The sequence below is a fragment of the Streptomyces sp. NPDC051364 genome (assembly GCF_040682115.1).
Taxonomy (GTDB): Bacteria; Actinomycetota; Actinomycetes; order Streptomycetales; family Streptomycetaceae; genus Streptomyces.
The window spans coordinates 563,216-791,114 of sequence record NZ_JBFBAH010000001.1 but is presented as its reverse complement, the minus strand read 5'-3'; the positions used below and the strand labels follow the sequence as shown (position 1 = coordinate 791,114).

207 protein-coding genes, 2 tRNA genes and 2 pseudogenes (1 of these 211 only partly in view) are annotated in these 227,899 nt (G+C 71.2%); 85 read left to right on the top strand and 126 right to left on the bottom strand.

The window, feature by feature from the left end; all coding sequences use genetic code 11:
- The first annotated feature begins 212 nt into the window (after positions 1-212).
- Positions 213-857, top strand: a complete 645-nt coding sequence (locus tag AB0M76_RS03780; RefSeq protein WP_365951336.1) for an SCO3374 family protein — start codon at positions 213-215, stop codon at positions 855-857.
- Here the strand turns inward: AB0M76_RS03780 and AB0M76_RS03775 are convergent.
- The 7 genes from AB0M76_RS03775 to AB0M76_RS03745 all read right to left on the bottom strand — a co-directional run bounded on the left by AB0M76_RS03775 (position 839) and on the right by AB0M76_RS03745 (position 4,905).
- Positions 839-1,174, bottom strand: a complete 336-nt coding sequence (locus AB0M76_RS03775; protein ID WP_365951335.1) for an Lsr2 family protein — start codon at positions 1,172-1,174, stop codon at positions 839-841. The two genes, AB0M76_RS03780 and AB0M76_RS03775, sit on opposite strands and share 19 nt — an antisense overlap.
- 165 nt (positions 1,175-1,339) lie before the next feature.
- Positions 1,340-1,870 carry an amino-acid N-acetyltransferase gene (locus tag AB0M76_RS03770; RefSeq protein WP_365951334.1) on the bottom strand — a complete coding sequence of 177 codons (531 nt, stop codon included), beginning with the start codon at positions 1,868-1,870 and terminating at the stop codon, positions 1,340-1,342.
- A 9-nt stretch (positions 1,871-1,879) separates the two neighbouring features.
- On the bottom strand, positions 1,880-2,395 hold the full coding sequence (locus AB0M76_RS03765) for a BlaI/MecI/CopY family transcriptional regulator (protein ID WP_365951333.1): 516 nt from the start codon (positions 2,393-2,395) through the stop codon (positions 1,880-1,882).
- 140 nt (positions 2,396-2,535) lie between these two features.
- Positions 2,536-2,709, bottom strand: a complete 174-nt coding sequence (locus tag AB0M76_RS03760) for a hypothetical protein (protein ID WP_030300685.1) — start codon at positions 2,707-2,709, stop codon at positions 2,536-2,538.
- A 13-nt stretch (positions 2,710-2,722) separates the two neighbouring features.
- The gene (locus tag AB0M76_RS03755) at positions 2,723-3,367 is read right to left on the bottom strand and encodes a hypothetical protein (RefSeq protein WP_365951332.1); all 645 of its coding nucleotides are present in this window, start codon (positions 3,365-3,367) and stop codon (positions 2,723-2,725) included.
- A 65-nt stretch (positions 3,368-3,432) separates the two neighbouring features.
- Positions 3,433-3,618, bottom strand: a complete 186-nt coding sequence (locus AB0M76_RS03750) for a DUF397 domain-containing protein (protein WP_266626844.1) — start codon at positions 3,616-3,618, stop codon at positions 3,433-3,435.
- Positions 3,619-3,783: 165 nt separating this feature from the next.
- On the bottom strand, positions 3,784-4,905 hold the full coding sequence (locus AB0M76_RS03745; RefSeq protein ID WP_365951331.1) for a beta-eliminating lyase-related protein: 1,122 nt from the start codon (positions 4,903-4,905) through the stop codon (positions 3,784-3,786).
- A gap of 98 nt (positions 4,906-5,003) precedes the next feature.
- Here AB0M76_RS03745 and AB0M76_RS03740 point away from each other — a divergent pair, with 98 nt between their 5' ends.
- From AB0M76_RS03740 to AB0M76_RS03715, 6 genes are all read left to right on the top strand, one after another.
- Entirely contained in the window at positions 5,004-5,909 is a 906-nt protein-coding gene (locus AB0M76_RS03740; protein ID WP_365951330.1) for a DUF2520 domain-containing protein, read from the top strand.
- Positions 5,906-6,922, top strand: a complete 1,017-nt coding sequence (gene panC / locus AB0M76_RS03735) for a pantoate--beta-alanine ligase (RefSeq protein ID WP_365951329.1) — start codon at positions 5,906-5,908, stop codon at positions 6,920-6,922. Before AB0M76_RS03740 ends, panC begins: the two co-directional genes overlap by 4 nt.
- Entirely contained in the window at positions 6,919-8,652 is a 1,734-nt protein-coding gene (locus AB0M76_RS03730) for an L-aspartate oxidase (RefSeq protein WP_365951328.1), read from the top strand. Before panC ends, AB0M76_RS03730 begins: the two co-directional genes overlap by 4 nt.
- Positions 8,653-8,693: 41 nt before the next feature.
- Complete coding sequence (gene nadC, locus AB0M76_RS03725) at positions 8,694-9,647, top strand: carboxylating nicotinate-nucleotide diphosphorylase (RefSeq protein ID WP_266672829.1); 954 nt, start codon at positions 8,694-8,696, stop codon at positions 9,645-9,647.
- Positions 9,647-10,456, top strand: a complete 810-nt coding sequence (locus AB0M76_RS03720) for a type III pantothenate kinase (RefSeq protein WP_365951327.1) — start codon at positions 9,647-9,649, stop codon at positions 10,454-10,456. The genes nadC and AB0M76_RS03720 overlap by 1 nt, the downstream gene beginning before the upstream one ends.
- Positions 10,457-10,594: 138 nt before the next feature.
- The gene (locus AB0M76_RS03715) at positions 10,595-11,332 is read left to right on the top strand and encodes a GntR family transcriptional regulator (protein ID WP_365951326.1); all 738 of its coding nucleotides are present in this window, start codon (positions 10,595-10,597) and stop codon (positions 11,330-11,332) included.
- A 28-nt stretch (positions 11,333-11,360) separates the two neighbouring features.
- On the opposite strand, the gene AB0M76_RS03710 is transcribed toward AB0M76_RS03715, so the two are convergent.
- Entirely contained in the window at positions 11,361-11,570 is a 210-nt protein-coding gene (locus AB0M76_RS03710) for a hypothetical protein (protein ID WP_365951325.1), read from the bottom strand.
- Positions 11,571-11,678: 108 nt separating this feature from the next.
- Between AB0M76_RS03710 and AB0M76_RS03705 the strand changes: the two genes are divergently transcribed.
- Positions 11,679-12,800: a DUF5937 family protein gene (locus tag AB0M76_RS03705; RefSeq protein WP_365951324.1), complete on the top strand. Its 1,122-nt coding sequence runs from the start codon at positions 11,679-11,681 to the stop codon at positions 12,798-12,800.
- A gap of 201 nt (positions 12,801-13,001) precedes the next feature.
- Entirely contained in the window at positions 13,002-14,555 is a 1,554-nt protein-coding gene (locus tag AB0M76_RS03700) for a M28 family metallopeptidase (protein ID WP_365951323.1), read from the top strand.
- A 71-nt stretch (positions 14,556-14,626) separates the two neighbouring features.
- On the opposite strand, the gene AB0M76_RS03695 is transcribed toward AB0M76_RS03700, so the two are convergent.
- Positions 14,627-15,616, bottom strand: coding sequence for an SAM-dependent methyltransferase (locus AB0M76_RS03695; RefSeq protein ID WP_365951322.1), 990 nt, complete (start codon positions 15,614-15,616; stop codon positions 14,627-14,629).
- A gap of 107 nt (positions 15,617-15,723) precedes the next feature.
- On the opposite strand from AB0M76_RS03695, the gene AB0M76_RS03690 reads away from it, so the two are divergent.
- A complete protein-coding gene (locus AB0M76_RS03690) occupies positions 15,724-16,926 on the top strand; it encodes a sensor histidine kinase (protein ID WP_365951320.1) in 1,203 nt (400 codons plus the stop codon).
- A 17-nt stretch (positions 16,927-16,943) separates the two neighbouring features.
- The gene (locus AB0M76_RS03685) at positions 16,944-17,612 is read left to right on the top strand and encodes a response regulator transcription factor (protein WP_365951319.1); all 669 of its coding nucleotides are present in this window, start codon (positions 16,944-16,946) and stop codon (positions 17,610-17,612) included.
- A gap of 24 nt (positions 17,613-17,636) precedes the next feature.
- Here AB0M76_RS03685 and AB0M76_RS03680 read toward each other — a convergent pair whose 3' ends face one another.
- Both AB0M76_RS03680 and AB0M76_RS03675 read right to left on the bottom strand, forming a co-directional pair.
- Positions 17,637-18,962: a PH domain-containing protein gene (locus AB0M76_RS03680; protein ID WP_365951391.1), complete on the bottom strand. Its 1,326-nt coding sequence runs from the start codon at positions 18,960-18,962 to the stop codon at positions 17,637-17,639.
- Between the two features lie 47 nt (positions 18,963-19,009).
- Positions 19,010-19,501: a PH domain-containing protein gene (locus AB0M76_RS03675; protein WP_365951318.1), complete on the bottom strand. Its 492-nt coding sequence runs from the start codon at positions 19,499-19,501 to the stop codon at positions 19,010-19,012.
- Between the two features lie 31 nt (positions 19,502-19,532).
- Between AB0M76_RS03675 and AB0M76_RS03670 the strand changes: the two genes are divergently transcribed.
- The 4 genes from AB0M76_RS03670 to AB0M76_RS03655 all read left to right on the top strand — a co-directional run bounded on the left by AB0M76_RS03670 (position 19,533) and on the right by AB0M76_RS03655 (position 22,339).
- Entirely contained in the window at positions 19,533-20,675 is a 1,143-nt protein-coding gene (locus AB0M76_RS03670) for an NADH-quinone oxidoreductase subunit D (RefSeq protein ID WP_266996310.1), read from the top strand.
- 54 nt (positions 20,676-20,729) lie between these two features.
- Positions 20,730-21,614, top strand: coding sequence for an arylamine N-acetyltransferase (locus AB0M76_RS03665; protein ID WP_365951317.1), 885 nt, complete (start codon positions 20,730-20,732; stop codon positions 21,612-21,614).
- Between the two features lie 82 nt (positions 21,615-21,696).
- Positions 21,697-21,912 carry a hypothetical protein gene (locus AB0M76_RS03660; RefSeq protein ID WP_053787275.1) on the top strand — a complete coding sequence of 72 codons (216 nt, stop codon included), beginning with the start codon at positions 21,697-21,699 and terminating at the stop codon, positions 21,910-21,912.
- An 88-nt stretch (positions 21,913-22,000) separates the two neighbouring features.
- Positions 22,001-22,339 carry a hypothetical protein gene (locus AB0M76_RS03655; RefSeq protein WP_365951316.1) on the top strand — a complete coding sequence of 113 codons (339 nt, stop codon included), beginning with the start codon at positions 22,001-22,003 and terminating at the stop codon, positions 22,337-22,339.
- Here the strand turns inward: AB0M76_RS03655 and AB0M76_RS03650 are convergent.
- Positions 22,336-22,449, bottom strand: coding sequence for a hypothetical protein (locus AB0M76_RS03650; protein ID WP_365951315.1), 114 nt, complete (start codon positions 22,447-22,449; stop codon positions 22,336-22,338). The genes AB0M76_RS03655 and AB0M76_RS03650 overlap by 4 nt on opposite strands.
- Here AB0M76_RS03650 and AB0M76_RS03645 point away from each other — a divergent pair.
- Positions 22,448-22,765: a hypothetical protein gene (locus AB0M76_RS03645; protein ID WP_365951314.1), complete on the top strand. Its 318-nt coding sequence runs from the start codon at positions 22,448-22,450 to the stop codon at positions 22,763-22,765. The genes AB0M76_RS03650 and AB0M76_RS03645 overlap by 2 nt on opposite strands.
- 161 nt (positions 22,766-22,926) lie before the next feature.
- Here the strand turns inward: AB0M76_RS03645 and AB0M76_RS03640 are convergent, their stop codons facing one another.
- The 4 genes from AB0M76_RS03640 to AB0M76_RS03625 all read right to left on the bottom strand — a co-directional run bounded on the left by AB0M76_RS03640 (position 22,927) and on the right by AB0M76_RS03625 (position 26,558).
- Positions 22,927-23,994: a hypothetical protein gene (locus AB0M76_RS03640; protein ID WP_365951313.1), complete on the bottom strand. Its 1,068-nt coding sequence runs from the start codon at positions 23,992-23,994 to the stop codon at positions 22,927-22,929.
- Positions 23,995-24,095: 101 nt separating this feature from the next.
- Entirely contained in the window at positions 24,096-25,088 is a 993-nt protein-coding gene (locus tag AB0M76_RS03635) for an ABC transporter substrate-binding protein (protein ID WP_365951312.1), read from the bottom strand.
- A 68-nt stretch (positions 25,089-25,156) separates the two neighbouring features.
- Positions 25,157-25,822, bottom strand: coding sequence for an ABC transporter permease (locus AB0M76_RS03630; RefSeq protein ID WP_365951311.1), 666 nt, complete (start codon positions 25,820-25,822; stop codon positions 25,157-25,159).
- 4 nt (positions 25,823-25,826) lie between these two features.
- Positions 25,827-26,558 (bottom strand): ABC transporter permease, encoded by a 732-nt coding sequence (locus AB0M76_RS03625; RefSeq protein WP_266996301.1) that lies wholly within the window; start codon positions 26,556-26,558, stop codon positions 25,827-25,829.
- Between the two features lie 150 nt (positions 26,559-26,708).
- On the opposite strand from AB0M76_RS03625, the gene AB0M76_RS03620 reads away from it, so the two are divergent.
- Positions 26,709-27,686: an ATP-binding cassette domain-containing protein gene (locus tag AB0M76_RS03620; RefSeq protein WP_365951310.1), complete on the top strand. Its 978-nt coding sequence runs from the start codon at positions 26,709-26,711 to the stop codon at positions 27,684-27,686.
- On the opposite strand, the gene AB0M76_RS03615 is transcribed toward AB0M76_RS03620, so the two are convergent.
- Positions 27,683-28,792 (bottom strand): alpha/beta hydrolase-fold protein, encoded by a 1,110-nt coding sequence (locus AB0M76_RS03615; protein ID WP_266996297.1) that lies wholly within the window; start codon positions 28,790-28,792, stop codon positions 27,683-27,685. The genes AB0M76_RS03620 and AB0M76_RS03615 overlap by 4 nt on opposite strands.
- Positions 28,793-28,944: 152 nt before the next feature.
- Here AB0M76_RS03615 and AB0M76_RS03610 point away from each other — a divergent pair, with 152 nt between their 5' ends.
- The 6 genes from AB0M76_RS03610 to AB0M76_RS03585 all read left to right on the top strand — a co-directional run bounded on the left by AB0M76_RS03610 (position 28,945) and on the right by AB0M76_RS03585 (position 33,981).
- Positions 28,945-30,804, top strand: a complete 1,860-nt coding sequence (locus AB0M76_RS03610; protein ID WP_365951309.1) for a phosphatidylglycerol lysyltransferase domain-containing protein — start codon at positions 28,945-28,947, stop codon at positions 30,802-30,804.
- Positions 30,805-30,960: 156 nt separating this feature from the next.
- On the top strand, positions 30,961-31,833 hold the full coding sequence (gene folP, locus AB0M76_RS03605) for a dihydropteroate synthase (RefSeq protein ID WP_266665206.1): 873 nt from the start codon (positions 30,961-30,963) through the stop codon (positions 31,831-31,833).
- A 49-nt stretch (positions 31,834-31,882) separates the two neighbouring features.
- Positions 31,883-32,326, top strand: coding sequence for a nuclear transport factor 2 family protein (locus tag AB0M76_RS03600; RefSeq protein WP_365951308.1), 444 nt, complete (start codon positions 31,883-31,885; stop codon positions 32,324-32,326).
- A 129-nt stretch (positions 32,327-32,455) separates the two neighbouring features.
- Positions 32,456-32,815 (top strand): dihydroneopterin aldolase, encoded by a 360-nt coding sequence (gene folB / locus AB0M76_RS03595; RefSeq protein WP_030158540.1) that lies wholly within the window; start codon positions 32,456-32,458, stop codon positions 32,813-32,815.
- The gene (gene folK, locus AB0M76_RS03590; RefSeq protein ID WP_365951307.1) at positions 32,812-33,420 is read left to right on the top strand and encodes a 2-amino-4-hydroxy-6-hydroxymethyldihydropteridine diphosphokinase; all 609 of its coding nucleotides are present in this window, start codon (positions 32,812-32,814) and stop codon (positions 33,418-33,420) included. The genes folB and folK overlap by 4 nt, the downstream gene beginning before the upstream one ends.
- Positions 33,421-33,492: 72 nt before the next feature.
- On the top strand, positions 33,493-33,981 hold the full coding sequence (locus AB0M76_RS03585; RefSeq protein WP_365951306.1) for a DUF3180 domain-containing protein: 489 nt from the start codon (positions 33,493-33,495) through the stop codon (positions 33,979-33,981).
- Positions 33,982-34,085: 104 nt separating this feature from the next.
- On the opposite strand, the gene folE is transcribed toward AB0M76_RS03585, so the two are convergent.
- From folE to dacB, 6 genes are all read right to left on the bottom strand, one after another.
- Positions 34,086-34,694, bottom strand: a complete 609-nt coding sequence (gene folE, locus AB0M76_RS03580; RefSeq protein ID WP_030300741.1) for a GTP cyclohydrolase I FolE — start codon at positions 34,692-34,694, stop codon at positions 34,086-34,088.
- 111 nt (positions 34,695-34,805) lie between these two features.
- On the bottom strand, positions 34,806-36,827 hold the full coding sequence (ftsH, locus tag AB0M76_RS03575) for an ATP-dependent zinc metalloprotease FtsH (RefSeq protein ID WP_365951305.1): 2,022 nt from the start codon (positions 36,825-36,827) through the stop codon (positions 34,806-34,808).
- 197 nt (positions 36,828-37,024) lie between these two features.
- The gene (gene hpt / locus AB0M76_RS03570) at positions 37,025-37,585 is read right to left on the bottom strand and encodes a hypoxanthine phosphoribosyltransferase (protein WP_030158549.1); all 561 of its coding nucleotides are present in this window, start codon (positions 37,583-37,585) and stop codon (positions 37,025-37,027) included.
- A gap of 65 nt (positions 37,586-37,650) precedes the next feature.
- Complete coding sequence (gene tilS, locus AB0M76_RS03565) at positions 37,651-38,712, bottom strand: tRNA lysidine(34) synthetase TilS (protein ID WP_365951304.1); 1,062 nt, start codon at positions 38,710-38,712, stop codon at positions 37,651-37,653.
- A 321-nt stretch (positions 38,713-39,033) separates the two neighbouring features.
- Positions 39,034-40,161, bottom strand: coding sequence for a zinc-dependent metalloprotease (locus AB0M76_RS03560; protein WP_365951303.1), 1,128 nt, complete (start codon positions 40,159-40,161; stop codon positions 39,034-39,036).
- A gap of 48 nt (positions 40,162-40,209) precedes the next feature.
- Positions 40,210-41,658 carry a D-alanyl-D-alanine carboxypeptidase/D-alanyl-D-alanine-endopeptidase gene (dacB, locus tag AB0M76_RS03555; protein WP_365951302.1) on the bottom strand — a complete coding sequence of 483 codons (1,449 nt, stop codon included), beginning with the start codon at positions 41,656-41,658 and terminating at the stop codon, positions 40,210-40,212.
- A gap of 163 nt (positions 41,659-41,821) precedes the next feature.
- Between dacB and AB0M76_RS03550 the strand changes: the two genes are divergently transcribed.
- The 3 genes from AB0M76_RS03550 to AB0M76_RS03540 all read left to right on the top strand — a co-directional run bounded on the left by AB0M76_RS03550 (position 41,822) and on the right by AB0M76_RS03540 (position 45,069).
- Entirely contained in the window at positions 41,822-42,316 is a 495-nt protein-coding gene (locus tag AB0M76_RS03550) for an inorganic diphosphatase (RefSeq protein ID WP_266672831.1), read from the top strand.
- A gap of 152 nt (positions 42,317-42,468) precedes the next feature.
- The gene (locus AB0M76_RS03545) at positions 42,469-44,109 is read left to right on the top strand and encodes a threonine/serine exporter family protein (RefSeq protein WP_365951301.1); all 1,641 of its coding nucleotides are present in this window, start codon (positions 42,469-42,471) and stop codon (positions 44,107-44,109) included.
- A gap of 345 nt (positions 44,110-44,454) precedes the next feature.
- Positions 44,455-45,069 (top strand): hypothetical protein, encoded by a 615-nt coding sequence (locus tag AB0M76_RS03540; RefSeq protein ID WP_365951300.1) that lies wholly within the window; start codon positions 44,455-44,457, stop codon positions 45,067-45,069.
- A 178-nt stretch (positions 45,070-45,247) separates the two neighbouring features.
- Here the strand turns inward: AB0M76_RS03540 and AB0M76_RS03535 are convergent.
- The 6 genes and pseudogenes from AB0M76_RS03535 to AB0M76_RS03510 all read right to left on the bottom strand — a co-directional run.
- Positions 45,248-45,865: pseudogene (locus AB0M76_RS03535) on the bottom strand (VTT domain-containing protein); the annotation flags it as partial.
- A 145-nt stretch (positions 45,866-46,010) separates the two neighbouring features.
- Positions 46,011-46,769: a MerR family transcriptional regulator gene (locus AB0M76_RS03530; RefSeq protein WP_365951299.1), complete on the bottom strand. Its 759-nt coding sequence runs from the start codon at positions 46,767-46,769 to the stop codon at positions 46,011-46,013.
- An 84-nt stretch (positions 46,770-46,853) separates the two neighbouring features.
- Positions 46,854-47,366, bottom strand: coding sequence for a DinB family protein (locus AB0M76_RS03525; protein ID WP_365951298.1), 513 nt, complete (start codon positions 47,364-47,366; stop codon positions 46,854-46,856).
- A gap of 87 nt (positions 47,367-47,453) precedes the next feature.
- Positions 47,454-49,535 (bottom strand): penicillin-binding protein 2, encoded by a 2,082-nt coding sequence (gene mrdA, locus AB0M76_RS03520; protein ID WP_365951297.1) that lies wholly within the window; start codon positions 49,533-49,535, stop codon positions 47,454-47,456.
- 74 nt (positions 49,536-49,609) lie between these two features.
- Complete coding sequence (locus AB0M76_RS03515; protein ID WP_365951296.1) at positions 49,610-51,067, bottom strand: aldehyde dehydrogenase family protein; 1,458 nt, start codon at positions 51,065-51,067, stop codon at positions 49,610-49,612.
- Between the two features lie 89 nt (positions 51,068-51,156).
- A complete protein-coding gene (locus AB0M76_RS03510; protein ID WP_365951295.1) occupies positions 51,157-52,035 on the bottom strand; it encodes a helix-turn-helix transcriptional regulator in 879 nt (292 codons plus the stop codon).
- 345 nt (positions 52,036-52,380) lie between these two features.
- Between AB0M76_RS03510 and AB0M76_RS03505 the strand changes: the two genes are divergently transcribed.
- Positions 52,381-52,899 (top strand): ATP-binding protein, encoded by a 519-nt coding sequence (locus tag AB0M76_RS03505; RefSeq protein WP_365951294.1) that lies wholly within the window; start codon positions 52,381-52,383, stop codon positions 52,897-52,899.
- Between the two features lie 142 nt (positions 52,900-53,041).
- Here AB0M76_RS03505 and AB0M76_RS03500 read toward each other — a convergent pair whose 3' ends face one another.
- The gene (locus tag AB0M76_RS03500) at positions 53,042-53,278 is read right to left on the bottom strand and encodes a DUF397 domain-containing protein (protein ID WP_030868010.1); all 237 of its coding nucleotides are present in this window, start codon (positions 53,276-53,278) and stop codon (positions 53,042-53,044) included.
- 311 nt (positions 53,279-53,589) lie between these two features.
- On the opposite strand from AB0M76_RS03500, the gene tatA reads away from it, so the two are divergent.
- Positions 53,590-53,769, top strand: coding sequence for a Sec-independent protein translocase subunit TatA (tatA, locus tag AB0M76_RS03495; RefSeq protein ID WP_365951293.1), 180 nt, complete (start codon positions 53,590-53,592; stop codon positions 53,767-53,769).
- 19 nt (positions 53,770-53,788) lie between these two features.
- Here tatA and AB0M76_RS03490 read toward each other — a convergent pair whose 3' ends face one another.
- Entirely contained in the window at positions 53,789-54,958 is a 1,170-nt protein-coding gene (locus AB0M76_RS03490; RefSeq protein WP_365951292.1) for a DUF2786 domain-containing protein, read from the bottom strand.
- Between the two features lie 263 nt (positions 54,959-55,221).
- Here AB0M76_RS03490 and AB0M76_RS03485 point away from each other — a divergent pair, with 263 nt between their 5' ends.
- Entirely contained in the window at positions 55,222-56,922 is a 1,701-nt protein-coding gene (locus AB0M76_RS03485; RefSeq protein WP_365951291.1) for a bifunctional 3'-5' exonuclease/DNA polymerase, read from the top strand.
- A gap of 71 nt (positions 56,923-56,993) precedes the next feature.
- Here AB0M76_RS03485 and AB0M76_RS03480 read toward each other — a convergent pair whose 3' ends face one another.
- From AB0M76_RS03480 to AB0M76_RS03465, 4 genes are read right to left on the bottom strand one after another with little or no spacing between them, the layout of a single operon-like run.
- Positions 56,994-58,229 (bottom strand): hypothetical protein, encoded by a 1,236-nt coding sequence (locus AB0M76_RS03480; protein WP_365951290.1) that lies wholly within the window; start codon positions 58,227-58,229, stop codon positions 56,994-56,996.
- A gap of 60 nt (positions 58,230-58,289) precedes the next feature.
- Positions 58,290-58,805 (bottom strand): SigE family RNA polymerase sigma factor, encoded by a 516-nt coding sequence (locus AB0M76_RS03475; protein ID WP_365951289.1) that lies wholly within the window; start codon positions 58,803-58,805, stop codon positions 58,290-58,292.
- A gap of 56 nt (positions 58,806-58,861) precedes the next feature.
- On the bottom strand, positions 58,862-59,323 hold the full coding sequence (locus AB0M76_RS03470; protein ID WP_365951288.1) for a GNAT family N-acetyltransferase: 462 nt from the start codon (positions 59,321-59,323) through the stop codon (positions 58,862-58,864).
- 4 nt (positions 59,324-59,327) lie between these two features.
- A complete protein-coding gene (locus tag AB0M76_RS03465) occupies positions 59,328-60,575 on the bottom strand; it encodes a serine hydrolase domain-containing protein (protein WP_365951287.1) in 1,248 nt (415 codons plus the stop codon).
- Between the two features lie 583 nt (positions 60,576-61,158).
- Here AB0M76_RS03465 and AB0M76_RS03460 point away from each other — a divergent pair.
- On the top strand, positions 61,159-63,321 hold the full coding sequence (locus AB0M76_RS03460; RefSeq protein WP_365951286.1) for an AIPR family protein: 2,163 nt from the start codon (positions 61,159-61,161) through the stop codon (positions 63,319-63,321).
- Between the two features lie 265 nt (positions 63,322-63,586).
- Here the strand turns inward: AB0M76_RS03460 and AB0M76_RS03455 are convergent, their stop codons facing one another.
- Genes AB0M76_RS03455 through AB0M76_RS03445 form a run of 3 tightly spaced genes read right to left on the bottom strand, consistent with a single transcriptional unit; the run spans position 63,587 to position 69,629 of the window.
- Positions 63,587-65,152: a class I SAM-dependent DNA methyltransferase gene (locus tag AB0M76_RS03455; RefSeq protein ID WP_365951285.1), complete on the bottom strand. Its 1,566-nt coding sequence runs from the start codon at positions 65,150-65,152 to the stop codon at positions 63,587-63,589.
- On the bottom strand, positions 65,149-66,705 hold the full coding sequence (locus AB0M76_RS03450; protein WP_365951284.1) for a restriction endonuclease subunit S: 1,557 nt from the start codon (positions 66,703-66,705) through the stop codon (positions 65,149-65,151). Before AB0M76_RS03450 ends, AB0M76_RS03455 begins: the two co-directional genes overlap by 4 nt.
- Positions 66,702-69,629 (bottom strand): DEAD/DEAH box helicase family protein, encoded by a 2,928-nt coding sequence (locus AB0M76_RS03445; protein WP_365951283.1) that lies wholly within the window; start codon positions 69,627-69,629, stop codon positions 66,702-66,704. Before AB0M76_RS03445 ends, AB0M76_RS03450 begins: the two co-directional genes overlap by 4 nt.
- A 203-nt stretch (positions 69,630-69,832) precedes the next feature.
- On the opposite strand from AB0M76_RS03445, the gene AB0M76_RS03440 reads away from it, so the two are divergent.
- Complete coding sequence (locus AB0M76_RS03440) at positions 69,833-71,206, top strand: ATP-binding protein (protein ID WP_365951282.1); 1,374 nt, start codon at positions 69,833-69,835, stop codon at positions 71,204-71,206.
- Entirely contained in the window at positions 71,203-71,952 is a 750-nt protein-coding gene (locus AB0M76_RS03435; protein ID WP_365951281.1) for an HNH endonuclease, read from the top strand. The genes AB0M76_RS03440 and AB0M76_RS03435 overlap by 4 nt, the downstream gene beginning before the upstream one ends.
- A gap of 103 nt (positions 71,953-72,055) precedes the next feature.
- On the opposite strand, the gene AB0M76_RS03430 is transcribed toward AB0M76_RS03435, so the two are convergent.
- Entirely contained in the window at positions 72,056-72,775 is a 720-nt protein-coding gene (locus AB0M76_RS03430; protein WP_365951280.1) for a creatininase family protein, read from the bottom strand.
- Positions 72,776-72,794: 19 nt separating this feature from the next.
- Positions 72,795-73,994, bottom strand: coding sequence for a hypothetical protein (locus AB0M76_RS03425; RefSeq protein ID WP_365951279.1), 1,200 nt, complete (start codon positions 73,992-73,994; stop codon positions 72,795-72,797).
- A 407-nt stretch (positions 73,995-74,401) separates the two neighbouring features.
- Between AB0M76_RS03425 and AB0M76_RS03420 the strand changes: the two genes are divergently transcribed.
- Genes AB0M76_RS03420 through AB0M76_RS03410 form a run of 3 tightly spaced genes read left to right on the top strand, consistent with a single transcriptional unit; the run spans position 74,402 to position 77,487 of the window.
- A complete protein-coding gene (locus AB0M76_RS03420) occupies positions 74,402-75,805 on the top strand; it encodes a hypothetical protein (protein WP_365951278.1) in 1,404 nt (467 codons plus the stop codon).
- 42 nt (positions 75,806-75,847) lie between these two features.
- Positions 75,848-76,564 (top strand): class I SAM-dependent methyltransferase, encoded by a 717-nt coding sequence (locus AB0M76_RS03415; protein ID WP_365951277.1) that lies wholly within the window; start codon positions 75,848-75,850, stop codon positions 76,562-76,564.
- Entirely contained in the window at positions 76,561-77,487 is a 927-nt protein-coding gene (locus tag AB0M76_RS03410; protein WP_365951276.1) for a glycosyltransferase family 2 protein, read from the top strand. The genes AB0M76_RS03415 and AB0M76_RS03410 overlap by 4 nt, the downstream gene beginning before the upstream one ends.
- Before the next feature lie 101 nt (positions 77,488-77,588).
- On the opposite strand, the gene AB0M76_RS03405 is transcribed toward AB0M76_RS03410, so the two are convergent.
- A complete protein-coding gene (locus AB0M76_RS03405) occupies positions 77,589-80,231 on the bottom strand; it encodes a valine--tRNA ligase (protein WP_365951275.1) in 2,643 nt (880 codons plus the stop codon).
- Between the two features lie 183 nt (positions 80,232-80,414).
- On the opposite strand from AB0M76_RS03405, the pseudogene AB0M76_RS03400 reads away from it, so the two are divergent.
- Positions 80,415-81,264, top strand: a pseudogene (locus AB0M76_RS03400) (site-specific integrase); the annotation flags it as partial.
- 113 nt (positions 81,265-81,377) lie between these two features.
- Here the strand turns inward: AB0M76_RS03400 and AB0M76_RS03395 are convergent.
- The 11 genes from AB0M76_RS03395 to bldG all read right to left on the bottom strand — a co-directional run bounded on the left by AB0M76_RS03395 (position 81,378) and on the right by bldG (position 97,798).
- Positions 81,378-81,451 (bottom strand) — tRNA-Thr (locus AB0M76_RS03395).
- A 198-nt stretch (positions 81,452-81,649) separates the two neighbouring features.
- Positions 81,650-83,218: an alpha/beta hydrolase gene (locus AB0M76_RS03390; protein ID WP_365951274.1), complete on the bottom strand. Its 1,569-nt coding sequence runs from the start codon at positions 83,216-83,218 to the stop codon at positions 81,650-81,652.
- 188 nt (positions 83,219-83,406) lie between these two features.
- Positions 83,407-84,618, bottom strand: a complete 1,212-nt coding sequence (locus tag AB0M76_RS03385) for a DNA polymerase III subunit delta' (protein WP_365951273.1) — start codon at positions 84,616-84,618, stop codon at positions 83,407-83,409.
- 101 nt (positions 84,619-84,719) lie between these two features.
- Positions 84,720-87,998 carry a dTMP kinase gene (tmk, locus tag AB0M76_RS03380; RefSeq protein WP_365951272.1) on the bottom strand — a complete coding sequence of 1,093 codons (3,279 nt, stop codon included), beginning with the start codon at positions 87,996-87,998 and terminating at the stop codon, positions 84,720-84,722.
- Positions 87,999-88,185: 187 nt separating this feature from the next.
- A complete protein-coding gene (gene topA / locus AB0M76_RS03375; RefSeq protein ID WP_365951271.1) occupies positions 88,186-91,023 on the bottom strand; it encodes a type I DNA topoisomerase in 2,838 nt (945 codons plus the stop codon).
- A 313-nt stretch (positions 91,024-91,336) separates the two neighbouring features.
- Positions 91,337-91,534, bottom strand: a complete 198-nt coding sequence (locus AB0M76_RS03370) for a hypothetical protein (RefSeq protein WP_266665262.1) — start codon at positions 91,532-91,534, stop codon at positions 91,337-91,339.
- A 202-nt stretch (positions 91,535-91,736) separates the two neighbouring features.
- Positions 91,737-93,242 (bottom strand): class I SAM-dependent methyltransferase, encoded by a 1,506-nt coding sequence (locus AB0M76_RS03365; protein WP_365951270.1) that lies wholly within the window; start codon positions 93,240-93,242, stop codon positions 91,737-91,739.
- 196 nt (positions 93,243-93,438) lie between these two features.
- Positions 93,439-94,005, bottom strand: a complete 567-nt coding sequence (locus AB0M76_RS03360; RefSeq protein ID WP_365951269.1) for a small secreted protein — start codon at positions 94,003-94,005, stop codon at positions 93,439-93,441.
- A 184-nt stretch (positions 94,006-94,189) separates the two neighbouring features.
- The gene (locus AB0M76_RS03355) at positions 94,190-96,595 is read right to left on the bottom strand and encodes a sodium-translocating pyrophosphatase (RefSeq protein WP_365951268.1); all 2,406 of its coding nucleotides are present in this window, start codon (positions 96,593-96,595) and stop codon (positions 94,190-94,192) included.
- Between the two features lie 303 nt (positions 96,596-96,898).
- Positions 96,899-97,339: an ATP-binding protein gene (locus AB0M76_RS03350; protein ID WP_365951267.1), complete on the bottom strand. Its 441-nt coding sequence runs from the start codon at positions 97,337-97,339 to the stop codon at positions 96,899-96,901.
- 117 nt (positions 97,340-97,456) lie between these two features.
- Complete coding sequence (bldG, locus tag AB0M76_RS03345) at positions 97,457-97,798, bottom strand: anti-sigma factor antagonist BldG (protein WP_030152678.1); 342 nt, start codon at positions 97,796-97,798, stop codon at positions 97,457-97,459.
- Between the two features lie 81 nt (positions 97,799-97,879).
- On the opposite strand from bldG, the gene AB0M76_RS03340 reads away from it, so the two are divergent.
- Entirely contained in the window at positions 97,880-100,333 is a 2,454-nt protein-coding gene (locus AB0M76_RS03340; protein WP_365951266.1) for a DEAD/DEAH box helicase, read from the top strand.
- A 139-nt stretch (positions 100,334-100,472) separates the two neighbouring features.
- On the opposite strand, the gene AB0M76_RS03335 is transcribed toward AB0M76_RS03340, so the two are convergent.
- The 7 genes from AB0M76_RS03335 to ssd form a co-directional block, all read right to left on the bottom strand.
- A complete protein-coding gene (locus tag AB0M76_RS03335; RefSeq protein ID WP_365951265.1) occupies positions 100,473-100,814 on the bottom strand; it encodes an Rv3654c family TadE-like protein in 342 nt (113 codons plus the stop codon).
- Positions 100,811-101,188, bottom strand: coding sequence for a TadE family type IV pilus minor pilin (locus AB0M76_RS03330; RefSeq protein WP_266665277.1), 378 nt, complete (start codon positions 101,186-101,188; stop codon positions 100,811-100,813). The genes AB0M76_RS03335 and AB0M76_RS03330 overlap by 4 nt, the downstream gene beginning before the upstream one ends.
- Positions 101,175-101,372 (bottom strand): DUF4244 domain-containing protein, encoded by a 198-nt coding sequence (locus tag AB0M76_RS03325; protein ID WP_030299318.1) that lies wholly within the window; start codon positions 101,370-101,372, stop codon positions 101,175-101,177. The genes AB0M76_RS03330 and AB0M76_RS03325 overlap by 14 nt, the downstream gene beginning before the upstream one ends.
- 86 nt (positions 101,373-101,458) lie before the next feature.
- Complete coding sequence (locus AB0M76_RS03320; protein WP_365951264.1) at positions 101,459-102,235, bottom strand: type II secretion system F family protein; 777 nt, start codon at positions 102,233-102,235, stop codon at positions 101,459-101,461.
- Positions 102,235-103,110, bottom strand: a complete 876-nt coding sequence (locus AB0M76_RS03315; protein WP_365951263.1) for a hypothetical protein — start codon at positions 103,108-103,110, stop codon at positions 102,235-102,237. The genes AB0M76_RS03320 and AB0M76_RS03315 overlap by 1 nt, the downstream gene beginning before the upstream one ends.
- A gap of 5 nt (positions 103,111-103,115) precedes the next feature.
- On the bottom strand, positions 103,116-104,264 hold the full coding sequence (locus AB0M76_RS03310) for a TadA family conjugal transfer-associated ATPase (RefSeq protein ID WP_365951262.1): 1,149 nt from the start codon (positions 104,262-104,264) through the stop codon (positions 103,116-103,118).
- Positions 104,261-105,433, bottom strand: coding sequence for a septum site-determining protein Ssd (gene ssd / locus AB0M76_RS03305; protein WP_365951390.1), 1,173 nt, complete (start codon positions 105,431-105,433; stop codon positions 104,261-104,263). The genes AB0M76_RS03310 and ssd overlap by 4 nt, the downstream gene beginning before the upstream one ends.
- Before the next feature lie 545 nt (positions 105,434-105,978).
- Between ssd and AB0M76_RS03300 the strand changes: the two genes are divergently transcribed.
- Positions 105,979-106,815, top strand: coding sequence for an HAD-IB family hydrolase (locus AB0M76_RS03300; protein WP_365951389.1), 837 nt, complete (start codon positions 105,979-105,981; stop codon positions 106,813-106,815).
- A gap of 1,228 nt (positions 106,816-108,043) precedes the next feature.
- Here the strand turns inward: AB0M76_RS03300 and AB0M76_RS03295 are convergent.
- On the bottom strand, positions 108,044-108,865 hold the full coding sequence (locus AB0M76_RS03295; RefSeq protein WP_365951261.1) for an oxidoreductase: 822 nt from the start codon (positions 108,863-108,865) through the stop codon (positions 108,044-108,046).
- 109 nt (positions 108,866-108,974) lie between these two features.
- Here AB0M76_RS03295 and AB0M76_RS03290 point away from each other — a divergent pair, with 109 nt between their 5' ends.
- Entirely contained in the window at positions 108,975-110,015 is a 1,041-nt protein-coding gene (locus AB0M76_RS03290; RefSeq protein ID WP_365951260.1) for an ATP-binding protein, read from the top strand.
- Here AB0M76_RS03290 and AB0M76_RS03285 read toward each other — a convergent pair.
- Positions 109,969-111,282, bottom strand: coding sequence for a hypothetical protein (locus AB0M76_RS03285; RefSeq protein WP_365951259.1), 1,314 nt, complete (start codon positions 111,280-111,282; stop codon positions 109,969-109,971). The two genes, AB0M76_RS03290 and AB0M76_RS03285, sit on opposite strands and share 47 nt — an antisense overlap.
- A gap of 233 nt (positions 111,283-111,515) precedes the next feature.
- On the opposite strand from AB0M76_RS03285, the gene AB0M76_RS03280 reads away from it, so the two are divergent.
- The 5 genes from AB0M76_RS03280 (at position 111,516) to AB0M76_RS03260 (ending at position 119,435) form a co-directional block, all read left to right on the top strand.
- On the top strand, positions 111,516-114,053 hold the full coding sequence (locus AB0M76_RS03280) for a SulP family inorganic anion transporter (RefSeq protein WP_365951258.1): 2,538 nt from the start codon (positions 111,516-111,518) through the stop codon (positions 114,051-114,053).
- 223 nt (positions 114,054-114,276) lie between these two features.
- Positions 114,277-116,274 (top strand): acetate--CoA ligase, encoded by a 1,998-nt coding sequence (gene acs / locus AB0M76_RS03275; RefSeq protein WP_365951257.1) that lies wholly within the window; start codon positions 114,277-114,279, stop codon positions 116,272-116,274.
- Positions 116,275-116,490: 216 nt separating this feature from the next.
- On the top strand, positions 116,491-117,924 hold the full coding sequence (nhaA, locus tag AB0M76_RS03270) for a Na+/H+ antiporter NhaA (protein WP_365951256.1): 1,434 nt from the start codon (positions 116,491-116,493) through the stop codon (positions 117,922-117,924).
- Between the two features lie 96 nt (positions 117,925-118,020).
- Positions 118,021-118,479, top strand: coding sequence for a phage holin family protein (locus AB0M76_RS03265; protein ID WP_266665300.1), 459 nt, complete (start codon positions 118,021-118,023; stop codon positions 118,477-118,479).
- Entirely contained in the window at positions 118,476-119,435 is a 960-nt protein-coding gene (locus tag AB0M76_RS03260) for an alpha/beta hydrolase (RefSeq protein ID WP_365951255.1), read from the top strand. The genes AB0M76_RS03265 and AB0M76_RS03260 overlap by 4 nt, the downstream gene beginning before the upstream one ends.
- A 354-nt stretch (positions 119,436-119,789) precedes the next feature.
- Here the strand turns inward: AB0M76_RS03260 and AB0M76_RS03255 are convergent, their stop codons facing one another.
- The 3 genes from AB0M76_RS03255 to nth form a co-directional block, all read right to left on the bottom strand.
- Positions 119,790-120,992: a MarP family serine protease gene (locus AB0M76_RS03255; protein ID WP_030299293.1), complete on the bottom strand. Its 1,203-nt coding sequence runs from the start codon at positions 120,990-120,992 to the stop codon at positions 119,790-119,792.
- A gap of 13 nt (positions 120,993-121,005) precedes the next feature.
- Positions 121,006-121,803, bottom strand: coding sequence for a CoA pyrophosphatase (locus AB0M76_RS03250; RefSeq protein WP_365951254.1), 798 nt, complete (start codon positions 121,801-121,803; stop codon positions 121,006-121,008).
- A 149-nt stretch (positions 121,804-121,952) separates the two neighbouring features.
- The gene (gene nth / locus AB0M76_RS03245; RefSeq protein ID WP_266665307.1) at positions 121,953-122,822 is read right to left on the bottom strand and encodes an endonuclease III; all 870 of its coding nucleotides are present in this window, start codon (positions 122,820-122,822) and stop codon (positions 121,953-121,955) included.
- 251 nt (positions 122,823-123,073) lie between these two features.
- On the opposite strand from nth, the gene AB0M76_RS03240 reads away from it, so the two are divergent.
- Positions 123,074-123,748 carry a Crp/Fnr family transcriptional regulator gene (locus AB0M76_RS03240; protein ID WP_003981529.1) on the top strand — a complete coding sequence of 225 codons (675 nt, stop codon included), beginning with the start codon at positions 123,074-123,076 and terminating at the stop codon, positions 123,746-123,748.
- A gap of 185 nt (positions 123,749-123,933) precedes the next feature.
- Positions 123,934-124,734 (top strand): nucleotidyltransferase domain-containing protein, encoded by an 801-nt coding sequence (locus AB0M76_RS03235; RefSeq protein ID WP_365951253.1) that lies wholly within the window; start codon positions 123,934-123,936, stop codon positions 124,732-124,734.
- An 8-nt stretch (positions 124,735-124,742) separates the two neighbouring features.
- Here the strand turns inward: AB0M76_RS03235 and AB0M76_RS03230 are convergent, their stop codons facing one another.
- From AB0M76_RS03230 to AB0M76_RS03210, 5 genes are all read right to left on the bottom strand, one after another.
- On the bottom strand, positions 124,743-125,033 hold the full coding sequence (locus AB0M76_RS03230) for a hypothetical protein (protein WP_266996182.1): 291 nt from the start codon (positions 125,031-125,033) through the stop codon (positions 124,743-124,745).
- Positions 125,030-125,875, bottom strand: a complete 846-nt coding sequence (locus AB0M76_RS03225) for an MBL fold metallo-hydrolase (protein ID WP_365951252.1) — start codon at positions 125,873-125,875, stop codon at positions 125,030-125,032. The genes AB0M76_RS03230 and AB0M76_RS03225 overlap by 4 nt, the downstream gene beginning before the upstream one ends.
- On the bottom strand, positions 125,872-126,684 hold the full coding sequence (locus tag AB0M76_RS03220; protein ID WP_365951388.1) for an NUDIX hydrolase: 813 nt from the start codon (positions 126,682-126,684) through the stop codon (positions 125,872-125,874). The genes AB0M76_RS03225 and AB0M76_RS03220 overlap by 4 nt, the downstream gene beginning before the upstream one ends.
- 268 nt (positions 126,685-126,952) lie before the next feature.
- A complete protein-coding gene (locus AB0M76_RS03215) occupies positions 126,953-127,426 on the bottom strand; it encodes a RidA family protein (RefSeq protein ID WP_266665314.1) in 474 nt (157 codons plus the stop codon).
- Positions 127,423-127,584: a DUF4177 domain-containing protein gene (locus AB0M76_RS03210; RefSeq protein ID WP_007264966.1), complete on the bottom strand. Its 162-nt coding sequence runs from the start codon at positions 127,582-127,584 to the stop codon at positions 127,423-127,425. The genes AB0M76_RS03215 and AB0M76_RS03210 overlap by 4 nt, the downstream gene beginning before the upstream one ends.
- A gap of 72 nt (positions 127,585-127,656) precedes the next feature.
- On the opposite strand from AB0M76_RS03210, the gene AB0M76_RS03205 reads away from it, so the two are divergent.
- Positions 127,657-128,637: an ArsA-related P-loop ATPase gene (locus AB0M76_RS03205; RefSeq protein WP_365951251.1), complete on the top strand. Its 981-nt coding sequence runs from the start codon at positions 127,657-127,659 to the stop codon at positions 128,635-128,637.
- Positions 128,638-128,684: 47 nt separating this feature from the next.
- Complete coding sequence (locus AB0M76_RS03200; protein ID WP_365951387.1) at positions 128,685-130,019, top strand: ArsA family ATPase; 1,335 nt, start codon at positions 128,685-128,687, stop codon at positions 130,017-130,019.
- Positions 130,020-130,082: 63 nt separating this feature from the next.
- Here AB0M76_RS03200 and AB0M76_RS03195 read toward each other — a convergent pair whose 3' ends face one another.
- Complete coding sequence (locus tag AB0M76_RS03195) at positions 130,083-130,433, bottom strand: WhiB family transcriptional regulator (protein ID WP_030299276.1); 351 nt, start codon at positions 130,431-130,433, stop codon at positions 130,083-130,085.
- A gap of 397 nt (positions 130,434-130,830) precedes the next feature.
- Here AB0M76_RS03195 and AB0M76_RS03190 point away from each other — a divergent pair, with 397 nt between their 5' ends.
- On the top strand, positions 130,831-133,125 hold the full coding sequence (locus AB0M76_RS03190; RefSeq protein ID WP_365951250.1) for a transglycosylase domain-containing protein: 2,295 nt from the start codon (positions 130,831-130,833) through the stop codon (positions 133,123-133,125).
- 79 nt (positions 133,126-133,204) lie between these two features.
- Here the strand turns inward: AB0M76_RS03190 and AB0M76_RS03185 are convergent, their stop codons facing one another.
- A complete protein-coding gene (locus tag AB0M76_RS03185) occupies positions 133,205-133,666 on the bottom strand; it encodes a GatB/YqeY domain-containing protein (RefSeq protein ID WP_030299274.1) in 462 nt (153 codons plus the stop codon).
- Between the two features lie 67 nt (positions 133,667-133,733).
- On the opposite strand from AB0M76_RS03185, the gene AB0M76_RS03180 reads away from it, so the two are divergent.
- The 12 genes from AB0M76_RS03180 (at position 133,734) to AB0M76_RS03125 (ending at position 145,968) form a co-directional block, all read left to right on the top strand.
- Positions 133,734-134,672: a metallophosphoesterase gene (locus AB0M76_RS03180; protein ID WP_365951249.1), complete on the top strand. Its 939-nt coding sequence runs from the start codon at positions 133,734-133,736 to the stop codon at positions 134,670-134,672.
- A 267-nt stretch (positions 134,673-134,939) separates the two neighbouring features.
- A tRNA-Pro gene (locus AB0M76_RS03175) sits at positions 134,940-135,013 on the top strand.
- 120 nt (positions 135,014-135,133) lie between these two features.
- Positions 135,134-135,352, top strand: coding sequence for a hypothetical protein (locus AB0M76_RS03170; protein WP_365951248.1), 219 nt, complete (start codon positions 135,134-135,136; stop codon positions 135,350-135,352).
- Between the two features lie 356 nt (positions 135,353-135,708).
- Positions 135,709-137,892 (top strand): asparagine synthase (glutamine-hydrolyzing), encoded by a 2,184-nt coding sequence (asnB, locus tag AB0M76_RS03165; protein WP_365951247.1) that lies wholly within the window; start codon positions 135,709-135,711, stop codon positions 137,890-137,892.
- Between the two features lie 95 nt (positions 137,893-137,987).
- Positions 137,988-138,689, top strand: a complete 702-nt coding sequence (locus AB0M76_RS03160; protein ID WP_365951246.1) for a class I SAM-dependent methyltransferase — start codon at positions 137,988-137,990, stop codon at positions 138,687-138,689.
- Positions 138,689-139,543 (top strand): isocitrate lyase/phosphoenolpyruvate mutase family protein, encoded by an 855-nt coding sequence (locus AB0M76_RS03155; protein WP_365951245.1) that lies wholly within the window; start codon positions 138,689-138,691, stop codon positions 139,541-139,543. Before AB0M76_RS03160 ends, AB0M76_RS03155 begins: the two co-directional genes overlap by 1 nt.
- Entirely contained in the window at positions 139,540-140,652 is a 1,113-nt protein-coding gene (aepY, locus tag AB0M76_RS03150) for a phosphonopyruvate decarboxylase (protein WP_365951244.1), read from the top strand. The genes AB0M76_RS03155 and aepY overlap by 4 nt, the downstream gene beginning before the upstream one ends.
- On the top strand, positions 140,649-141,410 hold the full coding sequence (locus AB0M76_RS03145) for a metallophosphoesterase (RefSeq protein WP_365951243.1): 762 nt from the start codon (positions 140,649-140,651) through the stop codon (positions 141,408-141,410). Before aepY ends, AB0M76_RS03145 begins: the two co-directional genes overlap by 4 nt.
- Before the next feature lie 19 nt (positions 141,411-141,429).
- On the top strand, positions 141,430-142,755 hold the full coding sequence (locus tag AB0M76_RS03140; protein ID WP_365951242.1) for a biotin carboxylase N-terminal domain-containing protein: 1,326 nt from the start codon (positions 141,430-141,432) through the stop codon (positions 142,753-142,755).
- The gene (locus AB0M76_RS03135) at positions 142,756-143,661 is read left to right on the top strand and encodes a TauD/TfdA family dioxygenase (protein ID WP_365951241.1); all 906 of its coding nucleotides are present in this window, start codon (positions 142,756-142,758) and stop codon (positions 143,659-143,661) included.
- Positions 143,658-144,707, top strand: a complete 1,050-nt coding sequence (locus AB0M76_RS03130) for a hypothetical protein (RefSeq protein WP_365951239.1) — start codon at positions 143,658-143,660, stop codon at positions 144,705-144,707. The genes AB0M76_RS03135 and AB0M76_RS03130 overlap by 4 nt, the downstream gene beginning before the upstream one ends.
- A 61-nt stretch (positions 144,708-144,768) precedes the next feature.
- Positions 144,769-145,968 carry a GNAT family N-acetyltransferase gene (locus tag AB0M76_RS03125; protein WP_365951238.1) on the top strand — a complete coding sequence of 400 codons (1,200 nt, stop codon included), beginning with the start codon at positions 144,769-144,771 and terminating at the stop codon, positions 145,966-145,968.
- Between the two features lie 203 nt (positions 145,969-146,171).
- Here AB0M76_RS03125 and AB0M76_RS03120 read toward each other — a convergent pair whose 3' ends face one another.
- The 16 genes from AB0M76_RS03120 to AB0M76_RS03045 all read right to left on the bottom strand — a co-directional run bounded on the left by AB0M76_RS03120 (position 146,172) and on the right by AB0M76_RS03045 (position 164,408).
- A complete protein-coding gene (locus AB0M76_RS03120) occupies positions 146,172-147,395 on the bottom strand; it encodes an MFS transporter (RefSeq protein ID WP_365951237.1) in 1,224 nt (407 codons plus the stop codon).
- A complete protein-coding gene (locus AB0M76_RS03115) occupies positions 147,395-148,057 on the bottom strand; it encodes a thymidylate kinase (RefSeq protein WP_365951235.1) in 663 nt (220 codons plus the stop codon). The genes AB0M76_RS03120 and AB0M76_RS03115 overlap by 1 nt, the downstream gene beginning before the upstream one ends.
- A gap of 61 nt (positions 148,058-148,118) precedes the next feature.
- Positions 148,119-149,627, bottom strand: a complete 1,509-nt coding sequence (locus AB0M76_RS03110; RefSeq protein WP_365951233.1) for a lyase family protein — start codon at positions 149,625-149,627, stop codon at positions 148,119-148,121.
- Positions 149,627-151,546: an FAD/NAD(P)-binding protein gene (locus AB0M76_RS03105; protein ID WP_365951232.1), complete on the bottom strand. Its 1,920-nt coding sequence runs from the start codon at positions 151,544-151,546 to the stop codon at positions 149,627-149,629. The genes AB0M76_RS03110 and AB0M76_RS03105 overlap by 1 nt, the downstream gene beginning before the upstream one ends.
- Positions 151,524-153,095, bottom strand: a complete 1,572-nt coding sequence (locus AB0M76_RS03100) for a glutamine synthetase family protein (RefSeq protein ID WP_365951231.1) — start codon at positions 153,093-153,095, stop codon at positions 151,524-151,526. The genes AB0M76_RS03105 and AB0M76_RS03100 overlap by 23 nt, the downstream gene beginning before the upstream one ends.
- Positions 153,092-154,549: an amidase family protein gene (locus AB0M76_RS03095; RefSeq protein ID WP_365951230.1), complete on the bottom strand. Its 1,458-nt coding sequence runs from the start codon at positions 154,547-154,549 to the stop codon at positions 153,092-153,094. Before AB0M76_RS03095 ends, AB0M76_RS03100 begins: the two co-directional genes overlap by 4 nt.
- Positions 154,539-156,308 carry a hypothetical protein gene (locus AB0M76_RS03090; protein ID WP_365951229.1) on the bottom strand — a complete coding sequence of 590 codons (1,770 nt, stop codon included), beginning with the start codon at positions 156,306-156,308 and terminating at the stop codon, positions 154,539-154,541. Before AB0M76_RS03090 ends, AB0M76_RS03095 begins: the two co-directional genes overlap by 11 nt.
- Positions 156,309-156,383: 75 nt before the next feature.
- Positions 156,384-156,788, bottom strand: a complete 405-nt coding sequence (locus AB0M76_RS03085; protein WP_266665408.1) for a GNAT family N-acetyltransferase — start codon at positions 156,786-156,788, stop codon at positions 156,384-156,386.
- The gene (gene purB, locus AB0M76_RS03080; protein ID WP_365951227.1) at positions 156,775-158,082 is read right to left on the bottom strand and encodes an adenylosuccinate lyase; all 1,308 of its coding nucleotides are present in this window, start codon (positions 158,080-158,082) and stop codon (positions 156,775-156,777) included. The genes AB0M76_RS03085 and purB overlap by 14 nt, the downstream gene beginning before the upstream one ends.
- A 141-nt stretch (positions 158,083-158,223) precedes the next feature.
- Positions 158,224-160,266, bottom strand: coding sequence for a BTAD domain-containing putative transcriptional regulator (locus AB0M76_RS03075; RefSeq protein ID WP_365951226.1), 2,043 nt, complete (start codon positions 160,264-160,266; stop codon positions 158,224-158,226).
- 64 nt (positions 160,267-160,330) lie between these two features.
- Entirely contained in the window at positions 160,331-160,654 is a 324-nt protein-coding gene (locus AB0M76_RS03070; RefSeq protein WP_365951225.1) for a PqqD family protein, read from the bottom strand.
- Positions 160,654-161,436: a hypothetical protein gene (locus tag AB0M76_RS03065; RefSeq protein WP_365951224.1), complete on the bottom strand. Its 783-nt coding sequence runs from the start codon at positions 161,434-161,436 to the stop codon at positions 160,654-160,656. Before AB0M76_RS03065 ends, AB0M76_RS03070 begins: the two co-directional genes overlap by 1 nt.
- Positions 161,437-161,984: 548 nt before the next feature.
- Entirely contained in the window at positions 161,985-162,506 is a 522-nt protein-coding gene (locus tag AB0M76_RS03060; protein WP_365951223.1) for a DUF5956 family protein, read from the bottom strand.
- 105 nt (positions 162,507-162,611) lie between these two features.
- The gene (codA, locus tag AB0M76_RS03055) at positions 162,612-163,907 is read right to left on the bottom strand and encodes a cytosine deaminase (RefSeq protein WP_365951222.1); all 1,296 of its coding nucleotides are present in this window, start codon (positions 163,905-163,907) and stop codon (positions 162,612-162,614) included.
- Positions 163,908-163,986: 79 nt separating this feature from the next.
- Entirely contained in the window at positions 163,987-164,154 is a 168-nt protein-coding gene (locus tag AB0M76_RS03050) for a hypothetical protein (RefSeq protein ID WP_266627081.1), read from the bottom strand.
- 89 nt (positions 164,155-164,243) lie between these two features.
- Positions 164,244-164,408 (bottom strand): hypothetical protein, encoded by a 165-nt coding sequence (locus tag AB0M76_RS03045; RefSeq protein ID WP_365951221.1) that lies wholly within the window; start codon positions 164,406-164,408, stop codon positions 164,244-164,246.
- A 93-nt stretch (positions 164,409-164,501) separates the two neighbouring features.
- Here AB0M76_RS03045 and AB0M76_RS03040 point away from each other — a divergent pair, with 93 nt between their 5' ends.
- On the top strand, positions 164,502-166,304 hold the full coding sequence (locus tag AB0M76_RS03040; protein WP_365951220.1) for a prolyl oligopeptidase family serine peptidase: 1,803 nt from the start codon (positions 164,502-164,504) through the stop codon (positions 166,302-166,304).
- Positions 166,305-166,383: 79 nt separating this feature from the next.
- A complete protein-coding gene (locus AB0M76_RS03035) occupies positions 166,384-167,196 on the top strand; it encodes an SURF1 family protein (protein WP_365951219.1) in 813 nt (270 codons plus the stop codon).
- Here the strand turns inward: AB0M76_RS03035 and AB0M76_RS03030 are convergent.
- From AB0M76_RS03030 to AB0M76_RS03000, 7 genes are all read right to left on the bottom strand, one after another.
- A complete protein-coding gene (locus tag AB0M76_RS03030) occupies positions 167,168-168,262 on the bottom strand; it encodes a hypothetical protein (RefSeq protein ID WP_365951218.1) in 1,095 nt (364 codons plus the stop codon). The genes AB0M76_RS03035 and AB0M76_RS03030 overlap by 29 nt on opposite strands.
- Complete coding sequence (locus AB0M76_RS03025) at positions 168,259-168,948, bottom strand: SigE family RNA polymerase sigma factor (RefSeq protein ID WP_365951386.1); 690 nt, start codon at positions 168,946-168,948, stop codon at positions 168,259-168,261. The genes AB0M76_RS03030 and AB0M76_RS03025 overlap by 4 nt, the downstream gene beginning before the upstream one ends.
- A 246-nt stretch (positions 168,949-169,194) precedes the next feature.
- A complete protein-coding gene (locus tag AB0M76_RS03020; protein ID WP_365951217.1) occupies positions 169,195-170,271 on the bottom strand; it encodes an aspartate-semialdehyde dehydrogenase in 1,077 nt (358 codons plus the stop codon).
- Positions 170,268-171,542: an aspartate kinase gene (locus AB0M76_RS03015; RefSeq protein WP_266665430.1), complete on the bottom strand. Its 1,275-nt coding sequence runs from the start codon at positions 171,540-171,542 to the stop codon at positions 170,268-170,270. Before AB0M76_RS03015 ends, AB0M76_RS03020 begins: the two co-directional genes overlap by 4 nt.
- Before the next feature lie 149 nt (positions 171,543-171,691).
- Positions 171,692-172,348, bottom strand: a complete 657-nt coding sequence (locus tag AB0M76_RS03010) for a DUF5063 domain-containing protein (protein ID WP_365951216.1) — start codon at positions 172,346-172,348, stop codon at positions 171,692-171,694.
- On the bottom strand, positions 172,341-172,940 hold the full coding sequence (recR, locus tag AB0M76_RS03005) for a recombination mediator RecR (RefSeq protein ID WP_365951215.1): 600 nt from the start codon (positions 172,938-172,940) through the stop codon (positions 172,341-172,343). Before recR ends, AB0M76_RS03010 begins: the two co-directional genes overlap by 8 nt.
- Before the next feature lie 37 nt (positions 172,941-172,977).
- Positions 172,978-173,322: a YbaB/EbfC family nucleoid-associated protein gene (locus AB0M76_RS03000; RefSeq protein ID WP_266665434.1), complete on the bottom strand. Its 345-nt coding sequence runs from the start codon at positions 173,320-173,322 to the stop codon at positions 172,978-172,980.
- A 255-nt stretch (positions 173,323-173,577) separates the two neighbouring features.
- On the opposite strand from AB0M76_RS03000, the gene AB0M76_RS02995 reads away from it, so the two are divergent.
- Positions 173,578-174,342, top strand: a complete 765-nt coding sequence (locus AB0M76_RS02995) for an SLATT domain-containing protein (RefSeq protein WP_365951213.1) — start codon at positions 173,578-173,580, stop codon at positions 174,340-174,342.
- Positions 174,343-174,553: 211 nt separating this feature from the next.
- Here AB0M76_RS02995 and AB0M76_RS02990 read toward each other — a convergent pair whose 3' ends face one another.
- The 4 genes from AB0M76_RS02990 to AB0M76_RS02975 all read right to left on the bottom strand — a co-directional run bounded on the left by AB0M76_RS02990 (position 174,554) and on the right by AB0M76_RS02975 (position 180,030).
- Positions 174,554-175,204 (bottom strand): hypothetical protein, encoded by a 651-nt coding sequence (locus tag AB0M76_RS02990; RefSeq protein WP_133897356.1) that lies wholly within the window; start codon positions 175,202-175,204, stop codon positions 174,554-174,556.
- A gap of 153 nt (positions 175,205-175,357) precedes the next feature.
- Positions 175,358-177,862: a glycosyltransferase gene (locus tag AB0M76_RS02985; RefSeq protein ID WP_365951212.1), complete on the bottom strand. Its 2,505-nt coding sequence runs from the start codon at positions 177,860-177,862 to the stop codon at positions 175,358-175,360.
- A complete protein-coding gene (locus tag AB0M76_RS02980) occupies positions 177,859-178,539 on the bottom strand; it encodes a GntR family transcriptional regulator (protein WP_365951211.1) in 681 nt (226 codons plus the stop codon). The genes AB0M76_RS02985 and AB0M76_RS02980 overlap by 4 nt, the downstream gene beginning before the upstream one ends.
- 108 nt (positions 178,540-178,647) lie before the next feature.
- The gene (locus AB0M76_RS02975) at positions 178,648-180,030 is read right to left on the bottom strand and encodes an aspartate aminotransferase family protein (protein WP_365951210.1); all 1,383 of its coding nucleotides are present in this window, start codon (positions 180,028-180,030) and stop codon (positions 178,648-178,650) included.
- A gap of 200 nt (positions 180,031-180,230) precedes the next feature.
- On the opposite strand from AB0M76_RS02975, the gene AB0M76_RS02970 reads away from it, so the two are divergent.
- The 3 genes from AB0M76_RS02970 to AB0M76_RS02960 all read left to right on the top strand — a co-directional run bounded on the left by AB0M76_RS02970 (position 180,231) and on the right by AB0M76_RS02960 (position 181,830).
- Positions 180,231-180,860 carry a DJ-1/PfpI family protein gene (locus AB0M76_RS02970; RefSeq protein ID WP_365951209.1) on the top strand — a complete coding sequence of 210 codons (630 nt, stop codon included), beginning with the start codon at positions 180,231-180,233 and terminating at the stop codon, positions 180,858-180,860.
- Positions 180,853-181,329: a MarR family transcriptional regulator gene (locus AB0M76_RS02965; protein ID WP_365951208.1), complete on the top strand. Its 477-nt coding sequence runs from the start codon at positions 180,853-180,855 to the stop codon at positions 181,327-181,329. Before AB0M76_RS02970 ends, AB0M76_RS02965 begins: the two co-directional genes overlap by 8 nt.
- A 99-nt stretch (positions 181,330-181,428) precedes the next feature.
- Positions 181,429-181,830 carry a nuclear transport factor 2 family protein gene (locus AB0M76_RS02960; protein WP_266665449.1) on the top strand — a complete coding sequence of 134 codons (402 nt, stop codon included), beginning with the start codon at positions 181,429-181,431 and terminating at the stop codon, positions 181,828-181,830.
- 39 nt (positions 181,831-181,869) lie between these two features.
- On the opposite strand, the gene AB0M76_RS02955 is transcribed toward AB0M76_RS02960, so the two are convergent.
- Positions 181,870-182,385, bottom strand: a complete 516-nt coding sequence (locus AB0M76_RS02955; RefSeq protein ID WP_365951207.1) for a diadenosine tetraphosphate hydrolase — start codon at positions 182,383-182,385, stop codon at positions 181,870-181,872.
- Between the two features lie 231 nt (positions 182,386-182,616).
- On the opposite strand from AB0M76_RS02955, the gene AB0M76_RS02950 reads away from it, so the two are divergent.
- The 7 genes from AB0M76_RS02950 to AB0M76_RS02920 all read left to right on the top strand — a co-directional run bounded on the left by AB0M76_RS02950 (position 182,617) and on the right by AB0M76_RS02920 (position 190,201).
- Positions 182,617-183,630, top strand: a complete 1,014-nt coding sequence (locus AB0M76_RS02950; RefSeq protein ID WP_365951206.1) for an alpha/beta hydrolase — start codon at positions 182,617-182,619, stop codon at positions 183,628-183,630.
- Positions 183,623-184,834 (top strand): acyltransferase, encoded by a 1,212-nt coding sequence (locus AB0M76_RS02945; protein WP_365951205.1) that lies wholly within the window; start codon positions 183,623-183,625, stop codon positions 184,832-184,834. The genes AB0M76_RS02950 and AB0M76_RS02945 overlap by 8 nt, the downstream gene beginning before the upstream one ends.
- A 10-nt stretch (positions 184,835-184,844) precedes the next feature.
- Positions 184,845-186,146 (top strand): sensor histidine kinase, encoded by a 1,302-nt coding sequence (locus AB0M76_RS02940; RefSeq protein WP_365951204.1) that lies wholly within the window; start codon positions 184,845-184,847, stop codon positions 186,144-186,146.
- Positions 186,143-186,823 (top strand): response regulator transcription factor, encoded by a 681-nt coding sequence (locus AB0M76_RS02935; protein WP_266996099.1) that lies wholly within the window; start codon positions 186,143-186,145, stop codon positions 186,821-186,823. The genes AB0M76_RS02940 and AB0M76_RS02935 overlap by 4 nt, the downstream gene beginning before the upstream one ends.
- Before the next feature lie 87 nt (positions 186,824-186,910).
- A complete protein-coding gene (locus tag AB0M76_RS02930; RefSeq protein ID WP_365951203.1) occupies positions 186,911-188,272 on the top strand; it encodes a histidine kinase in 1,362 nt (453 codons plus the stop codon).
- Entirely contained in the window at positions 188,269-188,928 is a 660-nt protein-coding gene (locus AB0M76_RS02925) for a response regulator transcription factor (RefSeq protein WP_365951202.1), read from the top strand. Before AB0M76_RS02930 ends, AB0M76_RS02925 begins: the two co-directional genes overlap by 4 nt.
- 76 nt (positions 188,929-189,004) lie before the next feature.
- Positions 189,005-190,201, top strand: a complete 1,197-nt coding sequence (locus AB0M76_RS02920) for a cytochrome P450 (protein WP_365951200.1) — start codon at positions 189,005-189,007, stop codon at positions 190,199-190,201.
- A gap of 7 nt (positions 190,202-190,208) precedes the next feature.
- Here AB0M76_RS02920 and AB0M76_RS02915 read toward each other — a convergent pair whose 3' ends face one another.
- Positions 190,209-191,783 carry an ABC transporter permease gene (locus tag AB0M76_RS02915; RefSeq protein WP_365951199.1) on the bottom strand — a complete coding sequence of 525 codons (1,575 nt, stop codon included), beginning with the start codon at positions 191,781-191,783 and terminating at the stop codon, positions 190,209-190,211.
- On the bottom strand, positions 191,780-192,739 hold the full coding sequence (locus tag AB0M76_RS02910; RefSeq protein ID WP_365951198.1) for an ABC transporter ATP-binding protein: 960 nt from the start codon (positions 192,737-192,739) through the stop codon (positions 191,780-191,782). The genes AB0M76_RS02915 and AB0M76_RS02910 overlap by 4 nt, the downstream gene beginning before the upstream one ends.
- A gap of 75 nt (positions 192,740-192,814) precedes the next feature.
- Here AB0M76_RS02910 and AB0M76_RS02905 point away from each other — a divergent pair, with 75 nt between their 5' ends.
- The gene (locus AB0M76_RS02905; protein ID WP_365951385.1) at positions 192,815-193,321 is read left to right on the top strand and encodes a MarR family transcriptional regulator; all 507 of its coding nucleotides are present in this window, start codon (positions 192,815-192,817) and stop codon (positions 193,319-193,321) included.
- 114 nt (positions 193,322-193,435) lie between these two features.
- Here AB0M76_RS02905 and AB0M76_RS02900 read toward each other — a convergent pair whose 3' ends face one another.
- Positions 193,436-194,251, bottom strand: coding sequence for a diacylglycerol kinase (locus tag AB0M76_RS02900; RefSeq protein WP_365951197.1), 816 nt, complete (start codon positions 194,249-194,251; stop codon positions 193,436-193,438).
- Between the two features lie 163 nt (positions 194,252-194,414).
- Between AB0M76_RS02900 and AB0M76_RS02895 the strand changes: the two genes are divergently transcribed.
- Positions 194,415-195,698 carry an adenylosuccinate synthase gene (locus AB0M76_RS02895; protein WP_365951196.1) on the top strand — a complete coding sequence of 428 codons (1,284 nt, stop codon included), beginning with the start codon at positions 194,415-194,417 and terminating at the stop codon, positions 195,696-195,698.
- Positions 195,699-195,991: 293 nt separating this feature from the next.
- Complete coding sequence (locus AB0M76_RS02890; protein ID WP_365951195.1) at positions 195,992-196,492, top strand: DUF4232 domain-containing protein; 501 nt, start codon at positions 195,992-195,994, stop codon at positions 196,490-196,492.
- A 76-nt stretch (positions 196,493-196,568) separates the two neighbouring features.
- Here AB0M76_RS02890 and AB0M76_RS02885 read toward each other — a convergent pair whose 3' ends face one another.
- The 3 genes from AB0M76_RS02885 to AB0M76_RS02875 form a co-directional block, all read right to left on the bottom strand.
- The gene (locus AB0M76_RS02885) at positions 196,569-198,245 is read right to left on the bottom strand and encodes a PKD domain-containing protein (RefSeq protein WP_365951194.1); all 1,677 of its coding nucleotides are present in this window, start codon (positions 198,243-198,245) and stop codon (positions 196,569-196,571) included.
- A 223-nt stretch (positions 198,246-198,468) separates the two neighbouring features.
- Positions 198,469-198,801 carry a hypothetical protein gene (locus AB0M76_RS02880; protein ID WP_365951193.1) on the bottom strand — a complete coding sequence of 111 codons (333 nt, stop codon included), beginning with the start codon at positions 198,799-198,801 and terminating at the stop codon, positions 198,469-198,471.
- Positions 198,802-198,848: 47 nt separating this feature from the next.
- Positions 198,849-199,436: a helix-turn-helix domain-containing protein gene (locus AB0M76_RS02875; protein ID WP_365951192.1), complete on the bottom strand. Its 588-nt coding sequence runs from the start codon at positions 199,434-199,436 to the stop codon at positions 198,849-198,851.
- 101 nt (positions 199,437-199,537) lie between these two features.
- On the opposite strand from AB0M76_RS02875, the gene wrbA reads away from it, so the two are divergent.
- The gene (wrbA, locus tag AB0M76_RS02870) at positions 199,538-200,149 is read left to right on the top strand and encodes an NAD(P)H:quinone oxidoreductase (protein WP_365951191.1); all 612 of its coding nucleotides are present in this window, start codon (positions 199,538-199,540) and stop codon (positions 200,147-200,149) included.
- On the opposite strand, the gene AB0M76_RS02865 is transcribed toward wrbA, so the two are convergent.
- Genes AB0M76_RS02865 through AB0M76_RS02855 form a run of 3 tightly spaced genes read right to left on the bottom strand, consistent with a single transcriptional unit; the run spans position 200,142 to position 201,508 of the window.
- Positions 200,142-200,360 (bottom strand): hypothetical protein, encoded by a 219-nt coding sequence (locus AB0M76_RS02865; RefSeq protein WP_365951395.1) that lies wholly within the window; start codon positions 200,358-200,360, stop codon positions 200,142-200,144. The two genes, wrbA and AB0M76_RS02865, sit on opposite strands and share 8 nt — an antisense overlap.
- 54 nt (positions 200,361-200,414) lie before the next feature.
- Positions 200,415-200,654 carry a DUF397 domain-containing protein gene (locus AB0M76_RS02860; RefSeq protein WP_365951189.1) on the bottom strand — a complete coding sequence of 80 codons (240 nt, stop codon included), beginning with the start codon at positions 200,652-200,654 and terminating at the stop codon, positions 200,415-200,417.
- Positions 200,651-201,508, bottom strand: a complete 858-nt coding sequence (locus AB0M76_RS02855; RefSeq protein ID WP_365951384.1) for a helix-turn-helix transcriptional regulator — start codon at positions 201,506-201,508, stop codon at positions 200,651-200,653. The genes AB0M76_RS02860 and AB0M76_RS02855 overlap by 4 nt, the downstream gene beginning before the upstream one ends.
- Positions 201,509-201,632: 124 nt before the next feature.
- Here AB0M76_RS02855 and AB0M76_RS02850 point away from each other — a divergent pair, with 124 nt between their 5' ends.
- Positions 201,633-202,109, top strand: coding sequence for a hypothetical protein (locus AB0M76_RS02850; protein WP_266665478.1), 477 nt, complete (start codon positions 201,633-201,635; stop codon positions 202,107-202,109).
- Here the strand turns inward: AB0M76_RS02850 and AB0M76_RS02845 are convergent.
- The 4 genes from AB0M76_RS02845 to AB0M76_RS02830 form a co-directional block, all read right to left on the bottom strand.
- Positions 202,034-202,918: an alpha/beta hydrolase gene (locus AB0M76_RS02845; protein ID WP_365951188.1), complete on the bottom strand. Its 885-nt coding sequence runs from the start codon at positions 202,916-202,918 to the stop codon at positions 202,034-202,036. The genes AB0M76_RS02850 and AB0M76_RS02845 overlap by 76 nt on opposite strands.
- 168 nt (positions 202,919-203,086) lie before the next feature.
- Entirely contained in the window at positions 203,087-204,289 is a 1,203-nt protein-coding gene (gene kynU / locus AB0M76_RS02840; protein ID WP_365951187.1) for a kynureninase, read from the bottom strand.
- Entirely contained in the window at positions 204,282-205,127 is an 846-nt protein-coding gene (locus AB0M76_RS02835; RefSeq protein WP_365951186.1) for a tryptophan 2,3-dioxygenase family protein, read from the bottom strand. The genes kynU and AB0M76_RS02835 overlap by 8 nt, the downstream gene beginning before the upstream one ends.
- 204 nt (positions 205,128-205,331) lie before the next feature.
- Entirely contained in the window at positions 205,332-205,745 is a 414-nt protein-coding gene (locus tag AB0M76_RS02830) for a DUF3151 domain-containing protein (protein WP_266665484.1), read from the bottom strand.
- Positions 205,746-205,944: 199 nt separating this feature from the next.
- On the opposite strand from AB0M76_RS02830, the gene AB0M76_RS02825 reads away from it, so the two are divergent.
- Complete coding sequence (locus AB0M76_RS02825) at positions 205,945-207,174, top strand: transposase (RefSeq protein ID WP_365951185.1); 1,230 nt, start codon at positions 205,945-205,947, stop codon at positions 207,172-207,174.
- A gap of 25 nt (positions 207,175-207,199) precedes the next feature.
- Here the strand turns inward: AB0M76_RS02825 and AB0M76_RS02820 are convergent, their stop codons facing one another.
- The 7 genes from AB0M76_RS02820 to AB0M76_RS02790 all read right to left on the bottom strand — a co-directional run bounded on the left by AB0M76_RS02820 (position 207,200) and on the right by AB0M76_RS02790 (position 213,754).
- The gene (locus AB0M76_RS02820; protein ID WP_365951184.1) at positions 207,200-207,601 is read right to left on the bottom strand and encodes a hypothetical protein; all 402 of its coding nucleotides are present in this window, start codon (positions 207,599-207,601) and stop codon (positions 207,200-207,202) included.
- 255 nt (positions 207,602-207,856) lie between these two features.
- A complete protein-coding gene (gene fbaA / locus AB0M76_RS02815; RefSeq protein WP_365951182.1) occupies positions 207,857-208,879 on the bottom strand; it encodes a class II fructose-bisphosphate aldolase in 1,023 nt (340 codons plus the stop codon).
- Between the two features lie 234 nt (positions 208,880-209,113).
- Entirely contained in the window at positions 209,114-209,653 is a 540-nt protein-coding gene (pyrE, locus tag AB0M76_RS02810) for an orotate phosphoribosyltransferase (RefSeq protein ID WP_266665490.1), read from the bottom strand.
- Positions 209,654-209,663: 10 nt separating this feature from the next.
- Positions 209,664-210,473 (bottom strand): aldose 1-epimerase, encoded by an 810-nt coding sequence (locus AB0M76_RS02805; RefSeq protein WP_365951181.1) that lies wholly within the window; start codon positions 210,471-210,473, stop codon positions 209,664-209,666.
- Positions 210,474-210,508: 35 nt separating this feature from the next.
- Positions 210,509-211,384 carry an SRPBCC domain-containing protein gene (locus AB0M76_RS02800; protein WP_365951180.1) on the bottom strand — a complete coding sequence of 292 codons (876 nt, stop codon included), beginning with the start codon at positions 211,382-211,384 and terminating at the stop codon, positions 210,509-210,511.
- A 47-nt stretch (positions 211,385-211,431) separates the two neighbouring features.
- Positions 211,432-213,072, bottom strand: a complete 1,641-nt coding sequence (locus AB0M76_RS02795; protein ID WP_365951179.1) for a polyamine aminopropyltransferase — start codon at positions 213,070-213,072, stop codon at positions 211,432-211,434.
- 139 nt (positions 213,073-213,211) lie between these two features.
- On the bottom strand, positions 213,212-213,754 hold the full coding sequence (locus AB0M76_RS02790; RefSeq protein ID WP_365951178.1) for a DUF2617 family protein: 543 nt from the start codon (positions 213,752-213,754) through the stop codon (positions 213,212-213,214).
- 696 nt (positions 213,755-214,450) lie between these two features.
- On the opposite strand from AB0M76_RS02790, the gene AB0M76_RS02785 reads away from it, so the two are divergent.
- A complete protein-coding gene (locus AB0M76_RS02785) occupies positions 214,451-215,641 on the top strand; it encodes a pyridoxal phosphate-dependent aminotransferase (protein WP_365951177.1) in 1,191 nt (396 codons plus the stop codon).
- Positions 215,642-215,736: 95 nt separating this feature from the next.
- Positions 215,737-216,945, top strand: coding sequence for a hypothetical protein (locus AB0M76_RS02780; RefSeq protein ID WP_365951176.1), 1,209 nt, complete (start codon positions 215,737-215,739; stop codon positions 216,943-216,945).
- A gap of 13 nt (positions 216,946-216,958) precedes the next feature.
- On the opposite strand, the gene AB0M76_RS02775 is transcribed toward AB0M76_RS02780, so the two are convergent.
- Together AB0M76_RS02775 and clpB are read right to left on the bottom strand one after the other, a co-directional pair.
- The gene (locus AB0M76_RS02775; protein ID WP_266627182.1) at positions 216,959-217,501 is read right to left on the bottom strand and encodes a YbjN domain-containing protein; all 543 of its coding nucleotides are present in this window, start codon (positions 217,499-217,501) and stop codon (positions 216,959-216,961) included.
- Positions 217,502-217,642: 141 nt separating this feature from the next.
- Positions 217,643-220,243, bottom strand: a complete 2,601-nt coding sequence (gene clpB / locus AB0M76_RS02770) for an ATP-dependent chaperone ClpB (protein WP_365951175.1) — start codon at positions 220,241-220,243, stop codon at positions 217,643-217,645.
- A gap of 142 nt (positions 220,244-220,385) precedes the next feature.
- Between clpB and AB0M76_RS02765 the strand changes: the two genes are divergently transcribed.
- The gene (locus AB0M76_RS02765) at positions 220,386-220,799 is read left to right on the top strand and encodes a pyridoxamine 5'-phosphate oxidase family protein (RefSeq protein WP_365951174.1); all 414 of its coding nucleotides are present in this window, start codon (positions 220,386-220,388) and stop codon (positions 220,797-220,799) included.
- Between the two features lie 141 nt (positions 220,800-220,940).
- On the opposite strand, the gene AB0M76_RS02760 is transcribed toward AB0M76_RS02765, so the two are convergent.
- Complete coding sequence (locus AB0M76_RS02760; protein ID WP_030299141.1) at positions 220,941-221,255, bottom strand: hypothetical protein; 315 nt, start codon at positions 221,253-221,255, stop codon at positions 220,941-220,943.
- A gap of 326 nt (positions 221,256-221,581) precedes the next feature.
- Between AB0M76_RS02760 and AB0M76_RS02755 the strand changes: the two genes are divergently transcribed.
- Complete coding sequence (locus AB0M76_RS02755; RefSeq protein WP_078987796.1) at positions 221,582-222,595, top strand: helix-turn-helix transcriptional regulator; 1,014 nt, start codon at positions 221,582-221,584, stop codon at positions 222,593-222,595.
- Between the two features lie 97 nt (positions 222,596-222,692).
- Here the strand turns inward: AB0M76_RS02755 and AB0M76_RS02750 are convergent, their stop codons facing one another.
- From AB0M76_RS02750 to dnaK, 4 genes are read right to left on the bottom strand one after another with little or no spacing between them, the layout of a single operon-like run.
- Positions 222,693-223,163 carry a helix-turn-helix domain-containing protein gene (locus AB0M76_RS02750; protein ID WP_266627190.1) on the bottom strand — a complete coding sequence of 157 codons (471 nt, stop codon included), beginning with the start codon at positions 223,161-223,163 and terminating at the stop codon, positions 222,693-222,695.
- A 1-nt stretch (position 223,164) separates the two neighbouring features.
- The gene (dnaJ, locus tag AB0M76_RS02745) at positions 223,165-224,349 is read right to left on the bottom strand and encodes a molecular chaperone DnaJ (RefSeq protein ID WP_365951173.1); all 1,185 of its coding nucleotides are present in this window, start codon (positions 224,347-224,349) and stop codon (positions 223,165-223,167) included.
- Positions 224,350-224,388: 39 nt separating this feature from the next.
- Positions 224,389-225,060 carry a nucleotide exchange factor GrpE gene (grpE, locus tag AB0M76_RS02740; RefSeq protein ID WP_365951172.1) on the bottom strand — a complete coding sequence of 224 codons (672 nt, stop codon included), beginning with the start codon at positions 225,058-225,060 and terminating at the stop codon, positions 224,389-224,391.
- Positions 225,060-226,904 carry a molecular chaperone DnaK gene (gene dnaK / locus AB0M76_RS02735; protein WP_266996059.1) on the bottom strand — a complete coding sequence of 615 codons (1,845 nt, stop codon included), beginning with the start codon at positions 226,902-226,904 and terminating at the stop codon, positions 225,060-225,062. Before dnaK ends, grpE begins: the two co-directional genes overlap by 1 nt.
- Positions 226,905-227,336: 432 nt before the next feature.
- Here dnaK and AB0M76_RS02730 point away from each other — a divergent pair, with 432 nt between their 5' ends.
- Positions 227,337-227,899, top strand: partial view of a sugar transferase gene (locus AB0M76_RS02730; RefSeq protein WP_365951171.1) — the 5' portion only. It continues 43 nt past the right edge of the window; 563 of the gene's 606 nt are visible here — the first part of the coding sequence; the start codon lies at positions 227,337-227,339; its stop codon lies beyond the right edge, outside the window.

Here is a 227,899-nt window from a genome sequence, read left to right as displayed (position 1 = left end):
CGGAAGCTGCCCGAAACAGCGTGTCGCCCCGATCCACTAGGAATGTCTTACCCGTAAGGACCGACACTCCATGCCGGTGGCACCGGTTCCCTCCGCTACGGGCGAACACGATTGCGTCCCGAATGTGGGACTCCACCCCGCCGGATGTTTACGTTCCGCATTGATACCGACGCGCTGCGTAACTCCGAAGCCCCTTCGGAGTTGCTCCGGGCATGGCCGTCACCGTTCCGCCGCCCCGCGTCGCGCCCGAGGATTCACCCGCGGATTCGCTGGGGGACGCGTACGCGTCCTGGTACGAGGAGGTGCTCGGCTGGACCGTCGCGGGCGGGCCGCCCGCGCAGCTGGTCACCGGTGATCGGTTCGACGTACTCGAGCTGCCGGCCGATGCGGGGGCGGAGCTGCTGCGCAGGCCGGTCGCCACGGGTCCGGTGGCGCTCACGGGGCGCAGGATGCGGTTCCTGGTGGCCGCGGGGAGCGCGGACGAGCTGGAGGGTCTGCTCGACTGGCTGGAGTGGGGCGGGGTCGCCCTCGATCTCACCGCCCTGGGTGCCGGCGGCCGGATCACGGCTCCGGTTCCCCCGGGACGCCCCGAGGGAAGTCCCCGGGGGGCCGCCGTGTGGCTGCGACCCCCCGAGCAGGGGTGTGAGGCATTGCTGCCGTCCCTGCCCGGTCCGGGGCAGGGTGCCGGTCCCCGGCACGGTGGTGCCGGGCCCGATCTCGTACGCCTGGTCGCCGCGGCGGCGACGGAATGCCACCGGGCGCGCCTGTGGCGGCGTACGCCCCTGAGGAGCGCCGCGGCCGGACCCTGTACGGGCCTGCCGGGTCAGACCCTGACGGGTCAGGCCCGGTTCTCGTAGGCCTCGCGGATCTCCTGCGGGACGCGCCCGCGGTCGTTGACGCTCATGCCCTGGGCCTTGGCCCACGCGCGGATCTCGGCGGTGTCCGGGTTGCCGGACGTCGCGGCCGTCCGCGTCTTGGCGCGACCGCCGGAAGCGCGGCCACCGGTGCGGCGGGCGCCCTTGACGTAGTCGGCAAGCGAGGAGCGCAGCTTCTCCGCGTTGGCGGTGGTGAGGTCGATCTCGTAGGTCTTGCCATCCAGAGCGAACGTCACGGTCTCGTCCGCCTCGCCACCGTCGAGGTCGTCGACAAGAAGGACCTGAACCTTCTGTGCCACCGGGATTTCCTTTCATCGAAAAGCAGTACGCGGAAAGGAAACCGCTTTTCCCTGGAAAACACAAACCCCCGGGGAGAGGTTCGAGACCGCAACGCGGAGGGAAACGTGCGCGATTCGGACATAGGCCACAGGTGCGCGGAGCACGGGAAAAGCCGCCGTGATCGTTCAGAGGTGCAGAAGCATCCGACTGTTGCCCAAGGTGTTCGGCTTCACTCGTTCGAGGCCGAGGAACTCGGCGACGCCCTCGTCATAGGAACGCAGGAGCTCCATGTAGACATCCGTCTCGACCGGGGTCTCGCCGATCTCGACGAAGCCGTGCTTCGCGAAGAAGTCCACTTCGAAGGTCAGGCAGAAAACCTTCCGAACGCCCAGCGCGCGGGCGGTGTCCAACAACTGCCCGAGCAGCTGATGGCCGACTCCGGCCCCCTTCAACTCGCGGTCGACCGCAAGAGTGCGTACTTCGGCGAGGTCTTCCCACATGACGTGGAGAGCGCCGCAGCCCACCACCTGGCCATCGGAGTCGTGTTCCGCGACCCAGAACTCCTGGATGTCCTCGTAAAGGACGACCGGGGCTTTGTCGAGGAGGATCCGCTGCTGCACGTACTGGTCGAGCAGGCGCCGCAGCGCGGGAACATCGCCGGTGCGGGCACGGCGGATCGTCACTGTTTTTGCCTCTGCAGCGGAAAACTCACCCATGCCCGGACGCTATCGCCCCGACTCGGCCCCGCGCCCGGCGGAGTCCCCTTCGGCGGGAGGGACTTCGGGCGGTGCCGCGGCAGGGGCTCCGGCGGGGGGCTCCGCCGCAGGCCCGGTGGTCGCCCCGGCCGCCGGCTCCGCAGCCGGTTCGGCGGCCGACTCGTCGTCGTACCCCACGATGCGGAAGGCGTCCCGGAGGGCGTCGCGCTGTTCCGCGGACATCATGCCGAAGAAGGCCACGAGAGCGGCCGCGGGGTTGTCGCTCGTCGACCAGGCTTCGTTCATCAGTGCGGCCGAGTAGGCGGCGCGGGTGGAGACCGCGGTATATCTATAGGCGCGGCCTTCGGCTTCCCGGCGGACCCAGCCCTTCTGATGGAGATTGTCCATAACCGTCATGACGGTGGTGTACGCGATGGACCGTTCCTGCTGGAGGTCTTCCAGGACTTCACGAACAGTGACCGGGCGGTTCCACTGCCACACCCGCGTCATGACCGCGTCTTCGAGTTCTCCCAGGGGGCGAGGCACAACAGCACGATAGTGCGGAATGTGCGGAATTGCCCGGCCATTCGGAACGCAACGCTCAACAAAATCGGGCGTACGGCTCTCGAAGCCGTACGCCCTGCCGGTCTGCCTGAGTCTGTCCGGCTGTCCGGCCGGCTGTGGCGCTACTTCCCGGGCTGGGACTGCCGGGCGGCCTCGGCGCGGGCGATCACGGCGTCGACCGCCGCGTCTTCCTTGGCCTTGTTGGCGCCGCCCTGGCTCTTCACGATCGTCACGACGAGGGCGATGAAGAAGCCGGCCATCACTACGGGGGGCACGAGCGCGGAAACGTAGTCCATGCCCCCAGCGTAGCTACCCGACGGCGAGCCCGTCCGCCGGGGGCGGGGTGGGCTTGCGGCGCGGCGGGAACACCTCGCCGGGGGTCGGGATGGGCCGCTCGGACGGACGTTCGGGGCGCGGCGGCTCCTTGGGGGCCGGTGCGGGCCGGGCGGGCTCCTCCTTGCCGTCCCTGCCGTCCTTGGCCTCGCCGACGCCCTTGGCGTCCTTGCCGCCGGCCAGGGCGAGCAGCCGGGTCCGGGGCGCAGGAGTGATCGAGAGCCGCCGCCGTACGGAGCGCTCGGCGACGTCCTGGCAGCGGGCCAGCAGCGCCGCCGCGACCGGGTTGGCCCGCAGGGCACGCAGGGCCGCGAGGTCGTCCGGTGCGGGCTCGTACCCCGCGGCCAGGGCGTCCTGGAGCAGCTCCAGGTACCCGGAGAGGCTGCCGGGCAGGGCGCCGCGGTAGCGGACGAGGTCGGCGAGGAGGAACTCTCTGAGCCGCCCCGCCTCCTGGACCGCGTCGTCCACCGACTGCGCGAGGCGCAGGCAGTCCTGGACCTCGGAGGTCGTCAGGGGGGCCGTGGAGGACTGCTGGAGGGCGTGGGCGAGCGTTCGCCTGAGCACGTGCAGCTCGGCGGCGCTGAACGCCATGCCGCCGCGGGATCCGTAGGGCGTGGGCATGGGCCGAAGATACGCGCTAATCGGACAAAATCCCCTGAGCGGCATGATTCCGGGCGCGCCGACGCCTAACCGTCCGCTTTGACGGCGTCAAGGAAGTCGGCCCAGGCGGACTGGGTCGTGGCCAGAATCAGATGCGCCGGGTCGGCGCGGTCGGCCACGCGGACGAGGTGGCCGGGGGCCGCGGAGACGTAGACGCAGGCGTCTCCTTCGCCGCAGTACGTGGACTTCTGCCAGGCGGGGTGAGCGGTCATGGTGTGTCTCCTCCGGGGGACGGCTCCTTGTTTCCCGTGGAGGGACGGTAACTCCGAGGGGGCCCGGCACAGGCGAGTTCGGCGGATTTCGGTACATCGTCGTTGCATTGGCCACCCCCGGGTCCCGTCTCCCCGCGCCGCAAGGGGCCCCCTTGGCGGCGCCGGTTACGGGTGAAGGCAGGCCGTGAAGGCCTCGACCGCCTCGGTCACGTCCTGCGGGGTCCAGGTGAGGCCCGGGGAGGTGATCTCCAGCTCCGTCGCCGAGACGCCCGGGACCACCGTCGCAGACCACCTGCGGAAGAGGACCGTGCCCGTCTCCTCCGCCAGGCGGATCCCCGCCTCCGTCAGCCGGTCCGCCTCGTACGGCAGCCACACCTGGAACTGGTGCGTGTGCGGGGTCTCCGGGTTGATCCGGAACCAGGGGACCCCGGCCGACTCCAGCGCGGACCCCAGTGCCGCCGCCACCACGCGCGCCTGGGTCACGTACGACGGGAGGCGCGGGAGCTCCCGGTCCAGGCCGGCCAGCGCCGACAGTGCCTGCGGGAACTGGCGGAAGATCTGGCCCCCGTACCGGTGGCGCCAGACCTTCGCCTCCGAGACCAGCGAGGAGGAGCCCGCCAGGGCCGCGCCGCTCAGACCGCCCAGGGACTTGTAGAAGGACACGTACACCGAGTCCGCGAGCCCCGCGATCTCCGGCAGCGGCCGCCCGAAGTGCACCGTCGACTCCCACAGCCGGGCCCCGTCGAAGTGCACCACCGCGTCCCGCTCGCGGGCCGCGTCGACCAGCGCCTCCAGCTCCTCCCAGGTGGGGAGCAGGAAGCCCGCGTCGCGCAGCGGGAGCTCCAGCATCAGCGTGCCGAAGGGCTCGGGCAGCTCCGCGACCTCCTCGGCCGTGGGCTGGCGCGGGTCCTTCGTCGGGTGCACCGTCCGCAGGCCGGAGACCAGCGACAGCGCACCGCCCTCCCACAGCTCCGGATGGCTCATCGGGTGCAGCGCGACCACCGGGTTCCCGGTCCGCCCCGCCCAGCAGCGCAGCGCGATCTGCTGGGCCATCGTCCCCGACGGGAAGAACGCCGCGTCCTCGGTGCCCAGCAGCTCCGCGACCCGTCGCTCGAGCCGGGTCACCACGCCGTCCCCGTACAGGTCGGCCGGCTCGTCGGGATCCGGCGCCGCCAGACCGGACAGCAGCTCACCGACCGTCGCCTCGCGCAGGCTGCGGGAGAGCATCCGCTCGGCCCCGCGTCCCGCCGCCACCAGCCGCTTCGTCAGATCGTCGTCACCAGTCATGCCCCCGATCATCGCCGACCGGTCAACACGCCCAGGGGCTAGCATGGCGGCGTATCGTCCGGTACCCCCCGCGGACTGGAACGGAAGGCCCTCCCCGCGTGAACTCATCCCAGCAACCGCGCCCCGCCCGGCTCACCGTCGGCGTCGTCGGCGCCGGCCGGGTCGGCCCCGCGCTGGCCTGCGCGCTCCAGCAGGCCGGGCACCGGCCGGTCGCCGTGTCCGGCGTCTCCGACGCCTCCCGCCGCCGCGCCGAGCGGATGCTGCCCGACGTGCCGCTCGTACCGCCCGCGCAGGTGCTGGAGCTGGCCGACCTGGTGCTGCTGACCGTGCCCGACGACGCGCTGCCGTCGCTCGTCGAGGGGCTCGCCGAGACCGGCGCGGTCCGGCCCGGCCAGCTCCTCGTGCACACCTCCGGGCGGTATGGGACCGCCGTGCTGGACCCCGCCCGCCGCGCGGGCGCGCTCCCGCTGGCCCTGCACCCCGCGATGACCTTCACGGGCACCGAGGTCGACGTCCAGCGGCTCGCCGGCTGCTCGTTCGGCGTCACTGCCCCCGACGAGCTGCGGCTCGCGGCCGAGGCCCTGGTGATCGAGATGGGCGGAGAGCCCGAGTGGATCGCGGAGGAAAACCGTCCGCTCTACCACGCGGCCCTCGCCCTCGGCGCGAACCACCTGGTCACCCTGGTCGCCCAGGCCATGGAGCTGCTGCACAAGGCCGGGGTCGAGCACCCCGACCGGATGCTCGGCCCGCTCCTCGGCGCGGCCCTCGACAACGCCCTGCGCTCGGGTGACGCGGCGCTGACCGGCCCGGTGGCCCGCGGCGACGCCGGCACGGTCGCCGCGCACATCACGGAGCTGCGCAAGCACGCCCCGGCCTCGGTCGCCGGGTACCTGGCGATGGCCCGCACCACCGCCGACCGGGCCCTCGCGCACGGCCTCCTCAAGCCCGAACTCGCCGAGGACCTGCTCGGCGTGCTCGCCGATCCCGAGGGTGGGGACCAGTGACCGAGCTGCTGCTGCACACCGCCGAGGAGCTGCACAAGCTCCCGCGCACCGCAGAAGGTCCCCGCGCCGTCGTGATGACCATGGGCGCCCTCCACGAGGGCCACGCCACCCTGATCCGCACGGCCCGCGAACAGGCCGGGCCCCAGGGCCAGGTCGTGGTCACCGTCTTCGTGAACCCGCTGCAGTTCGGGGCGAACGAGGACCTCGACCGCTACCCCCGCACCCTCGACGCCGACCTGGAGATCGCCCGGGAGGCCGGCGCCGACGCGGTCTTCGCCCCGGCCGTCGACGAGGTCTACCCCGGCGGCGACCCCCAGGTGCGGGTCAGCGCCGGCCCGATGGGCGAGTGCCTCGAAGGGGCCACCCGGCCCGGCCACTTCGACGGCATGCTCACCGTCGTCGCCAAGCTGCTCCACCTCACCCGCCCCGACCTGGCCCTCTTCGGCCAGAAGGACGCGCAGCAACTCGCCCTGATCCGGCGGATGGTCACCGACCTGAACTTCCCCGTCGAGGTGGTCGGCGTACCGACCGTCCGCGAGGGGGACGGGCTCGCGCTGTCGTCCCGGAACCGGTACCTCTCCGCCCAGGAGCGCCGTACCGCCCTGGCCCTGTCCCGCGCCCTGTTCGCCGGGCAGGACCGGCTCGCCGCGCAGGCCGCGCTGCGCGCCCGCGCCGAGGCCTCCCCGGCCAGCGACGAGCGGGCCACCGCCCTGGCCCGGCTCGGCGAGATCCGGGCCTCCGCCGACGCCCACGCCGTGTCCGCCGCGTCCGCCGCGTCCGCCGCGGGCACCGGCCTGCCGGGGGCCGTACGGGCCGCCGCCCGGCACGTCCTGGAGGAGGCGGGCCGGCACGACCCGCCGCTGCTGCTGGACTATCTGGCACTGGTGGATCCGCAGGACTTCACCGATGTCGGCCCCGACTTCACCGGGCAGGCCGTGCTGGCCGTCGCCGCGAAGGTGGGGACGACCCGGCTGATCGACAACATCCCATTGGAGTTCGGAGCACACACGTGAGCACCCCAGGCACAGGCACCGCCGGTACCGGCATACGGCTGCACGCCCCCGCCCCCGGCTGGGCCGTCGACGCCGACGTCGTGGTCGTCGGCTCCGGCGTCGCCGGCCTGACCGCCGCACTGCGCTGCGCCGCCGGGGGCCGCCGTACGGTCGTGGTCACCAAGGCCCGGCTCGACGACGGCTCCACCCGCTGGGCGCAGGGCGGGATCGCCGCGGCCCTCGGCGACGGCGACACCCCCGAGCAGCACCTGGACGACACGCTGGTCGCGGGCGCCGGGCTGTGCGACGAGGCCGCCGTACGGCTCCTCGTCACCGAGGGGCCGGACGCCGTGCGCCGGCTCATGGCCACCGGCGCGGTCTTCGACACCTCCGCCGAGACCGGCGAGATAGAGCTGACCCGCGAGGGCGGCCACCACCGCCGCCGGATCGCGCACGCGGGCGGCGACGCCACCGGCGCCGAGATCTCCCGGGCGCTGGTCGAGGCCGTCCAGGCGGCCGGCATCGAGACCGTCGAGAACGCCCTCGTACTGGACCTGCTGCAGGACGCGCAGGGCCGTACGGCCGGTGTCACCCTGCACGTCATGGGCGAGGGCCAGCACGACGGCGTCGGCGCCGTCCACGCGCCCGCCGTGATCCTGGCGACCGGCGGCATGGGCCAGGTCTTCTCGGCCACCACCAACCCGTCGGTGTCCACCGGCGACGGGGTGGCGCTCGCCCTGCGGGCCGGGGCCGAGGTCTCCGACCTGGAGTTCGTCCAGTTCCACCCGACCGTGCTCTTCCTGGGCCCGGACGCCGAGGGCCAGCAGCCCCTGGTGTCGGAGGCGGTCCGCGGCGAGGGCGCGTACCTGGTCGACGGGGACGGCGTCCGCTTCATGGTCGGACAGCACGAGCTGGCCGAGCTGGCCCCGCGCGACATCGTCGCCAAGGGCATCATGCGCCGCATGCAGGAGCAGGGCGCGCAGCACATGTACCTGGACGCCCGGCACTTCGGCGCACAGATGTGGGAGCAGCGCTTCCCGACCATCCTCGCCGCCTGCCGCGCGCACGGCATCGACCCGGTGACCGAGCCCATCCCGGTCGCGCCCGCCGCGCACTACGCCTCCGGCGGCGTACGGACCGACCTGCACGGCCGCAGCACCGTCCCCGGCCTGTACGCGTGCGGCGAGGTGGCGTGCACCGGCGTGCACGGCGCGAACCGGCTCGCGTCCAACTCCCTGCTGGAGGGCCTGGTCTTCGCCGAGCGCATCGCCGACGACATCGTCGCGGGCACGCCCGCCGGCAACGGCCCGGGCATCCCGGTCCCTGCGACCGGCCCGCTGCAGCCCGCCGAGGCGCGGTACGAGGTCCAGCGCATCATGACGCAGGGCGCGGGCGTGCTCCGCTCCGCCGAGTCCCTGCGCACGGCGGCCGCCGCCCTCGAGGACCTCTACGCGACGGCCCTGACGGCGCTGGAGCACGACGGCAAGACCGCCGTGCCCGGCACCGAGACCTGGGAGGCCACGAACCTGCTGTGCGTGGCCCGGGTACTGGTCGCCGCCGCCCTGCGCCGCGAGGAGACCCGCGGCTGCCACTGGCGCGAGGACCACCCCGACCGGGACGACGCCGCCTGGCGCCGCCACCTCGTCGTCCGGCTGTCCGCCGCCGAGAAGCGGGCGCTGGTCGTCACCCCCACCGACTCCGCGGGCTTTCCGTCCGTACAGCACCCTTTGAGCCAGGAGCAGTCATCGTGAGCACCCCCGAACAGCACGACCACGAGCACGAGCACGCGGAGCTGCCGCTCCTCGACGAGTCCGCGGGCGGCTGCGGCGACGACTGCGGCTGCGGCGACGGCGAGGAGAGCGGCCTGGACCCGGCGCTGGCCCAGCTGCTGGCCGACGCGGGCCTGGACCCGATCGAGGTCGAGGACATCGCCCACATGGCGATCTCCGAGGACCTGGACGGCGGGGTCGACGTGACCACCGTGGCCACCGTCCCCGAGGACGCCGTCGCGCACGCCGACTTCACCGCCCGCGAGGCGGGCACGGTCGCCGGCCTGCGCGTCGCCGAGGCCGTCCTCTCGGTGGTCTGCGAGGACGAGTTCGAGGTCGAGCGGCACGTCGAGGACGGCGACAGCGTGCAGCCCGGCCAGGTGCTGCTGACGGTCAAGGCCCGTACCCGGGACCTGCTCACCGGCGAGCGCAGCGCGCTGAACCTGCTGTGCCTGATGTCGGGCATCGCGACGGCGACCCGCAAGTGGGCCGACGAGCTGGAGGGCACCAAGGCGAAGGTCCGCGACACCCGCAAGACCACGCCGGGCCTGCGCTCCCTGGAGAAGTACGCGGTGCGCTGCGGCGGCGGCGTCAACCACCGGATGTCGCTGTCGGACGCGGCGCTGGTCAAGGACAACCACGTGATCGCGGCGGGCGGTGTGTCGGAGGCGTTCAAGGCCGTCCGCGAGCAGTTCCCCGACCTGCCGATCGAGGTCGAGGTGGACACCCTCCAGCAGGTGCGCGAGGCCCTGGACGCGGGCGCGGACCTGATCCTGCTCGACAACTTCACGCCGATCGAGACCGAGGAGGCCGTCGCGCTGGTCCACGGCCGCGCGGTGCTGGAGTCCTCGGGCCGCCTGACCATGGCCAACGCCCGTACGTACGCGGAGACGGGCGTCGACTACCTCGCGGTCGGCGGGCTCACGCACTCGTCCCCGATCCTGGACATCGGCCTGGACCTGCGCGAGGAGCGGTAATGCTGCTGACCATCGACGTCGGCAACACCCACACCGTGCTCGGCCTGTTCGACAGCGACGAGATCGTCGAACACTGGCGCATCTCCACCGACCCGCGCCGCACGGCCGACGAGATGGCCGTCCTGATGCAGGGCCTGATGGGCATGCACCCGATGCTCGGCAGCGAGCTGGGCGACGGCATCCACGGCATCGCGATCTGCTCGACGGTCCCGTCGGTACTGCACGAGCTCCGCGAGGTGACCCGCCGCTACTACGGCGACGTCCCCGCGGTGCTGGTCGAGCCCGGCATCAAGACGGGCGTGCCGATCCTGATGGACAACCCCAAGGAGGTCGGCGCGGACCGCATCATCAACGCGGTCGCCGCCGTCGAGCTCTACGGCGGCCCGGCGATCGTGGTCGACTTCGGTACGGCGACCACGTTCGACGCAGTGTCCGCGAAGGGCGAGTACGTGGGCGGGGTGATCTCCCCGGGCATCGAGATCTCGATGGAGGCCCTCGGCGTACGGGGCGCCCAGCTGCGCAAGATCGAGCTGGCGCGGCCGCGCAACGTCATCGGCAAGTCCACGGTCGAGGCGATGCAGTCGGGCGTGGTCTACGGCTTCGCGGGTCAGGTCGACGGGGTCGTCACGCGGATGGCCAAGGAGCTGGCCGGCCCGCACGGCGACCCGAGCGACGTCCGCGTGATCGCCACGGGCGGCCTGGCGCCGATGGTCCTCGGCGAGTCCTCGGTCATCGACGACCACGAGCCGTGGCTGACGCTGATCGGGCTGCGCCTGGTCTACGAGCGCAACGCGCCGAACTTCGACTGAGGCTGCTGCGCGCCGCCCGCCCGGCCTCCCGGCGGGTGGCGCCGCAGCTCCCTATCACTCATCGCCGTTCTGAAGACTCGGGTTGGACCTGATGAATTAGCTTGGGCCCAACTCGTCGACAGGCACAGGACGGCTCAAATGGCCCGGGACACGGCGTACTTGAAGGTGGCCGACGCGCTGCGCGCGCGGATCCGGGCCGAGGAGTGGCCCGTCGGCGCCAAGCTGCCGTCGCGGTCCCGGTTCGCCGTGGAGTACGCGGTCGGGCAGAGCGTCACGCAGCGCGCGCTGGAGCTGCTGATCATCGAGGGGCTCCTGGAAGGCCGCGCCGGCTCGGGCACGTACCGGTGCGAACCGCGCGAGCGGCTGCGCATAGTCCGCTCCCGGCGGCGCCGGCTGGCCGGGCTCGGCGGCGCGGGCGTGACCTGGGAGTCGCATTCCGCGGCCCGTACGCCGGCACCGGAGCGGATCGCGGAGCGCCTCGCCGTCCCGCCGGGCGACCCGTGCGTGCTCACCACGTACGAGTTCCTGTCCGAAGGCCGGCCCGTGGAGATCTGCGAGTCCTGGGAGCCGATGGCGGTCACGAACGGCACTCCGGTCGTCCTGCCGGAGGCGGGCCCGTTCAAGGGCGCCGGGGTCATCGAGCGGATGCGCTCGATCGGCGTGCTGGTCTCCTCTTCGCTGGAGGTCCCCCGCCCGGCGCGGGCGAACCAGCGGCAGGCCAATCTGCTCGGCATCAGCGTCGGCGACCTGATCACCGAGATCGAGCGGACGTACTACGCGACGGACGGCCGGGCGGTGGAGACCGCCGACATCGTGGTCGCCGACCGCCGCTCCGAGATCGCGTACGAGATCGACTTCCATCCCGGGGACCGCTGACCGGGCCGGGACCGCTGACCGGGCCGCATCACGTGCGCCCGTGTACGTGGGTCAGCCGGCGCAGAGCGGCCCACCAGGGGTGGCGGGCCGCCCGGCCGTCGACGACGGCCTGGAACTGGGCGTACGTCCGGACCGCCCGCAGGACGGCGACGTCGTCGCGGCCCGGCGGCGGGGGCATCGGGGCCCCGTGCTGGGAGGCCCGGTAGGTGTCGATGAGGTACTGCTCGATCGCTGTCATGCCTCCACCCTGAACCTGCTCGGGCAACCCCGCACGACGATTGACGCTCCTCGTCAATCGACCCGTGTCAGTCCAGGTCACAGGGGTCCGACAGGTCAGAATGGGCCGATGAGCGTCACCATCGACATCGCCGGGCTCCCCGCGGAGCGCATCCGTTTCGCACCCTCACCGCTCTCCGAGCTCTGCATGACGCTGCACGCACTCTCGCAGCCCGCCCACCACCCCGGCCTCGCCTCCTGGACCACCGCCACCTCGGCCGCGCTCGAGCCCTGCCTCGCGGACCGGCTGCTGGAGGGCGACTTCATGTGGCGCAGCTCGTTCTCCGACATCTTCATGGCCTTCGCGGGCATCCCCGGCGGCAGCGGCCTGCCCGCGACGACCCTGTCCGAGGAGCTCGACGTACTCGACCGGATGGACGACGAGCGGTTCGTGATGGCCGCCCTGGAGCACTGCTGGCTGGCGCTGTACAACGAGGGCGGCGGGCCCTCCCCGCTGAAGAACCCGCAGGCCCGTGCCAAGGCGCTGGAGACGGCCGCCGCGCGTGGCCCGCGCCAGCTGGACTTCTCGCTGCGGCTGCTGGACGACACGGCGTCCGTACGGGTGTGGCTGCGGCGGCTTATGGAGGAATGCGACGAGGCGTTCTTCGCGGAGACCTGGCGGCGGATCGAGCCGCAGCAGAGCGCCGACGCCCGGCACAAGGCGGAGCTCCTGCGCCGCAAGGGACTGGCGGCGACGCTGCACGAGGTGTCGCCGGCGCTGAGCGTCGACGAGGCCGCCACGACCATCACCGTGGACAAGATGGTCCACGGCTCCGCGACCGCGATCGATCCGGAGATAGGCCCCGGCCTGGTCTTCGTGCCGACGAACTTCGGCTGGCCGCATCTGCTGGTGCTGCATGCGCCCGGCTGGATGCCGGTGGTCCACTATCCGATCCGCTCCCCCGAACTGCCCGAGCCGGGCTCGGTGGAGCTGCTCCAGCGGCGGATGGAGGCGCTGGCCCATCCGATGCGGATGATGCTGTGCCGGAGTCTGGCCCGGGCCCCGTACACGACGAGCGAGCTGGCGACCGTGCACGGGATCACGGCGCCGGAGGTTTCGCGGCACCTGTCGGCGCTGAAGAAGGCGGGCCTGTTGCACACCTGGCGCCAAGGACGGTACGTCCAGCACCAGTTGGATCTGGGCAAGGTCGCCCGGATCGGCTCGGAGTTCATCGAGGGCATCCTGCGCTGACGGCCCTCCCGCGGCACAACAGGGCGGACGGTGGCCGGATTTCAACGGCGCAGATTCACCGATATGCGGAATTCATGAACCGGAAACAGCGAAAGCTCTGGCCAGATCGGCCACCTGGTCTATACCGTGCGTCCACCGCTCACCCCATGTACCGCGCACCACTTCCGTCTGTCTGCTCGTACTTGCCGTGGAAGGACCTTCATGCCCTCACGCCGTATAGCCGCAGCAACCGCCGCCCTGGCCGCCGCGGCCCTCGTCTCCCCGCTCGTGCTCGCCGGGCCCGCCGGTGCCACCGGCAGCCCGCAGAGCGACGCCGCACGGGGCGACGCCCTGGCCAGGAAGCTGGTCAAGGACTCGACCGGCAAAGGCGCCAACAACCACCTGAAGGTCTTCCAGGCCATCGCCGACTACAACAAGGGCACCCGCGTGGCCGGTTCCAAGGGCCACGTGCAGTCCGCCCAGTACGTCGAGGCCGTGATGCGGGCGGCCGGCTACAAGGTCTCGAAGAACGAGTTCGAGTTCGTGTACGTCGAGACGATCGCCGAGACGCTGAAGGTCGACGGCACGGGCGGGCGCGACGTCCCGATCAAGCTGATGACGTACACGGCGAGCGGCCCGGAGGACGGGGTGAGGGCACAGATCGCCGTCGCCCCGGTGGACGCGGACGGCACGAACGGCTGTGAGCCGGGCGACTTCGCCGCGGGCGCCTTCACGGGCAAGATCGCGCTGGTCAAGCGCGGCGGCTGCACCTTCGCGGCCAAGCAGGCCAACGCGGCGGCGGCCGGTGCGGTCGGTGCGGTCATCTACAACAACACCGAGGGCGCTCTCAACGGCACCCTGGGCGCGCCGGACGCGGGCAAGGTCCCGACCGGCGGCGTCACCCGGGCCGAGGGCGAGCGGCTCGCCGCCGAGGCCGCGGCCGGGCCGGTCGAGGTCACCCTCGACATCCGCGAGTTCCGGGAGAACCGCAAGACGTACAACGTCATCGCGGAGACGCGGGGCGGCGACGAGAACAACACCGTCTTCCTCGGCTCGCACCTCGACTCGGTCGCGGCGGGCCCCGGCATCAACGACAACGGGTCCGGCTCGGCCGGCATCCTCCAGGTCGCGCAGCGCCTCGCGAGCAGCCAGAACAAGATCAAGAACAAGGTCAAGTTCGCCTGGTGGTCGGCGGAGGAGTTCGGCCTGCTCGGCTCCGAGGCGTACGTCGGCGGTCTGACGGACGCGCAGAAGAAGCAGATCAAGCTGTACTTGAACTTCGACATGATCGCCTCGCCGAACGCCGCGTACTTCGTCTACGACGGCGACGACTCGGACAAGGTCGGCTCGGGCCCGGGGCCCGAGGGCTCGGCGCAGCTGGAGAAGGGCATCACCGACTTCCTCGACGCGCAGAAGATCCCGCACGAGGGCTCGGACTTCACGGGCCGCTCGGACTACGGCCCGTTCATCGAGGCGGGCATCCCGTCCGGCGGTACGGACACCGGCGCCGAGGGGATCAAGACGGCGGCGCAGGCGGCGAAGTTCGGCGGGCAGGCGGGTGTCGCGTACGACGTGAACTACCACGCCAAGGGCGACGACATCACGAACATCAACCAGAAGGCGCTGGACATCAACGTGGACGTGATCGCGAACGCGGTCGGCCACTATGCGTTCGACCTGGCCCCGCTGTCGAGGCCGGTCGCCTCGACGCCGACCACCGGCGGCAGCACAGGCGGCGGCCTCCGCCCGGGCCACGACCACGAAGCCACCGAGTAGGTCTTCTGGGGCTCCGGCCCCGGTTTCGGGAAGGGGCGGGGCGGGGAGACGGCTCCGCGCAGCGGAACCCGTCAGGCCGGCCAGGGGGCGACGCCCACCGGCTGGACCAGCCAGCCGAAGTCGCCGAGCCCGCCGCGGGCGGTGAGCTCCGCCGCCTCACCGGCCGAGGCCAGGGCCCGGACGTACCCCGCCGGGTCGGAAGTGGCCAGGGCCAGCGGGGGCCGGGCCCCCGAGACGCCGAGAGCGGTCAGGGCCTCGCGCTGCGAAACCAGCACCGCCCCCGGCCCCGCGCACGCGTCCAGCGCCACGTGAGCCGTCACGTCACAGCTCCCGTCCGGCACCGGCGCGACCTCCCGCCCCCCGTGGAAGCCCGTCAGGGTGCCGTACGGGGGCCGGGCCTCCAGAACGTGCGCGTAGTCCACCGCCACCGCCAGCCCCCGGTCAAGAGTGGCAACGGCAACGGCCCACGCCTCGTCCCGCGCCCGCCCGATCTCCACCCGGCCGGGCCCCGGCCACCACCGCTCCAGCCACGCCAGGTCCGCGCCGTCCACCGCCGGCCCGCGGCTCTCCGTACCGTCCCGGTCGACCAGGACGTAGTGCCCGTCCTCCGCGATCTCCAGCGGTACGTTGTCCAGCCACTCGTTCGCGAACAGCAGGCCCCGCGTCCCCTCCGGCGGCTCCGGCACCCACCGGATCCGCGGATCGAGCGCGCCCGGCCGCTCCGCCCGCTCCACCGCGTACGGCCTCACCCGCGCCGCGACCTCCGCCGGGAGCGCGGCCAGCACCCCGGTCAGCAGCTCCCCCCGCCCGGCCCCGACGTCGACAAGGTCCAGCCCCTGCGGATGCCCCAGCTCGGCGTCCACCCGCTGCAGCAGGCGGGCCACCGCCCCCGCGTACAGCGGCGAGGCGTGCACGGAGGTGCGGAAGTGCCCGGCCGGGCCCGGCCCGCCCGGGCGCACGTAGAACCCGTCCGGTCCGTACAGCGCGGCCTCCATCGCCGTCCGCCACCGGACCGGAACCGGAACCGGAACGAGATCCGCGACTTCTCCCTGAGTGCTCATCCCCGAAAGGTTAAGCTCGGCCTCCACCTTGGGGAGTACACCTCCGTCGCACGGATCGCACCTGTGGTTGACTCCAGCACCTATCTCTTTTGCCTACTCTGGGTTACGTGCAGCGCCTCTACGACTTCCTCCGCAGACACCCGACGGGCGTCGACAGCTTCTGGGCTGTCCTCCTCGTCGGGCTCGGGATGCTGCAAGTCGCCGAAGACAGCTTCAGCAGCACGACCGCGCGGCTGATCGCCGTCCCCTCGGTGCTCGCGATGGGCGTCGTCGTGGCCCTGCGCCGCAGGTGGACGCAGCCGATGTTCTGGCTCGCCGTCGGCACCGGCGTCTACAAGCTGGTCACCCACACCGAGGCGATCAACTCCGACCTCGCGATGCTGATCATCCTGTACACGGTTGCGGCCTCCTCCGAGATCTCGCGCCGGATGTCCCGTACCGCGCTCGCCATCGGGTTCCTCGCCTCCCCCCTCTACGCCCTGCGCTTCCAGGTGGACAAGGGCGACGCCCGCGACGACATCCTCTTCACGCTCTTCGCCATCGTCCCGTTCGTCCTCGCCTGGGTGCTCGGCGACTCCCTGCGCACCCGCCGGGCGTACTACGCCCAGCTCGTCGAGCGGAACCAGCGGCTGGAGAAGGAGCGCGAGGCCCAGGCCAAGGTGGCCGTCGCCGCCGAGCGCGCCCGCATCGCCCGTGAGCTGCACGACGTCGTCGCGCACAACGTCTCGGTGATGGTGGTCCAGGCGGACGGCGCCGCGTACGTCATGGACGCGGCCCCCGATCAGGCCAAGGAGGCCCTGCAGACGATCTCCGGCACCGGCCGCCAGGCCCTGGCCGAGATGCGCCGCCTGCTCGGCGTCCTGCGCACCGGGGAGCCCCAGGAGTCCGAGGACTACGTGCCCCAGCCGGACGTCGAGCAGATCGAGGTCCTGGTCGAGCAGGTACGGGCGGCCGGACTCACGGTGGACTTCGAGGTCGAGGGCGCACCGCGCCGGCTGCCCAGCGGCGTCGAGCTCACCGCGTACCGGATCGTGCAGGAGGCGCTGACGAACACCCGCAAGCACGGCGGCCCGGATGCCAGGGCGAGCGTCCGGCTGGTCTACTTCGACGACGGCCTCGGCCTGCTGGTCGAGGACGACGGCCGGGGGGCCGCCCACGAGCTGTACGAGGACGGCGGCGCCGACGGCGCCGGGCACGGGCTGATCGGCATGCGCGAGCGGATCGGCATGGTCGGCGGCACCCTGGACGCGGGCCCGCGGCCCGGTGGCGGCTTCCGGATCAGCGCACTGCTCCCGCTCAAGACGAGATGACGAGGTCGAGGTAACTGATGTCCATCCGAGTGATGCTGGTCGACGACCAGGTGCTGCTGCGCACGGGCTTCCGGATGGTGCTCGCCGCCCAGCCGGACATGGAGGTCGTCGCCGAGGCCGGCAACGGCCTGGAGGCGCTGGAGGTGCTGCGGGCCACCAAGGTGGACGTGGTGCTGATGGACGTCCGGATGCCGAAGCTCGACGGGGTCGAGGCCACGCGCCGGATCTGCGAGCGCGACGAGCACCCCGACGTGATCATCCTGACCACATTCGACCTGGACGAGTACGCCTTCTCGGGTCTCAAGGCGGGCGCGAGCGGGTTCATGCTGAAGGACGTGCCGCCGGCGGAGCTGCTGGCCGCGATCCGCTCGGTGCACAGTGGAGACGCGGTGGTGGCCCCGTCCACGACCCGGCGCCTGCTGGACCGCTTCGCGCCGATGCTCCCGACCACCACGCAGGAGCCGCGGAACAAGGAGATCGAGCGGCTGACGGAGCGCGAGCGCGAGGTCATGCTGCTGGTGGCCCAGGGCCTGTCGAACGGCGAGATCGCCGCCCGCCTGGTCCTCTCCGAGGCCACGGTGAAGACGCACGTGGGCCGCATCCTCACCAAGCTGAGCCTGCGCGACCGCGTACAGGTCGTGGTGCTCGCGTACGAGACGGGCCTGGTCCGCGCCGGCGGCGCGTAACGGCTTATCCCCCCGGGCCGCCGGTCAGGTCATCCAGCGGTCCGGGCGGGCGTCCGCGCGGGAGGTGCGGGAGCGCGCCGCCTGGGCGTCCAGCAGGTCGGCGGCCTCGGCGGCCGGCCGCAGGCGGGCCGTGACCGTGTCGTTGGCGCCCGTGTCCACATGCACGTCGGCCACGCCCCGGGCGCGCTCCCACGGGCCCTGCGTGAGCCGGACGCTCTGCACCTTGGCATGCGGGACGATCTCCGTACGGCGGCACAGCAGCCCCTTGCGGGCAGCGAACACGTCCGCCGAGACGGCCAGGGCGTAGCCCTTCCACCACACCGGGACCACCCACCGCGACCCGGTCTTGGGAGACCGGCCGAAGGCGAGGGCCTCGAGGTCCACGCCCGGCAGCACCCGGGCGACGACCGCCTGGGCGGCGGCCCGCGAAGCCACCGGGAGCAGGACCTCGTTCTTCGAGCCGGCCACCGCCAGCTCCACCCGCACCCAGTCCCGGCGCCGCCACAGCAGCGGCTCCACGATCCGTACGGTCTGCACCCGCCCCGGCGGCACGGTCTCGTGGGCCCGGTCCAGCAGCCCGTGGTCGAGGCGCAGCCCGTCCGGGGACTCGGCGACCCGCCAGTCGAACTCGGCGAGGAAGCGCCCGGCCGTACCCGACCAGAGCCCGCCCAGCATGGGCAGCAGGGTGGCGATGGTCGCCCAGCGGTTCCCGCTGAACCACCACACGGCGACGGGGGCGACCAGCCCGGCGGCCAGCGCCGCCCACGCCGAGAGGGTGAGCAGCAGCGACACGGCCAGGTCCGCGGGGCGGACGCGCAGCAGCTCGCGCTGCGGGGCCTCGCCGAGCGCGACGGCCTCCGCGGGGGCGAAGCCGGCGGCCCGGGCCAGCAGCTCGGCGCGCAGCGCCACGGCCTCCCGCTCGTCGAGGAAGGCCAGCTCGTCCTTGTCCTCGGTGCCGATCACGTCGAGCCGCAGCTTGGCGACCCCGGCGACCCGGGCCAGCAGCGGCCGGGTCACGTCCACCGCCTGGATCCGGTCGAGCCGGATGTGCGCGGTGCGCCGGAACAAGAGCCCGCTGCGGATGCGCAGCTCGGTGTCGGTCACCGCGTAGTGGGTGAACCACCAGCTCAGGAACCCGTACAGGCCGAACACCACGACCAGGCCGGCCACGGTCAGGGCCCGCAGGCCGGACGGCAGCCCGCGCACCCACCGCTCGACCTGCTCGCCCTGCTGGACGACGACGCCGACGGTCGCGGCGATCGGCACCCACGCCCGGCGCAGCGGCGTGAGCACGTGCAGCCGCCGCTCCCCGGCGGGCGCGCCTGCGGCTTCGGCCGCGGATTCGGCCACGGCTCCGGCTCCGGACCCGGCCGCGGAATCGGCCGCGGAATCGGCGGTCACAGGCCCGCCGACCTTGCCTCGCCGAGCTCCGTCAGCCGGTCCCGCAGCCGTTCCGCCTCGGCCGGGACCAGGCCCGGGATCTTGGCGTCCGTGGCCGCGGCCGCCGTGTGCAGCTGTACGGAGGCCAGCCCGAAGCGCCGCTCCAGCGGCCCCGAGGTCACCTCGACCAGCTGCATCCGCCCGTACGGGACCACGGTCTGCGCCCGCCACAGCACCCCTCGGCTGATCAGCAGGTCGTCGGCGCGCTCGGCGTACCGCCAGGACCGCCAGTTGCGGCCGAGCAGCACCCAGCCCCAGGCCAGGCCCCCGAGCCAGAGCGCCCCCGCGGCCGCCCAGAGCGGGCCGGCCGTCAGCCCCAGCAGCAGGGCCGTACCGGCCGCGAGCGGCACCGTCCAGATCACCAGCAGCAGCCGCCGCAGCGTGAGCAGCCCGCCCGGCAGCCCCACCCACTCGGGCCTGCTCGTCCCACCCGTAGTCCCCGTTTCCATGCGTTCAGCGTAGGGCTGCGAGAATGCGGCCATGACGGAGACCACGGTCGGCATCGGCGGCGCGGCGGAGAGCACCGACATGGTGCTCAACATCGGACCCCAGCACCCTTCCACGCACGGCGTGCTGCGCCTGCGCCTCGTCCTCGACGGCGAGCGGATCGTCAGCGCCGAGCCGGTCGTCGGCTATATGCACCGCGGCGCCGAGAAGCTCTTCGAGGCGCGCGACTACCGGCAGATCGTGATGCTCGCGAACCGCCACGACTGGCTGTCCGCGTTCTCCAACGAGCTCGGCGTGGTCATGGCGGTCGAGCGGATGCTCGGCATGGAGGTCCCCGAGCGGGCCGTGTGGATGCGGACCCTGCTCGCCGAGCTGAACCGGGTGCTGAACCACCTGATGTTCCTCGGGTCCTACCCCCTCGAACTCGGCGGAATCACCCCGATCTTCCACGCGTTCCGCGAGCGCGAGGAGCTCCAGGCCGTCATGGAGGAGATCTCCGGCGGCCGCATGCACTACATGTTCAACCGCGTCGGCGGCCTCAAGGAGGACCTCCCGGCCGGCTGGCTCGGCCGGGCGCGCGCGGCGATCGCCGACGTCCGCACCCGCATGGACGTGTACGACAAGCTCGTCCACGGCAACGAGATCTTCCGCGGCCGTACGCGCGGGGTGGGCGTGCTGTCCCCCGAGGCGGTGCACGCGTACGGCGTTTCCGGGCCCATCGCCCGCGCCTCCGGCGTCGACTTCGACCTGCGGCGCGACGAGCCGTACCTGGCGTACGGGGAGCTGCAGGACGTCCTGAAGGTGGTCACCCGCACCGAGGGCGACTGCCTGGCCCGCTTCGAGTGCCTGCTGGACCAGACCCACAACGCGCTCGACCTCGCGGTCGCCTGCCTGGACCGGATGGCCGAGCTGCCGCCCGGGCCGATCAACCAGCGCCTCCCGAAGGTGCTGAAGGCGCCCGAAGGGGCCACGTACGCCTGGACCGAGAACCCCCTCGGCATCAACGGCTACTACCTCGTCTCCAAGGGCGAGAAGACGCCGTACCGGCTGAAGCTGCGCTCCGCCTCGTACAACAACATCCAGGCCCTGGCGGTGCTGCTGCCCGGCCAGCTGGTCGCGGACATGGTGGCGATCCTGGGCTCGCTGTTCTTCGTCGTGGGCGATATCGACAAGTGACAAGTCGCGGGAACTCCCGCGATGGCGCGGGAGTTTTCTGCTTAGGGTGCGGGGATGACCCCTGGCGTATACGACGGCTACCTGCGGCGGCTCGGCTTCCCGCGGCCGCCCGGGCCCACCGTGGAGGCGCTCTTCGCGCTCCAGCGCGCCCACCTCGAGCGCATCCCGTACGAGAACCTCGACATCCAGCTCGGCCGGCCGCCCGGCATCGACCCCGAGCTGTCCGCACGCCGCTTCGCGGCCGGGCGCGGCGGGTACTGCTTCCACCTCAACGGCGCCTTCGCGCTGCTCCTGGAGGCCGTCGGCTTCGAGGTGACCCGGCACCTCGCGGGTGTCCTCGGGGCGTCGGAGCGCGAGCGCCGCGACGTCAGCGGCGACCACCTCGCGCTGACCGTCCGGGTCGGCGGGGAGGAGTACTTCGTCGACGCCGGGCTCGGCGACGGCCCGTACGAGCCGCTGCCGCTGCGCGCCGGCATGCACCGGCAGGGGAAGTTCACGTACGGGCTGGGCCCGCTGGAGGGGGACGCGCCCGGCTGGAGGTACGTCAACGAGGCGAGCCCCTGCCCGGCGGTAAACATCCTCTCGGCGCCGGCGGCGACGGCCGATTTCGAGGCCACGCACGTGCGGCTGTCGACCGCGCCGGACTCCGGCTTCGTACGGACCCTCGCGCTGCTGCGGCGCGACGCGCACGGGGTCGACACCCTGCGGGGGCGGGTGCTGAGCCGGATCGATCCCGGGAAGGGGACGAGCGAGCGGGTCCTGGACACGCCCGGGGAGTTCTGGGCGGTGGTGGGCGGGCTCTTCGAGCGGCAGCTCGACGATCTGACGCCGGCGGACCGGGCGATGCTGTGGGACCGGGTGTGCGCGGCCCACGAGAAGTGGCTGGCCGACCGCGCGGAGGCGGGTACGGCCGCCGAAGCCGCGGGGTCCGGGAGCTGACGGCGGCGCCGGTGCCGATGCCGGTGCCGACGGAGGTACCGACGGAGGTACCGATGTCGGTGCGGGAGTGCAGACTTGGGGCATGTCCCACTCCCCCAGACGAGCCTGCCCCGCATGCGGGCGCGACTGCGCCGTGACCGCCGGCCGGATCGCCCGCCACGACCCTCCCGCCGGGCGGGGCCGCGGCGACCTGGTGTCCTGCCCCGGATCCCGGGCGCGGGTGGTGCTCGGGGCATCGGCGCCGACCTTGGACGGTTTCGTCCTGTCGGAACTGCCGGGGCAGCTGCCGCTGTTCTGAATGCGCGGCCCGGCCTGAGTACGCCGGTCCGCCGATCTGAGTACCCGCGCGGATCCCCCCGTACCGGCGGCGCGGACAGGATGGCGGCATGTCCTGGAACCCGGAGCTCGCCCTCCTCGCCCCCGAATCGCCGGCCGACGCCGCCTCCCGGCGCATCCGCAGGAACGCGGGGATCGCCGCTCTTCTGTTCCTGCCCGCGCTGGTGGCCGCGAAGGTCTTCCTGCTGTCCACGGAGGTCGGCACCCGGTGCGTGATGACGGGCGGCTGCCGGCCGTTCCCCGGGGAGGTCTTCCTGGCGCTGCTCGCCGGGGTCGTGGCGTCCTTCGTCGTGGTGCAGGCCGCGCCCCGCAGGTTCCAGAAGGGCGCCCTCGCGGCCCAGTCGGCCCTGGAGGCCCTGGCCGTGCTCATGGTCCTGGCCTACCCCTAGGGCCTGCCCCCCAGCAGCCCGACCGGCCGGGTGCTGCTGTCGGCCCCGAAGCCGGCCGCGACCCCGCGCCGGTACAGCCCGGCGTGCGCGGCGAGGATCCCGGTGTCCATGCCTGAGTCGGCGGCGGTGTGCAGGACGTGCTCGACGCTCGGTAGGCGGCGGCCATGGCGCGGCCCATGGGACCGGGCCTTCGCCAACTGGCAGCACCTGGTGGCCGCGAAGCTGCTGGCCTCGGGACTCCCCGAGCCGGAGGCCCGGGACCTCGCCGTGACGATCGTCAGCACCCTCGAAGGCGCCGAGATGACGGCCCAGATCGGCCAGAGCCGGACCCCGCTCCTGCTGGCGGGGCGGCACCTGGCCCGGCTGTGGGCTCGTACGCAGCCTGACCGGTGTGCTGACCAGTGGCGTTACCGGCAGGTCCGCTAGTGCCGCGTCAGGCAACGTTCGCCCCGTCGCGACGCCCGGCACGCACTCTCGCCGCACCGGCCGAAAGGTCGAGTACGTCCGGTACGAGCGCTTGCGGCCGGCACGCCGAGAGCACGCACCGGATGCCGCTCCCTGACGGGCAAACGTTGCCTGACGCGGCACTAGGAGATGGCCGTGCGCAGCCGGACGACGTCGATCGGCTCGGTCTCGTCGTGGGCCGTCAGGTCGATGACCTGGCCCACCGCGCGCTGCTCGGGGGTGGCCGGCTTGAAGCCCTGCTCCTTGACCGGCGGCTCGGCGGCGGTCCGGGCCGACTCCGCCTTGTGGACTGCGAGGGCCTCCGCGCCGACCACGTCGGCCAGGTCCTCGTTCTGGACCGATTCGATCACCGCTCGGGCCTGGGCCGCGGTCTTGGTGCCGAAGAAGTCGAAGCCGCCCTCGACGCGGGACGCCGAGCGGCGTACGGCCGAGTACGGGGCCACCGCCGCGGCCGGCCGGCGCGCCGGGACCGCCGCCGCCGGAGTGCCTGCGGCGCCGCCCGTACGGGAATGCGGTCCACCGGCCGGCGACCCGGCCTCCAGCGCCCTGGGCTCGGCGCCCCCGCCCTCCAGCATCTTCGGCTGGGCCGGGTCCGCCTCCGCCTTGCGGGCGAGGGCCTTCATGGCCGCATGGGCCCGGGCGTAGCCGACGCTGGTGGGCGCGCCGCTCGACGTGCGCTCCTCGGAGACCGGCGGGAGCTCCTTCGGCGCCGCCGCCGGGGCCGCGGAGGCCTCGATGGCGAGCAGCCGGCGGCCCTCCAGGGCGCTGGCCCGCTCGGTCTCGGCGGTCGCGTACCGCCGCAGCAGCGCCGCGTGCTCGCCGCGCAGCCCCGCGAGTTCGACCCGCTTGGCGCGCAGCTTCGCATCGAGCTTGGCGCGCAGCACGCGGGCCTCTTCGAGGTCGGACTCGAGCTCGGCTATCCGCTCCTCGGTCTTCCACTCGTCCTTGACCCGTTCGCGCGCGAGTTCCGCGACGCGGCGCCCGGCCGAGCGGTCCCAGGCGCGCATGACGACGGCGCCGGCCACGCCCGTGGCCGCCGCGAGGGCCACGAGCAGGCGTAGCGCAGTGCTGTCGTCGGGGCCCGCGATCAGCCAGGCCGCGGCCGCACTGGCGACGGAGACTCCGGCCACGGTCGTCGGCGTGAGCAGCCGGTGCAGGGGTTCGGGATTGCGGTGGCGTCCACGGGGCATGGCCTGAAATTTACAGGGCGTGGGGGTCCAGTGGGGTAACTGCCCGGCAATCTGTGGCCGGGCAGTTACCCGTCATTTCTCCACCAAACCCGTAACTACTCCTACTTCGTCAGGCCCTTCGCCTTCAGATAGGCCTTCGCGGCATCCGCCGGCTTCTCGCGCTGCGCGTCCACCTGTTTGTTCAGCTCGACGAGGTCGGCGGTCGTCAGGGCCTTGGTCAGCTTGTCGAGGACGGCCGCGATCTCCGGGGATCCCGCGTCCTTGGCGTTGACCACCGGCAGGACGTTGTCGGCGTTCTGGAGCTTCTTGTCGTCCTCCAGCAGGACCAGCCCGAAGCTGTCGAGGGTGGCGTCGGTGGTCGTGGTGAGCGCCAGCTGGTCCACGCCGTCCTTGACCGCCTGCTTGCCCTGCGGGGTGCCGACGCCCTTCGGGTCGATCCCGGAAACGTCGATTCCGTACGTCTTCTTCAACCCGGGCGCGCAGAAGGGCCGTATGGCGCATTCGTCGCCCGCCGCGATCTTCACCTTCAGACCCGACTTACCAAGATCGGAGAGAGTCTTCAGGTTGTTCTTCTGGGCGAATTCCTTCGATACCGCGAACGCGTTCTGGTCGACCGCCGGGCCCGCCGGCAGCACCTTCAGGCCGAGGGGGCCCGCCAGCTTCTCCAGCCCCGCCACCGTCGCCGCCACGTCGCTCGAAGCGACCGGCTTCTCCTCCGGCGCCTTCGGCCCGTTCACCTTGGCGTTGAGGAACTCCGCGAGGGTGGCCGCGTACTCCGGGACGACGTCGATCTCGCCCTTCTCCAGCGAGGGCTCGTACAGCTCGCGGTTGTTCACCGTGGTGATCGAGGTGCTGTAGCCGGCGTCCTTGAGGACCTGTGCGTACAGCTCCGCCAGCACGTTGGACTCGGTGAACCCGGCCGCACCGATCACGACCTTGCCCTTGCCGGAACCGGAACCGGAGTCCGAAGGCGCGGACGCGGCTGAACCGGCGTCCTTGCTCTTCTCCAGGCTGTCTCCGCCGCACGCGGTGAGCGAGGCGGTCAGGGCCGCCGCCCCCAGTACGGCGCCGAGGACACGCGTGGACTTGCTCATCTTTGCTCCTCCAAGGGGATGGGAACGACAAACGACAAAAGGGAAGGCCCGCGGGCCGGCCGGACGGGTCAGCGCGCCGCCGGACGCGGGAACAGCCGGTCCGCGGCCACCAGGGCGCCCTCGACCAGCAGGGCGAGCGCCGCCACCAGCAGGGCCCCCGCGACGACCTGTGGGGTGTTGTACGTGTTGAAGCCGGCGGTGATGATCCGGCCGAGGCCGCCCTGGCCGACCATGGCCGCGATCGTGGCCGTGGCGATGACCTGGACGGCGCCCGAGCGCAGCCCGGTCATCACCAGCTCGCGCGCCAGGGGCAGTTCCACCCGCCAGAAGAGCTGGCTGCCGGACATGCCCATGCCCCGGGCGGCCTCCACCACCGAGCGGTCCACCTCCCGCACGCCGACGTACGCATTGGTCAGCAGTGGCGGCAGGGCGAAGAGCACGAGTGCGGCGATGGTGGGCAGATAGCCCGCGCTGCGCAGCGGCGAGACCATGAACAGGGCCAGCACCGCGAAGACGGGGACGGCCCGCCCGACGTTGGACACGTTGACGGCGAGCGCCCCGCCCTTGCCGATGTGGCCGAGCCACAGGCCGACCGGGAGGGCCACTGCGCAGGCGACGGCGAGGGCGATCCCGCTGACGTAGACGTGCTCGCCGAGCCGGTGCCACACGCCGTTCTCCCCGGACCAGTTGGCCCCGTTCGCCAGCCAGTCCCAGGCCTGTCCCATCACGCCCATCGCCTCAGGCCCCCTTGACCGTCTGCGTCATGCGCGCGGCCCGCCCGGCCCGCGGCGTCCGCGCCGTGCGCGTCGCCCGTGTCCACGGCGTGAGCAGCCGCTGTACGCCGAGCAGCAGCAGGTCCGCCACCAGCGCGAGCAGCACGCAGAGCACGGAGGCGGTGAGCACCTGGGCCTTGAAGGAGCTGTTGACCGCGGGGGCGATGAGGTTGCCGAGGCCGCCCTTGCCGACGATCGAGCCGACGGTGGTCAGCGCCACCGTGGACACCGTGGCGATCCGCACCCCGGCGAGCAGCGCGGGCAGCGCCAGCGGCAGTTCGACCTGCCACAGCAGCCGCGCGGGCCCGTAGCCCATCCCGCGCGCGGCCTCCCGTACCTCCTCGGGGACGGCTTCCAGGCCGGCCATCGCATTGCGGACCAGGATGGTCAGCGAGTACAGCACCAGACCGGTCACCACGAGCGAGGCCGACAGCCCGAACAGCGGCAGCAGCAGGGAGAACATGGCGAGCGAGGGGACCGTGTAGAGCAGGGTGGTCAGGCCCAGCACGGGCGCGGCCCAGCGCCGGCCGCGGCGGGCCAGCAGGGCCAGCGGGAGGGAGACGGCGAGGCCGATAAGCACCGACACGCCCGTGATCCAGACATGTTGGACCGTGGCGTCGGTGAGCTCCTGGGAGCGGGAGGTGACGTACTCCCAGCAGATCCAGTCGTTCGCCACCAGGCAGTTCTGCCCGGCCATGCCCTCACCCCCTGCCGCTGCGTACACCCATCCGAAAAGGCGCGGTCAGGAGCGACCCTAACCCCCGGGGCCGACAATGGCCGGAATCCTTCGCAGCGGGGTAATACTCCCGTCACAAACAACGCGGCGCCTGTGGGGGAGGATGGGCGGGTGATCCGATTCGAGCATGTGACCAAGCGCTACCCCGACGGGACGACGGCGGTCGAGGACCTGTCCTTCGAGGTGGCGGAGGGCGAGCTGGTCACCCTCGTGGGCCCGTCCGGGTGCGGCAAGACCACCACGATGAAGATGGTCAACCGGCTCATCGAGCCGACCTCGGGCCGGATCCTGCTCGGCGGCGAGGACATCGCGAACGCCGATCCGGTAGAGCTGCGCCGGCACATCGGGTACGTCATCCAGCAGGTCGGGCTGTTCCCGCACAAGACGGTGCTGGAGAACACCGCGACCGTGCCGCAGCTGATCGGCACCCCCAAGGCCAAGGCCCACGCCCGGGCGGCCGAGCTCCTCGAACTCGTGGGGCTGGACCCGGCCGTGTACGGGGGCCGGTACCCGGAGCAGCTCTCCGGCGGGCAGCGCCAGCGCGTCGGCGTCGCCCGCGCCCTCGCCGCGGATCCGCCGGTGCTGCTGATGGACGAGCCGTTCGGGGCGGTGGACCCGGTGGTCCGCGAACGCCTCCAGAACGAGTTCCTGGCGCTGCAGAAGACGGTCCGCAAGACGATCCTGCTGGTCACGCACGACCTCGAGGAGGCGGTCCGGCTCGGCGACCGCATCGCCGTCTACGGCGCAGGCACCATCGAGCAGTTCGCCCGCCCGGCCGCGGTGCTGGGTGCGCCGGCCACCGACTACGTGGCCTCCTTCGTCGGCGCGGACCGGGGCCTGAAGCGGCTCGCGGTCACCCCGGTGGGGCAGGCCGACCTGGCGGAGGCCGACCTGGCGGAGGCCGACGGGAAAGCCCCCACCGCCGAAGTGGCGCTGGGGGCGAGTCTGCGCGAGGCGCTCGCGCTGCTGTTGCAGGAGGACTCCGGCCGGATCGGGGTCACGGATCCGGACACCGGTGCGCTGGTCGGCGTACTGACCCCGGAGGGCGTCCACCGGGCCCTGCGCCGGGCCCAACTGCAAGAAGCCTAGGCCTGGATGCGGTTGCTCATCCACACCAGCATCGGCGGGATCTCGCGGCGCCACGTGTTGAAGTTGTGGCCGCCGCTGTCGAGGATGATCGAGGAGACCCGGTCCGGGCCCTTGACCAGCTTGATGAACTTCTTGGTGTCGCCGAGGTTCGGCTCGCCCTGCTCGCTGCTGGTGACGAGGAAGGACGTACCCGACGGCTGCTTGTGCTCGATGCTGTGGAGGACGTCCGCACGCTTCTTCAGCTTGTCGTCGCCCTGGAACAGGTTGCCCGTCGTCGCGTCGTTCGCGGCGTCGTAGTACGCGGACAGACCCGCGGCGGCGCCGAAGGTCTGCGGGTAGTGCGCGGCGATCTTCAGGGCGCAGTAGCCGCCCGTGGAGTTGCCGATGAAGCCCATGTTCTGCGGCTTCTTGCCGACCCGGAAGGTGTCCTGGATGGCCTGCGGCAGGTCCTGGGCGAAGAACGTCTCGGTCTGCGGTCCGCCGGGTATGTCCACGCACTCGGTGTCACGCGGCGGCGCGATCGTCGGGCGCAGCATGACCAGGATCATCGGCTTCATCTTGCCCGCCTTGGCCTGCTTGAAGGCCGTCATCGGGTAGTTCAGCCCTTTGATCAGGTTCTCGGCGGTGCCCGGATAGCCCGTCAGCACGATGGAGGCCGGAAAGTTCTTGTCCTTGTGCTGCGGCTGGAAGTACTCCGGCGGCAGCCACACGTACCCGGGGCTCGTTATTTTCGACTTCTGCCCGGTTATGGCAACCTTCAGGATCTGTCCCCCCACCTGGGGCTGGGCGCCGCCCGGCACGTCGAGCTTCTGCTTGTCGACGACCTTGATGTCCTTGCTGCTCATCGAGTGGTCCACGACCTTGCCGACAGATGTCTGCTGGCCGAACAGGTCCGCCCACGAGCCGTAGAAGGAGAAAGACTTGTTCGCCGCCAGGCCGACGGCCGAGAACAGCGCCAGCTGGGTCGCGAGCAGGAGGCCGACCCGGCCGAGCAGCGCACGCCAGGTGCGGCCCGAGAGCCGGGGCCAGAACCACACCGTGGCTGCGAACAGCAGCACACCGGCGACGATGGCCAGCGCCAGGACCGTATTACTGGTGAGACCCATGAGCAGTCAGTCGACTTTCTGATGGCAGGACTAGATTTTCTCGGCGGAAGAGTGAACCCGCTCGACCCCGATGTCGTCCTAGTGGACGCACCACACTCCGGAGGCTGTCGCGGCCTTCGGCCACATGATCTCTCGCGGAGCAACGGGAAGCGATGTCTAGCAGGATAGATGGCGATAAGTCGGGACAGGTTCCGAAGCAGGTCCGCCGAATCTTCCGCGGCCCACGACCGGAGTCGGTGCCCGGCCTGGTAGGTACGGCCGTCATGATCGTCGGCCTTCTGGACGTCGCGGCGGGGGTGTTCCCGCGGTTCCGGCACAGCCGGTTCCACGCGGTCACCGAGGTGCTGCCCGGTTCGCTGGGCCCGTTCGCAGCCGCCCTCGCCATCAGCGCGGGCGTCCTGCTCCTCCTGCTCGCCCACGGCCTCAAGCGCCGCAAGCGCCGTGCCTGGCGGGCCGCGGTCGTCCTGCTCCCGGCCGGAGCCGTCGCGCAGTTCACGTACCGGCACTCCGTCATCGGCGTGGTCATCGCGGCGGTCCTCCTCGGGCTGATCGTGCGCCACCAGAGTGAATTCAAGGCGCTGCCGGACCCGCGCAGCCGCTGGAAGGCGCTCGCCAACTTCGTGCTGATGAGCGCCGGCTCCATCGGCCTGGGTCTGGTCATCGTCAACTCCCACCCGAGCCGCGTCGTCGGCCATCCGGGTATTTACGAGCAGATCAGCCACGTCGTGTACGGCCTCTTCGGCTTCGAGGGCCCCGTCGACTACTCCGGCCGCGTGTCCTGGACCGTGGGCTACTCCCTCGGCGCCCTCGGCATGCTGACCGCGCTCACCACGATCTACCTGGCCTTCCGCCCCGAGCACCCGGCCGCGCAGCTCACCGCCGACGACGAGCTCAAGCTGCGCGAGCTGCTCGTCAAGCACGGCGGCCGCGACTCGCTGGGCCACTTCGCGCTCCGCCGCGACAAGGCCGTCGTGTTCTCCCCCAGCGGCAAGGCCGCCGTCACCTACCGCGTCGTCTCCGGCGTGATGCTCGCCTCCGGCGACCCCATCGGCGACGTCGAGGCCTGGCCCGGCGCCATCGAGCGGTTCATGGAGGAGGCCAAGGCCCACTCCTGGACCCCGGCCGTCGTGGGCTGCAGCGAGACCGGCGGCGAGGTCTGGACCCGCGAGACCGGGCTGGACGCCCTGGAGCTGGGCGACGAGGCGATCGTCGACGTCAAAGACTTCTCCCTCTCCGGCCGTCCCATGCGCAACGTCCGCCAGATGGTGAAGCGCATCGAGCGCAACGGCTACACCACCAAGGTCCGCCGGGTCAGCGAGCTGACCGACGAGGAGCTGGAGCAGGTGCGCGGCGCGGCCGAGGCCTGGCGCGGCACCGACACCGAGCGCGGTTTCTCCATGGCGCTGGGCCGCGTCGGCGACTCGGGCGACGGGGACTGCTTCATCGCCACCGCCCACCGGGTGGAGGAGGGCGACACCAGCCCGTTCGGCGACCTCAAGGCCGTCCTGCACTTCGTCCCGTGGGGCAAGGACGGCATGTCGCTGGAGCTGATGCGCCGTGACCGCGCCGCCGACCCCGGTATGAACGAGCTGCTGATCGTCGCCTCCCTGGAGGCCTCGCCGTCGCTCGGCATCGAGAAGGTCTCGCTGAACTTCGCGATGTTCCGCTCGGCCCTCGCCCGCGGCGAGAAGATCGGTGCCGGCCCGGTCCTGCGGATGTGGCGCGGCCTGCTGGTCTTCCTGTCCCGCTGGTTCCAGATCGAGTCGCTGTACAAGTTCAACGCGAAGTTCCGCCCCCGCTGGGAGCCGCGCTTCATGGTCTACCGCAACAGCCGCGACCTGCCCCGCATCGGCTTCGCAGTGATGCAGGCCGAGGGCTTCGTGACGGTGGCCCTGCCCCGGCTGTTCGCCAGCCGGCGCCGCCCCAAGCCGGTCCGCACCTGCGCCCACACGCACGTGAGCGCCAAGGTCCCGGTCCAGGCCCAGCCCGAGCGCGAGGTCCAGGTCGCCTGACCCCGGCCCGGGCCCTGCCCCGGGCCCCGGAGCCCGGCCGCCGGAGCCCGGCCCGCCGCACCCGCGGCAGGCCGGGCTCCGGCGTTTGCGCGCCCGGGCTCCGGGGCCCGGAACCCGCGTACGGCCCGGTCAGGGACGCGGCCCTACCCTGGAGCCATGAACATCAAGCGCGGGGCCGCCGGCAGGGGCCGGGTCGCAGGCCTGCCGGACTGGGACCGCTGCGGGGTCATGGGCGTCGTCAACGTCACCCCCGATTCCTTCTCCGACGGCGGGCGCTGGTTCGACACCACCGCCGCCGTCAAGCGCGGCCTCGACCTCGTCGCCCAGGGCGCCGACCTCGTGGACGTCGGCGGCGAATCCACCCGCCCCGGCGCCTCCCGCGTCGACGAGGAGGAGGAGCTGCGCCGCGTCGTCCCCGTCGTGCGCGGCCTGGCCTCCGAGGGCGTCACCGTCTCCGTCGACACCATGCGCGCCTCCGTCGCCGCCCAGGCCGTCGCCGCCGGCGCGCTGCTGGTCAACGACGTCAGCGGCGGGCTCGCCGACCCCGGCATGATCCCGGCCGTCGCCGCCGCCGAGGTGCCGTTCGTCGTCATGCACTGGCGCGGCTTCAGCGACGGCATGAACCGCCTCGCCGTCTACGAGGACGTCGTCGCCGAGGTCACCGCCGAACTCCGCACCCGCATCGACGCGGTCGTGGCCGGCGGGATCGCCCCCGAGCGGCTCGTCGTCGACCCCGGCCTCGGCTTCGCGAAGATGGCCGAGCACGACCTGGCCCTCGTCGCCCACCTCCCCGAGCTGCGCGCCCTCGGCTTCCCGCTGCTGGTCGCCGCGTCGCGGAAGCGTTTCCTCGGCCGGGTCCTGGCCGGCGCCGCCGACGCCGCCCCGCCGCCCGCCCGCGAGCGCGACGCCGCCACCGCCGCCGTTTCCGCCATCGCCGCCCACCAGGGCGCCTGGGCCGTACGGGTCCACGAGGTACGGGCCACCGCCGACGCGGTTCGGGTGGCCCGCGCCGTGGAAGGGGCCCTGTGATCCGCCCCGCCGGCGGTGTGACCCGTACAGCAGCCAGGAGAGGGGAACGGTGAGCCGCAGCGACATCGAAGCCGTCGAAGAGGTCAACACGGCCTTCTACGAGGCCATGGAGCGGGGGGACTTCGACGCGCTGTCGGCGCTCTGGCTCGAGGACGAGATCTCCTGCGTGCACCCGGGCTGGCCCGTGCTCTCGGGCCGCGGCGAGGTGCTGCGCTCGTACGCGCTGATCATGTCCCACACCGACTACATCCAGTTCTTCCTCACCGATACGAAAGTCGCCGTCATAGGCGACACCGCACTGGTGACGTGCACGGAGAACATCCTCAGCGGCGGGCCCGCCGTGGACGGCGGAGAGCTCGGCCCGCTCGTCGGCCAGCTGGTCGTCGCCACGAATGTGTTCCGACGCACATCCGAGGGCTGGCGGCTCTGGTCCCACCACGGTTCTCCCGTCCTGACGGACTCCGACGAGGACGAGGAGGAGGACTCCGCCTGACCCCTCCGGCGGGATCCGAGGTCGTTCGCAGGTAAATTCGAAGACGGACGACGCCGACCGCACTCGGCCCAGGCCCATGGATCCGGGAGTCCCGGACCGGAAGCACCTACGAAAGCAGGAGTGATTCGCGTGGATCGTGTCGCGCTGCGCGGCCTCAAGGCTCGCGGGCACCACGGCGTCTTCCCCCGGGAGCGCGAGGAAGGCCAGACCTTCATCGTCGACCTGGTGCTGCACATCGACACCCGCCCCGCGGCGGCCGACGACGACCTGGCGAAGACCGTGCACTACGGGGTCGTCGCCGAAGAGGTCGTCGATGTGGTCCAGGGAGAGCCCGTCGACCTGATCGAGACCCTCGCCGAGCGGATCGCCCAGCAGTGCCTCAAGCACGAAGCGGTGGCACAGGTGGAGGTCGTCGTCCACAAACCGGACGCCCCCATCACCGTCCCCTTCGACGACGTGACCATCACGATCACCCGGAGCCGCGTGTGAACAACGCACTGAACGCCCAGAGCGACCCCACCGTCCAGCCGGTGCCCGCATCCGTCGTCCAGACGGTGGACGCGGCCGACACGACCCTCTCCAACCCGAAATGGGCCGTGATCGCGCTCGGCGCGAACCTCGGCAACCGCCTGGAGACCCTCCAGGGCGCCATCGACGCCCTCGGGGACACCCCCGGCCTGCGGGTCAAGGCCGTCTCCCCCGTCTACGAGACCGAGCCGTGGGGCGTCGCGCCCGGCTCCCAGCCGTCGTACCTCAACGCCGTGGTCCGCCTACGGACCACCCTGCCCCCGTCCTCCCTGCTGGAGCGCGGCCACGCCATCGAAGAGGCCTTCGACCGCGTCCGCGACGAGCGCTGGGGCCCGCGCACCATCGACGTCGACATCGTGTCGTACGCCGAGGTGGTCTCGGACGACCCGGTCCTCACCCTCCCGCACCCGCGGGCCCACCAGCGGGCCTTCGTCCTGGCCCCGTGGAACGACATCGACCCCGAGGCGCAGATCCCCGGGCACGGCCCGGTCGCATCCCTCCTGGCCGGAATCGGCCTGGCGGGCGTCACGCCGCGCCCGGACCTGGAACTCCGCCTCCCCGAGTAGTCGTTAACCTGTGGCTGCCGCCTGTGGACTGCGGCGGCTGACGACTTGGCGCGGAAAGCGGGGAACGGGCACGTGAAGCAACTGAGGCCGGCGGTCCTGGCGGGGATCTTCGTCGTCGCCGGGGTGCTGTCCTGGGCGGGCGCCAGGCTGTGGAACGCGTACGGGACCCTGCCGGGCATCCCGCTGGCCGCGCCCATCGTCCTCGGCGCCATCGCGGTCGTCCTGCTGGCCACCGCCCTCTCGCTCCGGTCCCGTCTCAAGGCCCAGCGCGAGCGGCGGCCGGGCGCCAAGGGCGTGGAGCCGCTGATGGCGGCCCGCGCGGTCGTCTTCGGACAGGCCAGCGCCCTCGTGGCGGCCCTCGTGGCGGGCATGTACGGCGGCGTGGGCGTCTTCCTGCTGACCGACGGCCTGGAGGTGCCCGCCCGCCGCGACCAGGCCTGGTACGCCGCCTTCTCGGTCCTGGCGGGCGCAGCGGTCATCGCCGCCGCCCTCTTCCTGGAGCACGTCCTGAAGCTCCCGGAAGACGACGACACCACCCCCCAGTCCCCGTCCCGCGCCTGAGCCCGGCCCCGGGCCGGGGTCGGCGGGCCCCCCGCCGCCGCGCTCACGCCTCGCCTTAGCCCATGCGGTGGCGGGGGCCTGCGACCGCCCCCGTGGTCACCCGGTCAGCGCGCCATGATCAGGCTCATGGCCTCGTTGCGGGTCGCGGGGTCGCGGAGCTGGCCGCGGACCGCCGAGGTGATGGTCTTCGCGCCGGGCTTGCGGACCCCGCGCATCGTCATGCACATGTGCTCGCACTCGATGACGACGATGACCCCGCGCGGCTCCAGGATCTCCATCAGGGAGTCTGCTATCTGCGTGGTCAGCCGCTCCTGCACCTGCGGGCGGCGGGCGAACACGTCCACGAGGCGGGCCAGCTTCGACAGGCCGGTGATCTTGCCGTCGGTGGACGGGATGTAGCCGACGTGCGCGACGCCGTGGAACGGCACGAGATGGTGTTCGCAGTTGCTCATGACCTCGATGTCCTTGACCAGGACCATCTCGTCGTGGCCCAGGTCGAAGGTGGTCGTCAGGACCTCTTCGGGCTTCTGGTAGAGGCCGGCGAATATCTCCTTGTACGCCCGCGCCACACGTGCCGGGGTCTCGAGCAGGCCCTCGCGGTCCGGGTCCTCGCCGACCGCGATCAGAAGTTCGCGGACCGCCGCCTCGGCGCGCTTCTCGTCGAACTCGCCGATCGTGCCCTCGTCACCGGTCAGGGTCACTGGGTCGGTCATCTCTTCCTCGTTCCTGTGTGCACTGGCGCTCGCGGGCACGCAAAAGTGCCGCGCCCCCCAGGCTAGAACCTGGGGGGCGCGGCATCCATTCCGGGACGGTCCGGCCGAGGGCTACTCGGCGCGGTCCTCCGGGGCCGGGTCCTTCTCCACGGACACGGCCGGCGTGCTCGCCGCCGTGCCGTTCGCCGAGTTCGTCAGCTGGAGCTCCTTGGGAGAGAGCACCGGCGGACGGGTCGACGGGGTGCGGTGCGAAGAGCCGGTCCACGCCGGGCGGGCCGGGCGCTTCACGATCGTCGAGAAGACCTCGGCGATCTGCTCCTTGTTCAGCGTTTCCTTCTCGAGGAGCGCGAGGACCAGGTTGTCGAGGACGTCGCGGTTCTCGACCAGGATCTCCCAGGCCTCGTTGTGCGCGGTCTCGATGAGCTTCTTGACCTCTTCGTCGACCAGCGCCGCGACCTCTTCCGAGTAGTCCCGCGGGTGCGACATCTCGCGGCCCAGGAACGGCTCGGTGTTGTCCCCGCCGAACTTGATCGCGCCGAGGCGCTCGGTCATGCCGTACTGGGTCACCATCGCGCGGGCCGTCGCCGTGGCCTTCTCGATGTCGTTCGCCGCGCCGGTGGTCGGGTCGTGGAAGACCAGCTCCTCGGCCGCGCGCCCGCCCAGCATGTACGCCAGCTGGTCGAGCATCTCGTTGCGCGTGGTCGAGTACCTGTCCTCGTCGGGCAGGACCATGGTGTAGCCCAGGGCCCGGCCGCGGGACAGGATCGTGATCTTGTGGACCGGGTCGGAGTTCGGGGAAGCCGCCGCGACCAGGGCGTGGCCGCCCTCGTGGTACGCGGTGATCTTCTTTTCCCGGTCCGACATGATCCGGGTCCGCTTCTGCGGGCCCGCCACGACGCGGTCGATGGCCTCGTCCAGCATGTGGTTGTCGATCAGCTTGCGGTCCGAGCGGGCGGTGAGGAGCGCCGCCTCGTTCAGGACGTTGGACAGATCGGCACCCGTGAAACCGGGGGTGCGACGGGCGACGGCCGAGAGGTCGACGTCCGGAGTGACCGGCTTGCCCTTCTGGTGGACCTTGAGGATCTCCAGACGGCCCTGCATGTCCGGACGGTCGACCGCGATCTGCCGGTCGAAGCGGCCCGGGCGCAGCAGCGCCGGGTCGAGGATGTCCGGGCGGTTCGTGGCGGCGATCAGGATGACGCCGCCCTTCACGTCGAAGCCGTCCATCTCGACGAGCAGCTGGTTCAGGGTCTGCTCGCGCTCGTCGTGGCCGCCGCCGAGGCCCGCACCGCGGTGCCGGCCGACGGCGTCGATCTCGTCGACGAAGACGATCGCCGGGGCGTTGGCCTTGGCCTGTTCGAACAGGTCGCGGACACGCGAGGCACCGACACCGACGAACATCTCGACGAAGTCGGAACCGGAGATCGAGTAGAACGGAACGCCCGCCTCGCCGGCGACGGCACGCGCCAGCAGGGTCTTGCCGGTGCCGGGCGGGCCGTAGAGCAGCACGCCCTTGGGGATCTTGGCCCCGACGGCCTGGAACTTGGCCGGCTCCTGCAGGAACTCCTTGATCTCGTGGAGTTCCTCGACGGCCTCGTCCGCGCCCGCGACGTCGGCGAACGTCGTCTTCGGGGTGTCCTTGGTGATGAGCTTGGCCTTGGACTTCCCGAAGTTCATCACCCGGGAGCCGCCGCCCTGCATCTGATTCATCAGGAACAGGAAGACGACGACGATGAGGACGAAGGGCAGCAGGGAGAGCAGCACGCTGAGGAACGGGCTGGTCTTGTCCGGCGAGACGGTGTAACCGTCGGGGATCTGACCGGCTTCGTACTTGGTCTGGAGGTTCTGGGCGAGCTGGACGCCCTGGTCTCCGATGTAGTTGGCCTGGAACTTGGTGCCGTCGTTGTCGCCGAGCTTCTGGTCCTTCTTCAGCTCGATCTTGATCATCTGGCTGTCACCGGTGGTGAGCTTGGCGCTCTCCACCTGGCCACTGTTGATCGCCTTGATGACCTCGCTGGTCTCCACCGACTTGTAGCCGCCGCCGGAGCCGACGACGTTCATCAACACGACCACGGCGAGGACGGCCAGCACGATCCACATGACCGGCCCACGGAAGTATCGCTTCACGTCCATCCATACGGGGCGCCAGGCGCCCCGTCCCTCCTGCCCGTAGGTAAATGCTGCTGTGAGTAAAGACTGTTCTTCGGAATGTACCCCTGTATTGTCACCCGCGGCCTCGTGGGACGGCTGACAGAACTGCTTTCCCCTGCTCCAACGGCAGGAATCGTTCCAGGGTTCCCCTGTGCGGACCCCGACCGGGGCCCGCGGACTCAGCCGCCGTAGACGTGCGGCGCGAGGGTGCCGACGAACGGCAGGTTGCGGTACTTCTCCGCGTAGTCGAGGCCGTAGCCGACGACGAACTCGTTCGGGATGTCGAAGCCGACCCACTTCACGTCGATCGCGACCTTGGCGGCGTCGGGCTTGCGCAGCAGCGTGACGACCTCGAGCGAGGCCGGCTGGCGGGAGCCCAGGTTCGACAGCAGCCAGGACAGGGTCAGGCCCGAGTCGATGATGTCCTCGACGATCAGGACGTGCTTGTCCTTGATGTCGGTGTCCAGGTCCTTGAGGATCCGGACCACACCGGAGGACTGGGTCCCGGCGCCGTACGAGGACACCGCCATCCAGTCCATGGTGAGCGGGGTGGACAAGGCGCGTGCCAGGTCCGCCATCACCATCACCGCGCCCTTGAGGACGCCGACGATGAGCAGGTCCTTGCCCGCGTACTCCGCGTCGATCTTCGCGGCCAGCTCGGCCAGCTTCGCGTCGATCTCTTCCTTGGTGATGAGCACCGACTGGAGGTCGCTGCCCATGTCCTTCTCGTCCACCCGCATCACTTTCGTTGTCGGCCGGGGCTCCGGGGGTTCCCCCGGAGGACTCAGCCGTGTTTCAGCACCAATCAGCCCTGCCGGATGACAAGTCTGCCACCCTGCCGCTGGGCTTCGACCCGGCCGGGCAGGTTGATGGCGCCCTGACCCCGCCATCCGGTGATGAGCCGGTCCACTTCCTCGATGTGGCGGGCGAAGAGGGAGCCTGCGGGGGAACCGGCCGCGACCACGGCCCTGCGCAGCACGCGGCGGCGGACGGCCGGGGGCAGAGCGTAGAGCTTGGCGCACTCCAGACGGCCGTCCGCGTCCCGTACGCCGGCCTCGGCCTCGGCGGCCCAGGCGTCGAGGGCGTCGGCGTCGTCACGGGACAGCTGGGCGGTGCGGGCCAGCGCCTCGACCACACCCTTGCCCAGCGCCTTCTCGAGGGCGGGCAGTCCCTCGTGGCGGAGCCGGGAGCGGGTGTAGGCGGGGTCGATGTTGTGCGGGTCGTCCCAGACCGGCAGGGACTGGACCATGCAGGCCTTGCGGGCGGTCTGCCGGTCGACCCGGAGGAAGGGGCGGCGATAGCGGTGGCTGCGGCCGGGGCCGCCGGAAACTTCGGCCATGCCGGACAGCGAGCGGATGCCGGAGCCGCGGGCGAGCCCCAGCAGGACGGTTTCGGCTTGATCGTCCCGGGTGTGGCCGAGCAGCACGGCGGCGGCGCCCAGGCGGTCGGCGGCCTCGTCCAGGGCGGCGTAGCGGGCGTCGCGGGCGGCGGCCTCGGGTCCGCCGTCGCGGCCGACGCGCACGGCGACGGACTCCACCGGGTCGAGGCGGAGTGCGGTCATGCGGGTGACGACCTCGGCGGCGCGCAGGTCGGAGCCCACCTGGAGCCCGTGGTCGACGGTGATGCCGCCGGCCCGGATGCCGAGTTTGGGCGCCTCGAAGGCGAGGGCGGAGGCGAGCGCCATGGAGTCGGCGCCGCCGGAGCAGGCGACGAGTACGAGTGGCGGGGAGCCGGCCGCGGGGGCGGGGGTCCCCCCGGGCGGAGCCGTGGAGAGGCCGGCGGGACGGTCGGTGAGGTCGGTGAGGACGTCGTGGAGTACGCGGCGGACCGCCAGGCGTATCGCCGCGACCGCAGGATGGGGACCCATGTCCGGTGCCCTTCGGTGGAGTTCGGATGCCTCGGAGGCTTCCCCCGGCCGACGCCGGGAGGTGCCCCCATGGGGTGTGGTGCTGGAACGGCTGCTGTTCGGTGCTGTTCGACGCTGCCCGGTGCCCCGGCCCCGTGAGGAGCCCCCGCCGGGAGCCCCCGCAAGATGAAGGGGTTGTCACTCAGAGTGCGTCGATGGTGACAGAACCGAGCCGTTCCCTGAGCATCGCACGGCCTTCCACGCCTCACGGTCCCTCGGACGGGTGACGCTGCTTCCCCCAGTGAGACATGTTTACGCCCCCTGAGTCACTCCCCTTCGCTTCTATTCGCCCTTGCGATGCACGCGCGCGACCCAGTCCGCGGGCTTGGCGATCTCCGCCTTGGTCGGCAGCGTGTTCGGCGAGGTCCAGACCCGGTTGAAGCCGTCCATGCCGACCTGGCCGACGACGGCCCGTACGAAGCGCTCGCCGTCGCGGTACTGGCGCAGCTTGGCGTCGAGCCCCAGCAGCTTGCGCAGCGCGCTGTCGAGGCGGCCCGCGCCGCTGGCCCGGCGCTGCTGGAACTTCTCCCGGATCTCGGCGACCGAGGGCACCACCGCGGGGCCGACCCCGTCCATGACGTAGTCGGCGTGACCCTCCAGCAGGGACATGACGGCGGTCAGCCGGCCGAGCACCTCGCGCTGCTCGGGGGTCTGGACGAGCTCGACCAGGGAGCGGCCCTCGTCGCCCTGCTCGGAGTCGGGGCGGGCGCCGGTGAAGGACTGGGCGGCCTCGCGCAGCCGCTCGAGGATGGTCGCCGGGTCCACCTCGGTGGCGCCGAGGAACGTCTGGATCTCGCCCTCGAGGTGGTCGCGGAGCCAGGGCACGGCCGTGAACTGCGTACGGTGCGTCTCCTCGTGCAGGCAGACCCACAGCCGGAAGTCGTGCGGGCGCACGTCCAGCTCGCGCTCGACGTGCACGATGTTCGGGGCGACGAGCAGCAGCCGGCCGCCGCCTGCGGCCGAGCCCGGCAGGTCGCGGCCGGCCGGGGCGAAGGTCTCGTACTGGCCGAGCACGCGGGAGGCCAGGAAGCTGAGCAGCATGCCGAGTTCGACGCCGGTGACCTTGCCGCCGACCGCGCCGAGGACGGCGCCGCCGGGGGCGCCGGCGCGGCGGTCCTGCATCTTGCCGAGGAGGGGGGCGAGGAGCTCGCGGAAGCCGGCCACGTTGGCCTTGACCCAGCCGGCCCGGTCGACGACGAGGACGGGGGTGTCGGGGACGGCCGCGCCCTCGGGGATCATCCGGGTGAACTCGCGCACGTGGCGTTCGGAGGTCCTGGCATGCCTGCGCAGTTCCGCCACCACGGCCCGGGCCTCGTCACGGCTGACCTCGGGACCCGGCCGGACCAGCCGGGTCGCGGTCGCCACCGCGAGATTCCAGTCGACCATCTCGGCACCACCGATGCTCGTCATGCGTCAACGGTACGTGGACCAGCGCCGATGCGGAGCCCCCCGGAATCGCTACGAGGCGCGGGCGACGGCCGCGGCGAGCTTGTCGAGACCCTTCTCCGCGGCCCCCGCGTCGGTGGTGTTCGCGGTCAGGAACGCGAAGGCGAGGAGTCGGCCGGAGGGGTCGACGACGGTCCCGGCGAGGGAGTTCACCCCGTTCAGGGTGCCCGTCTTGGCCCGGACGAGGCCGGCGGCCGGGGAGCTGCCGGCGTTGCGGCTGCGCAGGGTCCCGGTGAATCCGGCGACGGGCAGTCCGGTGAGCACGGGCCGCAGCTCCGGCCGCTGCGGGTCGGCGGCCTTGGCCAGGAGCCCCGTCAGCAGGCCGGTGTTGATCTTGTCGGCGCGGTTGAGGCCGCTGCCGTCGGCGAAGCGGGCGCCGGCGGTGTCGATGCCGAGGGCCGTGAGCCGGTCCTTGACGGCCTTCTCGGCGCCCTCGAAGCTGGCGGGCTGCCCGGAGGCGAGGGCGGTCTGGCGGGCCAGGACCTCGGCGATGTCGTTGTCGCTGTTGGTCAGCATCCGCTCGACGAGCCCGGCGAGCGGGGTGGAGAGGGTGGTGGCGAGCGGCTGGGCGCCGGCGGGTGCCTTGGCCTTGGCGGGGTCGGCGGTGACCTTGATGCCGCGTTCCTTGAGGAGGGCGGCGAAGGAGCGGGCGGTCTCCTGGGCGGGGTCCTCGACCCGCTCGACGGGGCCGGAGGTGGAGTCGTCGGGGCGGCCCTCGTCCGCCGCCAGGGCCGTGACCAGCGCGATGTTGGGGTTCGCGCCGATCGGGTGGAGGGCGGGCCCGGTGAAGAGGGTGTCGTCGTAGCCGAGGCGCACGGTGTCGGTGCCGGCGGCCTTGAGGGCCTGGGCGGTGTCGGCGGCGAGCGCGACGAGGCTGCCGCCGGATCCGGCGGGGCTCTTCTTCTTGGCGGTGAGGGAGGGGTCGCCGCCGCCGACCAGGACGATCTCCCCGGGGCCTGCGCCGGGGGCCACGGCGGTCCGGATCCGGTGCTCGGGGCCGAGCGCGGCCAGCGCGGCCGTCGCGGTGGCGATCTTGGTGGTGGAGGCGGGGGTCATGGCCTCGCGCGGCCCGGACTCGAAGAGCACCTGGCCGGTGGCGGTGTCGACGACCGAGGCGGTACGGACCGTCCCGAGCGCGGCGTCGGCGAGGAGCGGCCGCAGGGCCGCGGCGAGCCGCCCGGGATCCGTGGCCGCGACCCCGCTCTCGGCCTTGAGCTCAGCGCCTGGCCCGATCCCCGAGAGCACCCCGGGGGCACTGGGCGCGGCCTGCGGCAGGGCCCCCCCGCCGTGGTCCGCACCGTGATCTGCGCCACCCGTAAGGCCCCAGGAGGCGGCCCTGTCCCGCTCGGCCTTACGCTGGCCGGAGTCCCAAGGACCGGCAGCGGCCACCGCAGCCACCGACAGGGCGAGGCCGGCGGCGGCCGACACCGCGATGAGCTGCCACGTCTTGACCAATGGCACCTCGGACCAGCCCCTTTCGCGATCACACATATGCGTGAGGGACACTTAACCACTGCGTCTTGCCGCGAGCATGGCACCCCACCCGGCAGAGCTGGGCCGGACGTGCACGCAGGTGAATCAACGCAGTCTCGAAGCAATGAAGCTGATCATGGAGGAGCAGGACGTGGAGTTCGACGTCACCATCGAGATCCCCAAGGGTTCGCGGAACAAGTACGAGGTGGACCACGAGACCGGCCGGATCCGCCTGGACCGTCGCCTCTTCACCTCGACCAGCTACCCGGCCGACTACGGCTTCGTCGAGAACACCCTCGGCGAGGACGGCGACCCGCTGGACGCGCTGGTCATCCTGGACGAGCCCACCTTCCCGGGCTGCCTGATCAAGTGCCGCGCGATCGGCATGTTCAACATGACGGACGAGGCGGGCGGCGACGCCAAGCTGCTCTGCGTGCCGGCCTCCGACCCGCGGGTGGAGCACCTGCGCGACATCCACCACGTGTCCGAGTTCGACCGCCTGGAGATCCAGCACTTCTTCGAGGTCTACAAGGACCTGGAGCCGGGCAAGTCGGTCGAGGGCGCGAACTGGGTCGGCCGCGCCGAGGCCGAGGCCGAGATCGAGGCCTCGTACAAGCGCCTCGAGGCCCAGGGCGGCCACCACTGAATCCGCTGAGTCCGCTCAGCCGGTAACAGGCTCGAACACGACGGGCGGTACCCCTTCATCGAGGGGGTACCGCCCGTTCGTCATCTGGTTTCGCCGGGGACGAAACGGTTCCGCATACTGGTACCCCTGGGTGATCACGGACTGGAGGACGCGTGGCGGAGGCCGATGGGGCCGAGGACAGGAAGCCCCAGTCCGACGAAGCGCACAGCGCCTTCGCAGCCCCGCCCGGGATGGAGCCGGAGGTTCCCGAGGAGGACCAACCCACCTCGGAATTCGTCCGTCCGGCAGGGGCCGAAACGGTGCAGCCGGAGCCCGAGGGCTCCGCGTTCGCGCCCCCGGCCACCTACAGCGGCCGGCAGTCCCCGCCCGCCTACACCCCCGGCCAGGGCTTCCCCGTCTCCCTGATGAAGGAATCCCCCTGGCAGGACCGCATGCGCACCATGCTGCGCATGCCGGTCGACGTGCGGCCCGTCCCCGAGGCCGTGCACAAGCACAGCGAGACCGGGCCCGCCGTGGGCCGCGTACTCGACCTGACCCTGCGCATCGGCGAGCTGCTGCTCGCGGGCGGCGAGGGCGCCGAGGACGTGGAGGCCGCGATGTTCGCGGTCGCCCGCTCGTACGGGCTGGACCGCTGCGAGCCCACGGTCACCTTCACGCTGCTGTCGATCACCCACCAGCCCTCCCTCGTCGACGACCCGGTCTCGGCGAGCCGGACCGTGCGCCGCCGCGGTACCGACTACACCCGCCTGGCCGCCGTCTACCAGCTGGTCGACGACATCAGCGCGCACGAGATCGAGCTCTCGCTGGAGGAGGCCTACCGGCGCCTCGCCGAGATCCGCCGCAACCGGCACCCGTACCCCTCCTGGGTCCTCACGGCCGCTGCCGGGCTGCTGGCCGCGGCCGCCTCCACCCTGGTCGGCGGTGGCGTGGTCGTCTTCATCGCGGCCGCGATCGGGGCGATGCTCGGCGACCGGCTGGCCTGGCTGTGCGCCGGGCGCGGGCTGCCGGAGTTCTACCAGTTCGTGGTCGCGGCGATGCCGCCCGCCGCGATCGGCGTGGCCCTGAAGCTGGCCGAGACCGACGTGCGCGCCTCCGCGGTGATCACCGGCGGGCTGTTCGCGCTGCTGCCCGGGCGGGCCCTGGTCGCAGCCGTGCAGGACGGCCTGACCGGCTTCTACATCACCGCTTCCGCCCGGCTGCTGGAGGTCATGTACCTCTTCATCGGCATCATCATGGGCGTGCTGGTCGTGCTGTACCTCGGGCTCCAGCTCGGCGCCTCGCCGAAGCCGGAGGAGGTCCTCCAGATCACCCAGCGGCCGCTGATCCAGATCGCGGCCTCGATGGTGCTGGTGTTCACGTTCGCGATCCTGCTCCAGCAGGAACGTTCCACCGTGTGGATCGTGACGCTGAACGGCGGGGTCGCCTGGGTGACCTTCGGGGCCCTGCACTACGCGGGCGGCATCCCGCCCGTGCCCTCCACGGCCATCGCCGCCGGGCTGGTCGGCCTGTTCGGCCAGCTCTTCTCTCGCTACCGCTTCGCGTCGGCCCTGCCGTACACGACAGCAGCCATCGGCCCGCTGCTGCCGGGCTCGGCGACGTACTACGGGCTGCTGCTGATCGCCGAGAACCGGCTGAACGAGGGCCTCGGCTCGCTGGTGAACGCCGCCGCCATCGCGCTGGCCATCGCGATCGGGGTCAACCTCGGCTCCGAGACCTCGCGGCTGTTCATGCGGATCCCGGGAGCCACCAGCGCCGCCAAGCGCCGCGCGGCGAAGCGGACCCGCGGCTTCTAGGGCCTTTTCCGTCAAGCTGATCGCTCGACGGCGTCCCGGTTTTCGGGATGCCGTCGCCGCGGCATGGGCGCCTTTCCGGAAAACCGCAATGCGGGTTCCGTGGATTCAACAAATACGTCAATCCGACCTGTCAAGTCCCGAATTCCCGGGACGTGTCCTTGTGCGGCGACCCGCGCTTACTTGAGGCACGGGCCGACCAGGTCCGTGACATTCCGGCACCGGCCGGACCAGCGCCGGAGCCGGGATTCACCCCTCTCGACGCACAAGGAGAATCCCATGCCCAAGACAGCCTTGACCCGGCATTTCGTGACGTTGGCGACGACGACCGCCCTGGCGGCCGGAGTCGTGGCGCTGCCCGCGAGCGCATTCGCCGCGACGCCGCACAAGACTGCCGCAGTCAGTCACACCAACCTTGTCAACGACAAGAATGACGGCCGCAACAAGAACCGCAACGGAAAAGAGAACAACAACAAGCACGGGAAGGGAAAGGGGAAGGGGAACGGCGGGCACGATAAGCATCCGGCGCCGCCGACGCTGCCCTTGCCGCCGCTGCCGCCGAAGCTTCCGGTACCGCTGCCTCCGATACCGCTCCCGCCCAAGCTTCCGATCCCGCTGCCTCCGCCCCCGGGCCTGCCGGTTCCCAAGCTGCCGCTGCCGCTGCCTCCGGTACCGAAGTTCCCGATCCCGGTGCCGAAGATCCCGCTGCCGCTGCCGCCGGTACCGAAGTTCCCGCTGCCGGTGCCGCCGAAGCTGCCGATCCCGCTGCCGCCGGTACCCAAGCTGCCGATCCCGCTGCCGCCCGTACCCAAGCTGCCGATCCCGCTGCCCAAGCTGCCGATCCCCGTACCGAAGATCCCGCTGCCGAAGCTGCCGATCCCGCTGCCCCCGGTACCCAAGCTGCCCATCCCGCTGCCCAAGATCCCGAACCCGCTGCCGATCCCCCTGCCCTGGCCCTTCTGATCGCTACCGCGACGGTTCGAGCTGACCGCAGGACCAACGGCAAAAGCCCGAGGGCGGGCACCCGTGAGGGTGCCCGCCCTCGGCACGTACGGCGGTCGGATTCCCGGCGTGCGGTCTAGCGCTTGGCGTGGCGGCGGCGCTCGCCGCCGGGCGCCGCATCGGAGCCGCCGCCGTTCGCCTTGGCCTCCTTGCGGGCCTTCAGCACCTCGAAGATCACCGGGATGAGCGAGAGGAGGACGATCAGGACGAGGATCGCCTCGACGTTGGTCTTGATGAAGTCGATCTGGCCGAGCCAGAAGCCCGCGACCGTGAGCCCCGCACCCCAGGCGATGCCGCCGATGACGTTGTACGTCAGGAACGTGCGGTACTTCATCGAGCCGGCGCCCGCGACCATCGGGGCGAACGTACGGACGATCGGCACGAAGCGGGCGAGCACGATGGCCTTCGGGCCGTGCTTGTCCATGAACTCGTGCGCCTTGTCCAGATTCTCCCGCTTGAAGAGCTTCGACTTCGGCCGGTTGAAGAGCTTCGGCCCGAAGACCTTGCCGATCATGTATCCGACCTGGTCACCGACGATCGCGGCGACCGAGATCAGGGTGCAGACCAGCCACAGCGGCTGCTTGATGTACTCGCCGTTCGCCACCAGCAGGCCCGCCGTGAACAGCAGGGAGTCGCCGGGCAGGAAGGCGAACAGCCCGGACTCCGCGAAGACGATGGCCAGGATGCCGATCAGGCCGTAGTGCGAGATCAGATAGTCCGGGGACAGCCACTCAGGGGCGAGCGCAAGCGTGTACACGAGTTCCGGGCTCTCCTGGATCGGGGGTATCGCGGCGGGCGTCCGCGGATGCATCGGACATGACGGCGGTTTCAATTATCAACGCACAGGACCCCCTCCCGGTTCCAGTCACCGGGAGAGGGCCGTGTGGGGAACATCCGGCTGTCTACACGTTGCGGACGGCGTTCGCGAGGATCGCGTCCCGTACGAACACCGCCAGACCGGGACGGACCGTGTCGTAGTAGGCCGTGAACCGCTCGTCCGCGACGTACATCTCACCCAGGCACGTGTGCATCTCGTGCGAGCAGGTGTAGCAGTGCCGGCCGATCCAGCCGCGGTGCTCCTCGGCCACGCCCATGGCCGCGTCGGACTCCGCGGACGCACCGGCGTCCAGCAGCTCGGCGAACCGCCGGTTGATCTCGTCCGCCTCGGCCTGGAAGCGCTTCCAGTCTTCCTTCGTGAAGGTGGCCGCCCGGCGGGCGGACTCCTTGTACGCGTCCGTGCTGCCCCAGCGCTGGTGCGCCTCGTCCGCGTACTGGTCGGGGTCGAAGTCCCCGAAGACCTCGAACTTCTCCTCGGGCGTGAGGTTGATGCCCATTCTCTCTGCCTCCATGGCGTGCTCCACGGCCTCGGCCATCTGCTGGAGCCGGGCGATCCGGTCGGACAGGAGGGCATGCTGCCGGCGCAGGTGCTCCCTCGGGTTCGACTCCGGATCGTCCAGCAGGACCGCGACCTCTTCGAGCGGGAAGCCGAGCTCCCGGTAGAACAGGATCCGCTGCAGCCGGTCGAGATCGGCGTCGTCGTAACGCCGGTGCCCCGCGCTGCTGCGGGTGCTCGGGGAGAGCAGGCCGATCTCGTCGTAGTGGTGCAGGGTGCGCACCGTGACTCCGGCGAATCCGGCGACCTGTCCCACGGAGTGGCTCATCGTTCCCGCTCCTCTGGTTGGGTACGCCCCTCACTCTGAGTCCTCACGCCGCGTGAGGTGCAAGTCCGCCGCCGGGGCTACGGGCTATCCCATGGCCTTGGTGCCGTCGATGGACTCCCGGATGACGTCCGCGTGGCCCGCGTGCCGCGCGAACTCCTCCACCAGGTGCAGCAGCATCCAGCGCATCGAGACCTTGCCGTTCTCGGGGAACCAGGGCGCCGGCGGCAGCGGGAAGGTCTCGTCGAGGCTGGGCAGGTCCCGGACGAAGGCCGTCAGCTCTGCCGTGACGCCCTCCCAGAAGGCCTGGACGGACGGGACGGTCTCGGCCCCCACGAGGAGGAAGGCCTCGCCCCACGCCTCACGGTCGCGCTGGATCTCGTTGGGCCGCTGCTGCGCCAGCCGCAGCCAGGCCAGCTCGACCTCGGCGACGTGCTTGACCAGCCCGGACAGCGACAGCTCGCTGGCGCTGGGACGGCTCGCCGCCTGCTCCTCGGTGAGTCCGGCCAGCGATTCACGGATCGCCGTGCGCTGGGATTCGACGAAGAGCAGGAGCGTGCCGCGCTCGTCGCCCGGGATCTCTTCGGAGAGGTGAGCCATGACCTACCGCCTTTTTTCCGTGGGTCTTCCTGCTGACAAGAACGACGGTACGGGGCATTGAGGTCAGCTTCTGTCCTCAATCCCGGCTCAGTTTCCGGCGTCGTCGGGGCGGATCGCCGGCAGGGCCGTCTGCGGCTTCGGGAGCAGGGCCTTGGACAGGTCCTGACTGCCCTTCTCGTCGAGCCCGTACATCGCCTCGTAGATCTTGCGCACCGCCGGCCCGGAGGCCCCCGAGCCCGTACCGCCCTGGGAGATCGTCATGACGATCGAGTAGTCCTCGGTGTACGAGGCGAACCACGAGGTGGTCTGCTTGCCCTGCACCTCCGCGGTGCCCGTCTTCGCGTGCATCGGGATCTGCTTCTGCGGCCAGCCGCCGAACCGCCAGGCCGCGCTGCCCGTGGTGGCCACCGCGGCGAGCGCGCCGTCGATGTCGTCGCGCAGCTCCGCGTCCATGGGCAGCCTGCCCTGCTCCTTGGGCGCGATCTCCTTGACCGAGGTTCCGTCGGCACTGACGATCGCCTTGCCGACGCTCGGCTGGTGCATCGTGCCGCCGTTGGCGATGGCCGCGTAGATCGACGCCATCTGGATCGGGGTGACGAGGGTGTCGCCCTGGCCGATCGAGTAGTTGATCGCGTCGCCCTCGCGGAGCTGGTTGCCCTGGCGGCAGTTCTCGTACGCGATCTTCTCGGCGTACGAGCCGTCCTTCTTGCCGTCCCGGCACCAGGCGGCCTTGTTCGCCTCGAAGAAGTCCTTCTTCCACTGGCGGTCGGGGACCCGGCCGTTCACCTCGTTCGGCAGGTCGATGCCGGTCGCCTTGCCCAGGCCGAACTCGTGGGCCGTCTTGAGGAACCAGTCGCCCGGGTCCTTCCTGGGGTTGATCCCGCCGTCCTTCTTCCACTCCTTGTCCGCGAGGGCGTAGTAGACGGTGTCGCAGGAGACCTCGAGGGCCCGTCCGATGGTGATGTCGCCGTAGCCCTGCGACTCGAAGTTGGTGAAGGTCTGGCTGCCCACCGAGTACGAGCTGGGGCAGCCGTACCGCCCGTTGAAGGGGTACCCGGCGTTCACCGCGGCGGTCGAGGAGACGACCTTGAAGATCGATCCCGGGGCCGCCTGGCCCTGGATCGCGCGGTTGAGCAGCGGGTAGTTGGAGTCCTTGTCGGTGAGGGACGCGTAGTCCTTGGCGGAGATGCCGCCGACCCACGCGTTCGGGTCGTAGGTCGGGTTGGAGGCCATCGCGACGATGCGGCCCGTCTTGGCCTCCATGACGACGACCGCGCCCGAGTCGGCCTCGTAGTTCTTGCGCGTGTTCTTGTCGTACCCCTTGCGGGCCTCGATCATCGCGTTGTTCAGCTCGCGCTCGGCCACCGCCTGCACGCGCGAGTCGATCGAGGTGACGACGTTCGAGCCGGGCGTCGGCTTGTCGGCCTGCGCCTGCCCGATGACCCGCCCGAGGTTGTCCACCTCGTAGCGCGTGATGCCCGCCTTGCCGCGCAGCTCCTTGTCGTACGTGCGCTCCAGGCCGGAGCGGCCCACCTGGTCGGAGCGCAGGTACGGGGAGTCGGTCTTCTTGGCCTTGGTGATCTCCGGGTCGGTGACCGGCGAGAGGTAGCCCAGCACCTGCGAGGTGTTGGCCCCGTCGGGGCCGGCGTAGCGGCGCAGGGCGGTCGGCTCGGCGGTGATGCCGGGGAACTGCTCGGCGTGCTCCCTTATCTCCAGCACCTGGTCCGTGGTCGCCTCGTCGGTGACGGGGATCGGCTGGTACGGGGAGCCGTTCCAGCACGGCTTGGGCGTCTTGGCGTCGCACAGCCGGACGCTGTTGACCACGTCCTCGGGGTTGAGGCCCAGGACGCCGGCGAGCCGGGTCAGGACGCCCTTGCCCTTGTCCTTCATCCTGGTGAGGTCGGTACGGCTGGCGGAGACGACCATGCGCGTCTCGTTGTCGGCGAGCGGGACCCCGCGGGAGTCCAGGATCGAGCCGCGCACCGCGGGCTGGACGACCTGCTGGGTGTGGTTGTTCTTCGCCTCGTCCGTGTACTCCTGGCCGTTGCGCACCTGGAGGTACCAGAGGCGCCCGCCGAGGGTGAGCAGCAGCGAGAAGACGACCACCTGGATGACGACCAGGCGGTTCTGGACCCGGGGCGTACGCCCCGTCTCCGGAATGTTGCTCAACTCAGGTCTCCCCCGGAACGCTGCCTGCCGCTGACTCGCACGAGTCTAGAGCGAGCTCGGAAGGGGAAACGCGGTCAGAAGGGGAAACTCGTCCGACCGTGCTGGACCGAGATCCACTTCTGGGTGGTGAACGCCTCGATCGTGGCCTCGCCGTTCAGCCGGCCCAGGCCCGAGGACTTCTCCCCGCCGAACGCGGCGAGCGGCTCGTCCCCGATGGTCGAGTCGTTGACGTGGATCATGCCGGTCTCGATCCGCTGCGCGAACCGCACGCCGCGCTCCACGTCCCGCGTGTGCACGGCGCCGCTCAGCCCGTACGGGGTCGCGTTCGTCAGCCGTACGGCCTCGTCCTCGCCGTCGAAGACCACCAGCAGCGCCACGGGGCCGAAGATCTCCTGGCCGAGCAGCGGGGAGTCCTCGGGGAGACCGGCCAGCACGGTCGGCTCGACCAGGTTGCCGCGCGTAGATCCGCGGACGAGGGCCTGCGCCCCGGATTCCACGGCCTGGTCCACGAGCGCGGTCAGGGCGTCGGCCTGGAAGGAGTTGATCAGCGGGCCGATGTGGGTGTCCGCCTCGTGGGGGTCGCCGGTCTTCAGGCTCCGCACCCGGGCGGTGAACTTCTCGGTGAACTCCTCCGCGACCGAGGCGTCCACGAGGATCCGGTTGGCGGCCATGCAGACCTGGCCCTGGTAGACGAAGCGGCTGAAGACGGCCGCGTCCACCGCGTAGTCGAGGTCGGCGTCGTCGAGGACGACGAGGGCACTGTTGCCGCTGAGCTCCAGGACCGTCCGCTTGAAGTGCCGGGCGGCGACGGAGCCGACGTGCCGGCCGACCCGGTCGGAGCCGGCGAAGGAGATGACCTTCGGGACGGGGTGCGTGAGGAGCGCGTCGCCTATCTCGGCGATGTCGGTGACCAGCACGTTGAGGAGCCCGGCCGGCAGGCCCGCGTCCTCGAAGATCTTGGCTATGACCCCGCCGCCGACCACGGGTGCGTTCTGGTTCGGCTTGATCACCACCGCGTTGCCCAGCGCCAGGGCCGGGGCGACCGACTTCAGGGTGACCAGGAACGGGAAGTTGAAGGGGCTGATCACGGTGACGACGCCGACCGGGAGGCGCTGGACCCGGTTCTCCTTGCCCTCGACCGGCGAGGCGAGGATCCGGCCCTCGGGGCGGATGGCCAGCTGGATCGACTCGCGGATGAACTCCTTGGCGAGGTGGACCTCGTACTCGGCCTTGGGACGCGTCCCGCCGAGCTCGTCGATCATCGCCTCGATGATCTCCTTCTCGCGCTCCTCGGTGATCCGCAGGGCGCGTTCCAGGACGGCGCGTCTGGTGTACGCGCTGGTGGCGGCCCACTCTCTCTGGGCGCGCTCGGCCCCGAGGTAGGCCCGGTCCACCTGCTCAACAGTGGCCACGGTGATGGCCGCGAGCTTCTCCCCGTTGTACGGGTTGACGTCGATGATGTCCCACGAACCGGTGCCGGCCAGCCATTCGCCGTCGATGTACTGGTGAGCCAGGTCGTCGAATATGGACATGCCATCCCTTACTGCGAGCGCGCACCCGTGCGCTGCACCGGAGACCGATCGGTCATCATGCACTGATCAGACGTCATACTACGTGCCAATCAAGACAGTTGGAGCAGGCCACGGAGAAGATCCCGGGTCCGGTCGGGGTCGGGGCAGTCGGCCTGAAGCCGCTCCATCGCCCGTTCGTACTGCGCCACTTCCTCGTCTTTGTCCAGGTAGAGGGCACTGGTGAGCTGTTCCAGATAGACGATGTCCTGGAGGTCGGACTCCGGGAAGCGCAGCAGGGTGAAGGCTCCGCTTTCGCCGGCATGGCCGCCGAAGGAGAACGGCATCACCTGTAGCTGCACGTTGGGTCGCTGGGAGACCTCGATGAGGTGCTCCAACTGGCCGCGCATGACCTCGCGGTCGCCGTACGGGCGGCGCAGCGCGGCCTCGTCGAGGACGGCGTGGAAGACCGGGGCGCTCTCGGAGACGAGCACCTTCTGGCGCTCGAGGCGCAGCGCGACGCGGCGGTCGATCTCGGCCTTCGTGGCGCCGGGCATGCCGCGGCTGACGACGGCCTGGGCGTACGCCTCGGTCTGCAACAGGCCGTGGACGAACTGGACTTCGTAGATCCGGATGAGCGAGGCCGCGCCCTCCAGGCCGATGTACGTCTGGAACCACCCGGGCAGCACGTCGCCGTAACTGTGCCACCAGCCGGCCGCGTTGGCCTCGCGGACCAGTCCCAGCAGGGACTCCCGCTCCGCGCCGTCCGTGACTCCGTAGAGCGTGAGGAGGTCCTCCACGTCCCTTGCCTTGAAGCTCACCCTTCCCAACTCCAAGCGGCTGATCTTCGATTCGGATGCGCGGATCGAGTAGCCGGCCGCCTCACGGGTGATGCCGCGGGATTCTCGGAGTCGCCTGAGCTGAGAGCCCAGGAGGATGCGGCGCACCACAGAACCGCCTGCTTCTGCGGTCACTAGTCCTGCCCTCCCCATCGCCATGTGTACGCGTGGTCTGCGCGTGATGTGCGTCGCCGGGGTCCCCGCACCCCAGGTCCCGCAGTCTGCCACCAAAACGCATCGGTCCGTACTCGTTCTGTAACGGAATCCCACCTGCCGGAAAAGAAGTCCGTAAGTATGCGTAGGAAGAAATGAGCAAGAACCATCACGGGAGTGGACAGGTCCGGCGCGTGCACGTGCATCTGCCCTTGCATCCAGCTTCTGCATTCGGAACGATGGTGCCGCGCACCTGCGTGCTCTTCGCGCCGGCGCCGGACCCACCCCGCAGTTCTTTCTGGACGGAGCGCGCCGCTCCGCCCGCGAATCCCGGGAGTGCCTCGCATGGGGACGAATGGATCGACCATGCTCGAGCCGTTACGGCAGGGGCTGCCCCCGGTCGACCCCACGGCTGTCTCCGGGTCCGCCTCCTGCGCTCTGCCCGCCCGCTTCGAGGCGGTGCGGGGCGCCCGTTCGTTCACCCGGTCCACCCTGTCCCAGTGGGGCCTCGACGACCGCTTCAACGACGTGGCCCTGGTGGTCTCCGAACTCGTCACGAACGCGCTGCGCCATGCCCTGCCTGAGGACACCAGGCCGGCGACCGGCGGCGCGGGCGAGCCGGAGGCCTCGGTACGGCTGCACCTGATGCGGTGGAGCACCCGGCTGGTGTGCGCGGTACGGGACCCCAGTGAGGACCGGCCGGGCGGGTCGTTCGCGCCTGAGCGGACGCAGGAGAACTGCGACCTGGAGTCGGGGCGCGGGTTGTTCCTCGTGGACGCGTACAGCGACAGCTGGGGCTGGCACCCGCTCGCGGGACGGCTGACCGGCAAGGTGGTCTGGGCGCTTTTCATGCTCCACGAATAGGCAGCGGGTCGTCCGCGGGCACACACGGGCATACGACGACTGGCCGGGGTTGATCATTTCGATCAGTCCCGGCCAGTGCACGTGCATGGCTTGATCGGTGCGCCGTTCCTCGGAGCGATCAGGCGATGTGCCGATCGGTCGATCAGGCGATCAGGTGGTCGAACTCGCCGTCCTTGACGCCCAGCAGCAGCGCCTCTATCTCGGCCGGCGTGTAGACGAGCGCGGGCCCGTCCGGAAAGCGCGAGTTGCGCATGGCGACAGCTCCACCCGGCAGCTTGGCGAACTCCACACAGGAACCTTGCGAGTTGCTGTGTCTGCTCTTCTGCCAGGTCACTCCGTCGAGTTCTGCAGCTGCCATCCCGTTGTACGCGTGGTCCACAGGAAGCCCCCGATAGTGCAGATGTCAACTGCACCGGATCATAGCTGTGTTCATAAGCGCATGCATGGGCAGATGCACGTGCACGCGGAGGGTGCTCTCCCGATCACTGTCAGGGAAGAACTCGGGTGGATCAGGGGCGAATCAGACCCTTATAAGGACTGGATCAAGGCGGAGCAGGAGTCGTCGGGGTGCACGGCACGCCTTTCAGTGCTCCTTTCAGCACTCCTTCAGATTTGTACGGATGCGTGCGGAGCTGTTCGATGGTCGGGTCCATCCGAAACCCCTGTCGCCGCCGGAAGGTGCGAACGCGCATGCTCCGCAATGCCTTTCAGCCCTGGCACCTGATCCTGCTCCTCGTGGTCTGCGTGCTGGTCTTCGGCTCGAAGAAGCTGCCCGACATGGCCCGCTCCCTGGGCAGGTCGATGCGCATCCTGAAGTCGGAGACCCAGGCCCTGCGAGGCGAGGGCGGCGACCGCAGCGACCGGCCCTGAGCGGCCTCGGGGAGGCCGCTCAGCGCGGGAGCGGGCGGCGCTTGCCGCCCATGTGCGCGCGGTCGGCAGCGGCCGTGCCGTCCTCCCAGCCCGCGTGGTCGGTGGCCCCGCGCAGCCGGGTGGTCGTGGTCCGGGGGAACATCTCGTCCGCCCGGGAGGTGACGGCGACGTCGCGGGCCACCAGGGCGGGCAGGTTGTCGGGGGCCTCGGCCACGGTGTGCTCGGCCGTCTCGGCGAGGCGCTGGCCGAGCCGGCTGGCGTACGCGAGCAGGAAGGACTGCCGGAACGTCTTGGTCCGCTTGCGCCCGCCGGAGCGCTGGGCGGCCTCGGCGCGGGTCATGGCGGCGGTCCCCTGCACGAGCAGGGACGTGTAAAGCAGCTCGACGGCCTCCAGGTCGCTCTCGAACCCCACCACGGTGGAGAACTCGTAGGCGCTGTTCCACACCGCCCGGCACCGGTTGGCAGTGGCGGCGGCATCCAGCAACACGGCCTTGGCCTCTTCGTACGGCGCCTCGACCCCGATGCGGCAGGCCGCAGGCACCTGGGCGGGCCCCTTGCCGCTCGCCGCGAGCAGGGCCTCGTCGACGGTGTGCCGGGCCATCAGCTCCTGGGCCTTGGCGCTGAGCGCCTCCGCCTCCTCCGGGAAGGTGGTCGCCTCGGCCTTGGCGAGCAGGGCCCGGATGCGGCCGAGCATGCGGGGCTCGATGTGCGCGTGCTCCAGGGCATCGGCGGCCGGGTCCCCGGGAACCGGACCCACCGGTTCGATGGAGGGCAGCCGGATCAGCAGCCGGAACACCTCGAGCAAGGCGGTGGCAATGCTGAACCGATCGGCCTTCTCCCGCCCCACGAGCCGTTCCCCGTAGGCGCCGTCATCACCCCACCACACCTCGGCGTCGGTCCACCGCTCGGGCAGCCGGGGGTACCGGCGCGCCTCGGCGGCGATCAAGTCGCGGGCGATCCGCAGATGCCGGTCGCCGAGGTCCCGCCCCACCAGCCGGAGCACGTCGGCGGGCTGCCACCCCCGCTCCCAGGCCTGCCGTACGTACGCCTCCCCGCGCCCCAACAGCTCCCGCCCGACCCCGCCCCACTGCCCGCCGTCCCCGACGAGCACGGAGGCCCCGGCATCCAGCCCGGCATCGTCCTGGCTGTAGAGGGCGGCTTCACAGGCACGATCGACAATCTCTCTCACCCCCTCAGCTTTACACGCCCCCACCACGCCAATCCCAGCCCCGCCGACGCTCGAGGCGCAGGGACCCGGCGCCGGAGCCCTTGGCGGCACGCCCCCGCCGCGCCCAATCCAGCCCCGCCGGCGCTTGAGGCGCGGGGGGCCGGGGGCGGAGCCCCTGGGAAACGGAGAAAGGGCGGGGCGGGGAGATGGCACCGCGCAGCGGAACCCGGCCCCCGGAGCGCCAGGCAGGCATGCTGTCAGACCCCGGTGGGACACTCGCACCCATGAGCGACCCCACCCCCCACTGGGCCCTCGCCGAAGCCGGCGACGGCCTCTGGCACGCCATGCCGCTCACCCCCGGGCTCACCCCCGGCCTCACCCCCGGCAGCCACCCCCTCATCGTCCACAACCCCGCGGACGCGATCCGCTCCGCCCCCGCCACCACCCGCTGGATCTGGCGGAGCACCACCGCCGTCTACCCCCGCCTCCTCGCCGCCGGCACCCGCGTAGAGCGCTGCCACGACATCGAGGACGCCGAGCTCCTCCTCCTCGCCCACGAGGGCCGCTCCGGCGAACCCCGCTCGGCGGCAGCCGCCTGGGCCCGGCTCACCGGAGCCCCCGTCCCCCCCGACCCCCCGCAGCGCACCGCCACACCCACCACCCAGGACTCCCTCTTCGACCCCCAGCCCACCCACACCCCCCTCCCCCTCGACGCGCTCGTCGCCATCTACCACGACCAGGCGAAGCGCGCCGCCGCCACCGCCCACCCCGACCGCCTGCGCCTGCTCATCGCCGCCGAGTCCGCCGCCTTCCTGATCGCTGCCGAAATGCACCGCTCCGGCCTCCCCTGGCGGGCCGACGTCCACCGCGCGCTGCTCACCGAGCTCCTCGGCGAGCGCTACGCCGGCGGCGGCGAGCCCCGCCGGCTCGCCGAGCTGGCCGACGAGATCTCCGCCGCCTTCGGCCGCCGCGTGCGCCCGGAGCTGCCCGCCGACGTCATCAAGGCCTTCGCCGAGGCCGGGATCCGGCTCAAGTCCACCCGCCGCTGGGAGATCCAGGAGCTCGACCACCCCGCCGTAAAGCCCCTCCTCGCGTACAAGAAGCTGTACCGGATCTACACCGCCCACGGCTGGTCCTGGCTCCAGGACTGGGTGCACGACGGCCGCTTCCGCCCCGAGTTCGTCCCCGGCGGCACCCTCACCGGCCGCTGGGTCACCAACGGCGGCGGGGCCCTGCAGATCCCGAAGGTGATCCGCAGGGCCGTCGTCGCCGACCCCTGCTGGCGGCTCGTCGTCGCCGACGCCGATCAGATGGAGCCCCGCGTCCTGGCCGCGATCTCCCGTGACCCCGCCTTCATGGAGGTGGCCGGGCGCCCCGAGGACCTGTACACGGCCATCTCCCGCCAGGGCTTCTCCGGCGACCGGGACATGGCCAAGCTCGCCGTCCTCGGCGCCGTGTACGGGCAGACCTCCGGCGACGGCCTGAAGAACCTGGCCGCGCTGCGCCGCCGCTTCCCGCAGGCCGTGGCGTACGTGGACGACGCCGCCAAGGCGGGCGAGGAGGGGCGCCTCGTACGGACCTGGCTGGGCCGGACCTGCCCGCCGCCGGTAGGCGCCGACGAGGACGGCGAAGCCGGGATCCCGCAGGACAGGGAGGACGGCTGGACTCCGAGCTACGCCTCCACCAACACGCGGGCCCGCGGCCGGTTCACCCGCAACTTCGTCGTCCAGGGCAGCGCCGCCGACTGGGCCCTGCTGGTGCTCGCAGCCCTCCGGCAGGCCATCGCGGGGGCCGGGATGCGGGCCGAGCTGGTGTTCTTCCAGCACGACGAGGTGATGGTGCACTGCCCCGCCGAGGAGGCCGAGGCCGTCGCCGAGGCGATCCGCGCCGCCGGCGACCGGGCCGGCCGGATCGCCTTCGGCGACACCCCGGTCCGGTTCCCGTTCAGCACGGCGATCGTGGAGTGCTACGCGGACGCCAAGTAGGAGCGGACGCGAAGCAGGAGCAGACGCCAAGTAGGAGCGGATGCGAAGCAGGAGCACGTTGCCCCGGATGATCAGCCGAACCACTTCGGGTCGAGCGCGATCTGCTTCAGCTGCTCCATCGTCAGGATCGGCTTGTCCCGGGTCGCGGGCTTGTTCTGGTTGCCGGTGTTGAAGGCGGAGACGACCACGCGCCGGCCGTCCGGCCGCAGTGTGTCGACGGTCCACCACACGACGTTCGCGCCGGCCTTCTCACCGTCCCTCGCCTCGGACTTCACCCTCGTACCGTCGGGCAGGGTGACGGCCCCGGAACCGAAGTGGCCCTTGAGGACATCACCCATGCCGGCCTGCACGCCGACCTGGACGAGCGACTTGCCCTTGCCATCGTCGAGCACGACATAGCCGTGGTCTCCCTCACCGCCCTTGCTGCCGACCGTGATCCCGGCCTTCGGCAGCAGGGACTCCAGTACCGCGGCGGCGCTCGCTGCCGTGGCCGTCTGCCCGGCAACGGCGTCCGGCTCCGCGGCCGGCAGGTCGCTCAGCGCCGGCTGCCACAGCGGCGAGGTCGCGAACTCCTTCAACTCTTCCGGGGCCAGCGGCGGATTGTCCCGTGAGACGGGCTGGCCCTTCTCGGCCGTAGCGTTCCACTCCTGTACGTCCACCTGGCAGCCCTGCGGGGTCACCAGCGTGGCCCGCCACACCTTCGTGGGCACCCGGCGGTCGGGGTACTCGTACCCCTGGAAGACCATGAGCTTCGAGCCGTCCGCGAGCGTCTCGGCGGTGCAGCCGTCGAAGTCCAGGACGTTCTCGTCGGGGCAGGTCACCGACTGGGCGGCGATCTGCCCCTTCGGGTCGACCCGCGCGAGGGCGACTCCGAGGGCCGCCGGCCCCTCTCCGTCGTCGTAGAGCCCGGAGACGCTCGGGTAGGCCGTCTCGCCCGTACCCCGCGCCTTGGCCCCGGACACCGTGCCACCGGGCAGCAGTTGCCTGAACACGCCGATCAGCTGATCGGCGGAGACGGAGCCGCCGCCGGTCTTCTCCTTCGCCGCCGGCGGCTCCTTCGGGACGGCCGGCGGCGCGGCGACCGTCGCGCCGGAACCGCCCGCGCCGTCGAAGAGGCCGCCGGCGTAGGCGCTGCCGGCGGCGATCACTGCCAGGGCCACCACCGATCCGCCGACCACGGCGGCCCTGCGGCGCGCCGCCAGCCGCCGCCCGTGCTGTTCACCGGCGGCGACGAGGGCGTGTGGGTCAGGCGTGAAGCCGTCCCCCGTACGCCGCAGGGCTTCACCGAGCACATCTTCAAGGGGCATACGGAGCCAGACCTTCCACCGAGTAGCAGGGAAAAGACGATCGAGGTGGCGATGCGGGGTTCAGAGACCGGCGAACTCGCCGAGTGATCCGCCCAGTTGATCCCGCAACCGGCCCAGCGCCCGCGTGGTGCGGGTCCGCACCGCCGCCGAGCTGGCGTTCATCGCGTCGGCGGTCTCCTCCACGCTGCGGTCCTCCCAGTACCGCAGCACGAGCACCGCCCGGTCCTTGGGCTCCAGTCGCCCCAGCGCCTCCAGCAGCGTCAGCTGCAGCGCCGGATCGGCACCGCCGGCCGCCGGCGCCCCCGACTCGGGGAGCTCCCCGACCGGACGCTCCCCCGCCGATCTGCGCCGCTGGTGCGTCAGGAAGGCCCGTACGAGCACGGTCTGCGCGTACGCAGCCGGGTTGTCGATACGGGAGATCCGCCCCCAGAGCAGGTACATCCGCCCCAGGGTCTCCTGCACCAGGTCCTCCGCGAGATGGGTGTCGCCGCTGGTCAGCAGGCAAGCCGACTGGTACAGATGCCCGGACCGGCCCGCCGCGAACTCACGGAACCCGTCCCGGCGCCCCTCCCGCATGCGTTCCCCCTCGCGTCGGTCTCACCCCAATGACGCGACGGCGGTGCCGGAAGGTTTCAGCCCAGTCCATGGAAGTAGACGTGGAACGCGTCGCGTTCGAAACCCTCCGCCTCGTAGAGGCTCTGCGCGACATGGTTGTCGTACGCGGTCTCCAGCTGCACCCCGGCCACCCCGGCCTCCCGCGCCCGGCGCAGTACGTCGCGCAGCAGCGCCCGCCCGGCGCCGGTGCGGCGGCCGGACGGGTCGACGTACAGGTCACTCAGGATCCACACGGGCCGCAGGGCGAGCGACGAGAAGGTCCGGTAGACCTGCGCGAACCCGACCGTGCCGGCCTCCGGCACGTCGGCGAGCAGCACCAGGGACTCACCGGCCCGGATCCGCTCCGCGAGGAAGGCGCGGGGCCGGTCCGGGTCCTCGACCTTCACCTCGTAGAAGTCGAGGTACCCGCCGAACAGCGTGCCCGCGACGTCGACATCGCCTTCACCGGCAACGCGCACCACCACATTCACATCATCCATGCACTCAGTGTCCGGTAACGGGCTGCGCAGGCAGGCTGAAGACGTGGTCCGGGGTGACGATCTTGGTGATCGCCTCGCCGAAGAGGGTGCTGGGCTCGGAACCCTTGTAGGAGATGTCCGTGTTCAGCGTCAGCGTCAGCGTGGCCTTCGCCTGCGGCAGGTACACGACCAGCGCCTGGTAGCCGGGCAGCGAGCCGTTGTGGCCGATCCAGCCCTGGACGTTGAAGATGCCCAGGCCGTAGCCGGTGCCGGGCAGCGCGTCGACGACCTTCAGCCGCTCGGCCTGGGTGGCGGGCTTCAGCAGGGTGCCCGTGGCCAGGACCCTCGCCCAGGTCTTCAGGTCACCGAGATCGGAGATCATGGCGCCGGCAGCCCAGCCCCACGAGGGGTTCCAGTCGGCCGCGTCCTCGACCTTCCCGGTCGCGGTCTGGTCCGTGTACCCCTGGGAGTGCGGACTCGGGAACTCCGCGCCGACGGGGAAGAGCGTGTGCCGCAGACCGGCGGGGCGGACGACCTTCTGGTTGATGTAGGCGTCGAGCTTCTGCCCGCTCTGCTTCTCCACCACCAGCCCCAGCAGGATCAGGTTGGTGTTGCAGTAGTAGAACTTCGCGTTGGGCTCGAACAGCACCGGGTGCTTGAAGGAGTACGCGAGCAACTCCTGCGGGGTGAAGGGCCGTCGGGGATTGCTCGTCAGGGCCTTGAAGAAGCCTTCGTCCTCGGAGTAGTTGAACAGCCCGCTCCGCATCCCGGCGAGCTCGCGCAGCGTGATCCGGTTCCCGTTGGGCACCCCGGACACGTACTTGCCTATGGGGTCGTCCAGCCCGACCTTGCCCTGGTCGACCAGCTGGAGCAGGGCGGTCACGGTAAAGGTCTTGGTCACGCTGCCGATGCGCATGTTCATGTCCGTGCTGATCGGCCGGCCGGTGGCCTTGTCGGCGACACCGAAGGCCCGCACGTAGTCACCCTTGCCGGGAGCCGACAGCGACACCATCACCCCGGGTATCCGGGCCTCGCTCATCACCTTCCGGACGGCATCGTCCAACTGCCGTGCCACGGCGGGGGTGAGCTGCGGGAACTCCCCGTCGGCGGCGACCGTGGACGACGGAGAGGCGCCGACGGCAACCGGGGCCGAAGCCGAGGCGCTGGAGGCCACCGATGCATCCAGGGCGTACCCCGCCCCCACCCCCAGAGGCACCGCCACCAGGCCCACTGCGGCCACCCCCACCGCCACTTTGCGCAACCGTGTCGACATCCCGGCCTCCTGCCACACGTCGCCCAGGTCCAGCCTTCCCAACCTAGCCCCGCCCCGCCCCGCGAGCGACCGGGGCCTCTCCGGGTCCCCGAAGCCCCAGGTCACACTCGTCCGGCAGTATCGACGCCCTCACCCGCCGGGCCCGCGATCCCACACCGCAAGGAGCCGCGCCGACCCGGGATGGCCGCCACCGGTCACCCGCATCGGGGCAAAGCAAAAGCCCCAGGTCACGGCGAGTGAGTCCTGGGGCTTCCACAGACCCGCCTTCGGGATTCGAACCCGAGACCTACGCATTACGATGCCCCACAAGATCATCCCGGCTGATGCCGGGCCGTGCCACCGAATCCTGTTCCCCCAGGTCAGGGGGGTAAGGCCCGACCTCGCGTGCCGCCCAATCCACCCTGTGCCGCCCCGTCCGCTCACGCAGACGGACTTCTCTTGTGGCTGCCTGCAGGCGAGGCCACGGGGCACCCACTCCACATCTTCGCAAAATGTGATGTACCACACCTCGCGCAGCTAGGCTGAACAGTCCTGTACGGAGCGGCTGTTGGGAGCGTTGGTGAACAAAGGCGGGCAGGGTGGCATGCCTCTGGAGGTACAGCACATCAGGAGTGCCTTGCTCCGAGAATTTGAGAACCGCATCTCCATGGACGATTTCGAGAAGAAAGATCCAAAGGAGCGCGAAACAGCCTTGTTGTCGCGGGCGGTGTCCGCCAAAGCAGCCCGGATTCTCGCGGACTGCAATTCAGATGAAGCGGCAGCCGGAGTAATCGACGGCCGGGACGACTTCGGAATCGATTGCGTCGCGTTCTCTGCCTCAGGCTCCGAACTCTGGCTAATTCAAGCTAAATGGAAAGACAAAGGGACGGCCGGGTTCGACACCGAAGCCGCCCTTAAGCTAGTACACGGCCTGAAGAAATTCGACAACCGCGACCTCGATCATTTCAACGAACGACTGCAGCTCCTAGCGGATCGCGTACACGGTGTCCTACGGCTCCCAACCTGCAAGGTCAACCTGGTTGTTGCACTTATGGGCGATGGCCGACTTTCCACCGAAACACGAAACATCCTAGACGAGGCAGCTCACGAGTTCGGCGGGCTCGGGCGCACCGTCGAATACCAGGTCGTGGACCAGAGAGACTTCCATCGGGCGATTCGAGAGGACCTGGAGCCCCAGCCGATCACACTCAAGGCGACCATGGATAGGGAATGGTATACCCGCGAGACTCCGTTCAAGGCAGTAACCGGCGAGGTCAGCGCCGATCAGTTGGCGCGTTGGTACGGCGGGAAAAGTAATGGCGCCGATCACGAAAAGGGTCACGGCGAGCGCCTTTACGACCGGAACGTCCGCCGCTCTCTAGGTCTCACCGGGGTTAATCAAACAATGGTGGACTCCATGTTGGAGGACCCCGACGGGTTCCTCTACCGCCACAACGGCATCACAGTGCAATGCGACAGGATCGAGCAGGAATATCACTCCAAGAGAGCGGTAGGGCAACCGACCACGCTAACCCTGACCAACGCCAGCGTGGTCAATGGTGCTCAGACGGTTACCTCGGCGTTCCGTGCGAACGAGATCAACCCGGAAGCGGTCGCAGAAGCCTACATCCTGGTGCGGATCATCTCCCTGGAGGGCACGCCCCAAGGCTTCGGACGCTCCATCACCAAAGCCACCAATACACAGAACCACATGGAGCGACGGGATTTCATCGCAATCGATGCGGTCCAAAGTGAAATCCAGAAGGACTTCCGCCTCTCGTTGGACAAAGAGTACGTCTTCCGCCGGGGCGAGTTGGATCCTGCACCAGAGTCGGGTTGCTCAGTCACGGAGGCCGCCATGGCTCTCGCATGTATGCACCGCGACTCATCACTCGCTGTGCGTGTCAAGGGCTCCACAAATGCCCTTTGGATCGAGGGGCCAGGCGGGGCTTACACCCGACTGTTCGGGCAACAGCCGGGCGCCCAGCAGATCTGGCGCGCTGTCCAGGTGTTCCGGCTCGTGCGTGACCAACTCACAGAGCTGCGGACCAAGCTCGCTGGCCGCCCCGCCGCGGTGGCAGACAACGGGGCACTCCTTGTTGCCCACATCGTCTTCCAACGCATTGGCAGAGGAAGCCTGGACGAGTCGGACGGCGAATGGGATGACGTACTTGCCGGAGTACCGGAACAGGTCCTAGCCGTACTGGTCTGCCTGATCAGCATGGTCGACACCCTTTTCACGAGCAAGAGCTACGTGACTAGCACCTTTGCCAGCCAAGAACGCTGTGCACAGCTGGTTGCCGCTGTCCTCAGCATGCTTGAGGGCGGTACCGGTCCAGAATCCCCGCTGAAACGGAAAGCTCTCCTGGAAAGTGCCGTGCAGAGCCGTCAGCGACGGCCCCAGACAGTGCGATTGCTCGTCGACCACGAAGCCATTAAGGACAGCACGCCCCTCGAATATGCGCCCAGCCCCGTGGAGGAGCTAGCGATCGGCAGCTGGCTTGACGCGGATCCTCGGAGGCGTCGAGCCAGCTGGGTAAACGACCGGAAAACGCCGATCCTCTGGGAGGCCGACGGCCGGCGATACTCTCCGACTGGATTGGTCTCCCAGATGTGGAACGAAGCCGATTGGAAGGAGCAGTGGAGCGCGGTCCAAGGCCCCAAACAGTGGCGGGTACCGGGCGAGGGGACGCTCGTAGAAATCGCTGAGCGTCTCTGGCGGCGGATTGCGGCCGGGGACGAGACGGAGGACCGGAACTTGGAGTGATCCCCTTCGAGCGTGCGCTCCGCGGGTTTGGCTGGCTGGCTTACCCAGCCAGCCCCCGCTCTCCACCCGCCCTCCCGGACCATCGAGATCCGCCATCAGAGAGTCCGCATAGAAGGGGTTACCTCAGGCCGCTCATACCCACGCACGCCGGGGCCAGGACTGCACCGCACCGGATTTCATGTCCGCCACCCACGGAACAGTCCTTGCGGAACAGTAGCCAGGCTGCTGAGAATACCCAATCAGGCGTTGGGCGATGGGCTTGGTTTCAGCTACGGGAAACGTCGGGCAGCTCCACACCTAGCTCCTCGGCAAGCGCCTCGATCTCGGAGAGGGCATCGCGCAGGTCTTTGGCTACGGCGAGAGTCAAGGACCTGGGAGACTGGTTCGCTTCAGCTTCAGACTCGGCAGGGTCGATCAGGCCGATGTCGAGGTTGACGGTCTCGTCTGCGAGAAGCTTGTCGCTGTCGAATGCTTGGAAGCGCTCGCCCGCCTTGCGGTTCGAGCGGTCCAAGTCACCCTCGCCGAATGCGACCGTTTCAAACTCAGCGAGGTGCTCGGGCTTCAAAGGCTTCTGCTTCAGCGTGAAGCGGTTGCCCGTGCGCAGGTCGTACACCCACAACTGCGTGGTACGCGGCGGTTCATCCTCGGCTCGATCACCGGGCACAGCGTCGAAGAAGAGGACGTTCGCCTTGACCCCACCCGCATGGAAGATTCCGTCAGGCAGCCGCAGCATGGTGTGCAGGTTGTAGTTGAGCAGCAGTTCCTTGCGGATCTTCGCGCCGACACCCCCTTCGTACAGCACATTGTCCGGAAGGATCACCGCGGCACGCCCCTTGTCGGTGAGCAGAGTGCCGATGTGCTGGAGAAAGTTGAAGTGCTTGTTGGTCGTGGGCTGCTCTAGCCAGAAGTCAGGACGCCGGTACGCCACGTCCTCACGTTCGGCTTTGCCCTCCCCATTGGTCACGGAGATCGACGACCTGCGGCCGAATGGCGGATTGGCCAGGACAATGCTGGCATGCCGGCTCGGTGGCTTCGCGAGGGCATCCTCTACGTCGATCAGCGGCTTACCGTCGGGGTCACCGATGGAGTGCAGCAGCATGTTCATCGCAGCGAGCCGGGCCGTGCCGGGAACCAGCTCCGTGCCCCAGAACGCCTTAGTGCGCAGGCGGTCCAGGTCCTCATCTGGCAGGTGTTCGCCGTACTCGCGCATGATTTGGTCGTGCGCCGCGATAAGGAACCCACCAGTACCGCAAGCCGGGTCAGTGATGGTGTCGTACGGCGTAGGCCGCATACAGCGCACGATGGACTCGATGAGGACGCGCGGCGTGAAGTACTGACCAGCCCCTGACTTGGTGTCCTCCGCGCTGCGGGCGATCAGCGCCTCGTACGCAGCTCCCTTAATGTCGGACTGGGCATCCATCCACCGTTCCTTGTCGATGAGATCGACGATGAGGCGGCGGAGGTTGGCGGCATTCTCGATACGGTTGCGGGCCCGGTTGAAGATCAAGCTGAGGGCGGTGTCCTGGTCGTCGGCACTCTTCTTGCCGAGGTCGTTGAGAAGCGTCGTGTACGCCTCTTCAAGCGGGTCACCGGTCAGGTCGATCAGCTCTGGCCAGCCGCGGCCACGCCAGTCGTCCGTGTCGGGCAGGACATGCTTGTGTTCGTCAGGGTTTGACTTCTGGGCGTTCAGCTTCTCGGTTTCGTCGGCCATCTTGAGGAAGACCAGGAAGCTGAGCTGCTCCAGGTACTCCAGGCTCGAGACGCCGTCGTCACGCAGGAAATTGCAAAACATCCAGAGACGGTCGACAAGCCGGCGGGCTTCCGGATTCACGCGCTGAACTCCAGGGGGAGGGTGGCCTGTTCGCCGATCGCGTCGACGGCAGAGGTCGTGTGGGCAGGGGGCGGCGGAGCCATTGTCGGATGGGTGTCGGCCTTGGCGCGGGCGCGGGCTACACGCCGGATGGCCTTCTTCTCAGCCTCGATGGCTTCACGCTCTACGCGGATGCGCTTGAGCAGTTCCTCGGCGGGCTCGTCGGCCGAGTCCTGGGGGACCAGGCGGCCAGCAAAGGCGTCAGCCAGGAGGGCGCGGCGGAGAACGGTGTTGTGCGCGAGAGCGGCGCGGCAGTGCTCAGTGAGCTGGGCCAGTCGCGCGAGCGCCTGCTCGCCTGCCTTAACCGCTGCCACCTGTGACTCAGGGGGAGGCGTCGGCACGGGTAGCTGCTTGACCTTCGAGATGCTGATCGAAGCCAAGTTCACGCTCTGCTTGCCATTGGATTCAAACCATGCGCGCGCTGCCGAATTTACGTACCAGGCAAGGAGCTTGGGATGAGTTGCATCGTCGCGTAGGCGTGCACGGAAGAGGTGGTTCTGATGGATGCAATCAGGCAGCTGGTCCTCCCAGATCCAGCCTCGACCGAGCTTGTCCCGGTCCCCACCTTCGGCCATGAGCAGGTCGCCCTCACGGAGCCGGAGCTTGTCGACAACCTTTTCCGCCACACGAATCTTGGTCACGTGAGTTAGGTCGAGCCGCGCGCGCTGGGCGTTAGCTACGCGTAGGTATGGGACCTCGGGGGTGTCTGGGTCGCCCTGCCGCTTCGAATCCTTGGTCACACCTCCGACCACATCGGCGATGTCTTCGAGTCGCTTCCACGTCCAGCCAACTGCGGTATCTGGGAGCGGGCCATCGTCGACTCCCATCCGGGACGGGATAGCGGAGGATGCGTGCTGCTCATCGGGATCGAGCAAACCTGTGGCAGCTGCCGACATCACGGCAACCTCCAGCCGGTCAAGCTGACCCAGCACCGTATGGAGCTTCGCTTCGATGGCGTCGAGCCTGGCCAGGTGCGCCTTCACCGCATCGACAATTCTGTGTTGCTCGGCGGTCGGGGGGACGGGGAATTCCACCGTTCTCAACCGTGTTGCCGACAGATGCGCAATGTTGGTCGTAATGCGAACCTCGCGCATGAAACGCCCGAAATGCATGTGCCTACGGAACACCAAGAGTGCCCATTCCTGCAGCACTCCAGTATTTGCACGAAAGCGGATCAGGCTGTTGGTGAAAGCGACGTCGGCGGGCACCCCTCGGTAAATAGCCGGCCGACCGACAAGGTGGGGACTCTGGCCCTCGTTGAGGAGTACGTCGCCAGGCTCTAGGCGATATTTTTCGAATACGCCGGAAAAATCCATCTCCTTGAGGTCCGTGGCATCGATACGGTCCTCGAAGACGTTGGCGACTCGCAGGTACGGGCGCATCTCAGGGCCGGTGTGCCAGTCGGGGTGCCGCGCACGACCGAGTTCAGCGTCACCGACGTCCGCCACTGTCGCCCAGGCCCACCCTCTGGGAAGCTCCTGCGGGTCATTCTTATTCGTTTCCGTACCGCTCACGCGCCCAGTTCCCTGTCCAGCTCGTCCACCAGCTCCTCCGGCTCCCATACGCCGCCGTCGAAGGTCGCCACAAAGTCGCCGTATCCGCCCGCCTTCGCGCACAGGCCCTTGTCCAGCGAGCCGACCTGGACCGTAGCGTTGGCCGCGACGACTCCCATGATTCGAGTAAGCCACCCCAACTGCTGCTCGTTGAAGATCACCCCAGCTGTGCGCTGACGAGCGAGCCAGGCCTCCAGACGGCCCTCCACAGTACTGCGATATGGCCGAAACTCTTCGCCATCGAGTCCCAGCTCGTACCGGAGCACGGTCAGGAACTCCACCAGCCCGGCGTTCCGGCGGGGGCTGTCACGGGCGATACCGAGGTCAACGTAAGCCTTCCACAGCCTCTGCTCGGTCCATTCCCGCCGGGTGGCCCGTACCTTCTCGATCAGAATCTTGAGTTCCCGCAGCACCTCACGCGGCGGTCTGCGTTCCTCGAAAGCGAGCCACAGCGACATGATGTCGCCCTGATGCTCAGGGGCGTTCATGTAGGTAAGCCAGTCACTGACCGTAGACCTGGCGCCCTCCTCGTCCGTCTGTCCGCGAGCCTCCAGTACCTGATCTTGGCTTATGTGGTCGATCAGCAACCAGCTATGCGAGGCCGCCTCCAGCAGGGCCGTCCGCAGCTCCTCACTCTCCACGAGTGGCCGCACCGCCGCCGCCAGATCGGAGCCCTCCGCCTCCGCTCCACCTTCCGCCCGAACGGTCGCGCGACGATCCGCATCGGATGCATGAACGAGGCCACCGACCAATGACTCAAATGTCAGATCCCCAGTACAGCGCTCGATGGCGACCAAGGTCTCCTCATCGATCCGCTGTCGGAGCCGGCTAAGCCGACCTGCCAGGGTTGCCGCGTCGTCGGCGTGCAACGGGCGGCCCTCTGCGCACGCCCGCAGAAGTCGCTCGAGGCTCGGAAGGGGCTGATCGTTGTCCCGGACCAGCGGGCGGGCATCGACCTTCTCGTGTTCGGTGACTCCTACCGCATCAACGATCACGAAGCGGTCTTTGTGCACCGCATCCGAGGTGATCTTCGCCAGAGCCTGGTCGCTGATGATGCGGGCGCCCCGGCCCTTCATCTGCTCGAAGTATGACCAGGTGCGGATGTCGCGCATGAACAGCAGGCACTCAAGGGCTGGGATGTCGGTACCCGTCGCGATCATGTCGACGGTGACGGCAATCCGCAGCCCCGACTTGTTACGGAAGTCAGCCAGGGCCTGGTCCGGCTGGGATGCCTTGCTTGTGATCTTCCGGCAGATGCCGTCGCCGGCCTGGAAGACCTCTCGCACCGCCTTGACAATCGCGTCTGCATGGAGATCGTTCTGCGCGAAGATCAAGGTCTTCGGAACAGTCTTACGCGCACGCGCTTGTCCGGTCTCCGGATTGGTCACGGGCGGGAAGATCTCGGCGAAAAGCTTCTCCTTGAATGTGCTGATCACCGTCCGGATCTGATCCTCGGACCGGACACGATGGTTGATCTCCTGCGGCGCGTACGGATCGTCTTCGGCCTGCTCCTCCCAGTGCTGCTGCCGGGTGAGCTTGTTGATCTTCGCGAGGACCGTATTTATCTGCTCAACCGTGCCGCCAGGGTGGACCGCCTCCGTCTGAGCAGGGATCACCGCCCCCTGCTGGGTGATCTTGGTGGAGATCTTGTAGACGTCGTAGTCGACGTTGACGCCGTCTGCGACCGCTTCGCCGTAGGTGTAGGAGCTGACAAGGTTCTTCTGGAAGTAGGCGAAGGTCGGCGCAATCGGGGTTGCGGTCAGGCCGATCACGTGAGCGTCGAAGTACTCCAGGACAGGCATCCAGCGGCCGTAGATCGAGCGATGGCACTCGTCAACAACGATGACGTCGAAGTAGTCCGGCGGCAGTTCGGGCGTGTACCGCACAGTCGCAGTCCTGCCCGCGAGCCTGTCTGCTTCCTTGTCCTCAAAATCCTCGTTGTCAGGGCCAGGCACGGGAAGACCGGAAAGTTTGCACCAAAGACGCTGGATCGTGGAGATCACGATCTTGTCGGAGTCGGCTAGCGACCCACCCGCCAGGAGCTTCAGCGGCATCTGCTGGTGGAGGGGCTGACGGGAGCCCAGCGGTTGGAAGCCGTGGTACTCGGCAAACGCTTGCTTGCCGAGGTTGTTGCGGTCGACCAGGAAGAGAACGCGGTGGGCGCGAGCATGCTTGAGCAGCCGATAGCTGCCCTGCACAACGGTGTAAGTCTTGCCGGCGCCAGTCGCCATCTGGATCAATGCCCGCGGATCGTCGCGGGCAAGGGACTTCTCCAGGCCCTTGATGGCTTTGTACTGGGCGGAGCGCAGCCGCTTGTGGTCCAGAGGCACGGCAGGAAGCTGCCGCAGCCGCGCCCGCAGCGTCGGGGCTTGTGGGTCACGTAGCGCCTCACGCATCCAGCGGGCCACCGTGGCGGGCTGATGCGGGGCGAAAACGAGACGGCTCCGAGCCCCACCAGGCAGCGCGTCCGGCGCCGTAGTGCCGTCCAGATGTTCGGCGTCGAGGGCGTTGCGAAAGCGCCACACGACGCCGTTGGTCCCGTAGCGGAAGGGCAGCGGGCGGTTCGCGAAGGCCCGCTGCCCGTGCTGCTCTGCCTGGGGGCCGGCTTGGGCCTCAGCCTTGGCCAGCAGGTCGTCGGGGTCATCAGCGGCCGGGCCGACCGCCACCACCCCGGTCGGGGCATGGTCGACGTACAGAAGGTAAAGAGTCTCGCCACTGACGCCTGGGGTGCGCACCGCCTCCCCGCCCTGCAATAGCGAACGCCCGGACGGGGCGCAGACCCTCCACCCTGCGGCCTCTAGCGCGCTCTCCGCCCAGTCTGTCACTTCCGCGCCAACGATGCCCACGGCCCCTCCCCCGCCCTGTTCAACCTGTGTCAGGTTCACACATCGCCCATTACATCAGTGCGACGGAGGCCAGGATGTGGTGTGTGGCTGGATCACTGCGCGGGGCTCCACCGTTTTGACTGATCACCGCAGTGAGCAGATGCCAGTACCAATCCGTAGAGTGAGCGATACAGCGCGGCGGGCTGCGGCCCCCGCAGAGGGACTAGGACGGTGGGCGAGCACCGTCCGGGGAGGACAGTCCGGTGTATGTGAAGAGGCTCCGGCTCGATGGTGTCCGTGGGTTCCACGGGCAGCGTGCCTGTGACCTCGATTTCACGCGTCCCGACGGCAGGTACGCGGGCTGGACCGTGATCGCCGGACGCAATGGCTCCGGGAAAACCACCCTGCTCCGTGCAATCGCCATCGGTCTGGCCGGGCCAAGGAGGGCATCCCAGTTGGATGCCGATCTTGAAGGCGAGCTGTCATTCGGACAGGTAGAGGGCTCGCTGACCGTGGAGATCCAAACCACCCCCGAGGCGGACGTCAGGACGCGGCCGCATGGGGAGAGCCTCACAGCGCGGGTTGATTGGAAGCCGGAGCGCGAAGCCTATTCCAGTGACGACGAACCGCCCACAGAACTCCAGTTCTCAAGTATCGGTGACCTGAAGACCCGACTGTGGTCATCAGCCCCGCCCCCCGGCTGGTTCCACGCTGGATACGGCCCCTTCCGGAGGATCACCGGAACAGGGCTGTACGAACGCACACCACAGCAGCTGGACCGCATTGCCGCACTAAGAACCCTCTTCGAGGAATGGTCGGCACTCACCGAGTCTTTCGATTGGCTACTTTCGGCACATCTCCGTCGATTGGAAGATCGGACGGGCGCGCAAGAATTGGTGGATTCGGTTCTCGCCCTGCTAAATGACGGCTTGTTGCGTGACGGGTACAGAATCGTGGATGTCGATTCCGACGGCATGTGGCTACATCGCCAGAGCCAGAGCCAGAGCCAGACAGAGTCTGATGATGGGCAGCGCATCGAGGTACGCCGCACGAGTGACGGCCAACGGACGGTCATTGCCCTCGTGCTCGACATCGTTCGCCAGATGGATGCCGCGTACGACAATATCACCATATCCTGGCGGGACGGCCGACCCTACTTGCCCTATCCGGGCGTTGTATTGATCGACGAGGTCGACACTCATCTCCATATGACCTGGCAGAAGGAGATCGGGAAGTGGCTCAAGGACCATTTCCCTGCCGTGCAGTTCATTGTCAGCACCCACAGCCCCTACATCTGCCAGGCCGCTGACGAGGGCGGACTTATTCGTCTGCCTGGCCCCGACGAACAGGAACCACCCTCGCCGATTTCCCCAGTCCTATGGAAACGCATCGTTTACGGCACGGGGGACGACGCCGCACTATCTGAACTCTTCGGACTGGACACGCCTTATTCGGATGACGCCCAGCTTCTGCGTCGCGAACTGACCAGGCTGGAGGCGCGAGTAGTTATGGGAGAGGCAACCGAAGAAGAGGAAGCGCGTCACGACGAGTTGCGGCAACGCCTCAAAAGCTCACCTCGGACTCGGGTCGCAGAGGTACAGGCCCGCCTGCGCCGCCTGGGAGTCTTCGGCGAATGATCCAAGTGCAGCGTATCGGGCTGCCGCAGCAACTCACTGAGCTCGCCGCGGAGCAGACTGAGGCAATAACAAAGGTCACCCTGGACGAACGGTACAAGCTCGCCAGGGAATTGTGGAGCCACAGCACAAATAGACGCAAGCTGGTAACTCCGCTGCGGCAGCTCCTCCGGATCATGGCTCACGGCAATCGCTGTTGCATGTATTGCTGCTCGGATCTCAGCACGGATGTAGACCACTTCGAGCCAGTAGCAGAAAATCCACTGCGCACCTTCGATTGGCTCAATCACCTGCTCGCATGCACTGAGTGCAACAGCAAGAAGAACGACAAGTGGGAAGTATTCGAAGACGGCGAGCCGAAGCTCATTGACCCGACGCGAGAGGACCCCTTCGAACATCTCTATCTGAGCCTTGCTAGCGGCGAATATGAATGGCTGACGGAAAAGGGTAAATTCACCCGCGAGACTTGTGGGCTAAATCGCGATGATCTACCCGAGGCTCGCTGCATGGCCAGGGACATCGTTACAGTATGTGCGAGTGACTGGCTGCACGCTTGGCATAAAGGCAACGAGCGCAGGATGACGATCGCGGTCCGAACAATAAGGGAACAGCCATTTGCGGATGTCTCGCAGTTTATGCTTCGACAGGCCATGTTTCCGCAGGCACACAGAGCCTTCGATTTCGAATGCGGGCTGGAGACTTTGGAATACCTACGCCATCCACAGCTCCGCGGCGCTCTGCTCGCCTGAGTCGACCAGAGCCGCGAAGAGGCGTAGCGGGCGTTGCAACCTCAGTCCTGCCCACGTGCTGCGGTCCCCTCCCGGGGCTGAAGGTGGTGCAGGGCCATGTCACTCATCCCGCAGCGGTTTCTCCAAGTGCCTTGATGTGCTCCGCGAAGCTGACCTGCAGACTCTTCAGGACAGCTTTGCCTTTCACCCCGCTCCCATACGACGGATAGCCGATCACACCCGATTTGGTGTACGCGCTCATGCCCTGGACTAGAAGGAAGGGGCGGGGGCCGCCGTCGTGGTCGGCATCGGCGTTTCCATCTCGCACGAACTCTGGGGCAGCGTGGAGAAGGATGGAGGTCTCGATCTCGCCAGCATGCATGTCTGCGTGGCGGTCGGAGACCAGACCGGCGTGGTCTCGGGCGCGGTCCCAGTCGGCGCCGAGCGGGAACAGGGAGACGGCGGGGCCGTCGACGTTGGCTTCCTGGACGATGTTGGACAGGACGTAGTTGCCGCCGTGGCCGTTGACGATCACGAGCTTGGTTATGCCGGATCGGGCCAGGGAGTCCCGGATGTCGTCGATCACCGCGTACAAGGTCTTCGCGCTGATGCTGACAGTGCCGGGGAACGCGGCGTGCTCGTGGCTGCATGACATCGTGATCGGCGGGAGCAGATGCACGGGATACGCGTCGGCGATCTCCTGGCCGATGATGCACGCGATCGCCGTGTCGGTGATCAGCGGGAGGTATCGGCCATGCTGCTCGAAGGAACCGACCGGGAGCACGGCGACGCGGGGCTGCTGGTCCTGGACGTCCGTGCTTGTGGCGGTGGGCAGCAGGTTCACGGCACTCCCTATGGGTCGGCTACGGGGCGGCTCTCTTCAACGTGTTGAGCTCCCTGTTCAGCTCTGAAACTTCCACCAGTTTGCGCCAGGGCGCAAGGTGGGGTTGAAGTCGGTACAGCTCGTTCAGGATGCGTGCCGAGCCCGTCCGTTGGGCGATCCCCAGTGCCAGTTCGGCAGCTTGGTGGGCCCCTTCCACGTCCTCGAGGAGGGCGTTGGCCGTGGCGAGGCGGGCGAGGCACAGACCCCGGTCTCGTTCCTGTACGGCGGGCCAGTGGCTGAGGCTCTCCTGGTAGATCTCCGCGGCCTGGCCTGGCCGCTCCAGGCGGACATTGCAGTTTGCGGCTTCCATCTCGATGTAGGCCACGGAGCAGTACCCGGCCATGGGGTCGGCATCGTCTCCTCTGGCTGCGGCAGCGAGAGCCTGGTCGATCGCGCGGTCGGTCTCGGCCGCTTCGCCGAGCCCTGCTTTGCTGTTGGCGAGCTGGCGCAGTACGACGGCATGGACCCGAGGGGAGAGCTGTCCGGCGTACCGGAGTGCGGCGCCGGCGAGACCGGCACCGTGTCCTGCGTGCCCTGCCTCGGTGGCGATGTTGCTGCGTCGCTGGAACAGGTAGGCGATCAGCATGGGGTCACCCAGTTCCTGGGCGTACTCCATGGCGAGGCTCGTCCATCGCATGGCTTCGTCTGGGTGGCCCGTGTCCTGATGCAACCACCCAAGGAACTCGGCGTACCGAGCGCTGATGCGGAGGACGTCCTCGCGTAGGGGGCCGTAGGCGTCTTGGCACATCTGCTCTATGAGGGGCATCTGGCTCTGCACAGGTGCCACCAGAAACTGTGGACCGACAAGCGGCTCGGCCTGAGCGTGCTGATCGAGAACGGAAGTCAGGTACCTCAGCATCTCTGGGCTGATCGGTACCGGGATCTTCGTCCGGAGTGCGCCCGCCGGCGGATCAGGTGGCTGGCTCTCCAGCAGGATCCCGGGCTCCGGGAAGCCGAGCTCCTCGTTCGTTGCTTGGTACGCCTCACGGAAGAGGGGCTGATGGTCCAAGCTCACCGGCCGTCGACCGTTCTCGTACATGGAGACGAGCGTCTTCCAGCTGGCAGGGGAGGGTGACTCGACGCCGAGGCGCTCGGCACTCGCGACGAGAGCCTCAATGAGGTCGCCCTGCATCCACCCGCGGCTTAGCCGCGCTGTCTGGAGCGTGCTCTTGGACTTCATCGCTCCCCCGAAGCACGTCGCGGCCCGCCTTCTCTCACTATGCGGCCAAGGCGGCGTCTGACGTGGGGAGTTAACAGCTAACAGCCCGTCTTGTTAACCCCGTCCACTGCCCGATGGCCGGGAGTCGGGCCTACTTGGCGCAAGCACGGCAGCGGAGCTCCTCCGCCCGAGCGAGATCACGCTCTGCGCGGCTGGCTGCGCTCGCTGAAACCGGGCGGCGCGCCCTGCGCGATTTTCGACAAGAGGCGGTCACCGCCGCAGCAATCAACGTCCGGTCTGCTTCGGAATGGCTCCGAACAGTGACAGCACGAGTGGGAGCGATACGGATGGAAACCGACTCTCGAACGTCTCTGGCAGCATCGACCTTGGTCCCCGGGCTGCCGACGGTCAGCTGTGTTGAGCAGCCGATGGGACGAGCTGTCGTCCGCGAAGCCCTCCCCGCCACCCGCAGGCACAACCTCGTGGTGGTCGGCTTCGACGAGATCGTCGCCAACAAGTACCTGCCCTGTATCAGGGACGCTGTCGAGGCCGGCTACGTCGACTCGTACTCCGTCATCGACCTGGACTCGGAGAGGTCGACGATCGAGGAGCGCATACAGGGCGTCGGCCTGAAGCCTCGGGAGGTCATCTACCTTCCGGACTCAGGCCACGGCCCGACCGTACAGCGGGATCAGCCGGAGCTGATCGGAGCTGCCCTCAGGCAGCTTCGTCTGCCCGAGCTGCCGATGAAGGTGTACATCGCGACCGAGGTGCGGGCGCACGAAGCCTATCTGCGCTACTGCGTCGAGAACGGCATTGATTCGCTGGTGGAGAAGCCGGTCCTGGCTCCGCTGGTGGACGGCCGGTTCGCTCCGTACCGGATCACCGAGGTCATGCAGGAGCTCATCGCTCAGGCCGGCCGTAACGGTGCCAAGCACTCCGTGATGACGCTGAGCCGGTATCACCGCATCTACAACGGGGAGTTGCTCCGCTCGCTCGAGGAGCGGGTGCGGGACTGGCAGGCCCCCGTCACGTCCTTCCACCTGCGAGCCGCCGGCGGCGTGTGGAACCTCCAGCACGAGTACGAGTCACGGGACGATCACCCCTACCGTTACGGCTACGGGATGGTGATGCACGGCGCCTACCACTACATCGATCTCGCCGTGCAGTGCCTGTCCCTCAACAAGCTCGTGTTTCCCGACCGCCGCTTCAGGCTCGAAGTCAGCTCGTTCGGCGCCTTCCCGACCGACCAGCAGCTCCGGATTCCGAAGCCGGCCGCCAGCCGGTTCGAGGACGGGCACCCGCGCTGGCCGGACGCCGAGAGCCTGGCGCATTCCTTCGGCGAGACGGACATCACCACCACGTTCCGGCTGGTCGACATCGAGTCGGATCGGACACTGACCGTCGGAACGCTGTCCTTCGAGCAGACGACGCCGTCCATCCGCAGCTGGCAGGACCTCCCGGATGACGTCTACAACAAGAACGGGCGCACTTCCAGCGTCGACCTCGAAGCCCAGCTGTCGACCCTCTACTCCGCGCACGTCCACTGCTACGACGTGCCCCGCGGGCAGAACGCAGACAAGATCGACGCCTTCGCTCGGCTGACCACGAGGGCGAACGCCTCCTTGCTGCCGGAGGAGCGGTACACGTCGGTCAAGATGTTCGACGGGTTGTTCCACAGCGACAGCAACAGGCAGCTCATGGAGAGCTGGCTGCGGGGGACCGAGAACAGGAGCTCGCTCTCCGCACACCTGCTGCCGATGAAGGTCACCGAGGCGTTGGCGTCCTCTCTCCGCACGCCCGGCCGGGCCGTCGAGATCGCCGAGTTCTAGGTGCCTGCCCTCGCTCGTCCCTCCAGCCCCAGGTGGTACCCCTTGCCCGTACAGCACTCGAAGGCGTCCCTTCACGCCTTCTACGCAGACGCGTTACGGAACGGCCGGAGCACCGGCGAGAAGCTGCGCGCACCCGTTCCGGCGCGATTCCTCACCCTGCTGAGTTCCCTCCCCGCCGATACTCCGCGTCGCGCTCTGGACCTCGGATACGGCGCCGGGGCGTACACCATCGCCCTGGCCGAGGCCGGGTTCACCGTTGTCGCGGTGGACCAGGCCCCGGCCGAGCCGCTGCTTCAGCGGCTCTCGGAGTACGAGGACCTGGCGGAGCGGGTCACGGTGGTGGAGTCCCTCATCGAGCAGTACCCCATCCAGGAGGACTTCGGCGCGCTCGTCGCCAAGGACGTTCTCCACTACCTGTCACAGCACGACGTCGAAGCTCTGCTCACCCAGGCTGTGCAGAGTTCCCGCTCGGTCAACCTGCACTATCTGGAGGTCTTCACCGAGATCTTCCGGATACACGCCCACGGCGTTCAGATCCACATAGAGGGCGAGGCCCGGTACACGCGGGAGTCATTCAGCCGCGCGCTGGAGCGGATCTACGAGGGCTGGGACGTCACCGTGAGCTGGGACGACCACACCGAGCAGGACACGCGCTCACAGCGCACCTACTTCAAAGCGGCTCGCGCGACCGTCATAGCGGCGCGCAGGTGCCCGACTCCAGTCGGCACCGCGGCCATGAGCGGAAGGGAGACAGCGTGACCATCGCGGATTCTGGAGGCATCAGCTTCGTTGTCCCCTGCCACAACGCGGGCGACTATCTCATCGAGGCCGTGAAGTCCGTCGTCGAGCAGCCGCTTCGGCGTCCGCACGAGGTAGTGATCGTGGACGACGGGTCGGATGACGACACGACCCTCAAGGCCATCGACACCTGCGCCGATCTACCCGGCGTACGCGTCGTCCGGCTCGAACAGCGCCAAGGGCACCACGTGGCCAGGAACGCCGGCGTGACAGCCGGGCGGATGGAGTACGTGATGCAGGTGGACGCCGACGACCGGCTGGCCACCGACCCGCATCTCCTCAGGGAAGGGTCCTACCCGGACAGGGCGGTGGAGGCCCTCGAGTCCGATGCCGATACGGCCTTCGTGCACACGATGTCGTGGATGATCGGTGCCTTCGAGGGGTTCACCATCTCCTCGTACCCGTGCCGCGAGGATCTGGTGGTGCGCAAGCACCACGTTCCGACGTCGATAGTCTGCCGGCGGGCAGACGCTCTCGAATGCGCGCTGTACGACCCGAAGGTGCTCAAGTGGGGTGACTGGGCTTTCGCGGTCAACCTGCTGGCCAGCCGGTACAGGCGAGGGGCGGGCAACAACATCCACTGCGTCGCCGGTCCCTTCTACGAGTACCGAGTGCACTCTCGGTGCGATCGAGTGTCCGATGCGGAGATCTCGGAGCTCGACATGACTCTCCTCGTCGTCCAGAAGAACCTGGACTTTTTCCGGGACCGACTGGACCGGAGAGACGGGGCTGCCGAGATCGCCCTCGACCTGCTGGGTCAGAAGCCGACGCGCCTCGACGACCTCCTGCACATGGCGAAGTTCGATCTCCACCAGGCCCAGATCGTCGCCGAGCAACGCGAGTTCTCTCTGTCGAGCCCGTACGAGACGCTGCGCATTCCGTAGGCCTCACCGCCGAGAGCCCGAGTCAGAGGGTGTCCGAGGCCGAAGAACCCGAAGGGGGCCCAGACCGCGTGGTCTGGGCCCCCTTCGGCGTGTTCCGACGTCTACTGCGGCGGCAGCTTGTCCAGCTGGGCCTGGAGCCGGGCGATGTCCGACTCGGCCTTGGCGAGCCGGCCCTTGATCTTGTCCACGACGTTGTCGGGAGCCTTGGCGATGAACGCCTCGTTCCCGAGCTTGGCCTCGGCCTGTTGCTTCTCCTTCTCGGCGGCGGCCAGGTCCTTGCTCAGCCGCTTGCGCTCGGCCGCCACGTCGATGGTGCCCGACAGGTCGAGCGAGACCGTGGCGCCGGCCACCGGCAGGGAGGCGGTGGCGGCGAAGCCCTCGCCCTCCGGCTGGAGGCGCAGCACCTGGCGGATGGCCGCCTCGTGCGGGGCCAGCGCCGTGCCGTCGAGCTCCAGGCGGGCCGGGACCTTCTGGCCCGGCTGCAGGCCCTGGTCGGAACGGAACCGGCGGACCTCGGTGACGACCTGCTGGACCAGCTCGATCTCCTGCTCCGCGGCCTCGTCGCGGAACCCGGAGTCCTTCGGCCACTCGGCGATGACGACCGACTCGCCGCCCGTGAGCGTGGTCCACAGGGTGTCCGTGACGAACGGGACGATCGGGTGGAGCAGCCTCAAGGTGACGTCGAGGACTTCGCCCAGGACACGCGCAGAGACCTTGGCCTGGTCGCCCTCCTCGAAGAACGTCGTCTTCGACAGCTCGACGTACCAGTCGAAGACCTCGTCCCACGCGAAGTGGTACAGGGCGTCCGCGAGCTTGGCGAACTGATAGTCCTCGTAGTGCGCATCCGCCTCGGCGACGACCTTGTTCAGCCGCGACAGGATCCAGCGGTCGGTCGCCGACAGCTGCTCGACCGGCGGCAGGTCACCCTCGACCGTGGCGCCGTTCATGAGCGCGAAGCGCGTCGCGTTCCAGATCTTGTTGGCGAAGTTGCGGGACGCCTGGACCCAGTCCTCGCCGATCGGCACGTCGACGCCCGGGTTGGCGCCCTTGGCGAGGGTGAAGCGCAGGGCGTCGGAGCCGTACTTGTCCATCCAGTCCAGCGGGTTGACCGTGTTCCCGAACGACTTCGACATCTTCTTGCCGAACTCGTCCCGGACCATGCCGTGGAACGCGATCGTGCGGAACGGCGGCTGGCCGTCCATCGCGTACAGGCCGAACATCATCATCCGGGCGACCCAGAAGAACATCAGGTCGTAGCCGGTGACCAGGACGGAGTTCGGGTAGAACTTCTCCAGGTCAGGCGTCTGCTCGGGCCAGCCGAGCGTGGAGAACGGCCACAGGCCGGACGAGAACCACGTGTCGAGGACGTCGGTGTCCTGCGTCCAGCCCTCACCCGTCGGCGGCTCCTCGTCAGGGCCGACGCAGACCAGTTCGCCGTTCGGGCCGTGCCAGACCGGGATGCGGTGGCCCCACCACAGCTGGCGCGAGATGCACCAGTCGTTGAGGTTGTCGACCCAGTCGAAGTACCGCTGCGACATGTCGGCAGGGTGGATGTCGACGCGGCCGTCGCGGACCGCGTCGCCGGCGGCCTTGGCGAGGGTCTCGACCTTGACCCACCACTGCAGCGACAGACGGGGTTCCAGCGTCGTCTTGCAGCGCGAGCAGTGGCCGACGGAGTGGACGTAGGGGCGCTTCTCGGCGACGATCCGGCCCTCGGCACGCAGGGCGGCGACGATCGCGGAGCGCGCCTCGAAGCGGTCCAGGCCCTGGAAGGGGCCGTGGATGGTGATGATGCCGCGCTCGTCGAGGACCTCGATGGATTCGAGGTTGTGGCGCTGTCCGATGGCGAAGTCGTTCGGGTCGTGCGCCGGGGTCACCTTGACGGCGCCGGTGCCGAACTCCGGGTCGACGTGCGTGTCGGCGACGACCGGAATGCTCCGGTCGGTCAGCGGCAGCTTGATCTGCTTCCCGATCAGACGGGCATAGCGCTCGTCGTCGGGGTGGACGGCGACAGCGGTGTCGCCGAGCATCGTCTCCGCGCGCGTAGTGGCGACGACGATGGTGTCCTCGCCCTCGCCGTACTTCATGGAGACGAGCTCGCCGTCGTCGTCCTGGTAGTCGACCTCGATGTCGGAAATGGCCGTCAGACAGCGGGGGCACCAGTTGATGATGCGCTCGGCGCGGTAGATCAGCCCGTCGTCGAACATCTTCTTGAAGACGGTCTGGACGGCCCGGGACAGCCCCTCGTCCATGGTGAAGCGGTCCCGGCTCCACGCCAGCCCCTCACCGAGGCGCCGCATCTGGCCGGCGATCTGCCCGCCGGACTCGGCCTTCCACTCCCAGACGCGCTCGACGAAGGCTTCGCGGCCCAAGTCGTGGCGGGACTTGCCCTCCTTGGCGAGCTCACGCTCGACGACGTTCTGGGTGGCGATACCGGCGTGGTCCATGCCAGGCTGCCACAGCGTCTCGTAGCCCTGCATGCGCTTGCGGCGGGTGAGGGCGTCGATCAGCGTGTGCTCGAAGGCGTGGCCCAGGTGAAGCGAACCGGTGACGTTCGGCGGCGGGATGACGATCGTGTACGCCGGCTTCTCGCTCTTCGCGTCGGCCTCGAAGTACCCGCGCTCTACCCAACGCTCGTACAGCGCCCCCTCTACCTCGGCCGGCGCGTACTGGGTCGGCAGCTCATGGGTAGGCGTCGGCCCGCTATCGGGGCTCTGTGGAGTGTTGTCGGTCACGACGGCCATTCTAGGCCCGTGGTACCTCTGCCCTCGCCTGACTTTCCCCGGGCGAGCGGGCTGCCACCGGGACACAAAGGTGGCCGCACGGATGAGATTCAAGTGTGACCAAGAACACGCCCGTGCGGCCGATGTTCATCGTACCCCGCCCGGCCGAGGGTCTCGTACGGGGAGGCGGCCCCACCTCATGGGACGTTCAACCCGGCGGCCCACGTCGAGATCGATCCGGTACTCAAGCCAAAGCCGCTCGTGTGGACGGACGAGCGGGTCGCCAAGTGGGAGCAGACCGGCGAGAAGCTCTCACCGGTGATGGTCTGGACGCCGGAACAGACCGGTGCCTTCCTCGACTTCGTCGCCGTCGATCGGCTGTACGCGATGTGGCACCTCATCGCCTTCCGCGGCCTGCGCCGCAGGGAGGCGTGCGGGCAGCCCTGGTCGGAGACCAATCTCGATCGCCACTCCCTCACCGTGACCGGGCAGCTCGTCCAGGACGGCTGGGAGGTCGAGGCATCCGAGCCGAAGACGGACAGCGGGTTCCGCGTCGTCGTGCTCGACGACGACACCGTCGGCGTCCTGGAGCGGCACCGCAAGCAGCAGGAGGCCGATCGTGCGGAGTGGGGGTCGGCCTGGGTGAGCACAGGGCTCGTCTTCACGCAGGAGGACGGCTCCTGGTTGCACCCCGGGAAGGTGACCGATCTCTTCGAGCAGCTCGTCGCGGCGTCCGGACTCCCGCCGATCCGGCTGCACGACCTCCGGCACGGAGCGGCCACACTCATGCTGGCCGCCGACATCGACATCAAGATCGTGTCCAACACCCTCGGGCACAGCGACACCCGGATCACGCGCGACATCTACCAGAGCGTGCTCCCCCACGTCGGCAAGAGCGCCGCCGAGGCCACCGCCAAGCTGGTCCCCCTCCAACGCAAGGCGGAGCAGGAGGAGCAGGCCGCGCAAGGCCGCCAAGAAGGCCGAGCAAGCCGAGAAGGCGAAGGCCAAGGGGAAGAAGAAGGCCAAGGCCAAGAAGGCCGCGAAGCAGGGCTGACAGCCCCTCCGCTCACGCACGGGGTTCCGTGTCCCAACCGACGCACGCGCCGAACGGCCCCGGAAATAGCAAAAGCCCCAGGTCACGGCGAGTGAGTCCTGGGGCTTCTACAGAGCCGCCTTCGGGATTCGAACCCGAGACCTACGCATTACGAGTGCGTTGCTCTGGCCAACTGAGCTAAGGCGGCACCGCTGGTCAGACAAGTGTTCCCTCGGAGAGGAGCTCTCATCAGCAGCGGCGCCAAGTCTACAGGCTGAAACGGGGTGCCCTGAACCGCGTTGTGGAGGGGTGGGATGTGTAGGTCATATCGGGATCAATGGGTGACGTGGCCCGCCTGAGGCGTGGGCATCCCGTGCCGCCGGGGCGATCGGCGGGAGGCAGGGTGTCAGGTGCACTTCCTGCCGTCCTGCGGCGGAGTTCCTGTCAGCAGGTACTTGTTGATCGCCGTGTCGATGCAGGCGCTGCCGCGGCCGTACGCCGTGTGCCCGTCGCCGTCGTACGTGAGCAGGACGCCCGAGTCGAGCTGCTGCGCCAGCGCCTGGGCCCACTTGTACGGGGTCGCAGGGTCCCGGACGGTGCCGACCACCACGATCGGCGGGGCACCCTTCGCGGTCAGGGCGCCGGCCGTGCCGGTGGCCTTGACCGGCCAGTACGTGCAGTTCAGCGAGGCCCAGGCGAGGCCCGCGCCGAACACCGGGGAGGCCTTCTGGAAGGAGGGCACGGCTGTGTCGACCGCCTCCGGGCCGGTGAAGGCGGGGGGCTGGTCGAGGCAGTTCACCGCGGCGTTCGCGAACATCAGGTTCGCGTACTTGCCGTCCGGCTCCCGCTCGTAATAGCTGTCGGCGAGGGCGAGCAGGCCGGACCCGTCGCCGTTCATCGCCGCCGTCAGCGCCTCGCGCAGCTGCGGCCACGCGCTCTCGTCGTACAGCGCCGCGATCACCCCGGTCGTGGCGAGGGACTCGCCCAGCGGGCGGTCCGGATCACCGCTGGGCACGGGCTGGGCGTCGGCCTTGCGGAAGAACTCCTGGAGCTGCCCTGCCATCGCCTCCGGCCCGCCCTTGCCGAGCGGGCAGTCGGGCTGCTTCGCGCAGTCCTTGGTGAAGGAGCGCAGGGCCGTCTCGAAGCCCCCGGTCTGGTCCCGGTTCAGATCGAGCGCCGGACGCGAGGGGTCGATCGCGCCGTCCAGGACGAGCCGGCCGACCCGGCCGGGGAAGAGCTCCGCGTACGTCGCTCCGAGGAGGGTGCCGTAGGAGGCGCCGACGTACGTCAGCTTCTCGTCGCCCAGCACCGCCCGGAGCACGTCCATGTCGCGGGCGGCCTCGACGGTGGAGACGTGCGGCAGGACCCGCTGCGAGCGGGTCTGGCAGCCGGCCGCGAACTCTTTGAACGCGGCCACCAGCTCGGCCCGCTCCGCCGCGTTGTCCGGCGTCTGGTCCACCTGCGTGAACTTGTCCATCTCCGGCCCGGTCAGGCACTGGACCGGGCTGCTGCGGTCCACCCCGCGCGGGTCGAAGGACACCATGTCGTACTGGGCGCGGACGGGGGCCGGGTACCCGATGCCCGCGTACGCCTGGAGGTAGCCGATGCCGGAGCCGCCGGGGCCGCCCGGGTTGACCACCAGCGAGCCCAGCCGCTTGCCGGGGCCGGCGGCCTGGCGTCGCGCCACGGCGATGTCGACGTCCTGGCCGGACTCGGGGTGCGCGTAGTCCAGCGGGGCCTTCATCGTGGCGCACTGGAACCCCGGGACACCGCAGTCGCGCCAGCTCAGCTTCTGCTCGTAGTACGGGCGCAGCGAGGCCGGGACCGCGGTCGGGGCGGCCGACTGCGCAGCGCCCCCGGCCGAGGACGCGGCGGCGCTCGGTCCCCCCGACCCGGCCGAGGTGCACCCGGAGAGCAGCAGCCCGGCAGCTGCGATCACGGTTCCGGTGGTACGCAGCAGGCGACTGGTGTCCATCCCCGGAGCCTACGTCCTGCCGGGCGACCCGGCCCGGGCGTGCTCGCGCCGACCGGCCGCCCGCCACCCGAGGGCGCGCCGCAGCCCCGCCCTGATCCCGCAGTACCCGGCCCGACCTCGGCGGATCGCTCATACGGGTGAAACGGTCAACGGCGCTTGAAGGCGGGGCCGCCCCGGTGCGAGGCGGCTCAGCCCGCGCGGAGGGACATCGTCATCGCCTCGACCGCGAGGAGCGGGGCCACGTTGCGGTCCAGGGCATCGCGGCAGGCGATGATCGCCTCGATCCGGCGCAGGGTGCGCTCCGGTCCGGACGCGCGGGCGATCCGGTCCAGGTCGGGCCGTATCTCCTCGTTCGCGATCGCCAGCGAGGAGCCGAGCTGGAGGGCCAGCACGTCCCGGTAGAAGCCGGTGAGGTCGGTCAGCGCCAGGTCGAGCGTGTCGCGCTGGGTACGGGTGCGGCGGCGCTTCTGCCGGTCCTCGAGCTCCTTCATCACGCCGGCCGTGCCGCGCGGCATGCGGCCGCCGGTGCCGGCCCCGGCGCCGAGCGCGGCCCTCAGCTCCTCGGTCTCCTTGGTGTCGACCTCCTCCGCGACCTGCTTGGCGTCCTCCGCGGCGGCGTCGACCAGCTCCTGGGCGGCCTTGAGGCAGCCGCCCACGTCGTCGATGCGGAGCGGGAGCTTCAGCACGGCGGCCCGGCGGGCCCGGGCGTCCTCGTCCTGCGCGAGCCGACGGGCCCGGCCGATGTGGCCCTGGGTCGCGCGCGCCGCGGCGGCGGCGACGGCGGGCTCGATGCCGTCGCGCCGGACCAGCACATCGGCGACGGCGGAGACGGTCGGGGTACGCAGGGTCAGGTGGCGGCAGCGGGAGCGGATGGTCGGCAGCACATCCTCCAGGGAGGGCGCGCACAGCAGCCACACGGTTCGCGGAGCGGGCTCCTCCACGGCCTTGAGGAGCACGTTGCCCGCGCCCTCGGTCAGCCGGTCGGCGTCTTCGAGAACGATGACCTGCCAGCGGCCCACGGCCGGGGAGAGCTGCGCCCGGCGGACCAGCGCGCGGGTCTCCTTCACGCCGATGGACAGCAGATCGGTACGGACGATCTCCACATCGGCGTGCGTACCGACCACGGTGGTGTGGCAGCCGTCGCAGAACCCGCAGCCCGGCTCGCCCCCGAGGGCGCGGTCGGGGCTGGTGCACTGCAGGGCGGCCGCGAAGGCCCGGGCGGCGGTGGACCGCCCGGAGCCGGGCGGCCCGGTGAAGAGCCAGGCGTGGGTCATCTTGGACGCGGCGGGCGGCGGCGTCCCGGCCACGACGGCGGTGACCAGGGCGTCGGCGTCACGGGCGGCGGCGGCCAGCTGCGACTGCACCCGCTCCTGTCCCACCAGGTCGTCCCATACGGGCATCCCGCCCACCGCCTTTCACCGGCCGTCTTCCCCTGGCCGTCCGTGCCGCTCGTCCTGCTCGTGCCCGCCCCCAGTGTGGCGTGCGCCACTGACAATCCCCGTCAGCGGCGGCGGCGCGGACCGCCCTCTTCGTCCTCGTCGTCCCGGCGCCGGCCCAGCAGCTCGTCCGCCAGGGTCGGCAGATCGTCCAGCGGGGTCTCCTCGGCCCAGGCGGACCGCGGCCGGCTCGGCCGTGCCGGCTGACTCGGCCGGCTCTGCGCGCTCGGGCCGCCGTCGTCGCCGAGGAGCGGGAGCTCGCGGGTCACGTCGTCGCCGGAGTCCCGGAAGATGCCCGGCGGCACCCGGTCGGCCGGGCTCTCCTCCGGACGCCGGGCCGTCGGCCGCGTGGCGGAGCGGGCCTGGCCCGCCGGAGCCCGACCGGCCGGCGGACTCGTACGGGACGGGCGTACGGGCGGCAGGACCGCCGTCTCGTCGGCCGGGCCGGCCGCCGGGACCGCGGGCAGCACCGAGGTCTCCGCCGCCGGGTCGATCTTCGGCACGGGGACCGTCTGGGTCACGTCGTCGGGCTGGACGACCCGCTTGACCAGCGGGGTCTCCACCGTCACGGCGTCGTCGGGGAGCGGCTCCTTGGTCATCGCCACCTTGGGGGCGGGAGCCTCGGGCGCGGCCGGAGCCGACGCAGCCGGTTCCGGAGTCGGCGCAGAGGCAGGCGCCGGGGCAGGCGCCGGAGCCGCGGCAGGGGCCGAAGCCGCCGCCGAAGCCGAAGCTGCTGCCGCAGCCTGGGCAGCCGCCGCTGCCGCCGAGGCCTCCGCCAGCCGGCGCGCCTCCTCGGCCCTGAGCAGGGCCTCCTCGGCCCGCCGCTGCTTCTCCAGCCGCCGCTCCTCGGCCTCGGCACGCAGCCGGGCCTCTTCCTCCGCCTGCTTGCGCAGCCGCTCGCGCTCCGCCGCGCGGGCCTTCTCCTCGGCCTCCACGCGCAGCCGCTCGGCCTCGGCCCGGGCGCGGGCCTCCTCCTCGGCGCGCAGCCGCTCCTCCTCCGCCCTGCGGGCGGCCTCGGCCTCGGCCTTGATCCGGGCGGCTTCGGCCTCGGCCTTCAGCCGGGCTTCCTCCGCAGCGCGCAGCCGCTCCTCTTGCGCCTTGCGCGCCGCTTCTTCCTCCGCCCTGCGCCGGGCGTCCTCCTCGGCCATGCGCCGGGCCTCGGCCTGGGCTGCGACCTCGGCCTCCGAGAGCGGAAGCATCCGGTCCAGGCGGTGGCGTACGACGGTGCTCACGGACTCCGGGTCCTGGCCGGCGTCGACCACCAGGTAGCGCCCGGGGTCGGCCGCGGCCAGCGTCAGGAAGCCGGCCCGCACGCGCTCGTGGAACTCGGCCGGCTCCGACTCGAGCCGGTCCGGGGCCTCGGTGAACCGCTCGCGCGCCGCCTCCGGCGACACGTCGAGCAGCACCGTCAGGTTCGGGACGAGCCCGTCCGTGGCCCAGCGCGAGATCCGGGCGATCTCGGTCGGGGACAGGTCACGCCCGGCGCCCTGGTAGGCCACCGAGGAGTCGATGTAGCGGTCGGAGATGACGACCGCACCGCGCTCCAGGGCAGGCCGGACGACGGTGTCCACGTGCTCCGCGCGATCGGCGGCGTACAGCAGCGCCTCGGCACGGTTGGACAGCCCGGCCGAGGAGACGTCGAGCAGGATCGAGCGGAGCCTCTTGCCGACCGGGGTGGCTCCCGGCTCGCGGGTCACGACGACCTCGTGGCCCTTGCCCCGTATCCAGTCGGCCAGCGCCTCGACCTGGGTCGACTTGCCGGCCCCGTCGCCACCCTCCAGGGCGATGAAGAACCCGGCGTCGGACGCGGCCTGCACCGGCTCCCCGCCGCGCAGCGCCTCGCGCAGGTCGCGGCGCAGCGGTACGCCGCTGCGGTCGTCGGCCTTGGCGAGCACGACCACGCCGACGGGCAGCAGCAGGGCGCCGACCAGCATCAGGGTGAAGGCGGCCCCGCCGTGCGCGAAGACGACGTCCCCGCCGGCCAGCCGGTGCGGGCCGATCCCCGCGGCCAGGACCGGGGCGAGGACGGCGCCGACGCCCACGGCCACCCGTACGACGGCCTGCAGGTGCTCGGTGACCCGGGCCCGGCGGAACTCCTCGGTCTCCTGGTCCAGCAGGGTGTGCCCGGTGTTGGCGGCCACGCCCGCGGCGGCGCCGGCGAGCAACGACAGGAACAGCACGGTCGCCGTGTCCGGGACCAGCCCGGTCAGCAGCAGCGCGAGCCCGGCCACCGCGATGGCCAGGGCCAGCAGGCGGCGCCGGGAGAGCGCGGGCAGCACCTTGCCGGCCTGGGTGGCGCGGATGCCGGCGGCGGTACCGCCGAGCAGGGCCAGGACGAGCAGGGCGAAGGTGGCGGGGCCGCCGCCCAGGTCGAAGGCGTGCAGGACGGCAACGGCGGCGGCGCTGGACACGGCTCCGGCGACGGCGGCGCAGGCCAGCACGAGCAGCGGAATGGCCCCCGTACGGCCCTTCTCCGGGCGGTCCCCCGCCTTGGGGGCCCGCAGGCCCTCCAGCGGGGAGCGCGGGCGCGGGGTCTTCGCCGCGGGCAGCACCAGCGGGAGCAGCAGCGAGACGGACGCCGCGAAGAGGCCGGAGGCCACGTACGAGCCGAGGGCGGCCTGGTTCTCGGCGAACCAGTCCACGCCGAGGCCGAGGGCCTTGCCGACGAGGGTCGCGGCGAGCAGCACGGCGGCGGCGACGGGCATCGCGGCGAAGGACGTCCGCAGGGTCAGCCGGCGCAGCGCGTCGAGGTGGTCCGGCAGCGGGCGTACGGTCGCCCCCTCCGGCGGCGGCGAGGGCAGCAGGGCGGGAGCCGCGCTGTCCTTGGCCAGGGCCCACAGCCGCTCGGCGACGCCGGAGACGAAGACGGTGGCCAGGAGCGCGGTCAGCGCGTGCGCCGGGATCCAGTCGAGCCAGAGGGGGGCGACGACGAACAGGCCGAGCCGGACCCCGTCGGCGCCGATCATCGTCCAGCGGCGGTCCAGCTTGCCGCCGGCCTCCTTGGGAGCAAGAAGCTTGGCCAGCGGACCGAGCAGTACGGCACCGAAGAGCAGGGTGGCGAGGATCCGGACCCCGAAGACGGCGGCGACGGCGAGGGCCCAGCCCTGGTAGCCGCCGCCGAAGGTCTCCTCGGAGACCGCCGCCTGGAAGGCCAGCAGCACCAGCACCAGCAGGGCGAGGGCATCGCCGATACCGCTCACCAGCTGGGCGCTCCACAGCCGGCGCAGCCTGGGGGTGCGCAGCAGTGCGCGCACCGCACGCTCGCGGGAATCCGCGGCGAGGGCTTCGTCGTAGGTGGGGTTCGCGGGGGCGGTCACGACCGTTGGCTGCTCGGCTCGCGTCATCCGCCCAGCCTATCCGCTGCGCTTGGCGGGTGCGGAGCCCTGTGGACAACCATCCGGTGTGACCCCGGCCCCACTGTCGCCGCCCTGGCCGGCTGTGCGGCTCACGGGGCTTCGCCCGCCGCCCCGCTGCGCGAAACGGACAGGGCCCGCGCCTTGCGCGCGGGCCCTGTCCGTTTGCAGCCGGAGGCTAGTCGTCCGACGGCGCCGGGGCGGTCGCGGCCGTCTTCTTCGTCGCCGTCTTCTTGGCTGTGGTCTTCTTCGCGACGGCCTTCTTCGCCGTCGTCGTCTTCTTCGCCGCAGCCGTCTTCGTCGCCGTGGCCTTCTTCGCCGGCGCCTTCTTGGCCGGAGCCTTCTTCGCCGTCTTCTTCGCCGGGCCCTTCGCCCGCTTCTCGGCGAGCAGCTCGTAGCCCCGCTCGGGCGTGATCGTCTCGACGTCGTCGTCCCGCCGCAGCGTCGCGTTCGTCTCGCCGTCCGTCACGTACGGCCCGAAGCGGCCGTCCTTGACCACGACCGGCTTCTCGCTGACCGGGTCCGTGCCCAGCTCCTTCAGCGGCGGCTTGGCCGCCGCCCGCCCGCGCTGCTTCGGCTGCGCGTAGATCGCGAGGGCCTCGTCCAGCGTGATCGAGAACAGCTGGTCCTCGGTCTCCAGCGACCGCGAGTCCGTGCCCTTCTTCAGGTACGGGCCGTAGCGGCCGTTCTGGGCCGTGATCTCCACGCCCTCCGCGTCCGCGCCGACGACCCGCGGCAGGGACATCAGCTTGAGCGCGTCGTCCAGCGTGACCGTGTCCAGGCTCATCGACTTGAACAGCGAAGCCGTCCGCGGCTTCACCGCGTTCTTGCCCGTCTTCGGCGTGCCCTCGGGCAGGATCTCCGTCACGTACGGCCCGTAGCGGCCGTCCTTCGCGACGATCTCGTTCCCGCTCACCGGGTCCTTGCCCAGCTCGAACTCGCCGCTCGGCTTCGCGAACAGCTCCTCCGCGTACCCGATCGTCAGCTCGTCCGGCGCCAGGTCCTCCGGCACGTCGGCCCGCTGGTGGCCCTCCGCGTCCTTCTCGCCGCGCTCGACGTACGGCCCGTAGCGGCCGACGCGCAGCACGATGCCCTCGCCGACCGGGAAGGAGGAGATCTCCCGGGCGTCGATCGCGCCGAGGTCCGTGACCAGCTCCTTCAGGCCGCCGAGGTGGTCGCCGTCGGCCGGTACGACCTCCGACGCGTCCTCGGAGCCGAAGTAGAACCGCTTCAGCCACGGCACGGACTGGGCCTCGCCCCGCGCGATGCGGTCGAGGTCGTCCTCCATCTTGGCCGTGAAGTCGTAGTCGACGAGCCGGCCGAAGTGCGTCTCCAGCAGGTTCACCACGGCGAACGACAGGAAGGACGGCACGAGCGCCGTGCCCTTCTTGAAGACGTACCCGCGGTCCAGGATCGTGCCGATGATCGACGCGTACGTCGACGGGCGGCCGATCTCCCGCTCCTCGAGCTCCTTGACGAGCGAGGCCTCGGTGTAGCGGGCCGGCGGCTTGGTCGAGTGGCCGTCCGCCGTGATCTCCTCGGCCGACAGCGCGTCGCCCTCCGCGACCTGCGGAAGCCGCTTCTCGCGGTCGTCGAGCTCGGCGTTCGGGTCGTCCGCGCCCTCGACGTACGCCTTCATGAACCCGTGGAAGGTGATCGTCTTGCCGGAGGCGGTGAACTCGACGTCGTTAAATGTCCCAGTCCGGCCGTCCGACGCCCGGCCGCCGATCTTCACGGTGACCGAGTTGCCGACCGCGTCCTTCATCTGGGAGGCGACGGTCCGCTTCCAGATCAGCTCGTACAGGCGGAACTGGTCGCCGGTCAGGCCCGTCTCGGCCGGGGTGCGGAAACGATCACCCGAAGGGCGAATCGCCTCGTGCGCCTCCTGCGCGTTCTTGACCTTGCCGGCGTAGACGCGCGGCTTCTCCGGCAGGTAATCGGCCCCGTAGAGCTGCGTGACCTGCGCCCGCGCCGCCGACACCGCGGTGTCGGAGAGCGTGGTGGAGTCCGTACGCATGTAGGTGATGAAGCCGTTCTCGTACAGCTTCTGCGCCACCTGCATCGTCGCCTTCGCACCGAAGCCGAGCTTGCGCGAGGCCTCCTGCTGCAGCGTCGTCGTACGGAACGGGGCGTACGGGGAGCGGCGGTACGGCTTGGACTCGACCGAGCGGACGGCGAACGAGGTGTCCGCCAGCGCGGCGGCCAGCGCCCGGGCATTGGCCTCGTCGAGGTGCAGGACCTCGCTCTTGAGCTGCCCGTTCGAGCCGAAGTCGCGGCCCTGCGCGACGCGCTTGCCGTCCACCGTGTTCAGGCGGGCGACCAGGGTCGACGGGTCGGAGGCGTCACCGGCGCGGCCGGTGGAGAAGGTCCCGGTCAGGTCCCAGTACTCGGCGGAGCGGAAGGCGATGCGCTCGCGCTCCCGCTCGACGACGAGACGGGTGGCCACCGACTGCACGCGGCCCGCCGACAGCTTCGGCATGACCTTCTTCCACAGGACCGGCGAGACCTCGTAGCCGTAGAGGCGGTCGAGGATGCGGCGGGTCTCCTGGGCGTCGACCATGCGCTGGTTCAGCTCGCGCGGGTTCGCGACGGCGTCGCGGATCGCGTCCTTGGTGATCTCGTGGAAGACCATCCGGTGGACGGGGACCTTGGGCTTGAGGACTTCCTGCAGGTGCCACGCGATGGCTTCGCCCTCGCGGTCCTCATCGGTGGCGAGGAAGAGTTCGTCGGACTCGGCCAGCAGCTCCTTGAGCTTCCTGACCTGGGCCTTCTTGTCCGCGTTGACGACGTAGATCGGCGCGAAGTCGTGTTCGACGTCGACGCCGAGACGGCGGACCTCACCGGTGTACTTGTCGGGAACCTCGGCCGCGCCGCTCGGGAGGTCGCGGATGTGCCCGACGCTCGCCTCGACGACGTATCCGGGGCCGAGGTAGCCCTTGATCGTCTTCGCCTTGGCTGGGGACTCGACGATGACGAGTCGGCGGCCGCCCTTTGCGGTCTCGCTAGTCGGGGACAACTTGGCTCTTCTCTCCGGTCGGCACTCGGTCGCGGTACGGCGACGCTGCGGAGTGTGACGGTACAACCCGCCCCCGTGTCAAACGGCAGAAGCCCGCAACGGCCACTCGAACGGTAACCCGACAAGTGCCATTTCTGCCGCCCGGATACCGCGCCGGACCCGTCGCGATCACCGGGCCGAGTGGCCAGGGGGCCGTCTGGCCCCGCCCTCGCACCCTGTCTGACGTCCTGTTTCCGACGAGAATCCGGGCCGGTCGGCGCGTCGGCGATCAGCCGGTCATCAGCCTGTGATCAGCCGGTCACCAGGCACGCGATCAGAGCCGCGCGAGGCACCACACGCCCAGCACCAGGGACACCCCGGAGGCGAGCAGCGCCACCGGTACGGCGACGGTGGGGCGCACACCATCAGCCACCGGCACGCGGCGCAGGGCGCGCGCCCCCGTCCAGCCCAGCAGAGCCGCCCCGAACAGCAGGAACACGGTCGCCGCGAAAATCGCCGGACCGCTCTCCATGCCGTTCCCCCCTTACCCTCGGGCCACTCTCGGGGTCCCGGACGGATCCCCCCGAATCCGCCGGCCGGCCCTTGGCCGTCCCCCTGCGCGGGAGCCTGCCAGCCGAGGGGGAACGGCAGGCGAACCCCGGGTTACATCAAAGATTCGGCCACGGCCGGGCCGCCGCCGACGGGGCCGCGGCCGCGCCGCCGGGAGGGCCCGGTCAGCTGTCCGCCGGCACCAGGAATCCCTGCTCGACCAGCATCCGGATGGACCCCGGAGTCCGGTCCCGCAGGACGACGGGATCCTCCTGCACCAGGTGTGCGATCGCGTCCAGGATCCGGCCCGCCGTGAGTGAGCCGTCGCACACTCCGGCGAAGCCCGCCCCGACCGTGTCGACCTTGGTCGCACGCCGCATCCCGCGGTTCTGCCGCAGCACCACGTGCTCCGGGTCCTCCGCGCCGGGCGCGCCGACTTGCTCCTGGACGATCTCCTCCGCCAAGACGAAGCGGGCCTCCAGCAAGGCCGCGTCGTCGTGGTCCCGCAGGTAGTCCTGCCGGGCGAAGTGGGCCACCACGGTGTCGCCGAGCGGCTGCTCCACCGAGTGCGGCCACTCCTCGACCACGATCGACGGCTCCGCCGCGTCGCTGCGGCGCAGCGTGATCCAGCCGAAGCCGACGGCCTTGGTCTTGCGGGCCTCGAACTCGTCCAGCCAGTCCTCGTACCGGCGCGCGTACTCGGCGGGGTCGGTGCGGTGGTCGCCCGCGTCGCGCAGCCACAGCTCCGCGTACTGCGTGACGTCCTGCACGTCACGCTGCACGATCCACGCGTCACAGCCGCGCGGCACCCAGGCGCGGACCCGGTCGTGCCAGTCCTCGCCCTCCACGTGCTGCCAGTTGCCGAGGAACTGCGCGTACCCGCCCGGGTTGAGGTGCGCCCCGGCCTCCTGGACGAGGGTCCGGCACAGGTCGTCGCCGCCCATCCCGCCGTCGCGGTACGTCAGCCGGGCACCGGGAGAGATCACGAACGGCGGATTCGAGACGATCAGGTCGTACGTGGCCTCGCCGACCGGGGCGAACAGCGACCCGAGGAGCAGCTCGGCCTCTTGGGCGCCGGACAGCGCCAGGGTCAGCCGGGTGAACTCCAGGGCCCGGGGGTTGACGTCGGTGGCGGTGACCCGGGTGGCGTGCTGGGCGGCGTGCAGCGCCTGGATGCCCGATCCGGTGCCGAGGTCGAGGGCGGTGGCGACCGGGGTGCGGACGGTGATCCCGGCGAGGGTGGTGGAGGCCCCGCCGACGCCGAGGACCACACCCTCCTCGCGGCTGCCGATCCCGCCGGCCCCGCCGACGGCGCAGCCGAGGTCGGAGACGATGAACCAGTCCTCGCCGTCGGGGCCGCCGTACGGGCGCACGTCGACGGTGGCGTGCACCTCGTCGCCCTCCCGGCGCAGCCAGCCGTCGGCCAGCGCCGCTTCGACGGGCAGCGCCTCGGCGGCGCGGACGTACGGCTCCGGCTGCTGGAGCAGGAACAGCCGGACCAGGCTCGCGAGCGGGCCGTCGCCGCTGCCGCGGGTGGCGCGCAGGGCAGGGACCGTCTCGCTGCGGGCCAGCGCGGCGTAGGCGGGGGCGCCGAGCAGGTCGAGCAGGCCGTCGGCGGTGAAACCGGCGGCGAGCAGGGCCGTGCGGAGCTCGGCGGCGCGGTCGGGCGAGGGAAGGCTGGTGGTACTCACCGGTCCATTGTGTCGGCTGGCGCCGCAGATGCGTGCCCCGCGCGGCCGGTTGCCCCGCTGCTGCCTGCCCGCGCGGCCGGTGGCCCGGCACGGAGCAGGGCGGCCGGGTTCCTCGAACCCGGCCGCCCTGGTCTGCGTACTGCCGCCCTGGCCTGCGTACCGCTGCGTCCGTCGGCAACGGCGGCCGCCCGCTACCTCACTTCGCGGACGGCGACGGCGCCGCGACCTGGCAGCCCTTCTGGCTGTTCATCGCCTTGTCCAGACCGCCGGACTTGAGCGTGTTGAGCGCGTCCTTGCCGCCCTTGCTGGCCGCCTCGAGTCCGCCGGCCACCTCCTTGAGGCCCGCGGCGAACTTGGTCTTGTCCTGCGGGTCCAGGCCGTCCATCTTCGTCTTCAGGTCGGCGTAGCCCTTGGACGTCTCCTCGAAGCTCTTGATCGCCGTGGCCTGGGTCGTCTGGCCGTCCTTGACCGGCGGAACTCCCGCCCCCTGCAAGGCGGTACCCATCGCCTTGTACGACTCGGACATCGTCCCGAACGCCGCCGAGTCGGTCGTTTTCACCTCGTCGGGCTGGCTGCTCTGGGTGGCCACGCGCTTGATGTCGGTGCTGGCGGTCTCGATCTTCTTCAGCTCGGGCTGCCACTTGTCGCAGACCTTCTTGGCCCAGGCGCCGGCCTTGTTGTCCGTCTCATCGCCGCCGCAGCCGGACAGCACCAGCATCAGTACCGCAGCGCCGGACACCGCGGCCGCAAACTTCTTGTTCACCGGATTGGTCCCTTCGAAGGCTCTCGGCCCGGAAGATACACGCCCGTCATCCGGGCACGCAGAAAGGCCGACAGACGGCGCGTCAGTCCGCGCCGCCTGTCCGCCGTTCGGGCGTATCTTCGAGTCCTCGGGCCGGTCGGCCCTCCGGTTGCTCCGAGGGTCGCCCCTCGGATCACCCGTCGGGTCAGGAGACCACCGCGGGATCGGCCTGCTGGGCCACCCGCTCCGCGGGCTCCGATCCGTCGCCCTCGTCGCCGACGGCGATGCCGCGGCGCTTGGAGATGTACACCGCGCCGATGATGACGGCGATGGCGATGGCGGCGACGATCGCGCGCACGGTCGCGCTCGTGTCGGCGCCGTAGCTGAACTGCACGACGGCCGGGGCGATCAGCAGCGCCACCAGGTTCATGACCTTGAGCAGGGGGTTGATCGCGGGACCGGCGGTGTCCTTGAACGGGTCGCCGACCGTGTCCCCGATGACGACCGCGGCGTGGGCCTCGCTGCCCTTGCCGCCGTGGTGGCCGTCCTCGACGAGCTTCTTCGCGTTGTCCCACGCACCGCCGGAGTTGGCGAGGAAGACCGCCATCAGCGTGCCCGTGCCGATGGCACCCGCGAGGAACGAGCCGAGCGCGCCGACGCCGAGCGAGAACCCGACGGCGATCGGGGTCAGGACGGCGAGCAGGCCGGGCGTGGCGAGCTCGCGCAGCGCGTCCTTCGTGCAGATGTCCACGACGCGCCCGTACTCGGGCGTCTCGGTGTAGTCCATGATCCCGGGGTGCTCGCGGAACTGGCGGCGCACCTCGTAGACGACGGCGCCCGCGGAGCGGGAGACGGCGTTGATGGCGAGGCCGGAGAACAGGAACACGACCGCCGCGCCCAGGATCAGGCCGACCAGGTTGTTGGGCTGGGCGATGTCCAGGCTGAGGTTCATCTCCCCGGCCTTGGCGCCGACCTGCTTGACCGCGCCCGCGATGGCGTCGTTGTACGAGCCGAACAGCGCGGCCGCGGCGAGCACGGCGGTGGCGATCGCGATGCCCTTGGTGATGGCCTTGGTGGTGTTGCCGACGGCGTCCAGGTCGGTCAGGACCTGTGCACCGGCGCCCTCGACGTCGCCGGACATCTCGGCGATGCCCTGGGCGTTGTCGGAGACGGGCCCGAAGGTGTCCATGGCGACGATGACGCCGACGGTGGTGAGCAGGCCGGTGCCGGCCAGGGCCACCGCGAAGAGCGCCAGCATGATCGACGTACCGCCGAGCAGGAACGCCCCGTACACGCCGAGGCCGATGAGCAGCGCCGTGTAGACGGCGGACTCCAGGCCGACGGAGATGCCGGCGAGGACGACGGTGGCCGCGCCGGTCAGGGAGGACTTGCCGATGTCCCGGACGGGACGGCGGGTGGTCTCGGTGAAGTAGCCGGTCAGCTGCTGGATCAGGGCCGCGAGCACGATGCCGATGGCGACGGCGACGAGGGCCAGGATGCGCGGGTCACCGGCGTGGTTGGTGATCGCCGGGTCCTCGACGCCGACGAGCTCGTTGTAGGTGGCCGGCAGGTAGGCGTAGACGGCGATCGCGACCAGCACCAGGGAGATCACGGCCGAGATGAAGAAGCCGCGGTTGATGGCGGTCATGCCGCTGCGGTCGGAGCGGCGCGGGGAGACCGCGAAGATGCCGATCATGGCGGTGATGACGCCGATGGCGGGGACGATCAGCGGGAAGGCCAGGCCCAGGTCGCCGAAGGCGACCTTGCCGAGGATGAGCGCGGCCACGAGGGTGACGGCGTAGGACTCGAAGAGGTCCGCCGCCATTCCGGCGCAGTCTCCGACGTTGTCGCCCACGTTGTCGGCGATGGTCGCGGCATTGCGCGGGTCGTCCTCCGGAATGCCCTGCTCGACCTTGCCGACCAGGTCGGCGCCGACGTCGGCGGCCTTGGTGAAGATGCCGCCGCCGACGCGCATGAACATCGCGATCAGCGCGGCGCCGAGCCCGAAGCCCTCCAGGACCTTGGGCGCGTCGGCCGCGTAGACCAGCACGACGCAGGAGGCGCCGAGCAGGCCGAGGCCGACGGTGAACATGCCGACCACGCCACCCGTACGGAAGGCGATTCTCATCGCCTTGTGGGAGACCTCGGTCAGGTCCTTGGCGGGCTCGCCCTCGGCGGGGGTGGCCTCACGTGCGGCGGCGGCGACGCGGACGTTGGCGCGGACCGCGAGCCGCATGCCGATGTAGCCGGTGGCCGCCGAGAAGATGGCGCCCACGAGGAAGAAGGCGGACCGTCCCGCCCGCTGGGTCCAGTCGTCGGCGGGCAGCAGGAAGAGCAGGAAGAACACGACGACCGCGAAGATCCCGAGGGTGCGCAGCTGCCGGCCGAGGTAGGCGTTGGCGCCTTCCTGGACCGCTGCGGCGATTTTCTTCATGCTGTCGGTGCCCTCGTCCGCGGCGAGGACCTGGCGGACCAGGATCTGCGCGACGACGAGTGCGGCAAGTGCCACGGCCGCGATCACCATCACGATGAGCCGATTGTCATCGGTGAGTACTGCGGCTGCCAGATCAGAGTTTCCGACCGGCGCGTTGGGGGTGAAGAGCCCCGTCATTCGTCCTCCTTGACGTGATGAGCTCAAGATGTGGACGGATTGTAGGGAGGTCTCCCCGATCAAAACAGTGCGCGGGAAACGGAATTGGCCTGCTCTTGCTCCTCAGCAATAGATCGCGCCACTCCATTACCCCCCGAAAGGGGTAATGGGGCAAAGGCATTGACGCCCGGTCATTGATCTAGAGAATGCTGTGGGGGTATGAAAAAAGGCCCTGCTCAGCAGGGCCTTGATTAAGATCGGAAGAATCTCGGCACCGACTGCGGCCACGGGACCGCAGGGCGACGGGACTGCCGTGGGACCGGGCTACGGAAGATCGGACGCGGCGGACACCGGCCAGCTCATCCGGATGGTCCCGCCCGATTCCCCGCTCGTCACCTCGACGTCGTCGACGAGCCCGCTGATGACCGCGAGACCCATCTCGTCCTCGGTGTCGGTGTCCGGGTCCAGGGCGGCGTCGAGGCCGGGCACGGCGCCCTTGGGGCCACCGGCCGGTCCGGGCACCTTGTCGCCGACCTCGATGGAGAACAGCTTCTCCTCCTCGGTCAGGACCACCCGGACGGGCGCGGTCAGCCCGTTGCTGAGATGCAGACCGACGGCGCGCGAGCAGGCCTCGCCCACGGCGAGGCGGACCTCGTCGAGCACGGCTTCGTCCACGCCGGCCCGCCGTGCCACGGCGGCCGCGACCAGGCGGGCCGTCCGGACGTGTTCGGGCTGGGCGCTGAAGCGCAGTTCAACGATGGCCATGCGCGTCCCCCTCGGACTACGGGCGTGCCTTACAGGGGCCCGGACCGCTTCGGCCCGCGCCCCCGCTCCTCTTCGGCTCCCTCCGCGGCGCCCTGCGGCGCCGCGGACGGTGAGCCGTCAGTCGGTGGCCGCGACGGCGTCTTCCACCGTCGTGTGGATCGGGAACACCTTGGTCAGACCGGTGATGCGGAAGATCTTCAGGATGCGCTCCTGGTTGCACACCAGCCGCAGCGAGCCCTCGTGCGCACGGACGCGCTTGAGACCTCCCACGAGCACACCAAGCCCGGTGGAGTCGAGGAAGTCCACTCGCTCCATGTCGACAACCAGGTGGTAGCTGCCGTCGTTCACCAACTCGACCAACTGCTCGCGCAGCTTGGGCGCGGTATACACATCAATCTCGCCACCGACCTCCACGACCGTGCGGTCGCCGACAGTGCGAGTCGACAGGGACAGGTCCACGGATCCTCCAGCACCTTGCTATCGAGCGGCGCCCCCCAGGGGCCTCCCCACCCGTAGGCAGGGGAGGGATTGGCTGCCGCGATGGCATTCAATCACTTACCGGCAGGCGCGCACGACGCCTTCGGACCATTGTCCCGCACGCCGGTGACACACTCGCTTCCAATGGCCAATACTCACCGTCCCGGTCGGCCCACGGCACCCGAGGACCCACGACCCAGCCCCGGCACGGTTCTGGACCGCCTCTCACGGGGGCCTTCTCGAGCTGCGCGCATCACCCATACGGAGCACTTGCCCCCTCGGGCGGGTCGTCATGCAGTCTGGCCCGACCGCATCCGAACGGATGTCGTAGCCGCAATTCAGGCCGCCGGGATCGACCATCCGTGGGAACACCAGGCCGTGGCAGCCGAGCACGCCCTGGACGGCGAGTCGGTGGTCGTCGCCACCGGAACCGCCTCGGGCAAGTCGCTGGCCTACCTCGCGCCGGTGCTCTCCGCCCTCGCGGACGGCGCGGAAGCCCCGAACGGGCGGGGTGCGACCGCCCTCTACCTGGCCCCGACCAAGGCTCTGGCAGCCGACCAGCGGCGCGCCGTACGTTCGCTGGCCGCGCCCCTGGGCAACGCCGTGCGGCCCGCGGTCTACGACGGCGACACGCCGGTCGAGGAACGCGAATGGGTGCGCCAGTACGCGAACTACGTCCTCACCAACCCCGACATGCTCCACCGGGGGATCCTGCCCGCCCATCCCCGCTGGGCCTCTTTCCTGCGCTCCCTGCGCTACGTGGTCATCGACGAGTGCCACACCTACCGGGGCGTATTCGGCTCCCACGTCGCCCAGGTGCTGCGCCGGCTGCGGCGGCTGTGCGCCCGCTACGGCGCCGATCCGGTCTTCCTGCTGGCCTCCGCCACCGCGAGCGACCCGGCGGCCGCGGCGTCCCGGCTGACCGGCATCCCGGTCACCGAGGTCACCGACGACGCCTCCCCGCGCGGCGAGGTCGTCTTCGCCCTGTGGGAGCCGCCGCTGACCGATCTGCGGGGCGAGAAGGGCGCCCCGGTACGCCGCACCGCCACGGCCGAGACCGCCGACCTGCTGACCGACCTGGTCGTCCAGGGGGTCCGTACGGTCGCCTTCGTCCGCTCCCGGCGCGGCGCGGAGCTGATCTCGGTGATCGCCCAGGAGCGGCTCGCCGAGGTGGACCGGTCCCTGCCCCGGCGTGTCGCGGCCTACCGGGGCGGCTACCTGCCCGAGGAGCGCCGGGCCCTCGAGCGGGCCCTGCACTCCGGCGAGCTGCTCGGCCTGGCCGCCACCACGGCCCTGGAGCTGGGCGTGGACGTCTCGGGCCTGGACGCCGTCCTGATCACCGGGTACCCGGGCACCCGGGCCTCCCTGTGGCAGCAGGCGGGCCGCGCGGGGCGCTCCGGCCAGGGCGCCCTGGCCGTGCTGATCGCCCGGGACGACCCCCTGGACACGTATCTGGTCCACCATCCGGAGGCCCTGTTCCGCCAACCGGTGGAGGCCACGGTCCTCGACCCGGACAACCCGTACGTCCTGGCCCCGCACCTGTGCGCGGCCGCCGCCGAGCTCCCGCTGACGGAGGCGGACCTCGCCCTGTTCGGCCCGGCGGCCCGGGAGCTGATCCCGCAGCTGGAAGCGGCGAAGCTGCTGCGCCGACGGGCCACGGCCTGGCACTGGACCCGCCGGGAGCGGGCTTCGGACCTGACCGACATCCGGGGCGGGGGCGGCCGCCCGGTGCAGATCGTCGAGGCGGCCACCGGGCGCCTGCTGGGCACGGTCGACGAGTCCGCGGCCCACACCGCCGTCCACGACGGAGCCGTCCACCTCCACCAGGGCCGCACCTATCTGGTGAAGCACCTGGACCTGGAGGATTCGGTCGCGCTCGTCGAGGAGTCCAGCCCGCCCTTCTCGACCACCGCCCGCGACACCACCTCCATCTCCGTCCTGGAGACCGAGACCGAGATCCCCTGGGGCCCGGCCCGGCTCTGCTTCGGCTCGGTCGAGGTGACCAACCAGGTCGTCTCGTACCTGCGCCGCAAACTGATCACCGGCGAGGTGCTCGGCGAGGCCAAGCTGGACCTGCCGCCCCGCACCCTGCGTACCCGGGCCGTGTGGTGGACCGTGACCGAGGACCAGCTCGACGAGGCCCGGATCAACCCGGAGATCCTCGGCGGCGCCCTGCACGCCGCCGAGCACGCCTCCATCGGCCTGCTGCCGCTGTTCGCCACCTGCGACCGCTGGGACATCGGCGGGGTCTCCGTCCCGCTGCATCCCGACACCCTCCTCCCGACCGTGTTCGTCTACGACGGCCACCCCGGCGGCGCCGGCTTCGCGGAGCGCGCCTTCCACACGGCCCGCGCCTGGCTGACGGCGACCCGCGATGCGATCGCGGCCTGCGAATGCGAGGCGGGCTGCCCCTCCTGCATCCAGTCCCCCAAGTGCGGCAACGGCAACGACCCCCTCCACAAACGTGGCGCGATCCGCCTGCTCACCCGCCTCCTCGCGCAGGCCCCACCCCCCTGAGCCCCCGGCGGTACAGACCCGGTACGGCCTGCCCGGACTCGTACGGGGCCGGTCCTCAGCTTCCTGAGCCCCCGGCTTCCTGAGCCCCCGGCGGTACAGGCCCGGGAAGGCCCGCCTGGGCTCGTACGGGGGCCGGTCCTCAGTCGGCGGCCGGCAGGGGCGGTCCCGCTCGGGCGCTGATCGTCGGGGCGAACGGGCCCGTCGCGGGGCGGGCCGCCACCTCGGCCACCTCGCCCTGGACGGTGCAGGCGGTCACGTCCGCGCTCTGGGCCCCGGCGACCCTGCGGGCCGCGGCGCAGGCGGCCTCCGGGCCGTGGGTCCAGGTCGCCGCCGCCGCGAGGGCCGCCAGATCGGCGGCCGCCGCCGCGCGGTGCCGGGCGACGACGGCCTGGCCGAGCAGCAGCACACCGCCGAACACCGCCCCCAGCACCGTGGCCACCAGCGCCGCCCACACCGTCGCGGAACCCCGGTCCCGGCTCATGGCGGCGGCCCCACGCTGTCCTCGGCCAGCGCCACCGCCTGCGCCCCGAGCCGCACCGGCAGCCCGCCCGGGCCCGGCGCCGGCGCCGCCACCCGGACGCGCCACAGGTCTCCCTCGCGCTCCACCCCGACCTCCGCCCCCGGCGGTGCGGCCGCCCGGGCCGCCGCCACCGCCACGCCCGGCGGCTCCGACCGGGCCGCCGCCCGGGCTCCGGCCCGGGCCGCGTCCACACACCGGATCTGCGCGGCCGCCGCCATCAGCGCCCACACCAGCAGGGCCGCGAACAGCACCAGCGCGGGGATCACCAGGGCGGCCTCCGCCGTCACATATCCCCGGTCGCCCGGTCGTCGGCGCTTTTCCTCAGAAGGGCACATCGAGTGCCTTTCCGATGGTCGACTGAAGTGCCGTGGAGACCACCTCGCTCGTCACCACCTTGTACAGAACGGCCGCGAATGCACACGCCGCGATCGTGCCCATGGCGTATTCGGAAGTGGACATCCCCGCGTCGTTCGCCCGACCGCTCAGCGCGGACCGCAGGCGCAACCAGATGATCCTCATGACGACCTCCCGTTGATTTTCGTTCTCGACGTGATCTCAGTTGTGATTTCAGGCCCGGAGTTGAGGTCCGAGTTCATGCAGTGACTTCAGGTGCCCCCGAGGAGACCGGAGGCCATTCCGATCACCACCGGGGCCACTCCGACCGCGAGAAACGCGGGGAGGAAACACAGCCCCACCGGAGCGGTGACGAGCACCGCCGCCCGCTGGGCACGGGCTCCGGCCTGCCGGGCCCGGTCCTCCCGGAGGGCCTTCGCCAGGCGGGAGACCGGCTCTGCGGCCGGAGCCCCCGTCCGGGCGGCCCTCTCCAGGCATTCCGCGAGCACCCGGGCGCCCGGTATCTCCGCCAACCTCCCCCACGCATCCCCCGGTTCGCCGCCGAGCCGCAGCTCCGCCCCGGCCAGCGCCAGCCGCTCGCCCACCGGGCCGCCCAGCGACTCGCCCACCACCTCCGCGGCCTCCACCGGCGCCGCACCGGCCGCCAGACAGGCGGCCAACAGATCGGCTGCGAACGGCAGCTGGCGCTCCACCTCCTGCGGATCCACCCCGGCCGGCGGCCGCGCCCGCCGCAGCCAGCGCCACACCCCGATCGCCGCACCGCAGCCGGCCAGCACCCCTGGCAGCCCGCCGACCAGCACCCAGGCCGCCAGCAGCGCCCCGGCCGGGCCGGCCCATGCGGCCACCGCCGCCCGTATCGCGGACCCGAACACCGGCGCCCGCCGCACCGGTTCCGCCGACAGCAGCGCGGCGATCCTGCGCCGGGCCGCCCGCGCCCGGACCTGCGCCGCCACCGCCGAGGCCGTGCACAGCACCGCGGCCGCGACGCACAACGCCATCCCCAGACCGTGGATCGCGAAGCCCCCCATCACCGCTCCCCCGCCCGTACGATCCGCCGGCACCACAGCAGCCCCAGCGCCTCCAGCACCCCGCCCGCCAGCAGGCAGCCCCACCCGACCGGGGTGTGCAGCAGCACGCGGAGCGGATCCGCCCCGAGCCCGGTGCCGATCAGCAGGCCCACCAGCGGCAGCAGGGCGAGCACCGCCGTCGTCGATCTGGCCCCCGCCAGCTGGGCCCGCAGCGACTCCTGCCGGTCCAGCTCGGCCCGCAACGCCCCTTCCAGCCGGTCCAGTCCGGCGGCGAGCCCCGCACCTCCGTCCACCGAGATCCGCCAGCAGGCGGCCATCCCGGCCAGCCCTTCCGCGCCGGGCTCCCGTGACGCCTGCCGCAACGCCGTCGCAACGTCCCCGCCGAACGCCGCGGCGGCCAGCACCCCCGCCTCGGCGGCGCCCGGCCCACCGGGGCCCGCGACCGTCCGCCGCATCGCCGCCGTCAGCGCCTGCCCGGGCTGGGCGCCCGACCGGAGCTCGCCCACCGCGGCCCCGCACAGCGCGATCACCTCGGCGGCCCGTGCACTGCGCTCCCGCTCCCGCTGCCGGACCCGCAGCCACCGCCGCACCAGCGGCACCGCGGCCGCACCCACCACCAGCGGGATCGCCGACCCGCCCAGCAGCGCGACCACGAGCCCGGCCCCGAGGCAGGACCACTCCCGCCACCGCGCGGCCCGCACCCGTACGGCGATCACCAGCCGCTCGCGGCGCAGCGGACCGCGGGGCACCACGGGTCCGACCCCGGCCAGCACCACCCGGGCCCGCCGGGACACCCGGTCTCCCCCGGCCAGGGCCCAGGCGGCCGTCCCGGCGCACAGCACCCCGGCAAACAGCGGCACCGGCACCGCGGCCACGCCGTTCACCGCACACCCCGCAGCAGCGGACGCAGCCGCTCCCAGCCCCGCTCCCGCGCGAACCCCCGGGCGGACCAGCGCAGCGCAGGTACGGTGACCACCAGCCCGGCGGCATCCCGCTCCAGCACATGCACCTCGGCCACCCGGCGCCGCCCGGCCCGGTCCCGGACCAGATGGACCACCAGGGTCAGCGCGGCCGCCAACTGGCTGTGCAGGGCGGCCCGGTCGAGCCCGGCCACCGTCCCGAGCGCCTCCAGCCGGGCCGGCACATGCGCCGCGGCATTCGCATGAACCGTGCCACAGCCTCCTTCGTGGCCCGTGTTCAAAGCTGCCAGGAGATCGGCCACTTCGGCGCCCCGGACCTCGCCGACGACAAGCCGGTCCGGCCTCATCCGCAGCGCCTGCCGGACCAGATCCGCCAGGGTGACCAGGCCCGCCCCCTCCTGGTTGGCCGGTCGGCTCTCCAGCCGCACCACGTGCGGATGGTCGGGCCGCAGCTCGGCCGAATCCTCCGCGAGGACGATCCGCTCGCCGGGGCCGACCAGCCCCAACAGGGCACTGAGCAGAGTGGTCTTGCCCGTCCCGGTCCCGCCGGAGACGAGGAACGACAGCCGGGCCTCGACCATGTCCCGCAGCAGCGACTGACCGCCTGGCGGCAGCGTGCCCGCCTCGACCAGCTCCTCCAGCGTGAACGCCCGCGGCCGCACCACCCGCAGCGACAGGCAGGCCGAGCCGACCGCCACCGGCGGCAACACGGCATGCAGCCGGGTGCCGTCGGGCATCCGGGCATCCACCCAGGGCCGGGCGTCGTCCAGGCGCCGGCCCGCGACGGCGGCCAGCCGCTGGGCGAGCCTGCGCACGGCATCGGCGTCGGCGAACGTCACCCCGGTCAGCTCCAGCCCGCCGCCGCGGTCCACCCACACCCGGTCCGGGGCGGCCACCAGGACATCGGTGACCTCCGGGTCGGCGAGCAGTGCCTCCAGCGGGCCGGCTCCGACCAGTTCGGACCGTAACTCGGCCGCCACACCCAGCACCTCCGCATCCCCAAGCAGCCGGCCCTGGGCCCGCAGGGCCGCCGCCACCCGGGCCGGGGTCGGCTCCGCCCCGCTCTCGGCGAGCCGCTGCCGCACCGCGTCCAGGAGCACGGCGCTCATGCCGCCACCCCCTGGGCGGGGCCGAGCGCCCGCCGCCAGAAGCCGTCGCAGAACCGGGCCAGCACGCCCCGCCCCTGCCCGCCCGGCGGTTCCCCCTCGGCGACCCGCCCCGGCAGCCCCACCTCGACCGGCACTTCGCCGGCCAGCGGCACCCCCAGCAGCCCGGCCACCGACTCGGCATCGAGCCCGCCCGGACAGCGTCCCCGTACGACCACGCGGACATCCCGGGCCACCATCCGCACCCCGGCCGCGACCCGCCCCGCGGCGGCCACGGCCCGCAACTCGCCCGGCACCACCATCAGCACCAGGTCCAGCTGCGCCAGCGCCTCGGCCACGGCCTCGTCCACCCTGCGGGGCAGGTCGACCACCACGACCCCGCCCCGGCGGCGCGCGGCGGCCAGCACGGAGCGCATCGCCGCGGGCGGCACCACCACCCGGTCCCCGCGGTCCCAGCTGAGCACCCGGAGCGCATGCAGCTCCGGCAGCGACTCCTCCAGCGCGCCGGCGCCCACCCGGCCCCGCGAGCCCGCGAAGTCCGGCCAGCGCAGCCCTTCGGCGCTCTCGCCGCCGAGCAGCACATCCATGCCGCCGCCGAGGGGGTCACCGTCGATGAGGATGGTCCGCTCCCCGGCGCGGGCGGCCCCCAAGGCGAGGGCGCACGCGAGGGTGGAGGCCCCGGCCCCGCCGCTGCCGCCGATCACCCCGACGGCGAGGGCGGGTTTCCCGGCTCCCTCCACCACATCGGCGATGCGGTCGACGAGCCGGCTCTCCGCGTCGGGCAGCCGGAGTACCTCCTCGGCGCCGATCTCCACCGCCCGCTGCCATACGAAGGGGTCGTCCAGATCCCTGCCGACGAGCAGCACCCCGCCTCGGCGCGGAGCACCGCGCACCCGGCGGGCGGCATCGTCCCCGACGAGCACGAGCGGTGCGGAGTCCCATCCGATGCTTCCGCGCGCCTCCACGGCGTCCCCGGAACCGCTTTCACCCCTCCCGCCGCTTCCGCCACCACCGCCTCCGCTTTGCTCCGGCACCGCGTGGTGCACATGCGGCTCTGCGCCCGCAGCCGCGCACAGCCGCAGCAGATCGTCGAGCAGCAGCGGGTCCTCGGTGATGATCAGCGGCCGCCCTCCGGCAGGCACCAGCCCGCCGGGAGCGCCCAATGGCCTGATTCCGCCTGCTTCCGCGCGCTCCGGCACTTCACACGACTTCGATCCAGCCACGATCTCCGCCCCCTTCTCACTGCAAATCCCAGCACCGCGGACTTCGCGGCTGGAATCACCGTGCAGCGATCCGGAAAAGGAAGTGGATCTTGCTCCAAAACTGTGGACAACAGGCGCCCTGTGAATAACTCCATCAACCCAACAGGTGAGTTCCAGAGCGCGGCGGAACGACTACGCACCGTCACGCGTCTGAGGAGGTGAGGGCCTCCGCCACGCAGGGCCCGCCGAGGAAGGAGGGCTGCAGGAATGGTCACTTTGGGGCCGAAGACAGGGACGCAAACTGCGTCCGGACATGCGACGACCCCCGCCGGGGGGGAGAGCGGGGGTCGTCCCCACGGTCCGACTCGGGGGGGGGAGGAGCCAGACCGGGTTAGCACGGTCGCGAACGATCCGTGACTTCCATGGTGTACCCGAGAGCCTTCTCAGGCAAACCCACGCGCCACACCTTACGCCGAATGGTGGGCGCATATGCTCGGGGCGTGGAAATCCAGCCCTTGCCGCACTCGTCGCCCCGCACCGCAGCCTTCTTCGACCTGGACAAGACGGTCATTGCGAAGTCAAGCACTCTGACGTTCAGCAAGTCCTTCTACCAAGGCGGCCTGATCAACCGCCGAGCCGTGCTGCGCACTGCGTATACCCAGTTCATCTACCTGGTCGGCGGCGCCGACCACGATCAGATGGAGCGGATGCGTGAGTACCTGTCCTCCCTCTGCAAGGGATGGAACGTCCAGCAGGTGCGGGAGATCGTCGCCGAGACCCTGCACGACCTCATCGACCCGCTGATCTACGACGAGGCCGCCTCGCTGATCGAGGCACACCACACCGCGGGCCGCGATGTGGTGATCGTGTCGACGTCAGGCGCGGAAGTCGTCGAGCCGATCGGCGAGATGCTCGGTGCGGACCGGGTCGTCGCCACGCGGATGGTCATCGGCGAGGACGGCTGCTTCACCGGCGAGATCGAGTACTACGCCTACGGGCCCACCAAGGCCGAGGCCGTACGGGAGCTCGCGGAGTCCGAGGGGTACGACCTCTCGCGGTGCTACGCGTACAGCGACTCGGTGACGGACATCCCGATGCTGGAGGCGGTCGGGCATCCGCACGCGGTCAATCCCGACCGGGCGCTGCGCAAGGAGGCGGCGGCGCGGGAGTGGCCGGTGCTGGTGTTCAACCGGCCGGTGCGGTTGAAGCAGCGGCTGCCCGGGCTGTCGATGCCGGCGCGGCCGGCGCTGGTCGCTGCGGCGGCGGTGGGTGCGGCTGCGGCTACCGCCGGGCTGGTCTGGTACGCCAGTCGGCGGCGGGCGATCGCTCTGGCTGCCGCCGCGTCTGCCTGACCGGTCCCCGGGGCTGCAGCCCCGATCCCGTCGTGCGGCCGGACCCCGCCGGGTGGCGGCCGCCCCCGCCAGGCGGCAGCGGATCCTGGCGGGCGGCGCGCCGTTGCATGCCGCCACTGCGTGCCGCTGCTGCGCGGGGCTTCTCTCCCCGCCCCGCCCTTCTCCCGTTCACCGGACTCCGCCCGGACCCGGCCCTCAAACGCCGGGCGGGCTGGAAAGACCTCCGGGGCTCCGCCCGGACCCGCGCCGGCTTCGCCCGCCGGGCTCAAAGACCCCAGGGGCTCCGCCCCCGGACCCGCGCCGGCTTCGCCCGCCGGGCTCAAAGACCCCAGGGGCTCCGCCCCCGGACCCCCGCGCCTCAAACGCCGGCGGGGCTGGACATACCGGCCCCAACGGCCTTGGTGTGCCAGCCCGGTGGGAATACCGGCCCTGCCGGGCGGATAGGTGTGCCGGCCCAGCAGGGATGCCCGCCCACCGGGCTGGCTGGGTGGGCCAGCCCGGTGCTGTATGTCGGCTCCGGCGGGGCCTGGTGCACCGAGTGTCCGAAGCCGCGTACGCCAGGTACGGCCGGGCCGGATGGGCCGACCGGCAAGGGCAGCGTGAGCCGACTCCGATGGGGCCGGGAACACCGACCGGCAGAGCCGGGTGGGCCCGCTCCGGCAGAGCCGGGTGGGCCCCGCAGAGCCGGTGGGCCGGCGCCGGCAGGGCCGGGAACGCCGACCCGCAGAGCGGGGTGAACCGGGCTCCGGCAGGGCCAGGCGAGCCGGCACCACCGGGGGAGGGTGGGCCGGCTCCGCCAGGGCCGGGCGGGCCCCACCGGGGGTGGGCAGGCGGGGGTGGCCAGGGGTGGCTCAGGGCCGCTGAGCTGCGCGGATGCGGGGTGTCCGGTTCGCTCCGAGACGTCCTGGAAAGTAAAAAAAGTGGGGAGGGGTTCCGCTTGTCACCGAAGCGGAGTACAAAGGAGTCAACGGCCCGCGAGACCAAAGAACATCCGAGAGGATCATCTTTAAAACGCAGTAAGGCCCACGGACCGAAGCATGAACGCCGAGCACCCACGCGACGTCGACCCGTCGATTACGGGCCAGCTGCACCAGGTGACGGGCAAAGTTCCCGACCTGATGGGCAAATATCGAGGACGCTTGGTAACTGGGCGTAAATGCCAGCGGCGACACCAAAGCAAGACGGTGTCGCCGCAACCCTGTGTCCCGGCAGGGCAGAGCCGGGGAACCTACGCCGCGCCGCGCTGCAGAGCCTCGCAGACCGCCGTCGACTCGCGGACGCCGAGTTCGATCGCGCGGCCACAGTGCGCGATCCAGGCCGCCATTCCCTCCGCGGTCCCGGATACGTAGCCCTCGAAGGCCGCCAGGTACACGTCCCGACCCTGCTCCGCGTGGCCGACCTCCGCCGGGCAGATCGCCTTCGGGTCCAGACCGCTGTTGATCAGCACGATCCGCTCCGCCGCCCGCGCGACCAGCCCGTTGTACGAGCCGAACGGGCGCAGCGCCAGCAGTTCGCCGTGCACCACCGCCGACGTGACCAGCGCCGGAGCCGAGCCGCCAGCGATGATCAGCCGGGACAGGCCGTCCAGGCGGCCCGCCACCTCCTCCGCGCTCGGGAGCGGAAGGGTGATCAGGGGTTCGTCCACCGACTCGCCCGCCAGCCGCGGGCGGCCCACCACGTCACCCTCGGCCGTGGACCCCGATGCCACCAGGTGCAGGCGCGCCAGCACCCGCAGCGGCGACTGCCGCCAGATGCTCAGCAGCTGCCCGGCCTCCGCCGTCAGACGCAGCGCGGCGCCCACCGTGCGCGCCTCCGCCTCCGCCCCGAAGTCGCTCCGGCGGCGCACCTCCTCCAGCGCCCAGTCCGCCCCGGACAGAGCCGCGCTCCCACGGGCCCCGCGCAGCGCCGCCTCCGAGGTGATCTCCCCGCTGCGCCGGCGCATCACCCGGTGCCCGTAGACGCGGTCCACGGCCTTGCGTACGGAATCCACGGATTCGGCGACGCCCGGGAGCGAACCCAGGGCGGCCAGCGGGTCAGATGCGCTACTCATAAGTAAGGAGCCTACGCACTGGACGTCCTCGTCACCGACCCCTCCTTGGAGTGGTGTTCTTCACTTACCAGCACCACGGAAAGCGACCGACAGGCTACGCTTGGTGAACATGAAGATCGCTTTCGTGGGAAAGGGCGGCAGCGGCAAGACGACCCTGTCCTCCCTCTTCATCCGCCACCTCGCAGCCAATGAGGCCCCCGTCGTCGCGGTGGACGCCGACATCAACCAGCACCTGGGCGCCGCGCTCGGACTCGGCGAGGACGAGGCCGCAGCGCTGCCCGCCCTGGGCGCGCACCTGCCCCTGATCAAGGAGTACCTGCGGGGCTCCAACCCGCGCATCGCCTCCGCCGACACGATGATCAAGACCACTCCACCCGGCGCCGGATCGCGCCTGCTGCGGGTCACCGAGGACAACCCGGTGTACGAGGCCTGCGCGCGCACGCTGCTGCTCGACGGGGAGCCCGTACGGCTGATGGCCACCGGGCCGTTCACCGAGGCGGACCTGGGCGTCGCCTGCTACCACTCCAAGGTCGGGGCGGTCGAGCTCTGCCTCAATCACCTGGTCGACGGCCCGGACGAGTACGTCGTGGTCGACATGACCGCCGGCTCGGACTCCTTCGCCTCGGGCATGTTCACCCGCTTCGACGTGACCTTCCTGGTCGCCGAGCCGACCCGCAAGGGCATCTCGGTCTACCGCCAGTACAAGGAGTACGCCCGGGACTTCGGGGTCACGCTCAAGGTCATCGGCAACAAGGTGCAGGGCACGGACGACATCGAGTTCCTCCAGGACGAGGTCGGAGAGGACCTGCTCGTCACCGTCGGGCACTCCGACTGGGTGCGGGCGATGGAGAAGGGCCGGCCGGCGGCGTTCGAGCTGCTCGAGGCGACCAACCGGCTGGCCCTGCAGGCCCTCCAGGACGCGGCCGACGACTCGTACGCCCACCGCGACTGGGAGCGGTACACCGAGCAGATGGTCCACTTCCACCTGCGGAACGCGGAGAGCTGGGGCAACACCAAGACCGGGGTCGACCTGGCCGCCCAGGTCGACCCCGATTTCGTCCTGCGGGAGACCGCCGGCTGTGCGCCGGCGGCCCCGGACCTCGTCAGTCCTCGTCCGCACCCTCTTCAGCCTGCTCCGCAGCCGGCTTGACCCCGGCGGGGGCGGCCGGCTTGGCCGGCGGCCCCGCCGTCAGGAACTTCGTCCAGCCCTCCTTGGGCGCCTCGCCGACGTCGAGGCCGCGCATCCACTCCAGGGCCTTCGGGTCCTGGGCGTCCAGCCAGTCGACCAGCTCGCGGAACGGCACGCAGCGGACCTCCTTCTGCGTGCACATCGACTGGATGGAGTCCTCGACGGCCTTCATGTACGTGCCGCCGTTCCAGGACTCGAAGTGGTTGCCGATGATCAGGGGCGCGCGGTTGCCCTGGTAGACGCGGTCGAAGGCCTGCTGGAGGCCTTCGCGCATCTGCTCGCCCCAGTACGCGTGCTGCGAGGGGTCGCCCTGAGTGGTCGTCCCGGACTGGTTGACCAGGTAGTTGTAGTCCATGCTCAGGGTGTCGAAGGCGCGGCCCGGCATGGGCACCAGCTGGAGCGGGACGTCCCAGAGTCCGTCCGTCTTCTTCGGCCAGATCTGCTTGCTGATGCCGCTGGAGTCGTAGCGGAATCCCATGTCCTTGGCCGCCAGCATGAAGTTCTTCTGGCCTTCGAGGCACGGGGTCCGGGCGCCGATGAGCTCCTTGTCGTAGTTGAACGGGAGCGGCTCCAGGCCCTTCAGGTCCGGCGTGTTGGTCTTCCAGTTCTTGACGAACGACTTGGCCTGGTTGATCTCGCTCTTCCACTCCGGCACGGACCAGGTGCCGACGCCGCCGTCGGGGCCGCAGAAGTGGCCGTTGAAGTGGGTGCCGATCTCGTTGCCCTCGAGCCAGGCCGCGCGGACCTGGGTGGCCGTGTCCTTGATGCCCTGGAGGTCGCCGAAGCCGATGTCGGAGCGGCCGGACTCGTGCTGCGGGGCCGTATAGAGGGAACGTTTCTCCTCGGGGAGCATGTACACGCCGCTGAGGAAGTACGTCATCCGGGCGTTGTACTTCTTGCCGACCGCGCGGAAGTGCGAGAAGAGCTTCTGGCTGTCCTCTCCGGCCCCGTCCCACGAGAACACCACGAACTGCGGCGGCTTCTCACCGGGCTTCAGTTTCTGCGGCTTCTGCACGTTCGGCTGCGCACCCGTGTACGCGGTCGAGCCGTCGCCGATGAGCCGGTTGACGCTGCCGGGGGCGGCCTCCGGGGCGGCGGCGCCCTTCTTGGCGTTCGGACCCCCGGGGGAAGGGGGTTTGGCGGGTTCCGAGGTGCTGCACCCGGCGACGCCCAGCACCAGCGCCGTGGCGACCAGCCCGCCGGCGATCTTCTTCGTGGCGGCGATCATCCGTCCACCTCTCCTCGCGGTTCCATTGCGGGTCTTCCGCGCCGCAACGTCCCATGCGGTCCGCCGTGAAGATGATGTGACAAGCCGTACAAAATGCTTAATCACCCTTGAGTGCTATTTCGTAGACCGTTTGCCCCTATTACCTCCCGCGATCCTTTACTCTCCATTACCTTTCATTTACTGAGTGTTGAGACTCCCGCCGCTTCATCCCTCCGTAGAGGAGACGGGAACCTATGACAGCCACCTCCCCCCCGCCCGCAGCCGAAGAGCTCGACAGCACGACCGACAGCAATCCCTGCGGCACGCCCGACGGCAACGCCGGCGGCAACGCCGGCGGCAAGGCGGGCAACACGGCCGGCGGCGCGCCCCGCAGGGGTCACCGCGCCGACTTCCACGCCGATCTCTCCGCCTCCCTGACCGTCTTCCTGATCGCCCTGCCGCTCTCCCTCGGCATCGCCCTGGCCACCGGCGCCCCGCTCCAGGCGGGCCTGGTGGCCGCGGCCGTCGGCGGGATCGTGGCCGGGCGCCTGGGCGGTGCCCCGCTCCAGGTGAGCGGGCCCGCGACCGGACTGACCGTCGTCACCGCCGAGTTGATCCAGCACTACGGGTGGCGCACCACCTGCGCCATCACGGTGCTCGCCGGCTGCTGCCAGCTCGGGCTCGCCGCGCTGCGCACCGCCCGGTCCGCGCTCATGGTCAGCCCGGCCATCGTGCACGGCATGCTCGCGGGCGTCGGCGTCACGATCGCGCTGGCCCAGCTGCACATCGTCCTCGGCGGCACCCCCCAGAGCTCCGCCGTCGCCAACGTCGTCGGGCTGCCGGACCAGTTGGCCCATCCGCACCCGGCGGCGCTCGGCGTCAGCGCCGTGACCCTGGTCGTGCTGTTCGGCTGGCCGCGGCTGCCCGGGCGGGTGGGGCTCGCCCTGCGCAAGGTGCCGGCCGCGCTCGCCGCCGTCGCCACGGCCACGGCGTTCGCCGCGCTGGCCGGGCTCACCCTGCCCCGGGTGGACCTGCCGTCCTGGAGCAGCCACGCCTTGCCCGAGCTGCCCGAGGGCCCCGTTCTCGGCATCATCGCGGCCGTCCTGACGGTCACCCTGGTCGGCAGCGTGGAATCCCTGCTGTCCGCGGTCGCCACCGACAAGCTGATCGCCTCCCGGCGGCGTACGGGCAGCCGCCCGCCGCGTGCCGACCTCGACCGGGAGCTGCGCGGCCAGGGCACGGCGAACATCCTGTCCGGAGCGCTGGGCGGGCTGCCCATCGCGGGCGGGGCGGTCCGCAGCATGGCGAACGTCAAGTCCGGGGCCGCCACCCGACGGTCGGTCATGCTGCACGGGCTCTGGGTCCTGCTCGCGGCCGCGCTGCTCGTCCCGGTCCTCGACCTGATCCCGCTCGCCGCGCTGGCCGCCCTGGTGATGGCGGTGGGCGTGCAGATGGTGAGCGCCACCCATCTGCGTACGGTCACCCGGCACCGCGAGATCCTGGTCTACGCGACGACGATCGCGGCGGTCGTACTCGGCGGGGTGCTGGCGGGCGTCGCCATCGGCATCGCCGTGGCCGTCGCGATGGCTCTGCACCGGCTGGCCCGGACCCGGATCACGGTCGACGTGCAGGGCGGGGTCCACCGGGTGTGTGCGCGCGGGCAGTTGACCTTCCTCGCGGTGCCGCGGCTGAGCCGGGTGCTGAACCAGATCCCGCCCGGCGGGCGCGTGGTGGTCGAGCTGGACGGCTCGTTCATGGACCACGCGGCGTACGAGACGCTCCAGGACTGGCAGGACTCCCATCTGGTGCACGGGGGCTCGCTGGAGGTCACCGGCCGCTCCACCACCCGGACGGCCGGGGCGAGCCGGCCGGACCTCGCCGGACGGCCGGACGGCCGACCGGACCGCGCACCGGATCACGCCGAGAAGGCGGACCGCGCCGACCGGCCTGAACGCGTCGAGAGGTCCCCGCGCGGCGGGCACCACTGCTGCCACCCCTGGACCCCCTGGACGAACCACTGCGACCACCGGCCGGAGGGCGGGCGTACGATCCCCGGCGCGGCCGCGGCACCCGACGCGGCGGAGGTGGTGGAGGCGGCGGAGACACCGGCCCCGCGCCGCCGCGGCGCCGGCCAACTCGCCAGCGGGATCAGCGCCTTCCAGCGGGACACCGCGCCCCACGTCCGCGACGAGCTGGCCCGGCTGGCCCGGGAGGGGCAGCGCCCTTCGCAGCTCTTCCTGACCTGCGCGGACTCCCGCCTGGTGACCAGCATGATCACGGCCAGCGGCCCCGGCGACCTGTTCACGGTCCGCAACGTCGGCAACCTGGTCCCCTTGCCGGGCGCCGAGGCCACGGACGATTCGGTCGCGGCGGCCATCGAGTACGCCGTGGACGTCCTCAAGGTGGACAGCATCACGGTGTGCGGGCATTCCGGGTGCGGGGCCATGCAGGCGCTGCTGAACTCCACGCCCGGGGGCCCGATGACCCCCCTGCGCCGGTGGCTGCGGCACGGGCTGCCCAGCCTGCAGCGGATGGCGAGCCGCCACCACGCCTGGGCGCGGATCGCGGGCCGGCTCCCGGCGGATGCCGTGGAGCAGCTGTGCCTGACCAACGTGGTGCAGCAGCTGGAGCACCTGCGGGCGCACGAATCGGTGGCCCGGAGGCTCGCGGAGGGCACGCTGGAGCTGCACGGGATGTACTTCCACGTGGGCGAGGCGCAGGCGTACCTGCTGTCCGAAGGCGAGGACTTCTTCGACTGCCGGGTGTTCGACAGCGTCGGACTGCACGTCTGAATGATGACCGGATGATGACCGAATCGCCGTTTCCGGCAGATCTGGATCAAGGGCGCGGCTGAACCGATACTCTCCGGTATCCGTGCCACAGAGTGGCCCCTTTCCGCACCCTGCAGCGGGAAGGGGCCACTCTGCGCGTGGGCCGGCGTGGGCCCGAGCCGTGATATAGGTCTAAACCAATTTCCGGCTACCCCTTGTCACCAGGGCCGCCGACTGATGAGCTATGCCCGGGGACACAACGGACACCCTGGGAAAGGGAGATGTCGTGAGCAATGAAAGCCTGGCCAATCTGCTCAAGGAGGAGCGGCGGTTCGCACCGCCTGCCGATCTGGCCGCCGCCGCCAATGTGACACAGGCTGCGTACACCGAGGCCGAGGCGGACCGGCTGGGTTTCTGGGCCGCCCAGGCCCGCCGCCTGACCTGGGACGTCGAGCCGACCGAGACGCTCGACTGGACCAACCCGCCCTTCGCCAAGTGGTTCGCCGACGGCAAGCTGAACGTCGCGTACAACTGCGTGGACCGCCACGTCGAGGCCGGCAACGGCGACCGCGTCGCCATCCACTTCGAGGGCGAGCCCGGCGACAGCCGCGCGATCACCTACGCCGAGCTCAAGGACGAGGTCTCCAAGGCCGCCAACGCCCTGACCGAGCTGGGCGTCCAGGCCGGCGACCGGGTCGCGGTCTACCTGCCGATGATCCCCGAGGCCGTCGTCGCGATGCTCGCGTGCGCCCGCCTCGGCGCCGCGCACTCGGTGGTCTTCGGCGGCTTCTCCGCCGACGCAGTGGCCTCCCGCATCCAGGACGCCGACGCCAAGCTGGTCATCACCGCCGACGGCGGCTACCGCCGCGGCAAGCCCAGCGCCCTCAAGCCCGCCATCGACGAGGCCGTCGCCAAGTGCCCGCAGGTCGAGCACGTGCTCGTCGTGCAGCGCACCGGCCAGGACACCGCCTTCACCGAGGGCCGCGATGTCTGGTGGCACGAGATCGTCGGACGCCAGTCCGCCGAGCACACCCCGCAGGCCTTCGACGCCGAGCACCCGCTGTTCATCCTCTACACCTCGGGGACCACGGGTAAGCCCAAGGGCATCCTGCACACCTCCGGCGGCTACCTCACGCAGGCCGCGTACACCCACCACGCGGTGTTCGACCTCAAGCCGGAGACCGACGTCTACTGGTGCACCGCCGACATCGGCTGGGTGACCGGGCACTCGTACATCGTCTACGGGCCCCTCGCCAACGGCGCCACCCAGGTGATGTACGAGGGCACGCCGGACACCCCGCACCAGGGCCGGTTCTGGGAGGTCGTGCAGAAGTACGGCGTCACCATCCTGTACACCGCGCCCACGGCGATCCGCACGTTCATGAAGTGGGGCGACGACATCCCCGCGAAGTTCGACCTGTCGAGCCTGCGCGTGCTGGGCTCGGTCGGCGAGCCGATCAACCCCGAGGCCTGGATCTGGTACCGCAAGCACATCGGCGGCGACCGCTGCCCGATCGTGGACACCTGGTGGCAGACCGAGACCGGCGCGATGATGATCTCCCCGCTGCCCGGCGTCACCGAGACCAAGCCGGGCTCGGCGCAGCGCGCGCTGCCCGGGATCGGCGCCACGGTCGTGGACGACGAGGGCCATGAGGTCCCGAACGGCGGTGGCGGCTACCTGGTCCTCACCCAGCCGTGGCCGTCGATGCTGCGCACCATCTGGGGCGACGACCAGCGGTTCATCGACACCTACTGGTCCCGCTTCGAGGGCAAGTACTTCGCGGGCGACGGCGCCAAGAAGGACGAGGACGGCGACATCTGGCTGCTGGGCCGGGTGGACGACGTGATGCTGGTCTCCGGCCACAACATCTCGACCACCGAGGTCGAGTCGGCGCTCGTCTCCCACCCGTCGGTCGCCGAGGCGGCCGTCGTGGGCGCGAACGACGAGACGACCGGCCAGGCCATCGTGGCCTTCGTGATCCTGCGCGGCAGTGCCTCGGAGACCAACGGCCTGGTCTCCGAGCTGCGCGACCACGTGGGCACCACGCTCGGCCCGATCGCCAAGCCGAAGCGGATCCTGCCGGTGCAGGAGCTGCCGAAGACCCGTTCCGGCAAGATCATGCGGCGTCTGCTGCGCGATGTCGCCGAGAACCGGGCGGTCGGCGACGTCACCACGCTCGCGGACTCCTCGGTCATGGACCTGATCCAGAACAAGCTGCCCAGCGCTTCCAGCGAGGACTGACAGGCCCGGTTCCGGGTGGCGGAGGGTGTCCGGCGCATGGCGCGCCGGACACCCTCCGCCCGTTTAAGGTGAAGATCACCGGATACGACGGCGCGGACCCTGTAAAGTAGGAGAAACGTCAACATTTGACGTATGCAATCTCTCAGGGTGCGCCGGGAAGTCTGGTCGGCAACGAGTTCCGCCATGCCGTCCAACCCACCCCGGAGGTGTCCCCTCGTGGCCGCGCCCAGCCCCACCGACCGCCACAGCCGCAAGTTCCTCGGCAGGCTCTCCCTGCCCGAGCGGCGTTTCGTGGCCGACGCCCTGCGCGCCGAGACCGTCGGCGGCGTGCTCCTCCTCGTGGCCGCCATCGCCGCCCTGCTCTGGGCGAACATCCCCGCCCTCGCGGACAGCTACGCCGGCGTCCGCAGCTTCCACATCGGCCCCGCCTCCCTCGGCCTGGACCTCTCGCTCCAGCACTGGGCGGCCGACGGCCTGCTCGCGATCTTCTTCTTCGTCGCCGGCATCGAGCTCAAGCGCGAGCTCGTCGCGGGCGATCTGCGCGACCCCAAGGCCGCCGCCCTCCCGGTGATCGCCGCCCTCTGCGGCATGGCCGTGCCCGCGCTGGTCTACGTACTGGTCAACGCCATCGGGGGCGGCTCGATGGGCGGCTGGGCGGTCCCGACCGCCACCGACATCGCCTTCGCCCTCGCCGTCCTCGCGGTCATCGGCACCTCGCTGCCGTCCGCCCTGCGCGCCTTCCTGCTGACCCTCGCGGTCGTCGACGACCTCTTCGCCATCATGATCATCGCGGTGTTCTTCACGAGCGGGATCGACTTCCTGGCCCTCGGCGGCGCGGTCGTGGGCCTGGTCCTCTTCTGGTTCCTGCTCCGCAAGGGCGTCCGCGGCTGGTACGTCTACATCCCGCTCGCCCTGGTCATCTGGGGCCTGATGTACAACAGCGGCGTCCACGCCACCATCGCCGGTGTCGCCATGGGCCTGATGCTCCGCTGCTCCCGCAAGGAAGGCGAGCGCACGTCCCCCGGCGAGCACATCGAGCACCTCGTCCGGCCCGTCTCGGCCGGTCTCGCCGTGCCGCTCTTCGCGCTGCTCTCCGCCGGAGTCTCCCTCTCCGACAAGTCGATCGCCCAGGTCTTCACCCGGCCCGAGACCCTCGGCGTCGTCCTCGGCCTGGTCGTCGGCAAGGCCGTGGGCATCTTCGGCGGCACCTGGCTGGCCGCCCGCTTCACCCGGGCCGAGCTGAACGAGGACCTGGCCTGGCCGGACGTACTCGCCGTGGCCTCCCTCGCCGGCATCGGCTTCACCGTCTCGCTCCTCATCGGCGAACTCGCCTTCACCGGCGACCAGACCCTCACCGACGAGGTCAAGGCCGCCGTCCTGTTCGGCTCCCTCATCGCCGCCGTCGTCGCGGGCGTCATGCTCAAGCTGCGCAACCGCACGTACAGGGAGCTCACCGAGGACGAGGAGCGCGACGAGGACCGCGACGGCATCCCGGACATCTACGAGCAGGACAAGCCCGAGTACCACCTGCGGATGGCGAAGATCTACGAGGAGAGGGCCGCGGAACACCGCCGCAAGGCCGAGACCGCCGCGGCCGCCGCGCTCGAAGCGGCCACCGGGTCCAGCGCCGAGGGCGACCGTCCGGCATGATCTGAACTGACGCTGTGACGGGCGCAGGACAGCCGCCGCCCACGGCGCCGACAGCAGACGACGCCAGACGACGGCAGATGACAGAGGGAGAGAGCGATGACCGCAGTGGACCAAGGGGCGCAAGGAGCCGAGCGCACACTCGGCCAGCTGGTCGCCTCGGCCACCGCCGAGATGTCCGCCCTGGTGCACGACGAGATCGCCCTCGCCAAGGCGGAGATCCGCCAGGACGTCAAGCGCGTGGGCATCGGCGGCACCGCCATCGGGATCGCAGGAGTGTTCGCCCTGTTCTCCCTGCCCGTGCTGAGCTTCGCCGCGGCGTACGGGATCCACAACCTCGGGCTCGGGCTCGCCTGGTCCTTCCTCATCGTCGGCGTGGCGTTCCTGCTGCTCGCGGGCGTGCTGGCGCTGATCGCCATGTCGAAGTTCAAGAAGGTCAAGCCGCCGGAGAGGACCATCGCCTCCGTCAAGGAGACGGCGGCGCTCGTCGGGACCGTCAAGCCGCACCCGCGGTCGGTGAGTGACCAGGCCGTGGGTGTGGCACGCTCGTCCTCATGACAGCGCCCTCACCGGACTCCAGCACTCCGCCCACCGCCGCGACGGCGGTCCGGATCGATGTGCCCGGCGGGAGGGCGGTGACCCACCGGGACGTCGCGGCCAACGGGGCCCGGTTCCACGTCGCCGAGATGGGCGACGGACCTCTGGTGCTGCTGCTGCACGGCTTCCCGCAGTTCTGGTGGACGTGGCGGCACCAGCTGACCGCGCTCGCCGACGCCGGGTACCGGGCGGTCGCGATGGACCTGCGCGGGGTGGGCGGCAGCGACCGCACCCCGCGCGGCTACGACCCCGCGAACCTGGCGCTCGACATCACCGGGGTCGTACGGTCCCTCGGCGAGCCGGACGCCGCCCTCGTGGGACACGACCTGGGCGGCTACCTCGCCTGGACCGCGGCCGTGATGCGGCCCAAGCTGGTGCGCCGGCTCGTGGTCTCCTCGATGCCGCACCCGCGGCGCTGGCGCTCGGCGATGCTGTCCGACTTCGGGCAGACGCGGGCCAGTTCGCACATCTGGGGCTTCCAGCGGCCGTTCATCCCCGAGCGGCAGCTCGTCGCCGACGACGGGGCGCTCGTGGGGGACCTGATCCGGGACTGGTCCGGGCCCGTGCCCCCCGAGGAGGCGGACCTCGACGTGTACCGGCGGGCGATGTGCATCCCGTCCACCGCGCACTGCTCGATCGAGCCGTACCGCTGGATGATGCGGTCGATGGCCCGGCCGGACGGGCTCCAGTTCAACCGCCGGATGAAGCGGCCGGTGCGCGTGCCGACGCTGCATCTGCACGGCTCGCACGACCCGGTGATGCGGACCCGGAGCGCGGCAGGCTCCGGGGAGTACGTCGAAGCCCCGTACCGGTGGCGGCTGTTCGACGGCCTCGGGCACTTCCCCCATGAGGAGGATCCCGCCGCGTTCTCGACCGAGCTGGTGAACTGGCTCAAGGACCCCGAGCCGGACCGCTGACCATGCGAACCGTCTGACCGATCGTCAACACGGCGGCCGGTACGACTGTCTTACGACCATTCAATTGCCCGGCGCATAGGCCAATTGGCCGCCCCGGACGGGATTACCGACCTTGGGGCCCGGGCACAGCTCGTTGTATGGGCTGGACGCACGACTACGGTGACACCGCACGCGAACGCCGCCCGGCAGCGACGCCGGGCACACACGGGAGGTCGGGCCGGGACGGCCACGACCCCCGCCTCGGGATCCCACGCATCCTGCGCCGCCGGGCCCGCTGGGTCTCGGCCCGCCTGCGGCATCCACGGACGTAGCCGGGCGGCGCCCCGTTCCGTACGGGCAAGGTGCCCGTACGGATCAGAGGGCGCAGCCCTGGCTGTCGACCCGCCGGTCGGAGACCTTGCCGATCCGGATGTCGTCGCGGACCTCGTCCGCCGTCAGCGCGTACCCGGTGTTCGGGTCGTCGAGCGACTTCGCGAAGACGACCCCGTACACCTTGCCGTCGGGCGTGAGCAGCGGGCCGCCGGAGTTGCCCTGGCGGACCGTCGCGTACAGCGAGTAGACGTCGCGCCGGACGGTGCCGCGGTGGTAGATGTCCGGGCCGTTGGCGTTGATCCGGCCGCGGACGCGCGCCGCGCGGACGTCGTACGAGCCGTTCTCCGGGAAGCCGGCGACGATCGCATCGCTGCTGCTCGCCGCGTCCTTGTCGGTGAACTCCAGCGCGGGCGCCTTCAGCTTGGGCACGTCCAGGACGGCGATGTCGCGCTCCCAGTCGTAGAGCACGACCTTGCCGTCGTAGAGCTTGCCCTCGCCGCCGATCTGTACGGTCGGCTCGCCGACCCCGCCGACGACATGTGCGTTGGTCATCACCTTGCCGGGCGCGAAGACGAAGCCGGTGCCCTCCAGGACCTTGCTGCAGCTCGGCGCGGTACCGACGACCTTCACGATCGAGCGCTTGGCCGCCTCGGCGACGGGGCTGCGGGCGAGCGCCGGGTCGGGCGCCTTCACCTCGGTGATCGGCTCGTTCGAGAACGGGCTGAACACCTGCGGGAAGCCGCTGCGCGCAAGGGTGGAGCTGAAGTCCGAGAACCAGGTGTTGGCCTGCGCGGGCAGCACCCGCGAGACGCCCAGCAGCACCTTGGAATTGCGGACTTCCTTGCCCAGCGTGGGAAGTGACGTCCCGGCGAGCGCCGAGCCGATCAGCCACGCCACGAGCAGCATCGCGACGACGTTGACCAGGGCCCCGCCGGTCGCGTCGACCACGCGGGCCGGCGACCACGTGATGTGGCGGCGCAGCCGGTTGCCCAGATGGGTGGTGAAGGCCTGCCCGATCGAGGCACAGACGATGATCACGACCACGGCGATCACGACGACCGTGGTGGACACCTGGGTGCCGTTGTCGGTCACTCGGTCCCAGATCAGCGGGAGCAGGGACACGGCGATGAGACCACCGCCGAGGAAGCCGATCACCGACAGGATGCCGACGACGAACCCCTGGCGGTAGCCGACGATCGCAAACCAGACGGCGGCGACCAGCAACAGGATGTCCAGCACGTTCACGAGGGTCACCGTCTCATGCGCGCCAGTCGAGCGGGACTTGCCTGGATCGGTCCCAGGGGCGCTCCCACCCCGAGAAATGCAGCAGCCGGTCGATCACTCCGGCAGTAAAACCCCAGACCAGAGCCGATTCGACGGTGAAAGCGGGGCCCAGATGGCCGCTCGGGTGGACTGCCGTGACCCGATGATCGGGATCCGTGAGATCGGCCACGGGAACCGTGAAGACGCGGGCGGTCTCGGCCGGGTCCACGGCGCCGACCGGGCTGGGATCTCGCCACCAGCCGAGCACCGGGGTCACGACGAACTCGCTGACCGGGATGTACAGGCGCGGCAGGACGCCGAAGAGCTGCACGCCGGAGGGGTCGAGCCCGGTCTCCTCCTCGGCCTCGCGCAGGGCGGCGCGCAGCGGGCCGGCGGTGTGCGGATCGCCGTCCTCCGGATCGAGGGCGCCGCCCGGGAAGGAGGGCTGGCCGGGGTGCGAGCGCAGACTCCCGGCGCGCTCCATGAGCAGCAGCTCGGGGCCGCGCGGGCCCTCGCCGAACAGGATCAGCACGGCGGACTGGCGGCCGCGGCCGTCCTCGGGCGGCAGGAAACGGCTGAGCTGGGTCGGCCGGACCGTCGCCGCGGCCTCCACGACGGGATCGAGCCACCCGGGCAGGCCCTGGCTGCTCACACGCGGGGCGCCGTGGTCCTCGTACGGGTTGCCCCGCGGCGCGGCCTGCGACGCGCCCGGCGGCGTGCTGTGCGGCTTGCCCTGCTGCGGCGGCGCGGCCGCCTGGGCCACGCTGCTCTCGTCCCGCGCTCCGCGCGTCATAGGCACCCCTGCTCCCTGCCGTTGCCGACACCGTCGCCGTCCCGATACGGGGACAACGCAGCCCCGGGCCGGATTCGTTCCTCCGCGGGCCGCTGTGTGGCGGCCCGCGGCCGTGCTGCGTGCTCGTGCTGCGTGCTCGCGCCCCTTGCTCAGGACGCCGTGGAGGCCGCCTGGCCGCCTCCCAGCGGCAGGGCCGGGAGGCCCGGGTAGTCCGGCGGCGGGCTCAGCCGCTGGCCGGGCTGGCCGCCCTTCTCGTACTTGAGCAGCTTCTTCGCCTTCTCCGGGTCCGTCTCGCCCTCCCCGTACGCCGGGCAGAGCGGGGCGATCGGGCAGGCGCCGCAGGCGGGCTTGCGGGCGTGGCAGATCCGGCGGCCGTGGAAGACGACGCGGTGCGAGAGCATCGTCCACTCGCTCTTCGGGAAGATCGCGCAGATCTCCGCCTCGACCTTCTCCGGATCCTCCTGCTCGGTCCACTTCCAGCGGCGGACCAGCCGGCCGAAGTGGGTGTCCACGGTGATACCCGGGACGCCGAACGCATTGCCGAGCACCACGTTGGCTGTCTTCCGGCCGACTCCGGGCAGCGTCACGAGGTCCTCGATCCGGCCCGGGACCTCACCGCCGAAGTTGTCCCGCAGGGCCTGCGAGAGGCCGAGGAGGGACCGCGATTTGGCCCGGAAGAACCCGGTCGGCCGGATGAGCTCCTCCAGATCCTCGGGGACGGCCGCGGCCATGTCCTCGGGGGTCGGGTAGGCGGCGAACAGGGCCGGGGTCGTCTGGTTCACGCGCAGGTCGGTGGTCTGGGCGGAGAGCACCGTGGCGACCAGGAGCTCGAAGGGATTCCGGAAGTCGAGCTCGGGATGGGCGTACGGGTAGAGCTCGGCCAGCTCGCGGTTGATGCGGCGGGCCCGGCGCACCATCGCCAGGCGCGATTCCGTTTTCTTGGCCGAAGCTTTGCCCTGGGGGCTCGGCGGGGCCTTCCGGGGCTTCCCGGACGCCTTCTCGGGGGCTTGTTCGCCCACAGCTGAATTCGGGACGCCCGTCACTCCTGCGGACCCCTTGGCCTGTGCTCTCACCGGCTTATTGGACACCCGGCCAGCCTAAGGCCGGGCGCTGACACCCGCCTGGACCTCAGGTAACACCACTCTGATTGGCCTCTCGCCGCACAGCACGCCCGTCCGTCCGGCATCCTTGTGATTGATCGCACTGTTTGAGCCGTCCGGCAAAATGGGGAGCACGGTCCCCTGAGCTGGTCGACATAGGAGAGAGACTCGTGGACGACGTTCTGCGGCGCGCCCCGCTCTTCGCGGCGCTCGATGACGAGCAGGCCGCGGAGCTCCGCGCCTCCATGGGCGAGGTGACCCTCGCACGCGGTGACGCCCTGTTCCACGAGGGCGACCCCGGCGACCGGCTGTATGTCGTGACCGAGGGCAAGGTGAAGCTGCACCGCACCTCCCCCGACGGTCGCGAGAACATGCTGGCCGTCCTCGGCCCCGGCGAGCTGATCGGTGAGCTGTCGCTCTTCGACCCCGGCCCGCGTACCGCCACCGCCACCGCCCTGACCGAGGTCAAGCTGCTGGGCCTCGGCCACGGCGACCTCCAGCCGTGGCTCAACGCCCGGCCCGAGGTCGCGACCGCGCTGCTGCGTGCGGTGGCCCGGCGCCTGCGCAAGACCAACGATCAGATGTCCGACCTGGTCTTCTCGGACGTTCCCGGCCGTGTGGCGCGGGCGCTCCTCGACCTGTCGCGCCGGTTCGGCGTGCAGTCGGAGGAGGGCATCCACGTCGTGCACGACCTGACGCAGGAGGAGCTCGCACAGCTCGTCGGCGCCTCGCGCGAGACCGTGAACAAGGCTCTGGCCGACTTCGCGGGCCGCGGCTGGCTGCGTCTGGAGGCTCGCGCGGTGATCCTGCTGGACGTGGAGCGGCTGGCGAAGCGGTCCCGCTGACGCCTTGGCTTCGCGCAGAGGGGTCCTGCCCGGTCGGGCGGGGCCCCTCTGCCGTTTCCGGGTGCGGCGCCGCTGCGCGAGCGGGGCGCGGCTGCGGCGGGCCTCCCGGGGCTCCGCCCCGAACCGCGCGCATCGAACGCCGGCGGGGATGGATGTGGCCCGGGCAAGCGACAGGAGGGTGGGCCATGCAGCGCAGAGGGCTGGATCCGTACGGGTACTTCGAGCGCGAGGGGTCGCTCGGCCGGGTGCAGGGAGCCTTCGGGCCGGTCGTCGCCGCCGCGCGCGAGCGGATCGGCGAGGCGTACGGGCAGCGGCTGCACAGCGCGTACCTGTACGGGTCCGTGCCGCGCGGGACGGCGCGCCCGGGGCGCTCCGACCTCGACCTGCTGCTCGCCCTGCACCACGACGCCGCCGACGAGGACCGGGACGCCGCCGAGGTGCTGGCGTGCGGGCTCGACCAGGACTTCGCCGAGATCGACGGCGTCGGCATCCTGCTCTACGGCAAGAACACCCTGCTGAGCGAGCAGGAACGGGACGACCTGGGCTGGTTCCTCGCCTGCCTGTGCACCCCGCTGCTCGGCGCGGACCTGGCCGAGCACCTCCCGCGCTACCGCCCGGACAGCCTGCTCGCCCGTGAGACCAACGGCGACCTGGCCGCCGTACTGCCCCGCTGGCGGGCCAGGCTGGAAGCGGCGTCGACCCCCGCCGAGTACCGCAAGCTCAGCCGGCACTTCTCGCGGCATCTCGTGCGTACGGGGTTCACCCTCGTGATGCCCCGGTGGGGCGGCTGGACGAGCGATCTCGCCGAGTCCGCGGAGATCTTCGGGCGGTACTACCCGGAGCGCGCGGCGCAGATGCGGGCCGCGGCCGCGGTGGCGCTGGATCCGGCCGAGGACCCGGCCGTGCTGCACGCGTACCTGGATGACCTCGGCCCGTGGCTCGCGGACGAGTACACGGCCCGGCACGGCGCCAAGACGCCCCGCTGAAGGCCGGCTCAGACGTCCGTCAGGGCCTCGACCGCCTGCTTCGCCTCGAGCAGGTCCGCCCCGGTGATGCGCCGGTAGACGCGGATGGCCTCGATCGTGCGGCCGTCGCGCACGAGCGCCCGTACCTCGTCCAGCCCGGCCGGCTCCGGCTCCGCTATGCCGAAGTGGTCCAGGACCAGGCCCAGCCGCCGCTCCAGGCGCTCCGAGCGCCGTTCGAGGGCCTTCATGCGCAGGGTCACCGTCGAGGTGATCCAGGCGGCCGTGGCGATGAGCGCGAGCAGCAGGAACAGCGTGGTCATTCAGGGCCTCCCGGGATCAGTCCGTGATCTTGAAGGTACTCGAGCTGCGCGCGTACGGACCACTCCGCGGCCGGCCACAGCGAGCGGTCCACGTCCGCGTAGACCTGGGCGACGACCGCCTGGGGGGTGACGAAGCCGTTCTCCACCGCGGTCTCGATCTGGGCGAGCCGGTGCGCGCGGTGGGCCAGGTAGAACTCCACCGCGCCCTGCGCGTCGTCCAGGACCGGTCCGTGGCCCGGGAGCACCGTGTGCACGCCGTCGTCGACCGCCAGCGAGCGCAGCCGGCGCAGGGAGTCCAGGTAGTCCCCGAGGCGGCCGTCGGGGTGCGCGACGACGGTGGTGCCGCGGCCGAGGATCGTGTCGCCGGTCAGGACGGCCCGGTCGGCGGGCAGGTGGAAGCTGAGCGAGTCGGCGGTGTGGCCGGGGGTCGGGACGACGCGCAGCTCCAGGCCGCCGGTCCGGATCACGTCACCGGCGGCCAGCCCCTCGTCGCCGAGGCGCAGGGCGGGGTCCAGGGCGCGGACCTTGGTGCCGGTGAGCTCGGCGAACCGGCCCGCGCCCTCGGCGTGGTCGGGATGGCCGTGGGTGAGGAGGGTCAGGGCGATCCGCTTGCCCGCCTGCTCGGCGGTCTCCACGACCGCGCGCAGGTGGACGTCGTCGAGGGGGCCGGGATCGATGACGACGGCGAGCTCGGAGCCCGGCTCCGAGACGAGCCAGGTGTTGGTGCCGTCCAGGGTCATCGCCGAGGCGTTGGGGGCCAGGATGTTGACCGCGCGGGCGGTGGCGGGCCCTGAGGTGACGATTCCGCGGGGCTGTCCGGGCAGAGCGGCCGCATTCGTCACGGGGTGCCTCCGGGGCGGACTCGCTTGGTGAACTCGTCGTGGCCCGGCCAGCTGAGCACCAGTTCGCCGTTCTCCAGCGAGGCCTGGGCGAGTACGGGAGTCAGGTCCTGGGCGGCGGCCGCGGTGAGGGCGTCGACCGCGCTCCCGTACGGCTCGAGGGAGCGCAGGGTGGAGATGGTGGGCGGCATCATCAGCAGCTCGCCCTTGTCGTAGCCGTCGGCGGCGTCCGCGGGGCGGATCCAGACGGTCCGGTCGGCCTCGGTGGAGGCGTTGCGGGTGCGCTGGCCCTCGGGGAGGGCGGCGACGAAGAACCAGGTGTCGTAGCGGCGGGGCTCGAACTCCGGGGTGATCCAGCGGGCCCAGGCGCCGAGCAGGTCGGAGCGCAGCCGCAGGCCGCGGCGGTCGAGGAACTCGGCGAAGGACAGCTCGCGGGCGACGAGGGCCGTACGGTCGGCCTCCCAGTCGTCGCCGGTGGTGTCGCCGACGACGGTGTCGGCGGTCTCGCCGGCGAGCAGGACGCCCGCCTCCTCGAAGGTCTCGCGGACGGCGCCGCAGACGATGGCCTGGGCGGTCCGGGGGTCGGTGGCGAGGCGGGCGGCCCAGTCCTCCCGGCTCGGGCCGGCCCAGCCGACGAGGTGGTCCTCGTCGCGGGGGTCGACCCCGCCGCCGGGGTAGGCGTACGCGCCGCCCGCGAAGGCCATGGAGGCCTTGCGGCGCAGCATGTGCACGACGGGGCCGTCACGGGTGTCGCGGAGCAGCATGACGGTCGCGGCGCGTCTGGGCTCCACCGGGGTGAGGGAGCCGTCCATGAGCGCGCGGATCCGGTCGGGCCACTCGGGCGGGTACCACTGGCCCCCGGCGGGGGTGGCGCCGTGCGCTCCGGAAACTCCGGGTGTCTGCTGCTGTCCCTGCTCACCGTTGGGCATGGCGGGATGCTACGGCCATCCGCCCCGATGTTCGAGGCCCACTCCCCTGCCCGAGGCCGCGTCCCGCCCGGCCGGGCCTGCAACCGAGCGCTCGGAAACACGTACAGCCCCCGCCGGGAGTCGGCGGGGGCTGTACGGGAAGTCGTACGGGTCAGGCTCCGGGAACGAGCTCGACCTGGATCTCGATCTCGACCGGGGCGTCCAGCGGGAGGACCGCCACGCCGACGGCGCTGCGGGCGTGGACGCCCTTCTCGCCGAGGACCGCACCCAGCAGCTCGCTCGCACCGTTCAGCACGCCCGGCTGGCCCGTGAAGTCCGGGGCCGAGGCGATGAAGCCGACGACCTTCACAATGCGCGCGATCTTGTCGAGGTCGCCGATCACGGACTTCACCGCGGCCAGCGCGTTCAGCGCGCAGGTCGCGGCCAGTTCCTTGGCCTGCTCCGCCGAGACCTCGGCGCCGACCTTGCCGGTGACCGGCATGCTGCCCTTGACCATCGGGAGCTGCCCCGCGGTGAACACGTACGCGCCCGACCGCACGGCCGGCTGGTACGTGGCCAGCGGCGGGACGACCTCGGGCAGGGTCAGGCCGAGCTCGGCCAGCTTCGCCTCGACAGCGCCGCTCATGCCTTCTCCCGCTTGAGGTAGGCCACGAGCTGCTCGGGGTTGTTGGGGCCGGGCACGACCTGGACGAGCTCCCAGCCGTCCTCGCCCCAGGTGTCCAGGATCTGCTTGGTGGCGTGGACCAGCAGCGGGACCGTCGCGTATTCGAACTTCTTGGTCATGGGGGCGAGCGTAACGCCTGACACCCAGGGCTCATGCGCAGCCCGAGGGGCGAGTGGTTAGGCTCAGACGCTGTGAGCAGGCTCCAGGTGGTCAGCGGCAAGGGCGGAACCGGAAAGACCACGGTCGCCGCGGCACTCGCGCTCGCCCTCGCGCGCGAGGGCAGGCGGACGCTTCTGGTGGAGGTCGAGGGCAGGCAGGGGCTCGCGCAGCTCTTCGGGGCGGAGGCGCTCCCGTACGAGGAGCGGAAGATCGCCGTCGCCGCGGGCGGTGGTGAGGTGTTCGCCCTGGCCATCGACGCCGAGCGGGCCCTGCTGGACTACCTCCAGATGTTCTACAAGCTGGGCTCCGCGGGCCGCGCCCTCAAGAAGCTCGGCGCCATCGACTTCGCGACGACCATCGCGCCCGGGCTGCGGGACGTACTGCTGACGGGCAAGGCGTGCGAGGCGGTCCGGCGCAAGGACAAGGCCGGCCGGTTCGTCTACGACCACGTGATCATGGATGCCCCGCCGACCGGGCGGATCACCCGCTTCCTGAACGTCAACGACGAGGTGGCGGGGCTGGCCCGGTTCGGGCCGATCCACAACCAGGCGCAGGCCGTCATGAAGGTGCTCAAGTCCCCTGAGACGGCTGTCCATCTGGTCACGCTGCTCGAGGAGATGCCCGTCCAGGAGACCGCGGACGGGATCGCCGAACTCGAGGGGGCCGGACTGCCCGTGGGGCGGGTCGTCGTCAACATGGTGCGCCCGCACCACCTGGACGAGGACGCCCTGCGCGCCGCCGCCGGCGAGCGCCGCGCGGATGTGGCCAAGGCCCTGTCCCGGGCGGGCCTGGGCGGCGCGCGCCGCGGCGGGCTCGCGGAGCGGCTGGTGGACCCGCTGCTCGCGCAGGCCGCCGAGCACGCGGGCCGGGTGGAGCTGGAGCGCGCGCAGCGCACCGTACTGGGGCAGCTGGACGTGCCGACGTACGAACTCCCCCTGCTCGGCGCGGGGATGGATCTGGCCGGGCTGTACGAGCTGGCCTCGGAGCTGCGGAAGCAGGCGGGCGAGGAATGAGCGGGGCCACCACGCGTACGAGCACCAGTACGGGTGCGAAGGCGGGCATGAAGGGGGGCATCGGCATGGACACTCCGCCGCGGCTGGCCGTGGACCGGCTGCTGGACGACCCCGGGACGCGGATCATCGTCTGCTGCGGTGCGGGCGGGGTCGGCAAGACCACCACCGCCGCGGCCCTGGGCGTACGGGCGGCCGAGCGCGGGCGGAAGGTGGTCGTGCTGACCATCGATCCGGCGCGGCGGCTCGCCCAGTCGATGGGGATCGACTCGCTGGACAACACCCCGCGCAAGGTGAAGGGGGTCGACGGCGGCGAACTGCACGCCATGATGCTCGACATGAAGCGGACCTTCGACGAGATCGTCGAGGGCCACGCGGACGCCGAGCGGGCGGAGGCCATCCTCGCCAATCCCTTCTACCAGTCCCTGTCGGCCGGATTCGCGGGCACGCAGGAGTACATGGCGATGGAGAAGCTGGGCCAGCTGCGGGCCCGGGACGACTGGGACCTGATCGTCGTGGACACCCCGCCGAGCCGGTCCGCGCTGGACTTCCTCGACGCGCCGAAGCGGCTGGGGTCCTTCCTGGACGGGAAGTTCATCCGGGTGCTGATGGCTCCGGCGAAGGTGGGCGGCCGGGCGGGGATGAAGTTCCTCAACGTCGGCATGTCCCTGATGACCGGCACACTGAGCAAGCTGATGGGTGCCTCGCTACTGAAGGACGTGCAGACCTTCGTGGCGGCGATGGACACGATGTTCGGCGGTTTCCGCACCCGCGCGGACGCGACGTTCCGGCTGCTGCAGGCTCCGGGTACGGCCTTTCTGGTGGTCGCGGCGCCCGAGCCGGACGCGCTGCGGGAGGCGGCGTACTTCGTGGAGCGGCTGGCCGCGGAGCAGATGCCGCTGGCCGGGCTCGTACTGAACCGGGTGCACGGCAGCGGTGCCGACCAGCTGTCCGCAGAGCGGGCGTTGGCCGCCGCAGAGAATCTTGAAGAACGCGGCATTGTCGATCAGGAGTCCGGGAAAGCTGGACTTCGTGACTCGGCCGCGGAGGCCGCCGACGCCACGGAAACTCCCGAGAGCGGGACCGAGACCGGCTCCCCCGATGCCGATACCCGTGCCGACGCCCATGCCCACGCAGACTCAGACCCCGGAGCCGACCCCGACGCCGATGCCGACGTGGACGAGATCACCGCAGGACTGCTGCGCCTGCACGCCGAACGGATGCAGGTGATCGCGCGCGAACAGCGCACACGCGATCGCTTCACCTCGCTGCACCCCGAGGTGGCGGTGGCCGAGGTGGCCGCCCTGCCCGGCGATGTGCACGACCTCGCCGGGCTGCGGGCCATCGGAGAGCGACTCGCGGCCGGGGTTCCGGCCGGAGCGTAGGCGTTCGTACGACGAATGCCTCCGGGTGAGGGGGCAGTCGGACGCGGGACCGCGCGGGTGGGTCTACCCGGCTGCCGCGTACGTCTCGTACGGAACGTCGATCTCCGCATCGACATCCACGGTGAGGATGCCTGTACTGCGCTCGTACTCAGTGCGGGCGGTTTCGAGCAGCCGTCGCCACGAGGTGACGGTGGGACGCCGGCGCAGCAATGCGCGACGCTCCCGCTCGGTCATTCCGCCCCATACTCCGAACTCGACACGATTGTCGAGCGCGTCGGCCAGGCACTCGGTCCGCACCGGACATCCGGTGCACACCGCCTTGGCCCTGTTCTGTGCCGCTCCTTGAACGAACAGTTCATCCGGATCGGTAGTGCGGCAGGCTGCCTGCGCACTCCAGTCGGTAACCCAGCCCATCCCGGCGCCGTCCTCTCCCGAATCGAGGCTCCCCCACGGCGGTAGCGGCATATTCACCGCTGCCAGTTGAGGACGTTACGGAAGGCGGGGACAGTGCAACACCCCCGACGGGCCCAATCTTGAATGGTCCGAACGGACTATGGGTAAGCGGCAGATCACCCGACGGAGTGATCCGGCGACATGCCCGACCATTCCGGCAATTCGGGTGGAATCGGCGGACCATGGACGAGCGACCGTCAGAGTGAGGGGCGAGATTCGGACATATGTCCACCCCATTCGGGAAGGGTGAAAATCAAGCCGAAGGGTTGATGTCGCACCGTACTGCTGTGACAGTTGGGGACAGCTTAGGCCAAGGCATTCGCGCGTGTCCGGCGAATGAGAACGTAGGCTGCCCTCCATGGGAAAGAAGCGCTCGGGCGCCGGGCTCACGGGGCCGCAGCAGGCCGCCAAGTTCCTCGGGGTGTCCGTTCTCTCCGGAGTTGTGCTGGCCGGCATCGCGATCCCGGGCGCAGGCGCCCTGGGGCTCGCCGCCAAGGGCACGGTCGAGGGATTCGACGAGATCCCGGCCAATCTCAAGACACCGCCGCTGAGTCAGCGCACGACGATTCTGGACGCCGAGGGTGGCTTGATCGCCACGGTCTATTCACGGGACCGGCAGGTGGTACCTCTCACGGCCGTCTCCCCGTACATGCAGAAGGCGATCGTCGCGATCGAGGACTCGCGTTTCTACGAGCACGGCGCGATCGACGCGAAGGGCATCCTGCGCGCGGTCAACCGCAACGCGCAGGAGGGCGGAGCCGCACAGGGCGCCTCCACGCTCACGCAGCAGTACGTGAAGAACGTGTTCGTCGAAGAGGCCGGCGACGACGAGACCAAGGTGCGCGAGGCCCAGGAGAAGAGCCTGGGCCGCAAGATCCGCGAGCTGAAGTACTCGATCCAGGTCGAGGAGGAACTCGGGAAGAAGAAGATCCTCGAGAACTACCTCAACATCACTTACTTCGGCCAGCAGGCATACGGAATCGAATCCGCCGCTCAGCGCTACTTCAGCAAACCGGCCAAGGACCTGACCCTGGACGAGTCGGCGCTGCTGGCGGGCGTCGTGCAGTCGCCGAGCCGGTTCGACCCGGTGAACGACGCGCAGGAGGCGACGAAGCGCCGGAACGTCGTCCTCCAGCGGATGGCCGACATGAAGGACGTCTCGCAGACCGAGGCGGACGAGGCGAAGAAGAAGCCGGTGACGCTGAAGGTGACGCGGCCGAAGAACGGCTGCATCACCGCGGTCAAGGGCGCGGGCTTCTACTGCGACTACGTGCGCAACACGTTCCTGACCGACCCGGTGTTCGGCAAGACCCGCGAGGAGCGGGCCAAGCTCTGGAACCAGGGCGGCCTGACCGTGCGTACGACGCTGGACCCGCAGTCGCAGGAGTCCGTCAACGAGTCGATCAAGGACCACGTCAACCAGGACGACAAGGTCGCCACGGCCGTCACCCTGGTGCAGCCGGGCACCGGGCGGGTCCTCGCCATGGGCCAGTCCAAGCCGTACGGCTTCGGCAAGAACGAGACGCAGATCAACTTCTCCGTGGACAAGCGGATGGGCGGATCGAACTTCGGCTTCCCGACCGGCTCGACCTTCAAGCCGTTCGTCGCGGCCGCGGCCCTGGAGCGGGGGGTGTCGGCGGGCAAGACGTACCCGTCCCCGCACGACATGGAGTACCCGAGCCCGGTGCAGACCTGCGGCGACAAGCCCTGGGTCAACACCTCGCACGACCGGGTGGAGAACGAGTCGGAGTCCGAGCGCGGCCCGTACGGCATGCAGGACGCGATGGCCAAGTCGGTCAACACGTACTTCGTGGAGATGATCTCCGACAACGCGCTCGGGCTCTGCCCCGTGACCGAGATGACCACCAAGCTCGGTGTGATCCCGGCCGACGGCACGAAGCTCCCCGAGGTCCCGGCGATCGCGCTCGGCACCGAGGGCATGTCCCCGCTGACCATGGCGAACGCGTACGCGACCTTCGCCAACCGCGGTGTGTACTGCACCCCCATCGCTCTGGAGTCCATCACCGACGCGCACGGCAAGGCACTGGCCGTGCCGAAGTCCCAGTGCGACCGCGTGATGGCGGAGAAGACCGCCGACACCGTCAACACGCTCCTGCTCGGCGTGATCGACTCCGGTACGGGTACCGCCGCGGGTCTGACCGACCGGCAGAACGCGGGCAAGACCGGCACCACCGACAGCCGCTACAACGCCTGGTTCGTCGGGTACACGCCGAACATGGCGGGCGCGACGTGGGTCGGCTCGGGCGGCTCGAAGCAGGTGTCGATGGAGAACATCACCATCGGCGGCCAGTACTACGACAAGGTCTACGGCGGCGGGCTGCCCGGCCCGATCTGGAAGCAGGCGGTCTCGGGCGCGCTGGAAGGCCGGGAGGCGCCGAACTTCACCACGGTGACCATCCCGGAGAGCGGGATGCCGGCCGGTGGCGGCCGTCCCACCCCGAACCCGAACCAGAACCCGAACAAGCCGGGGAAGCCCGGCAAGCCGGGCGGCGACGGCAAGCCGGGCGGCCGCCCCGGCGGCCAGACGGCAGCCGGTGCCACGGGTGGCGCGACGGGCGGCAACACCCCGACGAACCCGTTCCCGGACATCAGCCTGGAACCGGGCTTCATCGGCGGCCCGGAGGGCCCGTAGGCGGCACGAACAAGAGGGAGGGCCCGCTCGCACAATGCGCGAGCGGGCCCTCCCTCTGTTTATTTATCTATCTATCTGTCTACGCGAGGTGCTTCTTGACGGCGGCGGCGACGCGGCCGCCCTCCGCCAGCCCGGCCACCTTCGGGTTCACGATCTTCATGACGGCACCCATGGCCCGCGGCCCCTCGGCGCCCGCGGCCTTGGCCTCCTCGACGGCCTGCGCCACGATCGCGCCGAGCTCCTCGTCGCTGAGCTGCTTGGGCAGGTAGGTGTCGAGGAACTCGCCCTCCGCCGTCTCGCGCGCGGCCTGCTCGGGACGACCGCCCTGCGCAAAGGCGTCCGCGGCCTCGCGACGCTTCTTCGCCTCCTTGGCGATCACCTTGAGGACCTCGTCGTCGGAGAGCACGCGCGCCTCCTTGCCCGCGACCTCCTCCTTGGTGATGGCGGCGAGGGTCAGGCGCAGCGTGGACGAGTGCAGCTCGTCGCGCGCCCTGATGGCGGTGGTGAGGTCTTCCTGGAGCTTGGCCTTGAGCGTGGTCATGACCTGAGTCTGCCAGGTGGAGGGGCAGTGGCGCCCGCCGGTTTTCCGGGTCTGCGACCATGGGGCCATGCGTGCGCGTTACGGAGTACCCCTGAAGGTCACCGCTTCGATCGCGGCGGTCGGGGCCGCCGGTGTGGCCTATGCCGCCGGTTTCGAGGCGCGGTCGTTCCGGCTGCGCCGGATCACCGTGCCGGTCCTCCCCGCCGGGATGCGCCCGCTGCGCGTACTCCAGGTCTCCGACATCCACATGGTCGGCGGGCAGCACAAGAAGCGCGCCTGGCTCCATTCGCTGGCCGGCCTGCGCCCGGACTTCGTCGTGAACACGGGCGACAACCTCTCCGACACCAAGGGCGTCCCGGAGGTACTGGACGCCCTGGGCCCGCTGATGTCCTTCCCCGGCGTGTACGTCTTCGGGTCGAACGACTACTACGGGCCGCGGCTGCGCAACCCCGGGCGCTACCTGATCGAGAAGGTCCAGGGGCGGCACGGGCTGAACGGCAACAAGCCGGTCGTCGGCGCCGTGCACAACCCGTGGGAGGAGATGCGGGACGCCTTCGACGCGGCGGGCTGGGTGAATCTCACCAACACGCGCGGGCGCCTGAAACTGCCCGACCTGGAACTGGCCTTCACCGGGCTGGACGACCCGCACATCAAGCGCGACCGCTACGAGCGGGTGGCGGGCGGTCCGGAGGCGGACGCCGACTTCTCGATGGCCGTCGTGCACGCCCCGTACCTGCGCGTCCTCGAGTCCTTCACCGCGGACCGGTACCCGCTGATCCTGGCGGGGCACACGCACGGCGGTCAGCTGTGCATCCCCTTCTACGGGGCGCTCGTCACCAACTGCGACCTGGACACGAAGCGGGTGAAGGGGCTCTCCACGTACGAGGCGGACGGCAAGCGCGCCTACCTCCACGTCTCGGCGGGCTGCGGCACGAACCGCTACACGCCGGTCCGCTTCGCCTGCCCCCCGGAAGCCACCCTCCTGACCCTGACCCCAAAGGCGTAGCCGCCGCCCCGGCCTCCCCGCCGCGCCCGACCCCGCGGACGCCTCTTCCGCTCCCGGCCGAGCGGGGGCCCGGGAGCCGGCCCGGCCCCCTCGCATCACCGTGCTCGCGGCGATCCGTGACCTGGGCCCCTTCCCCGCGCCGGGCCCGGCCCGGGTCACGGCGGACGGCCCCCGCCGCACCCCTCGCTAAAACCGGATTTCGTCTCCGGCCAAGGGTCCGCTAAAGTAATCGATGTCGCCAGGACAGCAACACCGCCAGGCGGCGATCGGGGTGTAGCGCAGCTTGGCAGCGCGCTTCGTTCGGGACGAAGAGGTCGTGGGTTCAAATCCCGCCACCCCGACAGAGTAAGACCAGGTCAAGGGCCTGATCCGCATCGCGGATCAGGCCCTTCCTGCATTTCCGGGGATCGGCTGGGAGGGACTCGGGAGACGATCTTGGTCAGGCCCGGCACGATCCGCCCATGCCGCCGCGCGTGTGGCTCGCACAGGACGATCACTTCGTGACCGGCTTCCCCGTGATCCTCGCCGCCTGGTTCACCACGCACGTGCCGGATCTCCGGATGGCGAGGATCCGCCGCGACCTCGGCAGGCCATCGGAGCACCGCGACATGCGGACCCGCGCGGATCTCGCCGCCGCACCGGCGTCCGTCACGGCGTGGCTCCGGCGGCCCGCGGATTGAACAGCCGCCGGCGGTGGTCCACTGCCGCCGTCCGGCTCACTTCGCCGATCTGTGCCCGTGCCACGGCACCCCGCGCGTACGTACGGAGCCGGGGCGCGGGCCGGGACGCCTGGGCGCCACCCTCGCGCCACCGGGGCAACACCGGGGCGGTGGATGCTCTTCAACAGCAAATGACCACTGACGCCGAGCGGAGGTGAAAGAAATGAAGGTTTACATCAAGCCGGAGGCCAAGAAGGTCGACCAGGGCACCATCGTCGCCGCTGTCCGCTAGTAGCGACCCACATGCCACGCCTCCCGGACCGGGGGGCGTGGCATGTCCGCTCCAGTCACCACGTCACAGGGGAATCGGAAGCCATATGTGCGGAATTGCAGGATTCGCTCACACCGACGGAAGCGCCCTCGCGGGGTCGGCCGACGCGATTCTCCGCGACATGGCCCATGCGCTGCGGCCGCGCGGGCCGGACGACATGCAGTTCCACCACACCGGGCAGGCGTGCATGTCCTTCACGCGGCTCGCGCTGATCGACCCCGAGGGCGGGCGGCAGCCGTTCATCAGCGAGGACGGGAACGTCATCCTCGCGGCGAACGGCGAGATCTACAACTACCGGGAGTTGCGGAAGGGGTTCGAGGGGCGGGTTCGCTTCCGGAGCGAGTCCGACTGTGAGGTGCTGCTTCATCTCTATCTCGAGAAGGGGCTTGCCTTTCTTGATGATGTGCGGGGGATGTTCGGGATCGCCGTCATCGACCTGCGTGAGCAGCGGCTGCTGCTCGCCCGCGACCGGCTCGGCATCAAGCCGCTGTTCGTCCACCGCAACCGCGACACCGTGCTCTTCGGGTCCGAGGTCAAGGCGCTCTTCGCGCACCCCGACTGCCCGCGCGAGCTCGACTGGGCGCGCGCCCTCGCCGACCAGGGGCTCAGCGCCGCGCCCGTGATGAGCGACGACGAGCCCGTGACCTGGTTCAAGGACGTGGACCATGTTCCCTCAGGGGCGATCGTCAACATCAGTCTGCGTGACGGCGCGACGCGCGTGCACCGGTACTGGGAGCTGCCCACGCCGGCCGAGGCCGACGCGCTCCCCGAGAGCTTCTTCGTGCAGAGCATGGGCGACCTGCTCGCCTCCTCCGTACGGGAGTGCCTGATCGCCGACGCCGAGATCGGCGTCTTCCTCAGCGGCGGCCTCGACTCCGCGGCCATCACCGCACTGTCGGCGCATACGGGGCTGCACACCTTCTCCGCGCTGACCGGCGCCACCGTCGTCAACAAGGACGCGCAGTACGCCCGCGCCACCGCCGACCTGCTCGGACTGCCCAACCACCAGGTGGCCTTCGGGGCCGACCGGGTGCCCTCGCCCGACGAGTGGCGGCGCCTGCTGTGGCTGATGGAGACGCCGCAGTGCGGCCCGGAGCAGTTCTACAAGAGCGAGATGTATCGCTTCGCCCGCGCCGAGCGGCCCGAGCTCAAGGCGATCCTGCTCGGCTCCGGCGCCGACGAGTTCAGCGGCGGCTACAGCGTCGCCCTCTCCGGCGGCGGCGACTGGGAGGACTTCGAGGGCAACCTGCGGACGATGGCCCGCCGCAAGGCCCTCGGCTCGCAGTCCTCCGTCTCCGTCTGGTGGGAGGGCACCGACCTGCCGCTGCTCAGCGACGACGCCGTCGGCGCGTACGCCCCCGGCGCGGTGGACGACCCGTACGGCTCCTACCTGGCCTGGAAGTTCCGGGACATGCAGCAGTACAACTTCTGGGTCGAGGACCGCACCGCCTCCGGCAACGGCGTCGAGGCCCGCGTGCCCTTCCTGGACCACCGGATCATCGAGCTGCTGGCGACCGTGCCGCGCGCCTACCGCAAGCGGCTGTTCTGGGACAAGCAGGTCATCCGCGAGGCCGTACGGGACATCCTGCCCGCCGAGGTGATCAGCCGGCCCAAGCTCGCCTTCTACGAGGGCGAGGGCGTGCGCCACACGCACCGCAGCTTCACCCGGATGCTCGCCCAGAACGGCGACGAGCTCGTGGAGCAGGCCCTGTCCTCGCCGCGTGCCGCCCAGTACCTCGACGGCGCGAACATCCACCGCGCCCTGCGCAGGCTGGAGCGGGACCAGAGCTCCGGGCACGTCGAACTGCTGCTGCGCGTGGTCAACCTGGGCATCCTCGACCTGATGGCCGTGGACGTCCCGGGCAGCCGGGCCCCGTCCGGGCCCGCCCCGTACGAGCTGCGCGTCACGGACTTCGAGGGCCCCGAGGTCCAGGAGCTGTTCCCGCAGGTACCGATCGAGGACACCTCGGTGTTCCGCCTCGCCGAGGGCGTGCTCGTACTCGACGACGTGCAGCAGGCGAACACCTCGTACGTCCTGGTCGACGGCGGGATCCGGTTCGTCATCGACCACCTGACCCACGCGGACTGGCTGCGGCTGCTGCGTGGTTTCGACGGGCGCCGGCCGCTGTCGGAGGCGCTCGCCGCCGCCGGCTGCGAGCTCGACGCGATGCGTCCGCTGCTGGACGGATCGCTCGAGGCGGGCCTGCTGGAGACCGTCGACAGCGCCTGAAAGCGCGGTGCCGGCACCGCGCCGTTCGGTCCCCCCATTGGAAATCGGCATCCGGATGTGGATGTACGGAAGTAATCACGAGTGAGGTCACCCCGATGACAGCCCATCTCTACTGGGACGAGGTCTGGCGCACCGACAGCGGGCGCACAGGCGACTGGTCGCGGCCGCACCCGTGGGTCGTGGACGAGGCCGCCCGGCTGCAGAAGCTCGGCGCCGTGGACGTACTGGACCTCGGCTGCGGCGTCGGCCGGCACGCCCTCTGGTTCGCGGAGGCGGGGTTCACCAGCTCCGGCACCGACGCCAGCGAGGCGGCCGTCCTGGCGGCCCGGGACGAGAGCCTCAAGCGCGGGGTGCAGGTCGGCCTCGACGTCGGCGACTTCGGCGAACTTCCGTACGCGGACGACAGTTTCGACTACGTCCTCGCCTTCAACGTGGTCTACCACAACGACGAGGCCGGCCTCGCGAAGGTGCTCGACGAGGTCCGGCGCGTGCTGCGCCCGGGCGGCGTCTACCAGTCCACGATGCTCTCCAAGCGCAACGGCGAGTACGGGCGCGGCAACGAGGTCAGCCCCAACACCTTCCGCCAGCCCGAGGCCACCGACGACAAGGTGCACCCGCACATGTACGTGGACGCCGCCGACCTGCTGCGCCTGCACGCGGGATTCCGGCTGCTCAGCGCCACCGACGCCGAGCACGCCAAGCCCGGCTCCTTCCACTGGCACTGCGTCTTCGAGTTGCCCGGGGAGGACGTGGCCGGCACCAACCACGGCCGCTTCGCGCAGAGGGCCGGGGAATAGTGTCGAAGGCGGCGCGACTGCGCGAGTTGCTGGAGCGGAAAGAGATAGCGCGGATCGTCGGATCCAGGGACGCGCTGACGGCCCTGCTCGTCGAGGAGGCGGGCTTCGACGGCCTGTGGGCGTCGAGCTTCGAGATCTCCGCGTCCCGGGCCCTGCCCGACCTGGGCCTGCTGACCATGTCCGAGCTGCTCGAAGCCTCCTCGCACGTGAACCAGGCGACCTCGCTGCCGCTGCTGGCGGACTGCGACACCGGCTTCGGCGGCAACATCAACGTCGTCCGTACGGTCCGCCAGTTCGAGGCGGCGGACATCGGCGGCATCTGCCTCGAGGACAAGGTGTTCCCCAAGCGGAACAGCTTCCTCGGCGGCGGCCAGAACCTCGAGGACGCGGGCGAGTTCGCCGGCCGGATCCAGGCCGCCGTACGGGCCCGGACCACCGGGGACTTCACCGTCGTCGCCCGGGTCGAGGCGCTCATCGCCGGGGCCGGGCTCGAGGAGGCACTGCGCCGCGCCCACCTGTACGCGGACGCGGGAGCCGACGCCATCCTGATCCACTCCAAGGAGTCCACGCCGGCCGAGATCCTGGAGTTCCTCCAGGCCTGGCAGGCCCGCACGCCCGTGGTCGTCGTACCGACCACCTATCCGCACTGGGACCTCGCCGAGGCGCAAGCTGCGGGCGTCTCGATGGTGATCTACGCGAACCACGCGCTGCGCGCCTCGGTCTCCGCCATGCGCGACGTCCTCGGGGAGATCCGGCTGCAGGGCGGGACCGGCGGGGTCGAGGACACCATCGCCCCGATGAAGGAGCTGTTCGGTCTCACGCAGGTCAACCGGTGGGAGGAGTGGAGCGCATGATCAGCGCCGAGTTCTTCTGCGCGGAGCTGGACCGCCGCGGGTACGGGTTCTTCAGCGGGGTGCCGTGCTCCTTCCTCAAGGGCCCGTTCGCTCTGCTGGAGCAGCGCGGCAGCTACGTACCGGCGCCCAACGAGGGCATCGCCCTGTCCATGGCCGCCGGCGCCGAGCTGGGCGGGACCAAGGCCGTGGTGCTGGCCCAGAACTCGGGGCTCGGCAACCTCCTCGACCCGCTCACCTCGCTCACCATGGCGTACGAGATCCCGCTGCTGCTCTTCGTCAGCCTGCGGGGCTGGCCGAACGCCGAGGACGACGAGCCGCACCACGCGGCCATGGGCGCCGGGACCATCGGCGTTCTGGAGTCCGTCGGGGTCGCCCACGGCATCCTCGACCCGGCCGAGGAGAGCCTGGGCGGGCTCCTCGACCGCGCGGAGGAGGCCCGCCGCGAGAACCGGTCCTTCGTCGTCCTCGTACCGGCGAAGACCGTCGACGCCCACCCGGTGCCGGCGGCCGCCTCGGACGCGCAGATGGACCGGCGGGAAGCGGTGTCCGCGATCGCCGGGCACCTGGGCGGCGCGCTGGTCTACAGCACCACCGGCATGATCAGCCGGGAGCTGTTCGGGATCGTCGACAACCCGCGGAACTTCTACATGCAGGGCTCCATGGGGCACGCCATCGGGCTCGGCCTGGGCACGGCCCTGAACCGCCCCGACCAGCAGGTCGTGGTCATCGACGGCGACGGCGCGGCGGTGATGCACCTCGGCGGGCTCGCGCTCGTCGGCGAACGGCGCCCCGCGAACCTGACCCACTTCGTGCTCGACAACGGCGCGTACGACTCCACCGGCGGCCAGCGCACCCGCGATGTGGCCATGCGCTGGGACGAGTTGGCGCTCGCGGCCGGATACCGCACGGGACGGGTCTGCCGCACGGCCAAGGAAGTCACCGCGCATCTGGCCGAGATCGAGGGGCTGCCCGGCCCGCACCTGGTGGCCCTGCACATCGGCAGGGGTGGGGCCACCCCTCCGCGGGTAACGTCGGCGCACACCAACGCCGAGGTCAGGGCCCGCTTCCAGGCCGCGGCGACCGCATCCCGGAAGGACGACCTGCCGTGACCACCGTCATCGCCCATGTCAGCGATCTGCACCTGGACCTCTCGGAGCGCGCCACGGAGCGCGCGCTGACGGTCATGAACTACCTGCGCGACCTCCCCGGCCCCCTGGACGCCGTCCTGGTCTCCGGGGACATCGCCGACCACGGGACGGCGGACGAGTACGCGCAGGCCCGCAAGCTGTTCGACCTGCCCTACCCGGTGCTGGTGCTGCCCGGCAACCACGACAAGCGCGGTGCGTTCCGTACCGGCCTGCTCGACGGCAAGCCGGAGGACGAGGAGCTGAACCAGGTCGTCCGCACGCCCGGAGCCGTCTTCGTCCTGTGCGACTCGACGATCCCGGGCAGCGACGAGGGCCTGCTCAGCGACCTCACCCTGCGGTGGCTCGACGAGACGCTGACCGCCGAGGGCGGCGAACTGCCCGTCTTCGTCTGCTTCCACCACCCGCCGGTCGACCTGCACACCCCGTACGTGGACCGGGTCCGGCAGTTCGGCGAGGAGCGCCTCGCGGCGGTGCTGGAACGGCACCCGCAGGTCGTGGCCCTGCTGTGCGGTCATGCGCACGTCGCCGCGGCCACGACGTTCGCGGGCCTTCCGCTGCTGGTGGCGCCCGGGGTGGCCTCGACCGTCCCGCTGCCCTTCGAGGGCCGGCCCGCCGTGGACTACGAGCTGGCCCCGGCGCTGGCGTTCCACGTACTCGACGATCAGCGGCGGCTGGTCACGCACTACCGGGCGCTCGGCCGGCCGCATCCCGACCACTGAGAGAAGGCTGAGAGAGGCCATGAAGAGAGTCCTGATCGCCAACCGTGGTGCGATCGCGGCCCGGGCCGTCGACACCTTCCGCACGCTGGGATGGTCACCGATCGCCGTCGTCGCCCTGTCGGACCCCCAGCGGCTCCACACGCTCGCCGCGGACGGGTGCGAGTACCTCGAAGGCACCGGGCTCGCGGAGACGTACGACCACGTGAGCCGGATCGTCGAGGCGGCCCGGCGCTGCGGCGCCGACGCGGTCTACCCGGGCTACGGGGCTCTTGCCGAGGATCCGGAGCTGCCCCGGCAGCTCGCTGCGGCCGGGATCGCCTTCATAGGGCCGACGGCCGAGGTGCTCGAGGCGGCCCGCGACAAGGACCACGCAGTCGCCACCGCCGACCGGCTCGGCCTGCCCGTACTGCCGCACGCGACGGGACACCGGCAGATAGCCGGGCTGGTCAAGGAGATCGGGCTGCCCGTCATCCTCAAGCCGGTCACCGGCTGCGGCGGCCTCGGCGTGCGCATCGTGCAGACGGAGGCCGAGGCGGAGCAGGCACTCGCCCTGATCGCCGGGGACGAGGGCGAGGACTCGGGCGGGCACGCGGGCCCGGCCGGCGCCGAGGGCACCGGCTGGTACGCCGAGCGGTACGTGGAGCAGGGGCGGGTGGTCGGGGTCACCGTCGCCGTCGACGACGCCGCCGCCGTGCACCCGCTCGGCGAGCGGGAGAGCCTGCTGGTCGACGGCAGCATGAAGCTGCTGGAGGCCTCACCGGTCCAGGGTGTGGCGCCGGAGCTGCTGGAGCGGATGCGCAGGGACACGGCCCGGCTCGTCACCGGGATGGGGCTGCGGGGCGTGGCGACGGTCGAGTTCATCGTCGGCGCCCGGGGCCACTACTTCCTGGAGGTCAACGGCCGGCTGCCGCTGGCCTACCGGATGTGCGAGGCGCAGACCGGCCTGGACGTGGTGGCCCTCCAGATGGAGCTGGCGCAGGGCGCGCAGCCCGCCCCCGGCCGCATCCGCGTCGACCGGGACACGCACTGTCTGGAGGCCCGCCTGTTCATCGAGCCGGCGGCGGGCGGGGCGCCCGGCCTGATCACCGCCCTGGAGCTGGCCCCGGAGCCGGGGGTGACGTACAACTGCGCCCTCGACGTGCGCAGGCCGGTCGTGCTCGACAACATCGTCACCCAGGTCCTGGCCTGCAGTGACAGCCGCGGCGCGGCCGCCGGGGCGGTGCTCCGGGCCGTCGGGGGCAGCGGGGTTTCGGGGGTCGCGCACTGCGCGGAAGAGATAGCCGTGTGGCTGCGCGGTTCGGGACTGGTCCCGGAGCGTCTCGGCAGCCAGGCCTTGGGAGTCTGAATGAACAGCAACGATCCGTTCTCGACCGTCCGCCACCCCGTCGACCGCGCGCTGGCGACGGCCGTCGCCGAGAGCGGGGAGGACGACGTCCGTACGGACTGGTACCGGGAGTTCGGGCAGAGCATCCGGCAGTACGTACGGCGCCACCTCGACGCCCGGCCGGGGTACTTCGTGCTCGGCGGCCTGGACCACCTCACCGAGGAGCAGGCGCGCCGGTTCACGGTGGCGGTCTCCCGGCTGGCCGGGGACCTGCTGCCGCAGGACGGTGCGGGAGCCCTGCTGCGGGACGTACGGGACCGGGGGGTGCGGCTCGGCGAGGGTGCGACGGGCCGCTACTCGGACAGCCGGCAGGGCGGCAGTCTGCACACGGACGCGGCGCACCGGCCGGGGCGGCTTCCGGACATTTTCACGCTGTTCTGCTTCCGGCAGGCCTCCAGCGGCGGAGCGCTGGTCACGGTGCACGTGAGCGATCTGCTGGAGATCCTGCGGGCCCACCCCGAGGAGCTCGCGGCGCTGCGGCTGCCCGTCCACTTCGACACCCGGGACGACACCCCGGGGGTGCCGCTGACGACCGAGCGTCCCGTCCTGGAGTTCAGGGGCGGCCGGGAGCGCATGTACTACCTGCGGGACTACATCGAGATCGGGCACCGGCACCCGCACGTACCGCCGTTGACGCCCGAGCAGGTCAAGGCGCTGGACCTGCTGGACTCGCTGCTGGACCGGCGGGATCTGCAGACGCACGGGCGGCTGGCGCCCGGCGAGATGATCTTCATCGACAACCGGTCGATCGTGCACGGCCGGACCGCGTTCGACGAGGAGCAGCCGGTCGACGGCGGCCGGCTGATGCTCCGCACCTGGATCGGGCTCCCGGAACACGCCGAGGGCACGGCCGGGGCCGTCCTGTGACGCGGTTCGTCACCGCGCTCGAACGGTCCGGACTCGCCGAGTTCCTGGCCGATTTCCCCGGCGACTCGGTGGACCGCCTCCAGTGGGCCGCCGCCACCCGCGGACTCGACGGGGAACTGCGCGCCCTCGCCGGATTCCTGCTGCTCGGGGAGCCCATGGCGGCCGACCGGCTGCCGCCCGCCCTCGCCGAGGCCCTGCCCGCCCTGGTCAGGAGCGGTGTCGCCGTCCAGCGCGGGGACGGGGTCCGGCTGGTCGACGTCAGCCTGTTCCGCTCCGCCGGGGTGTGGCTCTTCGCGGAGCCGCCGAGCCCGTTCCCCGTACGCCACTACTTCGGCCGGGACTCCGTCGCCCTGGCCCGGCGAACGGGCTGCCGGGCAGGGGACCGCGTCCTCGACCTGTGCTCCGGGCCGGGCTTCCAGGGGCTGGTGGCCGCGCAGCGGGGGGCCGGGGCCACGCTGGTGGAGCTGCTGCCCGAGACGGCCGAAGTGGCCCGGCTCAACGCGGAGATCAACGGGATGGGCGACCGGTTCGAGGTCCTCGTCGGCGACCTGTACGACCCGCTCCCGGCCGGGGTGCAGCCGTACGACCACGTCATCGCCAACATCCCCTTCCTGCCGACCCTCTCCGCCCGGGGCGAGGAGGCCGCCCACGAAGGCGGCGAGGACGGGTTCAGCATCGGCCGCCGGGTCCTCGCCGGACTGCCCCGGCACCTGGGCGCGGGCGGAACGGCCCATCTGACCGGGCTCCTCCTCCAGGCCGGCCAGGAGCTCGTCATCGACGGCGAGCTGCGCGCCTGGGCCGCGGAGAACGGCTACGGCCTCACGGTCACGCTGACCGAGCGCATGGCCGTGGACGCCGACTCCGACCTCGTCCAGACGACCGTGTCGGACCACCTGGAGGCCGACCCGCAGGCCGACCCCGGGGAACTCACCGCCGCCGCCGCCGGCATGTACGCCTGCCGCGGCGCGACCGCCGCCCGGCTCGCCTATCTGCGCATCGACGAAGGAATGGCCGACTTTCGCATCCTCGACCGGGCGCCCGGGTGAAGCTGGCCTGCACGACCAGCGCATTCGATGCATTCGATCACGATCGGGAAGGACGCACAGCGTGACGGCAGGGACGGACGGCGTGGCCGACGGTACGCAGGACCCGCAGGGCCCGGAGCTCGTCGAGCTCGCCTCGATACGCGACGCGGACGTCGACGAGTGGAACGCACTCGCCGGTGACGCCGCCCTCTACTCGAGCCACCGCTGGCTGCTCTACGGCGAGGAGCTGCACGACTCAGGCTCCCGCCATCTGGTCGCCTCCTCCGGCGGCTCGTACGTCGCAGGCCTGCCCACCCACCGCTTCACCGGGAAGGTCCCGCACTTCTACGATCCCGCCGTCCTGTTCCCCGGCGCCGCCGAGCCGGCCACGCCCGAGCGCCCGCTGCTCCTCGGCGGCACCCGCCTCGGCTACACCAGCGAGGTGATCGTCGCCCCGGGCACCGCCGAGCCGCTCGCCACGGCGGGCGTGCGCACCGTACTGGACCGCTTCCGCGCCCTGGGCGCCGCCGACGGCGGGCAGGGCGCCCTGCTCTACCTCACCGACGAGTCGGTGGAGCGGCTGCTGCCGCTGCTCGGCCCCCGCGACCAGGTGGTGATGATGGACGCGACCGCGGTCCTGCCCGTCGACCCCGACGGCCTGGAGGGGTACCGCAGGCGGTTCACCTCGCACCAGTTCACCTCCATCCGCCGGGAGATGCGCCGCTACACGGACGCCGGCTGCCGTACCGAGGTCAAGCGCCTCTCCGAGTGCCACCAGCTGCTCGGCCCGCTCTCCGCGCAGGTCCTGATCCGCTACGGCCATCCCGTCACCGACGCGAGCGAGTCGGAGCGGTTCGCCCAGCAGGCCACGCTGTTCGACGACAACTGCCGGATCCTGGCGGCCTACCAGGGCGACCGGATGGTGGGCTTCACCCAGTACTTCTTCTGGGGCGACACCATGTACGCCCGCTCGCACGGACTGGACGACTCCGTCGCCCGCGAGGCCAAGCTCTACTTCAACCTCACCTACTACGAGGCCGTGCAGTACGCGGCGGCCCACGGCTACCGCTCCGTGGACCTGAGCTGCGACGCCTTCCAGGCCAAGGTGTCCCGGGCCGCCCGCCTCCGGCCCCTGTGGGCCATCGTCCTCGACGCCCCGTGGACCGGGCCGGTCCTGGACCGCGTACGCGCCGAGGAGAAGGCCCGGCGCACGGAGTTCGCCTCCCACGACCCGGGGATCGAGTCGCGGGTGGCACAGCTGGTGGACGCGCGCGGCCGGTAGGGGGTGTCCTGTCGATCGGGCCGGATCAGGGAGCGGCGTCCGGTGCGTGCGATCGCAGGGCCGAGGAGGGAGTCGACGCGGAGTGCCGGCGAGTGACGAGAGCGCGGCGAGCGTGCGTGCCGGACGCCGCGAGCCCGGCCTGACCGGCAAGACACCCCCAAGGCCGCACCCACCCGAAGACGGGCCCAGGCCGGCCGCGACGCTCACCCGGCCGGTCTGGGCTCACGGTCCTTCTCCTGCAGGGCCCGGCCGCGTTCGGCGATCGCCGCCACCGGCGGCACCGCCGCCCCGGCCGTGACCATGATGGCGACGAGCGCGACCCACCCCAGCGGGCCCGCGCTCAGGCACAGCGCGTTCAGCACGGCCGGCGCCACGGCCCCGCCGATGCCGACCCCGACGGAGAACACGCCCTGGTACTCGCCCTGGGCGTGCTCGGGAGCCAGCCCGAACGACAGCGCGTACTCCCCTGCCGTGAACAGCATCTCCCCGAAGGTCAGCGCCGCCGTGCCGATCAGGATCAGCGCCATCGCCGCGTACATCGGGACGTGCGCGGCGGCGAAGACCAGCCCCATGGCCAGCGCGATGACCGGACCGCTGCGCCGCATGGCCAGTGCCCCGTCGCGCGGGGTCTCGACCCCCTTGGCGACCTTGGTCTGGAGCAGGACCACGAGCGCGCAGCTGAGTGCGAAGACCAGCGACACCGTCCAGCGCGGCGCGTCCGTGTACTCGGCGATCCACACCGGCATCAGCACGGTCATGAAGACGTCGAACATGACGAGGGTCCCCGCGAGCACGCTGACCGCGAGGAACGGGCGGTCGGCCAGGGCGTAGCGCCGGCCGCCCCCCGGCTCCTTGGGCACCGGCGGCAGGTGCGGCAGCCGGGCCACCAGCAGCGCGGCGACGAGGTACGAGACGACGTCGGCGCAGATCGCGATCACATAGGCGGTCCGGGTGTCGGCCTGCAGCGCCAGCCCGCCGAGCAGCGAGCCGGAAACCATGGCGAGGTTCTGCAGGGAGTAGATCCGGGCCCGGTACGCGACCCGGTCCTCGCCGCCGACGTACGCGATCAGCGCCCCGCTGATCGCGGGGAAGGCGCCGCGCCCCAGGGCGATCAGGGTGATCACCACGAGGAACCCGGGCATGCCCTCCACCAGCAGCAGCGCGCCGGCGGCGCCCGCCTGGGCGACCAGTCCGGCGATGCCCACCTCGCGTGGCCCGAACCGGTCGGCGAGCCGGCCGACGACGGGCCCGGCGACCAGGCCCGCCAGCCCGGCCGCCGTCAGCCCCATGACGACGTTGCCGGTGGACAGGCCCACGGACCGGACGAAGAACAGGACTTGGAGGGGTGCCCAGCTGCCCGCCCCGAGGTAGCGGACGAACAGCGCGGCCGCCAGGCCGCGCCGCAGTCCCTGCCCGTCGCGGAGCATCAGTGTCCGGCCGGGGCGTCGGCGGCCGCGGGACGGGGGTTGACCTCGACTCCCAGCTTGGGCGCGAGCAGCTTGCGCAGCTGCTGCGCCGCGGCCTCGGCGGTGTTCGCCCGTACGACGTCCCAGCCGCGCCGGTCCGCCCAGTCGAGCATGACCTCCCGGGTGGCCGTCTGGTGCGACAGGAAGCTCTCCGGCCGGCACTGCGGGTCCCGGCCGCACTCGTACGGGGTGATGTCGCCCTTCTTGCGGCGCAGCGCCTCCTCGGGCGTGACGTCGAAGAAGACCACGGTGTCCACCGGGGCCATGGCGTCGACGATCGCGTCCACGAGCGCCTGGGGGCAGCCCGCCAGCAGTTCGGTGGCGGCGTGCTTGACCCAGTAGCCGTCGAGGACGACGAGATCCGCCTCGGCGGCGCGGGCGCGTTCCGCGGCCAGGGTGTTGAGCCAGCCGAGGAAGAGCATCCGGGCCGGGTTCGGCATCTCGGCGATGCAGACCCGCAGTTCGTCGAGGGTGGTGCCGCGCAGGAAGCGGGCCTGCGGTACCTCCGCCTCCTCGAAGACCTGCCACTTGCCCACGACGCGGAACGACAGGCCCTGGCTCTCGGCCCAGCTCTGCAGCCGCTTGACCTGTGTGCTCTTGCCCGCGCCGTCGGGTCCGTCCATCGCAACGATCACTGTTCAAATCCCTTCGGAAGGTCCGCCACGGGCCGTCGCCGTACGGAAGTCATGCGGTGGTGCCGCCGGTGCCGAGCGTGCTGCGGTGGTACGCCAGGGCCCGCTCGATCAGCGCCTCGGCGGCGCCGGTGTACTCGGCCGGACTGAGCAGGCGCGCCAGCTCGCCGGCGGTGAACTCCGCGGCCAGCTCGGGCGCGTCGGCGAGGAGCTTGTCCACGAGGGAGTCCGCGGCTCCGGCGCCCACGGCCCCGGCGCCCACGGCCACCCGGCTCACCAGCCGCTTGGCGCCGGCCTTGCCGAGCACGGGGGCCAGTACGGCGGCCAGCCGCTCGGTGACCACGGCCCCGCCGGTGAGCCGCAGGTTGGCCTCCATCCGGGCCGGGTACACCTCCAGCCCCTCGGCCAGCTCCGCCGCCGTGCAGGCGGCCCCGCCGACCAGCCGCAACGCCTCGCGCAGCGGCTGCCATTCGCCGTGCCAGGCACCGGCGGGCCGCTCGTCCTCGGCAGCGGCCGCGCAGTGCGTCAGCGTGAGGACCAGCGAGGGCACCTGGAGCGCGGCCGAGCGGATCATCGCGGCGAGCACCGGGTTGCGCTTCTGCGGCATGGCGGAGGAGACGCCCCGGCCGACCCCGGCGGGCTCGGCCACCTCGGCGAGCTCCGTGCGGGCCAGGGTCTGCACATCGGTGGCGAACTTGCCGAGCGCCACCGCGGCGTGCGCGAGGACCGCCCCGGTGTCGGTGATCGGGGTGCGCAGGGTGTGCCAGGGCAGGACGGGCTCCGCGAGGCCCGTCTCGGCGGCGAAGAGGCTGATCAGCTCCCCGGTGTACGCGCCGGGATCCGTGTCGGGCCGGCTGCGGCCGTCCCCCTCGGCGGGGGCCTGCTGCGCGTAGGCGAGGTAGCCCGCGAGGGTGCCCGCGGCCCCGCCGAGCTGGACCGGCAGCCCCCCGTCGAGGAGGGCCGCGACCCGGCGCCGTACGTCGAGCACGGCGACGAGCCAGCCCGCCGCCTTGAGGCCGAACGTGGTGGGGACGGCGTGCTGGCCCAGCGTGCGGGCCGCCGTCGGCGTGCCCCGGTGCTCGTCGGCCAGCCGGGCCAGGGCCGCGGCGGTCCGGTCGAGTTCGGCGCGGACCAGGCGCAGGGTGCGGGCCGTGACGAGCATCGCGCCCGTGTCGAGGATGTCCTGGCTGGTGGAGCCGCGGTGCACGTACTCCGCCGCCGCCGGGTCTTCGGCCGCGACCACCGCCGTCAGCTCCTCGACCAGGGCGACCACCGGATTGCCGGCGCCGCGCGCCCGAACGGCCAGTGCGGGCAGGTCGATCGCCTCGGCACGGGCGCACGCCGTGATGGTCTCGGCCGCCTTCGCGGGCACGGTGCCCAGCCGGGACTGGGCCCGGGCCAGGGCGGCCTCCGCGTCGAGCATCGCCTGGGCCCAGGCGCTGTCGGTCAGGGCCGCCTCGGTGGCGGTACCGGCCCGGACGGGCGAGAGCAGGCCGGTGTCCGCTCCGGCCTCCGCTCCGGTGCCGGGTCCGCGGTCCGGCGACGTCTTCAGGCCGTCCATCACGTGCTCCTCGTCAGGGTGTCGAAAGGGCGGCCGGCCCGGGAGGCGAGGCCGAGGATGCTGCGGGCCATCGCGTCGGAGTCGCCGAGGATCACCGAGTCGACGCCCGGCCGGGCCCCGGCGGCCGTCACCCAGTGCACGCCCTCGGTGGGCACCCCGTACGCGAAGCGCCGCTCGTGCGGCGCGCCCGCCGCGTCGATGATCCGGTACGGGCGCTGCGTGACCGCGATCCCGCCGGTCCGGTACGGGCCGTGCTCGTCGTCGATCACGTACGGGGTGCACTGGCCCGTCGCGTACAGGTACCCCAGCAGCGGATCCCCGGTGCGCACCAGATCGGGTTCGGGCAGCCTCGCCTCGATGAACGCCCGGGCGTGCACTGCGTCTTCGCCCACCTGGGGCGAGCGGGCCGTGAAACGGCCGGCGGCCTCGTCCGCGGCGAACTCGGCACCGGGGCCGAGCACGGTCAGCACGCCGGCCTCGATCAGCGCGATCGCCTCCTGGATCCGGCGGGGCGGCGGGCCGATGGACAGGTAGGCGTTCAACGGCCCGTACGAGCCGGTCAGTTCGTCGCGGTAGTCGGCACCGGATATCCCCCCGTGGTCGACCAGCAGCCGCACCTCGTTGCGCAGGTCCCGCAGGACGTCGAGCGCCGCCTTGTACGGCCCGTCGACGTTGCCCGCATGCGCCTCGGCGACGTCCCGGCGCAGGTGTTCCAGCAGCCAGCCGGTGAACTCGGCGCGGTCGGCGAAGACGCGGTCCGCGCAGGGCCGGGCGACGCGCTCCCAGTCCCAGCGCCTCCCGGGTGCCACGCCCAGCGCGTCGAGCAGCCGGTCGCGGGCGTACGCGGTCCAGGGCCCGGCGGCGCTCAGCGCGAGCAGCCGCGCCGCGGCCCCGGGGCGGCCGTCGGCGCGCAGCAGCGCCGCGTAGTAGACGGTCTCCACCTCCTGGGACACCAGCGGCCAGATGTCGCGCCGGAACGTCAGCCCCGGCCCCCGGCGCAGCCGGTCCAGCACGGCCGGGGTGAGGACGAGGGGGACGTGCCGGCCGTGCGCGCCCTTCTGGTTCTCCCCGCGGGCCTGGTACGGCACACCGCGGCGCGATCCGGCGTACAGCACGGGCTCGTGCCCGGAGCGGTGATAGACCAGCCCGGCGTCCTTGGCTTCGTAGACCCCGCCTCGTCCCTCCGTCAGCAGGGACATGTGGTCGAAGAAGTTGAGTCCGAGACCGCGCAGCAGGACCGGCTCGCCCGCCCCGATGCCGTCCAGCCCGGCCTCGGCCGGGTTCCCCGGGGGCAGGTAGAACAGCCCCCGGCGGTCCGCGAACCGCGCGAAGGCGGTCTCGGCGGGGGTCGGGGAGACCGGCAGGTGCCCCTGGGCCAGCACGACCGCGTCCAGCCCGGACAGCACCGTGCCGTCGTCCAGGGTCACCCGGTCCCGGCCGTCCGCGCAGGGGTCCGGGTCCGCGTCGAGCCTGACGGCGCGCGCGGTGTGCGTACGGATGTCCGCCGGGGCCCACCGGACCACGCTGCGCAGCACCCACTCCAGGTAGCGCCCGTACAGGGCCCGGGTGGGATAGGCGTCGGGGCCCGGCCCCTCCTCGGCCGCGGCCCAGGCGGCCAGGCTGGGACCGGGCCGCACGGGGCCGTCCATCGTCACGCTGTCGTCGGTGAAGAGGGTCACCTGGGAGGCGACCGTGTTCATGAGCAGAAGCTCCGACTGGTCGGAGCGCCACACCTGCCCGCTGCCGGGCCGCGGGTCCACGAGGTGGACCCGCAGCCGCACCCCGGCCGGCAGCAGCTCCTCCGCGTTGGCCGCGAGCCGTTCGAGGACGGACAGCCCCCGCGGCCCGGACCCGACGATGCAGACGGTCCACCGGCGGTCCCCGGGCGGGCGTGCGTCAGTAGGCGCCGAAGTACTCACGGTGCTCCCATACGGTGGTCTCGCCCGGTCCGGCGGGCCCCGAGGCGGCCAGCCAGTCCCCGAACCGGGACACCTCGCTGCGCTTGAGCTGCGCGAGGCAGTCGTGGAGCGGCTTGCCCAGCAGTTCCCGGGCCAGGGCGCTGCCCTCCATCGCGGCCACCGCCTCGGCCAGGTCGCGCGGCAGGGCCGCCGCCGTGGGGGCGTGCGGGTCCTGTGCGAGACCGCCCGGCCGCAGCCCGCGCTCGATGCCGTCGAGGCCCGCGGCGAGCTGCGAGGCGAGGTACAGGTACGGGTTGGCGCAGGGCTCGCCGAGCCGGTTCTCGAGGTGCGTGGACTCCTCGCCGGGGCCGCCGAGCACGCGGACCAGGGCGCCCCGGTTCTCGGCGCTCCACACGACCCGGTCCGGGGAGAGCGAGAACTGCTCGTCGAGCCGGCGGTACCCGTTGACGGTCGGGACGGCGAACAGCGCGATGTCCGCGGCGTGTTCGAGGAGCCCGGCGACGTAGCCGAGCCCCTCGTCCGACAGCAGGGCCGCGCCCTCCTGCGGTACGAAGGCGTTGCGGTCGGCCGCGGTGTCGAACAGCGACTGGTGCAGGTGCCAGCCGCTCGGGTCGAAGCGCTCCAGCCGGGGCAGCGCCATGAAGGAGGCGTGGTGGCCGAGGCGGGCGCAGATCTGCTTGGCGACCGTACGGAACAGCAGCATGGCGTCGGCGGCGTCGAGGCCGTTCATCGGGCTGAAGGTGAACTCCAGCTGCCCCGGCCCCGATTCGTGCTCGACAGTGCGCAGCGGCAGGCCGAGCTCGCGCAGGGCGCGCGCCAGCGGGGTGATGACGTGCATGAGGCCGTCGGTGAAGGTGTCGAGGTTGAACTGGTAGCCGCTGTTGACCGGTTCGACGGCGGGCGGTTCGCCCTGCACGCCGAACCCGCCGACCGCCGCGGCGGCCGTGGCCGAGGCGACCGCCGGGCCGTGCTCCGCGACACCGGCCAGCCGGGTCACGTACCACTCCACCTCCAGGCCGACGACGTAGCTCAGGCCGCGCTCGGCGGCGCGGGCGCACTGGCGGCGCAGCACGGCGCGGCTGGAGAGCGGGTGGGCGCTGCCGTCGCGCAGGTACTCGTCGGCGATGACCCAGCCGGTGGCCGCCTCGGTGTACGGCAGCACCTTGAAGGTGAGCGGGTCGGGGACGATCAGGAAGTCGCCGGCGCCGGTCAGCTCGGGGATGCCGATGCCGCCGCCGGGTGCGAAGAAGTCGACGCCCACGGCGTGCCCGGTGTCGAAGACGAAGGGGCCCGGGCTCATGTCGATGCCGTTGCGCAGCGCCGTGCGGAAGGCGTCGACCGTCAGGGTCTTGGAGCGCATCAGCCCGTGCGGGTCGCCGAAGCCGACCCGGACGAACTCGAGCCCCGGCAGGGTCTCCTCCAGGGCGTCCGCCGCGGCCCTCTGGTCCGCGTTCCACAGGCCGTGCCGCTCGACGAAGCCGACGCTGCCGGTCGCGAAGCGGGCGTAGCGGCGCTCGCCGGCTTCCCGCGCGGTGGTGGGCTTCGTCATGTCGGTTCCCCTTCGGTTTCCGGGCGTTGTGCGGTGAGTGCTGCGTACTGGTGGTGCCAGGGGTGCGCCTGCTCCAGCTGGTACGCGGCGGCCAGGACCCGCAGGTCGTCGTGGCGCCCGCCCACCAGTTGCAGGCCGACGGGCAGGCCCCCGGGCGAGCGCCCCGCCGGGACGGACACCGCGGGCTGGCCGGTCAGGTTGAACGTGTAGGCCTCGGGCGCCCACGCCAGCCAGGACAGGCCGCCCTTGCGGACCGGGTCCGGCGGCTCGTGGAGCTCGGCGGCGAACGGCTCGATGGCCACGGTCGGCATGGCCAGCAGGTCGTACCGCTCCATCAGGGCCGTGCTGCGGACCCGCAGCACGGCACGCGCCTCGTACGCCGCGGCCAGCCGGGCGGCGCTCAGCCCGCGCCCGTACCGGATGACGTCGAGGCGGCCGGGGTCGAGGCGGTCTGCGACCTCGTCCAGGTCGCGCGCGTGGGCGGCCGCCTCCCAGCCCGCCAGGATCGTCTCCAGCGCCGGGTACGGGTCCTCGAACGGCGGCGGGATCTCCTCGACCGTGTGCCCCCGGGCGGCCAGCGCCTCGACCGCCCGCCGGGCGGCGGCCGCGATGCCGGGCTGCGGCGCGGGATCGCCCAGCGAGGGGATCCAGCCGATGCGCAGCCTCGGGAGCCGCCCGGCCGCGGCCTCCGGGTCCCCGGTCGGCTCGCCGGGGACCCCGAAGGACAGCGGATCGCCCGCGTCGTAGCCGGACATCACCTGCGTGAGCAGGGCCGCGTCGGCCACCGTCCGGGTCAGCGGCCCCAGATGGGACAGCTCCTCCGGGCTCTGCGGCACGTACGGGATCCGGCCCAGCGAGGGCTTGAACCCGACGACCCCGCAGAACGACGCGGGGATGCGGATCGACCCGGCGCCGTCGGTGCCAGTGGCGCCCACGCCGATGCCGACGGCCACCGAGGCGGCCGCACCGGCGCTGGAGCCGCCGGGGGTGCGGGCGGGATCCCACGGATTGCGCGTCGGACCCTGCAGCCGGTTCACCCCGGCCGCGCTCCACCCGCCCTCGGTGGTGTTGGTCTTGCCGATGACCACGGCGCCCGCCGCCCGCAGCCGGGCCACGGCCGGTGCGTCCCGGTCGGGCACGGCGTCGGCGTGCAGCAGGGAGCCGCGGGTGGTCCGGATGCCCTCCGTCGGGGTCAGGTCCTTGACCGAGACGGGCATGCCGAGCAGCGGCCGGTCCTCCCATACGGCCTTCCCGTACCGGTGGAGCAGCCGGTCCGCGGCCTCCGCCTCGGCCGTGGCCCGCTCGCGGGCGAGGGTGAGGAAGGCCCCGATCCGCGGCTCCCACCGGTCCAGCTGCGCGAAGGTGGCGGCCAGGTGCTCCGAGGGCAGCAGGCTGCCGTCCCCGTACGCCGCGCGGAGGCTGCGGATGTCGGCATACAGCAGGTCAGGCGCCATGGAAAGCCCGGTACCAGCTGTTGTCGAAGCCGGCGACCTCCAGGCCCCGGTCGGCGGCCGCCTGGTGCAGCAGCGCCTGGACGCGGCCCGTCACCATGGCCGCCCGCAGGTGGGGCAGCTCGAACTCGGCGCCGGAGGTGCGCAGCAGCCGCAGGTCGTACAGGCCGGGGCGGTACGCGCCCTCCAGCACGATGCCGAGCGGGACGCGCAGGGCGTGCCGGACGCCGAAGGCGACGTGCCCGGTGTGGTGCTGGTCGGACCAGTTGGTGATGTCGGCCGTCATCGGCGCGAAGAACCAGTCGTCGCGGCCCGGGGACTCCTCGGTCCAGGACATGCTGTGCGGCAGGTAGTGCCAGGTGTTGTAGCGCATCCGCGCGCTGTACGCGGAGAGGGTCCGGGCGAGGCCGGCCCGGTCGTCGGCGAACTTCCGCGCGAAGGCGGCGCCGGGCGCGACGCAGCAGTAGAAGTCGCGGGTGGCCAGGGCTGTTCGGTCCTCGGCCGGGTGGTCGCTGTGCAGCACGGCGACGCTCTTGGGGCCGCGGCCCATCACGACGTCGCAGTCCAGGGCGTCGGCCAGCGTCTCGAAGAACCGGTGGAGGAACCCCTCGTACACGCTGGTGAACCCGGCGGGCGGGGCCAGTCGTACGATGCGCTCCACGACCTCCTCGGCGTACGCCCGCACCGTCTCGGGCGAGGCCGCGACGGGGAAGGGCCGGCCCGCGACGCCGGAGAGCAGGCCCGCCACGGGCGCCGGGAGCTCATCCCAGCCGAGCGGCTCGGCCATGATCCGCTCCCGCTTGTGCAGGGAGGCGCCGTTGATCTCGCGGTAGAACACGGCGCCGCGGCGTAACAGCTCCGCCCGCCCGTCGGCGCAGGCCGCGGCCAGGGCGTCGAGCGCGGCGCCCGTCGGCTCGCCGGCGAGGTCCGGGAGCTCCGCCCCGTACGCCTCGATGCGCTCGCGGAGGAAGTCCGCCAGCTGGTCCGGGGCCAGCTGCACCCCGTTGAACTCCTCGGCCCGGACCGGGGAGCCCGAGCTGATGAGCGCGTACATGCACACGACGAAGGTGGCGTCCTCGGGGGACCAGCGCGCGGCCGGGGTCTCCCGGAGCGCGGTAAGCACGGACCCTTCGGCCCCCGGGGCCATCGAACGCCCGGGCAGATTGCTGAACTTGCCGAGGTTGCTGTAGAAGCGGTCGCCGACGTACAGCAGCACGGGGGCCATGTGGACCAGCGCGTGCGCGACGGCGTCGATCCGCTCGCGGACCGACTCGGCGCCCTGCTGCGCGAGCCAGCGGTGGATCTCCTCGAACTGCAGCCGCTGGACGTCCTGGGCCAGGGCCCACAGCCTGCCCAGGGATTCGGGCCGGGACTGCCACTTGAGGGTGCCGAGCGGCTCGCCCTCCTCGGTCCCGGCGGGCTGCGTACCGGCCGGGACGACGCGCAGCCGCCCGGTCCCGGTCAGCATCAGCAGGTCACCGGCGCCGCTGTCGGCCACGGTGCCGGCTTCGGACCGGGCCGGGGCACCGGCCCCGACCTCGGCCTCGGGGCCGCCGGTCGGGGCGAAGCCGGCCACCTGGGACTCGGCGATCTCCGCGTACACGCGCTCACCGAGCCCCATGGCCGCTCGGCCGACCTGCTCGGGGACCATCCCGTCGAGGGTGGCCGCTATCCGTATCGCGTCGGCGGCCAGGGCGCAGGCACGGGCCCGCTCGGCGGCCGCCTTGACCTGGGCATCGAATCCGGGCGTCTTCAGCTGCATTGTCGTCACCTACGGAACGTCATTCGACGGCGGTTCGGGATCGGGGAGGGACGGCCGACCCCGCGGGGCCCGGCTTCAGCCGAGCGCATCGATGGTCCATGCGGACTCGTGGCGGGTGAACCCGATGTGGGGGTAGTACGCGACGGCGGCCGGCGCCGAAAGCAGCACGAGCTTGGCCTGCGGCGCGGCTTCCCGGGTGGCCCGGATCAGGTCCCGGCCCACGCCGCGCCGCTGGAACTCGGCGTCCACGGCGATGTCGCTCAGGTACGTGACGTACGAGCCGTCGGTGATCGAGCGCGCGATGCCGATGAGCCGGCCGTCGAGGCGGGCCGTGATCACGAGGTTGGCACCGGCGAGCATCCGGGTGAACCGCTCGACGTCCTCGATGGGACGGCGCTCGCCGAGGGTGGACGCGCGGTAGAGGGCGGTGACTTCGGTGACGTCGAGGCTGGCACCGACGACGGGCTCACACTTCCACATGGTCTTGCAGCTCCTTGCTCAGTTCGATCAGTCGGGACTTCAGGTGGTCGCGGTTGCCGAGGAAGCGCCGCGGGTCCATTTGCTCACCGGTGACGTCCACACCGCGGGAGCCGAGGCCCTCGGCGAGACTCGAGCCGGTCTCCCACGCCTCGGTGGCCGCGGCCTGGACCAGCCGGTAGGCCTCCTCGCGGTCCCGGCCCCGGTCGACCAGGTCCAAGAACACCTCGGAGCTGTAGACCAGGCCCCGGGTGGCGTCGATGTTGCGCTCCATGCGCTCGGGGAACACCCGCAGCCCGTGCAGCAGCCCGGCGGCGGAGACGAGCTGGTAGTGGGCCACCGTCAGGCTGTCGGGCAGGATGACGCGCTCCACCGAGGAGTGCGCGAGGTCCCGCTCGTGCCACAGCGCGACGTTCTCGTAGGCCGCCCCGGCGTTGGAGCGCAGGATCCGGGCGAGGCCGCACAGCCGCTCGCTCGTCGTCGGGTTGCGCTTGTGCGGCATCGCGCTCGACCCCTGGTACGCGCTGGTCCGCGGCTCGTCGACCTCGCCGACCTCGGTGCGCTGGAGCATCCGCATCTCGAGGGCGAACTGCTCGACGACGGCCCCCGTCACGGCGAGCGCGGAGAGCAGCTCGGCGTGCCGGTCGCGCGCCACGACCTGGGTCGGCATCGGCTCGACGCCGAGCCCGAGTCGGCCGCAGACCCACTCCTCGACGTACGGGGAGATGTGCGCGTACGTGCCCACGGGACCGGAGATGGTTCCCACGGCCACGGCGGCGCGGGCCGCGGTCAGCCGGGCGATGCTCCGGTGCAGGGCGAAGGCGTGCACGGCGAGCTTCTGCCCGAAGGTGGTGGGTTCGGCGTGGATGCCGTGGGTGCGGGCGATGCACACCGTGTCCCAGTGCTCCAGGGCGCGCTCCACGAGCAGTTCGGCGAACGTACGGGCGGCGTTCAGCACGAGGTCGCAACTGCGCGCCAGAATGTGCCCGAGGGAGGTGTCGACGAGGTCGTAGCTCGTCATCCCGTGGTGCACCCACCGCGCGGAAGCGGCCGGCATCGTCTCCGTGTAGGCCGCGAGGAAGGCGAGGATCTCGTGGTCGCGGGTGAGCTCCAGCTCCCGGATGCGGGCGACGGCGGGGACGGGGGCGCGGCGGATGTCGTCCAGGCTGCCCTGGTCCACGACGCCCAGTTCGACCTGGGCCGTGGTCGCCAGCACTTCGACGCGCGTCCAGGTCTCGTACTTGTGCTCCTCGGTCCAGAGCGCGGCCATCTCCGGAGTGGAATAGCGTTCGATCAACGTCGGTTCTCCTCGGATCTCCCCGTGGGCCGGGACCGGGGGCGGGCGGACACACCTCGGGCGGCACGGCGGGGGACGGGACGTGGGGGGTGTGGGGATCGTGGTGTGTCGTGGGGTCGTGGGGTCGTGGGGTCGTGGGGCTCAGGCGGTGAAGCCGAGCTCCGGTGGCAGGGCGGCAGCGGGAACGGCGGCGGCTCCGGCCCGCACGGCCGGTCCGGTCGCGGGCGCGGTGGCCCGTAGCGGGACCAGCGCTCCGGCCGGCCTCGTGTACCAGGCGGCCAGCGCGTTCTGCACCGCGCCGTGCCGGCTCTGCATCGAGTCCACGTCGAACGTGAGCTCCCGCGCGTACAGCCGGACCAGCGGGTGGTACGAGAAGCGCACCCCGCTGCCCTTGACGAAGTCGGCGTCCAGCAGGTGCTGCGCGGTCAGCCGCTCGAGCGTCTCCTCGGCACGGTCGTCCGGCAGCCCCAGCGCGGCCGCGGCCACCCGTACCGGGAACGAGGCCATCTCCAGCAGGCTGAGCAGCCGGAACGCCCGCCGCTCCGGAGCGTCCAGGGCGGCGTAGCCGACCGCCAGGCTCTCGCGGACGCCGAGGTCGCCGACCACCAGCTCGTCGAGCCTTCTGCGGTCCGACTCCAGCCGCCGGGCGAGCGTCTCCAGGCGCCAGTGCGGCCGCTCCAGCAGCCGCGCGCCGACGATCCGGATGGCCAGGGGCAGCCGCCCGCAGTGCCGCACCAGGTCCTGCGCGGCCCCCTCCTCGGCCGCCACCCGCTCGCGGCCGATGATCCGGGCCAGGATCTCGCGGGACTCCTCCGCCGACAGCAGCCCGAGTCGTACGTGCCGGGTGCCGCCCAGGGTGGACAGCATCTCCAGGCTGGTCACCACGGCCGCGCAGGTCGGCGAGGCCGGCAGCAGCGGCCGTACCTGGGCCTCGTCGCGCGCCCCGTCCAGCACGATCAGCACCCGCCGGTGGGAGAGCAGCCCCCGGTACAGGGCCACCAGTTCGGCGAACTCCGCCGGCACGGCGCCGGGGGCCACCCCGAGTGCGCGCACCAGCTCGCCGAGCACGTCCGCCGGCTCACGGAAGTCGCCCCCGCGCTGGAGTTCGACGTACAGCTGGCCGTCGGGGAAGACGGGGCTGACGGCGTGGGCGACCCGGACCGCCATGGTGGTCTTGCCGACCCCGGCGGCCCCGTACAGATTGAGCGTCTGCGGGACGGTGCGCTCCGCACCGTCCCGGGAGACGTCCCGCAGCCGCTGGATCAGCTCGGCCTCGATGCCGGGCCGGGCGAACTCCGCAAGGCGTGGCGGGAGGGTGTACGGGGAGGCCGCACTCCCGGCGGCGCCGGCGACCGGGCGCAGGCTCGTGCCACCGCCACCGCCACCGCCACCACCGCTGCCGGCTGCGGCGAAGGCGCGCGGCGCCGGATCCGGCTCCCCGTCGGACCGGGCGGCGGGCCCGGCGAGGATCTGCCGGTGGGTGGCGCGGAGTTCCTCGCCGGGTTCCACGCCGAGTTCCTCCGACAGCAGGCGCCGGGCCTCCTGGTACGTGGCGAGAGCCTCGCCCTGGCGGCCCGCCTTGTACAGGGCCGTCATCAGACGGCCCCACGCGCTTTCCCTGAAAGGGTGTTCGGATACGAGGGCCCTGAGCCGGGGCAGGACCTCGGCGCAGCGCCCCACCGCCATTTCGGCGTCGGCCCAGCTTTCCGTGGCATTCAACCAGCGTTCAAGCAAGGCTGCACCGTCGCCCTGGTGGAGGTATTCCGAGGGGATGTCGACGAGCGGGGTGCCATTGGTCTGCTCCAACGCCGACCGGAACAGCCGGGCGCGTTCGGCCGGTTCGGCGCAGAGTTCCGCCTTGTGCAGGAGGAGATTGAACCGGTCGAGGTCGAGCCGCTCGCCGTCGATCGCGATCGCGTAGCCGGAGGCCCGGCTGACGACCACGTCGGCGCCCAGCACCTTGCGCAGGCGGGCGATGTACCCCTGGAGCGTCTTGCGTGCGGTCAGCGGGGGTTCGCCGCCCCACAGCTGCTGGATGAGCTCCTCCGCGGTGAGGGTGCGGTTGGCGCGGAGCAGCAGGGCGGCCAGCACGACCCGGTGTTTCGCCTGCGGAATCTCTAATAACTCACCGTTCCGCCGTACGGTCAGCGGACCGAATACATCGAACTGGAGATCGTCCAGCATGTGATGCCCCCGAAATTTCAAACCCACGGGCAAATGTGCAGGAGGCGGTGGCCTCTTGTAGAATTCAGCTCCGAGAATCGCCTTGCGTAATGTTCACGACATCGTGCTGCGCGAGTTCCGTGAAGAGCTCAACAATGTCCTGCACCACGGATTCCTGATCGATCTCGTATTCCTTGGCGATCAGCGCGGCGATATCGCTCACGGTGCGCTTTCCGTCGATCTGCCGCCAGATGTGGGCGGCGGACGCGGTCAGCTCGAAGAAGTGCTCGTACCCGCCGACCACCGTCGTGCCGCGGTGGTTGCGGATCTTCACGTTCAGCGGCAGCGAGGCCACCGAACCAGGCCCCACCTGCAAGTTTTCATCGAGCGGAGTTTCGTCGAGCGGCATCAGACCGACACCTCCATGGAGATCCGCTGGCAGACGGCGATGGTCTCCTCGACCCACTTCTGCGGGTTGTCCGGGTCGAAGGAGCGCATCGTCTCGATGGCCCAGTACGCGTCGAACGGCAGCAGCCCGGGGTTCAGGATCTCCATCCGCCGGGCCCGCCACTTCGGCCACAGGCTGCCGAACTGGCCCAGGCTCGCCTGGAGCGCGTCGACGGCGTGGTTGAAGGCGTTCTTGGTCGCGATGACCGCGCTGTACAGGTCGCCCCGGGCGATCTGGCCGGCCGCGTCCTCGGTGTAGCTGTCGGCCTGCTTGAGCGAGTTCACGATCAGCACCGACCGGTGGGCCGAGGCCGCGAGCCGCTCGCGCGTGGCCGCCAGCCAGGCACCGTCGTCGGCTGCAGCGGCGTACGGGAGCCGCTCCAGCATGGCGATCTCGTGGTAGCTGAGGGTGCGCCAGGTGCCCTGATTGTCGGCGAACTGCTCCTGGGAGACCTTCGAGAGGACCTGCTCCAGCTGGGACGAGGTCCAGTACTCGATGTCCCAGCGGCGGCCGTCGACGAACGTGCCCTCGTACTGGAGCGTGTTCGGTTCGAGCGCGACGTGGTTGGTCTCGTCGATCGTGCTGGCCCAGACGTCCTTGGTGACCACGTGGACGTCGAGGTCACTGGTCGGGTTGCCCCAGCCTCTGATCAGGGAGCCGCTTGCGAACACCGTCTCGTACTCGTCCGGGAGCAGGTTGCGGCTCCCTAACGCAGCGATTACCCCGGAGGTGTCATACGTCATGAGGCACGGCCCTTCCCCGTCTCGGCCCGCCGCGACCGAGATCATCGGCCGGCGGCGCGCTCTGGTTCCACTTGGGTCGCCGCCACGGAGTCCGAACGGGCGGCGCGCCTCGGAAAGGTGATCTCCGATCCCGAGGTCAATTCCGGCACACCCGAAAAATCGGCTGGCCATTTTTGGACTCTAGCAATGATCGTTAACGCCGCGGCAGTCCGAATGATGCGACGTCAGTCACATTACACAACTCTTGAACTTCCTTGCAGGCCAGCATATTGACGCTCCTTCAACTGCGTCCAGAAGCAACTCGTGGCGAGAATTGGACTTTACATTGCAGGCGCCATGAGGTCTGTAAGGAGAGCATCAGGAATGCGGTGCGGGCCCGACGACCCGCTGCAATCCGCGGGCGCACGGCGGACCCGGCCCCGCCCCGGCCGCTGCGGCGGCGCCGCGGTGAGCCCCGCGCAGGCGCGGGCAGCCCAGGGGCGAGTGCAGGTTCTCGCCACCGGCGGCGAGGATCCACGGGCGAAATCGGCGGGTTACCCGGTCCTGGCCTACGTGTCGCTGCCGGACTCGGCTGCCAGGGCGGCGAGTTCGTCCCGGGTCAGCGCGAGAAAGGCGGCCGACGCCCGGACCTCCACCCCGCGTTCCTCCGCCACCGCCCGGAGGCGGTCGAGGACCGCCCCGACCGTGGGAAGGGAGCCGAGCGGGCGCAACAGCCACAGGCGGCCCGGCGGCCGGTGCGGGAGGCCGAGCTCAGTGAGGACCTCCTCGGCCTCCCAGTCGAGGTCGTGCAGGTCGGGCTCGGAGAGCGGGGCGGCCTCCACGCCGGTGATGTGCCCGTGGCCGTCCAGCCGGGTCTCCACCGCCCAGTGGGTGGAGCGGTCCGGGATCCAGGTCCGGGCCGCCGGGGGCCACACGTACGGGAGGAACACCCACAGCATGTCCTCGGGCGCGGGCTCCCAGCCGAGCACCTCCAGCTCCCGGACCTCGGGCAGCCTGTCCGGCTCCTGCTCGCTGCGGCCGGTGCGGCGCAGTGCGAGCGGGTGCGGTGTTCCGTCCTCGTCCCACGACATGCGCGCAGGCTATCGCCGGTCGAGCGGGTTGGCACCGATCCGCTGCGCCGCGCCGCCCGCGACATAGGCCGCGGCCGCACGTCCATGTCGTCATGGGGCGTGAGCCTACGTCCGGCGGAAATCCACCTCCGACGGCGGCTCCCCCGGCCAGTTCAGCCGGGTCGGCGCCGGCCGCGTCTCGGCGAGGACCGTCCCGCGCGAGACCACGTACCGCGGCCGGACCTGGCGGCGGAGCGCCTCGGCGGGGGTCTCGGCCGGCAGCAGCACGAAGGAGGCGGGCGCGCCCTCCGCGATGCCGTACTCCGAGCCCGTCAGCCCCAGCACCCGCGCCGCACGCTCCGTCACCATCTCGAAGGCCACCGGGATCTCGTCCGCTCCCGTGAGCTGCGCCGCGTACAGCCCGACGAGGGCGGTCTGGAGCGGGTCGGCGGTGCCGAGCGCGTTCCACGGGTCCATCACGTCGTCGTGGCCGAAGGCCACGTTGACCCCGGCCGCCAGCATCTCCTTGACCTGGGTGAGGCCACGCCGCCTGGGGTAGCCGTCGAAGCGGCCCTGGAGGTTGAGGTTCGCGAAGGGGTTGGAGACCAGGTTGATCCCGGAACGGGACAGCAGCCGCTGGAGTTTGAAGCTGTACGCGCCGCCGTAGGAGCCCATCGCCGTCGTGTGCGAGGCCGTCGCCCGCTCCCGCAGCCCCGACCGCAGCGCGAGCGCGGCCAGCACCTCCACGAACCGGGACTGCTCGTCGTCGATCTCGTCACAGTGGGCGTCCACGCGCAGGCCGTGTTCCTCGGCCACGGCGAAGGCGATGCCCAGCGACGCCACCCCGTCCTCGCGGGTGTCCTCGAAGTGCGGGATCGCCCCGACGACGTCCGCGCCGCGTGCGACCGCCTCGCGCAGCAGCGCCTCGCCGTCCGGGAAGGAGACGATGCCCTCCTGCGGGAAGGCGACGATCTGGAGGGTCATGAACTCCCGGACCCGGTCGCGGACCTCCAGCAGCGCGTCCAGCGCGGTGAGTGCCGGGTCGGTGACGTCGCAGTGCGACCGTACGTGCAGCACGCCCTGGGCCGCCTGCCAGCGCAGCACCTCCGTGGCCCGGGCGACGACGTCCTCGCGGGTCAGGGTCGCTTTGCGCTCGCTCCAGCAGGCGATGCCCTCCCACAGCGTCCCGGAGGCGTTCGGGCGCGGCTCGCCGGCGGTCAGGGCCGTGTCCAGGTGGATGTGCGGCTCGACGAAGGGGGGCGACAGCAGCCCGCCGTGCGCCTCGATCAGCACGCCGGTGGCCGGCGGCTCCTTCTGGTCGTCGTACGGGACCACCCGCGCGATCCGGCCGTCCTCGGCGACCTCGACGTCGTACAGGCCGTCAGTGTGCAGCAGCCGGGCACCCCGGACGATCATCCGCATGCGGCCACCCTACGACCGTGGCCTGTGGTTTCCCGGGGAAACCACAGGCCACGACCGGTGAATCGGCAACGGCAGCGGCTCAGCCGCGCTTGGCCTGGGCCTTCTGCTGCATGCCCCTCGTCTTCGCCGACACGGACTGCACGTCTCTGACCGCGGCCTTGGCGCGCGCCTCGGCCGCCGTGTTCTTCGCCCGTTCGTGCGCGCGCTCCGCGGCCTGTGCCGTGCCGGTACGAGCCTTCCTGGCCATGATCACTCCTCCTCGGGACACGCCGGAGGGCCTACGCCCTCCACTGTCCCTCCGTTCGGAGGAGGCGGCATCCGGGGCAAGGGCCAGGGTCAGCCGCGCCCGCCCTTACGGCGCTGCTCGCGCATCCGGTCTTCCTTCATGGCCTCCGTCTGTGCCTGTCGGACGTCCTCGATCAGCTGCGCCGGCTTCTGCGGGGCCCCGGACTCCGACGACCGGAGGTTCTCCTGAGTCGACTCCTTGCGCTTCTTCGCCATGATCGCTCCTCACTGGAAAACGGCTGGGTGGGACCCCGCCCACGCTGCCTCCTCCGGCCCTTCACGACCATCCGGCAGCGCCAATCGGGTTACATGAGGGGTATGACTGACAACACGGCCATGCCGGACTGGGAGAAGCGCTTCCGGGCGCCGCGCGTCGGGCTGCCCGACTGGGCCGAGGACGCCCCGGACCGCTCGCTCTTCGTCTCGAACGCGACCGGGACCTACGAGCTCTACGCCTGGGACCGCGCCACCGGCACGCAGCGGCAGGCAACCGACCGACCCAACGGGACCACCGACGGAACCCTCTCCCCCGACGGCGAGTGGATCTGGTGGTTCTCCGACACCGACGGCGACGAGTTCGGCACCTGGGTGCGCCAGCCCTTCGCGGGCGGCCCCGACGAGCCCGCCACCCCCGGGCTGGAGCCCTCGTACCCCGGCGGGCTCGCCATCGGGCGCGACGGGACCTCGGTCGTCGGCCGCTCCACCGACGAGGACGGCTCGACCATCCACGTGGTGCGGCCTGACGGCACCGAGCCCGTGGTGATCTACCGGCACCGGGAATCGGCCGGCGTCGGCGACCTCTCTCACGACGGCACCCTGATCGCGATCGAGCACACCGAGCACGGCGATGCCATGCACTCGGCCCTGCGCGTGGTCACCCTCGACGGCGCCACGGTCGCCGAGCTCGACGACTCCCGCGGCGGCACGGTGGAGCTGGGCCTGGAGGTGCTCGGCTTCGCGCCGGTCGCCGGCGACACCCGGCTGCTGGTCGGCCACCAGCGGCGCGGCCGCTGGGAGCCGATGGTGTGGGACGTGGCCACCGGCGCCCAGCAGGACCTGGCGATCGAGCTGCCGGGCGATGTGAGCGCCGAGTGGTACCCGGACGGCTCCGCACTGCTGATCGCGCACAGCTTCGAGGCGCGCAGCGAGCTCTGGCGCTACGACCTGGCCGCGCAGGAGCTCGCCAGGGTCGACACCCCGCCCGGCACGGTCTCGGGCGCGACGGCCCGGCCCGACGGCACGGTCGAGTACCAGTGGTCCTCGGCGGCCGAGCCCTCTTCCGTACGGTCCACCGCGGGCGGGATCGTCCTGGACCCGCCGGGGTTCCGGCCGCCCGGCTCGGTGCCGGTGGAGGACGTGTGGGTGGACGGCCCGGGCGGGCGGATCCACGCACTGGCGCAGCGGCCCCAGGGCCACGGAGACGGCCCCTTCCCGACCGTCTTCGAGGTGCACGGCGGGCCCACCCACCACGACAGCGACTCCTTCGCGGCGACCCCGGCGGCCTGGCTGGACCACGGCTTCGCGGTCGTCCGGGTCAACTACCGGGGCTCGACGGGGTACGGCCGCGAATGGACCGACGCCCTCAAGCACCGCGTCGGCCTGATCGAGCTCGAGGACATCGAGGCCGTCCGCGCGTGGGCGGTGGCCTCCGGCCTCGCCGACCCGGCGCGCCTCGTGCTGTCCGGCGGCTCCTGGGGCGGCTACCTGGCCCTGCTGGGCCTGGGCAGGCAGCCCGAGGCCTGGGCCGTGGGCCTGGCCGCCGTACCGGTCGCCGACTACGTCACGGCGTACCACGACGAGATGGAGGCGCTGAAGTCCCTGGACCGCACCCTCTTCGGCGGCACGCCGGAGGAGGTCCCGGAGCGGTTCGAGGCGTCCTCCCCCCTCACGTACGTCGACGCCGTGAAGGCCCCCGTGCACATCGCAGCGGGCGTCAACGACCCGCGCTGCCCGATCCGGCAGATCGAGAACTACGTCGACCGGCTGGCGGCGCGCGGGGCGGTGCACGAGGTGTACCGGTACGACGCCGGGCACGGCTCGCTCGTCGTGGAGGAGCGGATCAAGCAGGTCCGGATGGAGCTCGAGTTCGTGCAGAAGCACCTGCCGCAGTAACAACGTGACGCGGCCCCGGCCGTGGCCCCGCGGTGGCCCCGGCCCCGGTGATCCGGTGCACCCCCCGTACGGTGGTGGGGTGCACCGGTTTCTCCTGACCCCGCGGTGGTGGGGGATCAACGTCTTCGTCGCGCTCGCCGTTCCCGTCTGCCTGTTCATGGGGACCTGGCAGCTCGGCCGGTTCGAGGACCGCGTCGACAGCCACAAGGAGGCGGCCGGCGCGCGCCCCGCCGACCAGGTGGCCGCACCGCTGGACTCGCTGCTCCCGGTGGACAAGAAGACCTCCGGACGCCTCGCCTCCGTCTCCGGCGAGTACGCCGACCAGCTGCTCGTCCCCGAGCGGCGGCTCGACGGGAAGTCCGGCTTCTACGTGCTGACCCTGCTGCGCACCGACACCGGCAAGGCCGTCCCGGTGGTCCGGGGCTGGCTGCCGGGCGCGGCGGACGCGGCCCGGGCTCCGGCCGCACCGACCGGGCGGGTCGAGGTGACCGGTGCGCTCCAGGCATCGGAGAGCGCCGGCAGCAAGGGCGTGTACGCCTCGGGCGGGCTCCCGGCCGGGCAGCTCGGCGTGATCGGGTCGGCTTCGCTGGTCAACCTCGTGCCGTACGGGCTGTACGACGCCTGGCTGACGGTGCAGACCCCGGCGGACGGGCTGACCCCGGTGCCCGCACAGGCGCCGAGCAACACCGGGCTCGATCTGAAGGCCTTCCAGAACCTCGGCTACACCGGCGAGTGGTTCGTCTTCGCCGCCTTCGTGCTGTTCATGTGGTTCCGGCTCTACCGCCGCGAGGTGGAGACCCTGCGCGACGCGGAGGCGGGGCTGCTGCCGGAGCCTGCCGTGCAGGAGCCGGCCCCCGCCCCGGCTACGGCTTCGGCGCGTCCAGCGGAATGACGCCCGTCCGGTAGACCGTCCCCCCGCACGCCGCGGGGATCGTCGTCTGCGTGGTCGGCGCACCCGCCGGCGCCGTGTTCGGCTTGTGGGTCACTTCCACCCCGGTGTTGGGGGCCGGACTGCCGGTGCCCGGCTCCGGGCCCGCCGCAGCGGCGCCCGACGCGCGCTGACCGGTGTCCTGGGCGCCGTCCACCGGGGGCTTGGTCCCCGGGTCGGGCGAGGCCGCCGGGCAGGACTGCGCCGAGGGCACCCACGCGAAGCGGACCTCGTACGCCGTGTTCGGCTGGAGCAGCAGCAGCGGCGTCTCCGCCGACGGGTCGGGCAGCCCGGCCGCCGGATCCCCCGCCGTGTGGCCGACCACGGTGACCCCCGAGCCCGTGCCGGGCGCCGAGGCCGTCACCGAGGCCGCGGTCACGGTGTCCGGGCCGGTGACGGTGCAGCCTCGCACCGAGACGTTGGTGACCTTGAAACTGCCGTACACCTTGCCGTCGGCCTCCGGGGCCTTGGCCGTGCCTTGCACGCCGAGCTGCTCCGCGCTGCACCCGGGCAGTCCGGGCGACGTCGCCGGGGGCATCGGGCCGGTGCCGGCCGAGGCGCCCGCCGAGGCTCCCGCGGTGGCCGGGCCGGCCGTACCGCCGCCGGTCGGGGATCCGCCGTACTCCGGTTCCGGCTGCACGCCGGCGCCGCCCGTCTCCACGCCCTTGCCGGCGGCCTCGGCGGACTTGGACGGGGAGCCCGAGCCGTTCTGGTGCGGGTCGGAGGCGCTGCCGCCCCCCGTGGCGGGCTCCTCGCCGTGCCCGGCCATCGCGGAGTGGTCGGCCGCGCCGCTCTCGCCGCCGGTGATGTGCAGGTGCAGGGCCGCCGGGATCGCCGTGCCGGCCAGCAGCACGGCCGCCGCCGCCCCGACGAGGGCCTGGCGCTTGCGGGTCCTGCGTACGGGGACGGCGTACCGCAGCCGCTCGAGCGCGCCCTCGGAGGGCTCCAGGCCATCGACGGCTCCGCGCAGCAGGTTCCGCAGCGCCTGCTCCTCGCCCGCGCCGCCCGGCGGAGTGTGGTCGTCCATCATGACTGCGCAGCCTCCATCGCCACCCGCAGCGCGGCAATGCCCCGCGATCCGTACGCCTTGACCGAGCCGAGCGAGACGCCGAGCGTCTCGGCGACCTGGGCCTCCGTCATGTCCGCGAAGTACCGCAGCACCAGCACCTCGCGCTGACGCCGCTGGAGTCCGCGCATCGCCTTGATGAGATCGTCCCGTTCCAGCTGGTCGTACGCGCCCTCTTCGGCACTGGCCATGTTCGGCATCGGCTTCGAGAGCAGCTTGAGGCCGAGGATGCGGCGGCGCAGCGCGGAGCGCGAGAGGTTGACGACGGTCTGGCGCAGATACGCCAGTGTCTTGTCCCGATCGCGAACCCGGTTGCGGGCCGAGTGGACGCGGATGAACGCCTCCTGGACGACGTCCTCGCAGGAGGCGGTGTCGTCGAGGAGCAGCGCGGCCAGGCGGAGCAGCGAGCGGTAGTGGGCCTGGTAGGTCTCGGTGAGGTGGTCGACCGTGGTGCCGGCGGTGACGGTCGGCTCGGCGGCGACGGGCTCGGCAGCGGCGGACGCCTCCTCCCCGTTCCCCCCGGCCTCCGCGCTATCGCGGGGTGCGGGCACGCGGCCGCCCCGGGTCGGCAGGGCGGAGGGCGCGGCAACCGGCGGCACCGCGGACTGCGGGACGGGAACGATCACCGGGTAGCCACCGGACGCGGGCACACGGGAACGCCGGCGCGGCGCGCTGATTGCGCTGCGCGCCGGTACGACGGCGAAGTCGAGAAGTGCCTCTGCCACGCGAGTTGGACACGCGTCCCCCCACCAGGGTTGTACGCGCGAGGCAGCCTCACCAGCAAAATCCCTATTGCCCTCATGCGTACCCGCTCTTCCTGATTGCCCCGCCCGTCCCCAGGCGGCAGTCAGGCCATCACCTTGATCAAGGGATCAGCACTGATCCTACAAAGTGAATTACGCGAATTCACCAGCGATCAGTTCCGCGATCTGAGTGGCATTCAGGGCGGCCCCGTTGCGCAGATTGTCCGCGCACGCGAAGAACTCCAGGGAGCGCGGATCGTCGAGCGAGGCCCGCAGCCGTCCCACCCATGCCGGATCCGTCCCCGCCGCGTCCACCGGAGTCGGGAACTCCCCCGCCGCCGGGTCGTCCACGACGACCACGCCGGGTGCGGCCTCCAGGATCTCCCGGGCGTGCGAGGCGTCCACCTCGGCCTCGAACCGCGCCCGTACGCTCAGCGAATGCCCGGTCAGCACCGGCACCTGTACGCAGGTCACCGCCACCGGCAGCGCGTCCAGGTGCAGGACCCGGCGGGTCTGCGCCCGTACGGCCAGCTCGTGCGAGGACCAGCCGCCCTCGCGGAGCTCACCGGACCACGGGACCACGTTCAGGGCGAGCGGGGCCGCGAAGGGGCCGGCGTCCTCGCCCACGGCGCGCCGCACGTCCCCGGTCTGCTCCCCCAGGGAGGTCCCGGCGACCAGCGACAGCTGGCGGCGCAGCGCCTCGGAGCCGGCCCGGCCGGCCGCGCTCGCGGCCTGGTACGAGGAAACGGTCAGGTCGGCCAGCCCGTATTCGGCGTGCAGCGCGCCCAGGGCCGCGATCATCGAGGCGGTGACGCAGTCCGGGCTCGCGACGATCCCGCGCGGCCGCGTCCGTACGGCCCGCGCATTGACCTCGGGCACCACCAGCGGTACCTCGGGGTCCTCCCGGAAGGCCGCGGACTGGTCGACGGCGACGGCTCCGCGCGTGACGACGACGGGGGCCCAGCGGGCCGAAACCTCGGCCGGGGTCAGGAACAGCACCACGTCGCCCTGCCCGAAGCCCTCGAAGGCGTCCTCGGTGAGGGCGAGCACCTCGCTCTCCTCGCCGCGCACGGCCAGCATGCGGCCGGCCGAGCGCGGGGAGGCGATCAGGCGTATGTCGCCCCAGACGTCCGCCCGCTGGGACAGGATCTGGAGCACCACGGTGCCGACTGCTCCGGTCGCCCCGACCACGGCGAGCGCCGGAGCCGGGGTCGACCGGGTCGCGGTCATCGTCCGGTGCCTCCGTAGACGACGGCCTCGTCGCTGTCGGAGTCGAGGCCGAAGGCCGTGTGCACGGCGCGGACGGCCTCGTTGACGTCGTCCTGGCGGGTCACGACCGAGATGCGGATCTCGGAGGTCGAGATCAGCTCGATGTTCACGCCCGCGTCGGACAGCGCCTGGAAGAACGAGGCGGTGACGCCCGGGTTCGTCTTCATGCCCGCGCCGACCAGGGAGATCTTGCCGATCTGGTCGTCGTAGCGCAGGGAGTCGAAGCCGATCTTGCCCTTCGCCCGCTCCAGGGCCTCGATGGCCTTGTGGCCCTCGGCCTTGGGGAGGGTGAAGGAGATGTCCGTCAGGCCCGTGGACGCGGCGGACACGTTCTGCACGATCATGTCGATGTTGATCTCGGCATCCGCGATGGCGCGGAAGATCGCCGCGGCCTCGCCCGGCTTGTCCGGGACGCCGACGACCGTGATCTTGGCTTCGGAGACGTCGTGAGCGACTCCGGAGATGATGGCGTGCTCCACCTGCTCGTCCCCTTGCGGATTCTCGTTGCTGACCCAGGTGCCCGGCAGTCCCGAGAAGGACGACCGGACGTGGATCGGGATGTTGTATCGGCGTGCGTACTCGACACAGCGGTGCAGCAGCACCTTGGAACCGGAGGCGGCGAGCTCCAGCATGTCCTCGGAGGAGATCCAGTCGATCTTCCGGGCCTTCTTCACGACGCGGGGGTCCGCGGTGAAGACGCCGTCGACGTCGGTGTAGATCTCGCAGACCTCGGCGTCCAGCGCCGCGGCGAGCGCGACGGCGGTCGTGTCCGAGCCACCCCGGCCGAGGGTGGTGATGTCCTTGCTGTCCGCCGACACGCCCTGGAAGCCGGCGACGATGGCGATGTTGCCCTCGTCCAGCGCAGTGCGGATCCGGCCCGGCGTGACATCGATGATGCGCGCTTTGTTGTGGACCGAGTCGGTGATGACGCCTGCCTGGCTACCGGTGAACGACTGGGCCTCGTGGCCCAGGTTTTTGATCGCCATGGCCAGCAGGGCCATGGAGATACGCTCTCCGGCGGTCAGCAGCATGTCGAATTCGCGCCCGGCAGGCATCGGGGATACCTGCTCGGCGAGATCGATCAGCTCGTCCGTCGTGTCGCCCATCGCGGAAACCACGACGACCACCTGGTGGCCGTTCTTCTTGGCGTCCACGATCCGCTTGGCGACGCGCTTGATGCCTTCGGCATCGGCTACGGAGGAGCCTCCGTACTTCTGCACGACAAGGCCCACGTGCGCTCCTCGCTCAGTCCGTCTCATTGCTGGTGCAGTGTAACGAGCGGCCGCGTCCCGACCGCTTCGTACCACATCATGAGACGAACAGATCAAAGTTTGGGTTCCCGCTCGGCGGGTTCCCGACGGGGTTCCTGCTTCCCGTGGCCCTACTTCCCGTGCACGCCCAGCCGGGCACCGATTTCCTCGGCCATCACCCGTCCGGCCTGCTCGGCGAGGTCGTCCTCGGCGAGGTCCTCGTCGGTGTCCAGGCCGTCCAGGGCCTCCAGCGGCTGGTCCAGCCGTACGTGCGCGACCAGCGACTGCAGGGCGCGCAGGGTGGCCGAGGCCGTCGGGCCCCAGTTGGTGAAGTACGAGAACTGCCACCACCACAGCGCCTCGGTCGTCCGGCCCGCCCGGTAGTGCCCCAGCCCGTGCCGCAGATCGGCCACCACGTCGGCCACGTCGTCGGAGATCCGGTGCGGGACCGGGGCCTTGCGCGGCTCGTAGGGGTCGAAGACCTCCGAGTACACGTCGACGGGTTCCAGCATGTACGCGAAGCGCTCCCGCAGCACCTCCACGTCCGGCTCCGGACCGAGGTCGGGCTCGTAGCGCTCGTCGGGCAGGACGTCCTGGTACGCGCCCAGCCGGCCGCCCGCCAGCAGCAGCTGGGACACCTCCAGGAGGAGGAAGGGCACTGCGCTGTCCGGGTCCTCGCCCTTGGCCACCTCGGTGACCGCGACGATGAAGGACTCGATCTGGTCCGCGATCTGGACGGCGAAGTCGTCCGGATCCTGGCCCAGGGCGTGCAGCGTTGCGTCAGACATCGAGAAGTCGCCTTCCTTCAAAGGCCCGCCCGAGCGTGACCTCGTCCGCGTACTCCAGATCTCCCCCGACGGGGAGCCCGCTGGCCAGGCGGGTGACCTTCAGGCCCATGGGCTTGATCATGCGGGCGAGGTACGTGGCGGTCGCCTCGCCCTCCAGGTTCGGGTCGGTGGCGAGGATCAGCTCGGTCACCTCGCCGTCCGCGAGGCGCGCCAGCAGCTCGCGGATGCGCAGGTCGTCCGGGCCGACGCCCTCGATCGGGCTGATCGCGCCGCCGAGGACGTGGTACCTGCCCCGGAACTCGCGGGTCCGCTCGACCGCGACGACGTCCTTCGGTTCCTCGACCACGCAGATCACCGTGGTGTCGCGGCGCGGGTCGCGGCAGATGTTGCACCGCTCCTCCTGCGCCACGTTCCCGCACACGGCGCAGAACCGAACCTTGTCCTTGACCTCGAGCAGCGCGTGCGCGAGGCGCCGGACGTCGGTGGGCTCCGCCTGCAGGATGTGGAAGGCGATCCGCTGCGCGCTCTTGGGCCCGACGCCGGGCAGCCTGCCCAGTTCGTCGATCAGGTCCTGGACCACGCCTTCGTACACGGACTGCCTTCTTTCGGTATGGGTGGGGGTGGAGGAATCAGAACGGGAGACCGGGGATGCCGCTGCCGCCGCCCAGGCCCTGGGCCAGCGGGCCCAGCTTCTCCTGCTGCAGCGCCTGGGCATTCTCGTTGGCCGCCTGGACCGCCGCGACGACCAGGTCGGCGAGGGTTTCGGTGTCCGCCGGGTCCACGGCCTTCGGGTCGATCACCAGTGCACGCAGTTCACCGGAACCGGTGACGGTCGCCCTCACCAGGCCGCCGCCGGCCTGACCCTCGACCTCGGCCTGCGCAAGCGCTTCCTGCGCCGCGGCGAGGTCCTGCTGCATCTTCTGGGCCTGCTGGAGCAGCTGCTGCATGTTGGGCTGGCCACCACCGGGAATCACAGGTCACTCACTCCGTAGCATCGGGACGCTTGGTCAATCCGAGCCTACGTGCTCACCGCGCGGCGCGCCCTACGCCGTGAGGACCAACTCTTTCGAGTGAGAGACGGGGCATGCGCGTACCTGATGGAGACCTCCTTGCGGGCGGAAAACCTGGGATTCGTCGCCCATCGGCCGCCATTCGAAGGTAGGAAGAGCATGCGCATCATTGCGCACACGCGCACCACCACACGTCAGCGCAGGCAGAGGGAGTGCCGGGTGAGCCAGCCGGAGATGCAGCCCGAGGGGCCACCCCGGGATCCCCGGGAACCCCGGGACTCCCGGGAGGAGGGCAGCGGACCGATGGCGGCGGGCGATCTGACCGGCGGGCCGTTCCCCCTCGGGGACTGGGGCGAGCCGGCCGAGCGGCTGGACGAGCTCTACCGGCGGGTCGAGGCCGATGCGCTGCGCACCGCGGAGTGGTATCTGTCCGACCGGGCGTGGAAGCGCCGGGGCGCGCGGATCCTGCGGGTCGGCGCGGCGGTGGGGGCGGTCGCAGGTGCCTCGGTGCCGCTGCTGGAGCTCACGGGATCCGCCACGGGCGCGATGCCGTACGGCTACCTGTCGCTGCTGCTGGCCGCGGCCTGCCTGGCCTGCGACCGCTTCTTCGGCCTGACGTCGGGCTGGATGCGGGACGTGGCGACGGCGCAGGCGGTCCAGCGCCGCCTCCAGACGCTCCAGTTCGACTGGGCCTCGGAGAACGTACGGGAGGTCCTGGGCCCCACGGAGGGCACGGCGAGCGAGGCGGCGGAGCGCTGCCTCACCGTCCTGCGGCGCTTCTCGGAGGACGTGACGGAGCTGGTGCGGTCCGAGACCGCGGAGTGGATGGTGGAGTTCTCCTCGGGCCCGGCGCCGCTGGTGATGCAGTCGCTCGGCGCCCCGTCGTCCCGGGCCGATGCAGGCCTCCCCCCGACCCGCTTCCCCCTCCCCCCGGGCACCCGCCCGAACATGCCCCGCCAACGCCCTCCTGAACAACCCCGCTGAAAAACCCCGCTGAAAAATCCAGCCCTTCCGGCGTTCGAGGCGCGGGGGTTCGGGGGCGGCGCCCCCGACAGCGGCGCCGCAGTCGGACGCGGGGTTTGGGGGAGAGCCTCGGGATACGGAGAAAGGGCGGGGCGGGGAGAGACTCCGCACAGCGGAAACCATGCCCCCGCCCCGGCGGCCCCCGCGGAAAGGGGCGGCGGCAGCGGCCGGCTCAGCTGAAGATGATCATCGACCCTTGGCCCAGGCTCCGCGTCGCAGCCGCATGCAGCCCCAGCCAGACATGCCGCTCCCGCGCAAAAGGACTCTCGTCATAAGGAATCGGCCCCGCCGGCTCCTCCAACGACGTGGCCCGCCCCGGCGCCACCGGCGCCACCGGCGGATTCCCCGGGTCGATCCCGATCGCCGGCGCCACCACCATCAGCTCCCGCAGCAACCCCTGCGCCGATCCCAGCGGCCCGCCCCCGGCCAACAGCTCCTCGTTGGCCAGCGGAACCGCAAAGTCCACCGGCACGTACGCCCCGGCATGGTCGTAGTGCCACACCAGATGCGACTGCTGCGCCGTCGGCTCGAACATCTCCAGCAGCTGCTCGTAGTCCCCGCCCAGCTCGTCCACCGGCGTCACCGGCAGCCCGCAGATCTGCAGCAGGTACGCCCGCCGCAGGAAGTGCAGGGCGTCGTAGTCGAAGCCGGCGACGGGGGCCACGTCCCCGCTCAGGCCCGGCATGTACGCGAACACGGGCACGGACGGCAGCCCCGCCTCGCCCAGCGCCTTGTCGTACGAGGCGATCTCTTCCGCGAAGGGGTTGTCGGGGCTGTGGCACAGCACGTCGACAAGGGGGACAAGCCACAGGTCACAGGCCACGCGGGCTCCGATCAGTCGTTGTCGCCGATTCGGCCAGCGTAGTGCGCCGAACACCCTCCGCGAAGGGCTGCGCAGAACCTGTAGCCGAACCCTTGGCGAACCGGCGCCGGAACATGGGCCACAACCAGGCAGAACCCGCTCCTCAGCCGCCCGCTACACCTGCCCCGGACCCACCCTCCAGACCCATACGTCCTGCACCTTCTCCGGCTGCCGCCCCAGCAGCTCGCTGATCATGCCCCGCAGCTCGGCCTCCCGGTCCTGGAGCGGCAGCACGACCGCGCCCGCCTTCCAGAACTCCAGGTCCTGCCGGGCCTGCTCCCGCCACTGTGGGGTGATCTCCGGCGGCTGCGCCCCGTACCGGACGTCCCGCAGGAGGTTCGAGAGGTGCCGCGGAGTGGCCCCGTAGATGCCGATCCGGTCGGGCCCCCACGGGCCGTTGAAGTAGCCGCCGGCCAGCCGGAAGCCGAAGTCCGCCTCGACCTGCCAGTGCAGCGCGTCCGCCTGGCCCGGGTCCGGCAGCGGTACCGGAACCAGTGCTTCGCCGTCCTTGACGTAGCCCTTCCACGCGCCCGAGGCGATGAACGCCGGCACCGGCGCCCGCTCCCGAACGGCCAGCGGCAGCGGCAGCACCGGGATCAGCGCGGCCGCCACCCCGAGCAGGCCGAGCGTGCGCAGCTCGCGCGTCCGGACCCGTACGATCCGGTCCAGCGCGAGCGCGAGCAGTACGCCCAGTACGGGGGCGCACACCATCGCCACGCGCCCCTCGATCACCGACTCGAACAGCGGCAGCTTCACCATCAGCTGCCAGGGCCCCGGCAGCACGACGTCCGTCCGCGGCACGGGCACCCACGGCCCCAGCGACAGCAGCAGGGCCACGGCGCCGGTGATCGCGAGGGCGCGGACGACCGTACGCCGCCACATCCACACGCACACGGCCACGCCGAAGGCCAGCAGGGGCCACCCGTAGAAGGCGTTCTGCTCGGTGGTGTTCAGCGAGAGCCGGCCCGCCGTCTCGGCATCGCCGAAGAGGGAGCGGGCGGCGTACTCGACCAGGGCGCGCGGGCTGTTCCCGGCGTTGTCCCCGTGCAGCACCGAGTGGTAGCTCTGCGGGCCGAAGAACTGCCAGTACAGCGGGAAGATCAGCAGCGGCACGCAGACGCCGGCGGCGATGACCAGGCCGAGGCCCAGCGGCCGCGCGGCCTCGAGGGCGCGCCGGCGGTCGACCAGCAGGTACGCCAGCGAGAAGACCAGCATGCCGAGTGCGGCGATGAGCAGCGGCTCCTCGCCGAGGAAGATCTGGTACGTCGCGAACAGGCCGAGCAGGACGCCGTCCCGGACCACGTTGCGACCCTCGCACAGGCGCAGGGCCCGGTCGATGATCAGCGGGATCGCGAAGAGGACGACGAAGTTCGGGTGGCCGTTGGCGTGCGAGACCATCGGCGGCGCGAACGCGGCGAGCGCCCCGCCCGCGGCGGCGGCCCAGCGGCTGTGCACGAAGCGGCGGCGGATCAGCCAGTACCAGGTCCAGGCGCTGGCAGCCATGCCGAGCGTGAGGACCAGCGCGAAGGTGACGGTCTCCCCGAACAGGAGCGTGACCGGGATCAGCGGGACGGTCAGGCCGAGCATGGTCGCGTTGGCCATCAGGTTCACGCCGTCGGGCATGCCCTGGGCGGTGGTGAAGAGCGGATTGCGCAGGTGGGTGATGTTGTCGGTGGCGACGCCGACGAACCACTCCCACTGGTTCTGGTCCTGGAGCGCGTCCTTCAGGTAGCGGCCGTCGAGATCCGCCCACAGGCCGTGGAAAACGTAACCGGAGAGCACGAGGAAGACGGCGGCGACGGCGAGGCCGCCGGCGTTCAGCCGGAACAGCTCCGCGAGCGCGCGGCGCCGGTCGCCGGCGGTCCGGCGGGGCTTGGCCGCGGGCTTGGGCTCGGGCGTCGGATGCGCAGTGCGGCCCACGGGTACCTCGGCCACGGGCCAGCCCTGGTGGCGCACCCAGCGCAGCACCTCGGCGTCGATGGCCGGGCCGTCGAGGACGGAGGCGCCGAAGGCGGCGCGCGCCCGGTCCCCGTCGAAGAGCGCGAAGCCGCAGGTGTCGGAGCGGAAGCCGGGTATCCCGGGGATGCCCAGGGCTCGGACCAGGCGGTTTCCCGTCCGGCCGAGCGCGGCGGCCGCGGGCTCGCCGCCGCTCCGGTTCTTCTGGCTCTTCTGGCTCTTCTGGCTCTCCTGGCCCTCCTGGCCGAGGGCTTGCTCCAGCCGGTCCAGCTCGGCCAGGGGCGTCCCGAGCCCGGCGTCGGTCAGCAGCACCCGCTCCCCGGCGGAGGCCAGTACTCCGGCACGCAGCGCGGCGCCCCTGCCGCGGTGGTGCTCGGAGCGAACCAGCCGGATCCGGGGCTCGTCGGCGGCCGCGGCCTCGACTACGGCGGCCGTGGCGTCGGCGGAGCCGTCGTCGGCGACGAGGAGCTCCCAGTCGCCAGGTCCGGTGCCGAGGCGGGCGTCGAGGTGCTCGCGGACGGCGTCGAGGGTCGCGCCGATCCGGTGCTCGTCGTCGTGGGCGGGGATGACGACGGAGAGCCCGACGGCACCCAGCCAGGCCGGGGCAGCCTCGGTGCCGGTCGCGCCGGTGTCGGTCCCGCCGGTCGCTGCCTGGCCGGTCATGCGCCGACCGCCTTCAGGCCCGCGGCCCAGTCCAGCCCGTGCCGGTTGTACGCGTACACGAGGCTGCGTACCTCGTCGGCGTCGGCGCGGGTCACCGCGTCGACCAGTTCGTTGTGGCCGGACCACAGTCCGGTATGGAGATCCGGCGCCGCCTTCAGGTGCGGTACGGCGAAGACCCAGCACTGCACCCGGATCCGGTGCAGGAATTCCGAGATGTACGTGTTGCCGACCAGCCCGCTCAGCTCCCTCCAGAAGCGCAGGTCGTAGCCGATCAGCACTTCGAGCGAGCCGCTCTGCGCGGCCCGGCACGCCTCCTCGGCACGACGGCGCACCGACACCAGCATTTCGCCAGAGCCGGGCGCGGTGCCGCGCTCGACGAGCCGCCGGAAGATCCCGTCCACGATGAGCGTACGGGCCTCGATCATCCCCCGGTAGTCGTCCACGGTGTAGACGCGCACGCGGAAGCCCCGGTGCTGTACCGATTCCAGCAGCCCTTGGGCCGCGAGGTCGACCAGTGCCTCGCGCACGGGGGTCGCGGAGACCTCGTACTGCTCGGCGATCTGCTTGACCGTGAACTCGGTGCCCGGTGGCAGGCGTCCCGCGAGCACCTCGTCACGCAGCGCGTCCGCGATCTGCTGGCGAAGTGTGTTGCGGGTGACAGCGCCGCTGCCTGACATAAGGGTCCGTCTCCTTAAGTGAACTTCGGACACCTTAGGCCAGGCAGCTCGGCTGAAACCGATCGAACGCGGACCGTTCGCGGACCGTTGTCGATCAGCTGCCGTCGATCATGCGGACGTGGTGTGCCGGTCCGCGACCGTCAGCGCCTCGTCCAGCAGGGCCAGGCCCTCCTTGGCCTCCGCCTCCGTGATGGTGCACGGCGGGACGACGTGCGTCCGGTTCATGTTCACGAAGGGCCACAGGCCGGAGGCCTTGCAGGCCGCCGCGAATTCGGCCATCGGCGCGTTGTCGGCACCGGCCGCGTTGTAGGGGACGAGCGGCTCGCGCGTCTCCTTGTCCCGTACGAGCTCCAGGGCCCAGAAGGCGCCCAGGCCGCGGACCTCGCCGACCGACGGGTGCCGCTCGGCGATCTCGGCGAGCGCCGGGCCGATCACGTTCTCGCCGAGGTGGGCGGCGTGCTCGACGACGCCCTCCTCCTCCATGGCGTTGATCGTCGCCACGGCGGCCGCGCAGGCCAGGGGGTGGCCGGAGTACGTCAGGCCGCCGGGGTAGGGGCGCGTGGCGAACGTCTCGGCGATGGCGCCGGAGATGGCGACGCCGCCGAGCGGCACGTACCCGCTGTTCACGCCCTTGGCGAAGGTGATCAGGTCGGGGGTGACCCCCCAATTCTGGGCGGCGAACCACTTGCCGGTCCGCCCGAAGCCGGACATGACCTCGTCGAGGATGAAGACGATGCCGTGGCGGTCGCAGAGCTCGCGTACGCCCGCGAGGTAGCCGGCCGGCGGGGTCATGATCCCGGCGGTGCCGGGCACGCTCTCCAGGATGATCGCGGCGATGGTCGCCGGCCCCTCGAAGGCGATGGTGTCGGCGAGGTGCGCGAGGGCGCGCTCGCACTCCTCGGCCTCGGTGGTGGCGTGGAACGCCGAGCGGTAGAGGAACGGGCCCCAGAAGTGCACGACCCCGGCGGCGGCCGTGTCGGAGGGCCAGCGGCGCGGGTCGCCGGTCAGGTTGATCGCGGCGGCGGTGGCCCCGTGGTACGAGCGGTACGTGGAGAGCACCTTCTGGCGGCCGGTGTGCAGCCGGGCCATCCGTACGGCGTTCTCGACGGCCTCGGCGCCGCCGTTGGTGAAGAAGACCTTGTCCAGGTCGCCCGGGGTCCGCTCGGCGATGAGGCGTGCGGCCTCGGAGCGGACGTCGACGGCGAAGCCGGGCGCGAGGGTGCAGAGCCGGGCGGCCTGCTCCTGGATCGCGGCGACGACCTTGGGGTGCTGGTGGCCGATGTTGGTGTTCACCAGCTGGGAGGAGAAATCGAGAAAGCGGTTGCCGTCGTAGTCCCAGAAGTACGACCCCTCGGCCCCGGCGACGGCGAGCGGGTCGATCAGGGCCTGGGCGGACCAGGAGTGGAAGACGTGGGCGCGGTCGGCGGCCTTGACGGCCGCGCCGTCGGCGCGGGAGGTGCCGAGGGCGTCGGAGGCGACGTGAGGGGTCATGCGGCCACGCTAAAAGTGCGCAGGTGGGAAGGGATATCGGCGGACTGTCTGCGGGTGGGGGCCGGGCCTCGGCAGTCTGTCTGCACGTGTCTGCACGGAAGGCATTGATTGACAGCATATTGACAGCATATTGACAGCACACTGCCGTTATGACAGTCTGCTGTCATACACCAGGAAGAGCAGATGGAGGAGGCGACGAGATGACCACTCCCCCCACCAGGCCGGTCCACTTGGCGGTCTACGACACGTACGCGGACTGGGAGACCGGGCACACCACGGCACACCTGGCCCAGCGCGGCCACCAGGTCCGTACGGTCGGCTTCGCCGCCGGAGCGCCGGTCACCACCATGGGCGGCGTCCGCATCCAGCCCGACCTGGCCCTCGCGGACCTTTCCCCCGAGGATTCCTCGCTCCTCATCCTGACCGGCGCCTCGCTGTGGGACTCCGGCAACGACCTGGCCCCCTTCGCGGCGAAGGCGCGCGAGTTCCTGGCGGCCGGGGTCCCGGTCGCGGCGATCTGCGGAGCCACGGCAGGGCTCGCCCGGGAGGGCCTGCTCGACGCCCGCGCCCACACCAGCGCGGCTTCCTTCTACCTGGCGCAGCAGCAGGGCTACGCGGGCGCCGAGCGGTACGTCGAGGCCGACGCGGTGACGGACGGCGACCTGATCACGGCCGGCCCGACGGAACCGGTGGCCTTCGCCCGGGAGGTCTTCGCCCGGCTGGACGTCTACAAGCCGGATGTCCTGGACGCCTGGTACCGCCTGTTCCACGACTCGGACGCGAGCGCGTTCCCGGTCCTGATGGCGGCTGCGGAGCGCGGGGATGCCTGACTCCCCGCCGGAACCCCTGTCGGTACGGGCCCGGCAGGACCTGCTGAGCCGCACCGCGCTCGGGGTGTTCGGGCTGAACGGCCGGTTCCTCGCGCTCTCGGAGGAACTGGCCCGGCCGGCCGGGCTGACCGCGGCCTGGTGGCAGGTGCTGGGCGCGGTGCTCCAGGAGCCCCTGCCGGTGGCGGGCATCGCCCGGGTCATGGGCATCACCCGGCAGAGCGTCCAGCGCATTGCGGACCTGCTGGCGGCCAAGGGCCTCGCGGAGTACGTCCCGAACCCGGCCCACCGGCGCGCGAAGCTGCTCCGCCCGACGGAGGAGGGCCGCGCCGCGGTCGCCCGCATCGCCCCGGCCCACGCCGCCCTGGCCGCCCGCCTGGCCGATGAACTGGGCGAGGCCGCCTTCGCGGAAACGGTCCAGGTCCTGGACCGCCTCACGAAGGCCGTGGACACGCTGCTGGCCGACGCGTGATGCGGGCGGCGGACGGCCGCCGTACCGGATTATGTCGAGGTCAATAATCCTGCAGGCAAAGCTTGTTGCCCCCGTCGCCCCCATCGCACACTGCCCCCCATGGAGCCGCTGACCGTAATAACTCAACTGTGGGAGCGGATCGACGCCCGCGACTGGCCCGCCGTATCCCGTCTCATCGCCGAGGACGCAGTCATCGAATGGCCCGTCAGCGGCGAACGCATCGTCGGCCGGGACAACTTCATCGCCGTGAACAGCGACGAGGCCTACACGGACGAGAGATCCGTCAAACTCCTGCGCATCCTCGCGGACGGCGACCTCGTCGTCACCGAGGTGGAGATCCCCCAGGAGCACGTCGTCTACCGCGCCGTGTCGCTGTGGACCGTCCAGGACGGAGAGATCGTCGGCGCCCGCGAGTACTGGACCAGCCCCGGCCAGGACCCGGCCCCCCGCTGGCGTGCGGCCCTCGTCGAACCGCTCGCGGAGCCGCTGGTGGCAGACTGAGCCGCGTAGTCGCAGTACTCGCGGCGTACGGGCCGGGGCTCAGCCCTCGGCGAGCCGGTCCAGCTCCTCCCCGATGGCTACGCGCAGCGCGTCGTGCCGGTCCGCCAGCTCGTACCGGCTCCCCCTCCAGTACTCCTCCTGCTCGTACAGCCACACCGGCATCCGGACCATGTCGGCGGGCTCCCACTCGTAGCGCGGCCAGATGTGGGCGTGGAGGTACGGGTCGGTGTTGCCCAGGATCTCGATGTTCACCCGGCGGAAGGCGGGGTCGAGCCGGCGGCAGGCCCGTTCGACGGCCTCGGCGAGGCGGTCCATGTCGGCGAGGTACGCCGTCCTGCGCGCCCGGGGCAGGTCCGAGAGCCGGGTGACCGACGGGTCGTCGGTCAGCAGCACCGCGTACCCGGGGAGGAACTGCCGGTCGCCGATCACGGCGAATCCCTGGTCGAGGCGGCGCAGGACGGTCGGGTTCTCGCCCCGATGCGCGCTGCCTATACGGTCGTTGCGCCAGTCGGCGCAGTGACTGGCCTTGTGGTTCCCGCTGTTGCCGTTGGTCATCCCGGGACCTTAGTCGACCGCCTGCGGGATACCTCCCGAAGGATGACCGCCCGCTGCTCCCGTGGCTCTCAGGTTTCCCCTGTCATACCTGAGAGCTATCCGAAAAGGCCGTTCCCCAGCGGGACGCCGACGATGCCCCTCAATTCCTAACTTCGGTACCAGAGAAGACGCGAGGTCAGCCCCTCGCGAGTTCAGCCCCCTCTGGATCGAGCGAAGGAACAGGGACCCGACATGACCCGCCCCGCAGGACGCCTCGCAGGACGCACAGCAGGACGCCCCGATGGCGGCCGTGCCGGACGCCCCCGCGGCCGTCTGCGTCGTACCCTGCTGGCCGGCCTCGTCGCCGCGGCCGTCGTGCTCCCCGTGTCCGCCGCTGCCTCTCCCGATGTCCCCGCACCCGCGCCCGTCGCCTTCGCCGAACACACCGCGCTCCCTGACCGGTACGCCGGCAACCGCGGCAACCTCGCCGAGGCGGCCCGCATGGCGCAGGACGCCGGCCGCACGGGCCGCGCCGCGAAGCTGCGAGCCATGGAGGCCGACGGGACGGCCCGGTTCCTCGCCTTCGACGGCCGCGGCAAGGGGCGGGCCGTCGAGGTGATCGGCGATCTGGAGACCGCCGACCGGGTCGCCGTCCTGGTGCCCGGTTCCGACACCACGCTGGACACCTACCAGAGGTTCCGTGCCGGGGCGGTCGCCCTGCAGCAGCGCCTCCAGGCCGAGCACCCGCGCTCCGCCGTGGTCGCCTGGCTCGGGTACGACACCCCCGGCACGGTCAGCACGACCGTCCTGACCGCGGACCGGGCGGATGCGGCCGCCGCCGAACTGGGCCCCTTCCTCGACCGCTTGGGGCAGGCCGCCGCACCCGGCGCGCGGCTCTCGCTGCTGTGCCACTCGTACGGCTCGGTGGTCTGCGCCCGGACCGGCACCGGCCCCCAGGTCACCGACATCGCCCTGTTCGGCAGCCCGGGCACGGGCGCCGGATCCGCCGCCGAGCTGCCGACCGGCGCCCGGGTCTGGGCCGGGCGGGGCGGCGCCGACTGGATCGGCCATGTCCCCCATGTCCGCCTGGGCGGGGTCGGCTTCGGCACCGACCCCGTCGACCCCGCCTTCGGAGCCCGGCCCTTCGACGCCGGCTCCGGCGGGCACAGCGACTACCTCAAGCCCGGCACCGCGTCCCTCGACAGCCTGACCCGCATCGCCTTGGCCACCGCCGCCCCGACCACCCCGGAGGTACCCCGTGCGTAAGCTCCGCGCCCGCTGGTCCGTCCTCGCGGACCGCATCGACGCCGGCACACCGCCCGGCCGGGACCGGACCGTGGACGCGCTGCGGGCCTTCGCCATCCTCGGCGTGGTGCTGGGCCACTGGCTGGTGACCGCCCTGACCACCGCCGACGGCGGCCTGAGCACCACCAGTCCGCTGGCCCACCTGCCCTGGCTGGCGCCGGTGTCCTGGCTGTTCCAGACGCTGGCCGTGTTCTTCCTGGTCGGCGGCCATGTCGCCGCCCGCGGCCACGCCTCGGCGCGGGAGCGCGGGATCCCGTACGGGGCGTGGGTCGGGCAGCGGCTGTCCCGGCTGTTCCGGCCGGTCGCCGCGGTGCTCGCCCTCTGGGCCGTCACTGCGGGCGGGATGCTGCTCGGCGGGGCGGAACTGAGCACCGTCCAGACCCTGGTCAAGCTCGTCCTCTCCCCCCTCTGGTTCCTCCTCGTCTTCGCCGTGCTCACCGCCGCCACCCCGCTCGTGGCCCGGCTCAATCCACTGTGGCCGCTGGCGGTGGTGGCGGGCGTGGACGTGTGGCGGTTCGGCCTCGGCGGGCCCGAGTGGATCGGCTGGGTCAATGTGGCCGCCGGCTGGCTCGTCCCCTACACCCTGGGCGCCGCCTGGTCCCGCGGGGCGTTCGCCCGGCGGACCCCGGCCGCGCTGCTGGTGGCCGGGGGCGCGGCCGCCACCGCCGCGCTGGTGATGTGGGGCGGGTACCCGGCGTCCATGGTCGGCGTCCCCGGGGCCCCGATATCGAACCTCAACCCGCCGACGCTGGCCGCCGTCGCCTTCGGCCTGGCCCAGTGCGGGCTGGCCCTGCTGCTCCGCGGGCCGCTGGACCGTGCCATGCAGCGGCCCCGGGCCTGGGCGAAGGTGGCCCTGATGAACCTGTCCGCGATGACGATCTTCCTGTGGCACCAGACCGCGATGATGGCCGTCACCGCCCTCGGGCTGCTGGCCCCCGCAGATCTGCCCGGACTGCACACCGTGCCCGACTCCGCGCAGTGGATAGCCGCCCGGCTGCTGTGGCTGCCGGTGTTCGCCGCCGCGCTGGGCGTCTGCTGGGCCGCGTTCCGCACGTACGAGCAGACCAGACGGCCGAAGCGGACCACCTCCTCCCGCCCGGTCACGGGCTCCCGGACGGTGCCCCGAGCCCGGGCGGCAGCCGACGAGGTGATCAGCCATGCATAGGCTGGACGGCGTGAACCAGCAGACCGAGCCGCCCGCCGCCGAGCACCGCACCTTCCTGCTGCACGGCCTGGCCCGGGAGCTGTTCACGCTGAAGCGGGATCCCCTCCCGAAGATGTCCCGGCCTCGCTGGCTGGCCTGGCTGCCGCATGTGGTCCTCACCTACGCGGCCATCCCCTGCGGGGTCCTGACGGGGATGCAGCTGAATGACCACTACGGGGTCTTCGGCGCGGCTGTGCTGGGGCTGTCGCTGCTGACGTCCGCGTCGATCCTGCTCAGCATGGTCCAGCCGATCGCCGCATGGTGGCTCGGCCTCGTCACCGCGGCTCTGGTCGCCTGGGCCATCCACGACCACGTCGGTCAGGGGCAGTCCTGGCCCTGGACGCCCGCCGGGCCGTTCACGTTCGCGCCCCTGATCCTGATGGTCGCGCTGCGGGTGCCGCCCCGGGTGACCGTCTGGGTCATCGGCATCACGCTCGCCCTGTCCGGACTGGCCGAGGCCGTGCTCAGGCCGCCGCAGAGCCAGACCGTCGTCGCGGGCGTGGCCATTCTCTTCGGGTTCGTGGGCATCCTCGGGTACGCCCTGCGGGCCACGCGCCTGGCCCGGGGCAAGCTCGTCGAGCAGGAGACGCTCACCGAGGAGGAGCGGGCCCAGCGCACCCTGCTGGAGGAGCGCAACCGGATCGCCCGCGAGCTGCACGACGTCGTCGCCCACCACATGTCGGTGATCTCCATCCAGGCGCAGGTCGCCCCGCACCTGGTGGAGAACCCCTCCGAGGAGCTCAAGGAAAACCTGGCCGGCATCAGGGAGAACGCCCTGGAGGCCCTGACGGAACTGCGCCGAGTCTTGGGCGTGCTGCGCTCCGAGCAGCCGGACGATCCGGCGAACCCGCACCATCCGCAGCCCACCCTCGCCGAACTGGACGGCCTCGTGGACAACGTGCGCAGCGCGGGGCTGGCCGTCACCACCGAGATCGCGGGCATCCGGCGGCCGCTCGCCCCGGGCGTCGAGCTCACCGCGTACCGGATCGTGCAGGAGGCGCTGAGCAACTGTCTGCGCCATGCGCCCGGTTCGCGGGTGGAGGTCGGCATCGCGTACGGGCCGCGCGAACTGCACCTGTGCATCGCCAACAGCGCCCCGACCCGGCCGGCGCCGCCCTCGCACGGCGCCGGGCATGGTCTGCTGGGGATGCGGGAGCGGGCGGGCATGCTGGGGGGCGAACTCGCCGCCGGTCCGCGCCCCGGCGGCGGGTACGAGGTGAGCGCCGTGCTCCCCATGGATCCCGAGACGAAGAAGGACGAAGAGGAAGCATGAGCACTCCGGCCGACCCGATCAGGGTGATGATCGCCGACGACCAGATGATGGTCCGGCAGGGCTTCACCGTCCTCCTCAACGCCCAGCCCGACATCGAGGTCGTCGGCCAGGCCGTGGACGGCGCCGACGCGGTGGCGAAGGTCGGCGAACTCGGCCCGGACGTGGTCCTGATGGACATCCGCATGCCCGGGATGGGCGGCATCGAGGCCACCTCCGTCATCACGGCCGCCCCGGACGCCACGGTCAAGGTGCTGGTGCTGACCACCTTCGACCTCGACGAGTACGTGTACGAGGCGCTGCGCGCGGGGGCTTCCGGCTTCCTCCTGAAGGACGCATCGGCCGACCAGCTCGCGGAGGCGGTCCGGGTGGTGGCGGCCGGCGAGGCGCTGCTCTCGCCGAACATCACCAAGCGGCTGATCACGGAGTTCTCCCGGATGGGGGCGCCGCGGGCACCCTCGAAGGCGCGGATCGACGAGCTGACCGAGCGGGAGACCGAGGTGCTGTCGCTGATCGCGCAGGGCCTGTCCAATGCGGAGATCGCCGGGCACCTGGTCGTGGCCGAGCAGACCGTGAAGACCCATGTGGGGCGGATCCTGGTGAAACTGGGCCTGCGGGACCGCACCCAGGCCGCGGTGTTCGCGTACGAGACGGGGCTGATCCGTCCGACGGGCTACTGAGTAGCCCGGGTAGTACCTGAGAGGGAGGCCGGGATATCCCCTTCAGCGGCGACGCGGACGAGGGGGCGGCCGACCTACGGTGTGTGTATGACCGAGACGACCTCCCGGGCGACCCCCCGGACACCCGAGTTCCGGATGGCCTCCGGCCTGCTCCAGAGCCTGCGCCAGGATCTGATCACGGACGCCTTCGCGTACCGGCCGCTGTCGCCGATGCGCACCGACGGGCCGGTGACGCGGCGGCTGCCGGAGCGGATACGGCCGTCGTTGGCCCATCTGCCGCATGCGGTCGTGGGTTTCCTGGCGTTCTTCGTCGTGATGCTCACGTCCACCAACACCGACGAGTTCGTCGCACCGAGCAGCTCGCTCGTGATGGGGCTGATCGCTGCCACGCCGGTGCTGATGACCCTGGTGCGGCCCGTGGGGGCGTTCTGGGCGGCCGGGGCCGCCACCGGGGTGCTCGCGGTGGTCGGCTCCAACAACGACGTGTGGCCCTGGTCGCCGGGGGCCTTCGCCTGCTACTTCGTCACGGTGACCATCGCGGCGATGCGGACCAGGCCCCGGGCGGCCGGCTGGATGTGGGTGATCACCCTGGGGATCGGGATCGCGATACCGGTCGTGCTCGGCCGGGGGGAGCCCGTCGAAATCATGCCCATGGCCTTCCTCCTGGCGGTCTCCCTGCTGGTGGTCACGGTCCGCAACATCCGCCGGGAGGCGGAGCAGGAAGTCAGCGCGCAGCAGGAGGTGACGGCCGTCGAGCGGGACCGGCGGACGCTGCTGGAGGAGCGGACGACGATCGCGCGGGAGCTGCACGACGTGGTGGCCCACCACATGTCGGTGGTGGCGATCCAGGCGGAGGCCGCGCCGTACCGGGTGAAGAATCCGCCGCCGGAGCTGGAGGCGGCGTTCGTCACCATCCGGGAGAACGCGGTGGCGGCGCTGACGGAGCTGCGCCGGGTGCTGGGTGTGGTGCGCTCCGCGGACTACGAGGCGCCGGATGCCCCGCAGCCGACGCTGGCCTCGCTGGACGGGCTGCTGGCCAATGTGCGGGAGGCCGGGCTGAGCGTGGAGAAGACGGTCACGGGTGCGGTGCGGGAGCTGCCGCCGGGCGTCGAGCTGTCGGCGTACCGGATCATCCAGGAGGCGCTGAGCAACACGCTGCGCCATGCGCCGGGGGCGGCGGCCTCGGTCGAGGTCTCGTACGTGCTGGGCGGGTTGGGCATACGGGTCGTCAATGCGGCGGCGACCGGGGATGTGCGGCCCTCGACGGGCGCCGGGCACGGGATCACCGGGATGCAGGAGCGGGTGGCCATGCTGGAGGGGGAGATGACGGCCGGGGCGACCGCGGCGGGCGGGTACGAGGTGGCGGTGTTCATACCGGTGCGCGGACGCCAGGACGGGGCGCAGGAGTCGGCGCAGGGGTCAGGGCAGGAATCGGGGAAGTCGGCATGACGATCAGGGTCCTCATCGTCGACGACCAGATGATGGTCCGGGAGGGCTTCTCCGTCCTGCTGAACGCGATGGACGGCATCGAGGTGGTCGGCGAGGCGGTGGACGGCCGCGAGGCCATCGCCCAGGTGGCGGCGCTGCGGCCGGACGTGGTGCTGATGGACATCCGGATGCCGGTGATGAACGGGCTGGAGGCGACACGGGAGATCGTCGCCTCCGACACGGACGCGAAGGTGCTGGTCCTGACGACCTTCGACCTCGACGAGTACGTGTACCAGGCCCTGCGGGCCGGGGCCTCCGGGTTCCTGCTCAAGGACGCCTCGGCGCGGCAGCTGGCCGACGGGGTGCGGGTGGTGGCGTCCGGTGAGGCGCTGCTGGCGCCCACGGTCACCAAGCGGCTGATTCTGGAGTTCTCGAAGCTCTCGACCCCGCCGAAGCTCGCGGATCCGGCGGGGGTCGGGGAGCTGACGGAGCGGGAGACGGAGGTGCTGGTGCTGATCGCGCAGGGGCTGTCCAACGCGGAGATAGCGGACCGGCTCATCGTCGCGGAGTCCACGATCAAGACGCACGTGAGCCGGATCCTGGTGAAGCTGGGCCTGCGCGACCGCACCCAGGCCGCGGTCTTCGCCTACGAGACCCGTCTGGTGACGCCGTCGTGAGCAACAGCAGCATGACGGCGTGAGCAACATGACGACGGGTCACACCTTGTACGGGGTGACGTCCTAGGCTGCGGGGATGGGCTTTGATCCGTGGGATGCCGCGTTTGTCGCCGATCCGTACCCCGCCTACCGGGAGCTGCGCGAGCAGGGCCGTGCCCTGTGGTTCGAGGCCACCGGGCAGTGGCTGGTGCCGCACCACGCCGATGTGAGCGCGCTGCTGCGCGACCGCCGGCTGGGCCGGACCTACCTGCACCGGTTCTCTCACGAGGAGTTCGGGCGCGAGGCCCCGCCTCCGGAGCACGAGCCCTTCCACGTCCTCAACGGGAACGGCCTGCTGGACCTGGAGGATCCCGCCCACGCACGCGTGCGGCGGCTGGTGTCCAAGGCGTTCACCCCGCGGACCGTGGAGCAGCTCGCCCCCGCCGTGGACCGGCTCGCCCGGGAGCTGGTCGGGCAGCTCCTCGCCGACGGGGGCGGGGACCTGCTGACCGTAGTCGCCGAGCCCCTGCCCGTGGCGGTGATCGCCGAGCTGCTCGGGGTGCCCGAGGCGGACCGGGCGCTGCTGCGGCCCTGGTCGGCGGACATCTGCGGGATGTACGAGCTCCGGCCGGACGAGGAGACCGCGCAGCGGGCGGTACGGGCGAGCGTGGAGTTCAGCGCCTATCTGCGCGAGCTGATCGCGGAGCGGCGCAAGGAGCCCGGCGAGGATTTGATCTCCGGTCTGATCGCCGCCCACGATGAGGAGGGACGGCTCAGCGAGCAGGAGATGATCTCCACTTGTGTGCTCCTGCTGAACGCCGGCCACGAGGCCACCGTGAACACCACCGTCAACGGCTGGTGGACCCTTTTCCGGCACCCCGAGCAGCGCGCCTCGCTCGATTCCGAAAAGTTGTCCACAGCTGTGGATGAACTCATGCGCTACGACACTCCCCTGCAGATGTTCGAGCGCTGGGTGCTGGACGACATCCGGATCGGCGACACGGTCGTCCCCCGCGGAGCCGAGGTCGCGCTGCTCTTCGGGTCCGCGAACCGGGATCCTGCCCGGTTCGACGACCCCGACGCCCTGGACCTCGAACGGGCCGACAATCCGCATCTGAGCTTCGGGGCCGGGATCCACTACTGCCTGGGCGCTCCGCTCGCGCGCCGCGAGCTGACCGCCTCGTTCGGGGCCCTGCTGGCAGACGGAGTCCCGCCCCTGAAGCTCGTAAGAGAGCCTCGGTGGCGGGACGGGTACGTCATCCGCGGTCTGGAAGAACTCCTCGTGGAGTTCTGAGGAAGACCTAGGCGGCCAGGTCGCGGCGGCTGAGTGCCGTCAGGCCGGCCGCCAGCAGGGCCGCCGCCAGCGCGGTCAGCACCAGCAACGGGGCCCAGGCCAGGGCCTCCGCGCCCGGCAGCTTGGGCAGGTGGGCGAAGGGCGAGAGGTTCAGGACGGCCTGCGGGAGGTTCAGCGCCGGGCCGATCCAGCCCAGCGTCAGCGCGGCCCCGGCCACCGCCCAGGCGGCCACCGCGTACTTCGGGGCGGCGCCGTGCAGGAGGGCCGCGAGGGCGCCGATCACCCACACCGCCGGGAGTTGGGCGAGCGTCGCGCCCACCGCCGCACCGACGCCCTGGCCGTGCCCGATGCCGAGCCCCAGCCCTGCCAGCAGCAGGATCAGCGCCGAGCCGCCGAACGCCACGGCCAGGTGGCCGCCGGCCCACCGCAGCCGGCCGACCGCATTCGCGAGCAGCGGTTCGGCGCGCTGCCCCGACTCCTCGCCACTCAGCCGCAGTACCGCCGAGACGATGTACAGGGCGGCGACCATGCCGAGCATCCCGGCCATCGTCGCGAGGAAGGCATCGGCGATACCGCTCTGCCCGCCCATCAGCTCGATGATCTCGCGGGTCCGGGCGTTGTCGCCGACCAGTTGCGTGGCCCCGTCCGTCATCCCGCCGAAGACCACCCCGGCCACCAGGAACCCGAGGCTCCAGCCGATCAGGCTGCCCCGCTGGAGCCGCCAGGCCAGCGCCCCCGCGCTGCCCAGCCGGCCCTCCGCCGGGCCCGGCCGGGCCGGCAGGAAGCTCATGCCGAGGTCACGGCGGCCGGCCAGCGCGTACGCCGCCGCCACCTGCACCGCCACGGCCGCCGCGAACAGGCCCAGCACCCACCAGCGTTCGGCCGCGAAGGCCCGTACGTGCTCCAGCCAGCCCAGCGGCGACACCCAGGTCAGCGCGCTCGAACCCCCGGCGCTCCCGGCGTCCCCGGCGGCGCGCAGCACGAACGCCGCGCCGATCAGTGCACCTGTGAGCCCCTTGGCGAGCCGCGCGCTCTCGGTGAGCTGCGCGGCGATGGCGGCCAGGGCCGCGAACAGCATCCCGGTCGCGCCGATGCCCAGCCCGAGGGCGAGTGCACCGCCCGCACCGCGCCCGGCGAGTCCGCCCGTCACCAGGAGCGCGGCCAGCGCATTGGCCGTCAGGGCCGCCAGCAGCGCGGCCGTCAGCGGGGCCCGCCGGCCCACCATCGCGGCGGAGAGCAGCTCCTGACGGCCTGTCTCCTCCTCCTCGCGGGTGTGCCGGACCACGACGACCAGGCTCATGATCCCGGCGAGCACCCCGGCGAAGATCCCGCCGCGCCATGCGGTCAGAGCGCCGATCGAGTCGCCGAAGACCGGGCCGTACAGGGCGCGCAGCGAGCCGTTGGTGTTCATCGTGCCGAGCAGGCGGGCCCGTTCGGCGGCCGTCCCGTACACCGACTCGAGCGAGGCGGGCAGGCTGAGCACCGTCATCGCCACGACCATGATCCAGACGGGCGTCATCACGCGGTCGCGGCGGAGCGCGAACCGCAGCAGCGTTCCGGTGCCGGCCAGTTGGTTCCTCATCGCGACACGCCCGCCTTCGCGTTCCCGTTCCGGATCCCGTTCGCGTTCGCGTTCCCGTTCGCGTTCGCGTTCGCGTCGTCCGCGTAGTGCCGCAGGAAGAGCTCCTCGAGCGTGGGCGGGGTCGAGGTCAGCGACCGCACACCGGACTCGACGAGCGAGCGCAGCACGGCGTCCAGCTTGTCCGTGTCGGCCTGGAGGCGGACCTTGAGCCCCTGCACCTCCACGTCGTACACGCCCGGCAGCTGCGCGATGCCGTTCGGCGGGCCGGCGAGCTCAGCGCTGATCGACGTACGGGTCAGGTGCCGCAGATCGGCGAGCGTGCCCGTCTCCACCGTGCGGCCCTTGCGGATGATGCTGACCCGGTCGCAGAGGGTCTCGACCTCGCTGAGCACGTGCGAGCTGAGCAGGACGGTCCGACCGGCGGCGCGCACCTCGGCGACACAGGCCTGGAAGACCTCCTCCATCAGCGGGTCCAGCCCGGAGGTGGGCTCGTCGAGGATGAGCAGCTCGGCCTCGGAGGCGAAGGCGGCGACGAGCGCGACCTTCTGCCGGTTGCCCTTGGAGTACGTACGCCCCTTCTTGGTGGGGTCCAGCTCGAACCGCTCGACGAGCTCGGCGCGCCGGGCCCGGTCCAGGCCGCCCCGGAGCCGCCCGTAGAGGTCGATGACCTCGCCGCCGGAGAGGTTGCGCCACAGGGTGACGTCGCCGGGGACGTAGGCGACGCGGCGGTGCAGTTCCACCGCGTCGGCCCAGGGGTCGCCGCCGAGCAGCTCGGCGGTTCCGGAGTCGGCGCGCAGCAGGCCCAGCAGGACCCGGATGGTGGTGGACTTGCCGGCGCCGTTGGGGCCGAGGAAGCCGTGGACCTCGCCGGTGGCGACGGAGAGGTCGAGTCCGTCCAGTGCGTGGGTGCGGCCGAACGCCTTGTGCAGTCCGGCGACACTGATTGCCTTCGTCATGATTCTGAACGTACGCTACTTTCACAAACTTGTGAAGCTAGGAAAACGTATAAAGTCGCGAGGGTGGCGGACGACATGGATGTACAGGCGCAGGCTCAGGCCCACGACGTACGGAGCGAGGAAGCGGTCTCCCGCTTCGTGGAGCGGTTCGCCGCGCAGCTCACCGAGGCGGGGATGCAGCGGATGGCCTCACGGGTCTTCGCGCAGCTGCTCGCGAGCGACAGCGGGGCGATGACGTCGGCGGAGCTGAGCGAGGCGCTGCAGATCAGTCCGGCGGCGGTGTCGGGGGCGGTGGCGTACCTGACGCAGGTGACCATGATCAGCCGGGAGCGGGAACCGGGCTCGCGGCGGGACCGGTACGTGCTGCACAACGAGCTCTGGTACGCGACGTTCACCCGGCGGGACCAGGTGCTGACCCTCTTCGAGAAGACGCTGCGCGACGGTGTCGCCGGGCTCGGCGCGAACAGCCCGGCGGGCGTGCGGATGGCGGAGACGGCGGAGTTCTTCGAGTTCCTGCAGGGTGAGATGGCCGGGATGATGGACCGCTGGCGGGCCCACCGGGCCACCCTGGACCTCCCGTAGCCCCTGGCCGAGCCCAGGCGGGCCCGGACCCTCCCCCGGACTCCGTCCGGGGGAACCCACGCCCCGAACGCCGGCGGGGCCTGCCCGGCGGGCAGGCCCCGCCGGGCACACGGGTCAGCGGGGGACCGTCAGGGACCAGGCCGCCGGGCGGAGGGTCCAGGTGCGGCGCCGGACCGGGCCCGCCACCAGCGCGTCCGCCCGGTAGCGGAAGTCGGACCCCGACACCGTCACCGAACCCGCCCTCGCCAGCAGCGAAGGTCCGCCGGCCACCCGGACCGTCACCTCCGCCACGCCGTCGGACGACACCGGCACCACCCGCAGGTCCTCCACCACCCGGTCCACGTCCACCAGGACCCGCCCGTCCACCTCCACCCGCAGCCGGTGACCCGCCGGAGCCCCCGACGGGACCAGCGTCCGCACCAGCGAGCGGTACGCACTCCAGACGGACGGCCTCGGTACCGCCCGGACGGGTGGAATCCGCAGATCCCCGAGCACCACCCCGTCGCTGTCGTCCACCAGCAGGTCGCGCGTCCGGACGGACCCGTCCAGCACCGACCGCGCCGCCGCCACCGCGGACAGCGGCACGCCCAGGGACCGGGCCAGCCCCAGCGAGCCCGCGGGCCCCACCGGGACCAGCGACAGGGCGCCCTCGCCCAGCCCCCGCGCCCGGTACAGCAGCCCCACGGCCCGTACCAGCGCCCGGTCGTCGCCCACGATCACCGGCTGCCGATGACCCCGGCGGGCAAGTGCCCGCGCAAACTCCTCCTGCGAGTCCGGGAGGCAGATTTTCGCTGCCGCGCCCGCTGACAGAACATCCTTCGCGATCCGCACGGACTCGCCGTCAAGACGGCGGGCGACCGGGTCGACGAGCACGAGCAGGCCGCCTACCGGCGCGCCCGCATGGCTCATGGTGGGCTCTGGAGCCGACACCTCGGTCCTTCCTCGGGTAGCATCTTTGTGCAAGAGGCCCTTGCGCTATTGCGCCAGGGCCTTCGTCTATTCCGGGGCACCGGTCCGACGGCTCAGCCTGCGGTGTACATCGTCGTACGCCCCCTGACCTTGGACATGCCCCATCCGGAAGAGGTGTACGCCTGTGCCCGCTCTTGTGCTGCTCGGAGCTCAGTGGGGTGACGAGGGCAAGGGAAAGGCCACCGACCTGCTCGGTGGATCCGTTGATTATGTGGTGCGCTACCAGGGCGGCAACAATGCCGGCCACACGGTCGTCGTAGGCGACCAGAAGTACGCGCTGCACCTTCTCCCTTCCGGCATCCTCTCCCCCGGATGCACCCCTGTCATCGGCAACGGCGTCGTCGTCGACCCGGCCGTCCTGCTCTCCGAGCTGCGCGGTCTGAACGAGCGCGGCATCGACACCTCCAAGCTGCTGATCAGTGGTAACGCGCACCTGATCACGCCGTACAACGTCACCCTCGACAAGGTCGGCGAGCGCTTCCTCGGCAAGCGCAAGATCGGTACGACCGGCCGCGGCATCGGCCCGACGTACGCGGACAAGATCAACCGCATCGGCATCCGCGTCCAGGACCTGTACGACGAGTCGATCCTCGTCCAGAAGGTCGAAGCGGCGCTCGAGGGCAAGAACCAGCTCCTCGCGAAGCTCTACAACCGCCGCGCCATCGAGGCCGCCGCGATCGTGGAGGAGATGCTCCAGTACGCGGAGCAGATCAAGCCGTACGTCGCCGACACCACGCTGATCCTCAACAACGCGCTCGACGAGGACAAGGTCGTGCTGTTCGAGGGCGGCCAGGGCACCCTGCTCGACGTCGACCACGGCACGTACCCCTTCGTCACCTCCTCGAACCCGACCGCCGGCGGCGCCTGCACCGGCACCGGCGTGGGCCCGACGAAGATCAGCCGCGTCATCGGCATCCTCAAGGCCTACACGACCCGCGTCGGCGCCGGCCCGTTCCCGACCGAGCTGTTCGACCAGGACGGCGAGGACCTGCGCCGCATCGGCGGCGAGCGCGGCGTGACCACCGGCCGCGACCGCCGCTGCGGCTGGTTCGACGCGCCGATCGCCCGTTACGCCACCCGCGTGAACGGTCTGACGGACTTCTTCCTCACCAAGCTGGACGTGCTGACCGGCTGGGAGGAGATCCCGGTCTGCGTCGCGTACGAGATCGACGGCAAGCGCGTCGAGGAGCTCCCGTACTCGCAGACGGACTTCCACCACGCGAAGCCGATCTACGAAAACCTCCCCGGCTGGTCCGAGGACATCACCAAGGCCAAGACGTTCTCGGACCTCCCGAAGAACGCCCAGGCGTACGTGAAGGCCCTCGAGGAGATGTCGGGCGCCCCGATCTCCGCGATCGGCGTCGGCCCCGGCCGTACCGAGACGATCGAGATCAACTCGTTCCTCTAGGCCGTTCCGGGCAGCAGTGCGAAGGGGCGGTGCGCATCGTGCGCGCCGCCCCTTCGGCGTGAGCGCCGCCGAAAGGTCGCAAAGACCCCGGGCCGCTAGAATGGTGCCATCAGGCCCGCACTTTTCAACCGCGGGAGTGCACCGCCCCATCGGGCATCCGCGAGAGTGCGAGCACCTCTCCCGTAGACGGCACGTCGAACCGGAACCGGACACCGAACCCCCTGGGTCTCGTCGTGCGGGTTCCGTCGTGCCCGGATGCGGACAGATTCCTTCACTGGCACAGGAGTTGGCCCATGAGCAACGTCCTGACCCGGGCGGCGACCATCGCTTCCGCAGCCCTGCTCGCAACCACCGGCGCCTTGGTCGGCGCCACCCAGGCATCCGCCTTGCCGGCGGCTACCCCGACCTGCCGTGTGGCCGACCTGGACCTGGCCGTCGGCGCGCGTGAACGCGCCGGGGGGTCGGTCAATTACCCGATCCTGTTCACCAACACCACAGGTCACACCTGCGCGTTGCGCGGATACCCGGGCGTCAGCGTCACCGATGCCCGGCACCGCCAGATCGGCACCTCCGCGATCCGTACCGGCGAGCCGATCAGCACGGTGTTCCTCGGCCCCGACGACACGGTGACCGCCATCATGCGCACCAACAGCCGGTCCGCTTCACCGAACTGCCGGCAGACGTCGGCCTACGTCAAGGTCTACCCGCCGAACAGCGGCGTGGCCGTGGAGATCCCCTACAACCTGCGGGTGTGCGGAATGTTCGAGATAAGCCCGGTGGAAGCCTCGGACTGAGCGCCGACCGCACGGCTGTGCCGAAGGGGCGGTGTGCCCTACGGCGCACCGCCCCTTCCGCGTACCCGTCGGCGGATCAGACCGTCTGGTACCAGCCGAGCAGGTCGAAGACCAGGTCGATGTCCTGCCAGCCCTGGTTCCAGAAGTCGACCATGCCCCCCTTGCCCCCGGACGTCTGCACCAGGTTCGAGACCGTCGCGCCCGCCGTCCAGTTCAGGGACGAGGAGACGGGCCGCTGCGGTGTGACCGCGGTGCCCTTCAGGTAGTCGGGCCACGTGTTCGGGTCGGCGGCGACCGAAAGGAAGCCCGTCCCGGTGGTGTTGGTGACCGTGGTGTTCAGCACCCAGCCGTCGATGTCGGAGTTCGTCGTATCGCCGTCGAGCTGCACGGCGAGGTGGGTACGGGCCGGGATCGGCCCGGCCTTCCGGCCGCCCCAGCTGTCCTTGCGAGTGTCCATGATCCGGTACGGCCCCCCGATGGACACGAGGGCGGACCTGCTGTCGGTGCTGTAGTAGCCGACGACGTCGGCCACCACGTCGGCCCGGTCCCAGCTGCCGTTGCGGACGGTGATCTTCCCGTCGGGGCCGATCGGCACGATCACCGAGTTGGCGACCGTCTGACCGGCGGTGAAGTTCACGCTCGACGTGGCCGGCGCCGCCTGACCGCTCGGGTACGCGGTCAGGTGCCCGGCCGCCCGGGGGTTGGTGGCCGTCAGGTTGAGCGCCACGGCGGTGGCGCCCTTCGGTACGCCCCCGCGCCCGGCGATGTCGACCCCGAAGGTGCCGTAACCGGGGACCTGGCCCTTCGCCGTACCGAGACCCTCGCGGGTGTCGACGGCGCGGACCGGGTCCAGCGTGGTGTAGCCGCTGGCGGTCGTCGCCGTGAAATAACCGGTGACGTCGGCGATCAGGTCGACCGGATCCCAGCCGCCGTTGATCAGTTGCACGGAGCCGTCCTCGCCGACCGGCACGACGACCTGGTTCGCAACGGTCTGCCCCGCGACGTAGTTCAGGTTCGACCCCTCATCGAAGCCGTACGAGTGGGGCTGGACCACGACGTGGCCCGCTCCCGCGGCGTTGGTGGCGGTGACGTTGAGGGCCACTGCCCTGACCCCGGCGGGAACCTTGGCGGCGCCCGCGACCTTCAGGACCACCGAGCCCCGCCCCGCGACCTTGGCCTGCGCGGCGCCGAGGCCCGCGCGGGTGTCCAGGAGCCGGGTGGGCGCGTGCGGGGTGTACTCGCTGCCCGAGGTGACGAAGTCGAGCTGGTTCACGGCCTGGACGCCGTTCGTGGTGTCCTTCACCGTGACCGTGACGGTGTACGTGCCGACCTTGGCGTACTTGTGCTCGGTGTTCCGCCAGTCGGAGCCCGAGCTGGAGGCGGTGAGCCGGTCCGTGGCCCCGTCGCCCCAGGCGATGGTGATGTCGAGTTCGGCGGGTTCGCCCGTGACGAGGGTCCGCAGGTCGATCGAGTGCGCGGTGGGCGCGGTGGCTTTCAGGTCGATCGCGAGGTAGGCGTCACGCGACGCGTCCTGCGCCCGCGCGGTGGCCGCCCCGGCCCCGGATCCGGGCAGCGGCGTGCGGACCGTACGGTCGGCAGGACTGGCGAAGGTCTGGACGTTGGCCGCCTTGGCCTTGGCCGGCTCCGACTGCGGAGCGGACACCGCGCGGGCGGCGGGCGCCACCGGGTCCGCTGCGTGGGCCAGGCCCGGAACGAGGCCTACACCCGCCGCCACGAGGGCAGCGGAAAACATGAGACGGCGACGGTGCACCGTTCCCCCCTTGGTCTGGTGCGAACCTTGAACAGGTTCGAAATCCAGATCAGGGTAGATCATGACATGGAGTTGATCACTCCCGGTTTTCCCGGTCCAGCCACGACGGGGAGGCCGGCACGTCCGCGTCCCACGCCTCCGGCGGCGCGGCGGGCGGCGCGGGGGGCTTCGGGTTCGCCCGCGCCGCCCAGGGGGCGGCCGGGGCTCACGGCTCGGGCCGTGGCTCGGGGGCCGGCTCCGGCGGAGCCGCGCTGTCGTAGAGCTGCTCGGCCACCGAGAACCGGCAGTGGAATACCTGCCAGGCACCGTCCAGCACCGCCAGGAAGCCGTCCCCGGTCCGGTACACCACCCGGCGGCGCACCTTGTGGGGATGCATCGGTACGAACGTCTCGGCCCGGCGGCGGAGTTCCGCCAGGGCCTCGTCGCGGGTGCCCTCGACATGGCCCAGCACGTCCACCGACCACATCCGGTTCTGGCCGCCCTGACCGTGGTTCTGCTCGACGAGCAGCCCCCACCTGGTCATCCGCCCCCTGGTCATCCGTCCCCCTTCACCCGGCCCCCGCCGGTCCTCGATCCGCTCCCGATTCAAGGTATGAGCAGCGCATCGATGCCGTCCTTGATCTGCCCGATCGGCACGTCCCGCGCCGTGAGGTGCTCGAACAGGCTCGGCACGAACGGGGCGAGCAGCAGGTGCGCCAGCACCGCCGCATCCACCTCCGGGCGTGTCTGGCGCACCAGCATGGCGACGTGCGTGTGCATGGTCAGGTACGCACCGCTGGCGTACCGGGCGCCCGGTGACGCGGCCTCCGCCACGGCCATCACCGCACGCTGCTCGACGAGCCGTTCGGCCAGGGTGTGCAGGAAGGCGCGCAGCCGGACGGCGGGCGGCGCGTCGGGGCCGAGCGGGGCCGGCCCGCTCATGAAGGCCTCCTGGAAGCGCCGCTCGTCATCGTCGAGCAGCGCGAACAGCAGGCTGCTCACGTCGCCGAAGCGGCGGTAGACCGTCCCGACCCCCATGCCCGCGGCATGGGCGACGGCGTTCATGGTCACGGCGTCCGGCCCCTGCTCGGCGACCAGCCGCGCGGCCGCGTCCAGGATCTTCCGCCTGTTCCTGGCGGCGTCCGCGCGCTCGGGCGGGGCCTGTCCCGTGACCGGGAGTTCGATGCGGCTCATACCCAGAGGCTACCGGACACCCCTTGCCAACCGGATGACTATCCGCTTTACTCTCACCCATCGAACCGGATAGCAATCCACTTATAGATGGGGTCCTCACCATGAGCGCCAAGGTCGCGGTCGTCTACTACTCCTCCACCGGAAACGTCCACGAGCTCGCGAAGGCCGTGGCCGAAGGCGCCGAGAAGGCGGGCGCCGAGGTCCGCCTGCGCCGGGTGCCCGAGCTCGCCCCCGACGCGGCCATCGACTCCAACCCGGCCTGGCGCAAGCACGTCGAGGACACCGAGGACGTCGAGGTCGCCACCCTGGACGACCTCGTCTGGGCCAACGCGTACGCGATCGGCTCGCCGACCCGGTACGGCAACATCGCGGGCCAGCTCAAGCAGTTCCTCGACACCACGGGCGGCCTCTGGCAGCAGGGCGCCCTCGCCGACAAGCCGGCCACCGGCTTCACCAGCGCGCACAACGCCCACGGCGGCAACGAGTCCACGCTGCTCGCCCTCTACAACACGTTCCACCACTGGGGCTCGGTCATCGTCTCGCCCGGCTTCACCAACCCGGTCGTCTTCGGCGCCGGCGGCAACCCGTACGGCACCTCGCACCCGGCCAGCAGCGGCGCCGTCAGCGAGGAGACCCTGGCCGCGGCCCGCTACCAGGGCGAGCGCCTCGCGAAGTTCGCCACCCGCCTCGCGGCCACGACCGACCTCATCTGACAGCCGGAAGCACGGGTGCGGTACGCAGGACATCGATCGCCTGGGTGATGGCGGCCTGGGCGGCGCGGGTCTCGCGCAGGGCGCTGAGCATGACGAAGTCGTGAATGACGCCCTGGTTGATGAGGGCTGTCAGCGACACCGGAGCGGCGAGCTGCTCCTCGTCGTAGTGCAGTGCTGTGCCGGGGTCCTGCGCGCCGGGCTCGTCGTTCACCAGCCACTTCGAACATCGCCCGATGGGTTTCCGGCCAGGCCCGCGAACCTCCGGCTACGTGGCCGCCCAGCCGGCGAAGTCGGCCCAGGTCTCGCCGGCCAGACTGAGGGTGGGCCCGGGGTTCTTGGAGTCCCGGACGTGCACGGCGTGCGGGCAGGCGGCCACCTCGACGCAGTCCCCGCCACCGCCGTCGCTGTAGCTCGACTTGTGCCAGTTGTAGGCGACCTCTATACAGTCCCCGCCACCGCCGTCGCTGTAACTGGACTTGAACCACTGCAGGGTGCTGGTGCTCATTTCCGTTCTCCTGCCAACCGCTGGATGAGTTCCAGAGATTCATCGGGGCTCAGCGCCTGTGCGCGGATCTTCGCATACCGCTGCGCCAGTCGGGACACCTTTGCCGGGTTGCTGACGAGGATGCCCTCGTCGTTGATTTCCATGTAGACGACGTGTTGGTGATCCCCGGTTTCCACCACTTTCATCGGGCCGCGCTCGCCCGCGTGGGAGCCCTTCAGGCCCCGGTGCTTGGACAGGACCTGCACCGATACGTTGTCGCGTTGGGCATCCTCCGCGAGCGACAGAAGCTGGCCTCGCTGGACGTCCCAGCTCCCGTACGGACGCTCGAGAACCCCTTCTTCGACGATCAGTTCGAGCATCGCAATCGGGTCGCGATCGAACAGCGCCTTACGCGCCATCCGGGCCTCGACGAGCTCCTCCGCCCTGGCGTCCGACACCGGCGGATAGCTGCCCTTGAACACCGCCCGGGCGTACGACTCCGTCTGGAACAGGCCGTCCATCACCATCGTCTGGTACGAGGAAAGCATCAGAGCCTCGGCTTCCACCTGCGAGAACTTCCGGAAGCGGACCGGGTACTTCTCCATCAGCACGTACTTCCGCGCGGTCTCGAAGAAGCCGCGGCGGTCACCGATCGCCACCTCCAGGCCCACCAGCATCTTGTCGCTCACCGGCTGTGCACCCGTTTCCATGGCGCTGATCGCCGAGCCGGTGTAGCCGGTCATCTCCCCCACCGCCACCTGCGTCAGCTTCTTCTCCAGCCGGAGGATGCGGGCGATCTCTGCGACGTACGACGTCGTCGGTCGCTCGTCTTCGTTGTCGTTTTCCTTGTCCTTGTTGGCGGCAGCCTTCGGCATGGTGAACACCCCCGAAACGAAGCGAACTCAAATGGTCTCCAGCGCATGGCGCGCCCTCCCAGACTTCTCACCTATCAAGTCCGAGACGTAGAAAACGGTAGACCTGAGCCATCACGCTTGGGCCATGAACACTGAAAGTCACGCGCCCAACTCCCGTACGCCCAGCTGGATTCCGGCCACCGGTATCGGAATCCGCAAGGCAGGAGTGCTATTTGACGCCGTACGTGTGGACGGTGACATGGGACGCGACCTGGCCGATCTCCTCGTCACGCTCACTGGCGGTGACCCCGGGCCGATCGTCGTCCAGGCCAACGGGAAGCGGCCCGTGTACTTCCTGATCCCGGTCGGGAGTGCCGCGTACCGGATCTGGCCACCGGGCTTCACGCGGCTCGCGTCAGGGCCGCGCCGGACCACGTACATCCCGGTCCCGGCCCTCGACGGCGCCTGGCCGCTGGCCTGGCGGTGTCCGCCGACGCGGGAGGACCGGTTCGTGCACGCCCTGCTGCTGTACCGGGCCGCCGGCCTCTACCAGGCCAGCTGCGAGATCTCCTCGGCCACCACCGCGCAGGCGTCCGCGGCCGGGTCGATCAGCGGGAAGTGACCGATGCCGTCCAGCAGGGTCAGGCCCACGGTCTCCCCGGCCTTGGCCGCGGCAGCCACGTACGACTCGGCCACCGACGGCGGGACCACGATGTCCTCGCGGCCGTGCACGACGGCCGTCGCGATCCCGGTCGGCAGCAGCGCCGCCGGGTCCGCGAACGGCAGGCGCTCCGCCCACTGGTCGGCGCCGCCCAGCAGCTGCGCGGACGCACCTGCGCACACACCCAACTCCTCCGCGGCCACGAAGTCCGCGATGGGGGCCAGCGCCACCACGCCGCGCAGCAGCGGCGGGGAAGGCAGCCTCCACGCGGCCGGGGACTCGGGCGGCAGGACGTGCCGTGCCGCCGCCCACAGTGCGAGGTGGCCGCCCGCCGAGTGGCCGGTGATGACCGTACGGCGGGGGTCGGCCTGCGGGAGGTGGGCCGAGGCCAGGCGCGGGAGGGCGTCCATCGCGGCGGCGACGTCGTCGAAGGTCTCCGGCCAGCGGCCGGCCACGTGGCCCTCGGCGTTCTGGCGGGGCAGGGAACTGCCGCGCCGGTACTCGACGTTGGCGACGGCGAAACCCCGGCGCGCCAGGAAGTCCGCGAGCGGGGTGATGTGGTGCCGGTCGTACGGGGCCCGCCACGCACCGCCGTGCAGGACCACGACCAGCGGGGCCGCGCCCGCGGCGGTGGCGCCGCGCGGAACGTAGAAGTCGATCACCTGGTCGGGGTGGCCCCCGTACGACCCGGTCGTGTCGGGGGCGACCGGCGGGTGGGAGAAGGCCGAGGCGGCCTCGGCGGCGTCCCGTTCGACTGCGGGGTCCGTCATCGGCTCAACCTCTCGGTAACGCGTGGGGACTGGTGTTCCGGCAGAGCGGGACCGTATCAGGCCGGAACACGACCTTCCGTGGTGGGAGGCTGCTACGGAGGGAATGTGCAGGGGGCGGACGGAGCCGAAGCCCCGCCCGCCCGGTTGCCGTGACGTTTCGCCCCTACATCACCCGAAAATGTGACCCAGTGTCCGGGCGGCACGCTCCGCATCGGCGAAACCGACGTAGAGCGGGGTGAAACCGAAGCGCAGGACGTCCGGGGCACGGAAGTCCCCGATCACACCGCGGGAGATCAGGTCGTCCATGACCTCACGGGCGTTCTCGGTGCGCAGCGAGACCTGGCTGCCGCGCCGGTCGTGCTCGGCCGGGGTGACCGATTCGACCTTGCCGGCCGGGACGTACGCCGCCACGCACTCCAGGAAGAAATCCGTCAGGGCAAGGGACTTGGCCCGTACGGCTTCCACCGGGACCCCGTCCCAGGCGTCGAGGGCAGCTTCCAGGGCCAGCATGGACAGGATGTCCGGGGTGCCGACCCGGCCGCGTATCGCGCCGGCCGCCGGGGCGTAGTCCGGGGTCATCGCGAAGGGTTCCGCGTGGCCGTTCCAGCCGGGGAGCGGGGAGTCGAAGGCGGCCTGGTGGCGTGCGGCGATGTAGAGGTACGCCGGGGAACCGGGGCCGCCGTTCAGGTACTTGTACGTACAGCCGACCGCGAGGTCGACGCCGTGCTCGTCGAGGTCGACGGGGAGGGCGCCGGCCGAGTGGCAGAGGTCCCAGACGGTGACGGCCCCGGCGGCGCGGGCCGCCGCGGTGAGGGCCGGGAGGTCGTGGAGGCGGCCGGTGCGGTAGTCGACGTGGTTGAGGAGGACGGCGGCGGTGTCCTCCCCCATCGCCTCGGCCGCGTGGGACGGGTCGACCGGGACGACGGTGAGGCCGGTCATCCGGGCGGCCGACTCCGCGATGTAGCCGTCGGTGGGGAAGGTGGACGCGTCCACCAGCAGCTGCGTGCGGCCGGGGCGGGCCAGGCGGGCGGCGCCGACCAGGGCCTTGAACAGGTTGACGCTGGTGGAGTCGCCGACGACCGTCTGGCCGGGGGCGGCGCCGATGAGCGGGGACAGCTTGTCGCCGATCCGCTCGGGGGCGGTCCACCAGGTGCCGGTGCTCCAGGACTGGATGAGCTCCGTGCCCCACTCGTGGGTGATCACCTGGGCGATGCGCTGCGCGACGCCGGTCGGGAGGGCGCCGAGGGAGTTGCCGTCCAGGTAGACGACGCCGTCGGGGAGGGTGAAGCGGTCGCGGAGCTTGCCGAGCTCGTCGGCGGTGTCCAGTTCCACGGCGCGGGCCGCCAGGTCGGTCCTCGTCGGCTCAGACATGGCTTCGCGCCGTCCAGAGCTCGGGAAAGACGTTCTTCGTGGCGCGCTTCTCGAGCCAGGTCACGCCGGCCGAGCCGCCCGTGCCGGTCTTGGCGCCCATCGCGCGGCGGGTGGCGACCAGGTGGTCGTTGCGCCAGCGCCAGACGAGCTCCGCGACGTCCGTGAGGACCTCGCCGAGGCGGTGGAGGTCGAGCTGGGCGTCGGGGTCCGCGTACAGGGCGGTCCAGACGGCCTCGACCTCGGGCGAGGGCTCGTACCGCTGGGAGAGGTCGCGGTCCAGGACCTCGGCCGGGACCGGCAGGCCGCGGCGGGCCAGCAGGCGCAGCACCTCGTCGTAGAGGCTGGGCTCCTGGAGGGCCTTCTCCAGCTCCGCGTGGACGCGCGGGGCGCCGCGGTGCGGGACGAGCATGGAGGCCGACTTCTCGCCGAGCAGGAACTCCATCCGGCGGTACATCGCCGACTGGAAACCAGAGCCCTCGCCGAGGGCGGCGCGGTAGGCGTTGAACTGGCCCGGGGTGAGCTGGGCGAGCGGGCGCCAGGAGGCGTTGAGGGCCTCGAGCTCGCGGAGGGATCGTTTCAGCGCATCCATCGCGACGGGGATGCGGTCCTCGCGGAGGGCCTTAGCGGCCGTCTCCCACTCGTGGACGATGACCGTGAACCACAGCTCCATGACCTGGGTCGTCACCAGGAAGACCATCTCGCCCGGGTCGTCCGAGCGCAGGTGCTGGAGGTGGGTGAGGACGTCCGCCTGGACGTAGTCCTCGTACGGGGTCGTGCCGGCGAAGTCGAGGTTCGGGGTGTCCGAACCGGCTCCGGAGGCATCAAGGGTGTTCGACATCGCTGTCTCCTCGACACGTGCTTCCGGGTAGCGGTCCGCCCCTTCCGATGGGTGAGTGGAGCCCCGGTCCCCTGCCCGCATCATAGGACCGGTTGCCGGATTCCCTCCAGCGCGGTGTGACCGGGGTCACAGTCACTTTTGGGACACTGTGGCCGATCGGGGCCCCGGTGAGAGGCCCCGACCGCCTACGTGCGTGCGCGCGGATCAGGCGCCGAGGGTGTCCGCCGCCGTCTCGGACGAGTCGCGCAGGAAGGTCGAGCAGCGCTCGTACTCCTCCTTCTCGCCGATCGCCTCGGCCGCCCGGGACAGGGCGTACAGGGCGCGCAGGAAGCCGCGGTTCGGCTCGTGCTCCCACGGCACCGGTCCGTGGCCCTTCCAGCCCGCACGGCGCAGCGCGTCGAGGCCGCGGTGGTAGCCCGTACGGGCGTACGCGTACGACTCGACGGTGCGGCCGGCGGCGAACGCCTCGTCGGCGAGGGTCGCCCAGGCGAGGGAGGAGGTCGGGTGCGCGGCGGCCACCTCGACGGCGGGCGTGCCCGCGGCCAGGGCCTGGCGGCCCGGCTCGTCGGGGAGGTGGGTGGGGGCGGGGCCCCCGAGCAGGTTCTGGTGAATGGACATGGTCCAAGTCTGGGGTATCGGGCCCCTCTGCGGTGCGGCGGTGGTGCGTACGGACGGTGGTCCAACCACCGCTGCGGCTCCCGTGGGTGAGGGGTGGTGGGCGCCCCACCACCAGTCGGCCCAGTCGTGTGCCCGGCACACCTCCCCGGCGAGGGGGCCGCGGGCGGACGGTAGGAGGGCCATCGACGAAGGGGGAGTCGTGAACACCACCATCAGCAGCGCGAGCAGCAGCACGTACCAGGGTGTCCGGGCGGGACGACGGAAGCTCGCGGACGAGGCCGTCGAGGAGCTGTGCGCGGCGGTGTTCACGTCTCTGCGGCGCAAGGACCAGCGGGAGCGGGGACGCCAGTACGTACGCGGGCTGCTCGCGGCGGAGGGCCGCAAGTCGATCCGCAACATCGCGCAGCAGCTGGGGGCGGGGACCGGCGCCACGGCGGCGGAGCAGAGCCTGCACCACTTCATCGCCGCGTCGACGTGGGACTGGCAGCCGATCCGCGCGGCCCTGGCGCAGTACCTGGGGCAGGCGGCTCCGCTCAACGTGTGGGTCGCGCAGCCGATGGCGATCCCGAAGGGCGGGGAGCACTCGGTGGGGGCGGGGCACCGGTTCGACCCGCACCGGGGCCAGATGTTCCGCGGGCAGCAGGCGTTCGGGATGTGGTTCACGTCGCCGGGGGTGGTCACGCCGGTGGGATGGCGGCTGTTCCTCGGCGAGGAGCCGGAGGCCGCGCAGACCGAGTCGTACGAGGGCTACGAGGAGTGCGCGGTGACGGGCGTGCTCGACACCCTGCGGGAGTCGGGCCTGGCGCCGCGGCCGGTGGTGCTGGACATCCGGGACATCGCGACGCGGGCCACCCTCAACCGGTTCGCCGAGGCGCGGGTGCCGGTGGTGGGGCGGATCAGCCCCGAGGCGCGGCTGCTGGTGACGGACCCGCGACTGCCGGGCTTCGGCGCGGGGACGCTCGCCGCGCGGGACATCCTGCAGAACGTCAGGGGGCTGCGGATGCCGGTGGAGTGGGCGGCTCCCGACGCTCCGGGGTCGCGGCGGACCTCACTGGTGGCGGCGGTCCGGGTGATGGTGCCGGATCCGGCTCCGGGGCGGCGGCGCGAGGTGCTGCTGTTCGGCGAGTGGGAGTCGGCCCGGCGGCTGCCGACGCAGTTGTGGGTCACGGACATGGTGCGGACGGATCCGGGGGCGCTGGTGCGGATGACGAAGACGGCGCACCGGGTGTCGGCTGCGGCCGGCCTCAGCGTGCAGGAGATCGGGCTCCGGGACTTCTCGGGCCGCTCCCTGCCGGGCTGGCACCGGCACGTGACCCTGGCGTCGGTGGCCCACGCCGCCCGCAGCCTGGAGCCGGCGGCGCCTCCGGTTCCCGCACGGCACAGCCTGGTCCGCCGCCCGCGCCCGCACCCCGCCCTGGCGGCCCGCTGACCCGGGCTCGACCGCCCCGGCCGGGCTACCGGCGTTGGTGGTGCGGAGTCCTGGTCGTGCTGGGGGTGGGGTTCTGGGAATTCGGGGCCTTGACGACCTTGCAGTTCACGAAGGTGAAGGGCTGGTCCTCGTTGACGGCAAGAACGGTGTAGTCGACGTTCTTCTGGAAGCGCTTCAGCAGGAAGTGCCCGGTCCCGTCCACGTCCAAGGGCACGGTGGATTCGCCGTCGTTGAGGGTCCGAGGGGCAGTGAAGCCCTCGCCGGAGATGGTGACGTACGTGTTGTTCGGGCCGGGCGTGACCGTGCAGCTTGCGGTGGGTGCGGCACTCGCGGCCGGCGTGAGGGCGATCGCGCCGGACAGTACGAGCGACCCGGCGAACAGGGAAGCCAGTGCGCGTCGGGTGTTCAGTCGGATGTGCAGATACATGAGGGTTGCTCCCATCAGCGAGATGCAGGGAAGCGGGCGCCCACTCGTTCATCCTCGCCCGGTCTCCCCGGGGTGTCGACCGGAGGCCGTTGACCAGGCCGTTGACCAGGCCTTTGACCAGGAGAACATTCCCGCCGTTTCGGCGGGGTGCCTGTGCGGAAGGGCCCGGCCGGCCGTCTTGCTACGGCGGGCCGGGCCCTTCGGCACAGCAGGTGGAGCGGGTGGAGCGGGTGGAGCGGGTGGAGCGGGTGGTGACTACTTCAGCTTCGTGCCCGTCGAGCGCAGGTTCGCGCACGCCTCGGTGACGCGCTTGGCCATGCTCGCCTCGGCGAGCTTGCCCCAGGTGCGCGGGTCGTAGGTGGACTTCTTGCCGACCTCGCCGTCGACCTTCAGGACACCGTCGTAGTTGCGGAGCATGTGGTCCGCGACCGGGCGGGTGAAGGCGTACTGGGTGTCGGTGTCGAGGTTCATCTTCACGACGCCGTTCTCCAGCGCGGTGGCGATCTCCTGCTCGGAGGAGCCGGAGCCGCCGTGGAAGACGAAGTCGAACGGGCTGCTCTTGCCGTACTTCTCGCCGACACCCTGCTGCAGGTCCTTCAGCAGCTCGGGACGCAGGACTACGTTGCCCGGCTTGTAGACGCCGTGCACGTTGCCGAAGGAGGCGGCGAGCAGGTAGCGGCCCTTCTCGCCCAGGCCCAGGGCCTCGGCGGTGCGGATCGCGTCGTCGACGGTGGTGTACAGCTCGTCGTTGATCTCGTGGGTGACGCCGTCCTCCTCGCCACCGGTCGGGGTGATCTCGACCTCGAGGATGATCTTCGCGGCGGCGGCCTTGGCGAGCAGCTCCTGGCCGATGGCCAGGTTGTCGGCCAGGGTCTCGGCGGAGCCGTCCCACATGTGCGACTGGAAGAGCGGGTTCAGACCCTTGGCCACACGCTCGGCGGAGACCTCGAGCAGCGGGCGGACGTAGCCGTCCAGCTTGTCCTTGGGGCAGTGGTCGGTGTGCAGCGCGACGGTGACGTCGTACTTCGCCGCCACGATGTGCGCGAACTCGGCCAGGGCTACCGCGCCCGTGACCATGTCCTTCTTGTACTGGCCACCCAGGAACTCCGCACCACCGGTGGAGATCTGGATGATGCCGTCGCTCTCGGCCTCCGCGAAGCCGCGCAGTGCAGCGTGCAGGGTCTGGGTCGAGGTCACGTTGATCGCCGGGTAGGCAAACTTGCCTGCCTTCGCCCGGTCGAGCATCTCGTTGTAGACCTCGGGGGTTGCGATGGGCATCTGTCCGCTCCTTGGATGTGCGGGGAGTGTGCGATTGCTGGCCCTGACCTGGGGGCGACGTAACCGTCGGGCTCATCCTTCCAGACTCTGCGCGACACTCCACCGTGCTGGCTCGACCGTTTCACGTGAAACATTCAGTCCGGCCGGGAAAGAGCAGGTCAGGACCTGTGCCCGGAGCCCTGGGGACCTGAGTCACCAGTTCTCCGGGGGGCCAGAATGCGAGATCAGGCGGGATCAGGCCAGGTCGAGGTCGGCGAGCCGATAGCCGGTGAGGTACGGCAGGCCCGCCTCGGCGATGGCGTCCGCGGCCCCGCGGTCCACGATCGTGGCGACGGCGACGACCTCGCCGCCGGCCTCGCGGACGGCCTCGACGGCGGTCAGGGGGGACCCGCCGGTGGTCGAGGTGTCCTCGACGACCAGGCAGCGCTTGCCCTTCACGTCGGTGCCCTCGATACGGCGCTGCATGCCGTGGGCCTTCTGCGCCTTGCGGACGACGAAGGCGTCGAGGCGTCCCCCGCGCGCGGCGGAGGCGTGGAGCATCGAGGTCGCGACCGGGTCGGCGCCCAGGGTCAGACCGCCGACGCAGTCGAAGTCCAGGTCGGCGGTGAGGTCGAGCATGACCTGCCCGACCATCGGGGCGGCCTCGCCGTCCAGGGTGATCCGGCGGAGGTCGATGTAGTAGTCGGCCTCCTTGCCGGAGGAGAGGGTCACCTTGCCGTGCACGACGGCCTTGTCCTTGATCTGCTGCAGAAGCGCATCCCGTACGTCACTCATGGCCCCGAGCTTAGTTGGGCACGGCCCCGGGCTGGGACAGCCGCCGCCAGGTCCACGTCGTGGAGATCTCCAGCGGGTCCACGGGGCTGACCAGGCGCGGCAGGGTGTTCAGCCCGTTCGGCGGGCCGGACTGCGGCTCCACGCAGACGGCCTCGGGCTGCTCGTCGTACACGACCACCCATTCCGCCCGGCTGCTGATCTTCAGTTCGAGCGCGCCGGGCCAGGTCAGGGTGGCCTCGACGCCTTCCGGCATGCCGAAGCAGTCGTCCCGGGGGCCGGGCAGGGGGTCGATGCGCTTGCCGGTGGGCAGGTGGTCGGCGCCGCGCTCCTCCTGCCAGGCGGGGGCGAAGTCGAGGCGTACGTCCTCGCCGCCGGCGCCGAGGTTGCGGTGGAACCAGGGGTGCCAGCCCGCCTGGGCCGGGAAGGAGTCCCCGTACGTCTCGACGCCCAGGGCGAGGGTCAGCGAGTCGGGGCCCAGCTCGACGATCTGCGTGACCCGGCCCGGGTACGGCCAGGGCTCGGCGAGGTCGTACGTGAACGCCGCCTCGGTGGCGGTGACGCGGGCGGGGCGCCAGGGCGCGTCGCGGCCGAAGCCGTGGATGGCGTGCGGCGGCTGGTTGATCGGCAGCTGGTGGACGACGGCCCCGTCCTGGAACTGCCCGTTCGCCGTGCGCCCGCACCACGGCACCATCGGGAAGCATCCGTAGTGGGAGCCTTGGCGCAGCAGCTCCGTGCCGTCGATGCGCAGGCTGCTGATCCGGCAGCCGTTCTCCTGGTCGACGGTCACCTCGGCGCCGCCTGCACTCAGTTGCGTACTCATGCGGCCGACTCTAACGAGGGACGCGGCATGAGGGGTCAGCGGCGGCGGCGCAGGGCCCGGCCGACCACGACCGCCGAGGCCAGCGCCAGGGCGGCGGCCGGGGCGATCCAGCGCAGGTTCGCGCCGGCGCCGGCGGTCGCGGGAGCCGGTACCGGGGCGTAGCGGCCGCGCGGGGGTGCGTGGTCCACTTCCTCGGCGCTGCGGCCGATCATGGTGCGGCGGGCGTGGGCGGCCTCGGCGGGGGGCTGCGCGGCAGCGCCGAACCCGTCGATCTCCCCGGTCTCGCCGCTCTCCCCGGTCCGGCCGAATTCCGGGAGGCCCTCGAAGTCCCCGTCCATGAAGGGGTCCAGGGACGGGGGCGGCACGTCGGTGTCGAAGACGGAGGCCGTGACCTCCGTGACGCCGCCGTCCTCCCCGTCGGGTGCATCGCCCTCCGCCTCCTCGGCCTCGGCGATGACGTCGGTCACCGGCTCCGCCGCTTCGGCCGCCAGCGCCGCGAGCTGTTCGGCGGCCCGGTCCAGGAGCCGCTGGACGGCGGTCGCGGTGGCCTCCGGCGGGAACGCGGCGGCCCGCCCGTCGGCGGCGGCCTCGGCGGTGAACCCCAGCCGGGTCCCGTCGTCCACCGGGGTCAGCAGCAGCGCCAGCGACAGCTTGACGGTCCCGCTGCCGCGGATCTCCGTACCCTCACCGGCGACGGTGAAGACGTACGGATCCCGTTCGGTGACGGACAGGGCCCCGCGGTAGGTGACGGTGTTCCCGCCGACCCGCAGTTTGAGGCGGCCCGACACGGGCCCGGACGCGGCGTCGGCGTCCTGCTGGAGCCCGGGTACGCAGCGGGCCACCCGGGCGGGGTCGCGCAGCACGGCGCGGAGGTCGTCTGCCGGTACCGGAACGAACACCTGATGCTCCATGTGGTCGAGCCTACCGACGAGAGACCCTCCCGCGCCCGGTCCGGCGCTTACGAATACCGCGGGTGCGGGAGCGTCGAGGGCGGCAGGCCCGCCACCCGGGTGCGCTCGGCGTCGCGCGCCGCGTCCCGCAGGGACTGCGTGGACAGCGAGCGCGGCCACGGCGTGTCGCGGTCCACGCGCAGCTCCGGGACCTGGTCCCGGCCGGCGAGTACGAGGCCCCAGTCCTGCGGCGGTGCGTCGGTCGTGCCGAGGCTGCGGTCGGGCCCGGCGGCGAAGCCGGAGAGCCGGCCGCCCGCGCTGTAGGGCGCGGTGCGCAGGCCGGCCGCGCGCAAAGTCGCCTCGACCGTCCAGTACGTGCGCGGGCGCGTGGCCAGCGGTCCGGCGTGCACGGCGAGCCGTCCGCCGGGGCGCAGGGCCCGGGCGGCGAGCCCGTAGAACTCCTGCGAGTACAGCTTCGTGCTGGGCGTGATGCCCGGGTCGGGGAGGTCGGAGACGATGACGTCGTACCGGTCCCGGGCGGCCGGCCCCCGCAGCCAGCGGAACGCGTCCTGCGTGACGACCTCGAGGCGGGGGTCTTCGTACGCCCGGCCGTTGAGCGCGGACAGCATCGGGTCGGTGCGGGCGAGGCGGACCACTCCGGGGTCGAGCTCGACGATGGTGACGGAGGCGACGTCGCGGTAGCGCAGCACCTCGCGCGCCGCGAGCCCATCGCCGCCGCCGAGGACCAGGACCCGGGTGTGCGGGCCGGTCATCGCGGGGTGCACGAGGGCCTCGTGGTAGCGGTACTCGTCGTATCCGCTGACCCGCAGCCGGCCGTCGAGGAACAGGTCGAGGGAGCGCGGGGAGCCGGTGGCGGGGCCGGTCAGCACGAGCTCCTGGACGCCGGTCTGCTGCGCGACCCGGACCTCGGCGCCGTAGACGGCGCGCCGGGCGACCCGCTCGAAGTCGTCGGCGAGGACGGTCGCGCAGGCGAGCACGGCCAGCACGGTGACGTTCGCGGCGATGAGCAGCCAGCGGGAGCGCCGGCTCAGGTCGCGGCGGAACAGCCACAGGACGAGGCCCGAGCCGACGACCGCGTTGACCGTGCCGGTCAGCATGGCGCCGGTCAGCTGGCCGAGCACCGGCAGCAGCAGGAACGGGAAGGCCAGCCCGCCGACCAGGGCGCCCACGTAGTCGGCGGCGAACAGGTCTGCGACGGCGCCGCCCGCGTCCTGCCTGCGGATCCGCTGGATCAGGACCATCAGCAGCGGGATCTCGGCGCCGATGAGCACGCCGATCGCGAAGGAGAAGGCCACGAGGGCGGGCCGGGACTCGCCCAGCCACGCGAAGCTCGCGTACAGCGCCATCGCCGAGAGCCCGCCGAGCAGGGCGAGGCCCGCCTCGATGACGGCGAATCCGAACGCGGGCCGTCTGCACAGCCGTTTGGCCAGCAGGGAGCCGACCCCCATCGCGAAGACCATGACGGACAGCACGACGGACGCCTGCGTGACGGAATCGCCGATGAGGTAGGAGCCGAGGGCGAGCAGCTCCAGTTCGTACACGAGCCCGCAGGCGGCGCAGACGAACACGGTGGCCAGGACGAGGAGTCGGCCGGTCCGGGGCCGTACGGGCAGGGCGGCCGGGAGGGTCGCCACGCCCCGCGGCTCCGGAGCCGGGAGCACCCGGCGCGGGACGGAACGGTCGATCATGAAGCGAACGGTACGTCACCGCCCACTCGCATCCCGTCACCCACATGGGTGTAAGTGGCTTACGGTTCCAGCCAGTTGGCGTAACCGCGTGGGGACGTCCGCGGCGCCCGCGCCCCGGAACGCCCAGCCCAGTCCCGCACTACCGTGCGGCGGACTCCAGGGCGCCCGCGGGTGCGCCCATGCGCCCACCGACCCTCGTACGAGTGGCCACCAACTGGCCTTCCTGCGGGTACGCGTGCCAGGTCCGCCAGCGCACCTGGCCTTCGTGGCGCTGCGCGAGCATGGCGGTGAAGGCGTGCGGGTTGCCGGGAAAGGTTCCGGCCAATCCGTTCGGGTGATCCGCGACCAGCGCCAGCAGTTCCTGCGCACGTCCCGCGAAGGAGCCCTGCGACAGGGTTTCGACCCGCGCGGCGAACTCGTACTCCCAGTCCCCCATCCGCTTGGCCACGCCCAGCGGCAGCGGCGTACTGCTCCCGGGCATGCAGGCGACCGTCTCCGAGCAGAGCACCCGGCCCTCCTCCAGGAGCACCTGGTGCGAGGCTCCGAGCAGGCGCAACTCCACTTTCGCGCCCGCCAGTTCGAGGTTCAGTACGGCCAGGGCGGGCAGTCGGTCCCGACCCAGGGCCCAGGCGAGATCGGCGGCACGCGTGTCGGTGTAGGTGGTCTGGAGGGTCGTGAGCATGAGTCGGCTCCGCAAACGCGCGAGGGAGATGGGCCGGGGCCCGCCAGCGGTAGTCAACGGGTGGGGGACACCGGCACGGGTCCACAGGAAGTCCAGGGAGGTCCGAGGACTGGTCTACTCAACCGAGGGAATCATGAAAGGCACGGCACTCACAGCGTTTTTACCCAACTTGATTGGGTTTACATCCCCCCGGGGGCTACACAGTTCACGTGTTCAGCCACACGCGTCCCGCGCGTCGCTCGGCGAAGGACCAGGGAGTTCGAACATGAGGGCGCCCGACGGAAGTGAGACCCGCCGGACGCCCCGACGCACGCGGCGCCAGCTGCCCCGTGTCAGCTGGAACCGCAACCTCCGCCGCCGCCGCCGCAGGAGGACGATCCTCCACCGCACGACGAGGAGGAACCGCAGGAGGAGCTGCCCCCACACGAGCTGGAAGACCCGCCGCCGTTCGCCCACCACGACGAGCGGGAGCCCGAGCCGGAATCGGCCCCGGTGAAGGCGCGGACCACCTTCCGTACCAGGAGCACGAAGCCCAGGATGACCAGCGCCACGAGCACCAAACCGAAGACAGACATGACACCCAACCCCCGTTCACGTTCACGTTCATCACCCCGGTCCCCCGGGGTGTGAAGGGGGGATGCCCGCACGCCACCCGGGCCAAAGCACACTTGAGCAAGTCCAGAGGTTCCCCGCAGGATGGCGCCCATGAGCGCACCCGTGGGCGGCAGCCGCCCCCTCCTGAACCGCCGCCTGGCGTCCTTCGGTACGACGATCTTCGCGGAGATGTCGGCCCTGGCCGCCTCCACCGGGTCGATCAACCTCGGCCAGGGCTTCCCCGACACGGACGGCCCCGCCGAGATCGCCGAGGCGGCCTCCCGCGCCGTGCTCTCGGGCCTGGGCAACCAGTACCCGCCGGGCCCCGGCATCCCGGAGCTGCGCGCCGCGATCGCCCAGCACCAGCAGCGGTTCTACGGCCTGGCCTACGACCCGGACACGGAGGTCCTGGTCACCGCCGGCGCGACGGAGGCCATCGCCGCCTCGCTGCTCGCCCTGCTCGAACCGGGCGACGAGGTCATCGCCCTGGAGCCGTACTACGACTCGTACGCGGCCTGCATCGCGATGGCCGGCGCCACCCGCGTGCCGGTCACCCTGCGCCCGGACGCCGGAGCCTTCACGCTCGACCTCGACGAACTGCGCGCCGCGGTCACCCCGCGCACCCGGCTGCTCCTGCTGAACACCCCGCACAACCCGACGGGCACGGTCCTGACCCCGGCCGAGCTCGCGGCGATCGCGGAACTGGCGGTGGAGCGGAACCTCCTCGTCGTCACGGACGAGGTCTACGAACACCTCGTCTTCGAGGGCGCCCACGTCCCGCTGGCCTCGCTGCCCGGCATGCGCGAGCGCACGGTCACCATCAGCTCGGCCGGCAAGACGTTCTCCTTCACGGGCTGGAAGGTCGGCTGGATCACCGCCCCGCCGGAGCTCGTCTCGGCGGTCCGCTCGGCGAAGCAGTTCCTGACGTACGTCTCCTCGGGCCCCTTCCAGTACGCCATCGCCGAGGCCCTGTACCTCCCCGACAGCTACTACGAGGGCTTCCGCGCCGACCTGGCCGCAAAGCGCGACATCCTCGCCGACGGCCTCGCGGCGGCCGGCTTCGAGGTCTTCCGCCCCCAGGGCACGTACTTCATCACCACGGACATCACCCCGCTCGGCGAGAAGGACGGCCTCGCCTTCTGCCGCGCCCTCCCGGAACGCTGCGGCGTCGTCGCCATCCCCAACCAGGTCTTCTACGACCACCGGTCCGCAGGAGCCACCCAGGTCCGCTGGGCCTTCTGCAAGAAGACCGAGGTCCTCGAAGAGGCCGCCGCGCGCCTGCGGCGGCTCTGAGGCGGGGGCTCATCGGGGGGACGCCTCCGGGGCGGGCTGATTTCACCGGAGATTCCGGGGGCATTCACGCCCTCCGGCAGGTGGTGAGCTTTAGGGTGCCCGAGGCTCTCCTCGTCGGGATGGGCGTACGCACGCAGCGCGGGAAGACGGGGTTCATGACGGCGACGGGCAGTACGTCGGTTTCCGTGCGGCCGCAGGAGCTCCGGACCGGCAGGGTGCCCGCCGCCCTCGTCGCGCTCGGGGTGTTCGCCGCCGTCCGGGCCGGCGGGGCGCTGGTGCTCACCGTCGGGGCGTGGTGGGCCGGGCGGAGCCCCGTCCGCGTGCTCGGGCACTCCTGGGACTCCGTCTGGTACCTCGGCATCGCCGTGCACGGCTACGGCCGCACCCAGATGTGGGCCGGGTCCGGGCTGGTGCAGAGCGACTACGCCTTCTTCCCGCTGTACCCGCTGCTCGTCCGGCTGGCCGGAGCCACCCCCTGGGCCGGGCTGCTCGTCGCCTGGACCGCCGCCGCGGTGGCCGCCGTCGGGGTGTACCGGGTCGGGGAGCTGATGCTCGGCCCGCGCGTCGGGGTGCTGCTGGTGGCGCTGTGGGCGGCGAGCCCGCACGCGGTGGTGCTCACCCTCGCCTACACCGAGCCGCTGCTGGCCGCGCTCGCCGCCTGGGCCCTGTACGCCGTGCTGCGCGAGCGCTGGCTGTGGGCCGCGGGCCTCGCCGTGCTCGCCGGGCTGACCCGCCCGACCGGGATCGCCGTCGCCGCCGCCGTGTCCGCCATCGCCCTGCACGCGCTGCTCGCCCGCAGATCCCGCGCGCCCGAGGTGTGGGCGGCCGCACTGCTGGCCCCGGCGGGCTGGGCGGCGTACGTCCTCGCCGTCGGGTTACGCACGGGGGATCCGGCCGGGTACTTCACCGTGCAGCGGCGCTGGGGCTCCCGCTTCGACTTCGGCTCGTACACGACGGGCACCGTCTGGCGGGTCCTGACCGGGGGGCACGTACCGCTCGCCACCGTCGTGACCGTGGCCGTGCTGGCCGCGGCCGGGCTCCTGGCCGTACTCCTGCTGCTCGACCGGATGCCGCCGGCGCTGCTCGTGTACACGGCCGTACTGCTGCTGATCACCTACGGCGGGGCCGGCTACTTCGAGTCGAAGCCGCGCTTCCTGCTGCCGGCGTTCCCGCTGCTCCTGCCGGTCGCCGCCGCAATGGCGCGAGCCCGGCCGCGCTCCGCGGTCGTGGTGACCGCGGGGCTGGCCGGGCTCTCGTACGGTTACGGGCTGTACCTGCTGCTGATCGCCCGCGTCCCGCTGTGACGGGTGGCGACGACTAGTTGTCGTCGTCCCCGTCCTTCTCGTCACCGTCGGTGGAGTCGATCTCCTTCTCCAGTCCGAGCTGCTCCACGAGCCACTTGTCGAACTCGATGGAGGCACGGACCCAGCTGACCGTGGAGGAAACGAAGTGCTCCAGGTTGACGCCGGTGCCGATCAGCATCTGCGCCTCGCCGATCAGGCGGACGGAGCCGTCGTCGTGCGTGTGGCTGTAGACCTTCGGCCACAGGGTGCGGCGGTTCCAGTCGTCGATCGACTCGAGGAGCTGGGGCTTGTCCTCGATCGCGTGCGGACGATCGTAGAAGGTCCGCACCGAGAAGACCTGCTGCTCGTCCTCGCCGCGGAACATGAAGTACGTACGGAACTCCTCCCACGGCGCCGCGAGGTCACCCTCGTCGTCGACGACGTACTTGAGCTCCATCTGCTCCAGCAGCTGCTTGACCAGATCCTGGTCGGGGACGACGGGGCCCGCCGGTCCTGTGGCCTGCGGATCGGGCTGCTGCCCTCCGAAGTTCGGAATCGAGGCCGGGTCGATGCTCACCGTGATTTCCCTTCGTGCGGATGATGTCATCCTCCCCCATAGCTCCCACCCCCTGTCCACCCCCGCACCTACGATCCGCGCAGGGCGGACAGGAGTAAACCGCCGATAAGGCCGACAGGGGGACGAACCCCGCAGAGCGCCTCAGAGGGCCTTGCCGACGATGAGGTCCTCGCCGGCCACGTCGACCCGTACGGTGTCGCCGTCGCGGACCTCGCCCGCCAGGATCTCCTTGGCCAGGCGGTCGCCGATCGCCGTCTGGATCAGGCGGCGCAGCGGGCGGGCGCCGTACGCCGGGTCGTTGCCCTTGTCCGCCAGCCAGGCCAGGGCGTCGGGGGTGACGTCCAGGGTCAGGCGGCGCTCCGCCAGGCGCTTGGCGAGGCTGCCGATCTGGAGCTCGGCGATCCTCGCCAGCTCCTGCGCGTTCAGCGCGGAGAAAACCACCAGGTCGTCGAGGCGGTTGAGGAATTCCGGCTTGAAGGAGGCCCGGACCACTTCCAGGACCCGGTCGCGCTTCTCCTGCGCCGAGGTCGACGGGTCCATCAGGAACTGGCTGCCCAGGTTCGAGGTCAGGATCAGGATCGTGTTGCGGAAGTCCACGGTGCGGCCCTGGCCGTCCGTGAGGCGCCCGTCGTCCAGGACCTGGAGCAGGATGTCGAAGACCTCGGGGTGGGCCTTCTCGACCTCGTCCAGGAGCACCACGGAGTACGGGCGGCGGCGTACGGCCTCGGTGAGCTGGCCGCCCTCCTCGTAGCCGACGTACCCGGGCGGGGCGCCGACCAGGCGGGCCACGCTGTGCTTCTCGGAGTACTCCGACATGTCGATGCGGACCATGGCCCGCTCGTCGTCGAAGAGGAAGTCCGCGAGGGCCTTGGCCAGCTCCGTCTTGCCCACGCCCGTCGGGCCCAGGAAGAGGAACGAGCCGGTCGGGCGGTCCGGGTCCGCGATCCCGGCCCGGGTGCGGCGTACGGCGTCCGAGACGGCCCGTACGGCCTCGCCCTGGCCGATCAGGCGGCGGCCCAGCCCGTCCTCCATGCGCAGCAGCTTCTGCGTCTCCCCTTCGAGAAGACGGCCGGCCGGGATGCCCGTCCAGGCGCCGACCACGTCCGCGATGTCGTCGGGGCCGACCTCGTCCTTGACCATGGTGCCCTTTGAGGTTCCGGTCTTGGAGGCCTCTTCCTCCTCCTCGGTGGCCTCGGCCAGCTCGCGCTCCAGCGTCGGGATCTCCCCGTAGAGCAGCTTGGAGGCGGTGTCGAAGTCGCCGTCGCGCTGTGCGCGCTCGGCCTGGCCGCGCAGGTCGTCCAGGCGCTCCTTGAGCTCGCCGACGCGGTTGAGGGACTGCTTCTCCTTCTCCCAGCGGGCGGTCAGGCCCCGCAGGTCCTCCTCCCGGTCCGCCAGGTCCTTGCGGATCTTCTCCAGGCGCTCGATCGAGGCCGGGTCGGACTCGTTCTTCAGCGCCAGCTCCTCCATCCGCAGGCGGTCGACCGAGCGCTGCAGCTCGTCGATCTCCAGCGGCGAGGAGTCGATCTCCATGCGGAGGCGGGACCCAGCCTCGTCGACCAGGTCGATGGCCTTGTCGGGGAGGAAGCGGGAGGTGATGTACCGGTCGGAGAGGGTCGCGGCGGCCACCAGCGCGCTGTCGTTGATGACGACCTTGTGGTGGGCCTCGTAGCGCCCCTTGAGCCCGCGCAGGATCGCGATCGTGTCCTCGACGGACGGCTCGGCGACGAGCACCTGCTGGAAGCGCCGCTCCAGCGCCGGGTCCTTCTCGATCCGCTCGCGGTACTCGTCGAGCGTGGTCGCGCCGACCATCCGCAGCTCGCCGCGGGCCAGCATGGGCTTGAGCATGTTGCCCGCGTCCATGGCCGAATCGCCGCCGGCGCCCGCGCCGACGACGGTGTGCAGCTCGTCGATGAAGGTGATGATCTGGCCGTCGCTGGACTTGATCTCGGCGAGGACCGTCTTCAGCCGCTCCTCGAACTCGCCGCGGTACTTCGCGCCCGCGACCATCGCGCCGAGGTCGAGGGAGACCAGCCGCTTGTTCTTGAGGGACTCGGGGACGTCGCCCTTCACGATGCGCTGCGCGAGGCCCTCGACGACGGCCGTCTTGCCGACGCCGGGCTCGCCGATGAGCACCGGGTTGTTCTTCGTACGGCGCGACAGGACCTGGACGACGCGCCGGATCTCCTGGTCGCGGCCGATGACGGGGTCGAGCTTGCCCTCACGCGCAGCCGCCGTGAAGTCCGTGCCGAACTTCTCGAGGGCCTTGTACTGGCCCTCGGGATCGGGGGTGGTCACCCGCCGTCCTCCTCGTGCGTTCTCGAAGGCGTCCAGCAGCGTCTTCGCCGTCGCGCCCTGGGTGGAAAGGACCTCACCGGCCGCGCCGCCCTTGGCGGCGATCGCGATGAGGAGGTGTTCGGTGGAGAGGTACTCGTCGCCGAGCTTCCCGGCCTGCTGGTCGGCCTCGGCGAGTACGGCGAGCAGCTCGCGGGTGGGCTGCGGGGGCGCGACCGTGGAACCGGTGACGCTGGGCAGGGCCGCCAGCAGCCGCTCGGCGCCGTTCCGGACCGCCGCCTGGTCGGCCTCGGTGGCCGCGAGGAGGTCGGTGATGTTCTCGTTGTCCTCGCCGGCGAGCAGGGCCAGCAGCAGGTGCGCCGGGGTCAGATCCGCGTGGCCGTCCTTCACGGCCCGGCTGGTGGCCGCGTTCAGGGCGTCCCGGCTCTTGTTGGTCAGCTCGGCATCCACGTGCGACTTCTCCTCTCAGACAGGTCAGACACAGGCTTTGGGTCTCGCTCTTCCAGTCTCGCTCTTTGAGTATGGCAGCGTGCGCAAAGTTGAGTCTATTCCACTCAAGGGCAGTATCGGTGCCCTCCCGTACCCTCGGGCCATGGCTCTTGACGTACGCAACCCGACGCCCGAGTACCTCGCCTTCTGGCGGGAGCGGCACGTCTGCACGCTGACCACCCCGCGCCCCGACGGGACCCCGCACGTGGTGCCGGTGGGCGTCACGTACGACCCGGAGGCCGGCCTGGCCCGGGTGATCAGCAACAAGAACAGCAAGAAGATCCGCAACGTGCTGGCGGCCCAGGGGACGGAGCAGGGCCCGGCCCGGGTGGCGGTGTGCCAGATGGCAGGACGCCGCTGGGCGACCCTGGAGGGGCACGCGGTGATCCGTACGGACGAGGCCTCGGTCGCCGAGGCGGTGGCGCGCTACGCGGAGCGCTACGGGCGGACGCCCTCGCCCAACCCGGACCGGGTCGTCATGGAGATCGCCCTCGACCGGGCGATGGGCCGCGCCTGAACCGAAAACAGTTCAGCTTTCACCTTGTCCGGTTCAAGGACTGGACGCGGACATCACAACGGCGCCATCGTGGTCAGGTCCACGATGGCGCCGTTGTGTGGGGGAGCACCTGGAGCGATCTGCAACGACGGGGGAATCGCTTCAGGCACTGCGGGGGGTGGCGGTGGTGATATCGGGTTCGAAGAGCTGGTGGTCGCGCTGATCAAGGTTGACGAAGACCATTCCGTAGCGCACCTCGCAGCGGACGGGCTGCGGCGCGCCGCGGGGGCGGCGCAGGCACCGGTACGCCCGGACGTCCTCGTCCTCCTCGCGCGTGATGACGATGGGCTGTCCGAACAGGGTGACCATCAACGAGTCGCCAGGGTGGGGGATGGCCGTGGCGAGGTCGATGAACTGCCAGCCGGAGCGGTAGGCAGAGGCCATTTCGCGACGGAATCCGCGGTCGTCGGGGGTCATACCGCGGTCTCCACGGCAAGGGTGCCGGCATCGGCGTCGACGGGGGCCGAGCGCCATCCGCTGTCCATCGGTGCCGCGCGCCATCCACTGTCCTCGAGCGGCGCCGCTCGGAGGCCTGCGGCACCCCCTTCGGCGCCCCCCAGGGTGACCCCGGCAAGTCCCAGACCGGCCACAGCCGAGAAGATGACGGTGGCAAGCGCCGAGCGAAGCATTCTCTTGTTCATGGTCGGCTTCGTCCTCACTTGATGAAATCCTCTCCCCCGCCTGTCAGACGATGGCTCATTCAGGCACATCACTGCCACAGGGACGATGCATCATGTTCTTGCATGTTCAGGACCCTGGGGGGTGGAGATTTGACCATAAACAGAACAAAAGCGACACATCCCCACTCGGTCACGGAGCTGTGCAGCGAGGGGGCACGGCTCTACACGAGCGCGCTGCGGACCGGACGTATCGCACGTGGGGACGTCAAAACGGCACCTTGCCTGCTCGATCTGGCGTTGTTGCAGCCAGACCCTGATGACGCCAATTCGCTCCGTCCGGTTCCACCGGCGGTGGCACTCGCACAGCGGCTGCATCCGATCGAACGGGAAATCCGCGACAGACGCCGGGATTCTCTCGAACTGTCCGAGGCTTTCGAGCCGTTTCTCGCCATCAGTGCGCAGAATCCGGCAAGCACCCACGCCATCACCGTGCTCGAAGGCTTCGACCCCATCAACGCGGCCCTCAACCTCGCCACCGCCGAGTGCCACACCGAGATGCTCACCATCCAGCCCGGCGGCGCCCGCCCCAGCCTCGAGCTCACGGAGGCCCTGGAGCGCGACCAGCCGCTGACCGACCGCGGTGTCCGGATCCGGACCCTCTACCAGCACACCGTCCGGCACAGCCGCGGCACGCTCGCGTACGTCGACCTCCTCAAGGCGGGCAAGGTCGAGGTGCGCACGCTGGAGGAGCTCTTCGAGCGCCTCATCATCTTCGACCGGACCGTCGCCTTCATCCCGGCCAGCGACGACCGCCAGGTCGCCCTGGAGCTGCGCCACCCGGGCCTGGTCGACTACCTCATCAAGGTGTTCGAGCAGCTGTGGCACCGCGCTGTGCCCCTCCAGGAGGAAGTCACGTACCAGCACACCCGCGGCGGCATCTCGGGCGTGCAGCGCACCATCGCGCAGCTCCTCATCGAGGGCCACGTGGACGAGGCCATCGCCCGCCGGCTGGGCATGAACGTACGGACCTGCCGCGCGCACATCGCGAAGCTCGCCAGCACCCTCGGCAGCGGCAGCCGCGCCCAACTCGGCTTCCTCATCGCCCGCTCCGGGATCCTCGAGGACGAGGGCGACTGAAACGCACCGGAACGCGCCAGGCCCCGCCCGGGGATCCCGGGCGGGGCCTGTGCGTGCATGCAGGGCTTGCGCGTCGTGCAGCCGGAGGAAGCCGAGGTCAGTCGCTCTGGCGCTTCGGCGCGGGGCGCCAGACGACCAGGGCGCTGCCCGGTACCGGCGGCTGGTACTTGACCAGATCTCGCCGGTACGAGGCGTGCACCTGGGCCTCGCGCTGCTGGAGCACGGCCGCCGCGCCGTCCACCGCCGCCGAGAGCTCGGCCACGCGCTGCTGGAGCGCGGCGACCTGGTTCTCCAGCTCGATGATCCGCTTGATGCCGGCCAGGTTGATGCCCTCGTCCTGGGACAGCGCCTGCACCGTGCGGAGCAGTTCGATGTCGCGGGCCGAGTAGCGCCGGCCGCGGCCGGCCGTCCGGTCCGGGGAGACCAGGCCGAGGCGGTCGTACTGGCGCAGGGTCTGCGGATGCAGGCCCGAGAGCTGGGCGGCCACCGAGATCACGTAGACCGGGGTCTCGTCGGTCAGTTCGTACGCCCCGTTGCCGAACCGGGGCGGTCGTCGGCGGCCGTCCATGTCATGCTCCCTTCGCGGACTCGAACAGCACGGCGCGCGGGTCCTCCGACTCCGTCGCGTCGCGGTACATCTCCAGCGCCTCGCGGGCCTTGTCCGACAGCGAGGCCGGAACAGCGACCTCCACCGTCACCAGCAGGTCCCCGCGGCTGCCGTCCTTGCGGACCGCTCCCTTGCCGCGGGCCCGCATCGTGCGGCCGCTGGGGGTGCCCGGCGGGAGCTTCAGCGTCACCGAGGGGCCGTTCAAGGTCGGGACCTTGATGTCGGCGCCCAGGGCGGCCTCGGCGATCGTCACCGGGACGGTGACCGTCAGGTTGTCGTCCTTGCGGCCGAACACCGGGTGGCTGTCCACGTGGACGACCACGTAGAGGTCTCCGGCGGGACCGCCGCGCTCGCCCGGAGCGCCCTTGCCGCGCAGCCGGATCCGCTGGCCGTCGGAGACGCCCGCCGGGATCCGGACCTGCATGGTGCGGGAGGACTTGGCCCGCCCGCTGCCCTTGCAGACGTCGCAGGGGGTCTCCGCGATCAGGCCGCGGCCCTTGCAGTCGGCGCAGGGGTCGGTCAGCGAGAAGCCACCGCCGCTGCCCCGCGATACCTGGCCGGTGCCGACGCAGGTCGGGCACACGCGCGGCGTGCCGTTCTTGTCGCCGGTGCCCGAACAGGCCTTGCAGGGCGCCTGGGAGGACATCCGGAGCGGGACCGTGGCCCCGTCCACCGCCTCCGTGAAGGAGAGGGTGACCTCCGACTCGATGTCCTGGCCGCGGCGCGGCTGGACACGCGTACCGGGGCCCGCGCCGCCGCGGTTGAACAGTCCGCCGAAGACGTCGCCCAGACCGCCGCCGCCGCCGAACCCGCCGCCCGCGCCGCCACCCGGCTGGGTGCCGCCGAAGAGGTCGCCCAGGTCGAAGTTGAACGAGCCGCCCCCGCCGGGACCGGGGCGGAAGCCGCCGTTCCCGAACAGGGCGCGGGCCTCGTCGTACTCCTTGCGCTTCTTGGCGTCGCCGAGGATGTCGTTCGCCTCGGAGATCTCCTTGAAGCGCTCCTCGGCCGAGGCGTCGCCCTTGTTGGCGTCCGGGTGGAACTCGCGCGCGAGCTTCCGGTACGCCTTCTTGATCTCGGCCTCGGTGGCGTCCTTCGGGACACCGAGGACCTTGTAGTAGTCCTTCTCGACGAAGTCCTTCGTGTTCATCCCCGGTGTCCCTCCTCTCGTGCCTCTACGGTTGCTGCGTCAGCCCTCGTCGGGGGCATCCGCGTCCTTGTCCGAAGGCGTGTCGCCGTCCGCGGACTCGGACTTGGGGGCGGCCCCGGGCTGGGGCTCGGCCACCGCGACCCGCGCGGGGCGGATCGTACGCTCGCCGATCCGGTACCCCGGCTGCAGGATCGCCACGCAGGTCGTCTCGGTGACGTCCGGCGCGTACGAGTGCATCAGGGCCTCGTGGATCGTCGGGTCGAAGGGCTCGCCCTCCTTGCCGAACTGCTGCAGGCCCATCTTGGCCGCCGCGGTCTCCAGCGATTCGGCCACCGACTTGAAGCCGCCGACCAGCTCGCCATGGTCCCGCGCCCGGCCGATGTCGTCCAGGGTCGGGAGCAGTTCCGTCAGGAGGGACGCGACCGCGATCTCCTTGACGGCGATCCGGTCCCGCTCCACCCGGCGGCGGTAGTTCTGGTACTCCGCCTGGAGCCGCTGGAGGTCCGCGGTGCGCTCGCCGAGCGCGGTACGGGTCTGGTCCAGCTGCGCCAGGAGAGCCGTCTCCTGAGCGGACGGTGCTCCGGAGTCCCCGGCCGGGGCCGCGGCCTCCTCCTCGGAGGAAGCTGCGGCCTTCGGCTCGGCGGCGTCGTCAGGCGTGGCGCCGGCGGGGACTTCGGGCTTCTCGTCGAAACCCGGGGTCTCCTCCGACATCAGGCAGCGCCGCCCTTCGGCTTGTCCTCGTCGACGATCTCGGCGTCGACGACGTCGTCCTCGGGCTTGGCCTGCTGGCCCTCGCCGGCGCCGGCTGCGCCCTGGGCGGCCTGCGCGTCGGCGTAGATGGCCTGGCCGAGCTTCTGGCTGACCGCGGCGAGCTTCTCGGTCGCGGTGCGGATCGCGGCCGTGTCCTCGCCCTTGAGGGTCTCCTTCAGCTCGGAGACGGCGGCCTCGACCTCGGTCTTGACCTCGGCCGGGACCTTGTCCTCGTTGTCCTTGACGAACTTCTCCGTCTGGTAGACGAGCTGCTCGCCCTGGTTGCGGGACTCGGCCGCCTCCTTGCGGCGCAGGTCCTCGTCCGCGTACTGCTCCGCCTCCTGGCGCATGCGGTCGACCTCGTCCTTGCCGAGCGAGGAGCCGCCGGTGACGGTCATCTTCTGCTCCTTGCCCGTGCCAAGGTCCTTGGCCGTGACGTGCATGATGCCGTTCGCGTCGATGTCGAAGGAGACCTCGATCTGCGGGACGCCACGCGGGGCCGGCGGCAGGCCGGTCAGCTCGAACATGCCGAGCTTCTTGTTGTACGCCGCGATCTCGCGCTCACCCTGGTAGACCTGGATCTGCACGGACGGCTGGTTGTCCTCGGCCGTCGTGAAGATCTCGGACCGCTTGGTCGGGATCGTGGTGTTGCGCTCGATGAGCTTGGTCATGATGCCGCCCTTGGTCTCGATACCGAGGGACAGCGGGGTCACGTCGAGGAGCAGGACGTCCTTGACCTCACCCTTGAGGACACCGGCCTGGAGGGTGGCGCCGATGGCGACGACCTCGTCCGGGTTGACGCCCTTGTTCGCGTCCTGACCGCCGGTCAGCTCCTTGACGAGCTCGGCGACGGCCGGCATGCGGGTGGAGCCGCCGACCAGGACCACGTGGTCGATCTCGGACAGCTGGATGCCGGCGTCCTTGATGACGTTGTGGAACGGGGTCTTGCAGCGGTCCAGGAGGTCCGCGGTCAGCTGCTGGAACTGGGCGCGCGTGAGCTTCTCGTCCAGGTGCAGCGGGCCCTCGGCGGAAGCCGTGATGTAGGGCAGGTTGATCGTGGTCTCCGTGGAGGAGGACAGCTCGATCTTCGCCTTCTCGGCGGCCTCGCGCAGACGCTGGAGCGCCATCTTGTCCTTGGAGAGGTCGACGCCGTGGCCGTTGGCGAACTGCTTCACCAGGTAGTCGACGACGCGCTGGTCCCAGTCGTCACCACCGAGGTGGTTGTCACCGTTGGTGGCCTTGACCTCGACGACGCCGTCGCCGATCTCGAGGAGCGACACGTCGAAGGTGCCGCCACCGAGGTCGAAGACGAGGATGGTCTGGTCGTCCTTGTCCAGGCCGTAGGCCAGGGCGGCGGCGGTCGGCTCGTTGACGATGCGCAGGACGTTCAGACCCGCGATCTCACCGGCTTCCTTCGTCGCCTGACGCTCGGAGTCGTTGAAGTAGGCCGGGACGGTGATGACCGCGTCCGTGACCTTCTCACCCAGGTAGGCCTCGGCGTCGCGCTTCAGCTTCTGCAGGATGAAGGCGCTCATCTGCTGCGGGTTGAAGTCCTTGCCATCCAGGTTGATCTTCCAGTCAGTGCCCATGTGGCGCTTGACGGAGCGGATGGTGCGGTCCACGTTCGTGACCGCCTGGCGCTTCGCCACCTCGCCGACGAGGACCTCGCCGTTCTTGGCGAAGGCGACGACGGACGGCGTGGTCCTGGCGCCCTCGGCGTTGGTGATGACGGTGGGCTCGCCGCCTTCCAGAACGCTGACGACGGAGTTAGTGGTGCCCAGGTCGATGCCGACCGCACGTGCCATTTTGATTTCCTCCAGCTGACTTGAGTGGAACAGGCTCAACCATGCCGTAACGCTGCGCTGGCGTCAACAGAGGTGAGTGGAGGGGGCTCAACTTTTATCTCGGACTTACGCTCACGCGGGCCTCCCGGGCGGCGCCGCGCAGCCGCGGGACGGCCGGGTGCGAGGGCCCCACCTGCGGAAACGCCCCACGGGGGCGGGCGGGCGAGGCGGTCCGGAAGCGCTCCAGGGCCACTCGAAACCGACCGGGTGACGGCAGGCCACAGGGGTCGCGGCGGCGCCACGGCGGGCCCCACGGGGGCCGCATGGGGGCCGCATGGGGGGGCGGCGCCGGGGTCGCATCGGGGCCGCACCGGGGGGCCGAGCGGGCGACGCTGGGGTGGTCCACTGCGCGGCATCACGGAAACCCGCCGGAGGCGCATGCAGGGTGCCCCCATGCCGCTGCCGCCGCTCACGCTCCCCCCGATCCGGCGCCTCGTGCGGCGGCGACCCGCGACTCCACGCCCGTCCCCGCCCCCGTTTTCGCTCCCGTACCGCCCGGACCTCTCGGCGAAGCGGGTGGTCGACCTCCTCGGGGCCGTGGCGCTGCTCGGGGTCTTCGCGGCGCCGCTGCTGCTCGCCGCCGCCCTGCTGTACGCAGCCCAGGGCGGCCGGGTCTTCGTACGGGAGCCGGCGGCCGGGCTGGCCGGGCGGCCGTTCCTGGCCTGGCGGCTGCGTACGGACGCGGCGGGCCGGCTCGGCGCGGCCGTGGAGCGGTGCGCCCTGGACGGGATCCCGCAAGTGCTGAACGTGCTCCGCGGCGAGATGTCACTGGTCGGGCCGCGCGCGGAGCCGCGTACGGACCGGGCCGACCGGCTCCTCGTACGGCCCGGAATGACCGGTTTATGGCAGGTCAGCGCACGATCCGACCTCCCCTGGGAGGAGATGGCCCTGCTGGACCGGCACTATGTGGAGAGCCATTGGCTGGGGATGGATCTCGCGATCCTGGCTCAGACCCC

Bases quoted from the DNA above. Each gene is read 5' to 3' on its own strand.
- AB0M76_RS03780 (WP_365951336.1), top strand. From the start codon at position 213: ATGGCCGTCACCGTTCCGCCGCCCCGCGTCGCGCCCGAGGATTCACCC.
- AB0M76_RS03770 (WP_365951334.1), bottom strand. From the start codon at position 1,870: ATGGGTGAGTTTTCCGCTGCAGAGGCAAAAACAGTGACGATCCGCCGT.
- AB0M76_RS03760 (WP_030300685.1), bottom strand. From the start codon at position 2,709: ATGGACTACGTTTCCGCGCTCGTGCCCCCCGTAGTGATGGCCGGCTTC.
- AB0M76_RS03755 (WP_365951332.1), bottom strand. From the start codon at position 3,367: ATGCCCACGCCCTACGGATCCCGCGGCGGCATGGCGTTCAGCGCCGCC.
- AB0M76_RS03750 (WP_266626844.1), bottom strand. From the start codon at position 3,618: ATGACCGCTCACCCCGCCTGGCAGAAGTCCACGTACTGCGGCGAAGGA.
- AB0M76_RS03745 (WP_365951331.1), bottom strand. From the start codon at position 4,905: ATGACTGGTGACGACGATCTGACGAAGCGGCTGGTGGCGGCGGGACGC.
- AB0M76_RS03720 (WP_365951327.1), top strand. From the start codon at position 9,647: ATGCTGCTGACCATCGACGTCGGCAACACCCACACCGTGCTCGGCCTG.
- AB0M76_RS03715 (WP_365951326.1), top strand. From the start codon at position 10,595: ATGGCCCGGGACACGGCGTACTTGAAGGTGGCCGACGCGCTGCGCGCG.
- AB0M76_RS03710 (WP_365951325.1), bottom strand. From the start codon at position 11,570: ATGACAGCGATCGAGCAGTACCTCATCGACACCTACCGGGCCTCCCAG.
- AB0M76_RS03705 (WP_365951324.1), top strand. From the start codon at position 11,679: ATGAGCGTCACCATCGACATCGCCGGGCTCCCCGCGGAGCGCATCCGT.
- AB0M76_RS03700 (WP_365951323.1), top strand. From the start codon at position 13,002: ATGCCCTCACGCCGTATAGCCGCAGCAACCGCCGCCCTGGCCGCCGCG.
- AB0M76_RS03695 (WP_365951322.1), bottom strand. From the start codon at position 15,616: ATGAGCACTCAGGGAGAAGTCGCGGATCTCGTTCCGGTTCCGGTTCCG.
- AB0M76_RS03685 (WP_365951319.1), top strand. From the start codon at position 16,944: ATGTCCATCCGAGTGATGCTGGTCGACGACCAGGTGCTGCTGCGCACG.
- AB0M76_RS03675 (WP_365951318.1), bottom strand. From the start codon at position 19,501: ATGGAAACGGGGACTACGGGTGGGACGAGCAGGCCCGAGTGGGTGGGG.
- AB0M76_RS03670 (WP_266996310.1), top strand. From the start codon at position 19,533: ATGACGGAGACCACGGTCGGCATCGGCGGCGCGGCGGAGAGCACCGAC.
- AB0M76_RS03665 (WP_365951317.1), top strand. From the start codon at position 20,730: ATGACCCCTGGCGTATACGACGGCTACCTGCGGCGGCTCGGCTTCCCG.
- AB0M76_RS03660 (WP_053787275.1), top strand. From the start codon at position 21,697: ATGTCCCACTCCCCCAGACGAGCCTGCCCCGCATGCGGGCGCGACTGC.
- AB0M76_RS03655 (WP_365951316.1), top strand. From the start codon at position 22,001: ATGTCCTGGAACCCGGAGCTCGCCCTCCTCGCCCCCGAATCGCCGGCC.
- AB0M76_RS03645 (WP_365951314.1), top strand. From the start codon at position 22,448: ATGCCTGAGTCGGCGGCGGTGTGCAGGACGTGCTCGACGCTCGGTAGG.
- AB0M76_RS03650 (WP_365951315.1), bottom strand. From the start codon at position 22,449: ATGGACACCGGGATCCTCGCCGCGCACGCCGGGCTGTACCGGCGCGGG.
- AB0M76_RS03640 (WP_365951313.1), bottom strand. From the start codon at position 23,994: ATGCCCCGTGGACGCCACCGCAATCCCGAACCCCTGCACCGGCTGCTC.
- AB0M76_RS03635 (WP_365951312.1), bottom strand. From the start codon at position 25,088: ATGAGCAAGTCCACGCGTGTCCTCGGCGCCGTACTGGGGGCGGCGGCC.
- AB0M76_RS03630 (WP_365951311.1), bottom strand. From the start codon at position 25,822: ATGGGCGTGATGGGACAGGCCTGGGACTGGCTGGCGAACGGGGCCAAC.
- AB0M76_RS03625 (WP_266996301.1), bottom strand. From the start codon at position 26,558: ATGGCCGGGCAGAACTGCCTGGTGGCGAACGACTGGATCTGCTGGGAG.
- AB0M76_RS03615 (WP_266996297.1), bottom strand. From the start codon at position 28,792: ATGGGTCTCACCAGTAATACGGTCCTGGCGCTGGCCATCGTCGCCGGT.
- AB0M76_RS03610 (WP_365951309.1), top strand. From the start codon at position 28,945: ATGTCTAGCAGGATAGATGGCGATAAGTCGGGACAGGTTCCGAAGCAG.
- folP (WP_266665206.1), top strand. From the start codon at position 30,961: ATGAACATCAAGCGCGGGGCCGCCGGCAGGGGCCGGGTCGCAGGCCTG.
- folE (WP_030300741.1), bottom strand. From the start codon at position 34,694: ATGACCGACCCAGTGACCCTGACCGGTGACGAGGGCACGATCGGCGAG.
- ftsH (WP_365951305.1), bottom strand. From the start codon at position 36,827: ATGGACGTGAAGCGATACTTCCGTGGGCCGGTCATGTGGATCGTGCTG.
- hpt (WP_030158549.1), bottom strand. From the start codon at position 37,585: ATGCGGGTGGACGAGAAGGACATGGGCAGCGACCTCCAGTCGGTGCTC.
- tilS (WP_365951304.1), bottom strand. From the start codon at position 38,712: ATGGGTCCCCATCCTGCGGTCGCGGCGATACGCCTGGCGGTCCGCCGC.
- AB0M76_RS03560 (WP_365951303.1), bottom strand. From the start codon at position 40,161: ATGACGAGCATCGGTGGTGCCGAGATGGTCGACTGGAATCTCGCGGTG.
- AB0M76_RS03530 (WP_365951299.1), bottom strand. From the start codon at position 46,769: ATGAGCCACTCCGTGGGACAGGTCGCCGGATTCGCCGGAGTCACGGTG.
- AB0M76_RS03525 (WP_365951298.1), bottom strand. From the start codon at position 47,366: ATGGCTCACCTCTCCGAAGAGATCCCGGGCGACGAGCGCGGCACGCTC.
- AB0M76_RS03515 (WP_365951296.1), bottom strand. From the start codon at position 51,067: ATGTCCATATTCGACGACCTGGCTCACCAGTACATCGACGGCGAATGG.
- AB0M76_RS03510 (WP_365951295.1), bottom strand. From the start codon at position 52,035: ATGGGGAGGGCAGGACTAGTGACCGCAGAAGCAGGCGGTTCTGTGGTG.
- AB0M76_RS03505 (WP_365951294.1), top strand. From the start codon at position 52,381: ATGGGGACGAATGGATCGACCATGCTCGAGCCGTTACGGCAGGGGCTG.
- tatA (WP_365951293.1), top strand. From the start codon at position 53,590: ATGCTCCGCAATGCCTTTCAGCCCTGGCACCTGATCCTGCTCCTCGTG.
- AB0M76_RS03485 (WP_365951291.1), top strand. From the start codon at position 55,222: ATGAGCGACCCCACCCCCCACTGGGCCCTCGCCGAAGCCGGCGACGGC.
- AB0M76_RS03480 (WP_365951290.1), bottom strand. From the start codon at position 58,229: ATGCCCCTTGAAGATGTGCTCGGTGAAGCCCTGCGGCGTACGGGGGAC.
- AB0M76_RS03475 (WP_365951289.1), bottom strand. From the start codon at position 58,805: ATGCGGGAGGGGCGCCGGGACGGGTTCCGTGAGTTCGCGGCGGGCCGG.
- AB0M76_RS03470 (WP_365951288.1), bottom strand. From the start codon at position 59,323: ATGGATGATGTGAATGTGGTGGTGCGCGTTGCCGGTGAAGGCGATGTC.
- AB0M76_RS03465 (WP_365951287.1), bottom strand. From the start codon at position 60,575: ATGTCGACACGGTTGCGCAAAGTGGCGGTGGGGGTGGCCGCAGTGGGC.
- AB0M76_RS03460 (WP_365951286.1), top strand. From the start codon at position 61,159: ATGCCTCTGGAGGTACAGCACATCAGGAGTGCCTTGCTCCGAGAATTT.
- AB0M76_RS03435 (WP_365951281.1), top strand. From the start codon at position 71,203: ATGATCCAAGTGCAGCGTATCGGGCTGCCGCAGCAACTCACTGAGCTC.
- AB0M76_RS03425 (WP_365951279.1), bottom strand. From the start codon at position 73,994: ATGAAGTCCAAGAGCACGCTCCAGACAGCGCGGCTAAGCCGCGGGTGG.
- AB0M76_RS03420 (WP_365951278.1), top strand. From the start codon at position 74,402: ATGGGACGAGCTGTCGTCCGCGAAGCCCTCCCCGCCACCCGCAGGCAC.
- AB0M76_RS03405 (WP_365951275.1), bottom strand. From the start codon at position 80,231: ATGGCCGTCGTGACCGACAACACTCCACAGAGCCCCGATAGCGGGCCG.
- AB0M76_RS03390 (WP_365951274.1), bottom strand. From the start codon at position 83,218: ATGGACACCAGTCGCCTGCTGCGTACCACCGGAACCGTGATCGCAGCT.
- AB0M76_RS03385 (WP_365951273.1), bottom strand. From the start codon at position 84,618: ATGCCCGTATGGGACGACCTGGTGGGACAGGAGCGGGTGCAGTCGCAG.
- tmk (WP_365951272.1), bottom strand. From the start codon at position 87,998: ATGACGCGAGCCGAGCAGCCAACGGTCGTGACCGCCCCCGCGAACCCC.
- AB0M76_RS03370 (WP_266665262.1), bottom strand. From the start codon at position 91,534: ATGGAGAGCGGTCCGGCGATTTTCGCGGCGACCGTGTTCCTGCTGTTC.
- AB0M76_RS03355 (WP_365951268.1), bottom strand. From the start codon at position 96,595: ATGACGGGGCTCTTCACCCCCAACGCGCCGGTCGGAAACTCTGATCTG.
- AB0M76_RS03350 (WP_365951267.1), bottom strand. From the start codon at position 97,339: ATGGCCATCGTTGAACTGCGCTTCAGCGCCCAGCCCGAACACGTCCGG.
- AB0M76_RS03340 (WP_365951266.1), top strand. From the start codon at position 97,880: ATGGCATTCAATCACTTACCGGCAGGCGCGCACGACGCCTTCGGACCA.
- AB0M76_RS03335 (WP_365951265.1), bottom strand. From the start codon at position 100,814: ATGAGCCGGGACCGGGGTTCCGCGACGGTGTGGGCGGCGCTGGTGGCC.
- AB0M76_RS03330 (WP_266665277.1), bottom strand. From the start codon at position 101,188: ATGTGCCCTTCTGAGGAAAAGCGCCGACGACCGGGCGACCGGGGATAT.
- AB0M76_RS03325 (WP_030299318.1), bottom strand. From the start codon at position 101,372: ATGAGGATCATCTGGTTGCGCCTGCGGTCCGCGCTGAGCGGTCGGGCG.
- AB0M76_RS03320 (WP_365951264.1), bottom strand. From the start codon at position 102,235: ATGGGGGGCTTCGCGATCCACGGTCTGGGGATGGCGTTGTGCGTCGCG.
- AB0M76_RS03310 (WP_365951262.1), bottom strand. From the start codon at position 104,264: ATGAGCGCCGTGCTCCTGGACGCGGTGCGGCAGCGGCTCGCCGAGAGC.
- AB0M76_RS03295 (WP_365951261.1), bottom strand. From the start codon at position 108,865: ATGAGTAGCGCATCTGACCCGCTGGCCGCCCTGGGTTCGCTCCCGGGC.
- AB0M76_RS03290 (WP_365951260.1), top strand. From the start codon at position 108,975: ATGAAGATCGCTTTCGTGGGAAAGGGCGGCAGCGGCAAGACGACCCTG.
- AB0M76_RS03285 (WP_365951259.1), bottom strand. From the start codon at position 111,282: ATGATCGCCGCCACGAAGAAGATCGCCGGCGGGCTGGTCGCCACGGCG.
- AB0M76_RS03280 (WP_365951258.1), top strand. From the start codon at position 111,516: ATGACAGCCACCTCCCCCCCGCCCGCAGCCGAAGAGCTCGACAGCACG.
- acs (WP_365951257.1), top strand. From the start codon at position 114,277: ATGCCCGGGGACACAACGGACACCCTGGGAAAGGGAGATGTCGTGAGC.
- AB0M76_RS03265 (WP_266665300.1), top strand. From the start codon at position 118,021: ATGACCGCAGTGGACCAAGGGGCGCAAGGAGCCGAGCGCACACTCGGC.
- AB0M76_RS03260 (WP_365951255.1), top strand. From the start codon at position 118,476: ATGACAGCGCCCTCACCGGACTCCAGCACTCCGCCCACCGCCGCGACG.
- AB0M76_RS03250 (WP_365951254.1), bottom strand. From the start codon at position 121,803: ATGACGCGCGGAGCGCGGGACGAGAGCAGCGTGGCCCAGGCGGCCGCG.
- AB0M76_RS03235 (WP_365951253.1), top strand. From the start codon at position 123,934: ATGCAGCGCAGAGGGCTGGATCCGTACGGGTACTTCGAGCGCGAGGGG.
- AB0M76_RS03230 (WP_266996182.1), bottom strand. From the start codon at position 125,033: ATGACCACGCTGTTCCTGCTGCTCGCGCTCATCGCCACGGCCGCCTGG.
- AB0M76_RS03220 (WP_365951388.1), bottom strand. From the start codon at position 126,684: ATGGACGGCTCCCTCACCCCGGTGGAGCCCAGACGCGCCGCGACCGTC.
- AB0M76_RS03215 (WP_266665314.1), bottom strand. From the start codon at position 127,426: ATGAGCGGCGCTGTCGAGGCGAAGCTGGCCGAGCTCGGCCTGACCCTG.
- AB0M76_RS03210 (WP_007264966.1), bottom strand. From the start codon at position 127,584: ATGACCAAGAAGTTCGAATACGCGACGGTCCCGCTGCTGGTCCACGCC.
- AB0M76_RS03200 (WP_365951387.1), top strand. From the start codon at position 128,685: ATGAAGGGGGGCATCGGCATGGACACTCCGCCGCGGCTGGCCGTGGAC.
- AB0M76_RS03195 (WP_030299276.1), bottom strand. From the start codon at position 130,433: ATGGGCTGGGTTACCGACTGGAGTGCGCAGGCAGCCTGCCGCACTACC.
- AB0M76_RS03190 (WP_365951250.1), top strand. From the start codon at position 130,831: ATGGGAAAGAAGCGCTCGGGCGCCGGGCTCACGGGGCCGCAGCAGGCC.
- AB0M76_RS03185 (WP_030299274.1), bottom strand. From the start codon at position 133,666: ATGACCACGCTCAAGGCCAAGCTCCAGGAAGACCTCACCACCGCCATC.
- AB0M76_RS03180 (WP_365951249.1), top strand. From the start codon at position 133,734: ATGCGTGCGCGTTACGGAGTACCCCTGAAGGTCACCGCTTCGATCGCG.
- AB0M76_RS03170 (WP_365951248.1), top strand. From the start codon at position 135,134: ATGCCGCCGCGCGTGTGGCTCGCACAGGACGATCACTTCGTGACCGGC.
- asnB (WP_365951247.1), top strand. From the start codon at position 135,709: ATGTGCGGAATTGCAGGATTCGCTCACACCGACGGAAGCGCCCTCGCG.
- AB0M76_RS03160 (WP_365951246.1), top strand. From the start codon at position 137,988: ATGACAGCCCATCTCTACTGGGACGAGGTCTGGCGCACCGACAGCGGG.
- aepY (WP_365951244.1), top strand. From the start codon at position 139,540: ATGATCAGCGCCGAGTTCTTCTGCGCGGAGCTGGACCGCCGCGGGTAC.
- AB0M76_RS03140 (WP_365951242.1), top strand. From the start codon at position 141,430: ATGAAGAGAGTCCTGATCGCCAACCGTGGTGCGATCGCGGCCCGGGCC.
- AB0M76_RS03135 (WP_365951241.1), top strand. From the start codon at position 142,756: ATGAACAGCAACGATCCGTTCTCGACCGTCCGCCACCCCGTCGACCGC.
- AB0M76_RS03120 (WP_365951237.1), bottom strand. From the start codon at position 147,395: ATGCTCCGCGACGGGCAGGGACTGCGGCGCGGCCTGGCGGCCGCGCTG.
- AB0M76_RS03115 (WP_365951235.1), bottom strand. From the start codon at position 148,057: ATGGACGGACCCGACGGCGCGGGCAAGAGCACACAGGTCAAGCGGCTG.
- AB0M76_RS03110 (WP_365951233.1), bottom strand. From the start codon at position 149,627: ATGGACGGCCTGAAGACGTCGCCGGACCGCGGACCCGGCACCGGAGCG.
- AB0M76_RS03100 (WP_365951231.1), bottom strand. From the start codon at position 153,095: ATGACGAAGCCCACCACCGCGCGGGAAGCCGGCGAGCGCCGCTACGCC.
- AB0M76_RS03095 (WP_365951230.1), bottom strand. From the start codon at position 154,549: ATGGCGCCTGACCTGCTGTATGCCGACATCCGCAGCCTCCGCGCGGCG.
- AB0M76_RS03090 (WP_365951229.1), bottom strand. From the start codon at position 156,308: ATGCAGCTGAAGACGCCCGGATTCGATGCCCAGGTCAAGGCGGCCGCC.
- AB0M76_RS03085 (WP_266665408.1), bottom strand. From the start codon at position 156,788: ATGTGGAAGTGTGAGCCCGTCGTCGGTGCCAGCCTCGACGTCACCGAA.
- AB0M76_RS03075 (WP_365951226.1), bottom strand. From the start codon at position 160,266: ATGCTGGACGATCTCCAGTTCGATGTATTCGGTCCGCTGACCGTACGG.
- AB0M76_RS03070 (WP_365951225.1), bottom strand. From the start codon at position 160,654: ATGCCGCTCGACGAAACTCCGCTCGATGAAAACTTGCAGGTGGGGCCT.
- AB0M76_RS03065 (WP_365951224.1), bottom strand. From the start codon at position 161,436: ATGACGTATGACACCTCCGGGGTAATCGCTGCGTTAGGGAGCCGCAAC.
- AB0M76_RS03060 (WP_365951223.1), bottom strand. From the start codon at position 162,506: ATGTCGTGGGACGAGGACGGAACACCGCACCCGCTCGCACTGCGCCGC.
- codA (WP_365951222.1), bottom strand. From the start codon at position 163,907: ATGCGGATGATCGTCCGGGGTGCCCGGCTGCTGCACACTGACGGCCTG.
- AB0M76_RS03050 (WP_266627081.1), bottom strand. From the start codon at position 164,154: ATGGCCAGGAAGGCTCGTACCGGCACGGCACAGGCCGCGGAGCGCGCG.
- AB0M76_RS03045 (WP_365951221.1), bottom strand. From the start codon at position 164,408: ATGGCGAAGAAGCGCAAGGAGTCGACTCAGGAGAACCTCCGGTCGTCG.
- AB0M76_RS03040 (WP_365951220.1), top strand. From the start codon at position 164,502: ATGAGGGGTATGACTGACAACACGGCCATGCCGGACTGGGAGAAGCGC.
- AB0M76_RS03030 (WP_365951218.1), bottom strand. From the start codon at position 168,262: ATGATGGACGACCACACTCCGCCGGGCGGCGCGGGCGAGGAGCAGGCG.
- AB0M76_RS03020 (WP_365951217.1), bottom strand. From the start codon at position 170,271: ATGACCGCGACCCGGTCGACCCCGGCTCCGGCGCTCGCCGTGGTCGGG.
- AB0M76_RS03010 (WP_365951216.1), bottom strand. From the start codon at position 172,348: ATGTCTGACGCAACGCTGCACGCCCTGGGCCAGGATCCGGACGACTTC.
- AB0M76_RS02985 (WP_365951212.1), bottom strand. From the start codon at position 177,862: ATGACCGGCCAGGCAGCGACCGGCGGGACCGACACCGGCGCGACCGGC.
- AB0M76_RS02980 (WP_365951211.1), bottom strand. From the start codon at position 178,539: ATGTCAGGCAGCGGCGCTGTCACCCGCAACACACTTCGCCAGCAGATC.
- AB0M76_RS02975 (WP_365951210.1), bottom strand. From the start codon at position 180,030: ATGACCCCTCACGTCGCCTCCGACGCCCTCGGCACCTCCCGCGCCGAC.
- AB0M76_RS02970 (WP_365951209.1), top strand. From the start codon at position 180,231: ATGACCACTCCCCCCACCAGGCCGGTCCACTTGGCGGTCTACGACACG.
- AB0M76_RS02965 (WP_365951208.1), top strand. From the start codon at position 180,853: ATGCCTGACTCCCCGCCGGAACCCCTGTCGGTACGGGCCCGGCAGGAC.
- AB0M76_RS02960 (WP_266665449.1), top strand. From the start codon at position 181,429: ATGGAGCCGCTGACCGTAATAACTCAACTGTGGGAGCGGATCGACGCC.
- AB0M76_RS02955 (WP_365951207.1), bottom strand. From the start codon at position 182,385: ATGACCAACGGCAACAGCGGGAACCACAAGGCCAGTCACTGCGCCGAC.
- AB0M76_RS02950 (WP_365951206.1), top strand. From the start codon at position 182,617: ATGACCCGCCCCGCAGGACGCCTCGCAGGACGCACAGCAGGACGCCCC.
- AB0M76_RS02935 (WP_266996099.1), top strand. From the start codon at position 186,143: ATGAGCACTCCGGCCGACCCGATCAGGGTGATGATCGCCGACGACCAG.
- AB0M76_RS02930 (WP_365951203.1), top strand. From the start codon at position 186,911: ATGACCGAGACGACCTCCCGGGCGACCCCCCGGACACCCGAGTTCCGG.
- AB0M76_RS02925 (WP_365951202.1), top strand. From the start codon at position 188,269: ATGACGATCAGGGTCCTCATCGTCGACGACCAGATGATGGTCCGGGAG.
- AB0M76_RS02920 (WP_365951200.1), top strand. From the start codon at position 189,005: ATGGGCTTTGATCCGTGGGATGCCGCGTTTGTCGCCGATCCGTACCCC.
- AB0M76_RS02915 (WP_365951199.1), bottom strand. From the start codon at position 191,783: ATGAGGAACCAACTGGCCGGCACCGGAACGCTGCTGCGGTTCGCGCTC.
- AB0M76_RS02910 (WP_365951198.1), bottom strand. From the start codon at position 192,739: ATGACGAAGGCAATCAGTGTCGCCGGACTGCACAAGGCGTTCGGCCGC.
- AB0M76_RS02905 (WP_365951385.1), top strand. From the start codon at position 192,815: ATGGATGTACAGGCGCAGGCTCAGGCCCACGACGTACGGAGCGAGGAA.
- AB0M76_RS02890 (WP_365951195.1), top strand. From the start codon at position 195,992: ATGAGCAACGTCCTGACCCGGGCGGCGACCATCGCTTCCGCAGCCCTG.
- AB0M76_RS02885 (WP_365951194.1), bottom strand. From the start codon at position 198,245: ATGTTTTCCGCTGCCCTCGTGGCGGCGGGTGTAGGCCTCGTTCCGGGC.
- AB0M76_RS02880 (WP_365951193.1), bottom strand. From the start codon at position 198,801: ATGACCAGGGGGCGGATGACCAGGTGGGGGCTGCTCGTCGAGCAGAAC.
- AB0M76_RS02875 (WP_365951192.1), bottom strand. From the start codon at position 199,436: ATGAGCCGCATCGAACTCCCGGTCACGGGACAGGCCCCGCCCGAGCGC.
- wrbA (WP_365951191.1), top strand. From the start codon at position 199,538: ATGAGCGCCAAGGTCGCGGTCGTCTACTACTCCTCCACCGGAAACGTC.
- AB0M76_RS02860 (WP_365951189.1), bottom strand. From the start codon at position 200,654: ATGAGCACCAGCACCCTGCAGTGGTTCAAGTCCAGTTACAGCGACGGC.
- AB0M76_RS02855 (WP_365951384.1), bottom strand. From the start codon at position 201,508: ATGCCGAAGGCTGCCGCCAACAAGGACAAGGAAAACGACAACGAAGAC.
- AB0M76_RS02850 (WP_266665478.1), top strand. From the start codon at position 201,633: ATGAACACTGAAAGTCACGCGCCCAACTCCCGTACGCCCAGCTGGATT.
- AB0M76_RS02845 (WP_365951188.1), bottom strand. From the start codon at position 202,918: ATGACGGACCCCGCAGTCGAACGGGACGCCGCCGAGGCCGCCTCGGCC.
- kynU (WP_365951187.1), bottom strand. From the start codon at position 204,289: ATGTCTGAGCCGACGAGGACCGACCTGGCGGCCCGCGCCGTGGAACTG.
- AB0M76_RS02835 (WP_365951186.1), bottom strand. From the start codon at position 205,127: ATGTCGAACACCCTTGATGCCTCCGGAGCCGGTTCGGACACCCCGAAC.
- AB0M76_RS02830 (WP_266665484.1), bottom strand. From the start codon at position 205,745: ATGTCCATTCACCAGAACCTGCTCGGGGGCCCCGCCCCCACCCACCTC.
- AB0M76_RS02820 (WP_365951184.1), bottom strand. From the start codon at position 207,601: ATGTATCTGCACATCCGACTGAACACCCGACGCGCACTGGCTTCCCTG.
- fbaA (WP_365951182.1), bottom strand. From the start codon at position 208,879: ATGCCCATCGCAACCCCCGAGGTCTACAACGAGATGCTCGACCGGGCG.
- pyrE (WP_266665490.1), bottom strand. From the start codon at position 209,653: ATGAGTGACGTACGGGATGCGCTTCTGCAGCAGATCAAGGACAAGGCC.
- AB0M76_RS02805 (WP_365951181.1), bottom strand. From the start codon at position 210,473: ATGAGTACGCAACTGAGTGCAGGCGGCGCCGAGGTGACCGTCGACCAG.
- AB0M76_RS02800 (WP_365951180.1), bottom strand. From the start codon at position 211,384: ATGGAGCATCAGGTGTTCGTTCCGGTACCGGCAGACGACCTCCGCGCC.
- AB0M76_RS02795 (WP_365951179.1), bottom strand. From the start codon at position 213,072: ATGATCGACCGTTCCGTCCCGCGCCGGGTGCTCCCGGCTCCGGAGCCG.
- AB0M76_RS02790 (WP_365951178.1), bottom strand. From the start codon at position 213,754: ATGCTCACGACCCTCCAGACCACCTACACCGACACGCGTGCCGCCGAT.
- AB0M76_RS02785 (WP_365951177.1), top strand. From the start codon at position 214,451: ATGGCGCCCATGAGCGCACCCGTGGGCGGCAGCCGCCCCCTCCTGAAC.
- AB0M76_RS02765 (WP_365951174.1), top strand. From the start codon at position 220,386: ATGGCTCTTGACGTACGCAACCCGACGCCCGAGTACCTCGCCTTCTGG.
- AB0M76_RS02760 (WP_030299141.1), bottom strand. From the start codon at position 221,255: ATGACCCCCGACGACCGCGGATTCCGTCGCGAAATGGCCTCTGCCTAC.
- AB0M76_RS02755 (WP_078987796.1), top strand. From the start codon at position 221,582: ATGTTCAGGACCCTGGGGGGTGGAGATTTGACCATAAACAGAACAAAA.
- AB0M76_RS02750 (WP_266627190.1), bottom strand. From the start codon at position 223,163: ATGGACGGCCGCCGACGACCGCCCCGGTTCGGCAACGGGGCGTACGAA.
- dnaJ (WP_365951173.1), bottom strand. From the start codon at position 224,349: ATGAACACGAAGGACTTCGTCGAGAAGGACTACTACAAGGTCCTCGGT.
- grpE (WP_365951172.1), bottom strand. From the start codon at position 225,060: ATGTCGGAGGAGACCCCGGGTTTCGACGAGAAGCCCGAAGTCCCCGCC.
- dnaK (WP_266996059.1), bottom strand. From the start codon at position 226,904: ATGGCACGTGCGGTCGGCATCGACCTGGGCACCACTAACTCCGTCGTC.